Origin of the sequence: Paenibacillus sp. J2TS4 (assembly GCF_018403245.1) — a bacterium.
Lineage (GTDB): Bacteria > Bacillota > Bacilli > Paenibacillales > NBRC-103111 > Paenibacillus_L.
Map to the genome: position 1 here is coordinate 1 of NZ_BOSH01000002.1, position 230,686 is coordinate 230,686.

The following is a 230,686-nucleotide window of genomic DNA, read 5'->3' on the forward strand; positions in this document are numbered from 1 at the left end:
CCATCGATAATTTTCTCCACCACATAGATCTTCTTCAGTTCTGCTCTGCTCAATGTAATCTTCTCCTGTCCCATAGTGACATTATCTCAGAACAGTTATGGGATGACATTATCACAGCACAATAACAAAATAGTGGAATTAAATTGACAGAGCAAGTTGAGTGTGTTATCATCGCTTTAATTTAAAATGAAAAGGCTATGATGAGAAATAGTAGGTATTAGGGATCTCACAGAGAGAAGATGGTTGGTGCGAATCTTCATTGATCTAATAGTGAAGCAGTCTCGGAGCTGTGAACCGAACAGAGGAATCTTAGTAGGCTTCAACGGAGTTCCACCGTTATTCAGGAAACAATATCGGAGATATCCCGTATTGATAGAGTGCAGAGAAATCTGAAATTAGGTGGTAACACGGACATAATAGTTCGCCCTAAGTTGACAAGAAATATGTCAGCTCAGGGCTTTTTTTGTTTTATTTCTTTTCGTTTGAATATTCGCAGAATAGAAACTTTTGGATTTTCCAAGAATAAATAATAATTGAAATGGTGGTATTGAGCATGGTGAAAATGACACCAGATGAGTTAAGAAAATCATATATTGATTTTATGAAAGGAATAGGGGCTAGCCAAGTGCCCTCTTCTAGCTTGTTACCAGAAAATGATCCCTCAACGTTGTTTACGGGAAGTGGAATGCAACCTATGGTTCCCTATTTATTGGGGGAAAAGCATCCGATAGGTAATGAGATAACTAATATTCAGAAGTGTTTAAGGACAGTGGATATTGATGAAGTAGGAGATACGTCGCATCTAACATTTTTTGAAATGATAGGTCGATGGGAGTTTAAAGCAAATGAAAATAACTATAAGAAAAAGCAAATCGATGCCATTTGGAATTGGCATATTATCGAATTAGGAATTGATCCTGGCAGGCTGTATATCAGTGCTTTTATAGGAAGTGATGATTTGAATATACAGAAAGATACGGAAGCCATTCAAATCTGGTCAGAAAAATTCAAATCAGTTGGTATAGAACCTATTATTGAGGATGATCCATATAAATATGGGACATCTAGAGGTGGGAAAATATTCTTATACGATGAAAAAGAAAATTGGTGGAGTAGAGCCGGAAGTCCATTAGATATGCCTGTTGGTGAACCAGGTGGGCCTGATAGTGAGATGTTCTATGATCTTGAACCAGGCGGTGATTCACTGGATCATCCTGCTTCTGTAAGCGAGAGGTTTTTAGAAATTGGGAACAACGTATTTATGTGTTACAAAAAAGAAGACACAGGATTTGTAAAAATGCAAAATCCCAATATTGATTATGGAGGCGGATTAGAAAGGGTTGCAACAGCCCTTAATGGTGACAAGGATATTTATAATACGGCTTTCTTCCTTAATCCCAAGAAAAAATTGATGGAGTTAAGTGGTAAACAATATACTGACGAATTAAAGTCGTTTAGAATCATACTTGATCATGTGAGGGCTGCTACTTTTCTAATTAATGATGGTGCGGAGCCAGCTAATAGTGATGCAGGGTATATAACAAGAAGGTTATTAAGAAGGGCGATTCGTGCAGGTAAAAAAATCGGTATACGAGGAAGTTTTGTGGGTGAGTTGTCTGAAGTTTATATAGATGAAGCAACAGCTTATGAAGATTTGATCAGTAATAAAAAGAAAGTTATCGAAATAGTAAGTAAGGAAGAAAATCTTTTCTATAGAACTTTACAGCAAGGAGAAATTGAAATACAAAAACATCTTAAGAATAAAGGTAAAGTTACAGGTGCAGACGCCTTTTATTTTTACGAAACATATGGGTTTCCCTTGGAATTGACGGAAGAGTTCCTAACTGAAAGTGGATATAGCATGGAGGACAAGGCGTCTTATGTAGAGGCGGCAAAGAAACATGCTGAAAAGAGCAGAACTGCTTCTGCGGGTAAATTTAAAGGTGGATTAGCTGAACATTCAACGGAAACAACAGCGCTACACACTGTATCTCATTTATTACTTGCTGGTTTAAGGGAAGTTTTAGGTGATCATGTTCATCAACAAGGAAGTAATATTACTTCAGAACGATTAAGGTTTGACTTCAACCATGATGAAAAACTTACGCCAGAGCAAATAGCTGAGGTGGAGAAGTATGTGAATGATGCGATTTCATCAAAAGCAATTACCTATATTTCAGAGCTGCCTAAAACTGAAGCGAAAGAAAGTAATGTTGTAGGGAATTTTTGGGATAAATATCCGGATATCGTTAAGGTGTATACAATCAAAGATAACGAAGGGAAAGTTTGGAGTAGAGAAGTATGTGGAGGTCCTCATGTAGAAGATACAACAAACTTAGGAAAGTTCAGTATTAAAAAAGAACAATCTTCTTCTGCTGGAGTTAGAAGGATTAAAGGAGTAATTGACAAATATTTCCGGAACGCGGAACAATAGCTGATGTGGATAAAGCCTTAAACAAGTTGTAGTCTTGTTTGAATTACCACATAGCGGTAGTCGAACATGGCAACCGCCAGACTTCTCCCGACCGCCGCGCCGAGATTGGCAAAGAAATCGAAGCTATTCGAGCCGAACGTGACTATTAGATCTACGTGTGTACTTGGTGCTGAAATTTTTCTGTTTATTATGGAGATTTATGCTTATTCACGAAGTTTGTCCGATCCAGTTGTTCTTCTGCTTATCTAGCTCCCCTTCATTTTAGGGGTATATTTTGACAGAGCAGTTTGATTCGTTTTGTGACTTGTAAACTGGCATTCAGTTGGTATGATGGCGACTCGGATTGGCGGGTCGTCTTTTTTCTTTTGTAGGGGCTTGATGGTCTGCCGGATGTTCAGATGGCTCATCGTTTGATAGAATGATCGTAGAGATTGTCACAATATGTCGTTTCCCTTGGTGAAACTAGTGGAGAGGAGCGATCCCTATGTTACAAGTTGTGAAGCAACGCCGGAATGCGGATGTTCAGGTTAGCGAGATGCCGAATCCAGTTGAGGCATTATGGCAGATCGAGCTTTTATATGGAAAGCATCCGTCCTATACGGAGAGTACGTATGCAGTAAAGTTAACAACGAAGCTGGAGGTCGGGATTACCGCAGAGGGGCTTTTAGAAATCCTTGATCTGGATGGCAGCACGAGGGATGCTCGTTTTAGCCCTATACCAAAATATGATGATCTTGGAGGAATGTATGATGGTAGTAAATAGTAAGCCGAAAGCTGCTTTGTACTTGCGTGTATCGACTGAGGAGCAAATCAATTATAATCCGTTTGACCGTAATTCTTCCTTTTGAAGGGAGCAGAGGCAGTCATAGTTCACTTATAATCCTCTTCAAACCATAGTTAGGAAGAGGAGTGTAGGAAAATGAAGAGAGTGAAGACCAGCGTTTTCTTAAGCGTTTTTGTAGCTATGCTGGGGCTTATGCTGATTGCCCCCATTATGCCTCCCTTGATTCGGGAATTAGGGCTTAGGGAAGCTCATTCCGGTCTCATTATCTCGCTTGGCTCTGTCATGATGGCGGTTATGGCGCCGGTATGGGGGAATGTCAGTGATACGAAGGGGCGGAAACCCGTTATTCTAATTGGGTTTATTGGAATGAGTATCAGCAGTTTATTACTGACCCTCACTTTTTATAGCGGACTTAAACAGTGGATTAGCGGTGGATTGTTGCTGCTACTGTTAATCGTAACCCGTAGTTTAATCGGGATGTTCATCCCTGCAGTCTTATCCTCCTCACAAGCTTATATGGGGGATGTAACGGAGGGGAAGGAAAGAGCGAGCGGCATGGCGATCATTAGTTCCGCAAACGGGCTGGGGCTTATTTTCGGACCGGCCATTGCCGGCGTGTTTACGTTAGTTGGATTGCTATGGCCATTATATTTTGGAATTGTGATTGCAGCTGCCGCATTTATAGTCACACTACTGCTAATGCCTGCAACGAAACCGGTAGTAAAGGAACGCCCGGTTAAAGTCAGTCCATTTCAACCCGGATTGCGGATGTATTTATTAGCCGCTTTAATCACGATGCTGGGGATTGTAACGGTTCAGGTTATCGGAGGGTTTTATTTGCAGGATCAGCTAAATCTCGCATCTGAAAGTGTGGCGAGAGTGGTTTCCTTAGGACTGATGCTTACAGGTCTGGCTATGCTTCTTGTACAACTGATTCAGACGAAATGGCTGAAATGGGAGCCGCGGCCGATGATCCTGCTCGGTTCTATGATTCTCGTCCTCAGTATGATCGTATTCCTGTTTACAGCTAGCCTTCCATTCTATTTCTTGGCGTTTTTTATGTTCGGTCTAGGTGCGGGATGGATGATGCCCGGATTTATGGCAGGCGCGTCCCTTTCCGTCAGTAATGAACAACAAGGCGGGGTTGCCGGGCTGGTTGCCGCGATGCAGGGGATTGCAGCCATCATCGCGCCTATTGTAAGCACCACTCTCTACCAAGTCGATAAACAAATCCCTATGGTCATTGTGGCGATTCTAGCCGTACTTCTGGGTGGAGTCATGATGAGAACCTCCAAAAAGAGACTACCCGCGAAAAACCTTTAAGAAGGAATTGGGGACAGGGGCCATGATTGGGAGGAAGAATGAACAGATTGCCATGCGTCAACACGGCAGCTTAAAACAGTCACCGAGAAAATGCCCAGCCCCAACTATGAATGTAAATAAACTCACTCACGCTTGGGTTCGGGCGAAATAACAATGACTCTGTGCGCATGTAGCCGCTCACGAGTCGGGTGAAATACAGAAGTATATGGTGCATGAATTTATAAAGGTGAAACGGTGGCCTAAAGATACCATAGCGGCGGGGCGTCGTCATACCGTTGGTCTTAACCTAAATTTCGCAAGCTCATATTATCAAGCCGAGTTAACGGAGCAATGGTCAATTCTGATGTAAAAATGTTGGGAATGCTCATGTTGCCCAGAGACAAAAATCGATTGTGAATGGCTCGAAACGAACTTTAAGCAAATTGATTTTCACCGACTTGTTTTATTAAAGGAGACTGACGCCATGACCAATACGTGGGATCCTACTTCGTCGGGTGTGCTGCGACTGCCTCGGGCAGACTCGTCCGCGGTCGGGGACTGAGACGCCCGTTCCCGCAGGGCCCCCCACCCGAGTTCGCACTCTATCTGCTGGGCCACCAGCCACCACCCGTTGCTTGGGAATACCGCTGGATCCGTTGGCCTGACTTCTGTTTGCCGCTCAACCGCACCACGGCCGCCGACGCGCTATTCGAGGCTTGGACACGCGCTGAATTCGAACGTGTCGAAATCGCCTGTGCTGGCGGCAACGGACGCACCGGCACTGCTTTGGCCTGTCTCGCTGTACTTGATGGAATACCTAACCACCAGGCAGTCGCCTACGTCCGGCAGCACTACTCTCCACGTGCCGTTGAGACACCCTGGCAACGCTGGTTCGTCTCCCGTTTCCGAAAACATTCGACCGGAAGAGATTGACGCGATTTTGAAAAAGAGGACCCGATTCAGCATAAAAAGACGCTTCCGACAGGAGCGTCTTTATCGTCCGAGAACAAACGTTCGTTTTTTGGAGCAATTAAATTAAATCGGGGCATACTTGACTTTCATATCATTAGTATAAATCATCCGTAATTATAAGTCTATATTTATTCAGGATATTGTTCTATAGTTTGTATACCCGGCCGGGAAGCGATGTTGTGGAAAGAGGAAGGTATTGTGCAAATACGTTTATGGAATATCAATTTGAAAGTCCGGTTAATCGGAGAAGCACTGTTTAACATGCTATTTTGGATGTACTTTCCGTTTATAACCGTATATTTCGGTGCGGCATTAGGCAATCATATTGCAGGCATTTTGATGACACTTCCTCCGATATTTAGCATAATAGGAGGTCTGCTTGGAGGAGCTTTAGCCGACCGGTTAGGGCGTCGTCCCGTGATGCTGCTGGGTGCTTCATTTCAGACGGTGATGTTTGCATTGTTTGCGGTATCACCATCCCATTGGATGGATTATATCGCATTTATCGGCATAGGACTTGGGGGAGCCCTATACAGTCCTGCAAGCTCCGCGATGGTTGCCGACCTGGTTCCCGCATGTAATCGTCGCCAGATTTTCGCAACGTTTACAACGGCCAATAATATTGGCGCCGTGCTTGGGCCTGCACTTGGAGCCATCTTCTTCTTCCAATACCGGGAAGTGCTGTTGTGGACTTGCACGTTGGTCATGCTCCTGTATGTTATCGCTATCTATTTCATTGTTCATGAAACACAGCCACAAATGGCGAAACAACCTGAAGCTTCAACGTCTATTACCCAAGTATTCATGGAACAGTGGAAGGGATACGGCATTATTTTTCGCGATAAAGTGTTCCTCATTTATATTTTGGCAGGCATCTTTGCCCTAATGGCCATTATGCAATTGGATCTTTATTGGGCTGTTTACGTGATCAACGAGGTACCTGCCCAAGCTCTATTCACATGGATACGAGATTCCCTTATTCTGTCCAGTACGGAGATCTTCGGATGGTTACTGGGATTGAACGGTCTATTGTTTGTTCTGTTTATCCTTCCTGTTACGAAATGGTTCTTACATTGGAAAGATCGCAATGTATTCATTCTATCATCGCTCCTTTCAGGAGTAGGTACATTCTCCCTTGGACTGGGCACCAATATATGGTATTTGTTTTTCGTCACAGTAATCTTCACCTTTGGTGAGATTGTACGCTCTCCGGTGACACAGAGCTTTATTAGCCGTTATGCTCCGGATCATGCAAGAGGACAGTACATGGGAGCCAACAGCCTGCAGAATACCATCGCGAGATTTTTGGCCCCGGTGACGGTTTTCCTATCCAACTGGGTATCGCCTGTGGGAATATTCAGCATCATTCTGGTGTTTGCTTTCATCAGTATAGTGTTATACAATCAGTTATTTAAAATCTATGTGGAGAAGCCAGAGGCAGCGAATTGATGGAATCGTAAATACTGTCGGATTTCTGCTTCCATTTAAATAAGTTCGTCGGTTACATAACAACGCCACTCCGAACAAAGGAGTGGTTTCTTATACAAAAGAGTTCAACCAGTAAAAACTGGCTGAACTCATAATACGATGGGTACGTCTCCTCAAGCGACTAGTGAGAGCGCTCCTCATTGAAAAATTGGCAAACGGATCGCCCCCTGACGGAGCAGGCGAACCAGATTTCCCATCTATAAACTTCAAAGCGGCTATCAGATAATCCTCCTCAGATAACGAGTGGAGGACTTTTTTTCATGACCGTTATGAGCAGAAGGCGATTCTGGGCCGATCAGATCTCAACTTAGATGGCAAGTGGATGATTATTTCGAAATGGCTTGAAATTTATATTAGAAATTTATATAAGTTTGTGATATGATTTTTCCCATGGAACCTAATAAAGAACTGAATGAGTTGAACGTTACCGACTTCGCTATGGTATTCGAAGATTTAACGAGGATTATTATTCGGTTGCCCTCAATTGAAAAACTAAGCTTCACCACTCTTTCCGTCCTGCACACATTATCTCGCAAGAGTCCCATGCGGCTAACTGAGTTGACAGCTAATGAGCAAGTTACGCAGTCGGGAATCACGCAGTTGGTAACCCGACTTGAACGAGACGGGCTTGTCGAACGCCGGCCAGATCCGAATGATGGTCGAGTCGTTCAAGTGCATATTACCGAGAGGGGGGCTAATGTTATTGATTCTCGTCGTTCGGAGCGCATTGAACAGCTCTCGAAGTTTATTGAAGGGCTCACACCGGAAGAAAAACGGGCAATTGCATCTGCAATACCAGCGTTAAGGCGTGTAGTCCAATTTGGAAACGATTCGTAATCCCAGTCACGGCTGCAATTGTCTTACTCAGACGAAAGCAGCGATCGAAAGTCATTCGAAAAGAAAGGGAATCTAATTATGACAACAGCTTCTTTTGCGCTTCAATCTAGTCCCATCTTTGTATCGGATGAGGTGCTTATTGATCTTTGCAATCGTCTTCAGTCCATTAGGTGGCCTCTTGATGCCGGAAACACGGACTGGTTTTACGGTGGTAGCCGGAACTATCTTGAAGAACTCGTTATTTTGATTTAGGAGAATGGGGGGAACCGTTATGTTGCCGAGCTTTGATACAGAACGTTTATTCCTAAGGCCCCGTACTTTGGCTGACTTCGAAGCATGTTTGGTAATGGATCAAGACACTGAGGTAACTAAATTTATACCGGGGCCATGGGGCAACCCTGAGCAACATGAAAGTTTTCTTTACGAGAGGATTCAGAAGGATTTCGGTCCAGGTCTAGGCTATTGGTCTATATTCCCGAAGGAGAAACCAACACGATTTGTTGGGTGGATCCTTCTCATCCCTTATGATGGTATTGGACCGGAGATTGAAATCGGTTGGCGGTTAAATCGTTTAGCGTGGGGGAGGGGGTATGCAACTGAAGCTGCGCAAAGAGTTCTTGAACATGCCTTCGAAACAGTTGGTGTAGACCATGTTGTTGCCGACATTCATCCAGAAAACAAGCCGTCCATGAGCGTCGCAGCGAAAATAGGGCTTACGTTCGTTGTTGACGGTATGCATGATGGACATCCTTGCAAATCTTATGTGATGACAAAGAATGAGTACTGCAATTAAATCTGCAAGTTTCATAACAAATAAAGCAGGGAAAATGTTATTGATTCTCGTCGTTCGGAGCGCATTGAACAGCTCTAAGTTTATTGAAGGGCTCACTCCGGAAGAAAAACAGGCAATTGCATCTGCAATACCCGCATTAAGGCGTGTGGTCCAATTTGGAAACGATTCGTAATCTCGGTCACCGCTGTAATTGTCTTACTCAGACGCAAACAGCGACATTCCTACAAGAAAGGGAATCTATTTATGACAACAGCTTCTTTTGCGCTTCAACCTAGTCCGATCTTTGTATCGGATGAGGTACTTATTGATCTTCACAATCGTCTACAGTCCACTAGATGGCCTCTTGATGCCGGTAATGCTGACTGGTTTTACGGTGTTAGCCGGAACTATCTTGAAGAACTCGTCGACTACTGGGTGAACGAGTTTGATTGGCGCAAAGCCGAGAAAGTGATCAATGCCTATGAACACTATAAGGTACATGTTGACGGAATTCCTGTGCATTTTATGCGTAAACCAGGCGTCGGGCCCGATCCCGTGCCGTTAATCTTGTCCCATGGTTGGCCTTGGACGTTCTGGCATTGGTCCAAGGTCATGGATTCGCTAGCGGACCCTGGCTCATTTGGGGGTGATCCGGCTGAAGCATTCGACGTAATCGTGCCCTCGCTTCCTGGTTTCGGATTTTCTACGCCACTGCCAAACAACCCTGACATGAACTTTTGGAAAATCGCCGATCTATGGCATACGCTAATGACCGATATTCTAGGTTATACCAAATACGCGGCAGCGGGATGCGACGTTGGCGCTCTCGTGACCGGTCAGCTAGGACACAAATATCCTGACGAGCTTTACGCCATCCATATCGGATCCGCACAAAAACTTAACTTGTTTAACGGGGATCGCGCTTGGGATCTTGCTGGGGGTCGTTCCATTCCTGACAACATTCCTGAAAGTATCCGATTGCAAATTTTGGAGTTTGATCGGCGTTTTGCATCTCATCTCGCTGTACATGTTCTTGATCCCAGCACACTCGCGTACGGACTGAGCGACTCGCCAGTAGGAATGCTCGCTTGGATATTGGAACGATGGGTGAGGTGGAGTGACAATAAGGGCGACGTCGAGAATGTCTTTTCGAAGGACGACATCCTTACCCACGCAACCATCTATTGGGTAAACAACGCTATCGAAACCTCCATGCGCGTCTATGCCAACAACAATCGTTATCCATGGACACCCGCTCATGATCGCTGGCCTGTTATTGAGGCGCCGACCGGCATAACCTTCGTGGGCTATGAAAATCCGCCGGGGATCACGACGGAATATCGCGTGCAAAATTTTCTCGAAAGCGATCGCGCTTCCTGGTATAACCATGTGAACATCGTAGCCCATGAACAGGGCGGACACTTCATTCCTTGGGAGATTCCGGACAAATGGGTTGATGATCTGCGTCGCACCTTCCGAGGTCGGCGATAAGTATGGCGGTTCTTAGGTCGTGGCCATCTCGCATTGAATAGTCTTAAACTTGCCGTTACAGATAGCGCGGGGAACCTTATCACAACTAGTGATAAAGCGGAGAATCGAGATAAATGTTGAAGCGGCATGAACTGTAGTCGGATAATGCGCTGGTACGGAAAGTTTATATTGGGGCTTCTAGTGGGTGCCTTGATGCAGAAATATCATATGGATATTTATCAAGCTGCTGTATCTAAGTTTTTTGGAATTCGACCAGAGGGTAACCCAAACATGCATTTTTCAGAACACAGTATTGTAGTATCCCATCAGCGAGATGTACGACTTTCCACGCATGTAAGGGGAAATTAGACGAACTCCATCCATGGGGGAGAGAGTTCATGAAAGATCGGAAAAAAATGATATTACAGAGTTTTCCTGATGCATTTCTGTAAACAATAAGCTGTTTATAATTTTCGCCTTATTTGTAATACGCTCTAAGTGTGCAGCATCACGGTCAACCAATTTGTTGTCAAACGCGGTGCAATTGTTGGTGCGATTAGCTGAATTGAATCCAGAGGTTCTTGGTTGTAGGAGAGAAGCAGTAACTCAACTTTCACATGGTAAAACAGCCAGATACGCCTTGATGTGATAGTGGGAGCTGGCCTAAAAAATGGAGTGATTACAACTAGGTAAGATAGCTCAGAAAACTCTATAACTAGTTTGTAAATATTGTAATCGAAGGACGGTAATGATGAGGGTTGTAAACGCAACTATGGATGACCTCAAAGGATGGTTAGAACTTGCCTCTGAAGTCGAATACCTATTTGGACCGATGGTAAGTGACTCCCAATTTATACAAGCATTAGAGGAGAATATAAAGCAGAATAATGCTTATTGTGTGAGAGATAACGATGGATTGCCTGGATCTAGATTGCTCGGCGGGGTTTTATTTTCAGTATCAGATGCCCCAAAGTATAAGATTGGGTGGTTATCCGTTTCATCACAAGCAAGAAGCAAAGGAATAGCAACAGCTTTGGTAAGACATATTCTTGAACTTATTGATGTTCCGTCAGAAGTAATAGTTACTACATTTGGTGATGATGTTCCAGATGGGCAACCCGCCGGAAATTTTTACCAAAAGCTCGGCTTCATTCCATTAGACGAATTAATTCCAAATGGCCCGGAAGGAGGTAGTCGTCAAAAATTTAAATTGGTTGTTTCTTAGATGATTTCAACTAACATTCTTAAAACAATCAATTCACATGTTGGATATGAAAATACCATCATTTCAAAATATCGAGGCCACTTTATGAAAAATTGCGTGGCGAGTGGACGCGATGGATAGAAAAAGGAACAGGGGAAGCCAATATTCAAAAAGAAAAGAAACAGGGAGCGCTTAATAGGACAAGGGAACGCGATGTATGCTTCATGACTAAAAAAGCCGATTTGGTTCTTCATCCTGTTCGAATGCGGATTATACAACAATTGCTTCTCGGCAATTGACCCAACCGGCAGTTTCGCCAAAGTGCGTGTTAAAGACATTGCCAGCGGAAGAACATGGCTATTAGATAGTATCAGACGTTTGCAGCTGCCGATTCAAAAGTTCGAACTGGTACAAGAAAGTCTGGAAGATATTTTCAGGATGGTGAGTAAGCGGTGAACCACTTGTCTGTCTATTAAAGAAAGAATGGCTGGAAGCCAGTAGAAGCTACAAATTATTGTGGTTTCCTGTTGTGTTCATGTTTTTGGGGATCATTCAGCCTCTTTCGTCCTATTACCTGCCACAAATCCTGGAGCTGTATGACTAATTCGCTGCAACCCCAACCCCCCTTCCTGTTTTAGAAAATATCATCACATAAAGCGTATGAACTCCTCATAATACCTCAAACCCTTGTGTAGCAGAAATTCTGCCCATCTTTACTTCTCCTTTTTCACCGCACATAAGGGCTTACAATATCTTGAGGATCCAACTATGAAGGGATATTTAAACAAGTATTTACAGTTTGTACGTCAACCTGCCCAAGAAACTGATCCCATTTCAGATATTCTCAATAAGATCAGGGAATTGGAAATGGAAGAAACTATATGACTCTTGTCATAGGGTGCAGTTGTTGTACTTTTGCCACTGCCATTTTTGTGCTAACGTCTCCATAATCCTTTCATACTGAATTGATCACCAATCCGATCTCCCTCTATTCATAATCCGAGCTTTTGGTAACTACTGAGGTCGAATAACTCGTCTTCCACAATGCGGATATACTTGTCTGTTCCTACTTCCTTCGTCTCTATAACCATGTTTTCTTCAAGTAGATCAATTATCCGCTGAAGATCCTTCCAACCTTCACGATCCCTCTTGCTTATATTGAACATTTCCTTTGTTACAGGAACCCAATCCTCTTCAAAATTATGCTCGGCATACTGCCGAACCAAAATACCTAATGCATACTGCAAATACTTTGGTTTACGACCGTTAACAAATATCTTGTGAGGCATTAGTAGGCTTTCTTTAATCTTTGTGTTCATATCCGCATAGAGCTTACGGGCTTTCTCACTATTTGTCATCGAAAACTCCCTCTCTTTACTGGTTAACTGGCCCCACGTTAAAGCCAAGTTCATCATCATAATTGACTTTGAATTCTTGGCCCCATGTTTTGTTCAATTCGGCTAATAAATTTATTACCATTCATTTCCACAATTATGGTCACTATCCTGCTCGTAATTCTCTGCTTTGCCGCTAAGCTTTTTGTACTCTTTCGATCTGAGCTAGGTGTATGTGGACATAACAAACTCGGGATTCCAACAGCTGTTCGAATGTGTATCGCCCTACCTCAGGGTACCCCACCTGCTGGCATTGTCCTGCTGTCAGTTGTTCCAGTATAAGCTTCATACTGGAACACAGCGCTTTGAATGAGCAAGTGCTGCTCGCTAGCAAATTGATTCATCCTACATCCCTATTCCGGTCACGAAGGTCGTAAATCACTTGAGGAGTGTTCAAAGCTGGCAATCACTGATGTGCAGTATGAGTATAACGAGATTATTAATAACTGTCCACTTTAATCCATACGTTTGCCCCAGGTGTCACGACGCTGGTACTACCCTGCACGGGAAGGTTTCGCAAGCGATATGACGGCCATTCTTGAAACATCAATCAATGGAAAAATATTATATCGAAAAAATATATTTATTTTATATATCTTTATGATATAATAAACACAATCAAAGAATAAGGAGGAAATTTTCTATGTTCAAAAGTGGCAATGTATCTGTTATGGTAGCGGATTTAAAAAAGGCAGTACAATTTTACGTCGAAACCCTTGGTTTGAAGCTGCAACACGAAATGGGTGGGCATTTTGCGCAGGTCGAAGCACCGGGATTGACGATTGGACTCCTACATCTTGCCGGTGACCAAGGTGTTAAACGGGAAACATCGGGTAGTATGTCTATTGGATTTGAGGTAGAGGAATTGGAGTCTGCCATCGAGACCCTGAAAGCCAGGGGTGTTCAATTCCACGATTATGTAGAAGGCCAAGCAGCCCAAGTCGTACACTTCAGTGACCCCGAAGGTAATACCCTTTACTTGGTTTGTAATCGTTAAGCCAAGGAGAGAAAAAGTGACAATGAAAAGAGGCGTCTTCTCATGACACCGAAAACCAACGTCAACATGGTTGTCATCGGACTGCTGGCGGCGATGTTTATCGGCGCGATGGACGTGACCGTCGTCGCCACTGCCACGCCGCATATGATTGCGGATTTTCAAGGCAAGGGCCTGTTTAGTTGGGTGTTCGCGATTTATACGTTGACCGCTTGCGTGGCGACGCCCATTTTCGGCAAGCTGGCTGATTTGTTCGGGCGCAAAGGCGTGTTAACCGTCGGCATCGGCTTGTTCGTACTCGGTTCCATTTTATGCGGAGCCTCGCAGTCGATGGTGGAACTCATTGGGTTTCGGGCGTTGCAAGGACTGGGGGCCGGGGCGCTGACGCCCGTATGCTATACGATTATCGGGGATTTATTCTCGGGTGAAAAACGCGGTAAAATGATGGGCATCTTCACGTCTGTTTGGTCCGTGGCCGGTCTCCTCGGCCCGGTCGTCGGCGGCTATTTTGTCGATCAAGTGTCGTGGCGCTGGATTTTCTATCTCAACGTGCCGATCGGCGCCGCCGCCTTGCTGCTCGTCTTCGTATTTTTGCACCAGCCGGTAGAACGCCGGGCGAAAAAAATCGATTATCTCGGTGTGCTCACTTTTACCATTTCCATCTCCGCGCTCCTGTATTCGCTGCAGAGCGGTGGAGTCAACCATCCGTGGGATTCCCCGTTGATTGTGGGGCTGTTCGCGGTAGCGGTATTGTTTTTCCTGTTGTTCCTCTGGATCGAAAAACGGGCGGAGGAGCCAATGATGCCGTTGTCCATTTTCCGCATCAGCGTGTTGAACGTGACGAATGTCAGCGGTTTTCTGGCGTACAGCATTACGACAGGCTTGACGATTTACTCGCCAATCTGGATTCAATCCGTGCTTGGCCATTCTGCGACAAGCTCGGGTCTGATCGTCATGCCGATGTCACTGGCCTGGCCGCTCGCTGCCAACATCGCCGGCAGGCTCATGTACCGGATAGGGGTAAAGGCGTCGATCGTGTTCGGTTCCGGTCTGATCGTGGCTGGCTCCATTTGGCTTGCCGCGCTTCAGATGAACTCTCCTTACGTTTACTGGATTGGTATCCTCGTCGTAATCGGGTTCGGGATGGGCTTTGTCGCGACGCCCTCCACCGTTGTCGTACAATCCGTCGTCGGCTGGGAAAAACGCGGCGTCGTCAACGCTTCCAGCATGCTGTTGCGCTCAATGGGCCAAACGATCGGAATCGCGGTGTTCGGCACGATTTACAACCAGCATGTGACAACCCTTGGCTCCAAATCGGAGCTGGCTGCCGGAATGCATGCCGTTTTTCTGCTCATGTGCGCCATAGCGATTGCGAACCTGCTTGCCGTGCAGCTCCTGCCGAAACACCGCGAGGTGATGGCGCAGCAGCAGTCGGCATGACGGGCATGAAAGAAAGAAACCGGAAATGGCCTCAAACGGATGCAGCCTGGAAAAAGTCGTGACGACCGCGGCTTTTTCTTTATTTAGGCACCGTGCGCTAAACTGTCGTTTACTTATTATATCTATGCGATATAATAAAAAGCAGTTAAAACGAGTAAGGGGGTCATCCGCTTGAACGAACTGTTTATCCTCGGTGAATTGATGAATAACCCGATGCACGGCTATTTGCTGCATCAGATTTTGAATGCGATTATTGGACCGACGCGAAAAATCAGCTGGGGGGTGCTTTATCCGCTCATTCACAGTCTGCTTGCAGACGGTCTGATCGACCAGGTCCCCGATGAACAACCGGAGAGTGATCGGCAGGGAAGAGGAAAGAAGAAAAAGATGTATACCATCACAGAAGCAGGCAGGATGCGATTTTTGCGGTTGATGGAAGAACCGATTCCATATTCGCCGGATTATGAGCAGCATTTTTATACCAAACTGAAAAATTTCGATCGGATCAATATGGAATTGCAATATTTAGTTTTGCACCAGTACAAGGATTACCTGCGTTATGAAATCCGCTATGAGGAAGAACGGTTGGAGCATGCGAGTATGGATGAGCGGATTCCCGAAGGGGAACAGCAGTATATTCTGATTTTTTTCCGGCATCGTTTAGAAAAGCTCCAATTTGACGAAAAGTGGGTTTTACAGTTGATTGATAGCCATCGAATGAATGGAGAAGGGCTTAACTGTGATTGAAACATACCGTTGGATCACGGAAGAGCAGGAGATCTATTCGAAAGGAGGAATGCGGAATTAGCGGACTAAATGCATTGTTTCGTCAACGAATTGGCATGCCGGAAAACGAAAAAATAACATTTGCTGCATTGGACTTGGTTCTTGAGCTGACGGCAAAAAGCATCCCTTTTGAAAATTTCAGCATAATTGAACAACGCGCAAGCGCGATCACTGAAGACAATCTGGTTTGCAAATTGCTCGTCAACAAGGAGGGCGGTCTTTGTTACGAATTGAATGCACTGCTCTATTTTTTCTTAATCGACAACTCTTTTCACGCCGTTCTGACGCGAGGCGTCGTTTACAATAACGACGCGCAAGCGTATTTGACCATCGGACGAACGCATGCGACGATTTTGCTCGCGCACGAGGATCAGACGTATCTGGTCGACACGGGCTTCGGCGGGAATTTGCCGCTAACGCCGGTTCCTTTGACCGGGGAGACCGTCACTTCGCGCAACGGGGCATTTCGGGCGCGGAAAGCGCACAGTGAACACGGGGACTATGTGTTGGAAATGAAACTGAAGCATAAGGATAACGATTGGAGAATCGGCTATGCCTTCGATTCCGGGAAGCCGGTCGGTGATGTGGCGGAATTGAACGAGATTCAGACAATCATCGCCGAACATCCGGATTCGCCATTCAACAAGCATTCGTTAATTACCCGGCACACCGCTCAAGGAAGCGTAACATTAACCGATACCTCGCTGACGCAATGGACCGACGGGGCTGTCGCGAAAGAGAAAATTGACGGCGGCAGGTTCAAAGAACTGTTGAAGAAGCATTTTAGCAGATGAAACGAGCGGAACTATACCGTTGACGAATCCGTAACTTTCTTGCCTAATGGGGAGTGTTCTGTATTTATCAGAACACTCCCCATTCTTGCTGCAAAATAAAGCACCCGGAAGTTAACGGTTGATGCCGTCCTCTCTTGGGTGTTTCCAGAGTGAGAATGTTTATTGTTGGATGGTCAGGTAATTGACCAGTCTGCACATAGTGGACAGTCATGTCCAGTTTTTATATGTATTCATCCCCGCCGACCACCAAGAGGAAGAGGTCATATTTCAAATTCTAATCGTGATGTTTCACAGCGGCTTACGGACAATGGAAGTGTGTGACCTGGCTCCCGGAGATTGTCATTGCAAGGATCGAGTCGACGGCAACAAAAATGATTATATCCCTTTGTGGTCAAAGGGATACCTTTTGACAATCAAAAGAATAGCCGTGGCAAGAACACTAAAAGCAGGGGATAGATTGATTATAAAAAGAGATCCTAGAAATGAGTATGACCCCTATGCTATTCAAGTTTGGGCGGAGAACAATCAACTTGGTTTTGTACCTAGAGATCTGGGTTATCAGGGCTTGACAAGCGAAAGCACACGCTTTCTGTTAGTTGTCGATTCTTTGAGTAAAGGAATCAACGTCGATCGTACCTTGATTTGCGAATCATTTGATCAGTTTAATCCCTTCCTAGATGAAGTTACTTGCTTTTGCGCATGAATGCCTGAAAACCAAGATTGCCCAGGGAAAGCGGGCGTTTCATTTACCTAGCAGCTTTCAAACTCAGGTGAGAGTGCCTTCTTCAACCCGCCCCATGCTACTAAATTGCAAGAGGTCCATTCGGTTTAAATATGCGCGAGAGTATAAGAGTGGCTGCCCCGATGGATGTACTGTTCTCTGCAAATCGAACGGGCTTGATGTCTGGCACATAATCGGCATAATTCGGCTGCAAGGCGTTGAAATGTACACGGACTGCCTCAACAAACTCGGGGCTTGACGCCAGAGCATGCCCTCCGATTACAATCGTCTTTGGATCGTAGACGCGAACCAGGTCGCATAAAATTTTGCCGAGGTAAGAAACGGCTTCCTGTACGAACCGTTCGACGTCTTTATCGCCCAGGCGGAAAGACTCGATAATTTCAGTGATATTCATCTCTTTCGAGTCAGCTGAAGGTCCATCAACCCTCTTTCTCCGATTTTCATTAACGCGTTTGCATATCGCTTTTTCACTCGCGACCGCTTCCAGGCACCCTCTTCTCCCGCAACTGCATATTGGCCCATCAGGCTCTACGATGACATGGCCGACATCGCCTTCAAGCTGATTGGCTCCGCGGTAAAGCTGCCCGTTCAGCACCAGTCCGAGACCGATGCCGCTTTGGAAGAGTCCCAGACATAACATGTGATCGTGTTCCTTGCCGAACCAATTTTCCCCGTAAGCCATGGAGCGCATTTCGCGTTCTACATAAACAGGCAGCGAAAATGCCTGTTCCAGCTCCTCTCGAATCTTCACATTGCGCCAGTTCTTAAAATTGACGGCATAGATGGATGTTCCGGCTTCAACGTCAACTTTCCCCGGCACACCCACGCTGATTCCTATGATTTTGTCGATCCGATCTTCATGTATGGATAGAAGCTCCCGAATGACATCTTTTAAGGCTTCCATGACCATAGCCGGTCCTTGGTCCGAAGGGCTGGCCATGCGGTGATGGCACACGACATTGCCGGTCAGATCAAGCATGACGGCATTGATCTCATCGGAATTCAGATCGACTCCGACCGCAAACGCGCCTTCCGGTCGAAGCTCCAGCAGTGTTGCCCTTCTACCTCCTTTGGCTGTCGCCTGGCCTTGCCCCGACCTTATAATAAGTCCTTCCTCGAGCAAATCGGTAATGATGCGCAGGATGGTAGACGGCTGCAGCGAGAGAGCTTTTGCCAGCTCCGCTTGGGAAATCCGCTCTTTTCTACGAATAGTATCGAGCACGTTAGCGCGATTGATATCGCGGATAGTTGAAGGGTTTGCAGATTGGGTTATCATGAATTTCCTCCTTGACATGCATTCATTGTCGGACAAGCCGCGCTTGCAGATATGTATCTTCATTGCCTCATTGCACCAATTCTATCACTTTTTCCTTTTTTGTTTTGGAATGAAATTCGGAAACTTCAGAAAAGTGTTGTAATTATGATTCTGAATGATTATAATTCAATTGTAGAATAGTTTCTTGCCAAAAGCAACAAACTATTCTGTTATGAAAAGCGCCGCACGGTAGCTCAATACATTCATCGTCGGTGAAAGCGAGGATGTAAGAACATGCACTGTGTAATTGGAATTGACGGTGGAGCAACGAAAACAGAAGTGTTGGCTTTAAGACCGGATGGAACTGAGCTTTGCCGGCTCAGTGGAGATTCGAGCAATCCCAGTTCTCAAAATCCCCGGCAAGCGGCAGCAAATTTAGGGGCGCTTCTCGAGTGTATGCTGGAGCAACCCGCACTTCAAGGAAGGGAGGTTTTGTCTGTTTGCATGGGCCTGGCGGGGCTCATAACCGATCGTGATCGTCATTACTTCGACTCTTACATTAGAGATTTTCGCAGCAAGCGTCGTATGAATTTCCGGTTCGCGATAATGAGCGATATCGAAATCGTACTTGCAGGAACGCTGGAACAAGAACATGGGATCGCCGTTGTTGCGGGAACCGGGTCGTGCGTTTTTGGCCGGACGCCAGACGGAGCTGTCTACCGAACAGGCGGATGGGGGCATCTGATCGGCGATGAAGGAAGCGGTTACAGGATTGGTCTTGCTACTCTGCAATCCCTTGCGCAAAGCCATGACGGTTTGCTTCCGCATACAAGGTTGACCTGGCTGTTGACAGAGAAATGCGGAATAAGCGGGATTATGGAATTAAAGGATTATATTTACGACCAAGCCATCACGAAAAAGGATATCGCCGCCTTCACCGAAATATGCGTCCAGGCAAGCAACGAAGGAGATTCGGTCGCATCGGACATCATTCGCGAGGCCGCAGGAGAACTGGTGCAGACGACGCTTGCCCTGATCCGCAAAGATCGATGGTTCGCGGCATCTCCCGTCGTAATGTCCGGATCTATCTTCAAACACTCCAGTCTGTTTCGACAAACCTTTACAAGCCAATTGCAAAGCGAGTACAATCTCCTATCGTTCCATCTTCCCCGGCGTAAGCCGGTATACGGAGCGGGGAGGATCGCGCTCAGCCTTCTGCAGGGGCACCGAGCGTAAATAAAAAAGATTTGAAGGGGAGAAAATGATGCGGGATCAACTAAAAGAGCTTGCAACCGAGCAGCCGAACAAACGGACAGAACAGATCGACACGCTTCCGACTGAACGTATTTTGGAGCTTATCAATGAGGAAGATCAGCAGGTCGCAATCGTCGTCAAGGGTTGCCTTTCTGCCATTGCATCTGCGGTCGAGATGGTTACTGCGGCTATTGCCGGAGGAGGGAGGCTGATCTACGTCGGAGCCGGTTCGAGCGGGCGAATTGCCCAGCAGGATGCGCTTGAATGTCCCCCCACCTATGGGACGGCTCCCGGTATTGTACAATGCATTCTGGCCGGCGGCAATTCTATCAATCACAGTCCCGACGAGAAAGCGGAGGACGATTTCGCTGCCGGCGCGGAAGAGATCAGCCAAAGAAAAGTGACCGCACAGGACGTCGTCGTCGGCATTGCGGCCAGCGGCCGTACCCCCTTCGTCCTTGGAGCAATGAAACAGGCGGCTGCCCTTGGGGCGAAGGTGATCGGGATTTGCAACAACCGCGGAACGCCAATGGCCGAAGCTGCAGACCTGGTCATCGAAGCTGTCACCGGACCGGAGGCCATTATGGGATCTACCCGCATGAAGGCCGGCACCGCCCAAAAAATGATACTGAACATGCTGACCACAGCGACGATGATTCGTCTGGGCAAAGTATATAAAAACTTGATGGTAGATCTCCAGGCGGATAATTCCAAGCTAGTTGACCGGGCCAAACGTATCGTAGAGATAGCGACTAACGTATCGGTGAAGGAAGTGGAACGTGCCTATGCGGCAGCAAAAGGTGACGTGAAAACCGCCATCGTCATCCTTGCGGCGGGAGTGGACAGTTCGGAAGCCCGGCGGAAGCTTGCTGAGCATGATGGTCATATTCGCAAGGCCATGAATGGAGGGATTGAAGTCGGATGAAGCTTAATTCTCAAGCCGTCTCTACGTTGGCGGAGCGGTTGATTGGTGAAGCTTACGCAAGTCAGCTTCGTTTTGAACTGCTGAACTGTACAGATGGAGTTCATCGTTTCCAAATCGAAGAAGCGGACGGTCTGATCGTCATACGCGGTACAACTCCCGTCGCACAGGCGGCCGGTTTCCACTGGTATCTGAAGTATTGCTGCCGTTGCAGCATCTCCTGGTGTGGTGATCAACTGAAACTTCCCGCGACCTTGCCGAGGCCTGAGACGAAAATCGAACAATCCAGCCCTTACCGATATGTATACGCTTACAACTTTGTGACTTATTCCTATACCACGGCGTTCTGGGATTGGGCCCGTTGGGAGCGTGAGCTCGATTGGATGGCCCTAAACGGAATTAATCTCGTTTTGGAAATGACCGGACACGAAGAAGTTTGGAGAAGAACGTTCGCAAAATTTGGGTATACCGACGAGGAAATTCGGACGTTCTTAAGCGGCCCCGCTTACTTGCCGTTTCAATGGCTCGGTTGCTTGTACGGCTGGGGCGGACCTCTTCCGCCAAGCTGGTTCGACGACCGCGTGGCACTTGCTCACCGGATTCATGCCCGGATGGCCGAACTGGGTATGACGCGAATCCTTCCGGGATACACAGGCATTGTGCCGCCGGATTTTGCGAACAAGATGCCGGGTGCTGTGGTGCTGGATCAGGGCAAATGGGTCGAGATGGAACGTCCTCCCATCCTCCGGTCTGATTCCTCTGCTTTTGATTTGGTTGCCCAAACCTTCTATAAAGAACAGGAAAAATTGTTCGGTACCGATCATTTTTATGCCGCTGATCCGTTCCATGAAGGGGGGAATACTGGGGTTCTTGATTTGTCGGAAGCGATGCGGCGGGTACAGGACGCGATGCTGAAAGCAGACCCGCAGGCAGTTTGGGTGCTGCAGGGCTGGTGGCAAAATCCTACGCCGGAAATGTTCGCGGGACTCAACAAGGATCAGGCATTGATCCTGGATTTATGGGGAGAACAAGCGCCGCGCTGGAAACGGGCAGGAGAAAATGTGTTTTACGGAACTCCGTGGATTTGGTCGTTTCTCCACAATTTCGGCGGACGGCTGGGACTTTACGGGCACATGAAGGGAGCCGTAGATCGGCTGCTTGAAGCACTCCATCATCCTGATCATGGGCGGATGTGCGGGATCGGTCTTACCGGTGAAGGGATTGGGCAAAATCCGGTCATATACGATTTAATTCTTGAAATGGCCTGGCGGACCGAGGTTGATGTCGATGATTGGCTGGAACGATATGTGGAGCGCCGATATGGAGGGCGAAACGCAAACGCCATGAAGGCATGGAAATACCTGGAGGGAAGCGTCTATTCCTGCTCTCGGCAGATCGGGCCGACGGAAAGCATCATCAACGCACGGCCGAGCGAAGTATTCGAGAAGCGGTCGGCGAATCAAGGTGTCGTGCCCGACGGGGAGACGGCTCCGGGAAAAGCGATCCCGGCAGAGAAATATTGGGAGCCGGACTCGCTCTATTACGATCCGTCCCATGTCGCGGAAGCTTGCCGGCTGCTGTATGCCGCATTCGACGAACTGCACGGAGCGGACCCGTACTTGTATGATCTGGTCGACGTAACGCGTCAGATGATCGCCGATCGCGCGAGAACATTTGCCTCCAATTTCCTCCGGGCTTACCATAGCGGAGACGTCGAAGGCTTCAACCGGAACAGCAAGGAGTTCCTCACTCTGCTCGCCGACCAGGAAGAATTGCTTAATACGCGCGGTGAATTTCTGCTCGGCCGCTGGCTGGAACAGGCCAAGAGAATCGGCCGCAGCGAGAACGAGAAGCGGCTCTACGAGTTCAATGCCCGCACATTGATTACGCTGTGGTCTAATGAAGCCGGCCAAAGCTTCCTTCACGAATATGCCCATAGGGACTGGGCGGGTTTGACAGCGGATTTCTACTTGCCGCGATGGCGCTTGTTCATCGCAGCATTGGACCGATCCCTAACAACCGGCGAACCTCCGGAACCTATTGACTGGTACGCGTGGGAATATAATTGGACCATTGAAACGAAGCCGTATCCGACCGAACCGTCGGGCGATATTCGCTCGATCGTCGGCCAAATGATTGAGAAACTGAGTTCGTTTTCTTCATCCCAGTCGCAATATTTGGAGGGTTCGATATGAAAAGAGTTTCTCCGCGCCTCAACGTATCTATGCTACTGATAATCGCTCTGCTTGTCAGCGCATGCTCGATCAACAGCGGCCAACAAAATGATTCCGCTGGTTCTCCCGGCTCCTCGGATAATCAAGCGTCCACTTCCGAAACCGCCGATCCGTTTGGAAAGTATGATCCGCCAATCGTAGTGTCGGCTGTTCGCGCCATTGACGAAGCAGTGAAATATCCGTCGGGAGACAGTCTGGACAACAATGTGTGGACCCGGGAATTCGCCGACAAGCTTGGCATCAAGATCAAGTATGATTGGACAGTTGCGTCAACGCAATACGAACAAAAGCTGAACGTCTCGCTTACTTCCGGGGAAATGGCGGATATTATGCCGGTCTATTCCAAGCAACTTCAAGAGCTCGCGGAGTTCGACAAGCTGGAAGATTTGACCGAGTTATTCGACAAATACGCGTCGCCGCTCACAAAGGAAATATTGTATCAGGACGGCGGAACGGCAATGAAATCGGCGACTTTCAACGACAAATTGCTAGCGCTTCCATATACGGGAGCCAGCTTCGGCCAAGTGCTGTGGGTACGATCCGATTGGCTGGAGGAGATGAATCTGCCGGAGCCGAAGACAATGGACGACGTGCTGATGATTTCAAAAGCGTTTAAATCCAGGAGCAACAATTCTTACGGTCTTGCGGCGAATTGGGGCACTGCGCTGACCGGATTTTTCAACGGCTATCACGCTTACCCCAATATTTGGATCAAAGACAGTGACGGTAAGCTCGCATTCGGCAGCATTCAACCGGAAATGAAGGCCGCACTCGCAAAGCTGCGCGAGCTGTACGCCAACGGCGAGATTGACCAGGAGTTCGCGTTGAAGGATGACAATAAAATGCTCGATACGGTAACATCGGGCAGCGTGGGCATGATTTATGGACCCGACTGGTATCCATTCTGGCCGTTCGCCGATGCCAAGCTGAAGGACCCGAAGATCGACTGGAAAGCGTTTCCCATTCCGTACATCGACGAAAATCCCGCCAAGGTACCGGTCACCTTCCCGGTCGGAATATACTTCGTCGTGAAAAAGGGCGCCAAGCATCCGGAAGCGGCAATTAAAATGCTGAATCTATTTATTGAAAATACTTGGAGCAAAACGGCGGACACCGAAAAATTCCTCATTGCGCCGGACGGTATCGAATTGTTCAAATATCCGCTGATTCAAGCCTGGCCCGCAAACAAGGATTTGCCGGATTTGTACAATGCGATCAAAGATGCGCTCCAGACGAAGGACGCCTCCGCGCTCAACGGCGAGCAGAGGACAAAGCATGACCGGATTGTTCAATTCCAGAGCACGGGCGAACTCGGTACCAACGCCATCAATTGGGCAACTGCCCGACAGATGGCGCCAGAGAAAGGCTCTTCTTTTTCGGTGCTCGCCTATTACCGGGATAAGGGACTGGTGCTGACTGACGAAATGTACGGTCCTCCGACACCAACGATGACGAAGAGTATGACCACCCTGCTGGATCTTCAGAAGCAAGCATTTACGAGAATTGTCATGGGCACCGCCCCGCTGGATTCTTTCGATTCATTCGTGGAGGAATGGAAGAAGCTGGGCGGAGACAAAATTACGAAAGAGGTGAACGAGTGGGCGGCATCGCAATAATTGGCTTGCGGGGGAAGCGGTAATGAGCCGCTCCCTCCACCCGTTTACCAATATATCTAAAGAATGTGGTGGAACAGATGAAAAAAAGGACGAGTCTTCTACAGGTCATCAACCGGAAAACACTCCCTCTGCATTTAATGCTGTTGCCTGGCGTCCTGCTTGTCTTCGTATATTGTTATATTCCGATGGCGGGCATTGTGATTGCGTTCCAGGATTTTCGGCCACTGGGCGGTCTGTTTAATGCCAGGTGGGTCGGACTCGAAAACTTCGAGTTTATTTTTAACTACCCGGGCTTTCGCCAGGCGCTTTGGAATACCGTTTATATTTCATTTATGAAAATCGTACTCGGTTTGTTCGTTCCGATCGTGATCTCCCTGCTGTTGAATGAAGTCAGGCTTCAGTTTTTCAAACGCGGCATCCAAACGCTGATATATTTGCCGCATTTTCTTTCCTGGATCATTTTGAGCGGTATTCTGATCGATATTCTTTCGCCTAAAACGGGCATCGTCAACCAGTCGCTAGGTGTCTTCGGTATTGAACCGATCTTCTTTCTGGGCGACAATCGCTGGTTCCCAATTACTCTGGTTATATCGGACGTTTGGAAGGAGTTCGGCTTCAGCACGATCATCTACCTGGCGGCGCTGACCAGCATATCGCCGACGCTTTACGAAGCTGCAGTCATGGACGGGGCGGGCCGCTGGAGACAAACATGGTACATTACCCTTCCCGGGATGAGGCCGATCATCGTATTAATGGTCACGTTAAGTCTTGGCAATGTTCTGAACGCAGGCTTCGATCAAGTATTCAACCTATACAACCCCATCGTGTACGAGAGCGGCGACATCATCGACACCATGGTCTACCGCTTCGGGATCGTCGACGCTCAATATAGCGTGGCCACGGCTATGGGATTGTTCAAATCGGTCGTGTCCTTTGTATTCATTTCGAGTGCGTACTGGCTGGCTTATCGGTTCGCGAACTACAGGATTTTCTAGAAGGGAGGTCACGCTGTATGTATGCCGATTCAACGGGGCGCAAAATTTTTGAGTACGTCAATTATTTGTTTCTCATTCTCGTTTCGCTTCTGTGTCTGTTGCCGTTCGTTCATGTGCTGGCCGTTTCGTTAAGCTCGACCAGCGCGGCGACATCCGGGTTGGTGAAACTGTGGCCGGTCGATTTCACGCTGCAATCGTATATGTATATATTGAAAAAGAAAGAGTTTCTGCAAGCGTTATGGGTCTCTGTCGAACGCGTGCTGCTCGGCACATCGCTCGGCATGCTGCTGACGATTCTGCTCGCCTATCCATTGTCCAAGGAAACACGGGTATTCAAACAGCGCACTTGGTATGTATGGTACTTCGTATTCACGATCTTATTTGGCGGAGGACTCGTTCCTTGGTTTCTGACCATTAAATATACAGGTCTGATCGATTCCATATGGGCGCTTGTCGTTCCTGGAGCGGTTAATGTCTTCAATGTCGTACTGCTGCTCAACTTTTTTCGGGGCCTGCCCAAAGAATTGGAAGAATCGGTATTCATAGACGGCGCTGGGCATTGGACCTCGCTTTGGAAAATTTACGTTCCCCTTTCCTTGCCCGCATTGGCAACCATTATGCTGTTTACGGTCGTCGGGCATTGGAACGCGTGGTTCGACGGCATTATTCTGATGAATTCCACGGAGAAATATCCGCTGTCCAGCTATTTGCAAACGATGATCATCAATAAAAATCTGGCTAACGTCCGTGACGAGGACATCGCGTCGCTGATCGAGGTTTCCAACCGCACGGCCAAAGCTGCGCAAATTTTTATTGGAGCGCTGCCCATGCTGATTCTCTATCCTTTCTTGCAAAAATATTTCATGAAAGGGATCGTGCTAGGCAGCGTCAAGGAGTGAGTTTAATATGAATGGCGGCTCATCCGCATTTGTAAAGTCTCCGAACGGAGGCAAATTATCGAGAAACCGCTGAAGCATATTAATGAAAATTGTTCTGGGGCTGTTTGTAAATTTTGAGATGTATTGGGATGAGCGAAGAGGGGATGATCCCCTCTATTTTGTTGGCTCAAAGCCACCATTGCCGGATCGTAGCTTCCTGTATTCTGGTGCTGGTCAGAAATTTGACGAGAAACGCAAGGCCTTATGGATGGATAGAAAATGTGGTTACGCATAAGAAGTATAGAAGAAGAGGGTTTGGACGGATGGCACTGGAAAAAGCAATGGAAATTGCCCAGGCCAGAAATTGTTATAAGCTTATGCTGATGACCGGATCTCAACGGGAGGAAGTACACAGCTTTTATGAGGGAGCCGGGTTCGTGAAAGGAAAGAAAACCGGATTTATGATCAGCTATTAAGGTTCGCAGCAGCGAACCAATGGATGGAAAATCATTAGTGAAATTATAGGAGGGTGATTCCGATGAACAAAAAACCGCAGCTTGTCCTTGATGCCGCCGGAGTGGTGGTCACCAATTTTTCTTCTTCGTTTTGGAGGGAAATGACAGAGGGCTCCGGAATTTCATTTGAATCTTTCATAGCTTTATTTCAGAGAGAGATGAAAGAAGTTTTGTGGACCGGAAAGATAAGCGAGAAGGAATTCTGGGAGTGGCTTAATGAGAAGTGTCCGGCTATTGAAGACAAGGCTGCCCGTCGTTTGATGGAACGCCATATAGTGGCATTACCCGCGTATGAATGTTTAGCGGACTGGAGTTCGTGGGCAGATATTCACCTTCTAAGCAATCATCGCAGAGAATGGCTGGAAGATATATTGAAGCCGGTAGCTCCCTACATCAAGACAATTACCATATCCAGTGAAGTGGGATTGTGTAAACCCGATCCTTCTATCTATAAGCTTGTTCATTCCCGGCTAGAAGGGGGACCCATCATGTATGTCGATGATCAAGAGAAAAACCTGGACCCTGCGCGTCAGCTGGGATGGAAGGCTGTGCTGGCCGATCAGGAAGGTGCCTGGGTGGAAAGGGTAGAGGCCTTTCTTAAATCATAGGCCCCATATAGAAGAACCTGAGTATTTTAAGGAAATCATAGACAGCTCTTATGGCAAGATTTAAGGAATAGAGAAGCTTGAAGTATCCAACAGAAGTTAGGTTTGGTGGGTATTCCCTTGAAATCGCCAGCTTGATAGAGGAAGGCAGGGAAGCAGATGTTAGCCATCCGAAGACTGATTGCCTATGGAATCGACTTTATTATCCTTGCGATGATCCTTGTGGGCGTGCAATTAATAATTAATGTAATCACGGGGGGAGGGCTATCCCGCTCGCTGCAAAGCGGCTGGGCCATCGAGCTGTGGGTGCTGCTGACGATGTCTGCTCCCGTATGGGTGTACTTTATTTACCTTGAATATCGCAAGCAGCAAACGATAGGCAAAAAAGTGATGAAGCTAAGGCTTGAAACGATCGAAGGTCATCCAGTGAAGCTTGGGCAGGCTTTCAGCCGAACGTTGGTCAAACTGCTGCCCTGGGAGCTGACTCATATCTTTATATTGCTGCCTGAACCCTGGTGGTTCCACCCGGAAAAGCCCAATTACTTGATCTATATCCCTAATGCATTCATACTGCTGTATGCCGCTTTTTTGTTCTGGACGAAGGGAACACGGGGACTTCATGATTTAATCCCGGGGACACGTGTCGTCTCACAGTAACAAGACCGAAAGGGGAAATTGCTTCTTCTTAGGTTTTATTTTTTTTGGATTATGAAAAAACACCTCTAATCTTTTTGAGTAAGGATAAGGCTTCATCTTCGTTCAGCCAGGCGATTTCCGGTATAATGAGAAGAAGAAAATTTGATTTCATTGGAATCAAGAGAATACGAGGGAATCTCTATGGAAGCCATCAAGGACGGCCTGAATCTTCCTGGATACGATGTGGACCAAATCATATATGAAGACCCCTATCTGTTCGTCTGCTATGCCTACGCGCAGAAGCGGGCTCGCCCGGCTCTGCTCAAGGTGGTGAAGGAAGGAAGCAGCACCTTCGTCGAGAATGCGAAGCTGCTGCATGAATATGAAGGCGCCGCCCGGGTGCCGATGGACGGGATACTGCGGCCGATGGCGATCGTGCCGCACGGCAATGCTTTCATTCTGGAGTATGAGCGAGTGAACGGCGTAACGTTGCGCCGCTACTTCGAGATGCAATCGGTATCGCTTACTGCGTTCCTGGAACTCGGCATCGAAATATGCCGGATGGTCGAGGCGCTGCATCAGCAGCAGGTGCTTCATCTCAATCTCAAGCCCGATACGATCCTCGTACAAACCGAAACGATGAGGATCTATGTGACTGGCTTCGGGTATGCCCAGTACTTACAGCAGGATTCGGATGGCCATGCAAAAGGCCTGATGAAGCCTTCCCTGCCGGAAGGCCATCCGATCTATATGTCTCCGGAGCAGACCGGACGCATGAACTGCGAGCTCGGTCCGTATTCCGACCTGTACTCCTTGGGCGTGACTTGGTATGAACTGCTCGCAGGCGAACCTCCGTTCAAGGCCGCCAGCGCGTTGGCCTGGTCCCACGCGCATATGGCGCTGCCGCCTGTGCCGTTAGCCGTGCTGCGGCCGCAGTTGCCGGCGAAGGTTGCAGCCATTGTCATGAAGCTGCTGGAGAAGGATCCGGAAGCGCGCTATCCGGATGCGCGCACATTGCGCGCCGCGCTCGAAGAGTGCCTGGCGGAGCGGCTGAACAGCCAAGCTCCCGATGGGCCGGGGCGAACAGCCGGGGACGAAGCCGGCCGACAGTGTTCTGTAGCGGCGATGCCAACGGTCGAGCCGAGAGGCGTCCTGCCGTATCCTGCGCTGGGCCTAACCAGCGACGCTCCCCCGCATGGGATGGCAGGAACGTTCGCGGGGGAGCTCAGCAGCGGCTATCCGCAAGCGCTCGATCTGGCGGCGATCGTCCAGGCGTCCCGCACCTTCACGGAAGGCTGGAGGGGCCGCGATCTGGCAGCCAAGCTGCTGGCCGTGATTCTAATGCAGGCGGGGGCAGGGCAGGGATATCTGATCATGCCGCGCCAGGACGAACCCTATGTGGAAGCTGCCATTAATCTGGAGGCCAACGGGGAGAGCGGCTGGTGCGAATTCCGGCCCTGCCCGCTGAGCGAGTGCGGCGAAGTGCAGAGGGAACTGGTCTATGCCGCGCTCCATTCGGGCAAGGCGATGCTTCTGCGGTCCGGGAACCGCAGGGACGATGCGGGGAAGCTTGTTAAGGAGAAGCCGCTTGAAGCGGCGACACAGACTGAAGCAGCGAAGCAGTCTGATGCGGCAACGCAGCCAACTGGAGATTCGGAAGGCTGTCCGGCCTCCGTGCTGGTGCTGTCAATTCAGCTTGATGGCCAGGTGCGTGGCTGTCTGTATCTGGTCAATCATAGGTCACGTCATGCCTTCGTCCCGGAACGTCAGGGAACGCTGCATATTCTCGCCTGCCAACTGCTATATGTGGCGGAAACCGAAGGACGAGCGCTGCCGCCGCAGCGGGAGAAGTTACAAAGCCTGGCGAAGGTGGAGAAACTGACGGCCCGCGAGCGGGAAGTGCTGAACCTGTTGGCCCGGAGCCTGTCGAACCGAGAGATTGCAGAAGGGCTGCAAGTGTCGTTCGAGACCGTGAAGGCCCATATCAAAAATATATTCAAAAAGCTCGGTGTCGATCGGCGAATGAAGGCAGTCTCCGTAGCAAAGACGCTCGGTTGGCTGGATGAGCAGGCGCCTTAACCGGCGGTTGATAAAATCCCCCTTTCGGGGAATTGCCCAGATTATTGAAGCACGGTAACGTGATGAGGGAATAAGCCGAAAGGGGAATGAGGAAGAAGATGAATGAGATTATGCGGGACGTGAAACATGCGCCCGCCGGGTGGGCTCCGCTTATTCTGTACTATATCGTCTTCGCGGCGGGATGGGCCGTGTGCAGAATATGGCTGCTTCCGCCAGGAATGCCTTCGCTTTCGTGGGGACTGGTAGAAGCGGCGGTGAAGACATTCGTCTGGGTTGTGCCGGTATGTGTCTATATTATCGCCGTGATTGGCGAGTCTCCCGTAACGTATTTAAGATGGAACCGGAAGATTGGCAGCTGGGGGTGGACGGTTATCCCGATCATCATCTGGGCTGTCTATACCTTCATTGTCGATCATATCGTGTTCTCGCAGCCGTTTACCGTTACTCGGAACCTGTCCGTCTGGCTGAATGTCGTGCTGCTTGCCGGCGTCCTGGAGGAGACCGTATTTCGCGGCTTCCTGCTGCGGCAACTGGCGGAACGGCTGCCGTTCGCGGGAGCGAACCTGCTGACCGGTGCGCTGTTCATTCTCATCCACGTGCCGATATGGATGAGCGGCGACATGGCGTGGCTCGATATGTTGTGGCGGGCGACAGATATGCTGCTGTTCTCTCTTGTCGCAGGTTACATGTGGCTAAGAACAGGATCGCTATGGGCGCCAGTGCTGTTTCATACCGCCAACAACCTGTTTATCCACCTCGGTCTGTGAGCGTAAGCCGTCAGGGTTCTCCTGGCGGCTTATTGCTGATTCGGAAGGTGCTGCCCGTCACCCCGTTTTGCCTTTCAAGATATGTATGGATTTCATAAAAAGGCATTTTTTGTTAGCCTTAACAAAATAATTAAGCTATTATATTACCTAGGTAAGATTATCCATATCTATCGACATTAAGGAAGTGATAACGTGGTAGTTCGCGAGACTGAACATGAAATTATAATGGTCAGACAGCACGATCATGCCCAGCTTTCCGGGGAGATTGCCAAGCATTTCAAAAGCTTCTTTACAGACGATCCCTATTTTGAGGATACGTTATTAGCTATTTATCAGCATGATTTGGGGTGGGTCCGGTTAGATGAGGTTCCTATGTGGAACGACCGCACATCCCTTCCATTTTCTTTTATGGACTTCCCGCTGCTCCCCAAGTTAACCCATTATACGTATGGCCTGGATCAGATAGAGAGGATGAATAAATACGCCGGACTATTGTGCAGCTTGCACTATGCGTCTTTTGGCGTTTTCCGGAACAGCACGGTGCCGGAATGTATTGATTTTTCCCGGCATGAATGCTTAAGACAACATCATAGAAGAATTAAGCTTGACTAATCAAGATGACTGGATCGAGCCATTCCGATTGCTGCAGCTGTGCGATGTCGTTTCTTTATATGTCTGTTTGAATGATCCGGGGGTTCGTAAAGAACAGGAATATCCTCGATATGCCGATGGATTCGAAGACTCAGAGATGTTCAACCCTATAGGAGAAGGTCGTCTGGTGGCCGAGTGGGTTAATGATAAAGAAATCAAGATAAGCCCCAACCCATTCGATCAGAGCTTTGTCGCCACTTTAAAGCAGAAGCAAGTGCCCAAGAAGCTGGTACAGGAAGCGGGGATTGCAGAAGCCTACAACCAAACAGCGTGGGTAGAGCAAGAAGTGATATTCAGGGGCGGCTCCTAAGGGTACCAAGCTGATCCGGCTCCGCTACCGTCTGGCAGAAGTTCTCTGCAGTTGGCGGTAATCCAGGACAAGACGCAGACCTAATAAACATAGGGTAAGCCAGACTCCCCCGGCAGCATAACCGGCGAGAACATCGCTAGGGTAATGGACCCCGAGATAGATCCGGCTTGTCCCCACCAACAAAATAATGATACTCGTTGATATAACAATAGTGATCTTTGGCATCCTTGAAATTAGAAACATGTAGCACAAGATGCCCAGCATCCCGTATAAAATAAAAGAACTCATGGAATGCCCGCTCGGAAAACTATAACCGGTTTCCTCAATTAGTCGATGCAGGGAAGGTCTCTCCCTTTGATAAAACGACTTCAGCCCCAGGTTAAAAAGCGCCCCTCCCCCCAGCGCAATAACTAGAAACAGAGCTTCCCACCGTTTCTTATGCCAGATCATCAGGACGCTGGAGACTATCAGAAGCGTAGTCAAAAACACTTTGGAGCCAAGAAATGTGAAGCATTTCATTAGGAGCGTAAGCTTGGGAGAGATGAGGGACTGGACCGATTCAATGATCTGTTGATCCAAGAGGATCCATTCAGATTCCGTGATTTCATCCGCAATTTTTGCGAATATGAACGTGAGTATGAAAATCACGATAATCAAGATGATTCTATATATTATCGAGGATGAAGACTTTCGGTATTGTTCCATGATCTGCGTAAAGGATACTGAGCGACTTGAGTCCTGAGCGGAATTTACGTCCATCTCTTGTTAGTCATGTTCCTTTACTCCTCCTCTTATGATCGATAAGTGATATTCTACTTATTTTTACTCTAAATCGACAGCTAAATCAAATTCGCAGGAGAAGAGGATGGAGTTGGAAGATCATTTTGTTATTTCCCGGGTCATTCGGTAAGTTAGCAAGATATACAGAAGGACAAGACTGTATAGAAAGAACAGGCTGACGATCGATCGCACCGGTTCGGCAATGGGGAGAGGATCGATTAACCAACCATTTAAGCTGGAGCCAAGCAGGCATAGAAGAACTAAGCCCGCTGTTTTCCAGATGGGAAACCAGTGGCGTGGAAAAGAAGATTTAAGCTTAAAAATGACTGTCAGGTTCCACAATGCGGATACGAGCTCCAAGGAAAGAATGCCGATGGCTGCGCCGGCATAGGCGAACCCAGGAATCCCCAGCAGTGCGAAGTGCAGCGCGGCGGAACAGATGCATCCCGCGATCAATCCGGAGAGCGGAGTTTTTTTATTCCCGGAGGCCCATAAAATGACGGTGGTCAATTGTTGGACTCCCGAAAATAAGGGCGCCAGAAACATATAGCGGACCGGAGTAGAAGCGGAGTCTTCTGAGAAAACGAGCAAAGACAGCTCAGCCGAATAGTGGAACAAGATCCAGGCGGAGCCGATTCCCCACAAGCAGCCAATATGAATAGCGGCTTGGGACCGATGCAGGAAGCGGCTGACCTCTTTGTTCTGCCAATCGGAGGTGATTTTGGCCGCAAGGGTGAAAGCCAAGGCCGACGTGAGCAGAGTGGGCATATAAACGATCGTGGCGGCAACTCCTGCGATCTGCCCGAACGTGGAAGCAGCTTCCGAAGCAGACATGCCGGCCTGCTGCAGCCGATAGGGGATAATGAGGGCTTCGAGAAAATCGGATACGGGCACGATCAGGCGAGCAGCCGATATCGACAAGGCGCTGTACAAAAAAAGACGGATTCGGTTATCGGCCGGTCCTGCAGCGGCGTCCGGATGTCTTGATAACCCTAAAGATTTTCTGCGAAAGAACAGAATCGCCAGCAGCAAAAGAAAGGCGATCAAGGCTCCGGCAGAAGCCCCCATCACAGCGCCGCCTACCGCACGGCCCAAACCGGAGGGGATCCACAGGCTAACCAGCAGCAGCATGACGGATAGCCTTACGATCTGTTCCGTCAGCTCCGACCAGGCGATGGGGCCGTAATGTTCCAGCCCCTGAAGAAAGCTGCGAAGCAGAAACAGCAGAGGAACGAGGAATAGCGCAGGCGCTATATAACGAACCGCCATCTCCAGATCGGAATGGCCGAGCCAGCGAGCGAGGAGAGGGGCTATCTGGTAGCACAACCACGCGAGTGCTCCTCCGATAGATGCCAACAGAAGAGTCGCTGTTTTATAAAGCTGCCAGCCTTTGCGGCGGTCTTGGGCGGTGGTGAGGGCAAGGGCGGTAGGGAAACCTCCGGAAATGACCGTCAAAGCGAGTCCGTAGAACGAATAGGCGATTTGATAGAGCCCGATTCCTTCCGAGTCCAATAGCCGGAACAGCGGAATACGGGCGGCAAACCCAAGCAGCTTGACAACAAAAATGGCACCCGCTCGAAGTGCCATCTGTTTAACAAATATGGGCAATCCCAACGCAATTCCTCCTCACTGCATCCGGTCTGAGTCCTGCTCTACAGTATATGAGCCTGTCCCGTCAGATATTATGAGGTTGGCGTTAAGATTTATAAGATTAGTCTTTAATATGGATGAGCCAATATTTGGTATATTTATCCCAGCCCAAGTCGAAGGGGACCCGGTAACGGTCTGCGGAATGCGAATTAACCAGCGGATAGCCGTAGTCGTCAAATCCGACCACGATCGAGAAATGATCCACATCTCCATTCATTTCGTAAGCAATAAGATCTCCAGGTTGAATGGAAGCGAAGGCTCCATCCGGATGCTTATCCGTTCTAGTTGTCACGGCCTCGAATGTCCCCCGGGCGACAAGCTGACCGTATCCGCTGTAAAGTAAAAAATTTTTAAACGAATCCGTTCGTACCCAGCCTTCGTTACCTCCGACATTATAGCGGTATCGCCACCGCGAAGTCATTTTCAGGCCGCCGCCTTCCTCTGGATCGCCGATAACCTGTGAAGCGAAATTAGTGCAATCCCCGCCCAAATGGGCATAGTCTCTATATTTTTGGTTATATCGGTTGTTGTTTCCTGCTCCCCATGCAATCCCCGCATATTTATTAGCGTACTCGACCGCGCGTTCACGTTGATATCCAATGGAATTTGAATTCGGGGAGGAAGTGCTTACCCCGTCTGTTCGGAAGAAAGGAACTCCATTCTGTGTCGGCTCCAGTTCGGGAATCAGCTTCGGATTTTCGGTGAGCGGGTCAAGATACCATTCCCTGGTCACCTTCCAATGACCGTCCTTTTGCCTGAGGGTAAGGACATGACGAGTGCCGATTCCAAAATGCTGAGGCTGATCGGGCTTGGCGTTATAGGCGTAGGAAAGCTTCAAAGATTGGACGAGAGACACCCGTGCCTGGTTGCCGGACACATTTAGCCGGACGATGCGCACTCTGCTTTCGGCTTCGTTGAACGTTAAGAGCCTTTTGTCTGCCCAGGCTTGAACGTATTCGGTTCTCTGCTTTTCCAGTTTCAGGGCTTGCTTGCCGGTAGCTTCTGCAGTCAAGTAGTACTCATCCAATGCTTCGCTTGTGGAATGAATGAGCATCTGTGCCCGTTCATCGAACAATCGTCCGATAAAGGATTCCACCTGTTGCCTTTCTTCTTCCTTATTATCATGCTCCAGCGTCAATTGTGTCGGGAAATCGACCTCAGAAGCTGCAGCCGTTACCGTGGCCGGCCATGGCAGGAGCAGAAAGAGGACAAACCAAACCAATGAAGTCAGCCGCTTCCCATTCACTTTATTTCTCCTTTAGTTAAATGATGTCAGTTATCCTTAGATTATCCGTAACTGTTCATAAATATCCATTGGTTCGAGAGTAAGCCGCAGTCGAGGAAAAAGCTTCCCTAACTCCGGCAATTGACCAAATCACGCTTCCGAGTGAGAAAATCGCTAAATCATCAGATTTGGGGTGTATTTTGCACTTAATATTATTTTAGTCTTCGGTTTTGAATCGTGAAGTAGAAGGATTTTAGTCGGGGAATCAAGAATGAAGCAGGATGAGCTACTTTTATCTACTTTGGAGGTGCGAAATGAATACGATTCAAATTATTCAAACCACTGAACTTGATCTTAAAAGCATGTCTTCTTTAGTGGAACGCAGTCGGGAAGAAGGCTTTCGACATATCGTTAGATTGGTCAAAGATTACGAGCAAGGAAAGAACACATTCGCCCAGCATGGGGAAGCGTTGTTTGTGGCTGTTCAGGGAGAACAAATCGTCGGAGTGTGCGGGTTGAATGCGGATCCTTATTCACAGGCCGAAGCAGGAAGAGTCCGGCGACTTTATGTGCTCCCCGAATTCAGAAGAGCAGGGATAGGAAGAAAGCTGACGGAAGCAGTCATAACAGAAGCCGCCAAACATTACAAGCGGCTCGTTCTAAGAACAGACAATGAAGGGGCCGGCAAATTCTATGAAGCTCTGGGATTTAGCCAATCCAATGGAATAGAGCAGAGCACCCATATTCTGCGGCTAACTCCAAGCCGTCCCGTGGAGAAGCAAGAGACTAATAGGATATACGAGAAAAACGGATGGGCCCTATATGAGGATAAATTTGGCAAGCTATACTATAATCAGATGAATAATGAATCGGTCGTTATGCTGGCCAACGATGCGAATTGCTACATTCTTATTAGGCAGTTCAGAAGAGCGGTGCAATCTTCCGTCATTCAGCTTCCGGGCGGCGGAGTGGAGCCGGGGGAAGGACTGGAGAACGCTGTGAGAAGAGAATTTCTGGAGGAGACGGGTTATTCCTGTGGAGACGTTATCTATCTGGGTAAAATGTGGTCCTCTTCCTGGCGAAGCAATGAAGTGACCCATGTATTTTTTACAGAAGAAGTATTGAAGCCTGACGAGCAGCGGTTGGAAAAGCATGAAAGCATCGAGGTTTTACGAGTGGAAGTAAAGGACTGCTTAAACCAAATTAAAGCGAATGAAATTTCAGACCCGGAACTAACCTTCGCCCTATTGCAGGCCATCTTAAAGGGACTGGTGACTGTGGAATGAAAACAACTAACGCTGCTCCTTAAACCAAACGCAACAATAAATAGCCAAAGGTAATAGAGGAAGATTATTATAAAAGAAAGGGGCTTAATAGTGGACAATTTAATTCAGGAGCTGATCTCGCAATATTTTGATGAGAACATGGAAAATGCAGAGTCGGTGCCCTTCGGAATAACAAACTATACTCAAAAAGTCACGGTAAATAACCAAAAATACATCGCCCGAATCTATGACAGTCACTCTAAAAATGTGGAAAGATTAAAATTTGAAATCGAGTTGATGTCTTTTTTGGAGCAGCAAAATTTATCCTTTCAGGTACCCGGTTTTGTGACTTCCAAGAGGAAGGAGAATTTTGTCCAGCTTTCCAATGGGCAATTAGGTTCGATCGTTAATTTTATTGAGGGAGAGGCTCCCGATTTGTCACGGGATTCGGATGTTAAAGAATATGGCAGATCGGTTGGCGAGCTTTCCAAAGCGTTGAGCCATTTCGCCACAGAATTAATTCAACCGGAAATTAAATTTTATGATCTGAACAGTCTGCATCCATTGTGTAATGAAAGATCGGTCAGCCAGTTTTTTGAACGCCCTCCTTTTGACATCGACAATAATCACTTCCGGCTACTAATGAATACTTATCACTCCATTCCTAAGTATAGGTCCGGGTTGGATCGATTACCGAAGCAGATCATTCATCACGATTTATTGATTTTTAATTTGCTAATCGACAGGGAACTGCGGAAGATGAACGGAATTCTTGATTTTGACTTTGCTTCCAACGATGTTCGTGCCTTGGAGCTAGCCATTTGCCTTAATCATCTTCTGCAAACCAAGGATAGCGATTTTTCCAATGTGGAAATTTTTTTAGAGGAATATTCCCGTTCTATGGAACTGACGAATGAAGAGATACAATGGATTCCGTATCTAATGCAGATGTATTATGTCTCTTTGCTTTGTATTTATATCGGACAACACTATTCGGGGCGAGACATTGTTGAATATTTTCAATTTATCTTAAATCAATGGGTCATTAGAAGACAATGGATGGGTCAGCACGAGATTGAACTTGTGAAGATTTTAAAATCAAAATTGCTTTGACTGAAAATATGGAGGTAAACATGATCCTGGAAGTGGCTATATTGCAGGTTATCCCAGAGTTAGCCGATGAATTCGAACATAATTTTAAAAGAGCCTCTAGCCTTATTTCGAAAATGAAAGGCTATATTCATCACGAGCTGCACAAATGTATAGAGGAAGAAAATAAGTATATTTTGCTGGTTCGATGGGAAACGCTGGAGGACCATACCGAAGGGTTTAGAGGGTCGCAGGAATACTTGGAGTGGAAAGCTCTATTGCATCATTTTTACAGTCCTTTTCCAGTGGTAGAACACTATAGAAACGTCGATCTGGATTAATCAAAGCTTTCTATATAAAATGAACTAATGATTGAATAGCTCATAAAGTGGAGAAAGAAAGATGCTTCCAGGGCGAGTTTTGGCTTTGTATTCCTACCATCCGAAGGCCCATCCCAATAGAAGGAATACAAAACAAGATGTTTGAAGCTTCGGAGGCACTTTCCTTTCGGAACGGAATGAGAGCTATTCTTTAGTTCAACATATATAGACGGATTTGGAAGGCAGATTGGAGTTCCTTTTCCTTCGGAATGGGAGAAAGACATTTCTTTATTGTCGTAAGGAAAGTCAGAACATTAGCGGTCAGAATCAAGCTTTGGGAGGGATAGGATGTCCAATCGGTTCTTCATGATTACAGGGACTTCCAGTGGGATAGGTCAGGCCGTGGCAAGGTCGTTATTAGAAAGCGGCGATTTGGTCTGTGGAATCTCCAGAAGGGATTCGGAAGAGTTAAACCGATATCCCCAATATTCGCAGATTCTTTTGGATTTACAGCGAGTGGAAGAAGTGGAAGACGTGATCAATCGAGCGTTAACAGAAGTAAATCCGCAGAGCCTGGAAATGATCTGTCTAATCAATAATGCCGCCATGCTAGAGCCGCTGCTGCCTATAGATGAATGTACCGCTGAAGATATCTTATCAAACATTCACATCTGTCTTATAGCGCCCATGATCTTAACTTCGATATTTATTAAGGCCACACAACATTGGACAGCGAGAAGAAAAATAATCAATATTTCTTCAGGCTCAGGCTCTTATGCCCATCCTTCCATGAGCGTCTATTCTGCAGCCAAGGCTGGTTTGAACAGATTTACGCAAAGTGTGGGGGCGGAGCAAACGGGCAACGATACGAATCCGGTGGAGATTATTTCTGTTGATCCAGGGATGGTAGAGACTGAAATGCAGCAGACGGCCAGAAGTAAGCGGGAAGAGGAGTTCAGAATGGCAGGTTATTTCAAGGAAGCTTATCTTAAAGGACGGCTTCAATCAACCGATGAGATGGCCGGGCATTTGATGAGAATCATAGAGAATCATTACGAACCAGGAAGACTGGTCCATTATTGTGATCTATAGTGCAAAAGGTTGGTGAAGGGATGAAATATCACCGTCATTTAGGCGTATACGGCATCTGTTGTCAAGATAATCAATTACTTGTCGTTCATAAAACAGATGGACCTTACAGAAATCGTTTTGATTTGCCTGGAGGAACCATTGAACGTGATGAGTCTATCATTCAGGCGATTTATCGTGAATTTCAAGAAGAAACAGGATTCGTTATTAATGTAAATCATAATATTGGGGTTTCCGAGTTCATTGTACCGTATAGTTTAAGAGATTGTTCTCATATCCAGCACATTGCCATCCTTCTTGAGGTTAGTTTGGAAGGCTCTTGTGAAAGTATATTAATATCCGATGATACCGCTGGCTGGAGCTGGATCAACGTGGATGAAATTGGTGAAGATAACTCCTCTCCTTTAGTTCAAGCGGCTAAAGCTTATCTGGAAACTGATCATTTGGAATGGATAAGCGTGACCTATGATAACTGGAAAGTAGCGGAGTAATCCGGGTGCTTCAAAGAGGATTGCCAGAAAGGTGGAAGGGGAACAAGGTCGGGAAAGGGGCGGAGACCAAGGATGCGGGAAAAGAGATTAAAACAATACCTTTATGAGCATGAACGGCTATGGAAGGATTTAAGAAAGGTTCGGGAGTTGGATTTACCTCAATGTTATATTGCGGCGGGCTACATACGGAATTATATTTGGGACAAATTGCATGGATTTGAAGATCGCCAGCGACATAACGATATTGATGTTGTTTATTATGATAAGGATTATGCTTCTGAGGAAAGAGATATTGGATTGGAGAAGGAATTAATAGAACAGACAGGAGATCCGAAATGGTCTGTCAAAAATCAAGCTAGAATGCATATTAGAAATGGAGAAAAGCCCTATCTATCCACAATAGATGCTTTAAGCAGGTGGCCGGAAACAGTGACGGCCCTAGGGGGCAGGTTGGATGCAAACGATGAGCTTGATATATGCAGCCCCTACGGATTAGAGGATTTATTCAACCTGGTTGTAAGACGCAGTCCGCTATTTAAGGATAAAGAGTTATATTTGAACCGTGTCCATAAGAAGGAATGGAAGAAGCATTGGCCCTTAATCACTATTCTGGATGAATGATATGATATGGGAGGGATACATAGAAGAGCGTATCATGGAAAGGAGGGTGCCTGTGAAGGCGGAGCTTAGAAAGCTTTCAGTTATGGATGGCAAAGAAGTTTATGAAATGATAGTGGAAATAGGGCTGGGAGAGGGCCATGACGAATGGAATTGGAAAGCTACAGATGCAGATCGCACCGCTTCATCGGAAAAGTGACAGACTAATTAATCCGCCCAAACCAATTCGAGCCAGAACTATATTTCTCGAGTGCTCTCATAATTCACATTTCCGAAATTCATAGAAAGCCTGCTATTCTGCAGGAATTTGGGCTGTTATTTGTCCGTAATCGCAGAAAGCCTGGAAAAATACATTTTTTCTCATTCCCAATGGAGATTGGACTGCTTATTTACGAAAATTACTGCACAACGCAGGCTTTTCTCCCAACCATCCGCATCGCTAAATAATAACTCCAGATTAATCCCCACGCTATGCGTGGGAGAACGGAATAGGAAGAGCCGAGGCCGATGATGGAAAAGCCCTCCTCTGGTATACTGACAATGGTTTCGCAGCCAATGTCAGGAAAAGAGGAGGGCATCCATGGACAATTCGAGTCTATCACATACGAAATGGGATTGCACGTATCCCATCGTATTCATTCCCAAATACAGACGAAAGGTCATGTATGGGGAAGTGAGAAGTGATATTCGGGAAATCATCAAAAAGTTATGCGAGTATAAAGAAGTAAAGATCGTCGAGGGGAGCGTATGCGTGGATCATATTCATCTGTGCGTGAAAATTCCGCCGAAGTTGAGCGTATCTCAATTTATGGGGTATCCTAAGGGTAAGAGAGCGTTGATGATCTTTGATCGACATCCCGAGTATAAAAAGAGAGGCGACCGGCATTTTTGGGCAAAAGGATACTACGTCAACACGGTCGGTAGAAATGAGGCGGAAATCCGAAAATATATTCAGAATCAAGTAGAAGCGGACCAACTCGAAGATAAAAAGCAAGAATAAAATCCCTTCCAGGGGTAGCAAGCGACATTGGCTTGCGAAACCACGCCTTTAGGCGTTGCCAGTATATTGCCCCTTATAGGGGCAATATAAAAACCACCCGTTGAACGGGTGGTAAGCTTAGTCAAACGAGAATCAGAGGCGAAGAACATGGAAGCTGTACCAGAACTAAGCACAGTATCCTTTCTCTTTTACTGCGAAGAATATTGTGGCATGCTTTTTTTGTTACAATAATTACAGAAATAAACTTATTGTGTAAATTATTTTATGGTCTGATGAAAAGTGGGTGGATGGATTGCTGGAAATTTCTATAAATGATCCTAACAAGCTGGTAAAAGTAGCTCATGCATTGAGTACTCATACGAGAATCGGCATCATCAAACTGCTCCTCGAATTTTCTAATCTAAACATTCTGGAAATCGCTGAGAGGCTGGATATTCCCGTATCTACGGCTGCTAACAACGTAAAGGTGTTGGAGGAGGCTGACTTGATCGTTACGGAGCTACAGCCGGCGACAAGAGGTGCCATGAAGGTATGCAGCCGAAATTTTGATGACATTAGGATGATATTAAACCCTAGCGTCTATGAACAGAATCCGAGCAAGGTACAAGAAGTGGAAATGCCGATAGGTCATTTCAGTAATTTTGATATCGTTCCAACCTGTGGCATGGCGAATACGGTCGGCATGGTATTCCCGGAAGATGATCCGCACAGTTTCTATCACCCTGATAGCAGAACGGCCGAATTGATCTGGTTCCGAAAGGGTTGGATCGAGTACCGGTTCCCGAGGAAGCTCCCTGCCGATGCTAAGGTTCGATCCCTGGAGTTTTCACTAGAGCTGTGTTCCGAGGCGCCGAACTATAACAATGATTGGCCATCGGAAATTACGGTGTGGGTGAACGACGTGGAGATCGGTTCATGGATTTGTCCTGGGGATTTCGGCGACCATCGGGGAAAGCTGAATCCGTCGTGGTGGTTTGAGGGTAGCACCCAGCACGGTCTGCTCAAGACTTGGGCCACGGACTTGAACCGCAGTACGATCGATCAGGAGAAGTGTTCGGATACAACGATCAAGGATCTTGGCTTGGAAGAGAAGCCGTTCATTGCCTTCAAGATCGGTGTGAAGCCGGACGCCAAGCATCAAGGAGGACTTAATCTGTTCGGCAAAGCGTTTGGCGACTATCCCCAGGCCATTATTATGCGACTTAAATATGATTGATCTATAGAAAAGTGGATACACAAAAAAGCTCCAAAGTGCTAACCATGCACTTCGGAGTTTTTTTTGTGTATTAAAACAAATATTTTGAAAGAAAGCGTTGACATTACGAAATATAATCTTTAATATTTTGGATGTAAATAAAAAATATGAAATAAAACAAAGGAGTAGGAACGTATGACAACAGAGATGTATATCAAGGACTATCCACGGCCTCAATTCGTAAGGACAGCCTGGGTTAATTTGAATGGAGTGTGGAGCTTTGGGTTCGATGATGATAACAGAGGCGAAGGAGAGCGTTGGTACGATAACTTTGGAGGGGATATGACGATCCAGGTTCCTTTTACTTACGAGACCAAAGCCAGTGGAATTGGAAGAGAAGAGCATCATCCTGCGGTTTGGTATCATCGCGAACTGGATCTTTCGAAGGAATATGAAGGGAAGCGGCTTATCCTGCATTTTCAGGCGGCGGATTACTTAACGAAAGTATGGGTGAACAGCCAGTATGTTGGCTGTCATGAGGGGGGATATTCGGCTTTCTCCTTTGATATTACCCCTTATATAAGCCTAGACGGTTGCAATGTCCTCACAGTCAAGGTTGAAGACAGTATGGATGCCACGCAGCCCCGTGGAAAACAACGGTGGGTTGAACGCAATTTCGAGTGCTTCTATGTGCAGACAACAGGCATTTGGCAGTCCGTGTGGCTCGAGGCCGTAAGTCCGGTCTATATCGATTCGGTGAAGATGACCCCCGATCTTGATACGCGTTCGATCAGGTTTGAGTTTCAAGTGAACGGCGACCTTGCCGCCCAAAATATTCGGGTTGAGACGATCATCAAATTGAAAGGACAGCAGGTAAAGAAGACGAGTCTGCTCATTGACCGGCCTTGGCTTCAGCTCGATGTCGATCTCGTTCACGAAGCCAATGGACCTTGGAAATCCTGTTACTGGAGTCCGGCGCACCCGAACTTATATGATGTAGAGTTTATTTTGTATCAGGACGAAGAAGTAGCCGATCGAGTATATTCCTATTTTGGAATGAGAAAAATTTCGATTGAAAAAGGTCAGATTCTCCTTAATAATATCCCTCTGTATCAACGTCTTGTGCTGGATCAGGGATATTGGCCAGAAAGCCATCTGACACCGCCGTCCGAGGAAGCCATTATTGAAGACATAGATCTTATTCTCAGTATGGGGTATAACGGTGTTCGCAAGCATATGAAGGTGGAGGATGCAAGATTCCTATATTGGTGCGATGTCAAAGGCCTGCTTGTCTGGTCGGAAATGGCCGCAGTCTTCGAGTTCAACGACAAGGCCGTGCAGAGGTTTACGAATCAGTGGATGGAGGTTGTCCGTCAGCAGTATAACCACCCGAGCATTATTACCTGGGTTCCTTTCAATGAATCGTGGGGAGTTATGAACATTTTCAAGGATAAGAAACAACAGAAATTCACGGAATCTATTTATCATTTGACGAAGGCCTTCGATTCGAACAGACCGATCATTTCCAATGACGGTTGGGAACATACGATATCCGATATTTTGACTTTGCATGATTACGTGGAGACCGGCGAGGAATTGATGAAACGGCTTCAGAATAAGGAAGCGATTGTGGACAATGAGAAATCCTTTAATGGTTTGAAATACGCGTTTGCCGACGGCTACTCCTACAGCGGACAACCGGTCATCATCAGTGAATTCGGAGGGATCGCCTTCCAATCGGAAGCCGGTTGGGGATACGGCAAGCAAGAAACGTCGGAAGAGGCTTTCCTGTCGCGCTTCCGCGGCATCCATGAGGCCATCAAAAAGACGGATTACATTGTAGGCTATTGCTATACCCAGATTACGGATGTACAGCAAGAGATCAACGGGCTGCTGACAGAGAATCGCAAGCCGAAATTACCGCTGGATATTATTCGAGAGATCAATATGGCTTAAGTATAGAAAGGAGAAATCTTATGAGTGAAAGCAAATTCAAAAATCCGATCTTTCCCGATGGCGCCGATCCTTGGATGTTGAAACATAAGGATAGCAACTATTATTTGACCGTAACTCGAGGAGACCGGATTCAATTATGGCGAAGTCGCAGCATGACCGGCCTGGCTAAAGCGGCGCCGGTAACCGTATGGACGCCGGAGCCTAATGGCCCTTATTCCTATAATTTATGGGCGCCTGAGCTGCACTACATTGAGGATCGCTGGTATATGTATTACACCGCCAACGATGGAGGCGGTGATGATACCCGAAGAGTTTGCGTTCTTCAGCTTGAAGGAGAGGACCCTCTGAAAGATAAATGGATTTTTAAAGGCGTCGTGAATACCGCCTACGCTGGCTTGGACGGCACTGTGCTTTCTCATAAGGGAGAACTATATTTCTTCTATTCCGGATATGGGTATTTCCCAGAATACGGATCTGCGATCTACGCAGCCAAGATGGAAAATCCGTGGACGCTCACCGGCCAGAATGTATTAATCTCCGCGCCGACGGAGGCTTGGGAGAAGCAAGGCGGGATGGCGATCAATGAGGGACCTGTCTTTTTACGGCGCAACGGAAAGATATTTCTTGTATTTTCTGCGAGCGCAACCTGGTCTGACGATTATTGTCTCGGAATGACGAGCATTTCAGAAAATGCCGATTTGCTCGACTCTGCGGCTTGGGAAAAGCATCCGGGTCCGGTGTTCGGCAAAAATGTGGAGCAGGGCGTCTATGCGCCGGGACATAACAGCTTCACCGTCTCGCCTGATGGCAGCGAAGATTGGATCATCTATCATGCTTATTCCTATTCGGAAATGGATATGAATCGGTCCGAAGGTTCCAAACGCAGCACGCGGATGCAGCGATTCGGCTGGCAAGTCGATGGAACTCCGGACTTCGGGGATGCGATATCGACAAACCAATGGATTCCATCACCTTCGGGTAAATAATTTTAAAAAAATTGGAATAATATAGTTTCCATCATATGAAAAAATAAATATTTATTAAATAATCATAATGAAAGCGTTGACATAAAAGGTTGGTATCACTTATACTTTTAGCAAAGATACAAAATAATTGTATTAAAACATATAATTAATTTGTATCTAAGAATTAAAAAAGAAAAGGGGGCATTGCAGGGAAGGAGACAAGAGTAAGAAATTATTCGAACATTCGGGCCAAAACATGACAGGCGTTCTATCTGGTCGATTGTAAGATCTTGTGTGAAAAAAGGGAGGATAAAGATGAAGAAATTCACGAAACGCATGATTAACCTCGCGATTGTATCCGTTTTGCTGATTACAACCGTAACCGCATGTGGCGAAAGCTCTAACAAAGCAACCAAGAACGAATCTACGAATGTTCCCGAAACGAATAAAAGCAATGAAACCACTTTTACAGATATTAGCGCAGACATCCGTGGCAATACGGCACCGACCGCCGAACAGATTGAGGAAGTGAACTCAACTTTGAACGACTCTTATTTGGGCGATATTTTCGATCAAGTTATTCCCAATGATTATTCGGCTTACCCTTTCAAGGAAAGTGTGACGCTGGATGTTTGGATACCGGCTAACAGAAACATTCCGAATATGAACGATCATGCAGTTCATAAGCAAGTTGAGAAATTGACGGGTATTAAAGTCAACTTCATCACTCCGCCGGTCGGTCAAGAAGCGGATGCCTTTACCCTGATGATTTCCTCCGGGGAGTTGCCTGACATCATCATCGAACCGAACCGCTATCCAGGTGGCATGGAAGCCGGTGTGAAGGATGGTGCTTACCTGGAACTGACAGATCTGATGGAGAAGAACGCGCCAAACTACACCGCGTGGAGAAACTCCGATGAGTTGCGAAGAAAAACGACCGTTACCGACAGCGGCAAACTGCTTGGCTTTTATGGAATCGCTCCTTATTCGGAGTGGACCTGGTTCGGTATGCTGATCAAGAAGGAGGCTCTCGAGAAGACAGGCATGGACATTCCGAACACGATTGACGAATGGTATGCGTTCCTGAAGAAATGTCAGGAAGTAGGCTACAAAGAGCCGTTGAACTACGGATCCAACTACGGTCAAATCTTCACCGGTATTATTAACGGCGCCTACGGCGTATGGGACTGGACCTTCCTCGACGAGAACGGTAAGGTAGCATGGGGGCCTGCGCAACCGAAAGCGAAGGAATATCTTGCTACGATGCAAAAATGGAACAAGGAAGGCCTGTTGAATCGCGACTGGGCGACAGCCGACTTTAACCAAAGAATGGCGAGCGGAATCTCCGACAATACCGCGGTCATGATGGACTCCCCAGATACACTATGGAGTTACTGGAAGCAACAAAACAATATTGACTTCGTTGGAGCGCTAAATCCGGTTCTGAATGAGAGCGACAAATCTGCAACAACGTATAAGAATTTCATGAGAGCAGGAACTTCGGCAGCGATCACCACACAAGCCGACAATGTGGAAGCTGCCATGGCTTGGCTCGACTTTGCTTACTCGAAAAAGGGCTGGGAAATTTATAACTACGGTGAATACGGCAAAGTGCATTTGATCGATGAGAACGGCAAGCCATACTTCCATAAAGACAGCTATATGTATAATGATCCTGACGGTCAGCCGGTTGCTGTTACGATTTCCAAGTACCGCGTACACCAATGGCCGAACATTCGCGATGAGCACAACTCCAATCCGAATATCGTGGCGGAAGGAAGCTACTCCGGTGATATCAGAAAATACTGGACTGAAAATATGGATGCAAGCGTAACAAGGCCGCCGATTACCTTCACCCAGGAAGAAGCTTCTCGCGAAGCGGAGCTGGGCAACCAGTTGTCGACACTCCGGAGCGAATACTTCGCCAAAATTATCAAAGGCGAACTGCCGGTGGATGCTTATGACAAGTTCCTGAACGAAGCGAAAAAAATGGGGCTGGATGAATTTATAAGCATCCATCAAGCGGCACTCGACAGGTATAACAAAAGATAATAACCAAGTAACCTGACAAATAATGCAAAGGTAAAGTAACGAGGGGAGAATCCGGCGATGGCAGACAAGCCCCTCGTTATCCTTGCATAAGGTTTCAGGATAAGAAAAGTAGGTGATAGGTACATGGAGATTACACCCAACAACAAAAACATTGATAAAATCGTTGTCTCTCCAAAGTCCAAGGGCCTTCAATACACGCTAAAAAAAGACTTCAGAAAAAACTGGTTTGTCTATCTGCTGGCTGTGCCGGTAATAGTCTGGTACATTATTTTCTGTTACGGACCAATGTGGGGCGTCATGATTGCGTTTAAGGACTACAAGCCTTTGCTCGGTTTTGCTGAGAGTGACTGGGTAGGCTTTAAACACTTTATTGATTTCTTTACAGGACCTTACTTTTGGCGAGTCGTAAAAAATACGCTTCTCCTCAATGTATGGGGAATTGTCTTTGGTTTTACAGCACCGATTATTCTTGCACTGATGCTTAATGAAATTCGGGACGGAAAATTTAAAAAAACCGTTCAAACGATCACTTATATGCCGCACTTCATCTCTTTGGTCGTCGTTGCCGGGATGATTCATATCTTTGTGGCGGATGAAGGTGTCATTACCCAAATTCTCCAATGGATTACAGGTAAAGATTATACATCGCTTCTTGGGTATTCCTCTTTCTTCAGACCCATCTATACCTTCTCGGGAATATGGCAGAATATAGGCTGGAATAGTATTATTTATCTCGCCGCTATGAGCACCATCGATCCTGCGCTCTATGAGGCGGCGGATATAGACGGCGTAGGCAGAATCAAGAAAATGTGGTATATTACGCTGCCTCAAATTACTCCCACTATCGTCATTTTGTTTATTTTCGCTGTCGGCGGACTCATGGCTTCCGGACACGAGAAGATTATTCTCCTTTACAATCCGTTGACTTATGATACAGCAGACGTCATCGCATCATATGTATATCGAAGAGGTTTGCGTGAGGCAAGTCTGAGCTACTCCACCGCAGTAGGATTATTCAGCGCCGTGATCAATTTCGGTTTGCTTTGGATTACGAATAAAGTTGCCAAACGCACTTCTGAAGTCAGCCTTTGGTAGATAGGAGGGATGGCTATGTCGCAATTACAAGAAGTTCGATTTAGGAAAAGCAAATTAAAGCCCGCCACCTTCGGAGACCGAATCTTCGATGTAGCGAATTATAATCTATTGATCGCATTGACGATTGTTTGCTTGTATCCGTTGCTACATATTTTGTTCGCATCCGTTAGTAATCCTACGGCTTTGATGGCGCATAAAGGGGCATTGCTTAAACCGCTGGGCTTCACGCTGGACGGATATAAGCTAGTGTTTAAGGACAACAGCCTGCTGGTCGGCTACAAGAACACCATTATCTATGTAGGACTGGGAACGCTCATAAATATGGTCATGACGATTATAGGCGCCTATGTCTTGTCCCGACGGAATTTGTATTTCAAAAACTTAATCATGATCGTAATTACTATTACAATGTTCTTTGGCGGAGGGCTGATACCTTGGTTCCTCTTGATGAAGGATATCGGCCTCTATAACAATCTGTGGTCGATGATTTTGCCAACCGCTTTAAATACCTGGAATATCATTATCATGAGAACAAGCTTCCAGGCGCTGCCGATCGAGCTTGAGGAAGCGGCGACGATTGACGGAGCCAGCCAGGCCAATATCTTATTCCGGGTGATTTTGCCGTTATCTAAAGCAACGCTTGCCGTAATTTTTCTCTATTATTTGGTGGGTAACTGGAACTCCTGGTTTAACGCCATGGTTCTGCTGAAGGACCGGGAATTGTTCCCGCTGCAATTGTTAATGAAAGAAATACTGGTTGCCAACGACTCGACGGCTACAACAATTGGCAGTGCTGGCGGCGTGGTGATCAACAGTGCCGAGAGCTCAACGGCTTATCGGGAATTGGTCAAATATTGCGCAATTGTAGTGTCGACCGTACCGATTCTTATGGTGTATCCGTTCTTGCAGAAGTATTTTGTTAAGGGCGTATATGTCGGTTCCATTAAAGGTTAATCGATTATAACAATTATATACTCACGTATTAGGAAGGAATAAAGATAGGATGAATGAATTAGGTTCAAGTCTCAGTATTGAGCGATCTTGGACTACTCGTCGTGATAAAAAAGCGCTACAAATAGCTAAGGTTGAAAAGCTGGTTAATGGAAATATGATTCCAACGGACAGAATTGTTGAAGTTCTTGAAGAACTTATTGTTTCGAGAGACTGTGTAGCACTTGAAGGAAATAATCAAAAACAGGCATCTTTTCTTTCTAATGCACTTAATCTTTTAGATTCCAATAAGGTCAATAATTTGCATATGGTTATGTCGAGTGTTTCAAGACCGGAGCATCTTGATATTTTTGAAAAGGGTATTGCCAAAAAGCTGGACTTTTCGTATTCGGGTGCGCAGAGCCTGCGCATGGCGCAGATGATCGAAGATGGTATCGTAAACGTCGGCTCGATTCATACTTATCTGGAGCTATACGGAAGATTGTTTGTCGACCTGACTCCAAACATCGCTCTGGTTGCAGCCGATAAAGCGGATGTTTCGGGCAATTTGTATACCGGCCCCAATACTGAGGAGACGCCGACAATCGTGGAGGCAACAGCCTTTCGGGACGGCATTGTTATTGTTCAGGTCAATGAACTCGTTGAGAAACTTCCACGGGTGGATATCCCCGGCTCGTGGGTAGACTTCATTGTCGTTGCCGATAAGCCCTACCAACTGGAGGCTTTGTTTACAAGAGATCCAAGGCAGATCAGCGAAATGCATATCTTAATGGCCATGATGACGATCCGGGGCATATATGAACGCCATCAGGTGACTTCCCTCAACCACGGGATCGGCTTTAATACGGCGGCAATTGAGCTGCTGCTCCCCACATATGGCGAAGCCCTTGGGCTCAAAGGGAAGATATGCAGGAACTGGGCGCTTAACCCCCACCCGACGCTTATTCCGGCCATCGAAAGCGGCTGGGTAGAAAGTGTCCATTGCTTTGGCGGTGAAGTGGGCATGGAAAAGTATATTGCGTCTCGACCGGATGTATTTTTCACCGGCCGAGACGGGAGTCTTCGGTCAAATCGGACAATGTCCCAGGTAGCCGGACAGTATGCGGTTGACTTGTTTATCGGCTCAACGCTTCAGATGGATGCGGACGGCAATTCATCCACCGTGACTAGCGGGAGACTGGCAGGCTTCGGCGGAGCGCCTAACATGGGATCTGATCCGAGGGGCAGAAGGCATTCAACGGATGCCTGGCTTAACATGATTGTCGGCAGCAGCCCTTTGGCGCATGGGCGAAAGCTTGTTGTTCAAATGGTTGAAACCTATCGGCAAGGCAATGCGCCTGTATTTGTCGAATCCCTGGATGCCATTAAAGTGGGGCGTGACGCTAAATTACCTGTAGCGCCTGTTATGGTCTATGGTGACGATGTGACACACGTTGTTACTGAAGAAGGTATTGCTTATTTATATAAAGCCCGTGACATGGATGAACGCCGGATGGCGCTGGCCGCAGTAGCCGGTGTCACGTCTATTGGTTTGAGATGCGATGCGGATACGGCATATAAACTGCGCCGAGACGGTATTGTCGCCTATCCCGAAGATCTTCAAATAAGGCGCACCGATGCCAAGCGCTCCCTGCTGGCGGCAAAAAGCGTTGACGATCTCGTCAGATGGTCTGACGGATTATACGAACCGCCCTCTAAATTTCGAAATTGGTAAACACCAGGAGGTAAAAATTAAATGGAGACATTGAATTTTTCATATCCAGCGACACAACCGGTGTCTCAGAGAGCTTATGTTGGCGTCGTCGGTTCAGGCGATTTGGAGATTCTTCTGGAACCGTCGTGTGAGCAGCGCGCAGTTGTCAATGTAAGAACCAGATTTGATGGTTACGGTGATGTGTGGAAGAACATTCTCGACAGGTTTTTCACTGCGCATGACATTGCCGCAACAATAGAGATTAATGATTTTGGCGCCACGCCTGGTATGGTATCCATGAGACTATTTCAGGCACTGGAGACAAGCAACCATGAAAAAAATTAGAGATAGTTTTATAGAACTCAGTGCCCGTGACAGGGCTAAAGCGTTGCTTGATGCGGGAACCTTCAGGGAACTGCTGGACCCGTTTGACAGGATGGAATCTCCTCATTTAGCGCTTCAGGGCATAGTGCCTCAAAACGACGACGGCGTCGTCGTGGCGCGTGGTCTTATGAATGGAATATCCACCGTTGTCATATCGATGGAAGGGGCGTTTCAAGGCGGCGGAATCGGTGAGGTTTCCGGCGCAAAAATTGCCGGCACTCTGGAATTGGCTGTTCTCGATAATGAGCGAGGCGTCAGGACAAGAGCTGTAGTGGTTCTTGACAGCGGCGGCGTCAGGCTTCAGGAGGCCAACTATGGTTTGCTTGCTATTGCGGAAATTCAGTCGGCGATTATCGCTTTGCGAAAGTATGTGCCAGTCGTTGGCGTTATCCCCGGCAAGGTAGGATGCTTCGGCGGCATGTCCATGACAGCAGCGCTTTTCAGTACGCTTATTATGACCCCGGAGGGCCGTTTGACTCTGAACGGTCCGGAGGTTATTGAGCAGGAGGCCGGTATCGGGGAATTTGACTCAAAGGACAGACAGCTTATCTGGCGCACAATCGGCGGGATTCAGCGTCAGGCTGTCGGCTTTGCGGATGTTCTCGTCCAAGATGATATCTCAGAAATCGCGGAAGCTGTTCACAAGGCTTTCACTCATCGCACAGCAGAATTCAGAAGCGAAAGGGTAGAGCTCTACATCTCGCGATTGCGGTCGATCGATCCGGCCGCACCTTTGACTCCGATGCAGTTGCGTACAATTTGGGGAAATGAGGACGTGCGTGGAAATTTCGAAATATATGAGGACGAAGCGCGCTTGCATGGGATTGACGGTGCAGACAGCAGAGGCTCGGTATGGTTCAAAGCCCTGGCCGGAGCGTCGGATTATAAGGTTGGAAATGTCCCGTCGGTTCTGTGCGCAGACGCCGTATTAAATGGCGAGCCCGTCCGCTATATCGCCGTTGTTCCCAACCCGAACAGCCGGTTTCCGCGGGCACGTCATGGCGAGGTCGGGTTGGAAGAAGGATGGACGATTGCCAAATACGTGCGGGAGGCAATTGCGGAAGATAAGACTAAAGAGAAACGCCGGGCGATCATCGCCCTTGTGGATGTCCCAAGCCAGGCTTACGGGTATAAGGAAGAGTTGCTTGGGGTTTTTCAATCCTGCGCGGGGGCCGTCGATGCATACGCGACGGCGAGATTTGCCGGACATCCGATCGTCTCTTTACTGGTTGGGCCAGCGATCTCAGGCGCTTTTTTGGCCCACGGCTATCAGGCAAACAGGATCATAGCGTTGAACGATCCGCATGTCCTTGTGCATGCCATGTCAAAGCAGTCCGCGGCAAGGATAACAAGGCGCAGTATTGAAGAATTGGACGAGGCCGCCAAAACGATTCAGGCAATGGCTTATGACATCGAATCCTATGCGAAGCTCGGCGCTTTACATGAGATTATAAGCGGGATAAATGCGGATGAACCCAAGGAAGACGATATCAAGAGAGTGGGCGATAGCCTGAGTTCCGCTATAGAGATAGCCCGTAAAGCGCCATATGATCTTAGCAGTCGGCTTACATCCAGAACTGCCTTAACCGGGAGGGCTGCGTCGATTAAAGTACGGGAGAAACTCAAAGTGAAATGGAACTGATGCCGCATGATTTAATAAAAATCAAGAATACAGATGGGATTATACACGATGCACCGCCGCCCAACTGGGTCAAGGGCGCTTTGGAGTGCTTTCCTTACGCAGTGGTACGCCGTGCACCATTGCTGGAGAATAGAATACCAGTCGGTATCCGCGGCGATAAGAGGTGTTATCGGCAGCCGGCAGCGATCAATTTTGATAATATTCTCCAACGCGTTACCCCGGAAGAACTGGCAGACAAAAAAATGTGGAGAAGCTCCCAACGTCTGAGGGATTTCGGTGTAGCAGACACGCTTGATCAGGTGGACAAAATTTTAACTGAACAGCGCTTAAAATGGGGACCTACCGGGAGCGTAGGCTTTGAGCTTGCTAGTGGAGCGCATGCTGTGAATGAAAACAGTGATCTGGATATTGTTATACGGGCAGTTCAGTTTTTACCGGTAAGTACGGCCATGCGCATCATGCTTGAGTTGGAGCATTTATCATTGAAAGCCGATATTCAGATGGAAACCACGAAAGGGGCTGTAGCACTGGCTGAGTATGCCAGGGGCGGCGATGTCCGGATTATACTCCGGACAGTGTATGGACCTGTTCTGGTGAACAGTCCTTGGTATGAATAAGTAGTTGGGGGGTAGAGATGAGCACAGCTTTTCTATTTGCAGGGCAAGGCTCTCAGAACTGCGGTATGCTTCATGATTTGCCTTCGGACCCGATAATCACCGAAACATTAGATGAGGCCGGAAGAATATTGGGTGAGGATGTATTGAAACTGGATACGGCAGAAGCCTTTGTTTCAACAAGGGCTGTACAATTAGCGCTACTTATTTATGAAGTGGCAGTTGTCAGGCTGTTGAAATCGGAAATGGTTTTCCCTGACATCGTCGCTGGCCATTCCGTGGGCGCGTTTGCAGCGGCTGTCGCTTGTGGAGCCTTGGAATTTGCAGACGCCATATCAACCGTAGAAATGCGGGGCAGACTGATGCGGGATGCATACCCATCCGGTTTTGGCATGGGCGTCATTATCGGTCTTGATGAAAACCGGGTCAATGTATTGACGGAAAGAGTGAATACGGAAAGCAATCCGGTTTATATTGCCAATATAAACGCAGTGGATCAGGTAACGATATCGGGCAGTCTGACCGCTATACAGGCAGTATTTTCTCTTGCGCGCAGCACAGGCGCCTTTACGACAAAACTCATCAGAATCAGTGTGCCGTCTCATTGCAGACTGCTAGGCTCGGTTTCTGATGAAATAGCAAAAAAACTGTCTGCAATAAGAATGCATAAGCCGTCCATTCCTTATGTCGGAAACTATAGGGCACGAGTACTAAGGAGTTCCGGTGAAATTGCAACTGACCTCTCAAAGAGTGTTTCAAATACCGTGCGTTGGTATGAGGCGACAAGTCTGATGTATGAACGCGGTGTACGCTTGTTTATGGAGATAGGCTCTGGAGAGGTTTTGACAAATTTGGCAAGGAAAGCGTTTCCGGAAGCTCGCTGCTTATCTGCGACGAGCGGTGGCATGAATTCTGCACTCCTTCTATTTAGCAAGGAGAAAAACAGAATGGGCATATAAGACGATACGACGTGGGAGGTGTTTATGATTAATGAAAACTGCTTGAACATCGATGAAATTTCGTTGACTGTCGGCAGCTTTGCTATACAGGCTATACTATATGAAGCCTCCTGTTTTCCGTCTCCGGGGTTAGTGTCGCCTGTATCAACAGGGTCGCATAAAGACATGGATTACTTTATGTTCCTTGACAGCACTGCTGTTTTGAGTAAATACCTGGCGGAGTTCGTCCGCCAGGGTTTAAGTGACCGGTCTTATAGAAAGATATTTGAAGCCATCCGGGAAATCGGAAAAAAGGCCGAAGCGGAGATGTTTCTTAAAACAAACGGCATTAACACTCATAAAGGCGCATTGTTTCTGATGGGACTGGCTTGCGCGGCTGTCGGCAAAGCGATTTATGATGGTTGTGCATTTGAGGAAATACAAAATATTATTAGAAGCATGACAAAAGGAATCGTCCAGCGGGAGCTTATGGTATTAGAAAACCGGCCTGATTTAACGCATGGCGAAGAAATATACTTAAAATATAAGTATCCTGGAGTCAGAGGAGAAGCGGCAGCTGGAATACCTGCTGTTTTTAATTATTCGTTGGATTTTTTCAGGCAGAATTCCGATATGACAATCAATGACCGGCTTGTTCAGACACTGATCGCAATCATGTCGCATTGTGAGGATTCTACAATCGTTTACAGGCATAACCCTGAAACATTGGACAAAGTAAAAGCCAGGTCTCGGAGTATCATTGACGCCGGGGGGATGAAAAGCCATGAGGGCAGAGCTTTAATTGACCGCCTGTGTGAGGATTTCATTAAAGAGAACATTAGCCCGGGAGGAAGCGCAGACTTACTTGGCGTGACAGTATTTTTAGACTTGGCAGAACAATATATGAGCAGAAATATCAGAATAATATAAAGGAATGGTGAATATGAACTCGGAAAAAATGATGGAACTCATGCAAGATCAGGATTTCAAAGAAGTCATGCAGGCAATTATGATGAAGAATTCTGAAGAACAAAAGAAAAGCACACAGCGGAAATACAGGGCACTTAATCAATATGCGGCAAAAGGACAAACTCTGTTTGTTGGCTCTTCTCTGATGGAATGGTTCCCAATTAATGAAATGCAGCTAACGCTCAACTTAAAACATATCATTTACAATCGAGGTATTGCCGGAAGCACTACAGCCGATCTTCTTGAGGTTATGGACGATTGCATTTTTGATCTTGCTCCGTCAAAGATATTTATTAATATCGGGTCAAATGATATCGGATCAGTCGGACCGAATGGCTATGAAAAAGAAACTCTGCTAGCAAACTATAATAAAATCATGGAGCAGATCAAAGAAAGATTGCCTCAATGCGAAGTGTATGTTATGGCCTACTACCCTATTAATGCCAAGGCTGATTATGGGCTTGACAAATCTAGGAAAGCTATGATGTTTGCCACACGTACCAATTCGAATATATTGGAAGCCAATACCGTGATTGAAGAACTGGCTAATAAACACGGTTTTCACTTCATCAATGTCAATGAGGGGTTAACAGATGAAGACGGAAACTTAAAAGCAGAGTTTTCTACCGACGGAGTTCACATGTGGCCTGGTGCTTATGCTGTTATTTTGGAGAATCTCAAAAAATATCTTTGACAAGCGGAGAATGTGTTAGCTAACGGAAACCAGTAGTGTCCGGTAGGCTCGATGCCAAACACGATGTCTGTCTTCCCATGTGCTTGCCCTAGCTCCTTCATCCACGTTGCCAACTTCGACAGCCCTTCCTGATCGTTATGGAATACGCAATCCTTCCCAAGTTCGATACCACGGAAGTCTACAGCACGTGCGACATGTATCTTCTTAGCAATATCCGCACCGACCACCAGTGTCGATTCGGTAATTCGTGTAATTCGTTGATTCTGCTTCTGTTTCAGTTTATACTTCATATTGAGCGTCCTCCTCTTAATAAGGGCAGTGAATGTTTGTCGATCATCCATTCCAAGACCCAGCATACAGGAGGCGCTTTTTTTTATTTTCAAAGAGCAAATTTATTCATTACAGGAATGGCTCCTTTATAAGGAGTAGATGCAACAAAATAGACGATTCAATTTTTGCTCTGCAACGGAAGCAGCCGTTTGAAGAGCGCAAAGACATGTAGAAATACATGTCAATTTACGAGAATCCGCCAGTATAGTGAAAGACGTGCGATTCTGCAGGTCATTCACCCCCAAAAGTGGAAAATCGGCCAAATGGTTAGAATGACTTGCACATTTGCACGTCATTGGCTGTTTTTGTATAGTCCCTCTAAAATGACCTGCATTTTTGCAGGTTCTTGTACCATTTTTCATCAGAGTTTTAAAGCTTGACTCGGATTTATCCTTCCTATTCTTCTCAAGACTTTCAATATAGCGGCTCCTCGTCTTTTTTAAGTGCCGATTTCCATTTTCTATCATTTCTGATAAAATACTAATCAAATTAAATTCTTTATACAATGGGAGGACTCTATGATATGGCGCAATTAAGCTGGGAAGAATCCTATTTGGGGAAAATCCGGAAATCCATGGGAGATCACAAATTAATCAATATAGGGTGCAGAGGGATTGTCATGGATGAGGAAGGAGGAATTTTGCTAGTTCAAAGAAAGGATAATAACAAATGGGTCATGCCTGCGGGCAGCATGGAGCTCAATGAGTCGGTGTTCGACGGATTAAAGCGGGAAGTATGGGAGGAAACGGGCCTGAAGGTTCAGGAAGCGGAATTAATAGCCATTTACTCCGATCCGAATAAATATTCCTATGAATCATGGGGATTCGAGTATCAGATGCTGTCCTTTGTATTTTACGTTACCCAGTGGGCAGGAACTCTGGAAAGCGCAACGGAGGAGACAATCGATGCCCGATTTTTCAAGCATGATGAATTAGCTTCAATAGATATTCCACCCCTATATATAGAAACATTACAAGACCTGCAGAAATATAAAAAGACGCGAAAAGTGATCGTTAACTAAATATTCTCTTTTATCAAATATCCCACAGTGAGGGGGGATCGTTTGATAGGAAGAACGGTTGAATTGTAGACGAGTGAATGAAAAAAGGGGGGGATTTCCATGAAGGCAGAGCTTATAGAACTTTCAGCTATGGACGGCAAAGAGGTTTATGAGATGATACTGGAAATAGGGCTAGGGGAAAATGGGTTCACTAACCCTTTCCCAATGAATAGTTTTGAAGAATTCGTCCAAAGCCTTCCACGGTTTGTGGAAAAGGCTGGAGGAATAAACTTGCCCGACCAGTATGTGCCTCAAACGATCTATTGGCTGTATGTGGATGGCCGGCCAGTAGCCTTTGGAAAGCTCAGGCACTATCTAAATGAAAAGCTTCTGGAATACGGTGGGCATATTGGATACATTGTCAGACCATGTGAGCGAGGGAAAGGCTTCGGGACCTTGTTTTTACAAAAGTTATTAGAAGCGGCAAAAGCTAAACAGATAAGCGAAGTGCTTCTAACTTGCGATGAAGATAATGTGCGCTCCAGAAGGGTCATTGAGTCGAACAATGGCCAATTGAACGAGATTACCAATGGAATTTGTAAATACTGGATTAAGAATTAAATTTCCGGGGAGATTCAAGAGGTGACGTTGCTAATTTGTACCCAGAGAAAGGGGAGAATCTATTGGATAGATTACGAGAAATGGTTCAGCGACAATTTTCCGACTATTTAATCAGCCCCTTAAGGGGAGGGGGGACAAATGCTGTGTTCCTAATGGAGCATAGCGGAAGACGCAGCGTTCTAAAAGTAGCGATGATATCCAACAGCAAAGCTTTCGTTGAGGAGAATTGTTTGAAATGGTTAGCCGAAAGACGAGTGGCGCCATTATTATATCAGAGTATAATGATAGATGGGCATACAGGGATCCATATGGAGTTTATTAACGGAAAATCAATTCTATCCATGGTACAGGAATATCTTATATCTTCAAGTTATGATAGCATTTATCCACTTTTTTCAACTTTAGGGGAACTGCTTGCAGATGTTCATTATGTTCCGATTGATAATAAGCTGGAACTTCCCGGGTTATTATTCGAGGCTCCGCTTGAAAAAGCTTTTATTGATGCAAATTTACATAAAAGATCTATCGAATTATTTAAAGATTTCGGTGAAACTTTAGGTCAGCCTCCAGTGCTCCTGCACGGAGATTTTGGTTACCATAATGTGATTAGAGATTCGTCAGGGAGTAATAGGTTGATAGATTGGGAGCTTGCAAGTATAGGAGATCCCAGAGTGGATGTAGCCAATGTTTTGTTTTGGACACACTTGCATTTTCCTGACATTGCACTTGATTGCGGGAGAGTTTTTGTAGATGGATACAAGGCACGGAGAAGGGCGGGCTGCTCTTTAGAGGAACTGCATACTTTTGTAATTTATCAAATCTGGAGAATAATAGATATGGTTAAAGATGAGTTTCCAAACCAGGTCAAGCTGGAATGGAATAGAAGACTATTATGGGCTTTTGATCATGTTTTTATTTGATCTGCTGTTGATTCTACATAGCATCATTATGTCCGTAGAACCTTGAAGAGCTAGGAATTATTGAAATAGGGAGTAATCAGATGTTAAACAGTTCAAATAATAGCAAGTAGGAGGTCAGATCCATGAAGCTGAGAGTCGGAGCCGTATTTATTCCTGTCATCGATCTGGAAGAAAGTATTGCATGGTATACCGAGCGTCTGGGTCTTCAATTGGTCGATCATTGGGGGGCGGGTGCAAGCTTCACCTTTAAGGAGGGAGAGGCTCTAGTTGCTTTAATTGAAGTTCAGGAGCCGCAACCATTGGATTTTCCGGTTAACCCTAATCAAAGCAATGTTTATTTTCATATGGAGACGGATGATATAGAACACGCTAGAAAAGTGTTAGAAAGTAAAGATGTAGTAATTTGTAAATATTACGATCATGGACTGATGGAAGAAATATTTATTAAAGATCCTACAGGAAATCAAATAGCGATTTATAGCGAGAAGAAGGAGTCGCCCTTCTATAAGCATGCCTCCGGAAAAATATCCTGGTAAGCAAGAGTTTGTACGCAGATTACGAATTGGCCTGGATATTGGCACTTCTTCTAAAGCTAAACGCGGATACTGAACAAGGAAGGAGAAATGGGTCTGGGCCGAGAAATCATACAGTCATAAAAAAGTGTATGTGAGGGGGTCCTATTTGCAAAATTATAAAACCTATGGAAAACCGCCCTATCAAACCTTATTAATTCATGGTGGGCCCGGTGCTGCTGGGGAGATGGCTTCGCTGGCGAGAGAAATCAGTGATCAGGTTGGGGTTGTTGAGCCTTTTCAAACTAAAAAGACGATAGAGGAATTAGTATTAGAACTGCATGAAGTGATTCAGGAAACCTGTCCTTCTTCCGTATATTTGGTCGGTTATTCCTGGGGAGCATGGTTGTCCTATCTCTATTCTGCAATTTATCCAGAGCAGGTCAAGAAGCTTGTTCTGATCGGAAGCGGTCCGTTCGAAGAGAGGTACGCCTCGGAAATTAGTGCTGTGAGAATGAACCGAATGAATGATGGGGAAAAGATAAAATTTGCGGAACTCACGAAGAAGCTTAGCCGTCCTGATGCCAATACCGATAAGGTGTTAAAACAGTTTGGCCAGTTGATGTCGGCGCTTGACAGCTATGCCCCTATATCCGTTGAAGCGGAAGAGGGGAGTGTAGATTTTGAACTATATCACAGTGTGTGGGGAGAGGCCAGTAAATTAAGAGCGAGTGGTCTATTGCTCGAATACGGCAATCAAATTACATGTCCAGTGGTAGCTATACACGGTAAATATGATCCTCATCCTTATCAGGGGGTTATCGAACCTTTGTCTACGATCATTAAAGATTTCCGGTACATCCTATTAGAAAAATGCGGACACACCCCATGGATGGAGAGATTTGCCAAACAGCGTTTTCGAGAAGAGCTATTAAATCAATTGGAAATAAGTTAAATGAAGAGAAGAAAGGAAAAAAGCATATGACATCCTTCCCTGTTTTGGAAACCGAAAGACTTCTATTAAGACAATTGACAGTAAAAGATTCCAGCGATTTATTTCATTACTTTTCTAAAGATGAAGTAACCCGATATTATGATTTAGAAAGCTTTGTAGAAGTGGAGCAAGCAGAGAAATTGATTGATAAGTGGAACGATAATTTTCAACAAGAACTAGGCATCCGATGGGCTATAACTTTGAAGAAGGAGAACCGGGTTATTGGCACATGCGGATTCCATAACTGGTTTAAAGAGCATTACAAAGCAGAGATTGGGTACGAGTTGACACCGGAATATTGGCGGCAAGGAATCATGACCGAAGTATTGAAGGCCGTATTAGACTATGGATTTAAAGAACTGGAACTAAATCGAATTGAGGCATTTATTGACCCGGATAATATTAGTTCAAGAAAGCTGCTGGAGAAATCCGGGCTGCGGGAGGAAGGTTTTTTGAAGGAATGCTTTTATGAAAAAAATCAGTTTGTGGATGCTGTCCTCTTTGCAGTATTAAAGAGAGAGTATCTTAGGTGAACAAAGAGAAAAAACGCGATGTCTTAAATTTTTAAACCAATGAGCAGGAATATATCGTGATGAGAATCGATTGGATATCGGCTTGGGAATGGATCCTTTCCTGACAGGTAAAGGGCTGGGGGGGCCTTCTTTGTAGCAGAGGGCCTTAAATTTATGAAAGAGCATAGGAACCAGGTGCAAATTAGACTGGTCGTGGCCAGCTTTAATCAAAGAGCGATAAATGTCTATAAAAAGAATGGATTCCTGGAAAAGGAGTTGCCTTCTTCAGTAAAGCTCACGGGAAAGATGTAAAGTTTATATGCATGGAAACTCTTTAGAAGGAAGGTTACATACATGACAGAATTGAATTCACTGGCTGCCCCTGATGTACTGAAAAAGCGGCTGCTTGCCTTGGCGGCCCTGGATTTAATCCTGTGCCCTGAACAATGGCTGCGTTATCACAGCTTTGATCCGCAATGGGCCCATAATGTTTCTCTGGCCATAATCGACAATGGGTCCGGCGATCATTTGTTTATTCTGTTTACGCCGGAAGGGACGATCATGAAGGGATTCGATCATGAGTCGACCTTGAGTCCACACGCCAATGACGAATACAAGGTATGGCCTGGCATTTACGACGATGTGCCTGCCCCGCTTCTGTCTTGGCTGGATGATGAAGCCATAGAACAAGAAGAAGTCACCTTCTGTATATGGCGCGAAACCGGAGACTCCGTCTGGCGCAAGGGAGAAGTCGAGGTTCCGGACGGAGAGGATGACGGTACCGAATTTCTGCTGGGGACCATCTTTGTAACGCCGGAGAACTATGTGGAGTGGGCGGAAGACTATTTTGACATGCCGGTGCCGGTGGAAACGGTAGAGCAGATTTATAGCGGTACTCCGATTACGGAAGCGATGATTCGTTCTCTTAACCCAGAACGAGATGTGGAGGAAGCTCTGCGCGAGCTGGAAACCCTGTTCACAACCGCCTGACGGAATGGCACCGCAATCTTGCTGTCCTAGCGGTATATTTCTTGAAATCCATTAGGCTTCACTAAAAACTCATTAACTTCACTTGCAACCGTCATTTGATCTTGTAACGGTTGTATGCACCATATTATTTACATTGGAGATATGACGCTATTTCGCGTCATGAAAAATAATCCCCAGACTATACCTTGTTCCCGTAGTCACTGTGCCGACTCCGTGTCGCAGCGTTGTCCTATAGTAGCCGCGTGTTCCCGGTACAGGGCGATGATTAGTCGGGAAAATAAGGCCTTCGCCTTGCTCCAGCGTAATGACGTGGCCTCTGCTTTGCGCCCGAGGCCGCTGTTCCACCAACAAAAACTCACCGCCCGTGTAATCCGTACCCCGCTGATTGAGTGCAAACACAACTTGGAAGGGAAAGAACACTTCTCCATACAAATCCTGATGAAGACAGTTGTATCCTCCCGCTTCATATTTCAAAATCAACGGAGTGGAGCGGATCTGCCCTGCCTGATGACATTGCGAGAGAAATGCCGTAAGTGATTCGGGATATATAGGTGTCAGATTCAACAGATTCAACCAACGGTTGGCGGTTTTGGCCAGCTCCGGGTACAAGTCGTTACGCAACTGCTGTAGTAATTCCGGGAGGGGAGCATCATAATATTTGTACTCCCCTATCCCGAAACGATATCTGGCCATGTTGATCGTGCTTCGGAAATGGGATTGTACCTCGTACGTATCCATGAGGGTCGTGCACGCAGCGGGACTTAGTAAACGCGGTAACTTGGCATATCCGTGCTCATCGAGCGATTGCTGCAGCGTTTCCCAGTCCAGTTCGGTGACAGGTGTCGTGAGTTGATCAGGCATGCTGCCTATCTCCTTTTCCACGCAGGCCGTTCCGTTCCAATTGCAGCAGTTTTGTTTTCATATCCATTCCGCCGCGATAGCCGGTAAGTGCCCCGTTTTTGCCGATCACACGATGGTTTTGTGACCCGACAAAACAAAGCCCTTCGTCCATAGCGACGATATGCATGGTCCAATCCTGAAAAGTAAGCAACGACCAATAAATGGTCCCTTTAATTTGGTTTGTCATTTTGTATCGTATCCTCCATTTGTTGCTTATACCACCCGCGATAGCCTTCTGGCGTGTATCCATCTTCTTTTTGAACAAGGTGATGAAATATGGCATGATCCGGATTCGGTTTCCATTGATCTGCCATGTTCGTTAACCTACACGAGTAGTATAACCCCAAAATGAGGCGTTTGTGTGCTTTCTCGAATGTAACAGCAAGATCGCGAAATGGTTAGTCGACACTTTTATGATACAACTGCGAAAGGGCGAATTTGAAATATGGAATAAGACAAAAGGAATTGGCGGCGTATGTTGTTCATGTAGTTAACCAACCGATTGTAATAGATAAGAACATAATAACTTCCTATAACCCGTCTACCGCATTCGATGTAGCAGTTAAACTTTTGGAACAGTTAACATCAGAAGAAAATTGTAATCATGTCAAAAAATTAATGGGATTCTTAAAAGGTTAGCGGCTGCACATCGTTGCTGCCAGGTGTGGAAATAAATTAAATTGGCAATTTTGTAATGCCCAATAATCAGCCAAGCTGCCGTTAGGCACCCTGGCTGATTATTGAACTATTTTTTCCACCCTTTAAGGAGCGAGCAAAGTTCATTCAACCGCCAGTCAATTTATTGGCTTCGGTTGGTAAGTGAGAACAACAACGCCTGAACGGAACGTCCATTGCGGTTCTTCCATAACACCATCAAGCGATAAAAATTCCGATACAACGATTTTCCTCATTTTACCCACTCCCGGATCATTGATAGTTGCCTACTTCGAAACTACTAAATATCGGATGAAGCACCCCCTGTCTTTGCCTCTATAAAGACGACGATAGGGACATATCAAAATCGACATGTTCTAAAAAAATAGCTAGTGATGAAAAACTAATTAGCAAAACCTATTTTTACAACTTCATAATAACTTGATGACGATTCTATAATCCGGCTATTCTATACTGCTTACTGTGATCACAAACAAAACTATAAGGGAGAGATTCAAAATGATAGCAAGCAGATCGGAAAGAAGTGGATTTAAAAAAAGCCTATTGGCGGCCGCAGCGCTCATTGGGGCCAGCGCTTTACTGTTTCAAGGATTCGCCCAGGCAGCGACGGCTTCGGAATTCAAAAACACAAATACTACTCCTGCAAGCTATGCGAACTATACAACCGGCTCATCGCAAACGGCGCCAAACAGCTTGCCGGAAGGTTACATAAAAGCAAATTATACGGTGGGAGCTCTGGATCTTGAATATTACCGCAACCAAACGCCAACCAGCAACGATATGACCAAAGAAGAGGCGGCGGAAATCGGCGCACAGGCTCTTTGGGAGTTATTTGGCCTGAACCTGGAGGGTCAGGTGATTGAAATGGGCTACAGCCAGGCAACCGAAAATCTTCCTCTTTCGCATTGGGACGCTAGTGTGCTGATTAACGGAGAGCGCGATCATTATTTCTCTGTAGACTCTGTAACGGGAGAATTACTTAACATAAGCCGTGCTAGCAGAGCGCTGGATAAAAGTGTATCCATAGCCTTTGATTCGGCTCTTGATCAAAACCCGGGGGAATATATTGCGCTGGCCGAGAAGCTGGCCGAGAAATATAACGTGGTTCACGGCGCAGTCCAGTCGGTGGAATATAACGGCCAAGGTTACGGCAACCATGAGCCGGATATTTCATTTGATATCATAGGCGAAAATGGGGAAATGGCTTTGATGTCTCTCTCCCGATATGATCAGACGCTGCTCGGTATCGTTTATAGCGCGGAATACAAGCCCACAATGGAATCCCATGAAAAGTTCATTAAGCAGGTGCAGGAAAAGGTTAAAGAGCTTGAAAAGTCATCGCCTCCGGCTGATGATAACGAAGCACCCGCTCTGATGGTTTTGCAGTAAAACACTATTTATAAAGCTCTCTCTTTATGGGAGGAAAACCAACTTTCGATTCCCAAACAAGCCACTCCTGCGTTCGGTGAAGTATCACGCTTTACAATGAAGCGATACATGCTTCGTCTCTCCACCATGCAACACGTTTTTGTCCCACTTAAATTAATGGGGCGTATCGGGAATGGAAAGCTGGCCAGATTACCGCGACGGAGGCTATGCGTCAGATCGGTATGAAAAAGCCTACGTTGTACCAGCGAGTGAAGGAATACGAGGAAATGGATTAAAATAACGAATCGCTTCCCGTCCGGGAAGCGTTTTTGTTTATATGGATCTGTCTGTGCTTCTTTATATCGGTATCCGTAAACCAAAAAGCTACGTCCTTTCGGATTGACAGCCGCAGCACCCGGTAGCTTGCATAGAAGAACCGGAACAAATCGATTATAGTTAAAAAAAACATTCACAGTCCAACAACCTGATTGTAAGGGCTTTTTTCATGGATGTCACAACTACAAAGAAATCAACGCTTGAGTAAGGAGTCATTGGGAATGAAAGTTGATCGCTTACTTGCCACCCGATCACTAGAGAGGACGATCCAAGCCGCAGAATGTTGGACAGACAGCACGTCAATTATGTTTGTTTAGCATGTGAAGAACAGGAGTTAATTCCACTCGGGGTGGTACAAGATTTCGACCGAATGGACGGCGGAGATCGAGTGTGCCGCCTAAATTTGCATGTCAACGTTGTGGGAGTGAGATGTACCCCGAATACTACAAGGGAGTACATGGGTACGAATATAAATTTTCAGAAATCCTCCAAACTCAAAAGGACCGTCAGGGCGATCTTCCCTGACGGTTTTTCTTATTCTAGATCACAATATTTTTTATGATTTTGCACAAATAGAGTCCGGAAATTTATTTACACTTTATACAACATCATATCAAACCGTGATTTATAAGTCTATATTTTTTTAGCCGAGTATGCAAAAATAATTTTTTCTGAAGTCAGAATTAAATATATTTGGGGGGGAAACACGATATGACAACTTCACTTGAAGAATTGAATAGAAAAGAGCGATCATCATGGTGTTCGGTCGTAGCAATTGCGCTTGGGGGTTTTTCATTAGTCATTGCCGAACTTTTGCCTGTGGGCTTGCTGACCGAAATTAGTAAAGATTTGCAGGTAACCGAGGGAACAGCCGGGTTGATGGTCACCGGTACCGGTTTATTGGCGGCTATCGGGGCTCCAGTCATTACGATTGCCATCGCCGTTTGGACAGACGAATTGTTTTATTGGGACTTACTCTTATGCTTCTTGTTTCAAGCGGTATCTCAGCGATAACGTTTTCCTTTCCCGTCATGATGATGGCAAGAATCATCTTGGGATTTGGTGTTGGCGGTTATTGGGCGGTTGCTATAGCTTCTTCCGCGAGGCTGGTTCCAAAGCAAAAAGTAGCCCGTGCGGTTGCGGTTATTTCGGCCGGTATATCCACAGCAATGGTTATCAGCGTGCCTTTTGCTACATTTATTGGTTCCCATTTTAACTGGAGAATTACATTCATTGCCTCAACAATACTTGCTTTTTTCGTTTTTCTCCTACAGTTTGTATTTCTGCCAAAACTTCCTACGGAAAAAGGGCTTGGTGTATCCGACTTTTTCGGTATACTCCGAAACAGAAACATGCAGATTGTTTTAATCTCAGCCGTTTTTTCGATAAGCGGGCACTTTGCGGCTTATACTTTTATAACACCTTTCTTTCAACAAGTGACGGTAATCGGTCCAACTCTACTTAGCATATTAATGCTTGGAAACGGGATTATGGGAATCGTTGGCAATGTGTTAGGCGGCATTGCGATTGGACGTAATCTTCATAGAACGATGGTCACTACGATGGCTTTGTTCACCATTGCTCTGATGATGGTGGGCTTGTTTGGACAAAGTTTAATTGCTGCAACGACAGGGCTGCTCATATGGGCACTCGCTTTTGGCATTATTCCACTGGGTATGCAGGTATGGGCGCAGGCATCCTCGCCTCAAGCACCCGAAGCTGCTCAAGCCATGATTACAACCGTAAGCCAATTATCGATTTCTTTTGGATCTCTGTTAGGTGGAATTATTGTAGATGCTATTAATTTGACAGCTATCATGTGGATGGGGGGAGGGATGTCTGCCTTATCACTTGTGGTAGTATCCTTTTTTGGAAAAAGAGCCGCGACAGCTGAAACATAACAAGCTGTAAGCATCCACTATTATCATTTGGAAAGGAGGTCATTCGGATCGATGAGCAAGAGTTTGAAGAGGGCATCCGCATCATTGCCGAAGAACTGGAACGTGCCCAATATACAAGCAGCTCCCCTAAGCCATTCTTTTGGTCACTATATGTACGAAGTTGAACCGAGTAAGATTATCTCAGAATTAGAAATTAAAAACGAGGAGCATGCAGATGATTGAAGAGTTAATTGATGGCGGAGAAGTGCTCTTGGCGCTTGTAGCAGAAGGATTGTCGAATAAAGAGATTGCGAGACGCCTCTTTATAAGCGAAGGATCCGTACGCAATTATGTGACACCGCTCTTGGAGAAGCTTCAGCTCCGCGACAGGACTCAATTGGCTATTTTTTATCTGAATCATTATTGACAAACAGGCGTCTTCGTTGTTAGTTATTGTCGATTCGCGCTTAAAGACGCGCAATTCTGCATGTCTTTTTGACGGTTTCGCCCGGAAATCCGCTAAGACATGCAACTATGCAGGTCAATTTAATTTTTTGGCCGATTTTGAGGTTTTGTTAAGGAATGACGTGTATTTTTGCTCGTCTTTCTCGTTATTTACTGGATTCGCGCCAAGGACGTGTACTTCTGCATGTCTTTTGGATGCTTTCGCCCGGAAATCGCAAAGCCATGCAGCTACTCCCCGGCCGACTATGCGGATCCATTTGACTTTTTGGCCGATTCGTAGGTTTTGTTGGCGAACAATCCGCATCGGTAGATAATAACTGCACTCCCGTCACGGAAGCGATGATTCGTTCCCTTAACCTAATAGGGCATGTTAGCGGTACCTGTCGTCACATGCGACTATAAGCTTACCAGCTATGATTCCCAAGGTCAATGTACGTTCTTTCACGGTAGACCCATTAAGAATAAACGCTCGAAGTACAAGCATTTGCGAAAGCAATTGCAGCAACTAGGGACAGCCTCCGCTCGCCGGAAGTTAAAGCGAATCGGGGGACGAGAAAATCGCTGGATGACAGATATCAATCACCGGATATCCAAGGCACTCGTCCGCCGATATGGGGCCCATACGTTGTTTGTACTGGAAGACTTAACGGGTGTTCGAAACCGTACAGAGCGGGTTCGGGTCCAGGATCGTTATGAAACCGTCTGTTGGTCCTTCTATCAACTGCGCCAGATGATCACGTATAAGGCCATCCTCCATGAAGGCAAAGTGATCGCGGTCGATCCCCGTTACACGTCACAAGCCCGCCCCAAATGTGAGCATACAGAGAGAGCCAATCGGGATAAGAAGAGGCACTGCTTCTGTTGTCAGAAGTGCGGGTATCGCTCGAATGATGATCGCATTGGCGCTATGAATCTTCAGCGCATTGGAATCCAGTACATCGCTGAAGTGGCTGTGTAGGTATACCTATGCAGTCGGGCAGCAGTCAACCTGCCTATGGTAACGCCACCCCAAGGAAGGAGGCTAACCGCCGTACTCACTTCCGGGCAGTTACAAGTTCGTGACTTGAGTCATGAGTTGTTGACGCAATGAATGGGGAGGCTGTCTCACCAAGGTCAGAAATGATCCGTGAGATAGCTTGTTTTTTGTTTGGACATCAGAATCCCCGAAACCGCTTAAACCGCTCGCTCGTTCTGATGAGCGGTGTTTTGTATTTGCTAATTTGGCTTACTTGTTATTGATTCCTGCGCAATCATTTGATATAGTAGTAATCGATAATGATAATCGTTATCAATTGAAGACCGAGTTTACAGGAAGGACTATTCCATTTATCAAAAATAAAGGATGGCGAGGAGTAGAGAGATGGGCACAGAGCAAATTTTTGACGTTACGATTATTGGTGGCGGCCCTGCGGGATTGTTCGCTGCATTCTATAGCGGTTTGCGCGAGATGAAGACAAAGATTATCGAGTTTCAGCCTTTTCTCGGCGGCAAGGTTCATGTATATCCGGAGAAGATGATTTGGGATGTTGGAGGGCTGACACCCGTCACCGGTGCCCAATTGATCGAGCGAATGGTGGCGCAAGGCCTAACCTTCGATCCGGAAGTGGTACTGGGGCAAAAAGTGACTTCCCTGTCTAAAGATGAAAACGGCCTGTTCACTTTACATACTCCATCCCAGAAGCATTACTCCAGAACGGTCATTCTGGCTGTAGGCGGCGGTATCCTGAACCCAACCAAGCTAAATATTGATGGCGCTGAGCGATTTGAAGTAACCAACTTGCATTATACCGTCAAATCCCTGGCCCGTTTTCGAGGGAGAACCGTCCTGATTTCAGGCGGCGGCAATGCGGCTATCGACTGGGCCAATGAACTGGAGCCGATTGCGAATAAAGTTTATTTGACCTATCGGAAAGAAATGCTGAACGGACATGAAGCCCAAGTCACGCGGCTGTTAAGCAGCTCTGTCGAATGCTTGTTCAATACGACGATCGAGAAGCTGGTGGCGGCGCCAGACCATGAAACGATTGATAAAGTGTTATTGAACCGTAACGAAGATGGGGAAAAAATAGAACTCGCCGTAGACGATGTCATTATTAATCATGGCTACGAGCGGGATAAAGATTTGCTGGAGAATAGCGAATTGAAAATAGCGATGGAAAATGAATACTATGTAGCCGGCAGTGCGATGAGCGAGACATCGGTCAAGGGGCTGTACGCGGCCGGGGACATTTTGCATCACGAAGGGAAGCTCCATTTGATTGCCGGGGCATTCCAGGACGCCGCCAACGCAGTCAATAAAGCGAAGCAATACATCTCGCCCGATGCGAAGGCCTGCGGGATGGTTTCTTCTCACAATGAACTCTTTGAGCACAAAAACCGGGAAATGATGAAGCATTTATACAGGGAGGATGTGACCTCGCAGTTAGCAGGAACGATTAGGGGGCAGGAATAGAAAATTCCCCTATTCTGAATATGTTTGATAATCATCACCTCATGAGATATTGTGTATCTTAATGGGTGATTTTTTTCTTGACAATCCCATTCGATGTAACTATTATAGTTATATCGGAAAGAGGAGGCGAACAGAATGGCTGTAGCAAGCAGGTACACGGTCGCGATTCATGCATTAACGTGGATTGCAGAGATGACGATGAATAAAGACGACTACGTTCCTTCTAACCAGGTAGCTGTCAGTGTAGGAACCAGTCCGGTTTTCATCCGGCGCATCTTGGGGCAGCTTAGAAAAGCGGGAATAGTGATTGTAAAACATGGGGGTACAGATACGGGCTGGAGATTGGCGAGAAACCCGGAAGCCATTTCATTGTTAGAGGTGTATGAAGCACTGGAACAAAAGCCTTTATTTGAACTTCATCACAGTACGCCAAGCAATAGCTGTCTTATCGCCCAAGGAATTCAACCTGCATTGAGCCATCTGTATGGCCAAACGGAGGATGCCATGAAGCAGCAATTGTCCATGTACTCCATTTCAGATGTATTAAAAGAAACTCTTGCTCATGCCTCTGAAAAGAAGAGTTAACCAGGGGCGAATTTTTTTTACGCATCAATGTAACTAATATAGTTATATTGAAAATCGACTTTGACCAAAAATAGAGTGATGATTACCGGGAGGGAAAAGATAATGAAGAGTTGGAGCGTATACCTTTTGACAGTTGGTGTATTTTTAGCAGGCACAGCGGAATATATGATTGCGGGTGTATTGAACATGGTCTCCACCAATTTACAAATCAGTATAGCATTGGCTGGGCAATTGGTGACCGCCTATGCGCTAGCAAATGCCATTGGAGCTCCTGTCATAGTTATGCTCACTGCGCGGGCGGATAGAAAAAAAGTAATGATTGGAGCCATGTGTTTATTTACTGCAGGAAATTTAATCGCTTGGTGGAGTCCGAATTTTGCAGTATTGCTAGGCTCGCGTATTTTGCTTGGATTAAGCGGCGGGATTTTTACAGTTGTCGCAATGAGCACGGTCTCTAAACTCGTGCCGCCAGGGAAGCTGGGGAATGCCATTGGCATACTGACAATGGGACTTAGCGGCTCTCTAGTATTTGGAGTGCCATTGGGAGTGGCTCTTAGCGGTTGGGTGGGCTGGCGTGCGGCTTTCAGTGTACTTGCTGCAGCAAATCTTCTCATCATGATCGGTATTGCGCGGTTGATTCCGGCCTTGCCGGGGAGGAAAGCGATCCCGTTCAAGCAGCAATCCGCTATATTTAGAAACCGTAAAGTAGTCAGCGGCTTTTTCATGACGTTATTCTGGATTGGGGGCTATGCGGTCGCTTATACTTTTTTGACCCCTTTCTTGCGTGAGACGGTGAATATGGATACAGCCGCTATCAGCATGACTTTATTTGTATTGGGGGTATTTGCCATGTTAGGTTCCCGTTTGGGCGGATACGGAGCGGATCGCTGGGGGGTGGTCAAGACAGTTGTGGTCAGCTTGATCATACACGCTGTTGCGCTATCGTTCTTACCGCTTCTAAATGGAACTATGGTGTCCACAATAATGATCATTGCGATCTGGATTGGTTCAGCCTGGATGACTTCGCCTACTTTGCAAACCTATTTCATCCAACAAAACCCACAATCTCCCGATTTGGCCTTAAGTTTGAATACTTCGGTGCTGCAATTAGGGATTGCTATGGGAGCTGGATTCGGAGGGATTGTAGTAAATGCAACCGGTACAGTAACGACAATGCCGTGGATAGGTGCAGGTGTAGTTATTTTAGCCTTGGCTGCAGCAGCGATTTCATTCTCTCTTCGACCAAGTCGTGGAAGCGAGCAGGGTAAAAGATAACTGCATTTGATTACAAGAAGAAGCGGTTTCACCGTCTTTAGAAGACGGATGCGTTTCTTAAGGGGATATCGAATGGTTGTCGGCTAGTAAAAAAAAGCAGAAGATTTACTTCTGCTTCCCGCTATATTGCAAATGCAATATCGGATAAGGACGGCCTGCGCTGTCTGTCGCATCTTCGCTGACAATCGAAAAGCCGCCTTTCAAGTAGAACATGACCGCGTTCTCGTTTTGCTTATTTACATCAACGGCCGTCACGCCAAAATCACTGATTAACGATCGGATGATTTGTTTTCCGTATCCTTTGCCAGTTTGACGAGGATCCAAAAACAACATTTCCAAGTGATTTCCATTTGTGGCTGAAAAGCCTATTAAAGAGCTTTCGGCATACCAAAGCCGTACATCGAGATTAGGAAAATACGAAGGGATTTCTCTCTTCATTTCCTGTATATCGTTGAAACTCACAAAATGATGAGTGGCCGTTACAGATTGTTCCCACAGATTTAAAATCAAGGCATAGTCATTTGTTGTTGCTTTTCTATTTCGCATAAAAGTCTCTCCTTTTCTTTTCTTGGTTTATCACGCTCCTTTCCATGGCTAATTGAAGATGGTAATCGTGTATCTCCAGTCCGTATATAATTTCATATTTACCGCTCTTTTCATATAAGATTTAGTCTTTTACAATCAGACTTTACATTTCTTCACCTATTATATCAAAACAAAACGGTGGAAGAGGTCATGGAAGAAAATTCGACTCATTTTTGCGACTCGTTTGAAATGCTGTGCGATGCATTGCAGTTGAGACAGGATGAATTAAAAGGAACAAACGGAATAGGCAACAGGCTCTGACTTGGTTGAAGTCAGAGCCGTTTTTGTTTTCTCCTCGGCTCCTGTTCAAGCCGATCCTGAGGGTACGTTCCCGCCGTATACGCTGCGTGCGATAACTTCCGCCACTTCCGATTTATGGGCCAGATACGCGTCGAGGGAAAGGCTGCCGCCTGCGAGACGCATGTCCAGTTGTTCCGTCAGTTCGGCAACTTGCAGATCGATGACGTTCTGTACCTCGGCCTCGTTAGCGGCGGCGATGTCCGCCAGCGATTTGCCTTCATACAAGGCGTCGTATAATTCCTCATCCGACGTAGCGCCAAGCGCATGAAGCAAAGGATCTTGGCCGGCGGCGTCTTGAAGCGTTCTGCCGCTTCCGGCAATTTTGCTGAGAATCTTATATTTATCGACGCAAGCAGCGGCACTCTTCTCGTCATTCCATACGATGCCAATGGCGATGGCGGCCGCCATCGTACAGACGATCACGATTCGTTTGGAACTCATAAGCATAAATCCTCGTTTCCGGGGTCGTATTATGTAAGCATTCTTTCGCCTAACCTTCTTCTACGGAATTGGACCTCTTTTGGTTGCAAAAAAAAGCTGCCGGATTTGCACCAAGCTATCCCTTGCACGAGGGGGTTCCTTGCGAGGAACCTTTTTCTCTTGTAACAGTCAAAATATTGCACGCTTCAGCAAAAATTTGAACCCGTAACGATCGCTTATTTCGCTTATATTGGTAGCAAGCAATGAAAGAAAGCGAAGGGAGCTTGCTATGGTGTGGAAAAATGCGACCGAAGACGCCGTCGCCAAAACGTTAGACAACATCGGCCGATTCGGGGAGAAGAGCATATGTATAAAAAGGAAATGCGGCCGATTCGTTGTCCTGCTACAATGAAAGTAAAGCAGCATGGAAGAGGCGCGAGTAAACATGTTCAAGTTGACCTATTACCGAAGAATACAGTTGTCGTTTCTCATCTTCATTTTTTTGCCTATCATTGCAGTGTCGGTTATCTCTTTCGTTCTCATTAAGCAGACCATGGTAGAGAAGCTGCAATTAACCAACGATAATTTCCTGAATGTGATGATCGATGAAATAGGCAAGACGATCGACGATGTAACGTTTGCCTCGCACTTTATTGTCAATGACTCGAGCTTTAGGGAATACCTGAAAAAATTCGCAGATACGGATCGAATTCGCACTTTCGAAGATTATACGAACTTTACGCAGATCAAAGACGTATTTTCCCTGATCACATCGAAACCGTTGAATAACCATACCCGCATGTATCTGGTTAACAGAGAGCGGTTTATTATTTCTTCCAATACGGAAGAGTTGACGCCCGTCAGCCAGAACCTGGATTTTTTGCTGGGAAAAGTGGATTTGAACCGACCGGAAACACTCCAATGGCTCGGCATGGCGACCGACCAAACCACGAAGAAGAGCAGTTACTATATCGCCCGGGTCATCCATGACAGCAGCGACAAGAAATTCCTGTCGGTCCTCCTGATCGGCGTTTCCGAGTCCTATTTCGAAGATCTGTTGAAGCCGGTGGAGTTCGGGAGGGTAGCTCTGTTCGACGCGGAAGGGAATCGCATCGCCGGCAATAAGGACCTTTCGCCGCATGGATCGGCGCCCGCCAATTCAAAGTTGCGGTCGGAAGTCTCGCTGGACAAAACAAATTGGACTCTCGTTTACGAGGCGTCCCAAGAAGCGTTCACGGGCGAAATTTCAAGAACGTTTTATGCCGGAATTGCCGCTGTTTTCTTATTCTTTATCATTTTTTCCATATCGTCCATATTTATTGCGAAAAGATTGCACATGCCCATTCAAAAGCTGCAGCGCGTGGTCCGCCAATTCGGTACGGGCAACCTTGACGCAAGGCTTGAGGTCAGGGGCAAGGACGATATCGCCGAACTGGGGCTTACGTTAAATACGATGCTGGCTCAGCTTCAAGGTTTGATTTACGACATCGAGCAGGAGCAGGAACAGAAGAGGGTGATGGAACTGGAGGCATTGTTTATGCAAATCCGGCCTCACTTTCTGATCAACACGCTGAATTCGATCAAATGCAGCTTGATCTTGCACAAGGATCGGCTTCACAGCGGAATCATCGATTCACTTATGAGCCTGTTGCGGGCGTACCTCAAGCTCAATGAACCGGCAACCTTGCAGGAAGAATGCAAGCTGCTTGGTCATTACGTCGATATTATGAAAATTCGGAACGAAATTCCGCTGGAACTGAAGGTTGATCTGGAACCGGGACTGGAGCAGACGGTGATCCCTAAATTGATTCTGCAGCCGTTAATCGAGAACGCCATCGTGCACGGACTGATGGATAAGCATGATGCGGTCATTACCGTTCGCGCCAGAAGCGGGGATGGCATTGCCGTCGAAATCGAGGATAACGGATGCGGCATGGGGGAGGAGCTTATGAAGGAACTGAATGGCCGGCTGTCGTCCGACGATACGGAAGCCTATTCCTCCTACGAAAGGGTGGGGCTGATCAATGTGATCCAAAGGTTAAGGCTGACATTCGGTCCGTCCGCCACTTTGACGCTCCGCTCCAATCCGCTCGGAGGGATAAGCGCCGTCCTTCATATTCCTGTAGGAGAACGAAACCTTTTCTTGACGGGGGGGACGACACTATGATGCATAAAGTCATGTTAATTGATGACGATGTGCCAATGCTGAAAGTGCTGCGGCAAATGATCGACTGGGAATCGCTCAATCTGCATATCGTCGGGACAACCTATTCGAGCGCCAAGGCACTGCATATGTTTAAAGAAACGGCGCCGGACATCGTTATTACTGACATCGGCTTGCCGCAGACGAACGGAATTGAGCTTGCGGCCGCGTTTGCCCGGATGCAGCCGGACATTCGAGTTATCTTTTTGACCTGCCACGAGGATTTTCATTACGCCCAGAGCGCGGTAAGGTTGAATGCGGACGATTACTTGCTCAAAGATCAGTTAACGGAGGAGCAGTTGGAGCAAAGTTTAAGAAAATCGATACGTTTGCTGAAGGCGAAAGCGACCAGAATCGATCATGAGACGTCCAATTACAACAGTGAGCTTTTCAAACAAGGCTTGTTTCAGAGAGTCATCGACGGCGTTCATCCCGAAACGACGCTAGGGTATGCGGCTCAGCTGGGCATTTCGTGGGGATACCCCTGGTTTATGCTGGGGATCGTCCATCTCAATTATTCTCCTTATGAACAATTGTACGACCAAAGCGACCTTTCGTTGATTTTGTATGCCATTTACAACATTGCGGCGGAGTTGTCCGCATCGTACGAGGGCATCACGCCGTTTATGGAACAGGACCACCTTGCCGTTTTATATAACTATCGGCTTAATTTGGCGAATAACGCGAATCAGCATTTCCACAAGTATTTGCAGGATCTGCGGTGGCGCTGCTCTCAATTTATAAAGGTACGGTTAAGTACGGTCGCCGTTACGGATAAAATGCTGGTGCAGTCGATCGGACCCGTCTACCATTCAATGGTTCACCGTAAGAACGAATTTTATGAGAGCGACGAATTGACGGTTTCGGAAATCAATCGTTTTGCGCAAAATTTATTCCTGCCGTCCCCCCAAGGATTTCTCGACCCGTATAAACCGGAGCTTGAACGGGCCTTGCTGAAGAACGACATCGATGCTGTTCGTCGCGCCGTTGCAAATGTAGGCAAGGCAGCGCAAGAACAAAGAATAGAGCCGGGCGAATTCGCGAGAGACGTATCGTATCTGCTGCGCAGTATTGAAATGATGTTTGGAAGCCCGAATTCGGACGAGGCGTTTTATTTCTATTTATCCTCCGCAAGGACATTGCGGGACGCGATGGATTTGGCGGGGAACAAACTCGTGCGAATCGCGCAGAACCGGCAGGGACCGAGCCCTGCCGTACGGGAACCGAAGCTGCAGGTCATTCAGCAATATATCGACCGGCATTTATCGGAGAATATTACGTCTATAGACATGGCCCGTTATTTATTTCTTAATCCGAGTTATTTCTCGCGTTACTTCAAGCGGTTGACCGGCATTAATTTTACGGATTACGTTCATCAATACAAGATGAAGATTGCCGCGAAAATGTTGACGACGTCCAGCCAAACCCTCGAATCGCTGGCAATGGGTCTGGGGTACTCGGACCGAACCTATTTCTCGAAGGTGTTCAAGAAATATATAGGCATGACTCCCAGCGACTATAAAACGCGGCACTCCGTAGGAAGATAATAAATCGGGATCTCCGGCTGACAACCTGTCCAATAGCGATATGGGCAGGTTGTTTTTATTTCAGGAATGATTGTTCTTTAAAAAAGTCAAAATATTTCACATAGCTGGTCAGAATCCATCCTTTGAGCGGCAGGACGTTTGATTATGATTAGTAGCAACGAACAAAATGTTGAGGTGATACAACGTGGATGTTGCTAAACAAACCGCGCCCGAAAGTTTTCCCAAACCCCGGAAGTTTTGGACTCTGCAGCGAAAGGAAGCACTGATCGGTTGGCTCTTTCTTGGGCCGGAGATCGTGGGCATGTTGCTGCTCAACGTATTTGCCCTCGGTTTTTCGCTTTACCTGAGCTTTTCATCCTGGGATTTGCTATCGGGGATCAAGGGAATTAAATTCGTCGGGCTCGAAAATTATATTTATATGTTTCAGGATCCGACTATCCTGCAAGCGTTGAAAAATAATTTGATCTATACGATTTTCACGGTTCCGGTTCCGATCGCCATCGCCCTGGTGCTGGCGGTTCTGATCCAAAGCAGAGTATATTTGAAGGATTATTTCAAAGTGGCGTTTTTCATCCCCTATATCTCGTCCATTATTGCGGTAGCCGCCGTATGGAGCGCTTTGTTCCATCCTTCCCTCGGCCCGATCAATCAGTTTCTGATGGACATTGGAATATCCAACCCGCCGAAATGGCTGGCCGATCCGAAGACGTCCCTGTTATCCGTCGCGATTATCAGCGCCTGGGCGGGGCTCGGTTATACGATCATCATTTATTTGGCCGGTCTGACGAACATTTCGGAAGAGCTGTACGAAGCCGCGGAAATCGACGGGGCAACCGCATTGCAGAAATTTTTCAAAATAACCATTCCTTTGCTGCGTCCGACGACGTTCTTCCTGTTCATCACGATGCTGATCGGATCGTTCAAAGTTTTCGACGTTGTTTCTTTCCTGACCGATGGCGGCCCGAACAATTCCTCGACTGTGCTTGTCTACCGCATATACGAGGAAGGCTTCAAATTTTATAACATGGGCTACGCGTCCGCGATTTCCTGGCTGCTGTTTGCCATTATCGGGCTTGTAACGGCGCTCACCTGGAAGATGAGACAAGAAGATACGCTATAATTTTGAGGAGGGATCGTCTTGCTGCTTGTTCGCAAAAATTTTGCAAAAATTATTACGACTGTAGTTATGGCAGGGATATCCGTCATCTTCCTGATTCCATTAATATGGATGGTGTCGGCGGCCTTCAAGTTTGAAAAAGATGTGATGCGCTTTCCGATTCAATGGATTCCCGAGAAGATCAACGTGCTGTACAACTTTAAAACCGTCTGGATGGGGAAAGTGCCTTTTTATCACTTTTATGCTAACTCGTTGCTAGTTGCGGTCATTACGACATGCATTGCCCTTGTTATATCGTCGATGTCGGCTTACGCCTTGACCAAATTGCGGTTCCGGGGAAGAAATCTGGTGTTTCTGGCCCTTATATCGTTTATGATTATACCGGACCAGGCGACGCTGATTCCGCGGTTCCTGCTGATCCGCTGGTTCGGCCTTTACGATACGCATGCCGCGCTGATTCTGATGAGCATGTTTTCGATCTATTTCACTTTTCTGCTGCGCCAGTTCATGGCCGGTGTCAGCGACGAATTTATCGAAGCGGCGAAGATTGACGGCGCGGGCCATATCCGAACGTTCGTGTCCATTATGCTCCCGCTATGCAAGCCGGTGCTGGCCACCGTGGCGATCATTAAATTTATTTGGACCTGGAACGATTACCAGAATCCGCTCATTTTCCTGCTTAGTAAGGAACTGTATACGATTCCGCTTGGAATGACGCTATTTAGGGATGATTATACGAACAATTATGCGATTATGATGATGGCCGCCTTGTCAGCCATTGTTCCGCTGGTGATCGTCTTTATTACGATGCAGAGACAAGTCATTAACGGGATTTCGCTCGGCGGTGTGAAGGGCTGAGTTCGGCGCAAAAGGTCAAAATCGTCTGCCCAGGACCTCAAAATTTTGCACTTGGCCGCGGACGTCCGTGTTTATACTGATGTTGAAAGTTATTCGAACCATATATAGTAACGGGGGTTGAAGCAAAATGAACCAAAAAAGCAAACGCGGTATTTCATTATTGCTTAGTCTGTCGCTGATGCTGATCCTGTTGTTGAGCGCATGCGGCAAATCCGGCTCCGAGCCGGGGACCGGCGACTCAGGCAATGCCGGCGGGAATCAGGAACAAGTGACCATCAAGTATTACAACTGGGACAACGAGGCGCAGTCAGTCAGCACCGATGCCATGCTGGAAGAGTTCATGAAAGAAAATCCGGATATCAAGGTCGAGCATGTCGTGCTCGTTCCCGGCGATTCCGTGGAAATGATGAAGAAGCTCGATTTTCTCATTTCTTCCGGGGAAGCGGTCGACGTAGTGCAGTTGCCGAGCCTCAGCGACGTTCTCTTGCGGGCGAGCCGGGGCGCGCTGACTCCGTTGAATGAGTTCTACGAGAAAAACAACCTGGTGCCCGAAGACGAATATTATGTCAATCCGAAAATTGACGGCAAATATTACGGCATGCAGTACACGAAGAGCGTCAATTACGTGATGTTGAACAAAGACATGCTGGATGAGGCAGGGCTTCCGGTGCCGACCTACGGCTGGACTTGGGACGATTTCCGCGATTATGCCAAGAAGCTGACCCAAGGAGAAGGCGTGGACAAGCGTTACGGCACGTACTTTCACACTTGGGAGCTGTACATGAACGCTCCGGCGCAGACAGTAATGAAGGATCCGTTCCTTTACAGCGACGGGACGACGATTATGGCGGATCCGACGTACAAGTACTTCTTCCAATTGCGCAAAGATATGGAGGAAGTAGACAAATCCGCGAAGCCTTATGCGGACGTGCTGGCCGCCAAGCTGAACTACCGGACGGAATTTTTCAACGAAGAAGCCGCAATGATTCTCACCGGCAATTGGACGATTCCCGATGCGGGCAATCAGGAGCAATATCCGCACCAGTTCACAACGGCGTTCGCTCCGGTGCCGCTGCCGCCGCAAGGGGCCGAGCCTAAAGAATACGAGGGCGGCAAGTATTTTACCAGCGGCTCCCAAGTGGCGATGGGCGCGACTTCCAAGCATAAAGACGCGGCGTTCCAATTGATGAGATTCATGACTACAGCCGATTCGCCGGCGAGAGCCGAATTCTCCGGTTGGAAAAAAGCGAATAACAACGCGATTCTGGACCGACTGATTGCCGGCAAGGAAGAATGGTATGATGTAGACTCCTTGAGAAATTCGGTTGCTGGAGAGGAGATCCAATTTTTGGACGGTTCGCAAGTGATGACGACGGCTTCGGCGGAATTGACGAAAATTATCAACGATGGATTCAGCAAATTTATGCTGAGCAATGCGTCGATCGACGAAGTGCAGAAATGGATGGTCGATGAAGCGACGAAAATTATCAATGAAAAAGGAACTATTAAATAATTGAATTTTGCCGAGCTTTTGAGAACTCAGACTAAGCCCCCGTTCGGGGGCTTTTTTCAGTTAGTGGCAATTTTCACTCATCAAGAGTAGGCGTACGAGAGTTTATCTAAAACAGCCCCGATCATTTTCATCCCAACGGAGTGTCCACTTTCTTGACAGAGGTCCAGTATATCCAATAAGAAATTTAGTATGAACTTGAAGCGATCACTGAAAAAGTGAAATATAATAGTGGTACTAAGAAAAGATTGGAAGTGAAAACGTGCAAAAGAATATTCTACTTGTAGAAGATGATATAGATATTTGTAAGTTGGTTACAAGTCACTTGGAACAGGAGAATTTTACAATATTCACTGCATTTGACGGAGAAGAGGCTTTAACTCTTCTTGGAAAAAACAAGGTTGATTTGATCTTGCTTGATTTAATGCTTCCTAAGTTAAGCGGAATGGACTTTTTGAAACAGATAAGATCAACAAATTTAATTCCTGTACTAATAATTTCAGCAAAAGGAAGTGACATAGATAAAGCGTTAGGCCTCGGTTTTGGAGCTGACGATTATATTAGCAAGCCCTTTTCCATGATAGAACTAACCGCCAGGGTACATGCTGCTATTCGGAGGGCAACGCAATATCTTCCGAAAGAGAATCAATCTAAACCTACTACCCTTCATTTTAAGGAGCTTTCCCTTGATCTAAACACCTTTTCTGCACGAGTTAAGGATAAATCTGTCCAACTTACATCAAAGGAGTTTCATATGTTAAAGCTGTTTATGACAAATCAAAGCAGAGTTTTTACAAAGGAGCAAATTTACCATTCTATTTGGGAAGATGACTATTATGGAAATGAAAATGTGATAAATGTACATATCAGAAGGCTTCGGGAAAAAATTGAAGACGATCCGTCTAACCCAAAGTATATTCAGACAATTTGGGGGATCGGATATAAATTGGGTGAATAGCTTATGGTCTTAGTATTTGGCTTAATCGTTATTGTGTTAGTTGTTATCAATGTGTTGCAATACCTTTCCCGAAGAAAATTGAACCAAGACCTGCAAGGAATAATTGAAAAAGTAGCCGACATTTTGGAACAAGCGTCTGCAGAAAAAGTGTTCATTCAAACAGACCAAAAAAATATTCAACTTCTCCTTATTCAAATCAACCGTCTCTTGGACAATAACCAAAAGGTAATTGCGGATTATTCAAAGACAAAAGAAAGTTTAAGAAAAATGCTCTCCAATATGTCACATGATTTGAAAACTCCACTGACTGTTATTTTGGGCTATGTAGAAAAATTAAAACTGGATCAAGAGATGACCGAGAAAGAGCGGAATGAGATCACTTTTCGCCTTCACCAAAAAACGTTAAGTGTAATTGCTCTAATGAATAAATTTTTTGACCTTGTAAAAATAGAATCGGATGATTATGCAATTCCTCTAAGCAGGATATCAATCAATGAAATTTGTCGGAAAAATGTGTTGGAATTTTTTGAGTTGTTACAAGAAACAGGTCTTCAGGTTGAGATTGACATTCCAGAACAACCATATTATATCCTTGGAAACGAAGAGGCGTTAAATCGCATACTCAGCAATTTAATCTCTAACTCCATTCGGTATGGAAGTGATGGTGGAGTGTTTGGTTTAACGCTTCGAGAAGATGGAAAATACATGGCAATAGACATTTGGGATAAAGGAAAAGGAATATCCGAGGTACATCAAGATCGGGTGTTTGAACGGTTATATACGTTAGATGATGCAAGAAATCCGCAATTTCTGGGAAGTGGCCTTGGGTTAAGTATTACAAAACGATTAACGGAATCCATGAAGGGTTCTATTCATCTAAGCAGTAAGCCGTATAAAAAAACGGTCTTTACTTGTGTATTTAAACGTATTACGTATTAATTTTTTAAGAAGAGGTGTTCTGTTAGACCTGCCTTAACGGTTGAAAAGTATTTAAGAAATTTGTAAGGAATGAGAAAGAAAAATGTTATAACTGTTCCTTATGATGAAAGTAGTAAGGGAGGTAAAAAAATGAATGATGTCATTCGAACAAGGGGGCTAACGAAAAAAGCTAATGGTAGAGAGCTTGTTTCTAATATCAACCTTCATATTAAAAAGGGAGAAATTTATGGTTTCCTCGGTCAAAATGGAGCCGGGAAAACAACCATTATGAAAATGCTCACTGGATTAATGATTCCCACAAGTGGAGAAATAGAATTATTTGGTCACTTGTTGACAGAAAAGTCGAAATCGGATTTAAAACGGGTCGGAAGTATCATTGAATATCCCATCTTTTTTGATCATTTAACCGCCATTGAAAATGTAAAACTTCATTGTGAATATTTAGGGTTTTATGATGATAAAGCTGTAAGAGAAGCCTTGGATTTGGTTCACTTAAAGGGTATTGAAAAAAAGCAAGTGAAGAACTTTTCACTCGGGATGAAGCAGCGATTGGGGATTGCCAGAGCGATCATCACGAAGCCTGAACTAATTGTTTTAGATGAACCAACCAATGGGCTGGATCCAATAGGAATCAAGGATGTTCGTGATTTAATCCTTATGCTTAATAAGGATTACGGGATTACCTTTCTTCTTTCAAGTCATATTTTAGGTGAAATGGAACAGATTGTGGACAGGATCGGTGTGATTAATAACGGAAAGTTATTAAATGAAGTCACTTTAGCGGATATTCGAAAGCAACGAACGGATTATATTGAGCTTGTAACGACGGATGTAGAAAAAACAGTTTATTTACTTGAAAGTGAACTCCAGATTTCCAATATGAAAATCATCCAAGATAAAAAAATTCGAATTTACGATTGGACACAATCACCAAATGCCATCTCCAAGATGTTGGTCTTACATGATATAGGGATAGAAGAAATTCAAAAACATACGAGTTCATTGGAAGACTATTTTTATAAGCTAATTAATGAGGGTGGCCATATTGAATAAACTAGTAAAGCTGGAATGGAGAAAATTAAAACAAAAATCTATTTTGGGTGAGGTAGCCATTTACTGGTTTATTCTTATGTTGTTGCCGGTGTTTTTTATAAAAATGGTAAGCGCTGATTTTGGACAGAACTTTGATTCTCTGTTCGAACTTATCCAATCCATCCAGAGGGGGTTAGTCCTGTTTGGAGCATCGATGATCAGTCAGGTTTTCATAGAGGAATATAAAAATAAAACCATCACGCTCTCCTTCGGGTATCCGATTAGCAGAAGAAAACTGTTTGCGGCAAAAGTGTTGTTTATCGCCCTTTTTATCTTTATGACTACCATTGCCTCTTTTCTATTGACAGGTGTGGCAACATATTTGCTTAACCAAATGTTTCCTATTATATATTTTTCAATAACGGGATCGAATATTGTAAGTTACTTTAGTGGTATGATTGTCGGATCGTTTATTGTCACGCTAATTAGTTTCATCCCGCTTTTTTTCTTTGCAATTTGGAAAAGAGCAACGGTTTCAACCGTAATCTGCGCAATAATAGCAATGAATTTACCAAACCTTTCCTCGATTTTTCATTTTAATAATGAGCTTATCATAGTAATACTGTGTTCAATAGGGGCGCTAAGTTTATTCCTTTCTATAAAGACAGCTGACAGGATAGGAGAGATTTAGTTGTGTGTATTACATAATATACGAGAGGGGTTTTTAAATGGAAATTCGTTTAGTGAAAGGTTCAGATCCTGAATATCGAAAAAATAACATTGGCAAGAAACTTTATAATGAATTTTATAATGTTGTTAAAGAGAATGGCAGAAACATTGTCCGCTGTGTAACGTCCCCTGTGAACAAAGTTTCGATTGCCTATCACATCAAGATGGGATTTGAAATTGAAAAAGGAAACAAAGAAGTTGATGGAGTTTCTGTTTTTGCTGATTATGACGGACCAAATCAAGATAGGGTTTTATTTGCTAAGAAATTAGACTAAATGAAACAAGACCAAATGGGGGAGAAATTATTGGAAGAAAGGGGGAAGGAGAAACAAAATGAGCAACAAAATCAAAGCAACAAAAATGGTTATCATCGTATTAGTCTATTATCTTGTCACTTTGTTTGCTGCGGGATTTTTTGGGCTTATACAACCCGATACCGGAATCCCGACCGAGGTTATTCAGCTGACACAGTTTGGTCCAACGTTCGGCGTTGTCATTATCATGTTGCTATTTAGGCGACACTCCCTTCATATTGCATCCGGGTTTCGTTTTAATTCAAATATCCTCCGCCGTTTGCTGATTGTCCTTGCATCGATAGTATTTGTATTTGCAATAGCGATAGGCTGGTATCGGGTATGGGGTGTTTCCGTAGATTTTGTTCACCCCTCAGATCTGTCGAGCCCGTTTTGGCTGATCATCATTGCACAATTTATCGGAGCTGCAGGTGAAGAATTTGGCTGGCGGTGTTTTCTTCAACCCTTCCTACAGACCCGTTTAAGAGTGCTTAATGCCTCTTTGCTTGTCGGTTTGTTATGGGGTATTTGGCATGTTGGTATTTTTTCTGAAGGTTTCATGTTTGCCGGTTTATTTATTTTATCGACTGTTTCCATGTCAGTATTTCTCGGAGAGTTGTTGAGTAGGGCAAAAGGGAACCATCTCATGTTAGCAGTATCGTTTCATGCATTGATGAATCTGGGAATGTTATTACTATTTGATGAAGAAAACGGAAGTCTTTTTGCCATGGCAGCTCTTGCGGGGGCCGTGATGATTTTAGCTTTGAGTTTGCTGCTTTTCAGGTGGAGAACCAAGTATAATAAATTTCCGCGAAAAGATAGACATGATTATTCGGTGATTCCACGGAAATAAAGAAATTTCTGAAATATTACCAGTTGAGCTTTATGTGAATATATCATTTTAGACGAGAGGAGTTTGTAGTTGATGGGCGATTTGAATAACGAAAAAATACCGAAGGAAGCGATTCAAGCATTAAAAATTGTAGAGGAGTTACTTGGCAGTGAGGTAGTCGCGGTATATCTATTTGGTTCTGCCGTAATTGGTGGCTTGCGCATTAACAGTGATGTAGATGTCCTAGTGGTCGTAAATCATAGTTTACCTGAATTAACTCGAAGAAAACTAACAGACAGACTAATGCTTATATCTGGAAAGATTGGAAATACAGATTCTGTGAGACCACTTGAAGTCACGGTTATAAATCATGGAGATGTTGTACCTTGGCGATACCCGCCAAAAAACGAGTTTATCTATGGTGAGTGGCTCAGGGATGAGTTGGAGAAAGGACAAATCCAGGAACCAACTTATGACCCTGATTTGGCTATTGTTTTAGCACAAGTAAGAAAGAATAGCGTTTCACTTTTTGGTCCTGATGCTTCAGATATACTTGAACCCGTGCCAATGACAGATATTCGAAGAGCGATTAGGGAGTCTTTGCCAGGGTTAATTGAGGGTATCAAGGGTGACGAACGCAACGTCATTTTAACCTTAGCCCGAATGTGGCTGACAGTGGCTGTTGGTGAAATTTCTCCAAAAGATGTGGCTGCAGAATGGGCTATACCTCGGTTGCCTAAAGAACATGCGACTTTACTTGACTTAGCTAGAAAAGCCTATCGGGGAGAGTATGTTGATAAGTGGGAAGGACTGGACTCCGGGGTGACAGCACTCGTTAATCATATGAAAAACTCTATAGAGTCTTATCTTAATAGCTGAGCATGATCTCAAAAAAGCGATAACAATGCAATGCAAATATAGACGTATTTTCCTGTAAATTTGTTCAAATGGATGTGGTGCAGCTTTGAAATAAAGTCTGATAAATAATTCCGCATAACCCCAAAGTTGATGGTAAATAAAAAGAATCCATTTTTTAAAAAAATGGATTCTTTTGCGGAACCGATGTTCAAACTCCTTAATCGCTAGTCGATAGTGACATCCAGTTAAGTTAGATTAGAGGATCACGACTTTCTGATCTAATCGCGGTAAAATCTCTTAGAGAACTTAGGGAGAAATAACAAAAGAAAATTTCATTCAAGTGGTCTATTTGAGTGAGCGTCTTCGGTCATTGGGATCTTTTACCCGGCGGGCGAATCCAGCTTGTTCCAATCTGTCAATCACTCCTGTAATCGCACCAATAGTCAGGTTACTTTCCTCAGCAAGATCTCCTGCAGTCAATGTTGTTTGTAGAGTTCTCCATTTCAAATTTAAGTAATCCAACTTGCAAGCATCGCCTCTTTAACAGGTCGGCTTCTATCGTAACATCAATGCTTTCCTAACCGCGTTTCCTATTGTTTCTTCATCCTTGAAATAGTTAACGATAAAACCTCGAAATGCGATCGCTGCCTGTGATAAATAACGATCCTCCCGCCAGATTATCCGAAAAATCCTTTCACCTGCAAGATCCTCGATCGGCAGTTTGACTAAGTCCAACTCTTCCCCACTTTTACAACCACCGACAATGGCGACACCAAATCCAGAACGAACAAGACCGGCGATATTCGCAGGATCTTCAGTTTCACACACCATCTTCGGACGAAATCCAGCTTGAGCGCAAAGGTCATCATTCATTATCCGCAAAGGAGAATTTTCTTTATATCCAACAAAAGGTTCAGCTGACACTTCACTAAGGTTAATCGCTTTGCGATTTGCATATTTATGTCCGTGCGGTACAGCGAGGTAGAGCTTTTCTCGAATCAATGGAATTTCACTGAATCCTTCCTGATGAATCGGCAACGAAGTTAAATAGAAGTCTACTTCTCGTTTTGTTTCTAAGTTCTCGAAATCCTCCATAGATAATTGAAACATCTGTAAATTAACCTCTCGATGTTCAGCCAAAAAGGTCTGCAGAGGTTCTCTAACCTGTTCCATATTCATAATTGCCAGGTGAATACGACCTTGCTTTAAGCCCGATAGATCTTCTATTTCCCGTCGCCCCTCCTCAAGCAAATGGATTGCAGCCTTCGCTTTTGCTTCAAAAGCTTTTCCAAAGGGATTCAAACGAATTTGTCGTCCTTTACGATCAAACAATGGTACACCCAAGTCCTCTTCCAGCCGATGAATCGTTCTACTCAAGGCTGGCTGGGCGATATGAAGTTCTTGCGCGGCTTTCGTAATATGTTCTAACTTAGCAACGGTTAAAAAATATTTAAGTTGTAGCAGTTCCATTCACTTCCCCCTCATTCATTACATTCAGTATATGAATATATATCAAAAGATGTATTTTTTATTATCTAATTACGATTATATAATACATATTGCGAGCTGACAATGCACTTTGATTGATCAATCAGAGCAGCTATAAGGGAGGGAGGAAACAGATATGGGAAGTGATTCACAGGGAACAGCTTCTAAAAGCATGATGGTTTCAACAGTCGAACCCCGCATTGGCGACAAGTTCATTCGTCCATTGGTTTTCACGATGGTTATTTCGATGATGAGCGCAACGATGTTTAACATCGTACTGCCTGAAATCAGCCAAGAATACGGACTGACTTACAGGCAGGTAAGTTGGGTATCCTCCGCTTATCTACTCGTTTATGCCATCGGTTCCATGATCTATAGTAAACTATCAGACCGTTATCGACTCAAATCATTATTGACGATGGGACTCCTTCTGCTATCGGTTGGTTCTTTGATTGGACTTGTTGCTCAGAACTACTGGATGGTTCTGCTATCCGCTTGGAACCCGTTCTATATTATTGGAGAAGGTGTAATTTATAACAATCTCTATTTGATTCTCTCACTTTCATATGCCGGTTTGATCTTGATTCACCTGTTTAGATTTAAATCTAGAACACCAACAAAAGTTTTATAAAAAATTAAAGGAGCTGATGAAAATGAAGGCAGTAGCCTTTCATTCACCAGGAACACCAGAAGTATTGCAAGTGATGGACTTCGATAATCCTGTTCCAGGGACCGGGCAAGTTCGAGTAAAAGTAAAAACGGCCGGCGTACAGCCCGTTGACTGTGGGATTCGCGGGCAAGGTTTTAGCCCACCAGGAGTGAAAATTCAATACCCTCAAATACTAGGAAATGAATTTGCTGGCATCATTGACGTGGTTGGAGAGGGAGTTGAGGGATTTTCAGTTGGCAACGAAGTTATTGGTTGGTCACTTCTATCTAGCTATGCTGAATATGTGGTTGTTCCAACATCTCAACTTGTTAGAAAGCCTAAAAGCATGCCATGGGAAGAAGCTGGTGTACTCACCGCTTCAGGGCAGACTGCTCATACGGCACTGCAGGAATTAGGAATTAGTAAAGGGGACACAGTGCTCATACACGCAGCTGCTGGAGGAGTTGGAACATTCGCAGTTCAATTGGCAAGAGCTTGGGGTGCGACTGTGATCGGTACCGCTAGTCCACGTAACCATGACTACCTGCGATCCTTAGGAGCTATTCCAGTCGCATATGGAGAAGGACTAGTTGATCGAGTACGCGAACTTGCGCCTAAAGGGGTCGATGTAGCCCTTGACGCAGCAGGCGAGGATGCGCTAAGAGCCTCTGTGAAACTCGTCCACGACAAAAAAAGGATCGGTACGATCGTTGCTTTCGATCTTTCAGAAAAGCTAGGAACCGTTCCCATCCGCAGTAAGCGCAGCGTATCAAGGCTATCCGAACTCACCCAGTTGTACGAACAAGGGCAGCTTCGTGTTGTCATATCACAATCATTTCCACTGCACCAAGCTGCCGAAGCCCACAGAGCTGTAGAGACTGGGCACGTTCGTGGAAAAATCGTCCTCACAGTGGATTAGAACGTAAATACGATACGAGGAGGAGTAACGTGGAAAAATTAAACATTGGGATTGTTTTAGGAAGCACACGTCAAGGACGTTTAAGTCCACAAGTAGGGAATTGGGTAAAAGAAATTGCTGATAAACGAGGAGATGCGAATTATGAAATCGTGGATATAGCAGATTATAAATTGCCATTTTTAGGAGAAGGTACTGGTAAAGAACCAGGATTAATAGCTTGGTCAGAAAAACTTTCTAGCTTAGATGGTTTCGTATTTATTGTCCAAGAATACAATCACAGCATTACAGGAGCATTAAAAAATGCGCTTGATTCAGCACGCGATGAATGGAACAATAAGGCAGCGGGGATCGTAAGCTATGGTTCTACAGGCGGAGCTCGTGCTGCTGAGCATTTACGCGGAATCCTAGGCGAATTATTAGTCGCGACAGTTCGTGCGCATCCAACCTTATCCATTTTTACCGATTTCACAAATTCTAAAGTGTTCAACCCTGCCGACTTTCATACTGATTATACCACTACGATGTTAGATGAAACTCTATCATGGAGCCGTGCTCTAAAAACAGTAAGGAAATCGTAGCTGTATTGAACATAGAAAGAGCATGTAAAAAACATGTTCTTTCTATGTTTCTACGTTTGTCCCGATTCAAGCCAGTTGCTGGCTTTACCCCTATTATTTTTCGAAATACCGAACAAGAAAATCACGAAAGTTAGATGCTGCCTTTGATTGGTAACGATTTTCGGCCCAAGCCAGCTGAAAGATACGCTGACAAAGGGGATTGATATGCAGTAAAATCGGTGAACCGTCATCCGTTTTACAGGGGGCAATGGGCATTGATTGGTGAGACATTGTAGAAGAAATCGGTGAGTCATCACGCGATTTGCATGTCCCCACAAACGCCACTCCAAGACCAGCGCGTACAAGGCTAATGATGGCTAAGGGTTCGTCAACCTCGCACACGACATTCGGCTCAAATCCCGCCTCTTGGCAAAGCCCATCATTTATCTTTCGGAAATGGGTGCCCTTTTTGAAAGAAATAAATGGCTCACTCCTTAGTTCACTTAAAGAAATGCTTGTCTTGTTCCTAAATCGATGTTCAGGTGGTATGGCCAGAAAAATTTCTTCCTCGAGTAAAGGAAATTCGCGAATTCCTGGACGTTCGATTGGCATGGAAGTAAAGCAGAAATCGACCTCGCCAGTTTCCAGCAATAGTTCCATTTCTTCCATTGGGGTCTGAGTAATGCGAAAGTTGACCTTGGGATAAAGGGAACGAAACCTACCCACGGGTTCGGAAAGGCGATCTAGGGTAGTGGTTGCCAAATAAATACTTCCCCGTTCCGCCCCCGAAAGATCAGAGAGTTCCCTACGACCTTCTTCGAGAGCGCCTAACGCCGCTTCGGTTTTCTTCAAATAGGCCTTACCAAACTTATTTAGTCGAATTTTCCTTCCTTGTCGATCAAATAACGGGACCCCCAGGTCCTTTTCTAACCTAGAGATGGTTTTGCTAAGGGCAGGCTGCGCAACTCGAAGCTCTTCAGCTGCCTTTGACATATGTTCCAGTCTAGCGACGGTACGAAAATAATGTAGCTGCAATAACTCCATAGGATTTAACTCCTTAGTTCATATACTTGAAGGAATATGTATATTCCAAAATATATATTTTTATTTATATACAATTGATTGTAATATAAAGATGATATCAATGCAATGTAGTACATGATGAAGAAAGGATGGAAAAAATGAAACTTAATCACCTCAATCTTACTGTTACGGATGTGCCTGCTGCTCAAAAGTTTTTAGAAATTTATTTTGGTATGACGTTTGGAGGAAGTCTAGGAAACGGATTCGTAGCAATGCTTGATGACGATGGTTTCGTGCTGACTTTGATGCAGGGAAGGGAAGTCCATTATCCGAAAAGTTTCCATATTGGGTTCTCTCAGGAAAGTAGAGACCAGGTAGACCAAATCAACCAACGCTTGAAAGAGGATGGATATGATGTAGATCCTCCGCGGCACGCCCATGGTTATACCTTTTATGTCAATGCACCCGGAGGATTTATGGTCGAAGTTAATAGTGAATGAAAGTGATGGCTTGTTTGAATTGCTTTACCCTGATTTAATACCATTCGACGTAGCAAGAAAAGTCTTGGAGTGTTATGGGATTATTATGGCTGTAAATTACAAACACACAATGTCTATAAAAATTATCAACTCTCATGTTCAACTGTCTTATGTTCAGTTGGGCATTTTTGTGTCTGCACAACTTTTTTAAAAATATGGCAGAAAAGAAAATTACCCCGAAACTACTTGCCAAGCCATGCATACTTTGCCAGATGAGAAACGTACCGCAGTCCTACAGTACTACTTTTCTAACATGTCTGATGTGGAAATTGGTCAATTACTCGATATTCCACGGAGCATTCGTACAGTATAGACGGACAAGCTCTTTTGAGCTTTAAAGAGGTTTTTTGAGGAACATGCAGATGAATGGGATGATTAATTCCATCAAGGAAAATAACGAAGAGTTTTGAAATATGACAGGCTTCCAACGTCACCTGCAATCTTTGAGTGGGAGTTTAAGGAGACGCTTTTTTTGAAGACGGTTGCAAAAAAAACGTTGACATTTAGCGGTAGGGAAATTAAGATATCACTATAGTTTATTCTTCGGATAAACTAACTGATTTTTGAATTAAATTTTGTCTTGAGGAGATTGATGGATGGCGTTGATTATGGGAGTGGACGGCGGTGGGAGTAAGACCTATGCGGTAATAACCGACGCCGAGGGGGAATTGCTCGGGGAAGGGCTGGCCGGTGGGGCCAATTACCAGAAGATAGGTCTCGACAGAGCGATGGACCATATTTCAACTGCAATGAAGCATGCACTGGAACAGGCCGGCTTGCAGTATAAAGATCTCGATTTTGTCCAATATACGCTCGCAGGAGCCGACCGCGAAGCAGATGTTGCCCGGTTGGAATCCAGACTGAAGCAGATTCCGGTAGCCAACTGGAACCTGGCTTGCGATACGATGGCCGGGTTGCGAGCGGGAAGCTCAGACAACGTAGGAATTGTACTGGTCTGTGGAAGCGGTACTAATGCGTTCGGCAGGAACAAGGATGGCAAAGTCATACAAACAGGAGGATTCGGTTATCTTTACGGCGATTATGCCGGGGGAAATCATATGGCGATCGAAACCTTCAGAGCGGCAGTCAGATCATGGGAGCAGAGGGATATTTCTTCTATCCTTACATACAGAGTTCCTTCTTATCTTGGCTATTCCTCCATGGAAGCGCTGCTCAATGATTATTTGGACCGGCAGGTAGGGACGGTTCCATCGGAACTGACCATTGTTCTTCATGAAGCGGTCCAGGACGGGGATGCTCTCTCGATTCGCCTGTTAACCAAGGTCGGGCATGAACTGGGCAATGCAGCACGCTCCGTCATGAAAAGAATGGGAAGCTTTGGAGTGGATAACATCCCGGTAGTGTTGATCGGAAGCATTTTTCAAAGGGGGAAGAGCTCCTGCCTGCTGCAAAGTCTGGACAAGACTCTGCGTCAGCAGAACACTCCTTTTACGATTGAAATTCCGGATATGGAGCCGGTCTTCGGCGCGGTATTGATGGGGATGGATCAGCTTCAGCTTCCTGCAGGGCCGCAGGTGACCGAACGATTAAATTCATACAGGAGGGAGAATCTCGTTGAATTCTAAACCGCTTAAAGTGGCCGTTATCGGCGGGGGTTCCTCTTATACCCCCGAATTGATCGAAGGATTTATTAAGAATTATGACCAATTTCCGCTGCAGGAGCTGTATCTTGTAGATATTGATGCAGGCCGGGACAAGCTGCAAATTGTCGGTGCGCTTGCCCGGAGAATGATTGAGAACGCAGGGATTCCCATTCGGCTGCATCTGACGATGGATCGCCGGGAAGCGATTTCCGGATCCAGCTTTGTCCTGACCCAAATTCGCGTCGGAGGACTGGATGCCCGGGCGGCGGACGAACGGATTCCGCTGCAATATGGCTGCATTGGCCAGGAAACAACCGGGGCCGGAGGGTTCGCCAAAGCGATCCGGACAATTCCCGTCATTCTCGAAATTTGCAAGGAAATGGAAGAGCTTGCACCCGAAGCCTTCCTGATTAACTTCACTAATCCGGCAGGCATTATTACGGAAGCGGTATTGAAGCATTCCTCGATCCGTACGATCGGCTTATGCAACTTGCCCATCCATACGAAGATGCAAATCGCCCAACTGGCGGAGACCGACCCGGCAAATGTCGATATGGAAATGGTCGGGATCAACCATTTGAACTGGACGCGAAATATAAGGATCAACGGGTACGACCGGACGGAAGACGTCGTGCGGATGTTTGACAACTCAAGCGGGCTGTCCGTGAAGAATATCCCCGATTATAAATGGGGGGAAGGCTTTCTTTCTTCCCTTGGAATGATCCCTTGCTCTTATCTTCGCTACTATTATTTACGGGATAAAATGCTCAAGGAACAGCAGGAAGCGTTACCTGTCAAAGGAACCAGGGCCGATGCGGTCAAAAAGGTGGAAAGAGAGCTGTTCGAGCTGTATAAGGATCCGGAATTAAAGGTAAAGCCAGCCCAACTGGAACAGCGGGGAGGAGCCTACTACTCGGAAGCGGCCGTCGAGCTTATCACTTCAATATACAACAATGCTCGCAATATCCAGATAGTCAATGTACGCAATAATGGGGTTATTCCGTGTCTTGGGCAAGATGTTTCGGTAGAGGTCAGATGTATCATCTCTTCGGAGGGGGCTACTCCGATGATGCTGAGCGGAGGGCCGCTGCCGGCTGAAATCCGGGGCTTGATCCAAGTAGTTAAAGCTTACGAGGAGCTCACGGTAGAAGCCGGTGTGAACGGGGACTACGGCAGTGCTTTACAGGCGCTTACCATCCATCCGTTGGTAGGAGCCTCATCATTGGCCAAGGCTATTCTGGATCAGATTCTGGCGGAGAACAAATCGTATTTGCCTCAGTTTTTCAATAATAAGGCGTAAGTATTCCAGACAGATGCGAACAGAAGTTAAGCCAAGAGAATCCAGGTACAGGCGAATGGAAACTATACCCAGGATGAGGACTAGCTATCAGCCTATCATATGGTGACAACGATCTTGGACCGCATTTGACTGTATTACTATAGTTAGTTAGATTAATCGTTGTATAAACTAACTAATCATTTAAAAAAAGGGAGGACTTATTCATGAGCTTGGCAGATGAAAGAATTAGAGAGTTGGGTTTGAAGCTTCCAAAGATTGATTTGCATGGAAAAGGAATTGTTGCGATCCGTCAGCACGGCAATTTGCTGTATACTTCCGGCCACGGACCGGAACGGGAAGATGACGGAAGCCCGATCTGGACAGGCAAACTCGGCAAAGATTTGACGGTGGAGGAAGGCTATCAAGCGGCCAGGGAATGCGGGATTATCCTGCTTGCCCAGCTCAAGAGCTACTTGGGGAACCTGGATCGCGTCGATGCGCTGGTCAAGGTGCTCGGCTTGGTCGCCAGCAGCGAGGACTTCTACCAGCAGCCTCAGGTGATGAACGGCTTCTCGGATTTGATGGTGGATGTTTTCGGGGAAAGAGGCAAGCATGCCCGTTCTGCCATGGGAACCTATGTGCTGCCTAAAAATATCCCTGTCGAAATCGAAATGATTGTAAGAATCAGAGATTAGCAGACCATTAAAGTTGAGAGATGAAGGGGAGAGCATAGCAATGAAAACACCTTTTCGTGCAATGAAAATGTCGTTGGCAGCTGTTTTGTCTGTATCCATGTTAGGTGCCTGCTCCCAGAGCGGCGGCAGTGAAGAGCCGACCTCCGAAGAGAAGGTAGAGCTTGTGTTTCAGCATATCGGCGGTACGGTTCCTGCACAGGTAGGCCTGTTGGATGAAATGGCGAAAGAATTTAACAAACAGAATCCTGATGTCACTGTAAAAATCGTGAATGTCGGCTGGGGGGAAGCATACTCCATGTTCCAGCGTCAGGTTGCGGTCGGACAAGCTCCTGACCTGGTCATGCTAAATGGGCAGTGGGCAAGCGAGTATCAGCGGCTGGGCGCGTTTGCCCCCGTTAATGATTATGTCTCTCAAGAAATGCTCGACCTGTTCCTGGAATCCGGATTCGATTCGGTGAAGGGGGAGGACGGCAAGTATTACGGCGTCCCTTGGGATGGAAGCGTGTGGGGCTTCTTCTACCGCACCGACTTGTTTGAAGAGGCCGGTCTGGATCCCGACAGCCCGCCTCAAACCTGGGAGGAATTGTTGGACTATGCTCAGAAGCTCACCAAAGACAAGCAATACGGTTTAGCTTTCCCGGCTGCCGGCTGGGAGCCTGATGATTATGTGCTTCCTTTCTTCTGGCAGGCTGGCAATGACGTAGTTGTGAAGGAAGGGAACTTCTGGAGACCGACGATTGATAACGAATCCGGTCTTGCGGTTGCCAAATACATCTATGATTTGGCCAATACTTATCAAGTGATGCCGAAAACGGTTACAGGCATGGATTGGGAAGCGACCATGAACAGCTTTATTTCCGGGAATACGGCGATGATGTATAACGGAATGTGGGCTACAGGCAGCCTGAAGGCCAATCCCGAGCTGGATGGAAAATGGGCGACTGCCCCAAGTCCGGTAGGACCGGCTGGAGAAGCTGTGCTGGGCTATCCGAATACGTTAAGCATCACGGAGCAAAGCAAGCATAAGGAAATTGCCGGAAAGTTTCTGGAATTCATCTTTACCGGAGAGAAGCCGACCTATTACGATAAATTTGCTGAAGTGACCAGCGTAGTCGGCTGGACGAAGGATTTTGCAACGACGGACTTTGCCCAGGATCCGATTATGAAACCGTTTGTCGATCAGGTGTCCATTAGCCGCAACCGCCCGTTAGCGCCCAAGTATGAGGAGTTTAGGCAGCTGCATTTCAACGCGGCCATCCAAAAACTTATACAGGGGCAGCTGACGCCGGAGCAATTTGTCAAAGATATGCACACGAAACTGGAAGAGCTAATGGGTCAATGATCATTCTTTAGGAGACATTCCGATAGCCCGGCGGCACAAGCATGCTGTATATGCTGCCGGGCTTAATCTTTAAGGAAGCCTGGAGGTTAACTTAGCTATGAAACTCACTGCGAGTTTGTTTTGGAAGAGGGCGCTGCCGTATTTTCTCATTGCACCGGGCGTCATATTTGTCGGACTCATCTTGATCTATCCCATGATCTCAGGGATTATCTCCAGCTTTTTCACCCAGCATTCCCTGACCGCTTCCGACCGGACCTTTGCAGGGCTCGAGCATTACAGGGCGCTGTTCTCGGACAGTATTTTTACGGGAGCCTTCTGGAATACGCTGATTTGGACTGTAGGAGTAGTTGTCGGCCAGTATTTGGTCGGCCTTGCTGTTGCTCTGTTATTAAATGAAGATATTCCCGGGAGGGGCATCTTCCGGAGCTTGATCCTTATTCCCTGGATCGTGCCCATGATCGCGGCCGGTCTCACCTGGAAATGGATCTATTCCAGCCAATTCGGGATTTTGAACTATGTGTTAATGAAACTGGGAATCATCTCGGGGCCCATCGACTGGCTCGGAGACTCCACATATGCCCTTTATTCGGTACTGGCTGTAAGCGTTTGGAAAGGAATCCCTTTCGTCGCTGTTGTTCTGCTTGCCGGACTGCAATCGATCGACCGTGAAATGTATGAGGCGGCTAACATTAGCGGGGCTAATTTGTGGCAGCGTTTCTGGTATATTACGCTCCCCAGTCTCAAGGGGGTTTCTCTTGTAATTGTAACTTTGACAATCATCTGGTCTTTTAACCAGTTTGACTTGGTCTACCTGATGACCAAAGGCGGACCTTCCAATTCGACGCAGCTCATTCCGGTATACTCGTACCTTAATGCCTTCAATTTCTTTAAAATGAATTACGCTGCGGCCATTTCTACTATTGGCGTACTCATGCTGAGTGTATTTGCCATTTTCTATCTGAAGAAAAACAAGGAGGACTAAAACATGGGGGGGAATGCGAGAAAAAACTTGCTCATCAAACGGAGCATCACTTACGTTTTATTGACATTGGCTACGGTGCTGCTCGTTTTTCCGTTTATATGGATGATTTCCACTTCGTTTAAATCGTCCGCTGAAATTTTTGCCGAAGTGCCCAAGTGGTTTCCGAACGAGCCCACCCTGGAGAATTACCGGACGCTGTTTCAAGAGACCGGCTTTATGCAGTATTTCAAAAACAGTGTCATTGTCGCTATATCGACAACGATTGTCACTTTGTTTATAGCGATCTTCTTTTCTTATGGCCTCTCCCGTTTTAAATTCAGGGGCAGAATGCTGTTTTTGAATTCCTTGTTGGTTTCCCAAATGTTTCCCTTGGTGCTGCTTATTATTCCGATCTTCGCCATCTTTATCAAGCTGGACCTGATCGACAGCTACCTGTCCCTTATTATCGCTTACTGTACGTTTGCGATACCGTTCGCCACTTTGATGATGAAAAGCTACTTTGACGGAATCCCGAAGGATATGGAGGAAGCCGCCTTCATCGACGGCTGCACCCCGGTAAGCGCGATCTTCCGCGTTGTGATTCCGCTGGCAGCTCCGGGAATAGCCGCCGTAGGCCTGTTCTCTTTCATCCTGTCGTGGCAGGAGTTCATCTTTGCATTGACGCTGACCAGCTCCGACACCATGCGGACTCTGCCCGTCGGCATCTCTCTGATGGTAGGAAATCGCGAAGTGCTGTGGGGGCAGTTGATGGCCGCTTCGGCCATGGTGACGACTCCTGTTGTAATCGTCTTTATCTATTTCCAAAAATATTTAATCAGCGGTATGACGATGGGCGGCGTGAAGGGCTAGCTGCCACCGGTATACCCGGTATGGAGGAATCTTGATGAGCTTTGATGTATGCATTAGAAATGGAATGATTATTGACGGAACCGGGAACGAACGCTACAAGGCGGATATTGTGATCAAGGATGGCAAAATCGCCGGAATCGGCAGCTTCCCCGACGCGGAGGCGCGTTACACGATCGATGCGGGCGGCCGCATCGTCAGTCCCGGCTTTATTGATACACATGTCCATTCGGACGTGATGCTGCTGTGGGACAGGCAGCATGCTTGCGGATTATACCAGGGGGTCACTACCGAAATCCTGGGTCAGGACGGGTTGTCCTACGCCCCGTTATCCAAGGACAATCTGGAAATGTACTTCAAGTATTTGGGCGGGTTGAACGGAACTCCGGATATTCCGCTGGACTGGTCGACGGTAGAGGAATACCGCAGCAAATTCGACGGAACCGTGGCCATTAATACGGCCTACCAGATTCCTCATGGCGTTCTGCGCCTGGAAACGGTCGGCTTCCGCGATGTGCCGCTAACCGGTGCTCATCTGGAGAAGGCCAAGCGACTGCTGGCCGACGGAATCGATCAGGGCGCCGTTGCTTTCTCGACAGGCCTTAGTTACTTCCCGGGCTCCTATGGGGATACGCAGGAACTGATTGAGCTGTCCCGCGTCCTGGCGGAGAAGGACAGCATCTATGTCACTCATTTGCGCACCGTGTTCAAGGGTGAGAAATTCGATGCGGTTCAGGAAGCGCTGGATATCGGCTGGCAGTCCGGCTGCAAAATCCACTATTCCCATTTCCGCACGGGGCCCAACAACGCCGGCAAGGTGGATGAGCTGATGAGGCCGATCGACGACGCCTACCAGAAAGGGCTTGATGTCAGCCTCGAATTATATCCTTATGCCTTCGGCAGCAGTACAGGCGTCATTCACCTGCCGCCCTGGACAGTGGAGGGGGGCTACGAATCCACCCTGGAGAGGCTGGCGGACAAGAAGCTGCGCCCGGCTATTGTGCGGGACATTCAGAAGGATTTCCCGAATATTGACGGCACTTTCTCCTACCTGCCTTCGGGCCGCAATGATGAATTGCTTGGATTAACGTTCCAGCAAGCGGCAGACTTGCGCGGTCAGACGGTGTACGAGGTGCTGTGCGACCTGCTTCTGGAAGAGAAGCTGGCTGTGGGGATATTAGGGGAGCGTCCCGAGGACGAGTCCGTAGTGAAGCAAATTGAAGACGACCTGTTCGAGCTGCTGTCGCGTCCCTACTATATGGTAGGAAGCGATGCGATTTATCTCGGGCAGAACCCGCATCCAAGGGCATTCGGAAGCTTTCCCAAGCTGCTCAGGCTGGCCAGGGAGAAGAATTTCTCGCTGGAAGTGCTGATCAACCGGATGACCCAGGTGCCTGCAGAGCGTTTCGGGCTCAAGGACAGGGGAGTTATCCTGGAAGGGAAAGCGGCCGATCTTGTCGTTTTTGACGCGGAGACCGTCACGGATACTTCCGTGATTCATCAGGCCAGAACAGGCCCGTCGGGCATTTCGCACGTATTGGTTAACGGAGAAATTGCGGTTTGGGACGAGAAGGTTACCGGAGTATTCGCGGGCAGGGCATTGCCGGTTATGCGATAAGGAAAGGGGAGCAGGATTATGCAATCATTCTATGACCGATTCGGTTTAAGAAAAGTAATTAATGCCAGGGGGCCCGCAACCGTATTGGGCGCATCGCGGGTCAAAGACGCCATACGGCAGGATATTTATGACATGCTCGGCCTGTCCGTGGAAATGTGGGAGCTGCAGAGAAGAGCGAACGAGGCTATCGTTAAGCTGACCGGCGCCGAGGCCGGTGTAGCTGCAGGATGTACGGCCGCCGGGATGGCCATCAGCATCGCCTCCACGCTGACCGGAGACGATATGGGCAAGATCAAGGAGCTGCCGGTTATTCGGGGGCCGAAGCATAAAGTCGTCATTCAAAAAGGCCACGTCATCGGAATCGGCGATACGCCGGCCAACCAATTGATCCGGCTGACCGGTGCGGAGCCCGTGGAAATCGGCGAGGCGCTCGATTGTGCCTCCTATCATCTGGAGGCTGCACTTACCCTCGATGTAGCCGCGGCCGTCTATGTGATGATGGATGTATTTCCTCCCAATCTGCTGCCGTTCGATAAATTCGTGGAGATTTGTAAGTCCAAGGGCGTTCCCGTCATTGTCGATGCCGCTTACGATACCGATTTCCGCCATTCCATCGCCAAAGGAGCGGACTTGGTCGTTCACAGCGGGCAGAAATGGCTCGGGGGAGCGACTTCGGCTCTCATCGCCGGGAGCAAGGATCTGGTTCACGCCTGCTTCCTGCAGGAACTGGGCATCGGGCGGCCGATGAAGGTGGGCAAGGAAGGCGTCCTCGGCTTGATCTCGGCCATCGAGCACTGGCTGGCCAGGGACGCAGAGGCGATTATCCGGCAGCAGGAGGCGTTGGCCGAGCGTTTCATTGCGGCCATGGCCGAAGTTCCGGGATTGACAGGGTCGATCAAGCGTACCCGCTTCTCGCCGTCCGTCAGAGTCGTCATGGAGATCGATGAAGAACAGACCGGGGTACCGGCCTGGGAGATCAACATGAAGCTGGGAACCGGCGATCCAGTAATAAAAATGGACGATTACGCCGTATACCACGGGAAAATGGAATTCGATCTGTCCTTTCTTGACGATGGGGACGAGAGAACGATTATTAACGCTATTGCTTCCATTGCAGAGGATAAGAAGAAGAACGGCGGCACGGTTCGACAGCCGGAACCGATGAATCGTCTGGATTTACAGTATCACACATTGAGGCGGTGGTTGGATGACAACCCGAGGGCATAAGCTGCGGTTCGGCCTGATTGGTTTTTCCCAAGGGTTCTACGCGACCACCTATACCCGGCACTTGGCGAAGCTCAAGGACGTTGAAGTGGTTGCCTGCTGCGATCTGGGCCAATCACCGGATTATGTGGGAGAGTGTGCCGGAACGACGGCAAGCCGGTTTTGCGAAGAGATCGGCTGCCGTCTGGTCCATCGGCCCGAGGAGCTGTTTGAGCTTGGCGTGGATGCGGTCATGATCGCTTGTGAGGTATGGGAGCATGCGAAATATGCGGATATGGCGCTCCGGCATGGCTGCCATGTCTTCGTCGGCAAGCCGTTATCGCTGGAACCGGATGAAATCCGTTCCCTGATGCGGACGGCGGAAGCCGGAGGGCGCATCGTCCTGCCGGGCAACCCTCTGCGTTATGAGGGATCGATCGTATCGATAGCCGATCGGATTCGCCAAGGGGAAATCGGCCGGCCTACGAATTTGCGGCTGTTCATCCATCATGAAGCGATGATTCATCAGGAATGGGAGCGGGACCCCGCACGAAGCGGAGGTCCTCTCGGCACCTTCGGTGTCTATCTTATCGATACGGTCCGCTGGATGACCGGGGATGATTTGACGGAGCTTTATGCGGCGGGAGGACAATATGTATTCCAGCAAATCGGAACCTGGGATACCGTTCAGGCCATGGGCAAAACGTCAGGAGGCGCACTCGTGCAATTAAATCTTGTCTCCTCGATGGATTGGGATTTCCCGTTCTATATGCTGGATGTTGTCGGAACCAAAGGAGTGATCCGGACCGATCACGACCGTTACTCCTATGTTATGCAAAACCCGAGTACCGTGCTGGGCCCCATCCGTTATGATCTTATGGGAAGCCTGGAAATCGAGCATTTTCTAAACTGCTGCCTGGGAAGAGAAGAGCAGCGCATGTCATTGGAGGATATGCTGCATGCGGCCAACGGAATCAAGGCCATGGAGCAGAGCATTCGGACCGGCCAGCCTGTTCTGTTGTAAGTGTAGAGCGGCAGTGTACAAAAAGAGCGAGCAAGATTGCAGAAGGGGGAACTTCAGGGTGAAGAAGAGGATCATTATCATTGGTGCGGGCTGGGCCGGCCAGCATCACGCCCGCGCGGTATACGAGCATCCGGACACCGAGCTTGCGGCCATTATCGACCGGAGGGAAGAAGCGGCGGGGGCATTGGCACAGAAGCTCGGAGGCGTCCCTTATTATAAGACGCTGGAGGAGCTGGAGTGGCAGGGAATCGGCTACGATGCGGCGGTTATCTGCACATTGCCGGATACCCATGCTACCTTCTGCAAGGCGCTTCTGCAACGCGGCAAGCATCTGTTCTGTGAGAAGCCGGCTGGCAAAAACTCCGGCGAAATCGCCTGGCTGCTCGCGCTCTCCAGGACAAGGGCGGCGATTGCGGGCGTCAACTACAACCAGAGATACTCTGCTTGCTACCGGAAGCTGAAGGATAAAATCAGCGACGAGAAGCCGCATCTAATCTCCATTTCCATGCAGCAGCAGGGCCCGGTGAAGCAGTCCGACTTGGCCCATCCTTACTTTATTGTGACGGATTCCTGCTGCCATATGATTGATACCTTAAGATATATCAATGGAGAGATCAGCAGTGTCTACGCTGTCGGAAAGCGGATTGACAGTGAAATCCTGTCTGATGTGGCCGTCAGCCTCGAGTTCCGCAACGGCAGCATCGGAGTCATGACCCATACGTTCGTCGGCGGTGTCCATGAAAGCCAGCATCCGTTCCAGCATTTCGAGCTGTCTACGGACAAGGCCCGGCACGAGGTGACGAACATGCTGGAAGGCCTTCACACCTATCCTCACCATTCCATGGAAAGAACGACCTGGTCGCCCTCCGTCTTCGAAAGCTGCAATTACGCGGAGACGCTGAAGAGTTCGATCTACGCCTGGATAGAGAGCTTGACCGGTTCTTCACCGGCACCCGTAGACCTCCTGGATGCATACCGCAATTCATTGGTTGTTGAAGCCTGCATTAAATCCCTGGAAACCGGGCAGAGAGTTCAATTGCAAGATGATATTGAGACAGGGGGCGGGTTAATATGAAGAAAATCGGTTTTATCGGCTGCGGTGAAATTGCCCATATCCATGCTGCGTGCATTCTGCGGCATGGTGGAACGGTGGCTGGGGGCTTCGATCTTGCGGAGTCGTCGGCCGGCAAGCTGACCGCAGCTTACGGAGGGAAAATTTATCTCTCGGCGGAAGAGCTCTGCGCGGACCCTGATATCGATGCCGTCTATATTTGCACCCGGCACGATTCGCATGTTGCCTATATTGCAATGGCAGCGAGCCATGGCAAAGCCGTTTTCTGCGAAAAGCCGATAGGGCTTCGGCTGGCGGATGCGGAACAGGCAGCGGACATTGTCGCGAGCAGCGGAATCCGCTTCGCGATGGGATTTAATCACCGCTACTCTCCCGGCATGCAAAGATTGAAACGATTTATTGACCAAGGCGGTTCGAAGGTCGATGCTTTGAATGCTCAATTCGTTACGGCGCCGTTCATGAAGGGATGGGCGGGGAGCGCCGAGCAGGGCGGCGGCGTTTTTGTCTGTCTGGGCAGTCATTTATTTGATCTGGCCCATTATTTAATCCCGGTCGCGATACAAGAAGTCAAGGCGGTTTCCTCCCGGATCCGGCTGGGCCCGGATTATGAAGATGACGCCTTCGCGGCGGTTCTGATGACAGAGGCGGGGCAGATGCTGACGCTCAATGCCCATGAATTCGGAAATGCCTCCTATTCCACCGATCCCGGGCACCGCATTAATACAATAACGATATTTAAAGGCCATGAAGCGGCTTCCGCGGGCACCGGCCATTTCGAAAGCTTCTCTGCCAGCGGAAGCACGACGGAGCGGTTTCCGGCAGATCATTTGACTTTATGGGGATATTCCGAGCTTAACCGCAGGTTTTTGCTGAATCTGAATGGGGAAGAGGCGGAAATTCCGGGAGTGGATGCAGGCTTGTTTGCCGCACAGCTTATCGAGCGCTGCAAGGAAAGCCTTTAAGAGAGCCCTTATGAGAGATACCACATGGCGGAGGTAATCGATTTGAACAAGAGAACCATTTTTATATACGCATGGGACTTGCTGGATGAAGGCATTGAAGCCGCACTGTCTAAATTGAAGAAAATGGGAGTGAACGGGATTGCGGTGACGGCTGCCTACCATTCCGGGAAGTTTTTGCTGCCCCATAATCCAAATAGAAAAATTTACTATCATACTCACAGCTCCGTATACTATAATGTAAATACTGCCAAATATGGGCAGCTCCTGCCTAGGACGGGAGATGCATTCGAGCAGTACCGCATCGCGTCACAGCGAACGGGAACCCCCGGAGATTTATTGACATCGATATGTCATCACGCCAAAGCACTCCAAATGCAAGTTTACGCATGGGTCGTCGGCTTTCACAACTCTTATCTGGGAGAGGCCTTCCCCGAATTTACGGTTCGCAACGCATTCGGGGAGTCTTACCGGCACGCCCTATGTCCAGCGCACAAAGAGACTCAACAATATGTGACGGCTATCCTCTCGGATTTGGCCGAAGGCTATGATTTAGACGGATTTGTGTTGGAATCATTCGATTTTCCCGGTATGCTTCATGGCGACCATCATGAGTTGGTCGGCTCCTCCCGCAAGGATGAGCTTGAACGGCTGCTGGGGCTATGTTTTTGCGATCAATGCATGGCCAATGCGCAGTCTGCGGGGATAGATGCGGCCCAGTTCAGGCGAGAGATTGCGCAAGCGGCAGAAACGGTTGCAAACAGCCGGAAGCCCGTGACCGCCATGTCTCTACCTTCATATAAGCAATTTATTCAAATGAGGGAGGAGACGGTGGCTGGCGTATTCGCGCAATGCCGGAGTGTCATGGAAGGCTCCGGGAAGCCTCTCCAGCTGCTTAGCACCCTATGGATGGCCTATGGCTCCGATCCGGGGCTTTATGGCATGAATCCCCACAGGCTGGATCGGTATGTAGACCAATGGATAGCCTGCTATCCGTCTTCCGCCCACGATACGATACCGTTCGTGGACAGAGCGCTGCAGTCCGTTCCTCGGCATAAGCTGGCGGCAGGCGTCAGACTTATCGAGCCCGAAATAGTGACCCCGGAACAACTGGACGGCTACTTGAATGCTTACTCCAAAGCGGGGATAGATGATTTGTTTTTCTATAATTACGGCTTGGCGTCCGGAGAAATAGTCGAGCGGCTTGGTATAAGCCTCGAATAATGAGGAGGATACATGGTCAAATTTGCCAAAGCAGGAGACCAGAAGTTTCTGCAAACTTTAAACAGAACGCTGGTCCTGAATACTATACATCATTTTAAGACGATATCGCGAATCGATATAGCCAAAAAAACGAAATTAAGTCAAAGTACGGTCTCCAATGTGGTGGATGCTTTGGAGAAAGAAGGCTATATTGCCGAGGTAGGTACGGGCAATTCGACCCGGGCGGGAGGCAGGCGGCCAACTCTGCTTACCATCAACGCAGCCGGCGGATATATCGCTACGCTTGCCGTCGTCACCGAAGCGTTTCATATTACGCTGCAGGTCTGCCTGTTCGACTTGCATCTAACGATGGTGGACGAGCAGGAAATTGAGGTCAAGGAAAAAGGCGCGGAGTTAATCGAAACGATCAAAGCTTGCGTCCACAGCTTCCTTCAGAAGCATGCCGACAAAAATGTTATCGGCCTCGGTTTTTCCATGCCTACGGTATTGGATCGGACAGGCGTCGTTTATAGAGGACATTTGTTGGAATTGGAAGATTACCCGTTTGAGGAAGAGATGCGCAAAGCTTTTCCGTCCTTGTTTCTCGTTGTGGAGCAGGAACAGCATGCAGCCATTCTCGGGGAGCGTGCGATCGGTCCGGCCAAAGATGTTAACAACCTTATCTATGTGACGGTGGGCAGGGGGATCGGATCCTCGGTCATCGTCAATAACGAGTTGATTCGTGGAGAATATGGCGGGGCCGGAGAAATCGGGCACATGTCCATTAATAAATACGGCCCCAAATGCATATGCGGCAAGAAAGGCTGTCTGCGCTTGTACGCAACGGAGCTGGCCTTCATTAATAAAATCAATGAGGCTGCCCAGAACGGGTTTCCGCTGCCCCCCAAAATCTACAATCCCGTGCTGGATCAATGCAATATCCGCGAAGTGTATAATCAAGCGGTGGCGGGGGATGAATTTTGCAGAGAAATGCTGGTCAGCTTGCTGGACGACCTTTCTATCGGTTTAAGCAATCTAATTTACCTCATTAATCCGAAGATGATTATTATTGGCGGAAACCTGTTGTTTGCCGAGCCTTTTGTTCTTCCGTATATTACGGACAAGCTTAAGGAAATTATGGATTCACCAACAGCGGATATACAAATTGTTGGAGCCGCCCTGGGCAATAAATCATCGGTTTACGGAATGGCCTCATTAATTCTCGATAAACATTTTTTGAAGAAAGAATTAATGTTTCACAGCGCCTAAACGTTAAACCATCTAAAGGCCCCATCATTTTTTTGAAAATACAGCGCATTTTATTAACAAGATTGTTTCAGCGGGTTTGCGTGGTCACGTAAACCCGCCTGTTTGTGCAGCCTATGACCCAGAGAACGACCAGTTGTATGTACAGACAAGATGTTTACAAGATAGATGTCAAGTCGGGGCTAGCTTCTTACGGATAACGCGTTCCGGAACGGTATGGAAAACTTCGCTAGCGGATTGAACGGTAGCCCATATTATGGAAATGCGATGGAACAATATACCCGCTCGAAAACGGAGTTTATCCAATCGGTGGTCGATGCGGCAAGAACGGAAAAGGGATTGCCGCTGCAAAATGTTTGGGAAGACTGATGAATGTGCATCGGGCAGAATATGGCGTATGGGTAGAGGCGTTTCGCGTACTTAAACCAGCGGGACGTTGATTAGGGGGAATAACTCAAACTATCCGTGGGAGATCTCTCATGGTAAAATTCCGGATTACTTACGAACAAACAAATTACGAACCATTGGGGTAGGTTCAACATTCGTAAAGTGAGGAGGGCTTGGGATGCCGGTCGTTAGAGTATTTGTGCTGGATTCGGAGGAACGTGTATTACTTGTAAAAACCGATCATAAAAAAACAGGCAGTTATTATTGGATTATTCCAGGTGGGATGATTGAAGAAGGGGAGTATAGTCGAGATGCAGCCATCCGCGAAGTTAAAGAAGAGACCGGTTTAGACATTTCAATTAGCAGGCTGGTTTGGGTCGAGGAAAGTAAAAACGATAAAAGAGAAGTAAATTATATACATTACTTTCTGGGTGAAGTTATTGGTGGAGACAAAATGATTGGAATAGATCCAGAACTAGAGCCAAATGAACAAATCATAGTAGAAGTAGAGTATAAGAGTAAAGAAGAAATAAAAAAACTGCCGAGAGTTTATCCAGAAATTTTGTTATATGATTATTTCTGGGAAGTTATTCGATCCTCTTTACATGATCCATACGTAAATAGACCCAGTAAAGGATTTGGAGTTAGATAACAAAGCATAAACCATAGATCAACTCTCTTTATATTCGGCTCGATACCAAGATAGAGCTCGGGCTACTCTTCCCAATGTAGACAACATGTATCTAAAACAAGGTAGAGGGGAGCCGGGCGAAAACTTCTTTCATTTTTTGAATCTTGGGCCGCTTGTTGAATTCCGATAACATGATCTCTTTGCTTACTCTCAAATCCGTGTGGAAATCTTGAACCAGACGCTCTACAACCTTGTCATCAAAAAAGACCGCATTGAGCTCAAATTGGCCGCAGAAGCTTCGCATATCCATATTTGCACTTCCGGAACAAGCCAAGTCATCAGAAATAAGTACTTTGGCGTGGAGAAATCCTTTTTCATAGCAAAAAAAACGGACCCCTGCTTGCAGCATTTCCTGAACATAGGATAAAGAGGCATTGTAAACAAGTTTTTTATCAGGTGTGCCAGGGATGATGATACGCACATCGACTCCGCGTTTGACGGCCGTTTTTATCGCCAATAGGACACCGGGATCGGGAACGAAATAAGGCGTCTCCATATAAACCCGTTTTTTCGCCGAAACGATCAAGGAGAAAATAAGCTCCAGCATCGTCTCATCCGGATCGCTTTTCACCATCTGAACGAATTCTTCACCTGGGATGTCCTCCAAAGGGTAGAAAACGGAATCGGTTAATAATTGTTTCTTAACCATATACCAATCCGTCAGAAAGGCGTACTGGATCCACAATACAGCATCTCCTTTCATGCGAAAATGAGTGTCGCGCCAGTAACCGAACCTTGCACTTCTCCCCACATATTCATCTCCTATATTCATACCGCCGAAAAACCCGATTTTGCCGTCGACAACCACAATTTTGCGGTGATTGCGGTAATTGATCCGCTTATCGAGAAAGGTGGTTATCGGTGGGAAAAAACACCCCGTTTGTATGCCGGCCTGCCGCAGCCGGTTCAAATAAGCCTTTCCTAATCGGCGACTGCCGATCCCATCATAGATAATCCGTACTTGAATTCCTTCCTGCGCTTTGTGAATCAATAACCGCTCAAATTTCGAGCCGAGCTCATCGTCACGAATAATATAAAACTCGATATGGACATGATGCCTTGCCGCGGCAATGGACTCCAGCATTGCTTCAAATGCCTGTCCTCCATCTGCATAAACGATCGTTTCATTGCAAGCGGTGAAGGGGGCGGACGGTATGTTTTGGAGCAAAGCTTTTTCGTGTCGAAGCATTTTCTCAAGCCTATCTTTCGGTATTCTCTGGTTGATTCGATCCATGAGCTCAGTTTTGAACGATTCCGAATGGCTGCTTTCTTCCCTCTTATGAAGCCTGTAGGAATATTTTCTCGCTACAAAATAATACGGAAGAAAACCAATCAGCGGCATGATGAACAAGATGACCAGCCAAGTTACTGCTTTATCCGGATGGCGATATTCTACGATGATAATGATTGCGATTTGAAGAATAAATATTAAGAGAGCCATAAGGGTCCATAGCAAGATTTAAGTCTCCCTCCATGCGTTCCGCATTTCATTCATATGGTCTTTGTATATTACGCGTGATTTATTCAAAAACTATCCGGGATTATTATGGAAACTATGGGTCAGGTGGAGGGAAGTCATTATGAAAGCTATAGACAGCGTAATGATCGGCATTGACGTCGGTTCGACAACCGTCAAAGCAACCGTTGTCGATTCACTAACACATGAAATCTTATGGTCGGATTATCAACGCCACCATACGAAACAGGCGGAGAAGGTTTTGGAACTTCTGGTTGCCATCGGCAACGAGTTTCCGGATATCGAGCAGGACAAAATTCGTGTATTTATAACAGGATCCGGCAGTGGACCGATTGCCGAACATATCGGAGCGAAATTTGTTCAGGAAGTAAACGCTGTTACGATGGCGGTTGAACAGCTTCATCCCGATGTGGGCAGTGTTATTGAACTTGGGGGGCAGGACGCCAAAATCATCATATTTAAAATGAACGAGGAAACCGGAAATAAACAAGCGATGACGTCCATGAACGACAAGTGCGCATCCGGTACAGGGGCTACGATTGACAAGTGCATGATTAAAGTGGGAATGCCAATGGAAGAAGTGGGCAAATTGCACTTCGACGATTCGAAGTTGCACCATGTGGCGGCCAAATGTGGTGTTTTTGCCGAAACGGATATCGTCAATCTGGTGAAAAGCGGTATCCCCTCCGCTGAAATTATGTGTTCTTTAGCCGATGCGATCGTAATGCAGAATCTTTCCGTGCTGACTCGTGGAAATACGCTGCGGCATCGTGTTTTACTGCTCGGGGGTCCTAATACGTACTTGCCATTCTTGCAGGAATGCTGGCGAATGCGTATTCCACAAACATGGAAGGAACGGGGATATGATTATCCCCAAAATATTCCGATCGACGAATTGATTTTTGTCCCGGACAATTCCCAATACTATGCTGCCTACGGGGCCGTCATGTATGGTTTGCATGAACCGGCCGATGTGGGCGTTTATACAGGATTGGAAAATTTGAAACAATTTATCGCGCATGGCCGAAAAGCAAAGCTGGGAGAAAAAGCGGGTCCGCCGCTGGCAACCGGCGAAACGGAGCTGGAACAATTCCGCAGGACATATACGATTCCGCGGTTTACACCAGCTTCTTTCCAACCGGGGCAGAAGGTGAGGGCGGTGATTGGCCTGGACGGCGGATCCACCTCGTCCAAAGCCGTTCTCGTCGATGAAAGCGGAGAAATTTTACTTAAGGAATATCAGCTTTCCAAAGGAAATCCACTCGAAGATACGAAAGAAATGCTGATGCGTATTAGCGATAAGGTAAAGGAACAAGGAGCCGAACTGGAAATTATCGGCTTCGGAGCTACCGGTTATGCCGCAGATGTACTGGAGAAAACGTTAAAGGCCGACGTCAACATTGTCGAGACCGTTGCACATATGATGAGTGCCGTTAATCAATTCGGTGAGATCGACGTCATCTGCGATATCGGCGGTCAGGATATTAAAGTGCTGTTTCTGAAAAATGGGGATATCCGCAACTTCAGGCTGTCCAATCAATGCTCCGCCGGAAACGGAATGCTGCTGCAGGCGATGGCCGACCAATTCGGCATTCCGGTTCAGGAGTATGCAGATACGGCGTTTGCAGCAGACCTTTCGCCAAAATTTTCATACGGTTGCGCCGTATTTCTTGATGCCGATCGGGTTAATTTTCAGAAGGAGGGGTACTCCAAAGAAGAATTGCTTGCCGGCCTTGCCCTCGTCTTGCCGAAGAATGTATGGCAATATGTCGTACAGATTCCGCGCATGGCGGAGCTTGGCCGCAAATTCGTCCTGCAGGGAGGAACCCAATATAATCTGGCTGCCGTGAAGGCTCAGGTGGATTATATTAAACAACGAGTTCCTGATGCAGAAGTATACGTTCATCCTCACCCCGGGGAAGCGGGAGCGATAGGGGCGGCAACGGAAACGCTGCGTGTAGTGAAACGGCGCGGCTATTCGACGTTCCTTGGCTTAGAGACGGCGATTCATCTAAGCTACGTGTCGCGCAATGACGAATCTACCCGCTGCAATTTCTGCCCGAACCATTGCAGCCGCACCTTCATCGATTCCACAACTCCCGACGGTCAAACCGCCCGTTATATCTCCGGTTTCAGCTGTGAGAAGGGAACGGTTGAAGACCAGGCAGCCGTCGTCAAACTGACCAAAGAGCGGCAGGAACTGAAAAAACATTATCCAAATCTGGTGGAATACGAAGCACGCCGTATGTTCCAGCATTTTTACGATCCGGAGCCTCTGCCCGAATTCGGCGCGGAGGTAACTGACGTCCGGTTGCAGCGAAGTTGGTTCGGAACACGCAAAACACCATACAAGCGCGGGTTCGAACGTTCCTCCGCCGAAGCCGCTGAGCGGCGCAGCCATATTCGCATCGGAATTCCGAAGGTGCTGAACATTTGGTCGACGGCGCCTTTTTGGCGGACCTATTTCGAGACGCTTGGCATCGATAAGAAGAACATTGTGTTCAGCGATAACACAAGTGAGGAGATGTGGCAGGAAGGCGGCAAATACGGATCGATTGATCCTTGTTATCCTTCTAAAGTCGCTCAGGCGCATATTCACAATTTATTGTTCAAGCATCATGAGAAAAAACCGCTCGATTATATATTCTTTCCGTGCATTACCCATATACCGACCCATCTGCATAACGTAATGGATTCGGCCAGTTGTCCCATTGTGGCCGGCGCGCCGAATGTGATCAAGGCGGCGTTTACGAAGGAAGTCAACTTTTTTGAGACAAAAGGAATTGTCTATCTCGATCCGGCTGTTACATTTACAGAACCGAATTTGCTTAAGAAGCAGTTGTATGAGGCGTTCAGTAATTGTCTGGACATCACGGAGGATGAGAGCGATTTTGCCGCCGAGCAAGGCTGGAGGGCGATGGATCTGTTCGATAGCGAAATGCAGGAGAAGGGACGCTTGATTCTGGAGCAGCTGGAAGCGGACAACCGACTGGCTATTCTGTTGATCGGCCGTCCTTATCATTCTGATCCGGGTCTGAATCACGGCGTCTTGGAGGAGTTTCAGGTGCTGGGCTACCCCATTTTGTCCATGCGGTCCATCCCCAAGGACGAAGCGTGGCTCAGCCGGTTTTTCCAAGATGATCTGCAGAGCGGCCGAGTCGATTATGCGCTTGAAGTGACCGACGTGTGGCCCGAAAACTTCAGCTCCAATAGTGTACAAAAGGTGTGGGCAGCCAAATTCGCCGCGCGTCATCCTCATGTCGCCGTGCTGGACCTGTCCAGCTTCAAGTGCGGACATGACGCTCCTACCTACGGGCTGATCGATTCGATCATCTCCACCGCGGGAACTCCGTATTCGGCATTGCATGATATTGATGCGAACAAGCCAGGTGGTTCGATTAAAATTCGGGTGAAGACGTATGCCCATAGTCTAAGCCTGCATGAAGAACGATTGCAGGACTTGGCCGCGAAAAAAGCGGAATTGCAGTATCTTCTGGAGCAAAAACGTTCCGAACTGTTGAAAAAAACCATCTAAAATATCGACAAGGTGACGTGGAGCCCTAGATCAAGCTATCTAATTTATAAGGAGTGAAACAAATGGCCAATAAGAAAAACACCGAGCCGTCGCAACATCATCTCTCGATGGAGGAAGAACTTCGTCTGTTTCAGGAAGAACAGGAAAAAGCGCTTGGATTGAATTCCGCGTCCAGGCATCAGTGGTTTGATCCGGTACCTCGCCGGTTTGCGGCCAAAGATAAGGCAACCACAACCATTCTGTTCGGGGGCCTGACGATGGCTCAGGATTATTTGGTGGAGGGCGCTTTATCAGGGCTTGGCTACCGAGTAAAAAATATGGATTGCCCCGACAATGAGGCACTGCGGTATGGCAAGGAATTCGGCAACCGCGGCCAATGCAATCCAACGTACTTCACGGTGGGCAATTTGATTAAATATTTGCACCATCTTCGTGATGTGGAGGGGAAATCCAAAGAAGAAATCGTTAGAAACTATCTTTTCGTCACGAGCGGCTCCTGCGGTCCCTGTCGATTTGGCACATACGTGACGGAGTACAGGAAAGCGCTGCGCGATGCAGGGTTTGACGGCTTTCGCGTACTCCTGTTTCAGCAGACTGATGGTTTAAAGCAAGCGACCGGCGGCGAATCGGCGCTAAAATTGGATACTTCATTTTTCGTCAGCTTTCTGAAGGCAGTCGTGCTAGGGGATATTCTGAATGCACTCGGTTACCGCATCCGTCCTTATGAAGTGGAGGAAGGATCGACCGACGCTGCCTTGACACGCTGCAAACAGATATTATATGACGCTTTAAGCCGGCGTAAACAGCTGCTTCCTGCACTCCTCCGCTGCCGTAAAGAAATGCGGGCCGTTCGGGTGGACCGGACACAAGTAAGACCAAAAGTAAGCATTATTGGCGAGTTCTGGGCCATGACAACGGAGGGGGACGGAAACTATCAATTGCAGCGGTTTCTCGAAAGTGAGGGAGCCGAGGTTGAAGTTCAATCGGTTACCGCCTGGATTCTGTTTCTTATTTGGTCGGGACGTTACGATACGAAGAAGCGCATGAATCTGCGGGAAGCGGATTCCGGTCGTCAGGGTTTGAAAGGAAAGAACCCTGCTCGGACGCTGCGAATGTTGGGTCTTGCCGATAGGGGCGTTCGAATGATTTTCCAGACTTACGCCCGAATCATTGGTTTGCACGGGTATCATTTACCCGATATGGTGGAAATTGCCCAGGCTGCGCATGAACATTACAATAACCAGCTGCGTGGTGGAGAAGGCCATATGGAGGTGGGCAAGCTGATTCTGAACGTGGTTAAGCGGAAAGTCAACATGACCATCTCCGTCAAGCCATTCGGCTGTATGCCGTCTTCCGGCGTATCCGACGGCGTTCAATCGTTGATTACCGAGAAATACCCGGACGCCATCTTTCTTCCGATCGAAACAACGGGAGACGGAGCGATCAATGTGTATAGCAGGGTACAAATGATGTTATTCAAGGCAAAACAGGCGGCGCAAAAGGAGTTCGAAGAAGCAATATCGAAAAAGGGGTACACGCCGGAGTCGTTACCGAGAGGATTAACCGTTACTCATCCGTTGCGGGCGGCCCGTCACGTCGTGGCCTGTACGGCCGCAAATGCGGTTTACGACATGCCAGGGAGACTTGTCAACTGGTGCTCCTTCTTACTCAAAAAGAGGGAACTAAAAAACGCAAAGCACAGTTGAACGAATAAAATATAAATTGCATATGGGGAAATTGGGACGGGTCTAATCGGGTGCTGCTGAAGATGGCGACACATCAGCTAACACCTATACGTTAATATAAACTAGAGCCAGAAGGGCTGAGGTCTGCCTTTTTCGGGCTGAAATTAAGATTGGGCTATTATCATGATTCACGGTTTCTGGGTCAGTATCATATCTTGTAGCAGTACAGGGAAAGGAGGGATTAAAGCTTGGTAAAGCTTACTTTGGAGACCGCGAAGAAATTATTGGCCGCAGCCGAACAAAAATCCCGGCAAATGGGACTCTCCAGCAATATAGCAATTGTGGATGATGGAGGAAATTTGATTGCTTTTCAGCGAATGGATAATGCTCGAATTGCAGGAATCGAAATTTCCAAGAATAAGGCTTGGACGAGCGTAAGTATGCAAATGCCGACTGCAAATTTGGCGCAAAGCGCGCAGCCGGGCGGCCCTACGTTTGGCATAAACACCACTAACTTTGGCAGAATTGTCATCCTGGGAGGGGGCATCCCTTTCGTAAGGGATAAACATATTGTTGGCGGTATTGGTGTTAGCGGAGGAAGCAGCGCACAGGATATTGAGATTGCTACTGCGGCAGTTCAAGCTTTTGAGAGCATGCATGCAAAGCCAAGGGATGGGGGAATTCACGCTCGAATTGGTTCAACGTATTCTAATTGTTAATCCGAGATTCCGCATTCGGGGCTGTTAAACTCTTCGTATGATGGGCATATTTCAACTGAAAATACTTAATCCAAGGGACGTTCCTATTCTCATCATAGACTTTATGTCAGCGGGCAACCAAGCATGCCGGATCGGCAGCAGGGCTCCTTATCTTTTAATAAGAGGGGCTCATAATTCAACATCATTTCCGATTGATGCCGCTTTATCAGCAGCCTGGTTGCCTGACGCTGTCATATTACCGTTCCGGAAGAGACCGTGCAGATAGACGCAAAACCATATCGGTCAAGCCCGTATCGGAGATTTCTGCAGAAATGCCCGATGGGCAGGAATCGCAGATGGAGAAGGCAACCTATTATAGTTAAGGATTCCGGTAATGAGAGGTGTCACCATACAAATCAACTTGAGGTGTATCCTTATTGATCGTAATCTTGCATAATGCAGTTGGATAGATATCGGGCATTTCGCCAATTTCATGCAGCGCTTTATTCATATAGTAACTCATAATTACTTTTAATGTAATACGGTGGGTGACTACAAGGATCTGTTCGCCTCTATGCTTAGTAAGGATTCCTTCGATGGCAGGAATCGTTCTTTCGAGCAAGTCTGCATAGGTTTCTCCATAACCTGCAGGGCGGTATAAGTGCGGCTCGTTAAAAAATTGTTCATACGGAAGGGGAAATTGTTGTTGAATGTGCTCTATCCGTTGACCTTCCCATAGTCCCATATTAATTTCCTTCAGTGAATCGAGGCTCACAATGGGTACGGGACGATTATTTCCCAGCAGAATTTGAGCTGTGCTTAGTGCCCTTGGGCTGGAACTGCAATAGACCGCATCCCAATGAACATTGCCCAATCGCTCCTGCAGCCACTCAGCTTGTTGAATACCATATTGTGTAAGCGGGGAATCTTTATGCCCTTGCATTTTTTTCTCCAAGTTCCATTCCGTCTGACCGTGACGGGTTAAATATAATGTTGTTGTCATGACTAGATTTCTCCTCTACGTATTCATAATCAAGAAGCAGGAAATCAACCCGACTTGAATTTGAACTCCTCATTTCGTCCGTAGTCTTTGTCCAATTTGACAAGGCCGCCTTATTTTTCCAACCTTCTTCGCAGCAGGTCCTTCCCTCTCATCGTCGCTTCTCTGCATAGCTTTTCCACTCCATTCCCCCATTAGGTTATGGAATGAATGTAAAACATTTCCCACGAAAAGTAACCCCCCAATTGGATACACTATAGACCAATCCGATTCGAACTTCGAAGCGATTAGTGCTGTCAAAATCAGAATGGATGGTCTAATCTCCGTTGAAGTGGATGGCGACAGTCGAATCTTTCTGTTCTAGATTTAAACTAAAGGGATTACCATGAGGTTTGGAGGGGATTTCAATGGAAGTACCAGCGGGTGTGTGGATTGTATCGGCCGTAGTTACTATTCTCGTCTGCTATATCACTTTCTGGATAACAAGGAAGGCTTACTCCAAAAAGTGGGAAGATGATGAATAGCGAGGGATGGTCGAATGAGAAATCGTTATATTAAGGTAGCCGCTGTTCAGTCCGCGCCCATTCTGCTCGATAAACAATCTGCCATGGACAAGATTGCAGCCATGACGAGAGAGGCAGCTGGCCGAGGGGCCGAATTGATTGTTTTTCCAGAGGTGTTTCTGCCGGGTTATCCGCGAGGGCTAAGCTTCGGTACACGTGTCGGAAGCCGCCATGCCGACGGGAGAAAAGATTGGGAACGCTATTGGGCTAGCGCTATTGATATCCCGGGAGCGGAAACCGAGATTTTTGGCGAATTGGCGAAGGAACTGGGAGTTTATCTAGTGATCGGTGTTGTGGAGCGAGATCAGGAGTTTAGCACCGGTACGTTATATAATACGATGGTATACATCGGGCCGGATGGCCGTCTTATGGGCAAGCACCGCAAGCTTGTTCCCACAGGTTCCGAACGTCTTCTATGGGGGCAGGGGGACGGTAGTACGCTTACGGTCATCGATACCCCTGCAGGGAGAATCGGCGGTTTAATCTGCTGGGAAAATTACATGCCGCTGGCCCGAATGGCCATGTACGCGCAAGGCATAGACATTTATCTGGCTCCCACGGCAGATGCCCGGGATACATGGCAAGCGACGATGCGGCATATCGCCTGTGAAGGCCGCTGTTTTGTCATCTCTTGCAATCAGTTTGCGACCAAAGCTTCTTACCCTGCGGATTTAGCTTACTATGAGGATATCAAGGAAGACGCTGATATTTTATGCAGAGGGGGAAGTGCTATTATAGGCCCGCTTGGCGAATATGTCGTCGAGCCTCTCTATAACCAGGAAGGGATTCTGGTTGCCACTCTGGATCTATCTCAGGTTACCCAAAGCCGCTATGATTTTGATGTGGCCGGTCATTACAGCCGCCCGGATGTTTTCCAATTGATCGTTAACGATAAAAAGCAAGAAATTGTACGACTGCAGGCATGAGTTCATTTGTATAAATTAGAACACGATCTTCGGATCGTGTTTTTTTATTGTCTTTGTTGTTATCAATGGAAAATCGCTTGTTTGCATTTGGATGGTTAAAAAAATCTGAAATTGGTAGGTTTCTTTGGAGCCTAATCTGTTAATGTAAATCAATGTATTCGGTACGGTTAGTCTTTAACGGGATGATAACGAGTAAAGGGAGAATACGAACGTCAACAACTCATGACTCAAGTCACGAGCTTGTAACTGCCCGGAAGTGAGTACGGCGGTTAGCCTCCTTCCTTGGGGTGGCGTTACCATAGGCAGGTTGACTGCTGCCCGATTGCATAGGTATACCTATACAGCCACTTCAGCGATGTACTGGATTCCAATGCGCTGAAGATTCATAGCGCCAATGCGGATCATCATTCGAGCGATACCCGCACTTCTGACAACAGAAGCGGTGCCTCTTCTTATCCCGATTGGCTCTCTCTGTATGCCTACATTTGGGGCAGGCTTGTGACGTGTAACGGGGATCAACCGCGATCACTTTGGCTCCATGGAGGATGGCCTTGTACGTGATCATCTGGCGCAGTTGATTGAAGGACCAAGAAACGGTTTCATAACGATCCTGGACCCGAACCCGCTCAGTACGGTTTCGAATGCCCGTTAAGTCTTCTAGTACAAACAACGTATGGGCCCCATATCGGCGGACGAGTGCCTTGGATATCCGGTGATTGATATCTGTCATCCAGCGGTTTTCTCGTCCCCCGATCCGCTTTAACTTCCGGCGAGCGGAGGCTGTCCCCAGTTGCTGCAGCTGCTTTCGCAAATGCTTGTACTTCGAGCGCTTATTCTTAATGGGTCTACCGTGAAAGAACGTACATTGACCTTGAGAATCATAACTGGTCGCGATAAAATTGACGCCCATGTCTAATCCAACCACTTGATTCAAAGATGGATCCGAAACTTCTTCCACTTCTCTGGTCATTGGAAGATGTAAGAAGAACTTCCCTCGCTTGTGGATTAACTTGGCGGTCCCGAAGGACCAGGATCCATCGAAATACGTTTCCATGCCTTTCGATTCATAAGGTACCTTGATGCGCCCATGCAGGGTGTTGATGGAAAACATCCGTTGCGTAAGTGAGTAATCTCGACGCCAAACGAGGTCGAGTTCCGGTTTCTTGAACCGGACGAAGGTCCAGAGGTGGCCGTTGCCGACTAATGACTTGTATCGAGCAATCACCGTTCGCATGACCGATTGGGCCATTTGAGATCGTAAGGAAAAGGTAGAACGCAGTTCACGATACGTCCGTTGATGTAGCTTCGTCTTGGAGAGAATTTTCTCTTCAAATACAAGCTTGGACAGGTAATCACTTGCCAGACGATAAGCTCGTAAAGTCTGTCGTAACCAATCGATTTGTTCAGGAGTGGGTAAGATCTTTAATTTAGCGGTTAAAGTAATCTGCAACTCGAGTCACCTGGCTTCACGTTAAGATTCAGCTAGGCTGTATCCTACACATTTCACTATATCAAACATATATTCCTGTTTGAAGCAGAAATTCAGAAATAAGAATCAAAAGAGGAGGAGTAAAGGGGCGTGACTAATGAGTGAAGGGCGTAAATTCCTCTCACGACTCAAGTCGCGAGTATCCTTTACGCAGATCATGAATTCTGACGATTCAAGTAAAGTAACGATTATTTCATACCTTGTTGCCATTGGCTTTATTGTCACCATGATTGCGGCTTCGGTGATATGGGAGGAAAACGAGATCATTTTGCCGGAAATTGCGGCTATGGCCATTGCTATGTGGGTATACCGGGAACCCGGATGGATCAGGCAGCCATCGAACATTTTTCTCGCTCCTACTATAACTGCTGCGATCGGCTTCATGATCAATCAGTTACCTATTGCTTATATAGGAAAAGTCATTCTCTGCCTGGCGATCGTGATGCTCTTTTTGCGAATCATTCAATCGAACCTCTCGCCATCTATAGCCACAGGGTTGCTGCCATTGGTCATAAATGCAAACGAATGGACATTTATTATTTGGATCTTCATCTTTACTTTCTTTTTAATGCTTGGGGTTTTTGCATTTGGATTGAATAAAGGACTTGAGAAGAAAGTGAAGATCAATTACAAGTATATGCTCGTATTTCTAGTGCTGACTTTTGTTTGGATGGGGTTATGCTGGGGAAGCGGCTACCAACAACTCGCCGTTATCCCGCCAGTTCTCGTTGTGGCTTACGAGTCACTTCAAAAGCCAATGTACAGTGGATGGATGGCTATTAAGCAAGGCTTTGTCCTGACCCTATCTGCGACTGTCGGTGCGCTAATGTATTTTAATATGGATTCTTCGATTTTGGCGACGCTGTTGGATATGATCTTGATGCTTGTGCTATCCCTGATTGTCGGTATCCGTATCCCGGCTATTTACGCCTTTCCATTGCTCCCGTTTATTTTCCCTGATGATATTGTAATGAAGCTGCCATTAGGTTCGTTGGTCACATGTTTGTTTATGTTTGGTTCCGTGCTGCTGTATAAAAAATATGAGAGCAAACGAGCAAACAACGGCTATGACGCCAAGAAATTTACACCCACTGCCTAATCTATTGGATTGGATTCATGGTCTACCTTTGGAAACCTGTTGAAACAGGGTCGCATCTTTTCGATACAAAATGGTCGATGGAGAAAGATCAAAAGTGGATGGTTACTAAATCTGTTTTATTCGCTAGCATGGATTGTGAAATGGCTTTCTTCAAGTACTAATCCAGGCTTGAGGAAATTTGGCTTAGAGGAGAGGGAAATAGATGATATCACGCAAAGATTTAAGCGAAACACTAAAGATGGCACTGCATGACGGAATGGTTATACCAGCGCATCCATTGGCGCTCACCTCGGAACGCAAGCTGAGCGAAAAACACCAGCGTGCATTGACCCGTTACTATATCGCTGCAGGCTCGGGTGGAATCGCTGTTGGTGTCCACTCTACGCAATTTGCTATTCGGGATCAGGGTGTTAATTTATTCGAACCTGTTCTTCGTCTAGCGGCAGAGGAGGTGGCTCATGCACAGCTAGACCGTCCATTTCTCAAAATAGCAGGGATTTGCGGCCCGACGGAGCAAGCGCTTGCTGAAACGGAAATCGCTGTTGGTCTTGGCTATGATATCGGCATTGTATCGATGGCCGGTCTGGAAGACTGGACGGAAGAGGATCATCTGCTAAGGATCCAAGCGATCGCTGAGCGGATTCCGGTTTTCGGATTCTATATGCAGCCGTTGGTGGGAGGTCGCGTGTTTAGTTACGATTTCTGGGAGAGGTTTGCAGCTATTGATGGGGTTATTGCCATTAAAATCGCACCCTTTAACCGATATCATTCGATGGATGTCGTCCGCGCCGTCTGCCATTCTCCGCGAAGGGACGAAATTGCATTGTATACGGGGAATGATGATAACATTGTCAGCGATCTATTGACGAAGTACCGGTTTAACGTCAACGGACAAATGGTCGAGAAAAGGATTGTTGGCGGTCTGCTCGGTCACTGGTCCGTATGGACCAAGAAAGCCGTTGAACTTCTTGAACAAATAAAAAGAGATCGAGAGGGCACAAACATATCTACAGATTGGTTAACAAGAACCGTTGAAGTGACCGAAACCAATGCAGCGTTTTTCGACCCGTCCAACAATTTTGCAGGCTGTATCCCGGGCACTCATGAGGTGCTGCGCAGGCAGGGGCTTCTGCCAGGCATTTGGTGTCTCGATCCGCAAGAAACGCTTTCGAAAGGACAGTCGGAAGAGATCGATCGGATGTACCGTGACTACCCGCATCTCAACGACGATGAATTTGTGGAGCAGCATTTACAGGAGTGGCTTGCAGACTAGAACCATTTTGAACGGTGATAATCCAGGGTAGGGGGATGAGAATCAAATGTCAGCCAACTATTGTATATCGTGTGGGCATTTTTTAGAAACCCGCAACATAGGAGGTACGGAGCGGTTCGCATGTCCCTGCTGTGATTATGTATATTGGGGCAACTATAGCGTTGGCGTCGGTGCAATGGTCGTTAAAGATAACAAAGTGCTGCTGGTACGCCGCGCACAAGAGCCTGGTAAAGGGAATTGGACCAATCCAGGCGGTTATATCGAGCAAATGGAGTTGATCGAACAAACCGTTGCTCGGGAAGTATTGGAGGAAACGGGCGTTAAGGCAAGAGCGACAAGTGTTATCGCAATTCGCGATCTACCTTCCAGCATCCATGATATATACATTGTTTTCGCGATGGAATATATGGGAGGACAGCCGAAACCGGATGGGATGGAAGTCGATGCTGCAGGTTTTTTCAGTTTGGAAGAGATGAAGACGATGAAAGTGGCCGGGTTAACCCAGTGGATTGTGGATTCCGCAATGAATGCCGCTTCATCAGGCTTGTTAATAGATAAAGAACCCGTCGTTCCATTGAACGGCAGCGGTTTATTTCGTGTCGCTGTGACCGAAGAATGATACTCCCAACGGTATTCACCATTTCCGAAGGAGGTTTTCTGTCAGTCCAGGGAAATCATGTCGTTTTGTTAATGGACGAGTTGTTTTTTAGTGCTTATTCCTGGGCGGTTGTTCTGCTTGCGATGTCGAGTGTGTTGTTTATAAGTTCGACATTTTTGACGTACTATGCGGCCCAGGCGAAGGATGCAACAGCGCTGGAACTGATGCGTCGATTTGCTCTATGGGGCGGTATTCCGACGATCATTTCCAGCCTGTTTGTCTTTATTGCCCTTCGAAATCATAACCTGGAACATTTTGAGCGTACGTTGGATCTATGGTGGCTGTTCGGGCTCTCGCTGGTTAGTTTTGTATTTGCGATCTGGCTCATTTGGAAGCAAAAATGTTATGGCGTTGCATTTGTGATGGTGATGTTACAGTTTGCCTTTGCGTTTTACGGATACGGTATATCGCATCTGCCTCACTTGCTATATCCTTATTTGACACTATATGGCGGTGCGGCGAATCCGGCCATGGGCCGCGCATTAATCGTAGCATTCGTTGCGGGTTTTGTCTTGCTGGTCCCGTCACTCATTCTGCTGCTCAGACTGTTTTTGTTCAATGCCCGATATGTGAAGGGAGAACTTTCATGAATATGTTTGATTGTCAGGATAAATGGCTGATGCGCCTTTGTTTTGGCATTGCCTTTTTGCTCCTGATATCCTTCGTAAAATTTTTCGTCTAACCGTTTATAATTTCCGTTAATGCCTGAATAAGGGCCGCGTTTTCTGATTCAGTTCCCACCGAGATACGAACATGGCAAGGAAGATCCCAAGTAGCACCGTAACGAACAATAATTCCTCTGTTCAGCAGTTGTCCGTAAATTGCTTTTGCATTCGGCCCAAGCTCCACAAGCACGAAGTTGCTCATGCTTTCAATGAACGGAAGACGAAGCTCTTGGAATGCGCGGTAAAGCTGTTCACGGCCTTGAGTATTCGCTTGAAGAGACGAGCGGATATGCTCCTCATCATGAAGAGCCGCTACGGCCGCAGCCTGTGCTAATGCATTGACATTAAAGGGCTCCTTCACCTTGAGAATATGCCGGATAATGTCTTCCGAAGCTGCCCCGAAACCGACCCGTAATCCCGCCAGTCCATATATTTTTGAAAAAGTCTGAAGCACGACCATCGGATATCCGGCTCTGACAAATTCCAGCCCGTTTGTGTAATCCGCAGCCGTAGCAAATTGACTGTATGCCGCATCAAACAGCACAAGAATATGTTTAGGCAGAACATCCAGCAGGTGATGCAGGACGGGTTTTGGCAAATAAGTGCCGGTAGGGTTGTTGGGTGAACAGATGCAAAGAATCTTGGTACGTTCCGTAACCGCTTCTATTATCGCATCCATATCGAAGGTGTATTGTTCTCCGAACGGGACGGAGATGATGTTCGCACCCATAAGATGCGCCCCGAATTCATACTCGCTGAATGACGGAGAGAGTACGATGATTTCATCGCCAGGCTCCAGAAATGCCTCAGAGACCAGTGTAATCAGCTCATCCCCACCATTGGTAACAATGAATTGTTCCGGTTTCATGTCTAGTTTGGAGGCAAGAACCTCCCTCAACTTCGCCGTACTTGCATCCGGATAACGATGAATGTCCGATAATGACCCTTGTATGGCTTCCAATGCTTTAGGAGAAGGGCCTAGCGGGTTTTCGTTAGAGGCCAATTTGATGATTCTGGATAAGCCAAGCTCGCTCTGAAGCTCCCAAATCGGCTTTCCCGGAGTATAAGGGTGGATGTTTAGAATCGTCTTCCGTGCTTTGACTTCCCTATTTTCAGACATAACTAATCTCCTCACCATGTAAATTCCTCAAGCTTTTACTTGTTCATTTAAAATGTAAGTCTACTTCCCGGCTAAGTAACCATCCAATCCCATTCCTTTAGACCCATCCAGTTTCATGTTTATTGTCATCTTCACTGGTAGGTATAGAAAGAAAAGAAATGGAGGGTTACAGCCCTGCACCGATCCGTTACGATCGGTTTGATCCCTGATCCATCCATTGATCAAAACAAAAAGCAGCAAGGAGCTGAACAAAATGAACCTAATGGAAATTTTGAAAAAGGAAAAAATTATGGCGATGATCCGGGGGCTCCATCCATCCACTACAGACCGGACCGCCGAAGCTTTGGCCGAGGGCGGAATCCGATTTATTGAAGTGACGACGAATACAGACGGGGCTTATTCGCTCGTCTCCCGTTGGAGGAAGGAATATGGCGATGATTTGTTCATTGGCATGGGTACCGTACTCGATGTGAGCATGGCCAAACAAGCGGTAGATGCGGGAGCCCAATTTCTGGTCTCCCCAAATCTGGATATAGAAGTCATTGAATATGGCACTCATCATCAGATCGATGTTTATCCGGGCGTCATGACTCCGACGGAGATTGTGAAAGCTCGCAGCGCGGGGGCCAAAGCGGTCAAGGTGTTCCCGATGGGATCGTTGGGCGGCCCTTCTTATTTAAAAGAAATTCGCGCACCGTTGGATAATATTCCGATGATCGCTTCAGGAAGTATCGGCTTACACAACCTCCGTGAGGTGATTGCCGCAGGGGCTTTTGCAGTAGGCATGGGCGGAAACCTGGTGAATAAGCAGCTTATTGAAGCCGGTGACTATAACGCAATCAAGAAATTGTCACTTGAATGTATAAATGTGATAGCCAATCTTCAGGCTTAGTTTCGATCCGGGAGACGATATTGACCGTTCATTGAAAGGAAGAAACAGCATGAACCACGAAAGAACGCCATTGTTTACGGCATTGGTGCAGCATGCCTCCAGCAATCCGTTACAATTTCATATTCCCGGCCATAAGCAGGGGAAAGGAATGGATCCGGAATTTCGGGCCTTTATTGGCGATGATGCCTTGTCCATTGATCTTATCAATATTGTTCCGCTCGACGATCTTCATCAGCCGGCAGGAATCATTCAAGAAGCCGAGATGCTTGCGGCGGACGCCTTTGGCGCGAATTTCACCTTATTTTCCGTTCAAGGAACAACCGGGGCGATTATGGCGATGATCATGTCGGTTTGTTCGCCGGGAGACAAAATCATTCTTCCACGGAATGCTCACAAATCCATCTTGTCTGCCGTTATTTTATCCGGTGCCATTCCCGAATTTGTTACGCCGGCTAAGGATAGTAAGCTTGGGATCGACCATGGGGTGACGGAGGAAACGATCAGAAAGGCTTTGAACCGACATCCGGACGCCAAGGCTGTCTTGTTCATTAATCCGACGTATTATGGGACATGCGTCGATTTGCGCGAAATGGTCGAACTCGTTCACAGCTATGACATACCTGTCCTCGTTGATGAGGCGCACGGCACGCTGATTCATTTTCATGACAGGCTGCCGATGTCGGCTATGCAAGCAGGGGCGGATATGGCGGCAACCAGCGTCCATAAGCTCGGCGGATCGTTAACGCAGAGCTCGGTCTTAAACGTGCAGGGAACCCGGGTGAATATAGAGAGAATCCGTACGGTGATGAGTATGCTGACGACGACATCCACCTCTTATTTGCTCCTTGCTTCTTTGGATGCTTCTCGCAGACAGTTGGCTTTGAGGGGTCGGCAGATAGCGGAAGAAATTATTCGGCTGGCCGAATATGCACGCGGTGAAATCAATAGAATACCGGGTCTCTATTGCTATGGAGAGGAAATATGCGGCTCTGAAGGAGTATTTGATTATGACCCTACCAAGCTGTGCATCCACCTGCGAAATCTGGGCATCACAGGCTATGAGGCGGAGTTATGGCTGCGTAAGGAATTTAATCTGGAGGTCGAGCTTAGCGATCTTTGCAATATTTTGTGTTTGATTACATTGGGAGATACCGAGCGTGAAATAGACCAGCTTCTTCTCGCTTTGCAGAGAATGTCATCTGCATTCAAGGATCGAGGGGGAGAGATTCAGATTGCCTCCCCTCCCGTTCCGGATTCCCCTAAGTTTATAGTATCTCCCAGGAAAGCCTTTTATGCAGATACGGAAAGGGTTCCCTTTAACGAATCGAATGGTCGTGTGATCACCGAATTCATTTATGTGTATCCGCCGGGTATTCCGATATTAATGCCGGGACAGTTAATCTCTCAGGAAATCATAGTTTATATTCTCCAGCATATAGAGGCAGGACTGCCGGTTAAAGGACCTGAGGATTTGGATATCCAATACGTAAAGGTCATTTCGGATCGGCCGTCTGATATCCTTCCGGATTAATTAGACAACGGAAGAGGTGATTCATTTGTTGTCATTCCGTTATCGTTGGTTGGCATGGTCCTCATCCATCGGTATGTTTCTTGTATTGCTCGCAGGGGCCATAGTAACGAAGACCGATTCCGGACGCGGCTGCGGAGATGACTGGCCTTTATGCAACGGGAAGTTTATTCCGGCCTATACATTGGAATCCATGATCGAGTATTCCCACCGAATGGTTACCGGCATTGTGGGTGTGCTTGTCCTCCTGACATTTTTATATACATGGCGCTACCTTAGACAGCATCAAGAAGCCCTGTGGTATGCCGGCGGAACGCTCTTATTTACGATTATCCAGGCGGGGATGGGGGCCGCAGCGGTGAAATGGCCGCAGCAGCCGGCTGTGATGGCTCTTCACTTTGGAATTTCCCTGCTTGCGGTAGCCAGCAGTATGCTGCTGGTCGTATGGTGTTATCGGATGAATAAAGAGAGGCACAAGCTCTCTTCCGCTTCCATCCCGAAATCTATTTATCCCGTGGCCTGGGGGATATGGATCTATTGCTACGTCGTTGTCTATTTGGGGGCATTCATCCGTCATATGGAGGCGGAAGGCGGTTGTATGGGCTGGCCGTTATGCAATGGGCAGCTAATCCCCTATCTATCGGGAGCTTCGGGGATTGTCTTTGCACATCGGGTTGCCGCTGCTGTCCTGCTTATTTTAATTGTCGCATTATATATACTTGTTCATCACGGCAAATCGAAGGATCAGACTTCCGAATTGAGGAGGGGTTCCGTCTATGCTCTTGTATTCGTTATCGGACAAATTGGCAGTGGATGGCTGCTCACTGTAACGATAAACGATGAAAATAGATATCTGTTTGCAAGTCTGCTCCATAATGTTCTGGCCACCGCCTTGTTCTGTGTCCTGACGGATATGGCCATCCGCGCATGGAAGCTTCGGGCGCGATAAGGTTGAGCTCTTCATGATCTATGAAGGGCTCTTTTAATGAAGGAAGTTCGTCAAAAGTAACAGGAATCAACTGCGAAGGCCGACTTCATTTTCACAGGATTCTCTGGGGAAAATTTGCCTATTTTGTTTCAGTTTATTGAACATGGTCGGTTTATTGACTTCTCCAGTGGTTGGTGACATCTATCACAATCCCCCTTAAAGTAAGGCGTGATGATATTCACGCAATTCGCAATTTGATAGGAGATGAGAAACATGAAGACCCCCAAAGCACTCCGCTGGTTGGCTTCCTTGTCTATGCTGGTGCTGCTGCTCTTGACGGCCACCGGGTGCGATAACATCATCGTGCTGGATCCCAAAGGACCGATAGCCGGCGGGCAGCGAGATTTAATGCTCATATCAACGGTATTGACATCCATTGTTATTGTGCCTGTCCTGATTCTTACCGCAATCATTGTTTGGCGCTATCGCGACAGGAAAGGCAGAAAAGCAAAATACACACCGAATTGGGAGCATAGTACGAAGCTGGAAGCCATCTGGTGGGGGATTCCGATCGTGATTATTACCATTCTGGGCGTGATTACCATAAAGAGCACGTATGCCCTGGAGCCGTCCAAGCCCCTCGAGTCGGATCGCAAACCGTTGACCATTCAGGTGACTTCGCTGGACTGGAAATGGTTGTTTCAATATCCGGAGCAAGGAATCGCCACCGTGAATGTTGTCCATATTCCGGAGGATGTACCGATCCGATTTGAGATTACGGCCGATTCTCCCATGAATTCTTTCTGGATACCGCAGCTCGGCGGTCAAATTTACGCCATGTCCGGAATGGCGATGACTCTTTATTTGCAAGCCGATGAAGCTGGAGACTATTGGGGTTCCGGTGCGAATTTCACCGGGAAAGATTTCGCCAAAATGAATTTTGATGTGAAATCGACAACGCAGGAAGAGTTCGATCAATGGGTGAGCGAGATTAAGGCATCGTCTCCGGAGCTGACTTTGGACGGCTACAAACAGCTGGCAGAGCCGGCCGCTTCGGAGGTTCAAACCTTTTCCGCTTTCCCGGAAGGCTTGTTTGAGATGACAGTGACCAAATATGGTGCTTCGCACAATCACGGCTTGTCCTGGAAGGACATGCAGAATATCAAGCTCCAGGAGTAGCGGGCTTCGAATTGGAAGGTAAGGAGTGAGTGCCCATGTGGGACGAAATAAAGAGTTTTGCTTCGGAATTTTTTGTGACGGGAGATCCGTTAATTTACGGTGCGGATGTCAGCATTGTTATAGCCATTATCGGCATTGTATTTGTCCTTACTTATTTCAAAAAATGGGGATGGCTTTGGCGTGAATGGCTAACGACCGTCGATCATAAAAAAATCGGCATTATGTACATTCTGGCCGCTTTCCTAATGCTGTTCCGCGGCGGCGTGGACGCGCTTCTGATGCGGGCGCAGCTAGCGTTGCCGGAACTTAGTTTTTTGCCGCCCGATCATTACAATCAGATTTTTACGACGCATGGCGTAATTATGATTTTGTTTATGGCGATGCCGTTTATGTTCGGCTTATTTAACGTGATGGTTCCGCTTCAGATCGGTGCGCGCGATGTCGCTTATCCTTTCCTTAATGCGTTAAGCTTCTGGCTGTTCTTCTTCGGCGCCATGCTGTTTAATTTGTCCTTCGTCATCGGAGGATCGCCGGATGCGGGGTGGCTCGCTTATCCGCCTTATTCGGAACGAATGTTCAATCCGGGTGTCGGCCAGGATTTCTATATCTGGGGGATACAGATCTCAGGGATCGGCAGCTTGATGACGGGGATCAATTTTATCGTGACGATTCTGAAAATGCGCGCTCCCGGCATGAAGCTGATGAAAATGCCTATGTTCCCGTGGTCGGTTTTATCGAGCTGTATTGCGATTATTTTTTCTTTTCCCATCTTGACGGCAACTCTGGCGCTGCTGTTTCTGGACCGCTATTTGGGCGCGCATTTTTTCACCCTGGACGGCGGCGGCAATCCAATGATGTATATCAATTTGATCTGGATGTGGGGTCACCCTGAAGTTTATATTATCGTGCTGCCGGCCTTCGGCATTTTCTCAGAAATTGTGTCTACCTTCGCGAAGAAAAAGCTGTTCGGCTATAAATCGATGGTGTATGCCATGATGATTATCAGTATTTTATCGTTTTTTGTATGGGCGCATCACTTCTTTACGATGGGCTCCGGCGCAGGGGTCAATTCTGTCTTTGCGCTGACGACGATGTTGATTGCCATCCCGACAGGCGTTAAAGTGTTCAATTGGCTGTTTACGATGTTCCGGGGAAAAATCACCTTCGAGACTCCTATGTTATGGACGATCGGCTTTATTGTTTGCTTTCTCGTCGGCGGGATGACCGGGGTGCTTCTGTCGGTGGCGCCAGCGGATTTTCAATTCCACAACAGCTATTTTCTGATCGCGCATTTTCATAATACGATCATTGGCGGTGTGGTGTTCGGCTATTTCGCAGGTCTGTATTATTGGTGGCCCAAGCTGTTCGGCTTCAAGCTGAATGAGCGTATCGGGAAATGGGCGTTCTGGTTCTGGAATATCGGTTTCTACGTATGCTTCATGCCGCAATATGTGCTTGGGTTAATGGGAATGACACGGCGGCTTGTCACCTACGGTTGGGACAAGGGATGGTGGGAAATGAACCTGGTCTCCACGATCGGGGCCGGGTTGATGGGATTGGCCTTCCTGTTTCAGGTATGGCAAATCGTGTACAGCGTCAAGCATCTGCAGAAAGATGAAACGGGCGATCCCTGGAACGGGCGCACGTTGGAATGGTCGATTCCTTCTCCTGCGCCGCACTACAATTTTGCAACGCTGCCGCAGGTATCTTCTCAGGACGAATGGTGGGAGGAGAAGCAGCGCAGAAAGAGCGGTCCATTCTCTCCGGCTCCGGCGAAGCTGGAACCGATCCATATGCCCAAAAATTCGGGAGTTCCTTTTGTGATGTCGATGTTCTGGTTCGCAGCCGGATTTGGTTTTGTATTTGATTGGCTCTGGTTAACGATATCCGGTTTAGTGGGAGTAGCGGTATGCATGCTGGTTCATTCATTCAATTATGATACCGATTATTATATCCCAGTGGAGGAAATTAAACGCACAGAGGCTGCGATGAGGGGGTAACCAACGAATGGCTTCATACAACGATTCTGCGCAAGTCTATCATCCCGCATCTCATTCGGATCATCATCACGACCATCCGGATATGGAAGAAATGCGGACCTTCGGATTCTGGATCTATCTGATGACGGATGTGATTATATTCGGTACATTATTTGCTACCTATATTGTCCTGCAAGGCAATAGAGACGGGGGGCCCGGACCTAAGGAACTGTTTGAGCTAGGCGGTATTATTGCAAGTACTTTTATTCTGCTGACCAGCAGTTATACAAGCGGTCTCGCCGTGCTGTCCATGAATAAAGGCAATCGCCAAGCTCTAATGGGTTGGCTCGGCGTCACGGCATTGCTCGGTGCGGCATTCATCGTGCTGGAAGTCAATGAATTTGTTCATCTGGTGCACGAGGGAGCCACCATCAGCACAAGCGCTTTTCTATCGGCTTTCTTTACGTTGGTCGGAACTCATGGGCTTCATGTATCTATAGGATTGGTCTGGATGGTTGCCTTGATTCTTCAGTTGGCCAAGCACGGCATTACGCCGGTAACGAAGCGTAAAGTGAATGTGATCAGCCTGTTCTGGCATTTCCTTGATGTCGTCTGGATTTTCGTATTTACGATTGTCTATTTGATGGGGGTGAGCTAGATGACGAAGCATGATATGACAGCTCCGCATGACGCGGGAAGCCATGGCTCCTTGAAATCCTATACGATCGGTTTCCTGTTCTCCATTATTTTGACGATCATTCCCGTTGCAGTCGTCGTATATGGCTGGCTTGAGGGGATGGCGAACACTATCGTTCTGATGACGGCAGCCGTGCTGCAGTTCGTCGTTCAACTGATTTATTTCATGCATCTGCGGGAGGAAAAAAAGCCTCGTTACAACCTGGTGACCCTGATTCTTGGTCTGTTCATTTTACTTCTTATCGTTATCGGCTCCATGTGGATCATGATGTTTAATATGGTGGCAACATGAGTCGGTCTTCCGCAAGTTTATTGGCTTCTGACAGGAGGAAGGAGGTAAGGGTCAAAGACTGGATTCAATTGACCAAGCCGCGAATCCTTCAATTGAATCTCGTTGCCGCCTTTGGCGGGTATTGGTTGGCTTCCCGTTGGATGATCGATTGGAGCCTATTGCTTTGGACGCTGCTGGGCACCGCATTGACGATGGCCTCCTCGTGCGTTGTGAACAACATTTGGGACTGGAAGCTGGATCAGAAGATGAGCCGAACGAAGGACAGGCCGCTGGCGACCGGACGTTTGAAATTAAGAGGCGCGCTGCTGTACGCCCTGGCGCTTGGAATAGCAGGAGAAGCCGTCCTGTTCGGGCAAGTAAACGCACTGTGCGGCTGGCTCGGATTGCTCGGCATGTTGGTCTACATCGTCGTATACACGATGTGGTTAAAACGATCCTCGACCTGGAGCACGTCCATTGGAGGCGTGTCGGGCGCCATGCCGCCTGTCATTGGTTACTGTGCGTCTACGAATGAGATAGATGCAGGGGCTCTGCTGTTGTTCGCGTTGTTATTCCTTTGGCAGCCCGCCCATTTCTGGTCACTTGCCATCCGGCGCGTAGAGGAATATCGGGCAGCGGGCTTTCCTCTTTTGCCGGTTCGCAAAGGAGTGCGCCGGACGAAGCTGCAAATGATTCCCTATGTCGTGCTGCTTCTGCCGACAGTAGTATTGATCTTCACCTATGGTTATGCAGGCATTATCTTTCTTATCGTCTCTTTGCTGACCGGATTCATTTGGTGCTGGCATACGATAAGAGGCGGCGCTGCGTTGGACAACGACAAGTGGGCCAGAATGAATTTTCTGCTTTCGGTCAATTACTTGATGGTCGTCTTTCTCATTCTGATCTTGGACACCTCCGGTCGCCCATTTTAGTAATAAAAATTTGGAGGGATTGGTTTATGAAAAAAAATAGTTTGCTGTTAATGGGTCTTATGTTTCTCTTATTCACTGCAGCCTGCTCAAATACCGACATTGCCGAAGATTCAGGGTTGGTTCAGGTCGAAATAAAGACGGTTCAGGATACCCTGCAGCCGGGACGGGCCATTCTTATTGATGCATCTGTTACTCAGGGCACGGAAAAGGTGACCGATGCCCGGGAGGTCAAGTTTGAAATTTGGAAGAAGGGTCAAGAAAAACATGAGATGATAACTGCACAGCATTGGCAAGATGGCACTTATCGAATCAAAACCATGTTCCCGGAAGATGGCATTTATAATGTAACGGCTCACGTTACGGGCAGAGATACGGATGTTATACCGACAAAAGAACTGATAGTGGGAAATGGATCAGCGAGTTAATTTGGCTTACCTTGGATGACGAATGTAAATAGTTTATCCGTTATTTTAGGAGTGGGGTGGAACGCCTTGAAGGCAAAGCTTACGAGCTCTCTTATAGTTGTCATTGTGCTTTTAGTTACTGCGTGCAGCAAAGAAACGGACAACCAGGTGAAAAGTGAAACGATGAATGGACCGGCAGATGCGAACGCAGCAGCATTGTATAAGAAACAATGTATATCCTGCCATGCTGCTGATTTAAGTGGAAAAGTAGGACCGGACTTGCGGGGGATTGGCGCCACTAGGACGGAGGAGGAACTGGTTGAGATCATTCAAGACGGTTCCAAAGGCATGCCGGCCTTCCAAAAAATATTAAGCGTAGAGGAAATAGAAGCACTAGCGCAATGGCTCTCGACAAATAAATAAGGCAAGGGGATGGATTTTCGTTGAAAAGAGCAGTCTTATACGCTTTATTCGGTTTGATGATTGTCATGGCAGTAACCGCATGCGGCAACGGAAAACCAAATCAGCTTAATTATGAGGTTAAACCTTTTGAAGCGGTCGACCAGAACGGTGAGCCGATGTCCTTGTCTGACTTGGAAGGCAAGGTCTGGTTCGCGGACTTTGTTTTTACGCAATGTATAACGGTATGTCCAACGATGACAGCACACATGTCCGAATTGCAAAAGAGATTAGAAGCAGCGGGTGTGGAGGCGGAATTGGTCTCTTTCTCCGTGGATCCGGAGCGGGATGATCCGGAGGCATTAAAAAATTACCTGACCAAATTTGACGCCGATTTCTCTAATTGGCATGCGTTAACCGGATATGAGTTTGACGAAATCAAAACTTTTGTTCTGGATTCGTTCAAGACGGTGGTGGCCAAGGATACGTCCTCTGATCAAGTCATTCACGGTACTTCGTTTTTTCTAGTAGACCCGTCGGGCACTGTGGTGGCCAAGTACGATGGGATGGTGGATACTCCATATGATAAAATCATTAAAGATGTTAAAGCGCTGCAGCAATAGTTTGTAGCGAGATCCGCTTAATAGGAGGGACGAAAGGATGATCCAGAGACTTGATCATATGGTTCTGACCGTAACCGATATTGAAAAAACGATCCGCTTTTATACGAGTGTTCTCGGGATGGAGGAGGAAACGTTTGGCTCAGGAAGAAAAGCATTGCGCTTCGGGCATCAAAAAATCAACTTGCATGAGGCCGGCAAAGAATTTGAACCGAAAGCCAAACATCCTGTACCCGGATCGGCAGATCTATGTTTCATTTTCGAAAGGATGACCATAGAGGAACTAATAAGCCATCTTGGAAACCATGATGTGGAGATTGAGGAGGGACCAGTCAGAAGGACAGGTGCGCTGGGCCCGATTATATCCGTATATATTCGGGACCCGGATCAAAATCTAATTGAACTCTCCCAGTACCTGGAGGAGTAGTCGGGGCTATCGGCCTTTGAATTCGTTATTAACCAACGAATGGTTAGAATAGGTTCGAAAGTTATAAAGGGATAAAGGATCTGCGAATGGATTCTTTATCCTTTTATCTTTATATCGAAGTGATGTTCTAGTAATGAAGTCGGACGACAAGTACATATAGACACTGAAAGCCGCATAATACGCGGCTTTTTTTGTGTTAAGCATATCAAGTTCTTGTCGTAACCTTAATGACATTCATAAGCGGATATGACAATTGTCATGTCAACTCATTCCTCTGATCACTGTGAGCACGCTCTTTACGATTGTAAGATGATCACAGAGACAAATAAGAAAGTGAGGAGTATGAGAGATGATTGTAGAGGTAAAAAATTTGATCAAGCGTTAAGAGGCCGCCGTCTTCTCTGGGATTGAATCCCCGTGAACTGGAAGTGCTGGCGCTTGTCGCCGAAGGATTCTCAAACAAGGAGATTGCCGAGCATTTATATCTGAGCGAAGGGACCGTGCGCAATTATGTAACAGCACTGCTCGAGAAGCTTCAGCTTCGCGACCGGACCCAACTGGCTATATTTTATCTAAAGTATCATTAGACGATAGGTATATAGATTCCCATGATTGTGGCCCACATGTAAAATGGCAATATGGGGCAATTAGGTATTCCTTTAGCGGACACGAATTCCTGCGATTATATGTTCTTATGAAGCGATTTCAATCACAACATGTAGTCAGCTAGGCTCTGAGAAAATTAGTTATCCATTCCATATGTGACAAAAAAGGTGAATGAAAAGACTTGTATACATAAATACAAAGCTTTCATTCACCTTTTTTAAATTAGATTATAAGATTCTCACTTATAATCATGCTTATCATTCACCGCGAATCGTCAATCCATCTTTAAAGGAGGCGGGAACCGTTAACGCTTGGTTGGATTAATCAAGAACGGCCCGGAGCGCTGCAGCAAATTTGGAAATGCCCGAAACAATTTCATCTGCTTTCGGCCTTGCAAATGTGAACCGAACATAACCGGAATCCGAACCGTAGACGCTGCCAGGGACAAAGATCATTCCATGGCGGATAGCTTCTTCCAGCAGCTTGTTATCGTTTACCTCGGGGATAATCTTGCACCACAGGTGCAAGCCTCCCTGTGGAATTGAGAAGCTGACCAGATCCGGCAGTTCTTTGTGAAGTGCTTCTATTAACAAATCCCGTTTATAAAGCAGATGCATTCGCAAACGCTCCAAATGAGGCTGGATATATGGAGACTTCAAGAACTGGGCGGCCACCTGTTGAGGAACAATGCTAAGCCCGAAATCCATCTGCTGTCTGGCATCGGCCAGCCGTTCAACAACGGAATGAGGAGCGACCATCCACCCGACGCGCAGCCCGGATGCTGCGATTTTGGAGAAAGAGCCAATATAGAGGACCGAGCCGATGGCATCCTTTGATTTCAGCGGAAGCGGCGGTGTTCCATCATAGGCGGTCAGACTGAAGGGATCGTCCTCTACAATCGGGAGTCCCAGTTCACTTGCCACATCGAGCAGTTCAATCCGGCGCTTGGCATCAAGGATAGTACCGGTCGGATTCTGATAATTTGGATTGATGAACACCATCTTGATTCGGTGTTTTTTATATAAGGAACGAACATCCTCGGGACGAATTCCTTGAGTGTCAACGGGGAGACGGAACAACCGGAGGCCGGCCGATTGAAACATGGGCAGCGAGTAGCAATAAGAAGGATCTTCAATGGCCACTGCATCTCCCGGGGCCAGCAGACACTGAGTAATTAAATATAAGGATTGCTGGGACCCGGACGTGATAAGAATCGACGATTCCGTCGTTTGAATCCCTCGGTATTGATTTAGATAGGTGACGAGTGTTTCTCTAAGAGGAACGAATCCTTGAGGATGATCGTATCCAAGATATCCTGTATAGTGGTTTTCGTCGATGAGAGTATTGATCTCTTTCACTGGAGAGATGTCGGCACCCAGTTCGCCGCTGGCAAAATCAATCAATGTTTTGTCTTTCTGCAGAGCTTCCCGGATTCGGCGTAAAAAAGGCAGATTAGGCAAGAAACTGCCTCCTTCAACGTACCGGTGCCAATTAGGGGTATGTTTCGGCATAGCTCCCCATTTATACTTACTTACCCGAGTTCCGCTTCCCGTACGGCTTTCGATGATCCCAAGCGCACGAAGCTCCGCATACGCAAGAATAACGGTGCTTCGGTTCACTCCCAATTGTTCGGCTAATTTTCGTTCGGAAGGCAGAAGGCTGCCCGGGGGGAACTCGCCGTAGGAAATTCTTCGCTCGATGTCGTCTGCAATTTGTTGATACAGTGGTTGGCTGCTAAAACGATCGGGCTTCCACATGATTGTCACCTCCCTTACTTGGTGTTATTAGCTCGATTAGGGTCACAGGATTATTTTCATCATAACATTTGGCTGGTGAATTAAGAGCCGTTTTTTCCATCAAAAAAATGACGAATGTATTTCAATCTGTTGAACATGGATGGTGATGTTACTTATAAATTGGATGGTTTATAATCAGAAAATTCTTTCTTCTTAGTATCGACTATTATTGGTCGGATAACCCTGTCCCCAAAGAGGCTTCCATACCGGGGAATTCTGGTGATCATCCGAATATTGTTGATTTAATGGGGGATTTTGGAATAAGATAGAGGGGGAATGTATGTTCTTTCGGTAGCAAAGGATGTGAGAAACTATCATGCGACAAGTACAATATGATAATGAAGAGCGTATGATTATATTAAGCCTTCAACCCAAACCGTACCGCAGCATTTTGAATGGGAATGAAGAAGTATGAATATCGGCGTAAATTTCTGAAGACTCCAGTTCGTGCCTTCATTTCTGTAAGTTCGCCAATTAAAGAAATAAGAGGATACATAGAATTCGGAGAACCAATCATTGATACAATTGAGAGAATTGGTCAGATCGCTGAACAAGAAAGAACCGGAGGGGCTTTTGGAATATTAAAATATATGCAAGGGTTGGAAACAGGATTGGCAATACCTATTAAATCAATTCGTGAAATAGAACCGATACCACTTGTAGAACTTAGAGAAAGGTATAATTTTGCAGTACCGCAATCTTATATGAATGTAGATTCTAATCCGAAGCTCAAACAAGTGTTGGTTCAAAGACTCCTTTGTACAAATCCTATTGCTTTCCCTATCGTTGTAGATGGAAAAACGAAAAAAACGGCATTTCCTGCTACAACAACGAGTCGAGACATGGATTTGTTAAGGAAAGCCAAGCTGGGATTGATGCGAAAGGTTGAAAAGTCCAGGAAGTGGTACGCTCAAATTTCGGTAGAAGTGCCTACAAGCGAAACAAGTCACGAAGGAATCATGGGAATCGACTTCGGGTTGAAGGTTCCTGCTGTGGCTGTGACGACTACAGGCAAAACCCGAGTCTTTGGAAACGGCAGACTAAACAAGTACATACGAAGAAAATACCAACAACGTAGACGTAAATTAGGAAAACTTAAAAAGTTGACTGCTATTCGTAAATTAGGTAATAAAGAGCAGCGTTGGATGAAAGATCAAAATCATAAGATGAGTCGTCAAATGGTGAATACAGCCATTCAAGAAGGTGGTCCATCACAAGAATCCCAATGATACCGAAGGTGTCAGCTTGCGGCTTTAGCCGTGGGTTTCAACCGAAAGGAAGAAGAGGAAGAACCGCCTGCATGGGCGTTAAATTTGCTTCAAAATATGGGGAGATACGTTTTTAACAGCGGGAATGTTTTTAGAACGGGTGATTATTTGGACGCAAACGGTCCGATATGCCTGGATTCCGATACCCAACTGACCGCGCTAGCTTTTGTCCATGATCCGGAGCTGTCTACAATCGATACACCGAATGGGCGGGTACAGTTTCTGCAGATGATTGGTATTACAGGGGATGAACTAGAATCTATGCAGACATGGAATGCTTGGGGTACTCTCGTCGGGGTTAAAGTATATGCCGTCGTATATAACAGATTTAGAGCGAGATTCTCTGCTCAAGATTCCTGCCGTTTCCGAGCTGATCATCACATTATCAAAAATCATATGCAATAGGATAGATTGGGAATACCAACTAAGAAAGAGCAGTTGATTGGAGTAAATAATTTCAATTTCTCGGAGGTAAAGTATGACGAACAAAAAAGCATTAATTATTATTGATGTTCAATTGGAAATGTTTAACGAATCAAATCCAGTTTTTCAAGGAGACCTATTACTCGAGAAAATTAATAATTTAATCTCCAGGGCACGTGGCTTAGAAATGCCAATCATATATATTCAACACTCGGAAAGACCTGGCACACCGCTAGAGAAAGGTAAACCAGGATGGGTCATTCACCCATCCGTAAAACCTGAAGCTAATGATACGGTAATTGAGAAGACAACTCCGGACTCTTTTTATAATACGAGGCTTAAAGAAGAATTAGATTTAAGAGGAATTACCGAATTAATAATGACGGGAATTCAATCTGAAGTATGCGTGGATACGACCTGCCGCCGTGCGTTTAGTCAAGGATACAAAGTAACTTTGGTGAGTGATGCTCATAGTACGTGGAATACAAATCATCTTTCGGCCGAACAGATAATCAATCATCACAATAATGTTTTGAAGTGGTTTGCGGAAGTTGTAGAAAGTGAAAAGATATTTAAATAAATTCGGCCCGACGGTTGACGGGCACTCAGTATTCGGGGAGTGAACATTATTAAAGATCTGATTAACAAGCTATTACCATTAGATGAGCTGCTATTAATGTCTGGCGAGGATATCGTCGGACATGTTGCTCTAAATATTTATGATGGTTATTTAACAAAGATCAGAGAGAATTTTGAACAAATTCCAATAGTTTTGAAACATATAGTACTTCTTATTGATCTGGATACGGAGGTAACTATGAATGGAATTTCGGGTTACTTAGAAAATTCAAGCGGCTGTTATTTAGAAGATACGATTGAGGCCTTGGAAAGAATTCAACTTAAACAAGATCTATCTATTCTAAAGAACATCCAGAACATTCTAGCGTCTAATGGAATTTAAATTTGAACTCGCTAGCAAGAACCGGCAAGAATACAGGTCTTTGGAAGGGTTTAGCTGAAATGAGCAAATGACATGCCAATCTGCAGGTGAATTTAGCTAATTGGCCAATTTTCCGCTTTTGGTGGGGAGTGACATGTATTTTTGCCTGTCTTCTTCGTTATTTACCGGATTTTCGCAAATAACCTGTATTTTGGCTTGTCTTCTAATGCGATGCCATATCGATTGCCGGGAACTACGCTGTTTTTCAAATGACTGCCTCTATCGTGGAGCAAAAAGAACATTTAATAGTTTGCCGACGACTCAATAATCAAAGAGGTATATCCAAACTTGCAGGGCAAGCGGATTTGTGTAGCCACAGCCTGAGTCCGACGAAGTGCTGGCAAAATACAGTAAGCTGATGATCGAAGAAATACTTTTATAATCACGAATCAGATTTCTATCTCAGGGTCATTGACACTACATTGTCGATGGCCCTTTGTGCTTGGGTGGATTCGATAAAAAAAGAAGCTTGTCTGTACAAAAAAATGTTCCACTCTTAGTTATCGAATTTATGGAATTTGCCCAAATGGGCCACTGACACGTAAATCTGCGTTGACTGGGCCAATATGCAAGGCTAGAATTCTGTTAGCGTCCTTGCACGGATGTAGAAAGGGTGATTGCATTGCGTATGCTGCAAGGTAAAGTGATTTTAATTACCGGCTGCCTCGGGGCGGCGGGGCGTTCGGCGCTGCCTATGTTTTTGGAGCGAGGAGCCATTCTGTTCGGATGCGACATCCATCCTATTGGCCATTATCCGGAAATTGTACAATTGAAGGAGGAGTACGGTGAGCAGCGGTTCGTTTATAAGCAAGCCGATATATGCGACGAAGATCAGGTGATAGCGGTGATGTCGGACATCGACCGCAGCTTCGGGCGGTTGGACGGCACGTATCATAATGTGTATCGAAATGTTGAAAAGCCGGCCGTAGAGCTTTCCTTGGCGGAATGGGAAGATTCGATAAGGGGGACGCTGACGAGCACCTTTATGGTATGCAAATATGCACTGCCCTTGCTGATCCGCTCGGGTGGCGGTTCCATCGTCAACATGTCTTCCATACTAGGGCAAATTCCGATAACGGGCTGTTACGCATATGGGGCGGCCAAAGCGGGTGTCATTCATTTTACCCGTGTGCTGGCCCTCGATTACGCTCAGTACGGCGTACGCGCCAATACGGTCATTCCCGGCGATTTCCGATCGGCGGAAGTGTATGCGCTGCAAACCGAGCAGCATAAGGAAGCGATGAGGAGGAACGCCTTTCTCGGCAGAAGCGGAATGGCGGACGAGATTAACGAGGTGGCCGCCTTTTTACTATCGGACGCATCCTCCTATGTAACCGGTTCGTCATATCATGTGGACGGGGGGTTCCATCTATGACCCTGTCATCCGCCCCATCTGTCTCGATTGACTGCCGGCATGCAGGAGGCAACATTCGGGTTCTGTCCGTTGAAGACGACCATGTGCTGCTGGAGCAGGATTTGCGGGATACGTCAAACTGGTGGTTTTATTGGAATTTTTCAGCCTTTGCTTCGAGCGGTAAGACGATACGATTCCAATTTGTCAACGGAGAAGTGGTTGGGCCTTGGGGTCCTGCCGTTAGCGTTGACGGGGTTAACTGGCGCTGGCTGGGAGAAGCGTCTCTCCTATCGAGGGAAGCCTTTACTTACACCTTTCGGAATGGAGGCGAGAAAGCCTACTTTTGCTTTTGCATCCCCTACCAGCTGTACCATTTCGAACGCTACTATGCCCGCATTGCCGGCCACAAGGAAGTGAGCCGGGGAGTGCTGACGCATTCCGAGCTGCTGCGGCCGGTTCCGCTAATAACGCTGGGCAACCGTAAGGCGGACCGGCATATTTTTTTCACAGCAAGGCATCATGCATGCGAGTCGGCTCCTTCCTATATGCTGGAAGGTTTGTTCGATGCCCTTCTCGCGCCTGATTCATCTCCGATTCTGGAACGATTTTTGCTTCACTATATTCCATTCATGGATATGGATGGGGTCGAGAACGGTGACCAAGGCAAATCGCGGATCCCTCATGATCACAACCGTGACTATATCGAGAAGCCCCTTTATCGTTCGACCGCAGCGTTAATGAAATATGCGGAAGGATTAAGGACAGCTGTAGCAATCGATTGTCATAGTCCGTATAAATGGGGAGAGCGAAACGACGTCCCCTTTTTTGTCAAGCGGGATTCGCCGATCAAAGAACGGATCGAGGCACTGAGCGGATTATTGGAACAGGTAAGCAAGGAACGCAGCGACAAGGACGCCATCAGGCATTCGTCTGTCCATGACATTAATATGGGAGAAGACTGGAATCTGCCCGGCAGCACAACATGCGCGAGCTTTTTTGCGGATGCGGGGGCACATCTGGCATGCAGCTTCGAACTTCCTTACTTCGGCAGCGGCAATCCCGTCTACACCCCGGATAACAGCCGAAGATTAGGACAAGATTTTGCGCGTGCGCTTGAGCTATTCGTCCTGTCGATGTGAGGAAAAGTTCATAATTTTGTTCTATAACGATCAAAACAATGTGAATGATATACTTTTGGGCGGAGTGATACAATAAATTTGATAAATAAGAAATAGGAAGGGGGGAGTTGATTCCAAACGGGCACGGGAAACGGAATAAAAGCGATAAATGTGGATTACCGCTGGCGATGACCGGGTTCGCTATCCAACCAATTGGAGAGGGAGGCGGGAGAGTAATGAGCTTCTATCTCATTGACGTGGCCGCATGGGGTATCCGTAACGACGGTACGAATCCGCTTGCAACGACACAAGGAATTAACAACGCGCTACTATGGGCATATCAGAATGGGTATACGTATGTAAAGCTTCCTGAAGGTGTGTATACAGTAGCGAAAGGATCAGCTTCCAAGGATTTTAGTGAAAACGCTTGCATTCATCCGCAAAACGATACTACGCTGGATTTGTACGGATGCGTGATTCAGAAAGAAACTAATGGTTGGGATTATTACGCCACCATAAGTATTATTGAAAAAAATAACGTGACAATCCTCGGCGGAAAAATAGTGGGCGATCATCTTGCTCATGATTATGCCACAATAGCAAATTCCATTCACGAAGGCTGTATCGGAATCATCGTAGAGCGCGGATCACGCAATATTACGTTAAATGGCGTGGAGGTAACTAATTTCCCCGGTTATTGCGTATCTTTATCGGGCACATATAGCCAGTTGGCTGTAACCACTTCCCTTGATTGGGAAGCCGGTACATTGGATTCCGTCACCGGCACTAACGTTGCAGATGCAAACTGCATGAGAATGAATAAAACAATATCGTTAGCTTCTTTGGCAACTTCATCGACCGGCCGACCCAATACTTCGACTAACGGCGGATACTTCTGTATTTGGGGAAACGGATACGGATCCTACGGTACGCGATACGATGGCAGCCCGGTAAATCTAAGCAAGACTATCTTTGAACTATACTGTTACGATGACGATATGGTTTATAAAGGAAAAGTTCGAAAGCGCGGCTTCGACGATATTCATCTCAATGTGCTGCCGGCCGGAACGACCCGGTTTAAAATTTCGTTGCCTTACGACCTTTCCCAGATCATTCCGAGCACGATTTACATTACGATCAACGCATTCCAATTTTCGCGCGGTATACGTCTTCTCAACTGCGATATTCATGATTCTTTTTCTCTTGGAGCAGCCATAACAGGTGCACAGCAAGTAGTCATCGAAAACTGTGAGTTTTACCGGATAGGCAATTCAACTCCTGTGGCCGGCAGAAAACTTTATCCGTTTCCGATGGGAATTGACATCGAGGACGGATCGAACATCAACCAGCATATCATCATCCGGAACAATCTATTCCGGGACAATGAAAGTCTGCACATCAGCGTAGTTCATGGAAGAAATATAATTATTGAAAACAACAAGTTTGACTCCGTTACGAACGGCTATAGCAGCGGTGTCGTTTTCCAAGGCTCCAGAGGCGCAAATATCGTATCCCAATATAATCAATACAACTGCGTAGTCGGTACGGGGCAAGGAACAAACGGCTATGTGCTCTTTAAACGAGACACTTTCTTAAGCGCAACGTTGTCCATTAACTATGAGTCCATATACGAAGGATGCATGTTTGAGGACGTTTCTTTCCTCTTGATGATGAAAACATATCCCGACTTTACTGCAGGGACGAATTATGCCGGAAGTGTCGGCACTGCCGTACTTCCTACTGTCAAGAATGCCGCTTGGTTAGACCATCCGTTGTATTACGTCCTTATAACACCAGGCGCACTCTCATGGTCTTCCGGTATGAAATATACGGTCGGAAATCAAGTTACCAATGCCGGCAAGGTTTATCAGTGCACGGAGGCAGGGGGCGGCAATGCCACGAATGCGCCTGTCCATTCATCCGGTGATCATGCCTACGCAGACGGTTATACATGGTTCTTCGCGGGTGCCATGGTTGAGCCGGCATGGGCAACAGCTCCCGGAAGCTACACCGTAGAAATTACAGGTAGTATATGGCAAGCTTTCGCATATGATGTTCCCTATGACACCGTTACCTTTAGCCATTGCAAATTCAACTTTAACAAAAAAGAAGCTGCAGGAGGTTGGTTGAATCGCAGGGGGATAGCAGAGTTTAAAAATTGTAAATTTTCGTTAAATGCCTCTTCCAGGTTGTTCGGTGATAATTCCAAAGGCTGGGATTTCATCGGGAAGAACGCCTTGATTTTTCGGGATTGCGACTTTCGGGTCACAAACTCTGCTGCCAAACTTGGAGAACTGTCTTTGAACCAACTATCTTTTATCGGGTGCAGTTTGTACGGCGACAAGGCCGGATGGGCATCAGCGGGTTTCTGGAAGGTTAATGACGCGCTTATCCAGAATTGTTTCCTTCACAATTTTGACATGAAGCTTTCCGGACTTGCGAACTCATTTACCAAAACGGTCCAGATCAAAAATAACCGGATCGTTCTGAATAAAGAAAAACGAGTATTTGGTGCGAATAACGAAGGAATTTACTTAACCAATTTCGAGAACGTACTCATTGAAGGAAATAAGGTGTCTATGCAGCATCCGGCGCAGCTCAACCGACCGTTCACGATATATGCCGAAAAGCATCTAAAAATAACCGATAATTATTTTGAATCAAGTTATAGCGGCAACAAAATCGAGCTGTTCGGTGCATTTAGAAATGCCTCATACACAGCAACTGTGCCGAAAGTAACAGCATATATCGGTGAGAACCTCGTTCATCAGATGACTATTCAACAGGATAGTACATTCATTCCTCAGCTATTGAAATTACTTGGCGATATTTCCACAGATATCAACGCGGCTTCGGTCGGAACGGGCGATCGGATGGCTGGAATCCCGACTTCCGGAGCATATGCCGTAGGACAAATCCTATATCATTCCGCTCCTGTCCCGGGCGGATATATCGGATGGGTTTGTACGACGACGGGAATTACAAATGATACGGAATGGACTTCCGGCAGTCAGTATACAGTCAACACCTTGGTCAATGCTGCGGGCAACGTCTACCAATGCACGGTTGCAGGCCAATCGGGCAGTTCGAATCAACCTGCAGGAACTGCGGCGACCGAGCAATCGTATCCGGATGGGTACTCATGGCTATATATCGGAGCGTTGGCTGTCTTCAGGCCTTTCGGATCCATCCTATAACTATTCGGAAGGAGCGATTTATCCATGCTTAAGCATCTGTTGCTTGGAACCATCATGCTCAGTATCTTGCTTGCGATGGCTTTACCGATTAAGGCAAACGCATCGCCTCCTGTGCCAAGGGAAGCGCTGATCGAGCAGGCCGACCAGCTCCATTCGTTGCTAGGTTCTACGAACCGGCCCCAACTGAAACAGTTTCTTGAAAGCGTGCATGATAGAGCCACTTCGCTGCTAGGCTCTTCTGAGATTTCGCCAGAAGATGGCCGGCTCACTCAGAAGGCGTTGGAATATGCGTTGAAATTGGCGGAGGATGTCCATATGGCAGATGATGCCGATCTGTTGGCGAACTCTCCGTTTATCGTGTATGATGTTCCAGCGCTAAGTCCGCTGCCACGGCTGCCGGATGACGTTCCGGAAGACGGTATCATCAGCGATCGGATTTCACTCATTTCGGCGCAAGGCGAATTTGAAGCCGCATCTTTCGTGCTCGCCCCTTTGAGAGACGTGAACTCGGTCACTTTCACTACCTATGATTTGCAAGGCAAGGAAGGCACGATCCCCGCCAGCGCTGTTGATCTGCGGGTCGTAAAAACCTGGTATCAGGGCGGAACGGCATGGTACAGCTATTTCAGCGACTCTTCCAAGAGCGTGCTGGTCCCCGAACTTCTTCTGCATGATGAAAACTTGGTTCAAGTAGATACGGCTAGAAAAGGCAATTCGTTACGGGTTGACTACACGACCGGATCGCAGTATGTGGACATTTCCAATATCCCGACTATGGAATTTGACTTTTACTCGGAACCCGTCGAGGATAGCCCGACGCTGCTCCCTATTACGCTTAAGCAGGGAGAGTCCAAGCAGATGTGGTTGACTACGAAAGTGCCGCTAGGGACGCCTGCCGGTATTTATAAAGGTTCGATTGATATTACTGCAGATGGGGCCCCGGCTGGCAGGATCTCGCTCCACATTCGTGTTCTGCCGTTCGAGCTTCCCGACCCGAAGACGTACTACGATTTGAATAAGGATTTTTACGTCATGCTTTACAATCACAGCCGCTTGAAGGAAACGTTGAAAGCGACCGATGGGAACACCGAACTGGCTGAAACGAGGCTTCTGAACGAATATCGCAATATGGCCGACCACAACGTTATCCATCTCCCCGGGCCCTATTATTCGGCCGCAGATAAGAGCACCTTCCTCAGACAGCTGGAGCTGATGGCGCAGGCCGGACTCGATTTGGATCCGCTTTTCGGCGTCAAACAAGCTTATCCTCCGTACAGTATCTATATGCAATACAACAACTATTTGAATGCCAAAAAAGCTTATGAATCGAACCCGACGGATGAAAACAAACAGAAGATGGATACTTTCTACAATGCATGGCGTAAGGGCATCGAGGACCACAAGGTTGCGATTGCCGAAGCTTTTGACATTGCTGCCGGTGCAGTTGGTCATACGAATCTTTACTTTGATGGTTGGGATGAAGCCAGTTGGGGCCTGCTTCAGTTCCAGCAAGAGCTGTGGGAGCATATTCAGGACAAGGGAGGTAAAGTTTATGCCACAGGCCATGCGTCTCATCTTGAACTGGAAACTCCGGAAAATTTCTTGAACTGGGTCGGGGAACCGACGCGCGAGAAAGCAGATCAATGGCATGCCCTGGGCGGCGATCGGCTTATTACAAACTATGCTTACCCGCACACCGGTCCCGAGAATCCGGACTTGATGCGTCAGCGGCACGGGATGTGGCCATACAAAGCGAATTATGATGCTACCTACAACTACATCTATTATGAGAATCCTACGAATATCTGGAACGACAACGCATCATCCGAATTTCGCGCCTTCAACCTCGTTTATCCGACCCGAACGAATGTTATCGACACTATTGCATGGGAAGGTTACCGTGAGGGAATCGACGATATCCGTTATGCGACGAAGCTTAAGCAGGTAGCTGCCGACGCGATGGACTCCGGCGTTCAAGAACGTATCACGGCTGCCACCCATGCCTTGAACTGGCTCGAGTCCGTCGATGAACGCTCAACGAATCAGGATTTACTGAGGCTTGAGATGATTCGCCACATTCTTAACATGCTTGACCTGCAAAATGGGCAATAGGAGGGGGAACGATGACCCGAACGACAAATCGAATGATTGCGTTGCTGCTGGTGCTGGCCTTCTGTGGATCGATTATGGTAAACGCGAGAATGGCGGATGCCGACGGTACAAAAGTCTACGAAGTCACCTACGCGACTGAAAATTTATCAACTCCGATAAGCTGGGTGCAAAGTCCATACTTTAACCATCCGCAATACAAAGAAACACGGTTTGAAAACTATAATAACAATGCTCCGATTCCGCCAGGCGGCGAGCATGAGACGGCTTTTTACATGGTATACCGCGAGGATGGCTTGTATATGTTTTTCCAGTCCGCCGAGCCGGGAGTCGATGATAACGGCGATCCGCTCGAAAATTGGCTGGAAATCTATATAGCTGCTGGTGAAGGAGACATTCCATACCATCAAATAATTATACCGACATCCGGATCCCCGATCGAATATTATGAGTGGCAGACCGAATTTCGGCATAACCGTCCGCTGGAAGGCAGCGTAAAAATAGATTCGGAGCCCATCCCGGGTGGATGGGGTACGGTGGTTATCCTACCTTGGGAGGCCGTATATGACTCTGTGCCGATCAATGGAGGCAATTGGCAGTTCAATCTGATCCGCTGGTCACCCGTGGATGGCCAAACCTGGGGAGGGAAAGTGCACCAAACGGGACGGTTCAATCAGCTTCAGTTCCAACCGCCGACACCGGAACAACGTATGGCTATCCAGAAGCACGTGCTGACCAAAGCCTGGAATAAATTTCAGTCAACTTCCGAAGCGCTCACTGAATATTGGTTAATTAACCCTGCGACGTCGGAGACCGCTTTCTATCACAGAGTTGTCTTGCCTCTGCTGGTCAAAGGACTCGCGCATGGTGTCCAAATGCGTGACTTGGATAGACTGAATGCACAACAAGTGGATCATCTGTTCCGGCAAGTTCCGAATTGGATGGAGCTTCGCTACAATGTAGATGATCAACGTCAACGATACATCCGAAATCAACTGCTGCATGGCAATCCGCCTTCGTCGGTAACCGATGCGACATACGATGCAAGAAGCAATACACTAAGCGCAAACGGGTATATACGCTCCCCTTCATCGAAGTACGCATAGGCTTGATGCCCGGCCAAAGTCGCCTCCCGTTCGGAGAGCGGCTTTTGTCAACTTTCCAGCATCGCGGATGATGGAAACGGCCAGGATAATGTAATAAAATAGCGATAATTACAAAAGGAAGGAAAATTGGTGATTTGATGCAAGCTGTGAAGCGTTTTATAAACCGGATAACTCCTGCCAAGTTGAAGTATCGTTTCTTTTATGCATTTATCCTGTCCGTACTGATTCCTATTATCGGCATTCAAATCTATCAGTACAATAAGTTGGAAAATTTGATTGAATATCGAATCAGCCAATTAAACCATAACCAGTTGGAGCAAATCGCGCAATCGTTCGAAATGATGAAAACCAACATCATCATGTCCATGCTGACTTTGGAGAAAGACAACAACGTTATCGCCGTCTTGAGAACACCGGAACGTTACCAGCGAGCGGAGAGAATCGGCAAGCTCGAGGAAAGATTCGATACACTGCAAACCTATGAATACAGCTCATATGTGCAATATTGGCTGACTGATAATTACGGCAACCACTACAGTTCCTCCAAATCGGCGGAGACCGGCAGCCCTGTCATACCGGAGAAGGGGCTTGCCAGCCTGCTGCAAGATAAGACTTCTTACCACTTGTTACTAAGAGAAACAGATAGAAATGAATTATGGGATCATTCGCCTCTGTTCACCTTATTCTCGGTAGTCAAAGATGCGACCAATGAACCGATCGGCATGCTGCGAATCCGCGTCGATTATAAAGAATGGTTCAAATCCATAGCCAAGGAAATTTCCACGGGTCAAAGTTACTTCATTACGGATGCTGAAGGGGCGGTGATCGCCCAGACGAAGAATGGATTGCCTTTGCAAGCCAGCATCGTTCAACAGCTTATTTCCAAACAGCCTAAAGACCACTTCCCCACTTATTATATTGACAAAACAACGAATGCTCTTATTAACATCCGATATCTTTCATCGCTCGATTGGTATATCATCAATCTGTTTCCGCTGGATTTATTTCTGGGCGATCTAAAGACTATGCGGGATCAGGTGCTTGTTACGCTATATATTATGTTCGGTATTTTCTCGGTCGTCACCTTGCTTATTTCAGCCTCCATTACTCGTCCTCTGCAGCAGCTGCAAAAGAAAATGAAGGAAATGGTCCAAAAAAATCTGAAATTGCATCTTCCTGAGGATCATTACAAAGGGGAGATTCTGGGACTCCATCAAGCCTTCAATCGAATGGTTTATGATATTAATCATTTAGTGACCCAATTGAAGATCGAAGAACGTCAGAAGGAAGCGATTCATTCCCAGATGCTCTTGAATCAAATCAATCCCCATTTTTTATTAAACACACTGAACTCGATTAAATGGATCGCATTAGATCATAAGAATGAGGAAATCGCGGAAATCTGCGTATCTTTGGGTAAATTGTTGGAATCCGGTTTGAATTCGGAGGTCGAGATGATCTATCTGAAAGATGAACTCGATTTGGTAGGCTCTTATGTATACATTCAAAAATATCGCTACGATCAACTGTTTGACGTTGTTTACGAGGTGGATTCCGCTCTCGATTATGCGCTGATTCCCAAGCTTAGTCTTCAAACCCTTGTGGAAAATGCGATCCATCACGGGTTCTCCCAGATGGAGTCGGGGGGAAGGATCGTTGTTCGCGCTTATACGGAAAATAAGAAGCTGCACATTGAAGTGGAGGATAACGGGATCGGTCTGGAGTGTGCAAAACAGTTGGATCCGAATCGCAATCGAAGGGGCATTGGACTTGCCAACTTGCGGGAAAGATACCGCCTCTTGTTTAAACAGGATGCGGTAATGCAGATCATTCCGCTTTCCCGGGGGACGAAAGTAAAGCTATCCTTGCCGTTATTGGTTTCCATTCCTTACACGTTGGGAGGGTTGAGTCATGTGGAGCATTCTAATCGTTGAAGACGAAGTCCATGTAAGAAAATCGCTAAGGTCGAATATCAATTGGCATGAAAGCGGATTCGAGGTGATCGGCGAGGCAAGCAACGGAATGAGGGCACTGGAGTTTATTAAAGAACATCAGCCGGATCTTGTCATTTGCGATATCGTCATGCCGATCATGAATGGAATCGACCTTCTAAAGAAGACGAGAGAAGCAGGTATGCCCTGCCTTTTTGTCATGTTGACCTGCATGAATGAATTTGAATATGCGCGGCTGGCATTGCATAACGGAGCTTTCGATTATGTTCTGAAGCTGTCCATGAATACCGAAGTATTGCGGGATATATTAACGAAAGTGGATGAACAGTTGAAGCGAATGGCGGGACAAACATCGCTTCGATTGTTTTTCGAATACCGGCCGCTCTATCAGGAAATGTGGGAAACCGTAACGGATGTTAAGCTCGAGAAGGATGGCCCCATGGAGAAGCCGGAACAAGAAATGCTGCCGTTTGTATTGGTATGTTCGGTGCTGAATGGCAACGGTGTTTTTTCTATTGAAGATTTTAAGGCATTGGGGTTGGTAGAATGGGACGAACATGCCGTGATCCACGAATTTTCCGCTTTGGGTCACACCACCCTGTTCTGTTGGAGTCGGAAAGAAATCAAAGTGAATCCGCTTCGCGGTCAGGAAACGCCCTTCCCCTTGGCCATTTGCGCTTCCGTATCTAGCTCGCAATTGCTTGAAGCATGGAAAAGTACATTGAGGAAACTGGACGAATTTTGGTATAGCGGGCAACAAGGATTTCGTTATTTCGAAAGAGAGGATAAAGCCGAAGAAAGCGGTCATTCGGTTTCTTGGAAAATCGAGCGCAAGCTGATTAGATCTTTCGAGCAAGCCAAGATAGAGGAATGCGAAGCTCTGCTCAAAGAAATATGGGATCGAATGGAACAGGGAGTATTTCCGATGCATGTGGTGAAACATACGGCGAATCAGTTCAACAAACTGATGTTCCGCATCGCACAATGTTCGGATGTTGAGACAGACGATCTTGCCGTTTGTACCAGTCACAAGGAACTGTTGGCCAAATTGATGGGCAGATTGAGGGATGGAATGGGAAGCAGCAGGAGGGCCGAACAATCCATGACCGATCATATTGAAATCAACAAAGTGTTGGATTATATACATGAACATTACCAGACCCAAATCACCCTGAAATCGCTGGCTCAGTTCGTTGCTCTGGAGGAGCACTATCTGAGCAGTTTGTTTAAGAAAAAGACAGGGGCCAATTTTATCGAATATTTGCATTGTCTTCGCATCGAGAAGGCCAAGCATTTCATGGACCATACGGATATGACCGTCAGTGAGGTGGGAAGACGGGTAGGATTCTTGCATGATAATTACTTTATCAAAATATTTAAACGATATACGAACATGACTCCGAATATGTACAGAAATGCGGAGGAATACGGAAATGCATAATATTGTTCTACTAAGTACAAAACGATGTGAATTATGTGCGATGAGACGGGTTGATACAATGAACTTGTAAAGATGCATCAGGAGGAGGTGAATGGATGCAAGGGGGTGCCATTGTAAGAAGAGCATGGCAGCATCGAGTGTTTTACGTTATGCTGCTTCCAGGGCTGGTATGGTTCGCCGTTTATAAGTATGTTCCGATGTATGGCGCAATCATCGCTTTCAAAGACTATGATCTTTTGGGGGGAATATTGTCCAGTCCATGGGCGGATCCGTGGTACAAATATTTTCAACAATTTTACGATTCGCCCTATTTTTCCCAATTGCTGTTAAACACCTTTACTATCAGCTTCTATAGACTGATATTTGGCACCGTGCCGCCTATTTTAATGGCGCTTATGTTCAATGAATGTCGGTCGCCGTGGTTCAGAAATCTAATCCAAACGTTAAGTTACATGCCTCATTTCCTGTCATGGGTCATTATCTACGGGATTTTGCTGGCCTTTCTTTCCCAATCCACCGGACTTTTGAATCGATGGTTAGTCGAGTGGGGTTGGAATGCGATTCCGTTTCTTCAATCGACGGATTGGTTTCGCAGCATACTTGTCGGCTCGGATATTTGGCAGAATGCGGGATGGGGGGCGATTATTTATTTGGCGGCGATGGCAGGAATTGATCCGACTCTCTATGAGGCCGCCAGGGTAGACGGAGCGAGCAGACTGCGAATGATCTGGCACATTACGCTCCCCGGAATACGAAACGTTATCGTCTTGCTGTTAATTATGAGACTTGGCTATATGCTCGACGCCGGTTTCGATCAAATTTATATTTTTTATAATATTCAAGTTTATCCGGTAGCAGATATTATCGATACCTGGGTGTTCCGTACCGGTCTCCAGCAAATGAATTACAGCTTGGCATCGGCGGTCGGTTTATTCAAATCCGTAATCGGGCTCATTCTTGTTCTGGGAGCAAATAAGATTGCGAAGCATTGGGGGGAAGGCATTTGGTAAAGGGGACAGAAGACAAGATTTTTAACGCCGTTGTCTACACGATCCTGGTTCTCGTAGGGCTTGCTGTCCTTTTTCCGCTTTTCTTCGTCCTGTCCGTTTCGGTTACACCGATGGCTGAAGTGTTGAAAAACGGAGGGTATATCCTCTTTCCCAAGAACATTACCTTCGTGGCTTATCGGGAGCTGCTGGGAGATCGGGCGATTCCGCGGGCATTTCTGGTCACGGTGTTTATTACGGTTGTAGGAACCGTGGTCAACATGGCTCTAACCCTGCTAATGGCCTATCCGCTTAGTCGGAAGACGCTGCCGGGGCGAAGTTTCTTCCTGCTGGTCATTCTTATTACTATGCTTTTCAACGGAGGGCTTATTCCTCTCTATTTAACGGTAAAAGCGACAGGGCTGTTAAACACGGTTTGGGCAATGATCATTCCGGGGGCAATAGGAACATTCAATGTCTTGATTATGAAAAGCTTTTTTGAAAATATCCCGGAGGAATTATTGGAATCAGCCCGAATTGATGGGGCGAAAGAATTGCGCATCATGCTGCAATTGGTCATGCCTCTATCCGTTCCTGTGATGCTAACGATTGGTCTGTTTTACACCGTGGGGCATTGGAATTCATTTTTTAGCGCGATTATGTTCATTACCAATCCGGAGCTTCATCCGATTCAGGTGATCCTGCGCAACATTCTTACCGAACCTGCCAATTCGGTGGATCGATTGGACGTCCCCGTTCCTACGGAGGCGATGCAAATGGCGGCGGTCGTTGTGGCTTGCTTGCCCGTCATTGTCGTGTATCCGTTTATTCAGAAGCATTTTACCAAAGGTATGATCATCGGTTCTATTAAAGGATGAAAGGAAGATTGTCCATGGAGAATAAAAAAATGACAGCGCTTTTATTCACCTTCACGTTTACGCTCGGGACTATATTGGCCGGATGCGGCGGAAGCGGCAAGCCTGCAAGTGAAGTCGGCGAAACCGGGCCGACGCCCAAGACATCGGATACCGTGCAGACCGCCGAGAGGATTAAGATTGAAATTATGACGGACGGTGCAGGATCGAAGCTGCCGGAAGGCGAGAACGACAGGATAAAAATGAAGCTCGATGAGAAATTGAATACGGACCTTCGATTGACGCTATTCGGCGGCGATCCCGCCAATCAGTTGAATCTGCGCATGGCAGGTGGCGATTATCCGGACTTGATCAATATCACCCGCTTGCAGATGCAGGAATACGCCAAGAAGGGGCTGCTTCTCGATCTGACCCCGTATATGGACAAATTGACGCAAGTCAGGGAATTTATCGGAGAAGACAGTTTGATAAAAGGCACCGTTGACGGTAAAATATACGCCTTGCCCAAAAGAGCCTCCATTCCATTCTTCAACATTTGGATAAGGAAAGACTGGTTGGACAATCTGAAGTTGGAGGTCCCTACTACGCTGGAGGAGTTTTACAATGTGGCCAAAGCATTTACAGAGCAGGACCCGGACGGAAACGGCAAGAAGGACACCTACGGATTAACGGGGGTAAGACTGGGTACTTTTGATCCGATTTTCAGCGCATTCGGCATGGGAACGCTCGATACGTTCTATATGAAGAACGGCACATTGACCAATTTCTTCATGGATCCGGATATGAAAGAAGCTTTGAAATTTATTAACGAGATGATTAATGCAGGGGTCGTTGATCCGGATATTTTGGCGAATACCGGAACTCAGCATGAGAAGAACGCTTTCCAGGGGAAAGCGGGGATGATCTGGAACGGGTTTCCGAGAATGACCCTCGCTGCCAATGTGGAAGAGTCTAAAGCGGTTAATCCCGACGCCGAATGGGTGCAGGTGCCCGCATTGAAGGGCCCGGGGGGCCAGTATGCCGGACATTGGGACACCGGCGTAGCTCCAGGATTGCATGTGATTCCCAAGGCGATCGAGAAGGACCCGGCCAAGCTTGAGAGATTGTTCGACTTGCTGAATTATGTGGCCAGCCCGGAAGGGAATTCGCTTGTTGCACATGGGGAAGAAGGCAGGCATTGGAACAGAGAGAACGGAAAAATCGTTCGTACAGAATTAAGGGCAAAAGAAGTCGTGTTCATGTATCAATTGCTGGGAAGGAACGAAATGGAATATCTGGAGTCCGGATATCCGAAAGAGGCCATCGAATTTTCTGCAAATACTCCGCGTGTAGAAATCTTTAACGGGTACCTGGACATTCCGGATGGGTACAATCCTGCGGATGCCTACCGTTTCATGGAAGAGGAAAAAGCAAAATTTATCTATGGCAAGCGTCCTATAAGCGAATATGACGATTTTCTGGAGAAACTGCTGACAACGTTTAAATACCAATTGATGCTGGATTCGGCGGAAAAGCAGTTAAAAGAACTGGAGATTATCAAAAATTAAGCCCATGGATGGACCTTTATAGGGGGAGAAGGGATGAAACACAATTTATTGGCCGGGATCCCGGAAGCGAACACCCGGTACACGCAGCTGCCAAACGAGAAGGGGCATAATGCGGTATGGGATTTCGTACGATCGCCCGATGACCGATTTTATATAAGCGTATGCGGCGAGAACGAAAAACCGTTGACGGCTTTGCTGTATGAGTATTATCCAAAAACGGGGGAGCTGCGGCTGATCTTCGATGTGGCGGACGTCTGGATCATCGATCCGGCGCATATGCCGCCGAGTAAAATTCACACGAGCATCGATTTTCTGCCGGACGGCCGGCTCATTATGGCAACCCACAACACGGCGCCGGCTCCTGGTCATAAGCAATGGATGTTCGAGCAGCATTATGAAGACCCGTGGGAGGGGTATCCCGGGTCCATTGTGATGATCGTCAATCCCGACACGAACGAGGTGCAGGTCAGAGGAATTCCCGTCCCGAGGGAAAGTATATATGGCGGCATGTTGGGAAACCATCCGGGATACTATTATTTTCTCGGGTATATGAGGGGACATTTTTACCGGTTGGATCTGGAAACGAATGAGGTTAAAGATTATGGCAAGGTGTCAGAATATTCCTCATGCAGACTGGCGAAGGACGATAAGGGACGCCTGTACGGCAGCTCTTTTACCGGAGGTATATGGAGATACGACCCCGAACGGGACGCCATCGAAGACCTGAAGATAAGATTCATGTCCCCAAACGGAACGAAACAACGAAGGCAGTTTATTTTTGCACTTCGCTCCCCCCGAGGCACTTTGTTTATGGTCGATAATATGGATGGGGAAATGATCGAGCTTCATCCGGAAACGCTGGAAGTGACCAGGCACGGTCCGGTTCATCTGCGCCATCAAATACCGAAGAACCCTTACGGGATCGGAGGGCTGGCTGCGGACGGCAACTTCGTTCTGTATTACGGGCTGAAAACATACGACGAGTATTGCCCGATTCGGTTGGTCAGATGGGATATTTTAAGTGGAGGGGAACCGGAAAATCTGGGACTCATCACGCCGGGCGGCAAAGATTCACAATACATTTGCGAGATGCTTTTCGACCGCGACGGTTGGCTTCACATGGTCGACGTATGCGGGGAATTTTCCCCGTACGTATTGGCAGTTGACGTGAACAAGCTGCAGCCTCCGGGGGAAGATGCGCCAGACGCGCAGATTCGGCCTTATACCGAACCGGATTATAACGGGGTCGGAAGTCCGGCCTTTATGCATATCGCGGCGGAGACGGTTCGCACTTTGCCGCTTCACCAGTATATGGATTGGAAGGACACAGTGGTTAAGCATGTCCATGCGATGGACGGCAAAGTTTATGCCATCAGCGGTAAGGAGAGCGTGTATCTAATCGAATCCGACTATAGCGGTGAGGAGCCTAAGGAAATCGCGGTCGTCTACGACGAAGGCGCTCCGGTATCCTGTGTGGATGCCGGCAAGAACAAGGCTGCGTTGCTAACAACAGACGGAAGCATCGTACTTATCGAGCTCGAACGGAAAAGAGTTGGGCATAGACTGAAGGTTCCTCGAGGTATCGAACTTGTGAGACTCCACTTCATGCTGGATGGGAACAAGCTGCTCACCAGCGATTATGATGGAGCCGTATACGTTTGTGACCTTGGCAGCAGCGGCTTCCGTATGCTGCAAAATATACGAATGGAGACAAACGACGCGGAACCGGTGAAGCTGAGTGACCATCGTGTATTGCTGTCTGCCAAAAACGACGAAATGCGGATCTATGATATAAGCGAAATGCGCTCGGAGACGCTCGCCATTCGAACCCCTTCTATTAGAGGGAGGGCCTTCAGAGCGACAATAACAGGGGGGGCTGTTCTAGGGGACGGAACGATTGTGCTTGGAACGTACGACGGCATGCTGTTTACGCTCTCGTCAGACCTCCGCCGAACGACTGTGTACGGCAGGCTGCATTCCAGCGGTCAACTGCGGAATTTTATCAAGCGGAATCACGATGAAGTCATAGGGGTGCACGGCGGGACTAAGGATGCGGGGCATGTCTTTCATTTTTCGCGCGAATGCGGCTTCGTCGATTTGGGCAGGCCGCGTGTCGTTAAAGACAATAATGAGCTGCGCGACATGGATACGGAGTGGGCTAATATCCATTACATCTCCTCCCTCGCGTACGTTCAAGAAGACGAATGCCTGTGCGTCGCCTCAGGAGAAGAGTACGGCTGTGTAGTCCGGTATAGGGAGGTTGCTTTTCCGACCGGTAAAGCGGTTGGTGCTGAAAAAGTGGAAAGAGATGGTTACTGACGGATGCATAACTGTTAGCGGCTGAAGAAATATGGCTCAAAACTATAATTAGCGCTTGACGAAAAGCTAGCCCTAAAAATAGCAGGCGCGGTGAAATAGAAAGTGAAAAGGCATTTAAATAATATATCCCGATGGTTGACGAGCACTCCTTCTTCCATGAAGGTGTGCTTATTGTCATGGATAGAAGGAGTAGAAATCTTTCATGTCTCAATTCTGTCTAATTAGTCGTTCTGGTCACCGAAGTGGGACCGTGGAATCGATCACCTGATGGACGGACCCCAAGCTGAAAAACCGGATGATTGCGGCGATTCATCATAAAAACGATTAAAGCCGTTATCGCTTGTGCCGTTGGGAGCGCTAGCCATATCCCGTTCAGGCCAAACCAATGGGGCAGTATCCACAATAATGGGATGACGAACAGCATTCCGGCGCCGACAAAACCGATGAGAACGGCCAGAAGGCCGGAGGTTAAAGCCGTTTGTACCGTGAGCCGCAAGCTTTGGTTCAGCCGTTGACATTAGCAGCATGCCGAGCACGGAAGGAATTAAATAGGAGACAAACAGTTTTTTACTGGCGTTTCCCTTAGTTTAATAGTTGCTTCTGTCATTGTGTTAACCTCCTCAGAGAAGCATTATAAACCTTCAAGTAGCTTGAAGGTCAAGGAGGTTGATAAAAAAACAAAAATACAATTAACGCTTTACGACAGGGATTTGTATCTCCGTTACGTACTCGCTGTCGTCCTGTGCCACAGAAAGATCGATAATACCTAATTCGATAGCATCTCCATTTATTTCATAGTCTTTTTGGTCCAATTCCATCAGTAAGCGCTCATAAGTGATCACGCCTATGACGATTGTGTGTGCCATAGCATAAAATTATCCTCACCCTATATGATTTGTCCAACGGTTGCAACCATGGCCTGAATCTTGGTCTCTGTACATTTTCCATGGCCTTATGGCATAATGTGTAAACGGGTTTTGAGTATGAATTGGAGGAAGGGGCGGATATTCGATGGTAAGTCAAGGCCTGCTGCAAAGAGCGGCGGCATCCTTTCAATTTGATGTGAAAACATTGATGTTTATTAGTAATTCGAGTAATGAAGTGTATCGGTTCACCCGTAATGATCGCCCCTATATCCTGAGGCTTTCTGAAAAGCCTCTAGAGCATGCAGACAGAATCAAAGCGGAAGTGGATTGGGTACACTTTTTAGCGGAAAACGGCGTCCGCGCCTCCTTACCCATCCAAACAACGGATCATCAGTGGACCGCCGTTTATAAAGAAAAGGATACCTCGTATATTGCTACTGCTTTCCATATGGCATCAGGGCGGTTTTTCGATAAAAACAATCCGCAATTATGGGGCCCGGACATATTCGGGAAGTGGGGAGAAGTCATGGGTAGAATGCATCAACTTACCCAATCCTATGGTTCTTCTGATCAACTTGTAAATAGAGATGCTTGGATTACATTGAGTATTGAGAATCCTTATTTGCAGCAAGGTCATTATCAAATCCTGCTTGAGAAATTGAGAGCCCTTGAACAGACTATTATCGCGCTTCCTAAAGACGTCCACTCCTATGGATTGATTCACAATGATTTTCATCCCTATAATTTCCATATTGATGGGGGAGACATTACAGTATTTGACTTTGACGATTCTATCTACGGCTGGTTTGCTTTGGACATTGGAATCGCGGCGGCTCATGCCGTATGGTGGGGATCGCCAAAGGAAGATCGAAAATCTAAAAATGAGTTTGCTCAACGATTTTTGAATGAGTTTTTAAAAGGCTATTTCAAAAATAATCATCTCGACGAGTATTGGATCCGAAAAATCCCCATGTTTATGGATTACAGGAATATATGCTCCTTTTTCTGGTGGCTCAGCCGTTGGGACGGAGATGAAAGTCACCTGTCGGAACATCAGAAGAATGCGATGGTCCATGCTGTCGAGCTTATTCACAATGATCTGCCATTTGATGGCTGCAATATAGTAATTTAGGAGATTTAAGGGGGAAAACAATGAAAACAAAAGAAGTCATCCTCAAGTCGGCCGAGCAGTTTGTTAAACAAGAATTGGACTCGGACCGGAGCGGACATGATTGGTGGCATATTCAGCGGGTTAGAAGGCTCGCTGTGGAGTTGGCCAGAGTAGAAAATGCGAATCTCTTTGTATGCGAACTATCCGCGCTTCTGCACGACGTGGCGGATGAAAAACTTAATGAATCCAAAGAGGCCGGATTATTGAAGGTTCAGCATTGGCTCGCAGAACAAAAGATAGACAAGCGAACCATTGGAGAAATTATGACTATTATTTCAACGATGTCTTTTAACGGCGGAAGCAATCCGTCAATGGAGACAATAGAAGGCAAGGTTGTTCAGGACGCCGATCGACTGGATGCTTTGGGAGCGATAGGAATTGCAAGAACCTTTATTTACACGGGCTGGAAAGGGCAATTATTGCATGACCCGGAGCGGGATTTTAGACATCTGGATTATAGGTCGGAAGAAAAGACAGCCATCTATCATTTCTATGAGAAGCTGTTAAAAATCAAGGCTTTACTAAATACGGAATATGCCAAGCAAATAGCTGAGAACAGACATCAATTCATGGAAATATTTTTAGAGCAATTCTATAACGAGTGGGAATTAAGAGATAATATGGAAGAGTAAAGTTTGGAAGAACATACCCCTTGTTCTAATCGCAGGTTATTATTTTCACAGAATCCGCAAAAAAACATGTCAATTGAGGCATGTTTTTTTGCGTTTAGGCATACCTGGAGGTACGCATTTTCTGCTGTCAGCCCGAGAAGCGCGGCGTGTTTTTATTCCGCTAACTTCAGAATTTCTTCAGAATTTTCTTTGTTCGTTCCGAAGAAATTTTTCTTAGTATAAGGATACTGAAAAGGAGGGGGGAGACTTATGATGGGACATATCCAAGAGAAGCTGTTATTTCTGTACAAATTTTCGCGTGCGCCGAAGCAAATCGGAAGCATTACACCAAGCTCGATGTTTTTAGCCAAAAAAATGCTCGAACAGGTGAACTGGAAACGGGTTGAACATATTGCCGAGCTTGGAGCAGGTACGGGCGCCATAACCAAATACATCGATGCGGTAAACCTGCAACATGCGAATGTGATGCTGTTTGAGATGGATGCGTTGCTGCGCGATCAATTAACGAGACGGTTCCCCGCTTATACCTGTTACGCCGATGCGTGCAATCTTCAAGAAGCGCTGGAGAACGAAAGGATCGAGCATCTGGACTGTATTTTGAGCGGACTGCCGTTTTTCAACTTCCCGCAGCAGCTGCGCGATCAACTCATGGAACAAATCGTAACCTCGCTGAAGCCGGGCGGATTGTTCATCGCCTTCCAATATTCACAGCAGATGAAGAAACAGCTGAGCGGTCTATTTGAAATGGAGCACGTTCATTATGTTCCTTGGAATATACCGCCGGCATTCGTATACGTTTGTCGCAGAAGGCTTTGATGCCGCATGGAAAAAAATCTTATCGCGTACTCGCGTGGAAAGGAGTATGTCGCCAATGAATTATGATATGCTGCTATCGTTGATTCAGCATTTTGGTTATGCTGCGCTGTTTTTCGCATTATGGCTGGGCATCATCGGCCTGCCGATTCCAGATGAGGTTATCGTGATGACAGGAGGAGTTTTAACGGCGAACGGGCTTCTTCACTCGTTCCCCGCCTTTGTCCTGACCTATTTGGGGGTTATCTCCGGTTTGTCGCTAGGTTATGTGTTGGGCCGCATATTTGGAACATCGGTGCTTGACCGGCTGCAACGAAGGAAAAGAATGAACCATTGGCTCGATTTTTCCAAGACATTGGTGCATAAATATGGTAGCTTTGCATTATGTATAAGTTACTTCTTCCCCATATTACGTCATGTCATGCCTTACGTAATAGGCCTTAACAAAATGACATTCAGGCGTTACGCGCTGTTCTCCTTCACAGCGGGGTTTGTCTGGACGGCCGTTTTCTTCATCGTCGGCCGATTTGTCGGCGATCATGTACAACAAGTCGGCGAACTCGTCTATCGTCATGGATTAAGGCTGCTATGGATTCTGTTTGTCTTGACTGCAGTATTTTTCATTATCCGGTATACCTCCAATCAGCATAAAATCCAAGGGAGAGATAAAGCTTGACTTCAAAAGTGCTCGTAGTCGATGACGACCCGGAAATTCGCGATGTGGTTCACATTTTTTTGCGAAATGAAGGATTTCATGTATTAGAGGCTGTGGATGGCCTCCAAGCCTTGGAAGTATTGAATCGCGAAAAGATCGATTTAATCATATTGGATGTGATGATGCCCAATTTCGACGGAATTAAAGCGTGTTTCAAAATCCGCGAAACGTCGAGTATCCCGATCATTATGCTTTCCGCCAAAGGTGAAGATATCGATAAAATAACCGGGCTTACGACGGGAGCCGACGATTATGTCGCCAAGCCGTTTAATCCGCTGGAATTGATCGCTCGGGTGAAAGCACAGCTTCGCAGGCAGAAGCTGGCTGCAGGAAGCGACGACAAAGCGCTTCTTGAAGCCTCGGTCATCGAAATTAACGATTTGGTCATCGATATAAATCGCCATATTGTGACGGTGCGCGGCAAAGAAGTATCGCTCACACCGCTTGAATTTTCCATTCTGGAGCTGATGGCCAGCCATCGCGGGCATGTGTTTAGTGTGGAAAAAATATACCAGAGCGTGTGGAAAGAAGATAAATTCCTATCCGATAATACGATTATGGTTCATATCCGCAATATTCGCGAGAAGATCGAAGATCATCCACGGGAACCTAAATATATTAAAACCGTTTGGGGTGTTGGATATAAAGTGGAATAGAGAGCTCCTTTCCGTTCTAAGCGGGAAAAAGAATATCCGGATACGAATGTTTTGGGCAGCCCTGCTAAGCTTTATGCTCGTGGTGGCTTTATCATATATTGTTGTTTATTTATCATTTGACCTTAGAAAACTGGGGACGATAGGGAATTTTATTTTCCTGGTCGCTACGTTTATGTTCTTCTTCTTCCTCTTCACCCGTCCGATCGTGCGTAATTTACGGACTTTGGCCGATGGGCTGTTGACCATGGCTAAAGGAAATTTAAATTATCGTGTTCTTCTATCCAATGAAGACGAGCTGGGCCAGGTGGCAAAGAACATCAACTTTATGGCTGAGCAGCTGCAGGAAAAAATCAATCGAGAGCGAGAAATCGAATATTCGAAAATGGAATTGATAACGAGTGTTTCTCATGATTTGCGAACGCCTTTGACCAGTATTATCGGTTATTTGAATTTGTTGAAAAATGACGATTATACGAATCTCGAAGAACATAAGCGCTATATCGACAACGCCTATAACAAAACGCAGCAGCTGAAAAAGCTGATTGACGATTTATTTGAATACACGCGATTAACCGGCGGCACGGCAAACCTTTCTTTTCAGAAGATGGATTTGAACGGTTTGTTGGAACAAATCATTAACGAATTCGAGCCCATTGCGCAGGAAAATTCACTTACCGTACAGATCATTCGGGATCAAACGCCGATTTACGGATATGTCGATTCTGAAAAGATGGTCCGTGCAATCGACAACCTATTGATGAATGCGCTCAAGTTCTCAATTAAACCGGGTGAAATCAAGGTTCGGCTTTCCGCGGAACAGCACAATATTTATTTCGCCGTCGAAAATGTAGGTAAACCGATATCGAAAGAGCATGAAAAACGGTTATTCGAACGGTTGTATAAGGTCGATCCATCGAGAAACGACAATCATGCGTCTTCCGGTGCTGGCATGGGGCTATCGATTGCCAAAAACATTGTCGAACTGCATGGAGGACGAATCGGGTTGAATCATTTAAGCGGGCACTTCACATTTTTTATCGAGCTGCCTCGTATTCCTGACTGAAGTGTCTGCAGCAGGCAGCAATGGGTTTTAAGGGAAAGTGAATGCAGGTCGGATAAAAGCGGGTGGACCTGTTCCTTCAGAGGAATTCAAGTTCATTCCTTTTATGAACTGTTATGAATTTATATAACATAGAGGACTTGTTGCGAAGACGATAGCAACGGAATACGAGAGGGCACTCATTTAGAGCTGTCCTCTTTTATATTGGGGAAAAGTTGAACTCGGATTGATTTTGTGAGAAATCCAGTGGATGAGACCGCCAGATCATAACTACTTTTAATTCTATGGGGTTGAAAGTGACGTTACGTCATCTTTTATAATGACTATGTAGAGTTCCAAGATATCAATAGCTCATGATAATAAAGTTACCGCGATAATTAGCGAAAGCAGGTGTATGAGGCTGATTTCCATAAAAGAAGTAAAGAATCAGACAGGGATTACTGTCCGGACGATGCGTTACTATGATCAAATTGGATTGCTGGCGCCTTCAGCCAAGTCAGAGGGAGGCCACCGGTTGTATTCGGAACAGGATCTACAAAAACTGCAGCAAATTCAATTTCTAAAAACGATGGGATTCAGCTTGGATGAAATTAAGGAGATGATTTCCGATCCCGACTGGAACTGGCTGGCCAGCTTGAAAAACCAATTGGCCTATGTGCTTAAGGAACAGGATAAATTGAAACAAATGGAATCATCCTTGCACGGACTCATCCATACCATCATCGCAGAAGGAGATGAATTCAGCGGTGCCATTCAGCAATTGATCCGGTTATCCAGCCTGGACAAGAAGATCAAGCATGATTTTCGAAGTCGGATGTTTGAGGAACAGGAAAGGGAGTGGCTGAAGCTTCTTCCCAACATAAACAGCAATGATCCCGATTCCCTCGAATGGATGGGATTGCTTGGACAAGTCAAACGGCATATCCATGAGGGACCCGATTCACCGCGAATCCAGCGTATCATTCGGCGGATGAACGAGAAGATGGAGGATACATTTGCTGAAGCCGATAGTTTTTTGGAGAAGATGTGGGAGATAAGAAAATCACCTGAACAGTCCGAGCAAATGGGATTGTACCCTATCGACCAGAAATTGCTTGATTTTGTCGAGAAGGCTTGGGAGATCCATATAGCTCGAGGAGAGTCGCATGATTCTCAGGACGAACCGTCATGAGTTTGGAATTGCTGCTTTCAGTCGGAGCGCTTTCCGTATTGGATACGCTGAGTCCTGCTACCTTGGCAGTGACTGTGTACCTTCTGCTTACAGCAAGAGAGCGGCATATTCCGCGTCTTCTAGTATATCTGACGACTGTAGCAGGATTTTACTTTGCAGTCGGCGTTTCCCTCATGCTCGGCCTGGACACCGTTATCCAGTCCTTTACCGGACTCTTTCAACACCCGGCCATAAGCCAAGCCATGACATGGATTGGAATAGCTTTGGTTGTCATCAGTTTTTTTGTCCCTGCCAAGAAAAAGACGAATTCATGGGAACCCGCCCGAAGAACGGACCGGAGTATCGGCGCTATGGTCATCCTTGGTTTTACGACGTCGTTAATTGAGGTAGCTACAGCTCTGCCTTACTTTGCCGCGATTGGTATGATGACGGCAGCTAAATTGACGCCTATGCAGTGGCTTCCCCTATTAGCTGGTTATAATTTCGTCATGATATTTCCGCCACTGGTGCTGTTAGGTTTGCATGTGCTTTTTGGCCGCTGGATGCACAAGCCATTGGAGAAGCTACGGGTTAAATTGGCGAGAAGCTCCGGTTCCGCTCTTTCATGGGTCATGTTTATTGCCGGGCTTATCCTCCTGCTCAATGCCTGACTCAAGCCGATACTCCATGATAACTTTATTAAAGAAGAGGGGATTAGACATTGCGAAAAATATTATTGTCTCTTTTGATAGTTTCAATCATGCTTGTGGTATCGGGATGTGATCAAGGTGGTTCCAAGGAGCATGCTGCTCAAAGCATTCCACTTAATGATGCAATGGTTGTCAATATTCATAGCGGAAGTATAGCAATAGAACTGGAGAGTGCGGAAATCGATGACATTGAAATACGGTACGATAAGCAATGGGGTCTTGCTGCCAAATCTGGAGTTTCCATTGATCAGGATGGGGATGAAATCAATATACGAATCGAAAGTCCCTTAGCCGGTATTGGTCGAAAGCCCAGGCTTCTGGTGCGAATTCCTGCTGAATATGAGGGAGAAATCTATGTTAACAGCTCTTCCGGTCGTGTGACGGCCAATCAATTCGAGAATAAACATATCGCAGTGAATACCAAGAGCGGTCATGTTTCTCTTGATTTTGCGCCATTTCACAGTCATGTTCATGTATCAACTACCAGCGGCAATATTCAATTAAAGCTAAACACAAGCGAACCAGATATTAACTTTCATGCCAAGACAGGGAGCGGGAAATACTTTCTTTCTATTCCTATACAGAACGACTCCACACAAAATCATAGCCCCATTGAAGGGAAATTGGGTGAAGGAACGTATGAGATCGATGTCAACACAACTTCCGGTAACATAACAGTGAAATAAACAACTACATGGCCCTACTAGCCTCATTATGATAGACTGGCAAAGTACTTGATTTCAAAACACAATCATAATGTTTTTCCTATGATAACCATAAGGAATATGTAATTGATCACTATTTACAGTCTCTCTTATAATATAACTATGTAGCAATGCTACATATAAAATCAGGGGAGTGGATGGTGGATGTCAAAAGCTGTTTTTTATCATGCCGGTTGTCCGATTTGCGTAGATGCTGAACAGGTTGTGCTTGAGTATCTTGACAAATCAAAAATCAATACAGAAATCGTACATCTCGGTACCGAGCGAAACCGCATTGAAGAAGCGGAAAGAGCAGGGGTTAAATCAGTTCCTGCCTTGGTGATCGACGGAAACATCTATCATATCAATTATGGTGCAAGCATGGAAGATGTCAAAAAAGGATAGTTCGAAAAGAAGGGGGTGCCGGATGCGGCACCTTCTTCTGTTTCCTCTAACGAAAGAAGTTTCGAGCCTGCTTTTAACTGACCAGGTTTACATGTAAAATAAATAAAAGAATGAATAGGGAAGGTACGAAGAAACTATGATATTTGATCCCCAGCATCGAAAGGATAATCGTTCAGCCCGTATCAGCATGGCTCTGTTCCGGATGTCGCAGGCAATAAAAAAATTGACGCAGGCCGAAAGCGATGCCTTGGGATTGTCACCTGTACAAATTCAAGCGCTGCTGTTCTCTTCCTATACGCGAAGCGATGTGGCTACTGTAGGCAACTTTGCAAATTCCATTGGAGCCACTCATGTAACGGCGGTGAAAATTTTGAATGGATTGGTTAGCAAAGGGCTGATAATGAAAACTCAAAAATATGAGGATCGTCGGGTAACCTTGCTCAGCCTGACTTCAAAAGGGAAGGAAATCGTATCAAAGCTTGAAAATTGGGGGCACTCTCTTGAAGAAGCGCTTCATCCGATATCGGATGAAGTTTTGGCGAATTTCGAGCTCGGGCTGGGCACTATCCTTACAGCCCTGCAAAAAAGCGGTCATCTTGTTGTAGCGGAACCTTGTTTGGGCTGCATTCATTTTCACCCGAATGTTGGTGAGGCTGCCGCTCCCCATTATTGCGACCTTATTCAACAATATCTATCCCACGAAGCCTCTCTCCAAGAATGTCCCGAACACGCTTCCTCTTGCGAAGTCTAAAAGAAAAAGGTTGCCCTAAACCTGAACGGGGCTTCATTTCCTCTGTTCCAAACGTTCACTTTTGACCGTAGTAATCAATTGCTCCATAAATACACGGCTAGCCGCACATAGATACTTGTTTTTTCGATAAACGACACCGATTTGTGTCGTAAGTACCGGGTTTTGAATAGGGATCGTTCGAATTTGCTTATTGTCGATATAATCAAGGTAAGCTCTCGGTAGAATGGTAACGCCAACCCCCATGCTAACCATATTGATAATCGATTCCATAGTCGTCATTTCCATGACCGGCTGGGGGGCGAATTCAAACGATCGGCATTTTTCGTTAATCAGTTGCCGCATGAAATACGTACTCGGCAAGAGGATGGAGGGAACTTCTTTCAGAATGTCAAGCGTTACAGAAGGTTTCTGGGCAACGGGATGATCTGCAGGCGCCGCTAAGGCCAAGTTTTCTTTGTAGAGCGGGATCGCTTCCAGATCTTCATGTTCCATCGGCAGCAATACGATACCTAAATCAAGCTCGTTTTGAAGCAGCCCGTTGTAAATATCTCCGGTTCGCAGTCCGAGAACCGATAGCTCGACATGGGGATAATTGCGGTGGAACCCGATAACCGTTGGCGGCAGCAAGTAATTGACAACGGTAAGAAGCGCGCCGATTTTTAACGATCCTCTTTCTAACCCTTGCAGTTCACTGATAGCGGCACGTGCCTGTGAGAGCTCATGAAACACATTGTAGCTATGATGCAGCAGCGTTTTGCCCGCTTCGGTGATCATGTTTTTTTTGCCGATGCGATCAAAGAGGGGGGTGCCGATTTCGTGCTCGAGCAAACGAATTTGCTGGCTTAGCGAGGGCTGGGCGATGCCGAGTTTCTCGGCGGCACGGGTAAAATGCAGTTCCCGGCATACGGCCATAAAGTACTCCAGTTGCTTTAATTCCATCGGACTTCCTCCCTTAAAGTTTATCCTATAATGATAGGATATACCTATCATTATAGGATAAACAATATAAATTATCTAATAAATTATTTGGAGGAATGGAGATGAAACAAGTCCGTCTATAACTTATGATAGGTAAAACCAATCATTATGAGTAAAAAGTTGAAATTGAACATATCAAGGAAAGCGGGTAAGATCAGGATACGATACAAAAATTACTATCTCGGGAGTATAGCCAAATGGTAAGGCGAAGGTCTGCAAAACCTTAGGTTCTGGTTCGAATCCAGATACTCCCTCCAAATAAAATTCCCCTCTGAAGAAATGAGGATGACATTATCCCGACAGCTACTATTGGAATGAGCAAGCCTCTATATCCGATTAAAAATTTCATAAGAAAAGGAGGCGGGTCAGATTGTCGGACCTCCATGGTGCATCAGTTCAGCCGTTTCCAGACACCCCTCCTTGGAAAGATTGGATTTCTGTTATCAAGCCAGGGATCATGACCTCCAACTTGTTTTGTGCATTTGCCGGGTACTGTCTTGCTTCAAGGTGGAATCTGGAATATTCAACCTTGCTATTTATGCTGGTTGGCACAGCGCTAGTCATCGCGTCTGCTTCCATGATGAATAATTTCTTGGATCGAACCCGGGATTTAAACATGCATCGGACGAGAAACCGGCCCTTGCCCAGCGGCCGGCTGAAGCCCCGAAATGTATTGGCGGCCGGAATCGGAGCGGGTTTAGTTGGATTAGTCATTTTATACGTATTGGTCAATCCATTAAGCATGGTTCTGGGATTCATCGGTATCTTTGTATACGTAGGGATCTACACGGCATGGCTTAAGCCAACCTCTACTTGGAGTACATCAATCGGAGGAATTTCCGGCTCCATGCCGCCAATGATCGGATACTGCAGTTTTTCAAATAAGCTGGAACTGGGTGCATGGCTTTTATTTTTCTTTCTTTTCTTATGGCAGCCGCCTCATTTTTGGGCGCTGGGGATCTTAAAGAAGGAAGAGTATCGGGAGGCCGGCTATCCTTTGCTCCCTGTCGTAAAAGGTGTGCGTCGAACGAAAATTCAAATGCTGCCCTATATCGCCGCCTTATTTCCCGTTAATTACTTGTTATTCGATAATGATTACGTTGGTGTAGGTTATTTGATCGTTACTGAAATACTGCTAATCATTTGGTTTTTAATGTCGCTCCAGGGTCTGGTTACAAAACATGAAGCGAAGTGGGCAGCGAAACATTTTCGATTTTCACTTTATTTATTAATGGTTTCTTTTTCAATGATACTGATCGAGACAGCTATACGGTAATTATAATTTGCTTCATCAACCGATTATCAACCTAATGGCCTGCTTCTACAAAAATACGCCCGCCGCTTTAGAATAACCATAAGCGGCGGGCGTATTACGTCCATGGAGTACAGCTATCTCTTATCTCAAGGCTTTTTTTGAAGCCGGCTATATACGAACAAGAAGAAGCTTCCTCCAATGAGGATAGCTGCAATGAAGACCAGCGTCAAATTGCTGTAAAGCGATGCTGTAACGTCTATTATCGTCGGAAGCAGGGGGTAGGTGAGCCAGGATCTCGTCAGCAAACCTCCGACAATGGCTACGCCGATCCCTTCGGCCAGGAAGCAGGCAAAGTTAAGCAAGCCCATGCCCGAGCCGGATTCCTCGGAACTAAGCGCTCCCGCCACACTCGTGGAAACAACGGTTTTCACAAAGGAGAGTCCGCCGAAAGTGAGAACCGTAGCACAGGAAGTAAGCCATGGAGTTTGATCGGCAAACAACGAAATGCTCAGAAAGCTTGCGCTGATCATACATAAGCCTATAATCATAGTGAACCTATATCCTCGTCTATCGACAAATAGGCCGCCGGCGATTCCGAACAGGATTACACTGACCGTACCGGGAAACAGGATGCCGACCCCGATAAGGCTTGTCGACATTTGGTGCACCTCTTTCATCATATAAGGAACCATGGATACATAACCAGCCACCGTACCTAACAGTATGCCCCCTGTTAGGACGCCGACGATAAACGTTTTTCTCCTAAACAGGGAAGGTTCAATAAAAGGCTGCTCCGCTTGTCGAATTCTCAGCATAAATCCGATAAAGCATACCGCGCCGACAATGATGTATACCCAATAATACATCGTTGTGAAAAGCGTAAATGCAATGATCCCGATGGATAATAACACGGCTCCGACAACATCCATCTTTCCTTTTTTCACAGGTTCGCCAGGCAGGGTTTGGATGAAAAAAGGAAGAGTCAGAAGTGTCATCATCGGCAGGATGAATAAGAAGTGCCAGTGGAGATAGCCAGTTATAATTCCCCCGATTACAGGACCGACGCCTTCCCCAGAGGCTACCACCGATCCAATTAGCCCGAAGGCTCTGCCTTGAAGATTCGGCTCGATGTAGCGGGCTGCGATGACCATAATCAGCGCCGGAACTGCCGATACTCCTGCTCCTTGCACAAAGCGTGCGGCCAGCACCCCGGCATACCAAGAATGACATAGGGCCCCGATTAAGGATCCCGCGCCGTAAATCAACAGACCTAGAAGAAGCAGTTTCCTCACGCCGTACAAATCCGACAGCTTTCCATACACTGCTGTTCCAATCGCGAAAGAAAGAATAAAACTCGTATTTATCCAATTCACCGCGGAAGGCGTGATGCCGAAATGATTGGCGATATCTGGAAGTGATACCGTGAAAACGGTCTCGTTAAGAACACTGAAAAATGCAAGAAAACTAAGCCAGGCAACCGCCTTCGGATTGCTGCCTGTCATTAATTTGGTCAATTAAGTTAGCCCCTTTAAGGGGAGTCGCAGTTTATAGGGCCGATGATACGCAATCCCCTATTTTTTGTGCCCTCTTCTGCATTTTTTGCCGCATGGTAATGCCTCCTGACTTATAATCGTATTAATAACCAAATAAAAATTATATACTGGTGGATTATAAATCATAAAATGAGTTGTTTTATAGGATTTTTTTATTTTACTTAATTTTACCGCATGAAGCAGACGGCATATGATACCCTTGAAGGCGAAGGCAAGCTTGGGATCCGCCAGAAGGGAAAGATAACGCATGAATGTACACAAAATCATTGAAGATATATCTAAACAATTAGAAGGTATTCCTGGCATCGTAGGAGTCGTCTTGGGCGGCTCAAGAGCTAGAGACACACATAGGCCCACTTCCGATATCGATATTGGCATTTATTACGATGAATCCGCAGGATTTGACGTGAGGGAATTAGGCAAAATCGCTGCCAGATTGGATGATGAGCGGCGAGAAAACTTGGTTTCCGCTTTAGGTGGATGGGGGCCTTGGATTAATGCCGGGGGCTGGCTTGTCGTAAAGGGTTACCCTGTTGATCTTATTCTACGCGATGTGAAAAGAGTGTCCCAAGTGATCGAGGAGTGCTTATCAGGTTCTGTTTCAGCCCATTATCATGCCGGCCATCCTCATGCATACTTGAATGTGATGTATATGGGTGAAGTAGCGATTTGCAAGATTATATCTGATCCAAGCCATCAAATAGCGGAATTAAAAAAGAAAACGGAACCCTATCCGAAAGCAATGCAGGATGCGATTATTGGATATTTCATGTTTGAAGCCACTTTCTCTGTGAGGTTCGCCGAAGACAATGTAGATAAAGATGATGTTTCTTATGTTTGCGGTTGTTGCTTCCGAGCCCTGTCTTGCTTGAATCAAGTCTTATTTGCCAAGAACAAGCAATACTGCATTAATGAGAAAAAAGCTGTAGCGATGGTAGACCGATTTGAAATAAAACCTCACGATTACAAGAACAGAATAGATCAACTGGTCACCCTTTTATCTTTAGACAAGGGAAGCACTAGGGAAGGGGTGGACATGCTGAAGGATCTCATTGCGGAAACGGAAAAGCTGCTTCAAGGATAAATAAACGACGACAACGAGTGTAGAGAAGGCAAGATCCATTCGCGTGGAAGCATTCTTGTGACACTCGTTGTTTATTCCATTGACAATCACTACAATGGTGTAGTAGTATTTAATCACTACACCGATGTAGTGTATTAAGTGATTATGGACGCATAATCATGAATGGAGAGGTGTACACCGTGAAAGAATTTCAAAAGCTGTCGGATACTGAAATGGAGTTAATGCAGGTCATTTGGGGATGCGGCTCCCCTGTCACCTCCAGCGAATTGCTGCGTATTTTTGCTGAAGACAGAGGAAAAGAATGGAAGGGACAGACGATTTCAACCTTTTTGGCAAGATTGGTCGATAAAGGTGTATTAGAGGCAACGAAGCAAGGCCGGGCGAATACGTATGTTCCCCGTCTATCACCGGAGGAGTATAAGCTATGGGAAGCGCAGAGCGTACTTGACGGGCTGTATCAGGGGTCTGTCAAAAATTTCCTGTCAGCCTTATATGACGGAAAGAAGATGTCAAAGGAAGAGATTGCTGAGCTAAAGCAATGGTTCTCGGAAAAGTAGGTGAATTCAAGTGAACCTATGGCTAGAATTACTCGTCGCTCTAACCGTCGCAGGAAGTGCCGTTGTCGTTTGTATGCTGCTGCTGCGGCTCGTATCAGCCGGCGCCATCCCCGCAACATGGCATTACGTGATGGGAAAGGTGGCACTGATCTCTTATCTTCTGCCTGCAGCCTTTGTGATCCAATGGCTTCCTTTCTATTGGCGGGAGCCGTTGGCTTCCGCCAACCTGACCCATCTGGGGACTTGGGCAGAGATAACCTCTGGGCTAAGGGCTGCAGAGCCGATAACTACAGAATGGATGAATCCGGAGCAGACGATATCCGCCGCCTTTGCCTCGGCGATGTTGAGCCTATGGGGACTGGGAGCCGTAATTTATGCCGCTTGGCATGTATATGCCTACATCAGGTTTATCCGGAGGCTGCATACAACGAGCTTTCCTTTGCCACAGGATAGCGAAGCCGCCAGGCTGCTGTCCTCAAGTAAAATAGCGCTCGGCATACGGAGCAAGGTTAGACTCGCCTGCAACAGCGAGATAGAAAGCCCTGTTCTTGTGGGGCTGTTGAAGCCTACGATCCTCATTCCCATAGGTCATAGGCCGGGTATAGACCTGGGGATGGTCATCCATCATGAGCTGATCCACTTGAAACGAAAGGATCTATGGGTCAAGATGTTCAGCTTGGGAGCCAGCAGCATTCATTGGTTTAATCCCTTCGTTCACGTACTTCGCAAGGACATTCATGTATGGAGCGAGTTGTCCTGTGACGAAGAAGTGGTTAGGGGAATGTCCCATGCCGAACGAAAGCGATACGGTGAAACGATTTTGAATGTGGTGGAAGGCTCTTCCGGAGTTCCCGTCAGATTTTGCGCCTCCTTATCTGGCAGCGGAAAACAGTTGAAAAGGAGATTGACGATGTTACTTAAAGTGAAGAAATTAAAAAAACATACGGTGCTTCTTACAGCAGCAGCGGTCATGGCTATTGGAGCTATCGGCACATCGACAGCCGCTTGGGCATCCAAAAACATACCGCAGGTTGAAGCTGGGGCCGGACAACCCCCCATGGCAGAGTCCGTTAGTATGAACAACAATAAGGAAGAGTTTGTTGAAAATGTTAAAGTGGCTGCTCCCGATCTACTCGCGAAAGGAAATTCATTTGAAACTAGGCTCATCGCAGTCAGCCCTTCAGATGAGAGTAAATTTACACCTGAGGAATGGAAAAACATTTTAGCTCAAATTGAGCGTGGAGAGGTGTACTGGGAAGATAGCGAAGAGTTTAAAGAAATGAAAGACAAAGTGATGAATGGGGAGCTGACATGGGGGGAAGCTCTCGGGTATAAATCAGAATAATGAGTAAGAAACACGGTCTATAAGCAAAAAAATTTGAAAGAAGATATTGGCTGGAAGACATTCGTGGGAACCCATTGCTAAGTCAATGGGTTCTTTGTAGTGCGGTGAAGGACTATCCGTGCTTGATAACAACAATTATCTTTAGGCCCCTGTACGATCAGCCCGACCTCTTTACACAGCTCCACCAATTGATGAACTGCTGGATGTGTTGTCGCAGTGATATAACGCAACAAAGCAGAAGTAAGCGGCGGGGGTGATCGCGAAGCGGGTTTTATATTGTATGATTAATGTAACGATTTTGAATTTTAGTCGAGGAGGAGAATAATGGACAAGTATCGAATACTGGAATAGTATTTATGCATAAGGATTACAGGAGAATGCGTTACACGATATCAAAGGAGAACGGCAATTATCCAAACGCGTTTTTTGGATTAATTCATAATGAGGGGGGGCCGCAAGTTGAGACAGAACAAATATGATGAGCTTGAATTTTTCGAGAAATACAGTCAGATGCCTCGCTCGATCGATGGACTGAAGGCAGCCGGGGAATGGCATGCCTTCCGCGCAATGCTTCCCGAGCTATATGATAAGCGTGTGCTTGACCTGGGCTGCGGCTTTGGCTGGCACTGCCGATATGTGCGTGAACGACAGGCGCGGTCGGTGGTAGGGATAGATCTATCCGAGAACATGCTGGCACGTGCAAGAGAACATACGGACGATTCCGCGATCAAGTATCTTCGGCTCGCCATGGAAGACATCGATTTTCCTGCGGAGGAATTCGATGTGGTTCTAAGCTCGCTTGCCCTCCATTATGTGGAGCCCTTCGATATCGTCTGTCGTCAAGTTCAACACTGTCTTGTGCCAGGGGGCACCTTCGTGCTCTCGGTCGAACATCCGGTCTTTACTGCACTTGCTGCACAGGATTGGTATTACGGTCCTCAGGGCGAGCGGCTGCACTGGCCAATCGATAACTACCAGAACGAAGGTCAGCGGACGACCCATTTTTTGGATCATGACGTTATCAAATACCATCGAACCGTCACTACTTATGTGAATACGTTAATGGATTCCGGATTCAGCATTACGAAGCTGTCCGAGCCTCAGCCAACGCAGGAAATGCTGGCTCAAGTTCCCGACATGCGAGATGAAACCCGCCGGCCGATGTTCCTCCTTATTGCGGCGATCAGGAACTAGGGGAATTTCAGCCTATTTATTATTGAAGCAAACATGTGGAAGAGGGGGATTCCGGTGAAGATAGGTTTTGTCTTGTTCAATGGTATAACGTTTCTCGATTTTGTCGGCTTTTACGACGTGATTTATCGTTTGAACCTCTTTGCAAAAACAAAAGGCACGTCATGGGATATATGCGGTTTATCCGAAGAAGTAACCGATGAGCTGGGAATGAAGGTGAAAGTCAATAAGATTAAACCGGATTTGGCTGAATATGATTTACTCTTCGTGCCTGGGGGGATGGGAACACGAAAGCTCAAAGAAGATAAGGATTTTGTCGATTGGTTGCGCACGGCGGAGAAGGTGCCGTATAAAGTATCCGTTTGTACAGGCGCTCTTTTGTTGGGAGCCGCCGGGTTTCTGGAGGGAAAGCAAGCGACGACACATCCGGGAGCATACGATTTATTAGAGCCTTACTGTAAACAGGTTCTAAAATCGCGAATTGTCAAAGACGGCCATGTGATTACCGCTGGCGGGGTCGCTACTTCTATTGATCTAGGGCTATATTTAATTGAATTGTTTGTCGGAAAAGATGAAATGGAACAAGTGAAAGTCCAAATCGATTATCCATATAACACAGAAGGAATTGTGGAACTGTAACATGTCTAAATAAAAATAGGGCCATCGAAAGAATGATAGCGCGACTGCATCGCCTTCTGCTCAGCTTCTCGACTGGGTGGAGGGCGACTTTATTATGTTCTACCGACCTCTGGATTAGCGGAAGGCTGAAGGGATGGTGACTTGCAATCTACTGCAAAAATACATCCGAACCGCTAAAAATCAGCCCATTTTCGAGAATTGCCTGCAAAAGTGCAGTGGAATCCTCCGTTTCATCCCATATCGAGCCTAAATGGCCGAAATCACTGTATTTTTGCAGTACATAAGCATCAAGCAGACAAAATCACGCGAAAAGGCTGCACTTTTGCAGTGGACCAATAGTTATGAAGTAGTATCGCTCAACTAGCCTGCATTATTGCATCGGATCGCTGGGAAACAAAGGGATTCGAAGAGAGTCGTATAAAACCGAAAATCGAAAAGGGTTGAGGGACTTAGAGCATCTGCTGCATGGACATATACAGCCAACTTTTCAGAATAGTTCAATTATAATAATTCATTCACTTGTCATCTTATCCGGCTCAAGCCTATGTTATTACTATAACCTGCCTGAGGTGATAGGACATGACCGTACGGTTTCGGCCTTATGCTAACGAAGCGGATTACACTGCTCTTCGCCAAATAATCATTGAAAAATTTCCAGACCCCGGGCGGCGATTTTACCCAAGCTTGGGCGATCTGGATTACAACCGATCTTTTGGAGGAGATATATTTTTAGAGAAATTGATCATTTGCGAAAATCAAGACGGGACTATTATCGGTGCTATTTGGCCCGGACATTATCGAATCTTATATTGTGTTACGGACCCAAAATTTGTAGATCTGGAAGATGAAATTGTAGATTGGGCAGAGAAGAAATATAGCGGTCCTGTTTTACAAGATCGCCCCGGCACTGGACATGAAGTATATATATGGGGCTATCCGGAAGATCTTATACGAACCAAAATTTTGCAAAACAGGGGATACATTCAACACACCTGGTACATGTATTCCGGTGTAATGGATCTTGCCTCTGACATTCCAGAACCCCGTTTTCCCAAAGGGTTTACGGTACGGTATATTCAATTCAATGATCTGCCCCAGAAGGTGATGATTATGAGTAGATCTGCCGGTCTGACTGAACCCAACATGGCTATATACCACCGTTTGATGAATAGTCCGATCTATCAACAAGAGCTAGATTTGGTGGTAGTGGATGAAACTAAACAAGTTGCAGGCTTTGCGAATATTTGGCTGGATATCCCAAATAATATAGCTCTAATTGAACCGTTCGGAACGGCAGAGAAGCACAGGAAAAAGGGATTGGCAACCAATCTTTTATACGAAAGTATGAAGCGTCTGAAAAACAGAGGGATAAGTAAACTCTACATCAATCATGGGGGATTATGGACTCTAGACCCCGAGCCGGATGACGCTATGCGAGTATACAATAAGGTTGGATTTCAGGAATTAGGAAAAATGTTTGTCTGGTGCAAACCGGTCCATTCCATCGATTGTGATTCCGACTCCGAGGTGAAAGAATGACTATAGTAAAATGGAGACCGCTTAAGGAAGCTCAAAAAGGAATCATAGAGGAATTTAATGAATATGGAGAGGGGTATTTAATGAAGTATACGGTTCGAACTATACAAATCCCGGGAGATTATGAGCAGGTGGCCAGAATAATGAATCATGTATTATCTGAAGAGATCAATGCTGAAATTTTGGCCGACGAGGACGCGAAAATTCCGTCGAAAGGAGTGTTGAAGAGGAATGAGAACGGATTACTAACAGGATTTGATCGGTTTCGTCTTGTAGCTGTTGACGAGCAAGAGCACATACTAGGTTATGGCATCTCTTGGAGAGCACCTTGGACGGCCGATGGTGAACTCAATCATACACTTGTGGTTGGTCCGCAATATCGCAATCAGGGAATTGGTAATGAACTTTACAAAAATTTGGAGGAATGGGCAGTCGCCAATGGAGCCAATAAATTGAATTATGAAGTGCGAGATAATGAATTGAGCTCCATAGAATTTGCCAAGAAGAATGGATATACGATAGAAAGACATTCCTTTGAATCTATCCTGGATTTGTCATCGTTCGATCGAAGCCTGTTAGAGCAAATAAACAAGCAACTATTGATCCTCCCTCTTTCAGAGATTACAGATACGGATAAAGAGGAAAGGCTGTACGAACTCTATAGAGAGACAAGTATCGATATTCCTGGTTTCAACGGGGATTTTTTTGAATTCAATGAATGGCGAAAGTGGACTTTAGAATTACCTGGTTCCAGTCCGGAATATGTATTGGTAGCCATGGACCAAAGCCAATATATTGGGGTGGCACATATACTGTACCAAGCATCCACTCAAAGTATGTATCACGAATATACGGGAGTTAATAAAGCGTATCGTGGTCAAGGCATAGGCTTAACTCTAAAGCTTAAAAGTATTGAACTAGCAATGAAGCTGAATATTAAATATATGCGCACAAACAATGATTCGTTCAATACGCCCATGCTGAAGATTAATAGAGACCAGCTTAAATTCAAGGCCGTCCCTGGAAACTACAAAATGGTAAAAAATTTATGAATTATGCAGCCCACACGGACCTGAACTATGCGCGTCTGCTAATTTCGTCGGGACATGACAATATTCAGCAGGCTAAACCCCCGATAATTGGGCCGCAGTGAATTTATATGAAAGATTTGGGTTTAAGGAAGTGGGAAGGGCAGGCACATCCATTACATGGTGGCAGACATATAACACTTTGCAGTCAATAGGGAGAAAGTTGCCCAGAAGTAATGAAAGGATGGAAATTCGATATGAATCCAATAGAAATGGAGTTAGATATTGAAATAACAGATGCCTTTTCAGGCGCAGTTTTGATTAAAGATGATGAAAGAATACTTTATAAAGCTGAGCACGGGTATGCAAATCGCAGCGACAGGCTAGCCAATCAATTAACGACGAAATTTGCTATGGCTTCCGGCAGCAAGCTTTTTACGGCGGTTGCCGTATGCCAGTTAATAGAGCGCGGGCTCCTTTCTTACGAAACGACGCTTAAGGAATGTCTGGATGTATCGCAAATAACATTTAGCCATGATGTCAATATTCACCAATTGCTTAGTCATTCCTCGGGTATTCCTGACTATTTTGATGAAGAAGTGATGACGGACTATGAACATTTATGGTTAAAGACCCCAATGTACAGGATGCAGCATCCTAAAGACTTCCTGCCGTTATTTCAGAATCAATCTATGAAATTTAGTCCGGGAGAAAGATTTTCCTATAGTAATTCGGGATATATTCTATTAGGCCAAATTATTGAAAATGTGACAGGCGAAAGCTTTCGTAAATATATTGAACATAATATTTTTGAAGCGTGCGGGATGTCCAATACAGGGTATTTCCGCATGGACCAGTTACCTGCTCAAACTGCGCTGGGTTATATAGATGGAGAAGAGAACGGGCAATGGAGAACCAATATTTATTCGATTCCAGTCATTGGGCAGCCCGATGGCGGAGCTTATACTACGGTTTTTGATATGGATAGGTTTTGGGATCATTTTCTTAACGGAGCCCTATTGACGAAAGAAACGGTAAACCAAATGTTAGCACCCCAAATAAAAACAGAGAACCATACCAGCTATGGATACGGTATTTGGATTTCGATAATCAATGATGAAGTGTTCAAACATTTTGTGATGGGATTCGACCCTGGAGTCCGCATGGAGTCATCTGTATATTCGAAAAAGGGAATTCGCTCCCATGTAATAAGTAATAAAACCAATGGCGCCGGATCAGTTATTAGAGAAATTGATAAAAGTATATACAGGCAGTATTTTTAAAAGGGCTCTAGAAGTTTCGCCTAACATGGTGTACGCGGGACATGGTTCGTACATTCTTGTCGTTTTTTTTATTTGAATAGGAGGAATTTGCCAATCTATGTCGAATTAATAGATTGCATTATTCGGCATAGGGAGATGGAGTATAAGTGTTAGATTATAAAAAGATCGGCGTGGCCGTTAGCTCTTTGCTGCTTGTCGGCATTCTTAATGGAGCAGATGTCCATGCCCAGGAAGCATCTGGGGAACAAGCTATCCTTGTTCAGGTTGAAACCAATAACGTTCAGGCCAATCTCGAGTTAGAAAAAGTTGAGGAAAAATTCGCAAGAAGTACGGTAGACCGATTGAATGTTCGCACTGAGCCCAGTTTAACGTCCTCGGTTCTCCTGATGATCGGGAAATCGAATCGATACGGAATACTGGACGAGCAAGAAGAATGGGTGAAAATCCGGCTGCATGACGAAAGAGAAGGCTGGGTATTTCGGGAATACATCGATTATGAACAAAGTGAACCCGCCAAAGTTGAAGCAGAGCAACCCGAAGCGAAACGACCCGATGAAGTTGAAGCAGAGCAACCCGAAGCGAAACAACCTGATGAAGTTGAAATCGCAAGCTTGAATCAGGCCACCGTTGTCAATATTGTTGACATTACGAATATGCGCAGCGGTCCGGGAACCGACTATGACATTGTCGGCAAGGCGCAGCCTGGTGAAACCTATCCGATCGTCGATACGGAAGGCGAGTGGCATGTCATTATGCTTCCGGATGAAAGCAAGGCTTATGTGGCAAGCTGGGTCGTAAAGACGGATTTCTTAAGTCGCAATGCAAATGTGATCTCATCCGTGAATAAGGAGAACGTGGAATTTGCGCCCAAATTATATATTTATCATACCCATAATCGGGAATCATGGAATAATATCGCCCGCAATACCAAAGGGACTTCTGTGGACGATCCGGAAGTAAACATTACGTTGGTAGGGAAGCGCTTAGGACAGCTGCTGAAGGAGAAAGAAATCCCGGCATTATTGGGGAATGATGATTTTTCGGAGAAGCTGAAACAGCAGAAACTGAGTTTTTCCCATTCCTACAAGGTATCCCGACAAGCCGTCGACAAGGCGAAAGAGACCTATCCTTCTCTGTCCTATTTCTTCGATATTCACCGCGATGCCAACATTCCGCGCGAGAAAACTACGGTAACTATCGAAGGCAAAGCGTATGCGCGCATTCTGTTTGTCATCGGCACGGCTCATTCCGGATACGAGGAAAACCAAGCATTCGCCGAGGCGATGGATAAATTATTAGATGAGAAATATCCCGGATTGTCACGGGGCGTTCTTACCAAAAGCGCTCATCAGGGAGATGGGGAATACAACCAGTCTGTCTCTCCCGGCAGCTTGTTGATGGAAATCGGGGGTACGAACAATACGCTGCAAGAAAGCTTACATACAGCGGAAGCGATCGCTGACGTATTTGCAGAATATTACCGCTCGGTTAAATGACATCATCTACCGGGAATTAATTGAAGTACAGTGGGTTGGAGCCGTGGCATGATATTACCATGGAACGGCTTCAACCTCTTTCTTTTTCTTTGCGTAAAGAAAGCTGTTGTATAAATACAGGGAGAAAAGATGATGAATGATTTAGAATCCATTCTTAAAGAGCAAGGGATAGAATATGTAATTATTCAGCATGAGCATTCCATACAATCAGCGCGGGATGGAGCAGAATATTTGGGAATAGACATTGGCCAAACAGCACCGACGCTAATATTAAAATCCGAAAAGGAATATTATGCGATTATACTCTCAGGCAATCACGGACGAATAGATTTTGAAATACCGAAACAGATATTGGGCTGCCGTGAACTTAAATTAGCCAAGCCGAAGGAAGTGGAACAAGTCACAGGAAGCAAAGTAGGAACGGTAGCATTAATAGGACATCATTTGCCCACCATCCTGGACAGGCAATTAAAACAATACCCCCATATTTATGGAGGAACCGGATTCGCCAACTCAACATTAAAAATTAGTCCGGGTGATGTTGAAAAATTAAACCATATCATAGCATATATCCGTTAAACTTAGGAAAATAAATAAAGCGAGAAGGGCATAGCCGATCAAAAGGCAGAGCCCTTTTTCTTTTTACAACCGAATGTATCGGATTCCGTACTCCGCTCAAGATGCTATTCCCCGCACGGCAATGGGTTCAAAATGTTTAAATCGTTTTACATGCTTGCCATCGGACCGGCATATAAATCAGACATGCCTTGTTCGGGAGATGGTTCGATTGCTGTATTTCCATAAATTTATAGTTACTCTAACGGGAAGCTTATTCATCGCGGCAGGAACACATTGTTTTCTCGTTCCCAATAAAATTTTGGACGGTGGAGTCTTGGGAATTGCTCTTATCGTCAATTATTTATCCGGAGCCAAGATAGGGCTTGTTATGATCTTGTGCAGTGTACCGCTCTTTACCTTAGCTTGGTATTATGAACGGAGTTTTTTTTACAGCAGCCTGCATGGGCTGTTAATTTCATCTTTGATCATGGATTTGGCGACCCCTTTACAACACCGTATTGTTAATTATTTGGATATAACGCCTGTAGGCAGCTCTATTCTGGGCGGTTTTGTAGTAGGAACCGGAATCGGGCTCATGCTAAAATATGAAACGAGCACGGGAGGGACCGATCTTCTGGCCCAATTTATTGCTAAAGGACTAATGATTAACGTAGGAGTTATCATTTTTCTATTGGATGGGGTCGTTATTTCCCTTGGCGGGATTCTTGTTTCGGCGGAAACCTTCTTTCTGTCCATGCTAACCATTGCGGCCGGCGGTTTAGCTACAAGCCTCTGCACGATGAAGAACAGTGATCGTAAGTGAATGGGCTTACTCATTCAGCATAAACAGCATAGGAAATCAGTCAGCGGATGGAGAAATGAAGAACCGCCATTCAAGGGTTCTAACTAAGCAAGCAACCATACTCGTCCGGTATGTTGCTTTCATGATTTCAACAACGGTGTGACGCTCACGATTTATTGGCCAGCCGGAATATTTAACAATTCGGGTACAGTCACTAGCTTTACCCCGTCCTCCCTTAATTTCGCAATGATTCCAGGCAAGGCGTTAACCGTTCCGGTTAAGTCCTCTCCGATTCCTCCTGCAGAATGCTGCAAAATGATAGAACCCGGATGCACCTGAGCAAGGACATTCGTTTCCACCTCTTCGGCACTTAATCCTTTCCAATCCAATGAATCGACATTCCAACTGATTATTTTTTTATGCTGGCTCGCCAGCCATTGAATTTGCCCCTCGCTGATGTTTCCGTACGGCGGCCTGATCAAATTCGGCGTATAGCCTGTAAAACTATGGATGAGGTTATCCGTTTTCGTGATTTGCTCGCGGAATTTATCGTCGGTCAGCTTTGGAAGGTTCGCGTGATCGTACGAATGATTCCCGATGACATGTCCTTCATCGACCATGCGTTTGACAATATCGGGATGTGCCTCCACCCGATTGCCCACTACAAAAAAGGTTGCCTTTACCCCTTCTTTTTTCAAAACGTCCAGCACTTGCGGAGTAAAATGGTCATCGGGCGCGTCATCAAAGGTTAAAGCCACTTCCCGTTTGGATGAGGGGCCGTTAAGAAGGAAGGTGCTACGGTATTTGGCACGCAAATCGGCAAGGGTAAGAGGCCGAGGCTCACGGGTACCGCTTTCCGGTCCATCCGCTAAATCGGGTGTATGGGATAGCGGTTTTATTTGTTCAGGCTGCTGCAATGGCTCCAATTGTTGAGTTTTGGTTGTATCAGGTGAGGCACACCCGTTTGCGAGAAGTACCAGAATAAGCAGAATTAACCAGCGTATTTTCATGAATACCTCCTGTAATGATTAATTGCTTTTACCATAGGATTTGTTATTCGTGGCAAGGTATGCATGAAGAGTAAAAAAACGAAAATCTGAAGCCGGAACTGCCTCTTGTCCTGTAAAGTTAGAATATATACATTCTGTCCTGTTCCGGTACAGGGGTAATACATTAAACTAAAGGAGATGTAGGATCAATGAATTCAAATGAAAGCGGGAGTGAGGGATGGAACTGTGCATTTCTGATCAATCCGTTAAGGAAGGCAGGGCCTATGTAAGAAACAAGCTGATCGAGTTTAATGTCATGCCTATCTTTTTATATCGGAGAGCGGACATCCGAAAATCCGTATTCGGGAGGAGGACCGATTGAACAATGAATAAAGTCTATGTACGGTGGGCGTCGGCGGAGGATTCCAGCACGCTGGTCAGTTTAAATAACAAGTTCAATGGAGTGGAAATTTCCGCTTCGGAAGTTAAACTAAGTTTGCAAAATTCAAGGGAATTAGTGGCCATTGCCATGCTTGATGATACACCGGCAGGATTTGCCTGTGCGCAATATTTTAAATCGTTTTGTTACTCTGAACTGCTAGGGGAGATCACCGAATTGTATGTGGATGAAGGGGCCCGCAGGAAAGGGTTGGCCACACTATTGATCAAGTTTCTGGAAGAGAAGCTTATAAGCTTGGGTGTAACGAATATCAAGGTCTTGACTGGAATTAACAATCGGGCTGGGATAAGTACATACGAAAAATCCGGTTATAAGCTTCAGGATGAACTGGTTTTTGAGAAAGAAGGGGATAAAGGCCAAAAATAATCCTATGATTCTATTCCTCCAACATTTTTTATTTTGTAATTGCAGTTACAGATTATGATACCGTGGAGCAGTAAAATCAAAGTAACTTGAATCACAGATAAATAAAATGATATGAGTTGGAGGAATTTTTGATGAATCGAAAAAAATCGTTACACTAACAGCAACCCTATTGTGCGGGGTGATCACTGGAATCGGTCTGATGCAAATAGATCCGGTATACTCATCTGTACAGTCTGCCTTGGGAAAAGAAAATACGCATAATACTATCGGATACAACGGGAATAACGGCCTTTATCTTCCAAATATGTCCTCTATGGATTTGGAAACTGCCTTGAAGATGGTTCAGGAGCAAAGGGTGCAAATAATGGAAAACACGTTGGAACAACAGATCAAAGCTATTCAAAGCCGCAATGAGGAAATTGCCAATTTAAATGATCTGTTATATCAATTGAACAGGTTGAATGCCTACTTCGCAAGAGATGCCAAAGCGAGTACACCTGTTCCAGATGCAGCCAATCCGCTCGTGGAAGAAATTAATCAGAGTATCGTCAACCTGGGTTTGAATCATCAGCATGCTTCAGAATGGACTCCATTTATAAATAAAAAAATAGTAAAGAGCGATGTAGAAAACGCGATTGATCGAGTTAAAGGAATGGTAGATAGTTCAAGCAACTCTCAGCAAATGGATATGCTGCGATTGCAATCGATGAGCAATAAACGAAATGAGGCTTTCGACGTGATGACGAACTTCATTAAAAAGATGCAAGATTCCCGTAGCTCAATTATTGGGAATATGAGATAATTTTACTAAGTAACCTGTACTTGTATAGGTTACTTTTATTTCATTTATTGGAGAGAAGCGAAAGTGGATCAAGATATGGTGGGATTTCTGCATGCCCACCCCTTGCTGCAAGGGGTGCCTGATCACGAGCTGGCAGCAGCAGCGGCCAAGATGGATACGATTGTGTACGCTGTGGGAGAAAGCATCATCAAAGAAGGATCAGTTGGCCATGATGCCTTATTCATTGTCGATGGAACCGTGCAAGTATATACCCGTAATTTAATTGGCAGGCCCGTGTTTCTGGCCGAGCTGGGTTCGGGTGATATTGTTGGCGAGATTGCGCTTCTTTTGCATGAGCGTCGAAGCGCGAGCATTCGGGCGCGTTCCGAGGTGACGGTCCTGCGTCTGGAGCGTGAGGCGTTTGCGGCATTGGCCAAAGCAAGCCCGATGTTCCATGGAAGCTTACAAATGTCTGCTGAAATCCGCTATGTTCATGCCCTATTGCGCAAAGCATCGATCTGGTCGGCGATTCCTGATTCAGAGTTGCGTGGTTTGGCTGAAATCACGGTTAGGCGACCATTTGCACGCGGTGATGTCATCATTCGTGAAGGTGAGAAAACAGAACAGTTATTTTTGATCACGGCAGGACGATTCGAGGTGCGTTCACGAGGCAAGCGCAAAGCCATACTCGGAACGGGTGACTATTTTGGTGAGCTCGTCTTACTGGCCGACATCGATCCTATGGATACGGTCATTGCATTGGAAGACGGTGAATTACTGTTGACCGGGAAAGCAGAGTTTACCTATATATTGCAGCAATATCCGCCTGTGCTCATTCAATTCGCTGAGGTGATACGCATTCGTTGGCCCGATCTCCAATTAAGCGAACCTTATGCTGCGATGATAGCCGCTCAAGAACAAACCCTTCATTCTACAAGGGTGAAATCTTCAAACACGGCTTTTCACCGGGATATATTTGAAGGCAGATGGGTAGAAGTTTTATTTGGTCTGGGAGGTGTATTCCTTCTTACTACCTTATTAGCTATCTTTTTGAAACAGCCGATATGGAATTATGCTGCATTATTAATGGGAGCTTTTGTGGGACCTGTTTCGTTCGTCGTTTATTTACGAAATTCCCAACTGTTAGGTTTTCGTCCCGGTAAGCTGATCTTTGTTTTTCTTGCATCTGCGCTGGTAGCGATTCCTATGGCCTGGAATTTGGAACGAATATGGTTGTTTTCATCAAGTGCGGAAGCCTCTTTTTCTAGTATCCGTATTCCGCTTGCTGTTGCATTAATAGAAGAAATCGCCAAGCTTGTGATCTGTGGCTGGATGATATGGAGAAGGAGATACCGCTTTTTGATGGATGCAATCGTGTTTGGGGCGGCTGCTGGTATGGGTTTTGCTGCCGTAGAGACGGTGTTGTATGGATGGACGCAATTAACTCACCACTCAGGAAATATGCTGGGCGTGATCTGGGCTAGAGCATTGTTCTCGCCATTTGGACATGGGACATGGACAGCGATCGCTGCTGCCGGTATTTGGTTTGGATTGATTGGGACGCATAGACGTGTGCTATTGGCGGTCGGTCTGCCCATTCTATCCGTCACTCTGCATACCCTGTGGAATTATGATATGACAACGGGCCATTGGCATATCCTGATCATGCTCTTGATTGGTGTTTTGGGTTTATATGTACTCTACTTGCTTATGCGTACAGGACAGTCAGAGGAACAACAAGCGCTCGTGCGCATCAACCCCATACTGGATGAAGCCTGTTTTAACAGTGAATTCGAAGATATAGATGGTAGTGGAGAATGTACTGAAAGAAGGTCATCGTCCCTGCTCTATTGCGAAGCCTGTGACACCCAGTCGCCACCGAATGCTCGTTACTGCGCACGATGTGGTCAATCTCTGCGCTTAAGAAGAAGCGATTTCACGGCATGATAAGACAGACAGACTATACATAATACGAAATCTGACCAGATAAGACCTTTCGACGTTGAAGGGTCTTTTTGGGTCAAGTGTAAATCAAGACATTTTGTCCCATTGTCCAAGGCTCCAAATAATTTATGATAGGCGGATATCGGGATATAGTTTGGGTATGCGTTTGGCAGAATAGTTCAAATATAAATAATAATTCCCTTGTCATCCAATGTGGCTGAAGGCTATGTTAGTTCTATATCCTTACGAGGTGACGACATACAGTCAGTAAAGAAAAATTTGCCTGCCGACGCGGAAGGAGTTTTATAATGCTAACCAGAGATCATATTCTTTCTCATTTGGAGGAAGGTTTGCAAAAGCACCCGAGCATTTGGGCCATGTGGCTGGAAGGCTCGGATGGAACGGGCTCGTCGGATGAATATTCGGATATAGATATCGTCGTAGCCGTTGAGGATGGTTTCGAGTCGGAAACCATTAGTTTATGTGAACAATTATTAAGCGAGCTTTCTTCTCTCGATTTATCCTATGAAGAACCGCGCCATAACCCAAGCAATAGATATAAAGTTTTTCATTTGGAAAATACGCCGGAGTCTCTATTATTAGATGTTAGTGTTCAGGGGCCAAGTATGAACTTCCCATTCGTCAGGGAGAATGATAGTGAAAACCCTAAGATTATCTTTGACAAGAAGGGAGTGGTCCGTTATACCGATTTAAACCAATCCGAGCTGAAGCATAAATTGCAAAATCGGCTTTATCATCTAGAGAATACCATACAGCAAAAAGTGAGAGTAGAGAAATACGTGAAGAGAGGCAAATTCATCGAGGCTATGGGGTATTATCAGAAATTTATTATGACCCCGTTAATTGAGTTGTTGAGAATCAAGTACAAACCCATTAATTCGGACTATTATATTGTTTGCATTTCAAAGCACCTGCCTGAGGACGTTATTCAGCAATTAGAGACCTTCTATAAAGTTAATGCGGTGGCGGATATTAGCACCCATGTCAAGCAAGCCTATCAATGGTTTTATGAGGTGCTTGAAGAAGTTAAAATAGAATTAGAGCAGATGGGGTAACTCCAGGAAGACACTGCCAATCCTTATTTGGAGGAGGTACGGAATGAAGGTTAAACGAATAGTCACTAATATGGATACACAGGATATTGCGGCAGCGAAAAGTTTTTATCAGGACGTACTGGGACTCGATTTGTGGATGGATCACGGCTGGATTGTCACTTACGGTTCGCATGAGAAAATGAGCGTACAAATCAGTTTTGCCTCACAGGGAGGCTCCGGTACGCCTACGCCTGATCTTTCGATTGAAGTCGATAATATTGAAGAAGCATATGAACGTATGAAAAGTGCAGGATTTCCGATAGAATACGGACCTTCAGACGAGCCTTGGGGGGTTCGGAGATTCTATGTCCGTGACCCTTTCGGCAAGCTCATCAATATACTGGCGCATATCCAATCGAATTAAGCGCCATAGGAGTGAGGGCAACAGCATAAAGTTGCCCTTTTGTTACTCTTTTATTTAAATAATTTGCATAAAAACCGATTAGTAACAAATTATATCTTTATGTAACAATCCAATTTTAAGGAGGTTTTTCGTTATGCAACTCGCCGCGCATGAAGCTCAAGACTTGCATGAACTCGCGTTAAGCTGCGTCAACTCTATTACGAACATGGCTTGTTTTATAAATTTGGTTCAAGACGCAGAGCTAAAAGCTATTCTGCAGCAGCATTTCCCGCTGCATATTCAAGACTATAATATGAAGGCAGAATACTTGAGCAAGGCAGAAGGCACAGCTGCTAAATTACCGGTCCCTGATTTACGACCCATCTTGCAGTCTTTTACCCAATCCCCCCAAACTCCAGTCCCGGTAACACCCCGAACAACGATTCAACAATTTAATGACCGGGAAATGGCTACCGCTTATTTGCTCACTTTAAAGCGAGCTGGGAGAGAATATGCATGGGCCGCTATGGAGATGAGCCATCCGGACATTCGAAGCTTTTTGGAGGATGCCTTCCGTATGAGCTCCCATCATGCCTATGATGTTTGGCAATGGATGGTGAAAAAAGGCTTCTATCCGTTAGAGCCAGCTCCCCAAACAACGCTAAGCACATTAGGGGGGATGTACCAACTCGTTCAGGAGCCAGCGGTTGTGCAGTAGCTTAAATATCGATGCCCTCTTTACAAACATGAAGAGGGCATTTATTTGATTCTTTAGAAAACGGAAGGAATTAATGCGAACAGATTATCAATACGAAGCTTGGGGGGATGAAAATGGAAACGGAAATGTCTTATGGGAACGATTATCATTATTTACCCGTAACTTCGCTTGAGAGCGGAGCGGGGCAAGAAGTCCAGCCGGATCTGTTTAGTCAAACAATTCAAATCGTTAATGTTGCTCTCGTTGGTGATCCTGGGCAGGGTGAGTGGGTATTAGTGGATGCAGGAATGCCGAAATCTGCTGATGCTATTATTGCTGCTTGTGAAAGACGATTCGGTGCTAACAGCAGGCCTAACGGGATCGTGTTAACACACGGCCATTTTGACCATGTTGGAGCCATTATTGAATTGGTCCGGCATTGGGATGTTCCAGTTTTTGCACACGAATTAGAAATGCCGTATTTAACCGGAAAACAGAGCTATTCGGCTCCGGATCCTACAGTAGAGGGCGGAATGGTGGCTAAAATGTCCATGATATTTCCCATAGAGCCAATAAACCTAGGCCAACGAGTGGAGAAGCTGCCCTCAGACGGAACGATTCCCATCATGCCCCAATGGCGTTGGATTCATACTCCTGGGCATACACCCGGCCACATATCCTTATTCAGAGAAAGCGACAGTTCCCTGATCGCTGGCGATGCATTTGTAACAGTAAAGCAAGATTCCCTCTATAAAGTTGTTACACAAGAGCAGGAAATCAATGGCCCGCCAAGATATCTTACCCCCGATTGGCAAGCAGCTTGGGAATCCGTCAAAAAGCTGCAAGCATTGAGCCCGGCCGTTGCCGTTACAGGTCATGGACTGCCAATAACCGGTGAATTATTATCTGATGGCTTACAAAAACTGGACGATGAATTTGACCAAATTGCCATACCCGATTATGGAAAATAAGTTAGGCATTAGTGCTTTTTCCTTAGGATGGATATTTTCACATGGTGGTGATTACTAACTAACTTAAGAGGCCGAATACAATAAAAACGGTTCGCGAAGCGATGGATTGAAAATCATTACATAGGCAATCGGACGATGAAGTGGGTCCCCTTTCCAAGGGTGCTTTCTACGTCAATGCTCCCATCATGTGCGGTTACGAATCCTTTGGCAATGGCAAGCCCGAGTCCCATTCCGCCGTTAAAACGGGCACGTGCTTCATCCGTCCGGTAAAATCGATCGAAGAGATGAGGCAGATGCTCCGGTTCGATTCCGGGTCCGGTGTCGGTCACGGTGATGCGAAGATAACCGGATGTACTGCCTTCGCTTGTTTCCCGGTCTATCCCGATCGTGATAGAGCCACCCTGAGGCGTATAATGGATGGCGTTCACAATCAAATTGAGAAAAACTTGAGTCATCCGATTGGGATCGATGTCAATTTCAGGGACTTCGGAATCACACGTCAAGAAGATCCGGATCGATTTCCGATCGGTATCGGGAGTCACATGATCGACAATCCGGTTCAACAAGGTGGGCAGACTCGTTGCTTTACGCTCCATTGGCAATTTCCTGGATTCCGCCAACGAAAGCAAATGCAGGTCATCCACCAATCGAGTGAGGCGAATCAACTCATCCTGCAAAGACAGCAAGCTTTCCTGTTCCATCGGTTTGCCGCTCTGCTGTGCCAGGTCCAGCTTACCGCGTATGATCGTAATCGGCGTTCTCAATTCATGCGCTACATCGGCCACGAGGCTTCGGCGAACGTTTTCGGAGTTTTGAATCATCCGGGACATATCGTTGAAGGCCTGAGCTACTTTCCCGTATTCATCCTTGGTTGAAACAGGAGCCTGTATGCCGAATTCCCCCTTGCCCAGACGGTCAATGGCCGGGATCAATCGATAGAGAGGAGCAGTTAAACGCTTCGAGAGCCAATAGGCAACGCCAAGAGATATAGCGATGAACAGGCTGGCACTCAGAATGAGAAGAAAGAGAACGGAAATGGGAATGCCGATTCGCATTTTGGATAAATAGGCGACTTCCGGGTCGTAATAATACAAAACGGCAATCGTTTGTCCGTTCAGGCGAACAGGCTTGGTGATCCCCAGCCTCTTGATCAGCAGATCGGTTTCGTCGCCACCCCGCAGCAGCACATTATTTTGGGTAGACAGCAAAAGAAAGCTGGCATTACGGGCTTGGCTCCACTCGTTGAAATCAAGCTGCTGAACACCTTCCCAGGAATGGCCGTGATTTTGGTAATAACGGCCAAGCGGTTCGGCCAACGATTCTATTTCCTCGCCCCGGGTAGCCGCCACCGCAACTTCTGCGGACTTCTGAACAACCAGATGAGTCACCAGAATGAAAACCCCACTCATGGCGACGATAAACGAAGCCATAGCGAGAAATATCTTGCGGCTGACCTTCATGACCGGTCACCGAACCGATACCCGAATCCATATACCGTATGAATGTATACGGGGCGCGAGGGGTCATCCTCGATTTTTTTGCGGATTCGACTGATATGAGCGTCCACGGTTCGTTCATCGTTCAGGATATCGTCCTCCAGCGCCGCTTGCAGCAATTGAAGGCGGCTGTATACAATTCCCGGCTTGGCGGCGATGGTCAGCAGAAGCTTGAATTCGGTAGGAGTCAGGGAGATTTCTTTCCCCTGTTTCCATACGCGGCACTGGGCTTCCGAGATCGTCAGGTCCATATATTCCAGAGTCTGCATCGGAATTTCGCGCCCGCCGATTCGCCGCAGGACGGATCGAATCCGGGCGGCCAGCTCCCGCAAGGAAAATGGCTTGGTAATATAATCATCCGCTCCGACCTCCAGCCCGATGATTTTATCGGCTTCCTCCGTTCTCGCCGTAACCATAATGATTCCCATCTGTCCCATCTTCCGCAGCTCGCGGCACACCTCGAGACCGCTCATCTCCGGAAGCATCCAGTCCAGCACGACCAGGGAAGGCTGCATTTCCCGGGCTTTATGAATCGCTTCCTTCCCCGTTCTTGCCGTCATGATGGTAAACCCCTCCTCCCGCAAGAAGGACTCCACAAATTCAAGCACCTTTTCCTCGTCGTCCACCAGCAGCAGCTTGTATGACATCCTTTCAACTTCCTTTTCCGCTATTTTTATTATCATTATACTAGGTCGTTTATACGTTTTGTGGGGATTCGTCAAATTTCATCAAACCCGTAAAGGTTCGTCACAAGTTCACAACATTGTGCTGGTAAGATAAAGCCATATTCAGGAGTTAACAAAGCGGCGGTGGGCAAACAAGAGCCTAAGGCTTCAACCACCACAGTCTAGGGACCGGGGCGGAAAGGGGGAGAGGGATAGGTGCTCGTGTGGGTATTGAATGTATTTCTTGGCGGCTGGTTCGCATTGCAAATCCAATTGGACAGGAGAGTTCAAGGACATTGTGCCTTGAGGCAGTGGCAGACCAGTATTTCCACCGGCTTGTTAATCCTGGCTACCGGTTCCGCCGTTATGGCGTGCGGGCAGCTGTTAGTCAGGGAAGAATCGCTCCCTATGGTTTGGAACGGTTGCACCTATTTGGCGCTGCTCGTAATGCTCCCGGTTCTGTTCAGGGATCTGTCCGTCATAGCTACAACGCCAAGCGGATTTTGCATCGGGATAAGCATTAATCTGATGGCTCTGGGAGGGATGCTTCCTGTTTCCCGGTTAATCTTCTGGATGCCGTTGATCGGGACGGCAGCTATGGTACTGTTATATGCAGGCTACTGTGGACTGCACCGGATATGTTCTCCCATTCGCTCATTGTCGAACAATACAGGAGGAGGTTTGTTGCTAATGTCTGTTGAAACGAAATCAAATGAACGCCGCGGTAAAGTATCGGGACTTCTTTTTCTGGGTCTGGCCTGGCTATTGGCAGCCTGTGTTGTGATCCAAATCTTCATAGCCGGAATGGCCGTCTTTACCTCTCCGTCATACTGGCATAATCATATAGTGTTTATTCACTTATTTGAGTTTATTCCGATTTTGATGCTGATTTTCTCTTTTACCGGCCATCTGCCCCATTCATTGCGCTGGATGAGCGCAGCTCTATTTGTGATGATCTTTGCCCAGTTCTTTACCGCCAATCTTACCGGGGCCGGTGCATTTCATACGGTTATTGCCGCCGCGATGTTTTGGTTAGCTCTGCATGTGGCGATTCAGGCCAAGCGAATCATCATCGGTCCGGTTACGCAAAAAAGAAATTGCAAAGAATCTGGAAGCCGGACATAACGCCGACCTCTAATAAAATGAACTAAAGGAGCGGATTAGCTAATGAAAAATTCATACCGCAAGCCATGGCCGCTTATTTTGGCTCTGGGGGCTCTGGCACTCATAAGACCGATCATGAGTATGCTCGGGCTGTTGGAACGAATAGGACAGCCTTTCGCCAGCATTATCGTAACCCTCATAATTACCTTTATTTGGATCTTGGTAGTTGTCTTCGCGCGTGTCAGGCAGCCACTGGTGGTGTTGCTGTTCACCGGGATAACCTATGGAGGGTTTGCGATCCTAATTAGCGCCATTCTTTCTCCCATCCTTACAGGCCAACTGCAAGGTCCTTTAACGAACCCGTTCGCCGTGATCAGCGTTCTGGTCACCAATGCCATCTGGGGACTCCTCGCAGGGCTGTTGGCGTCGGCATGGATGCGTGCGCGTCAGCTTTAAGGGTTGTATTTAGGAATGTTACTGGATGCCGCTTTTTCAAGTCCGTTGTCAATCTTGGGACCGGGAAGAGGGAAGGGGCTGCCCCATATAAAAACGAAAAGAAGGGTGACCCGCTTCTTCTCGTTTTTTTGGCGTTTACTATTTTATAATGAACAATTCATATTAACACTTAAACCGAATGTTTCAATACATACAAAGTCGTTTGGACAGAGAAGTAGATATCGCCGGCATCAGTAATCGTTGCAGCCCGGATTTTGCCCGGCAGTTCGGACAGGACGGACGATTTCCCGGTTAGCAGATCGATTTCATATAACGTTGTTCCGCAGAAGGCGCCGACCTTCCGATCATCCAATTTTATAATCCACTCGCACTCTTCGGAAATCGGTATCTCTTGAACAAACTTGCGAGTATCCGTATCGTATATTCGGATTTGTCTGCCGACACTTAAAGCAACCCTGCCGTTAATCGCGCACAAGCCGGAATCCAGTTCATCGCCTTGAGGCAGCTTCTCTGTATGAATCAGACCTGAGCCTGGCTTCCATATCGCAAGATGACAGCAAATATCGCGGCGGGCTACCAGTCCGTTGGCATGGCCATTTGTCGTAAAATAAATATAATTGTCGTCCGCTGCCAAACCGGAGATCGCCTGCTCGGGAATCGGGTCGTACCAGCTATCGACCTTCAGTGTTTCGGGATCCACCCGCGATAGTCCACCGCCGTAAATCCCGTATTTGGCCCACCACCCCGTCCAAATACCACCGTCAGGACCTCTGACACTTCGCCCATGCGGCCGGATCAAATCCGGTCCTACAGATTGCAGCGTCTTGGGATTGACATTGTTCAATTGGTCCCAGGGCTGGTTCGGATCGTAAACGATATGATCCCCTCCGACGTATGCGGTCATGAATAGACGTTCGCCAACGAACACCATGCCGTACACCTCGCCTCCATGGTTGCATACCGAAGAGGAATTCCAGTACTCCCCCGATGTCGGATTGAAGCGAAAGATGGTCTGGCCGAAGCCGCTGGCTCCCCAAATATGGCCCCGGTTGTCGGGCGCAAGCGCAAACACTTCCGTCTCGGGAGCCTCAACAGGAATAGGATTCAACTCAATAACAAGCGGATTTTCATAATCGGGTTTGGAAGGCGGGGCATCGATGATGAAATAATCCTGTCCCCTGAAGCCGGCCAATCTGTTATTTTTCAACGGGATAAAGGGATTCTTTTGCCCATTTGGTAAAACGATGGCCTTCGGTCTGAGCTGTTCTGTATAACCATTGTCTTCGATCGGCAACAGCGACTTCGGATCATAAAATGCTACAACGTCAGTATCTTCTGTACAAATGAACTTCTCGTTAATTTCCCTAACGGTTGCACCTGGCGTGCCGAATGGCAGAAAAGTCCCGCTGTCGATATGATAAGCTTTCAAGCCATTCGTATCAAATCCGAAGTTCACGATGATATAGCCCGGCGCTTCGCCATGTACGGGACGAGTATACAAGTTTTTCGCGTTATCGGATACTCTACCAAGGTTAACCAGCGTATGGGTAGCCGGGTCGTACTGCATCAAGGAACATCCGGGATAAGTGCCTCCGTATACTTTGTCGTCAGAGCCGATCGTCAGTTGCCAGAAATACGATTCTCCGATGGACGGCAGCGGTTCTGCCCAATGCCTTGTTTTCAAATCAAAGACGTGCAAATAAGCCTGGTCCACGCAAGTGCCGATCACAAGCTTCTCATCATGCCAATTTACAATGCCCCATGCGCCGTTGCCTTTGGGTATAACAAACGATTCACCGTCACCCGTCACAACATCGATAAAAACGACAGTTCCGATAGCTCCCAAAGCAAAGTTCGACAGCACATACTTCTCTCTGCCATCCCATGGATCGGTTATCGTGGTATGCCCCAGAATGTTGAAGTTCCTGCAGGGCTGCGCAACATATTCGTATCCTGCTTTCGTTATATCATTCAATGGCGAACCCTCCTTTAGCGCTTGTATGTAGGTTGTATTTGTTTGAGTGTATTACTTGGAAGATTGGCCGTCAATTTAAAGACATATTATCGTTATTCGTAAAGCTATTAGGTTTGCCAACGATCTAACTGTATTTTATGTAGGCAATTTTAACCGGATTGCAGAAAATGACTAATCTAACTGGAAAAACCGCATTTAAAATCGGGGATTTGTGTTGATTTCGCCCAATTCTCCCGAACTAGCTGTATAAAATCCAGTCCGTTTTTCGCTTTTCACCCTAAGGGGGAAAACTAACTGTATGAAATCCAATTAGAGCCATCTATGCCCTTATGGGACAGCTCCGAATGATGAAAATGATGCTAATTTCTGGGTTCCTTCATATTCCTTACAGGATCAATCTATATATTTTGAAATCAGGAATTATATGGTATATTCACTACTATAGTATCGGTATGATGGGCAGAGCTTGGAGCAGACACTGGAATACTTGGAGCAGCACGTGCTGCGCCAAGGGAAGTGCTATCTGACGGAGGCCCAGCCTCTTTACGATGAAATGCAGCAATTTGCGGAACAGTTTGTTAGGGACTTGCGAGCCGGGCTTGAAGGAGCGTAGACCGCCGACCGAGGGAAAGATTAGAGGGAAGCTGCTGAGTGACACTTTGGAGGCGGCAAAACCCGTTGTATCGCTTTCCCATTTTGAAAATAATCTGACGTACGTCCAAAACGCCAATGAGGTGAATGAACTGAAATATACAGTAAGGATAGCCATCCTAATCGTCATCGTGATCGTGGCAGGGATCGTTGGGATTCAATATTATAGCGCGAAATATGTAGGCACCGTAGAAGAAGCGATAGCCCAAACCAATATCACTTATGATGAAATTTACCACATGACAGAGAAAAGAGGGCATAACATTCTTTTTTATGGAGAGGAAGATCATTTATCTGCAGGTTTAATAACGAAGAGCCGCTTGGGATACCAATGGATCTATGGTTTTGGCAGCAAGCTGTTTAACGAGCAGGACAGAGTTCTGACCAGAGCTTTCACCAACCTGCCTACCCAAACATCCGGAGATGTCAGTGAGCTGATCTCTTTGACCTTCGGGGTCATTAACGATGATAGAATAGACAAGCTATTGATCCAGCATAAAGATCAGCCCATAATGGAAGCGACGATAATTCCTACTTCCAAAGGACGGATATGGTTTTGTTTTTCCGAGACGCCCGTTAATTACGATCCCGAAGTCATCCGAATTGACGCAAACGGCAAAGAGGTATCTGGTTGGAACTAACCCTTCGGTATCAGGATGAGCCTTATGCGGGAAGAGGGATTAGGAGTTGGTTGAAAAGCGAGGCTAACAAACGGCCTCATTTATAAAATAACGGATTAGGAGAGATTAAGGATGCCGAGCGAAATTAAAGTCGTCGTAGGAGCGGGGGAGTACAATAAAGGGGAGGACTGGATTCATACCCAGGAAGAAGATTTAAGTTTACTCAACGAAGAGAATTGGCGAAGCCGATTTTTCCGAACAGTATTTCTGCCATTTTGTCCGAGCATGTTTGGGAGCATTTGACTTATGAAGAAGGGATACAGGCCGCCCGAATTTGTTATAACTATTTGAAGCCGGGAGGATATATTCGTTGTGCGGTGCCGGATGGATTGTTCCCTGATGAGGAATACCAGAAAACAGTCCAGATTGGCGGACCGGGACCGAACGATCATCCGGCTGCCAGCCACAAGATCGTACATACCTATCATTCCATCGTTTCCATGTTCAGTGAAGCCGGTTTTGACGTCCAATTGTTAGAATACTGTGATGAACAAGGGAAATTTCATTATAACGAGTGGGACGAGAAGCAGGGCTTTATTTATCGTTCCCGGCGGTTCGATCACCGAAATACCGACGATCATTTAGGTTTTGTGTCTTTAATTGTCGATGCGGTTAAATCATTGTAAGGACGGATAGAGTGATGAACAATTTTATGATCGGACAGTATGGAAGCTTTGATTATAACAAGTACCGCCGTGATTACAAGGACGCCTTTTTCGGAATAGAAGCCTGCCTTTTTAATAGCGAAGAGGATACTATGAATTTGATTCATGAATCCAGGACTCGCGGTTTTAACGTGGGCATTCATTTTCCGCTGCGAGCCGGACGTTCCCGTCTCAGAGATGCGCTTTTTCTATCCCCGGACCCTAGTGAAAGAGAAAGGGCTTTTGAGTTGGTTCAGCAGGAACTGGATTATCTGGTCAGAGTGAAGCCTGAGTATGTGTTGTTTCATTATCCGAAGCCGGTCCTGTTAGACGATCGGGTGGATTGGAGCAATTGGCGTTTTGCAGACAGTAAAGAATTTATTATGGAAAGCCATTTTTCTGCTGATGAATTTTTTGAGAAGAGTGTATATTTATTTCAGTGGCTGTCGGCGAAGAGCGAGGAGTACGATTTTGTCCCTGTTCTGGAGTTCGATGCTTTGAATAAGTATGTTTATGAGACAGACCGTCTGGAGCAACTATTACTTAAATACAGCAAAATTAAACTATGCTTGGATACAGGGCGACTATATTTACAGGAGAGGTTGGACCCTTATTTTAACTCTCGAGAAGTGATCAAGAAATATGTTAAATATGCGGAGGTCATTCATCTGTGGACTCTCCAATATACCGATCACATTGAAAAGTATCATTACCCGGTATTGCCCGAGCTCGGTCCCGAGGAAGGGTGGGCCCCCATTGAAGATTATCTAAAGTTGATTAGAGCGGAGAACAAAACGGTTAAGATTCAGTTTGAGCATAGATCCGACTTAATCAGCGACGACGATTTAGAAAGAGTCTATCAGTGGGTAGATGAACTGATAAACCGTTGAGGAGAAAAAGATAGGTGTGGAAAATTTGCCGTAAAGGTTGACAAAATCCAGAGGTTGAGGTAAGGTTTAGTTTGTCATAAAGACCTTGTTAGGTGAGGCTCCTATGCAAACAGAGGCCACTGCCCAGAAATATCGAAAGATGCCCATGGGTAGAACAGGAATTGCCGGATTAAGGCTTTTCATAAGGTGGCTAAGAGAAGAATCGTCTCTTTACGTTGTATAGTGCCAAAACTCAACTAGGGGGGCGGGAATGTTTTTTCGATATGCATTCATCCGATCCTCTAGGACTCCTAGAGGTTTTTAATTTTGTACTATAATTGTGAGTTCAAAAAGTCAACTTTTCAGCACCAAGAAGATTGTGCGAAGCTGAAGGAGGAGGAGCGGAGTGTAGGCAGACCTACATGAGCACCGGACTTCGAGGGTGAGTGCAAGGTTCGATGTTGAATATGCTTCTTTGTATTACTTCGTGATCAAAAGGGGACTTTTTTTGAACCACCTCTAAAAAAGGGGGGAGAACACCCGATGGACAGTAGTAGTAGCAGTTCCAGTAGTCGATTATCTAATCAAGTTCACAGTCTTGTGAAGAGGGGGAACGGTGTTCTCCTTGCCCTCAACTGTTATTCATATGGTCATTCCCATGCGCACTGTACACCAGGGCGGGTGTGTTTGAGTATGCGTATTTAAGCGTTGAGTGTAATGGAGAATAGGATCTGCTTGACCCTCCTTTTTACAGGGAGGGTTTTTTTGTGTTGGTGAACGGAAGAGAAGACAGCATGTTGAGAAGGATGAAAATGTTTTTAAGCTAGGAGGGGACTACTATGGTTCAAGAATGGATGCTTCAGGAATTACAAGATAGATTAGCCGAGCAAAACAAGGAGGGGCTGGATGATTTCCTGGCTCGGTATCAGCCTTATGATTTGGCTGAAATGTTGACCCAACTGGAGGAAGAAGAACAGATTGAATTTATTGCCGCGCTTCCCATTGCTTTAGGGGCAGAGATATTGGAGTATGTCGATCCCGAATTGCAGTATCGAATACTAGACCGTGGAGCCAGGGAGACGGCGGCCTTGCTGCTTAATGAGATGTCCAGTGATAGAGTGGTTGATTTACTGATAGCGATACATCCTCATCAGGCCAAAACTTTAATGGAGTTCCTGCCTCTCGATTATCGGGAGAAAATCAGCACCCTGATGAAGTATCCCCCAGAGTCGGCGGGAAGCTTGGCAACCGTAGATTATATTGCGGTACGAAATTATTGGACGGTGGACCATACGCTTCAGCATGTCCGCAAAGTCGGTCATGACGCGGAAATCGTCTCTTATTGTTATGTTCTCGATACGCATGGCAAGCTAGTCGGGATCGTCTCGCTTAAAGAAACTATTCTGGCCAAGACGGGCTCCAGGCTAGAGGATATCATGAGAGAGGATGTCATTTCCGTTCCTGCTCAAATGCACCAGCAGGAGGTCGCGAATATTTTATCCAATTACGATTTAGTGGCTATTCCTGTAGTAACCGATGACCATCGAATGATCGGAATCATTACCGTCGATGATTTGATTGACGTTATTCATGAAGAAGCGACAGAAGATTTTCAGAAAATCGGCGGAAGCCAGCCTTTGGAAGAGCCTTATTTTAAAAACTCCTTCTGGAAGCTTTTTCGCAAGCGGATCGGATGGCTGCTTATCTTATTTGTAGCTGAAGCGTACACGGGGAATGTGCTGCGGTATTTCGAGGATACTCTTTCCGAAGTGATTGCACTCACTTTCTTTATTCCATTGTTAATTGGTACGGGTGGAAATACAGGGACGCAAACCGTCACTATTCTGGTACGTGCCCTGGCACTCGGGGAAGTCAAATTTAACGATATCTTTAGAGTCGTCCGTAAGGAGGTCGCTACCGGTCTGTTTCTAGGAGCTTGTATGGGAATAGTAGCTTTTATTCGCGCGGAGCTTCTGGGAGTTGGCTTCGACATTGGGTCTGTCGTTGCCGTCACGGCTATCTTTATCGTGATTTGGGCCTCCTTGATCGCGGCAGTGCTGCCTCTTGTATTGCACAAGCTTAAGGTAGATCCTGCCGTCGTCTCCGGACCTTTTATTGCCACCTTGGTGGATGGAACCGGTTTGATCATCTACTTCACTTTGGCCAAGCTGATGCTGAACTTATAGTTTTGTATTTAGCCCTCATCCACAGGCTGGATGGGGGTTTTCGTCTTCTGTGCAACCCCGAGCTTGTTATTGCTTGTGAATATGATAGACTTCACCTGGAAGGGTTTTGCTTTTACATGAATCTCTCTTACAGGGAAGATAGGAGCGGGATTCGGATGATCAAAGCGGTCATTTTTGATTTGGATGGAACACTGCTGGATCGGGATACTTCGCTAAGAAGATTTGTTGAAGATCAATATGATCGATATTTTGCTGGCGACGGGCCTATTGCCAAAACAAAGTACGCCGATCGGTTTATTGAGCTGGATAATCGCGGATATGTCTGGAAGGATAAGGTTTATCAAGAGCTAATTAAAGAACTGGCCATAGATCAGCTTACATGGGAAGCCCTGCTGCAAGATTATTTGGACAGCTTCCCCAAGTTCGCGGTTGCGTTTCCGAATACAGCCGAGCTCCTGTCTTGGCTGAGGGGGCAGAAGATTAAGATAGGCATGATCAGCAATGGTTATACCCAGTTCCAAACCGATAACTTGCGGGCCCTCGGATTAGAACACTACTTCGACGAAATATTGATTTCGGAACGCGAGGGAGTTCGTAAGCCGGACCAAGAAATATTCAGGAGGGCTTTGGAACGATTGAAGGTGAGGGCGGAGGAGGCGATTTTTGTAGGAGATCATCCGCTCAATGACGTACAGGCTTCAATAGATGCCGGAATGAAGGGGATTTGGAAGAAGGATCCCTTTTATCAGCAGGAAGTGAGTGCAAGTGGAATCATTGAAGATTTGTTGGAAGTCCAAGAGCTGATTAAGGCTTGACCGTATGCGGAGCGTCCACCCCGACTTCAGGGAATTCTCGTTCTTTATGATTGTTAATAGCTGCTTAATGGATTTTTAAGAATTAATTAGTCGGGTTTTAAAGAATGGATCGTATAATAGAAACCGACAAGCTTAGGGGATATGAACACCCTCTAACCAATAAAGAGGATGGTGCAGATGATAACGATCCTTGTAGTGGATGATGATAAAGAAATTGCCAATCTCATCTCGCTGTATTTGGAGAACGATGGTTACCGGGTATTGCGGTGTGGGAACGGGCGGGAAGCGCTCAAGCTGATGGAAGAACAAGAGGTAAATCTGATGGTTCTTGACATCATGATGCCTGAAGTAGATGGCTTGGAAGTGTGCCGCAGAGTGCGTGAGCACAGTACCCTGCCTATTCTGATGCTTAGCGCCAAAGCCGAAGATATGGATAAAGTTCTCGGCCTAATGACCGGCGCCGACGATTATATGATCAAGCCCTTCAATCCTATGGAGATGTCTGCTCGGATTAAATCATTGCTCCGGCGTTCGTTCCGTTACAATACGGAAGGGAAGGCGACGACTCGACCGGATATCCTGCAGATTCATTCGCTCGAAATTAATAAAATTACTCACACCGTAACAGTAAATGATTCCCCGCTTTCGCTAACTTCCCGAGAGTTCGATATTCTACACTTGTTGGCCAATCATCCGGGCAGAGTATTTCGGGCGGATGAAATTTTTCAACGGGTTTGGAAAGAAGACTGCTATGTGGCTAACAACACGGTCATGGTTCATATTTGCAATCTGCGAGAGAAGCTGGAGAAAAAGCTCGGGTATAAGCTGATCCAAACGGTGTGGGGGGTAGGCTATAGAGTAGAGGAGTAAACATACGGCCAGCATCTTTTGGAGATTGATCCGCTAAAGGAAAAGCGCCTGCATCCTTGCAGGCTTTTTTGCATTTTTCCGGTTCGCTGCATCCTAGGACTCCAAATTTATACAAACAAACTACTTGTCATCGGAGGAGGGAAGGGTTAACATCGATAGAAATCCGGTCGAAATAATAACTTCCGAGGATAATAGCGATTCGGTTACGCTAACTTGGCTCATAGCGATGAGAAATTCATCGGACTTCTAAAAAAGAATTAATGTTGGTAGAGGAAGTGAATTTAATGGATATTTATATCGTAGATGCATTTACTAGCGAACCTTTTAAGGGGAATCCGGCAGGTGTATGCCTGGTTGATTCTAATGTCTCCGAACGTTGGATGCAGGACGTAGCGAGCGAATTGAACCTGTCGGAGACCGCTTTTTTATATAAGCAAGAGGAGGGCTACATTCTTCGCTGGTTTACACCTCTGGCGGAGGTGGAGCTGTGCGGACATGCGACCCTGGCCAGTGCGCATATTTTATGGGAGAAACAAATTTGCCCGGAGCCTGAAATCAAGTTTGTAACAAAGAGCGGAATATTAACCGCCACCAAAGACAAGGACGACATCCGCTTAAGCTTCCCGCTGGAGCCGGCGGAGGATTGCGATCCGCCACGAGAATTAATAGAAGGTCTGGGAGTTCCTTTGCAATACGTTGGGAAGAACAGAATGGATTATTTGGTAGAAGTGGAGAATGAAGAGCTTGTTCGGGGTTTAGTGCCCGACTTTAATTTATTTAAACGTGTGAATTCCAGAGGAATCATCGTTACCAGTGTATCTGGCAAGGAGGCTTTCGATTTTGTGTCCAGATGTTTTTATCCGGCCCTTGGTGTAGATGAAGATCCTGTTACAGGCTCGGCCCATTGCTGCCTGGGTCCATACTGGAGCAATAAATTAAAGCGCAACCGGTTACAGGCCATCCAATTATCTGAACGACAAGGAATATTAAAGCTGCTCGTATCGGAGGATAGAATTCAAATCTCGGGACAAGCGGTTACCACCCTGCAAGGAAGCCTGGTGTGCAGATAAGCATAAAGTGATGAACTCATAGAAAACTGTATCGCCATCTGACACACTCTAATATTTATCAGACTAAAGGAGCGTATTGACCCTCATGGATAAGACTTTCAGCCTGCAAATCCTGCTGCCGGACAATATGGAAAATCAATTTATAGACTGGACGAATAAAATTCCTTATGCAAGCAGGGCTAGTTGGGGCGGGCACATTACTCTAATCTCTTCGTTGCGGCTTGTGGGGAATTTGAATGAGGTTGCCCAAACGATAAACGAAGTTTGCAGCAGAACCCCGCCGATCCCTATTCAGCTAAATCATGTAGTTTGTGAAAAGCATCTCGTTTATCCGGATCTAAAAATCGTTTACCTGGAAGGCTCTGAACCTAATGAACCGCTGAACCATTTTCAAAATCGTTTGATGACCGAATTAATGCAACTCACTGAAATGGAAGAAATCGAAGGGAATCATCCATGGGATTATAATCCTCATTTAAGTCTGACGCTGGGATTAGAAAACGAACAAGCTAACGAAGCTGCGGAGGCCGCCCGGCGGAACAAGTTAGAAATTCAGTTCTCCGTCACCCGGATATGGCTTATGGAAAATCGGTTATCTGCAACAAGCGGGAGAATGGATACCATCCGGCTGCAGTCTTTTGATCTCGGGAGTAAATTAACACGACAGCCCAAATAAGTGCCGATGTTTATGAATGGAAAGTTGTATAATGAGTTGCCATCTATTTAGTCTTCCATTTCCTCTTCTTCCTCTTCGCCGTATGCCAATTGAATGTCGATGAACTGGATGACCATTTGGCAAATCTCTCCTGTTTCATCGTAGCCCCAATAGACAGGGTAAGAGCCATCGCCAAAACCACTTTGAAAGATAGGCAGATGGTATTCCGTATCAGGAATCTTCCAGTTCATCCAATCGCCGCCTTCACGTTGATATTGGGGATTCTGCCGGAAGCTCTGGGCAAACAGGGCGGCAAAATAATCATCGTAAAGGTTGCTTTCTTCTGTGTGCCATTCCCAACAAAGTCACAGAAAGCTTGATGAAGTCGCTTATCACAGATACATGCGAGACCGGCATCCACGTTGAAGCCAAAAAAATCATCTTCCTCTAGTTCCGAGAGGTCTTCATGGCCAATGAGAGCTTCCTCGAATCGGATGGCAATCGGCAATCGCATCGGCAAATCTCAGCCGAACAGCGGCATATCGGGCACAGTCACCTTGTGATTAAACGGTTATACCGAGACTTTCCCTTGAACCGGTCGCCTAAAATTGATTTGATGAATACATCAAACGATGAGAAAGAGGGAATGTTTTTGCAGATTCAATTGTTAGAAATCGATAAAACAAATTGGTTTGATGTCACACAGCTCCAAATCAGCGAAGAGAACGGAAGGAAATTTATTGTCCCTATCGTTTACTCTTTGGCCGAATCCAAGTATGAGACACATTTATGCCCGTTAGCCATCTATAATAAGAAAGAACTTATCGGCTTTACGATGTATGGGCATGACCCAGACGATGGGAATTACTGGATTTATGTGTTTATGATAGATAAGAGAGCCCAAGGGCAAGGTTTTGGCCGGGCTGCGTTAACCCATTTAGTCGAGCATATTTGTAATCGGCATCAGGTGCACAAGGTGGTTTTGGGACACAAGCCCGAGAATGAGAAGGCGATGAGGCTGTATGAATCCGTCGGCTTTGCCGATACAGGCCAAAGAATTAACGGGGAGATCATAAGACAGCTTGTCCGGAGCAGGTAGTCTTTTACCGCTGCATGAGCTGAAATTGAAGGGTTGAAGCAAGGGGGTAACGCACCAAACCAGGAATCCTCAGAGATTGACGCCCTTACTTGAAAAAGCTTATAATTCTATTCACTCACAGATGCGGTGGAATCGATGGTGGACGTGTTGGTCCGCGGTCTGGTCATGCCCTCGTGCGATCAGAATTAGCTAGAAGATGTAGCTATTACAGCAGCAATAACTGAATTAATGAGATGTATAGTTAATACAATCAATATTTAATAACATTAACGAAATGAACAAACCACTCGAATCCGCAGAAATATGAGAATAGACAAAGGAAGTGATCAAGCTGCCTTGGATTTATTTGACCTTAGCTATCGTGCTGGAGATTGCCGGAACCGTGTCCATGAAGCTGTCCCAAGGACTTACGAAACTATGGCCCTCCGTTTGGATGATTGTATTTTATTTTCTGGCCTTTTCCAGCTTAAGCTTATCTCTGAAGAACGTGCCGGTAAGCGTCGCTTATGCCATCTGGTCCGGTCTCGGTACGGCTGCTATTGCCGTGATCGGGTATTTCGCTTTTCAGGAGTCGATGACTTGGCTTAAGGCCGGTTCGATTATGTTAATTATTGTTGGAGTGATCGGGCTTAATTTAGGGGGAGGAGCGAAGTCATCAGACGGGTCTGTTCCGGATGGAGGCAAGATCGAAATCGTCCATGAGGGCTCGAACGATTTATAAATCGAATGACCTTTCGGAACGCGCTTGAATGATGTTGGTATCCATATGATGTAGTTGAAAATATCTCACAATATGAGTCGAGGAGTTAATTAAGATGAAGACGGTGCCGAGTAAGGTAAAGGCTATTACAGAGGCGCATTTGGATTTACTTCACTCCACTTTGCCTGATAGGGTTGAAGGCTACTATCTGAATGGTTCCACCGCGCTGGGGGCGTATAATGACGGTTTAAGTGATATTGATTTTATAGCCGTTATGCGGCGAACTCTGACGGAAGCCGATCAGAATGCGCTTCTGCAGGTTCATCGTCAGCTTCAGCGCCGATTTTCCGCTACATTTTTAGATGGAAGCTATATAGTGAAAGAGGATTTGGAACACTTGAATCATAAGGCGGCCCCGTGTCTTCGGTTTAACGAAGGGAAATTCCGCGGAATAGAGTCATTGGACAAAGACTCCATCGACGTTTATCAGTTCATCACCTATGGAATCCCTTTGCGAGGGCCGGAACCATCAGCCTATCAAATAGAGATAGATTGGGATAGATTGCTGGCAGAGATGAAAACCAATTTGAATACATACTGGGTAAATTGGAGAAACCGTTGCGCGAAATTTCCGTCGCTTTCTTACTTGGCTTTGTACGTCAGCTTGAGCGGGATTGAATGGGGCGTATTGGGAGTTACCCGACTTTACTATACTTTTAGGGAAAGAGACATTATTTCCAAGATCGGGGCGGGGGAGTACGCACTGCGGACGCTTCCCGAAAGATGGCACCGAATTGTTAAAGAAGCGATGAGACAGCGCCATAAGATTACGAAATCCTATTACCGCTCCCTTATCGAGAGACGCAAGGATGCTTTGGCCTACATCGATTATATTATTCAGAGCTGTAACAAAAGGATGTAGAAGAAGGTAGAGCGGGTGTATTGACAGACCCCAATGAAGCAAGGTATATTATTTATTGTAAATGTTACGATTAAATGACGTGCATTCGTCGGGCGCAAAACCAATGAGCTGAAGGTTTCTGTTTTATCCATATATTAATCCAAACATCGGACTTGAATGTCCGATATTTTATCGAAAATCAATCGTAATATTTACAATCAAACATCGACCGCTGTGTTTTCGATCGTATTAATTTGCTCCCAAGTACCGGACAGCATAACGTTTAAGGATACTGCGGGCAAAGAAATTACGCTGTCTCTTACTGATTTTCGCTTAAATGTCGCTGTATTTATTGGCGAGAATTTTTCAGAAGACGAAATCAAGACAGGACTAGCCAGCTTTCGGTCCGTTTACTTAGGGCGGTTCATTAGGACAAGCACCGTGGAGCAAACGAAAGAGAATAATAGAGAATTTGAAGAGAGGAAGAGTCTATCATGAGAGTAATCATTACCCTGGCTTGTACGGAAACAGGGGACCGCAACTATACGATAACTAAAAATAAAAAGACACACCCGGAGCGTCTCGAGCTCCGTAAATACTGTCCCCGCCTGAGAAGACATACACTGCATCGGGAGACCAGATAAGGGAGGAACTTCATTGACCACATGGAATTTATCGGATACCCGTTCTCAGGTGCTGCGTTGACCACCATCATTTACCGTCATGTTCCTTCACGCACCGCCACACCGTCCGCCGCAAGCTGCGTATGGTGCGGTCTTCTCTCCTTTCCAGGCTGGATCACCTTCGAAGCTTCTCTCCATACTTGATTCAAAGCTTTACATCCTCAACTTCCAAACTTCCACAATTAGCAATAACCAGTCCCGCGAGCCCTTTCAAACAAGGCAAGGCCGGCTAACAGCTGTTCCTGATCTGTCCAAGATTGAACCCTCAGCTAACCGAAATCAATTTAATTTTGTTTTCAAAAAAACATTGACAAATGGCTTTCAACCAATTAATTTGTATTTAGACATAAGTTTTGCATAGGGGAAACAAATAGACGACTGCTCAAATAACATTTGTTGCGGTCATGTGACGAACCAATTTTCAGAAATCGGGAGGAGAAACAATGGAGAGAAGCTTTTTCAAAAAAATTGGCTTTTTAGGAAGCACGGGGGTTCTGGCCTTGTCATTGCTGCTCGCAGGCTGCAGTTCAACGGAAGGGGAGGCTGCAACGGAGGAATCCGGCGGAAAAATTAACATCGTGACGACGATTGCGCAAATTGCCGAACCTATATCGGTGATTGGCGGGGACAAAGTCAATGTGGAGAGTTTGATGGGGCCGGGGGTAGATCCGCACTTGTACAATGCGTCACAGGGAGATATCAAGAAGCTGGAGGGCAGCGACATCGTCTTTTACAGCGGATTGTACCTGGAAGCCAATATGGTCAGAGCGTTTGAGGAAATCAGCAAGACCAAGCCTACGCTGGCTATTGGAGAAAGTATCTCCAAGGATAAGCTGCTCAATGATGAAGAAGGAGCGATCGACCCGCACATTTGGTTTGACATTGATTTGTGGAAGGAAGCGCTTGGAGCCGCGACCGAAGAATTGAAAAAATATTCGCAGGAGGACGCAGATTACTTCGAAGCGAATAAACAGAAATATTTTGAACAGCTGGACGAACTGAAGGCAGAATCAAAAGAGAAGCTGACGCAAATTCCTAAGGAACAACGGATTCTCGTAACGGCACATGATGCATTTGGTTATTTTGGCCGCTTGCAGGATATAGAGGTGGTCGGGCTGCAGGGCTTGAGTACGGAGGATGAAATCGGACTGTCGGATATCGATGATACGATTGCTATTATTGTGAAATACCAGGTTCCGGCGGTTTTTGTCGAAAGCAGCATCAATCCCGCCTCTATTAACGCGGTCATCGAAGGAGCGAAGAAACAGGGGCTCGATGTGAAGGTCGGTGGAGAGCTGTATTCGGATGCGATGGGCGATGCAGGAACACCGGAGGGAACTTATATCGGAATGTACCGACACAACGTAGACACGATTTATAAAGCTTTGAGTGGAAGAGGGGATTAAGATGAATTCCGTATTGAGTGTAAATAATTTATCCGCCTCCTACCGGAAGAACACCGTGCTGCATGATGTGAATTTCGAGGTTCAGCAAGGCTCGCTAACCAGTATTGTCGGTCCTAACGGAGCAGGTAAATCGACTTTGCTTAAAGTCATTTTGGAATTGCACCCCAAGCTTACCGGAAACGTGGAATTCTTTGGCTCGCCTTACAGTAAGGTGAAATCCCGTATCGGATATGTCCCGCAGCGGGGCTCCGTTGACTGGGATTTCCCCACCAACGCATTGGACGTGGTGACCATGGGCTTGTATGGTCAGATCGGCTGGCTTAAATGGCCTAAACGCGCTCATCGGGAATTGGCCATGGACGCTCTCGCCCAGATGGGGATGGCCGACTATGCCGAGCGGCAGATCAGCCAGCTGTCAGGGGGGCAGCAGCAGCGAGTGTTCCTGGCTCGCGCTCTGGTTCAGGACGCGGAGCTGTATTTCATGGATGAGCCGCTGGTCGGGGTAGACGCCGCAACCGAAAGGGCGATTATGGACACCCTGAAGGTTTTGAAGAGCAAGGGCAGAACCGTCATGGTTGTGCACCATGACCTGCAGACCGTAGAGGATTACTTCGATCATGTGCTGCTGATTAACCGCAAAGTGATGGGGCATGGACAGACGAAAGAAGTATTCACCAAAGACAATGTATATCGGACATATGGAGGTTCATTGCGCTGGACGGGGGAGAAAATATCATGATTCATGTGTTGTCTCATAATGCACAGTGGGTGCTGTTCAGCACTCTAATATTGGGAATGGCATCCGGTATTATCGGCTGTCTGGCCTATTGGAAACGACAGAGTCTGATGAGCGACGCCCTGTCTCACGCAGCCTTGCCGGGGGTAGTCATCGGCTTTGCCATTCTCGGTGTCAAAAATTTGCCCGTCATGATTATGGGGGCGGCTGTGAGCGCCCTCGTGGGCGCGGTCATTATTCAATGGATACGCAGTTCAAGCCGGGTTAAGGAAGATGCAGCCATGGGGATTGTGTTATCCGTCTTCTTCGGCCTCGGGATTATGCTGCTCACCTTTGTCAACCGGACAGCCGGAGGCAGTCAGAGCGGACTGGACAGCTTTATTTTCGGTCAGGCGGCTTCCATGGTGCGTAAAGATGTATACACGATGATTGGGCTTGGAATATTGGTTCTGCTTATTGCCTTTATCGCCTTTAAAGAATGGAAGATCTTTTTATTCGATCCCCATTTTTCCAAAGGCCTGGGGCTCTCCAGCAGATGGATGGACGGCTTGTATTTGGGAGTGCTGGTGCTTGTCATCGTGATCGGCATCCAGGCTGTAGGTGTCATTCTTATGGCGGCGCTTCTTATCATTCCAGCGGTCAGCGCCCGTTACTGGACGGATTCCTTCAAATGGATGATGGTCTGGTCCGCCTTGTTTGGCGGAGGAGCGGGAATGGCGGGCACGTTCATCAGCACGTTGGGCAAAGGCTGGCCTACAGGTCCGTTTATAGTGATTGCGGCATCTGCTTTATTTGTTGTATCTCTCACCTTGGGGGTACGCAAAGGGCTGTTGGTCATCTATTTGCAGCATCGCGCACACAAGAAAAGCCACATTCCTTCCTGGTCCGAGAAGAGGGCATTGGAAGGGGGCGAGGCAAGATGAGCTACGCAGGCTGGATATTACTAACCGCATCTCTTGTTGGCTTATCCTGCGGTCTGATCGGGGCTCTGCTGATCTTGCGCAGAATGGCGATGATGGCCGATGCTATCAGCCACTCGGTTCTGCTAGGGATCGTCGTTGCTTATCTGATTACCCGCGAACTGAGCGGCGTTCATATGCTGCTTGGAGCCATTGCGGCAGGTCTCTTGACTGCTGTGCTCGTTCAATGGTTCCATGCCCGCGGCGTCCAACAGGAAGCTTCCATCGGCGTCGTCTTCACGACCTTGTTCGCCATTGGTGTAGTCCTGATTGCAACCAAGGTCGGCAACGCGCATCTGGATGTACAGCATGCACTGATGGGGGAGATCACCTTCGTCCCCTGGGAGAAAATTGAGCTTCCCTGGGTGGGCAGCATTCCAGAGGCGGTATTTGTTCTGGGACTGGTGTTAATCATCGTGCTAGCGTCTCTTCTTCTCTTCTACAAGGAATGGAAAATCACTTCCTTTGATCCGGCGCTGGCGGCCAGTATTGGAATCCCCGTTATGCTCATGCATTACTTCTTCATGTCTCTTGTCTCGGTTACGACCGTCGCCGCTTTCGACGCCGTAGGAGCGATCATGGTTGTAGCAATGCTGATTACACCGGCTGCAGCCGCTTATTTATGGACAGACCGGTTATCGGTCATGCTGGTCCTTAGCAGTTCATTCGGAGTAATCTCCGCCATAATGGGCTATTATATCGCGGCCTGGCTGGATACGTCGATTTCCGGCTCGATGGCTTTTGCGACAGGAATTATTTTTATTATCAGCTTCTTGGGTTCCCCCAAGCATGGAGTGGTAGCGAGAACTATCCGCCCGTCTGCATCGTCAACGTGAAAGGAGGGCAGGCATGCCAACCCCTGGAATGGAGGATCATCTGGAACAGATTTATTTGTTGTCTAGGACCAAAGGCTATACCCGGGTGTCGGATGTGGCGGAAGCGCTGGCGGTGAATGCGTCCTCCGCTTCGAAAATGGCGCAAAAGCTGGGAGAGTCCGGCTATATAATTTATGAGAAATATGGCCGGGTCTCTCTGACCAGGAAAGGGTTGCGGATCGGCAAACGGCTGCTGTACAGACATCAATTGCTGGAGCGGTTCCTGAAGAAGATCGGCGTGCCGGAGCATCAGATCGAATCCGAGGTCGAGCAGGTCGAGCATCACCTTAGCTGGAGTACGATAAGCCGCATCGATGACCTGGTTCGTTTCTTAGAAGAGAGGCCTGAATGGCTGAAGGAATTTCAACAATGGAAGCAGCAAGCCCCGTAGTTTGAGCCGGTCATCCCCTATTTCACGCGGAGGCATGTCTTTTATTCCTGTTTAGATTTATAATGTGGATAAGAGATCATCTTATCGATTCTTTCATGTCTGCGTCAGGATTATTATCATGCCTACGTACTAGTAGGAGGAGGTGCATCATTCTATGAATATCACGGAAGGAATTAATAGAATTAAACAGTTGATGGCGGGCAAGGGCTACAAGCTGACTCCTCAGCGGGAAGTGACGCTCAGAGTGCTGCTTGAGCAGGATAAGGGTCACTTGAGCGCTGAGGATGTATTCATGCTGGTGAAAGCCAGATTTCCGGAGATGGGTCTGGCGACAGTCTATCGGACCCTGGAGCTGCTGGTAGAACTCGGTGTGCTCGTGAAGGTCAACTTCCAGGATGGAGTCGCCCGCTACGACCTGCGTTGCGAAGAACAGCATCATATGCGCCACCACTTGATCTGTAACGAATGTGGTCATCTTAAGAAATTACAGGAGGATTGGCTCGCAGAGCTGGAGGAACGGCTGCAGCGGGAATACGGTTTTACAGTAACAGATCATCGCCTGGATTTTATCGGCACTTATGTTACCTGCCAACAAAGCAGCAACTGTAAACGCAAAGAGGTATCCTGACGATAGCGAAGAAGTCTCTTGAAGAGCAAGGTAGCAATAAACCGAGATCACGGCTGCAGACGGAGATCTTAACTACAAGTCTTTGCTAATTTACGCAGCACGTTAATAAAGATAAAGTTCATGCTTTTGGAGCGATAAGCGGTTTGATTGAAACCTCCTACAATATATACTTCCAGATTGGGGAAGTAAAGCATGCAGGTGCCGCTCGCGCCAAAATGTCCCCATCCTATATATTTCTGGGCGAAAGGAATAAAATGCGTCCTCATCAGTCCATAGCCATAATCCATTCCTAGCCACATTTTGTTCCATTGCTTCATAATGTCCAAGGTTTCCTTTTGAATAATCTGATGATTAACCAACGCTTTCATGAAGATTAATTGATCCTCTAGCGTGCATACGGTCTGACCGCCGGAATAAAAGCTGCTAAAGCTGCGGTAGTCATCCACGTGTATTTTTAACTCATCCATATAGATATGAGCTACTGGATGTTCGCTTTTTATGGCAGGCTGGGAATATTGGGATAAATAAGAGTGCTTCATCTGCAAAGGGTTAAAAATATAATCATGAAGTACTTCATGATAGGGCTTTGCCGTAATCGTTTCAATAATTAGCCCTAACAGATTGTACCCTGTGTCTGTATAATGTACACCTTTACCGGGAGGAAAGCGGGGGGTTAAGTGCTTCTTGGACCATTGGATCGTTTCTTGCGGTGTCCAAAAACGGGAAGGATTGTCCAGAATCTGATGCAGTAATCCTTTGCCCCGCTTAGGTTTATCCTCAAAATAGTCGGGCAGTCCCGATGTATGGCTTAATAAATGCCGGATCTGAATGTCGAAGGTGTACTCTTTTCCTTTATAAATGTGAAGATCTTTAACCATATCTGCAGGTAAATAGTTGGCGATAGGATCATCAAACCTGGCGAGTCCTTTTTCTACTAATATAGCCAGCATTACAGAAGTAAAGGTTTTTCCCACGCTAGCCGTATGGTAGGGTTGCTGTGGATCGGCGGCCACCCCATCCGTTTGTCCTGCGGCCATAGGCCAGTGGAGATCCAGCTTATCCGAATGGATTAATAAATAAACATTATGAAGCTTTGGATCAGAAGCTGTTTTTGCCGCCAGTTTTTTTTCAATTCTACTTTGCAGATCATCTACTCTCAATAAAATCCCTCCTCATTAATCCAGAATGAACTGTGCCTTATCCCATCATATGTTTCAGGAGCGCTGCCTTTTGAATTATTTTCAGTTCGGTGTCACCCTAATCTCCCTCTAGAATGGCGCCATAATATTCTACCCAACACATAGAGTTATAGTGGTGAGTATAAATAGGTGAGTATAAATAGGTAATTATATAGGGGGAAAATCGATGCTTAAGCTATGGAGTGGAGGATATATTCGACCGATTAAGGACCACAATGGCAACGTTAAGCCTGACAGTCTATCGGTTCTTGAGAAGCTGATACTCGGCGGAGCAGAACAGTGGATTACGATACGGGCTCATTCCCGCGATCATCCGGTGCTGCTTTTTCTGCATGGTGGACCGGGTGCCTCGCAGGTCGGAACTCAACACAAATTTCTGTCTCCGCTGGAAGAGTCTTTCGTTGTCGTCAATTGGGACCAGCGGGGAGCCGGTAAATCTTATTCCAGCGCCATTCCACCGGAAAGTATGAACGTGGAGCAGCTTACTACAGATCTCCATGAGCTGATGGTTTATCTTCGGCAAAGGTTTGATGGTAAGAAAGTGTTTATGGCAGGGCACTCCTGGGGAGCTTATCTGGGGATGGTTTTTGCTCATAAGCACCCTGAGTTTCTACACGCTTATATCGGCATTAATCAACCCGTACACCGTCGGGAGGAAGAACAACGCTCCTATCAATTTACTCTGGATAAAGCCCGGCAAACCGGAAATCACAAAGCGCTGCAGCAACTGCAAAGCATTGAGTTTATCGAGAAAGGCGTATACAAAAGCATGAAGCATTTGGCTAAACAGCGTGCGTGGTTGACCAAGTTTGGCGGAGTCACCTATCAACAGAACGCCCTGCGTATTAATATTCACAGCTTGCTCAGCTCTCATCTGACCTGGAGGGAACGGTTCCGGTTTATGAAGAGCTTTGAATTTTCAGTGAACCATCTGTGGGCTGAATTTACCCGCTGTCATTTACCCTCCCAAATTCCGAGGTTGAGCATTCCCGTCTATTTTATCGTCGGCCGTCACGATCGAATTGTCCACGATCTATGTGAAGAGTACTATCAGAAGCTGGAGGCGCCTTATAAAGAATTGATCCTGTTCGAGCATTCCGGCCATCTGGCCTGCTTCGAAGAGCCGGCAAATTTTATAGAGTGGATGAAGAAGATCGCTTCACAGATTTTACTCCATGACGAGAAGCGAACCTAGAATGGACTTATTGCTCAATTAAAATAAATTAATTATTTTTCTCATTAATTGCACGGCTGTATAATGGCCTGTAAATTGATTAACCGTACCTGTAAAATAAAGATCCTTCTCCGGATAATGGAACGCAAAAGCACCGGTATGGCCCCAATGTCCGAGCAATCCTTTGTTCATGCCGAATAAGGACAACGGTTGTCTGGATATTCCAATTCCGTAATAAAAGGTTCCCGGACCAAAGAGGAGATTCCAGATCTGGAGCTCGGAAAGCTCCCGCCGCGAGAAGAAATGTCCGTTGAAAAAGGCTTTGAGAAAGATCATCGCTTCTTTCGCCGTGGAAACCATTCCTCCTTCCGGTGCAATTGAAGCCATGTAGAGGGGCAAGTGAAGCGCTTTGGATTTGTAATAGATCGGGACCGGACGTGTATCGCTAACCTCTTTGAATACATACGTTTTTTCCAGTTGGAGCTTGTCAAAAATATATCGCTTAAATACGGCCTTAAGGCTTTGGCCGGTAATGGCTTCGATAATGGCTCCCAGAAGCTGATAATTGGTATCGCAGTATTGGGCCTTTCCTTTTTGCCCTGGAATGAATTTGGGTTTCATCTGTTTGACTGCCGTCAGCGTTCTATTCAAAGGCCATGCCTGGTCTTTGCCGCTGAGCAGCTCGGTGATGACACGACCCGAGAAGTAATCGGGTAATCCGGAAGTATTGGACATAAGCTGTTTGATAGTAATTTCGTGTGAATAATCGTTCCCCTTGAATACATGTAGTCCGCTTATGACCTCATCGGGAAGATACTGGCTTATTTTATCCTCCAGTTGCAAACGGTTTTCGGCCCTTAAACTTAACATGACCGTAGTCATGTACAATTTAGTGACGCTTGCGAGAAAATACAAATCGTCCGCTTTTATATTTCCGGCACCGCTAACCAAAGATAACGTGCCGTCTCCTTTTTCCACACATAGCACTGCGCCATGAATGTTTTTTTTCGTTGCGGCCTTCGACGTAAGCTCATCAAGTAGCGATTGGGTCAAGGGCTGGCTCATCGTAAAAGCTCCTCACTTTAAGGACATTTTATTTGTGGCGTAAACGGGCGGTTGTCACGACATCCTCCGCGGCACTATTCAGCATATCCATCATATTCTTCTCACTAAGGCCGTCTGGCAGCAATCCGTTCGCCACCATCACCGATAGACCAATTTGGAAGATCTGCATCTTTAGCAAAATCATCTTCAATTCCCCGTCAGGAAGACTCTCCAGCAATGGATCCTTCTTCATGTGCTCAATGACGATGTTTACATGTTCTTCGTTGTACTTCATATGAGCGTTGTTCTTCATGACCAAATCCCTGAACAGCACACTGTACTCCTTCGCGAACCGAAGACTCGCGATGCCGATGTCGCGAAACGGATCTCCGGAATCCTGTTCGTCTAACAATTGTCTAGAAACCTCCAGCGTTCTAAGCACGACCTCCTCGATTAGCTCCTCGACATCGGTGAAGTTGACGTAAATGGGAGCAATGGAGCTGCCTAGCTTCTCGGCCACTTTTCTAATCGTGATCGAATCGATTCCCTCGACCTTCGCAATATCGAAAGCAGCGTCGATAATATCTTGTTTGGAAAATTTCTTCCTGGGAGCCATCGTTAAATCCTCCTTTCATCTCAATATAGAACACTTGATGTATAACATTAGATATATATGATTATATCGTTGATATATGTTCATGGCCATAGTTAAATTTACTGAGAACTAATTTGTGATGACATGGCTAGATATGTGATCTTAACGATAGATTAAACATTCCATGACACCGCGTTTACATTCGTTATTTATGCTGATAATAATTGATGAATAGGAGGGATTTAATTGATCATCCATCGTATTATAAGACAGACCGCCGCCTTAGTTATGGCCGTTGTTGTTCTCTTCGGCAGCATGACAACGGTTGCTGGGGCTGAAGCGAAGGGCAGTGCCCGCAATGTCATCCTGCTCATTCCGGACGGAATGGGAATCGGCTACATGACCGCCGCCCGAATCTTCAAGGGGGAAGAGCTTTCCTTCGAACGGTATGTCAAAGGGTTGATGAAAACTTATTCGGCCGACACGAATATTACCGACTCAGCCGCAGCTGGAACAGCTATGGCGACAGGCTACAAAACGAATAACGGGATGATCTCGGTCACTCCAGAGGGGAAAGAGCCGGATTCGATATTAGATGCGGCCAGAGGAAAAGGCAAGGCAACGGGTTTGGTCGCCACTTCGCGGATCACTCATGCGACTCCCGCTGTTTTTACTTCTCATGATCCGAGCCGCGGGAATGAAGTCGCCCTGGCGCGTGAGTATATAGGGAATGTAGATGTTATTCTTGGCGGCGGCAGAGACATGTTCTTATTGGAGAAAGATGGCGGCAAGCAGCCGGAGCGCGATCTGGTGGCCGAGGCCAAAGCCGGTGGATATGACTACATAACTAACCGGAAGGAAATTAGCCAGGTGAAGTCGAATAAAGTGCTGGGCTTGTTCGCGATGAGCGACTTGAAATACGAGATTGACCGGGATAAGGAGAATGTGCCCAGTCTTGCAGAGATGACCCGGCTGGCTGTCGATGTCCTGAGCAAGAAGGATAATGGGTTCTTCCTGATGGTGGAAGGCAGCCAAATTGACTGGGCGGGCCATGCGAATGATCCGGTGGCGCTTATCCACGATATGCTTGCCTTTGAAAAGGCCGTCGATGTAGCGCTGGAATTCGCCAAGAAGGATAAGAATACACTTGTTGTCGTAGTGGGCGATCACGAGACGGGCGGGATCAACATAGGCAATACGCCCGGAGGATATAAGGAAAACATCGCCGTCCTGAAGAAGGCGACAGGCAGTGCCAATGCGATAAGAGATGCGCTGAAGGATAAAGCTGCCGCCATCCCGCTTCATGGTGCGAAACCGTTGAACGGCAGTTACTATGTGCCGGTAAGGGAACTTATCGCCGGGCTCGAGGGAGAAGTCATGTATAACGAGCAGGCTTCCACAGTTGAGGTTGCCGTTCAAGGTGTCAAGTTCACCATGAATCTGGCTAAAGAGACGATAGTCTACGGAGGCCATACAGTGGACGGAGCCTACTTTGTGGAGGACGGAACGGCCTTTGTCGATGTTCGGACTATAGCGGATTTCATCGGACTTGAGGTTGGAATAGGAACGGTGAAAGACAAGCCGGAGGAAACCAAAGCTTATTTCGTCGACGGTCGCAAGACGGTGGAACCGATTATCGGATTTGAGCTGACCGACGCGGATCTTCAAGCCTTCACCAGCGTGAATTGGGAGAGTGACAGCGCTCTGGCCAACGAAGCGGGCACGGTTCTGTCCGCTCACGCGCTGATCAGCTGGGGCACCCGCCATCATACTGGTGAAGAAGTGCCGCTGTACGCTTATGGTAAAGGGGCCAATGAGTTCGTCGGCCTGATTGACAACACCGATCTTCCCCGAATTCTCTCCTATCTGATGGACGTGGAGCTGTTTAAGAACGGAGAGCAATTTATGCAGCGGCTGGAAGACAGAAGAAATAATTAATAGGTTTGCCCAGACATAAACATTTTGACGGACGGAATGAGAACATCAGCGATGAATGATGACATATTGCTACAATCGTTATAATCGTAACCAATCAGTGACTCATAGGCCTTGCGCTTGCAGCAAGGTCTATTGTTTTTTTCTTGCGAAAAAAGAGTCGTTTACCTGCAAAACTACAGGTCTTTTGGAGATTTTGATCTGAAAGAGCTAAAGACAAGCCATTGTGCAGGTGAATTTAGCCATTTGGCCGATTTTTGGATTTTAGCGGGAAATGACATGTACTTTTGTATGTCTTCTTCGATATTTCCCCGGTTCTTGCGAATTGACATGTACTTCTGCATGTCGTTCTGTGCTTCTCAAACGGGCACGCAGTCTTGAGGGGAACCAAGGTGTTATGTAACAGGGAAGAGAGTGGTTTGGGGCAGAAAAGCGATAGTTCCTCTAAACGCAGTGGCTCATCCTTGGAGGAATCCGACAGGAATTTCTTTCATGGTCACCTCCATAGTTTTCCCATCATCACTTTCATCGTCGCTTCCATAGTCTTTTCGTGGATGACAAAGCTGGGATAATGTGTTACTATCAGAAAAAGAAATCGATTACTAGGAGGTTTCCGGGAAGGGGAGAGAACATGAAAAAGTATGTTATTGTCGGTGCGGGTGTGAGAGCGCTGCATATGTTTGCCCGGCCGATAACCACTGAATTCCAGGATGTGGCTCAATTAGCTGCGATTTGTGATGTCAATATTCGCCGTGCGGAACAAATGAGCAGGGAGTGCGGGAATGCACCGGTCTATACGGATTTCGATCAGATGATCACGGAAATTCAGCCCGATGCTGTCATTATTACGACTCCCGATCATTTGCATCATGAATATATTATTCGGGCACTGGAAGCAGGATGTGACGCCATATCCGAGAAGCCGATGACGACCGATGCGGAGAAATGCCGGTCGATTCTGGAAGCGGAACAAAGAACCGGCAAGAAAGTCATTGTTACTTTCAATTGTCGCTTCATGCCCTACGTTGTCCGCATTAAGGAATTGCTTAGGGAAGGGGTTATCGGAGACATTCAGAGCGTACATTTGGAATGGTTCCTGGACCGCGATCACGGAGCCGATTATTTCCGCAGATGGCATCGCAGGATGGAGAAGAGCGGAGGCTTGCTTGTCCATAAATCAACGCATCATTTTGACATGGTGAACTGGTGGCTGGAGGATGAACCGGATCTGGTGTTCGCTCATGGTGCGACTCGCGTCTATGGACCGACCAGAGAAGAACGGGGCAGGCGTTGTCTTACATGCGATTACAAGTCGACGTGTGAGTTTTATTTTGATGTAACAGCAAACGATTTCAACAAATCCTTTTATTATGATGCGGAATCTATGGACGGCTACTATCGGGATCAGTGCATATTCGGCGATGATGTTGACATCTATGATACGATGTCCGTCAACGTTAAATATAGACAAGGCGCTCTGTTAACTTATTCTTTGACCGCCTATAATCCGGTTGAAGGCTGGAAGGCCAGCTTTGTCGGCACGAAGGGGAGACTGGAGACACAGGAGTATTCCAGAGGCCCGGAAGCGAACGCTTCTCATCAAAGCATACGACTATATAATTTAGGCGGAGAGCTGCTGACCTACACGATGCCCAAAGCGGAGGGAGTCCACGGAGGCGGAGATCAGCGATTGCATCAGAGACTGTTCAATGAACCGATACCGGACCCGTTGGAGCAGCAAGCGGGCTCATGGGCAGGGGCAATGTCCGTCATGATCGGCGCTTCGGCCAATCGGTCGATCGCAGAAGGGAAACCTTTCTCCATCCAGCAGCAAATGAAGGGCCTAGGGTAATCTCATCTTCGCTGCTTTGGCTGATATTGCGTGGTGTGGCGGAAGACCAGAAAATGTTGGATACAGCTTTCTACAGGCTGCTCCTAATGCTTAGTTAGCTTAAACCTGCTGTAGTAATCGATTACCAGGATAAAGGACTGCGTTTGTGATTCTTTTGACCGACTTTTGGCTGCAGGTCAGGAAAGTAAATAACATTTACGTGGGAGGAGAAAGATGATACACGCTGCTTTAATTGGAGCTGGGGCGAGAGGAAGAACCAGCTATGGACCCTATGCCTTGAAAAATCCAAGAGAAATCAAGTTTGTCGCGGTAGCGGAGCCCGATGAACAGAAGCGGGAGCTTTTTGCCAGCCAGCATCAAATCCCGCCCGAACGCCAGTATGCTTCATGGGAGCAAATGCTGGAACAGCCTCAGCTCTGCGAAGCCTTGTTAATTTGCACAGCGGATGAGCTCCATTTTGCTCCCACGATGCAAGGGCTGCAGCAAGGCTATCACATTTTGTTAGAAAAACCGATGTCTCCTCGCCCGGAGGAAGTATGGTTAATGGCGGAAGAAGCGAGAAAAAGACGCAGGCTGCTATTAATTGGACACGTACTGCGATACACGCCGTTTTTCAGAGCATTAAAACAATTAATCAACGAGCATAGAATTGGCCGGATCATAAATATCCAATGGACCGAGCATGTCGCCTACTGGCATCAGGCACACAGCTATGTTAGAGGGAATTGGAGAAATTCCGATCAGTCGAGCCCGATGATCTTGGCCAAATCATGCCATGACACGGATCTGATCCGCTGGCTGGTTGGCGAGCCGTGTGAGCAGGTTTCTTCCTTTGGAGGGCTTACTCATTTTAAGCCGGAAAATGCGCCGGAGGGATCGACCGAACGATGTATCGAGGGGTGCGCTGTCGAGAGCTCGTGCCCCTATTCGGCGCTCAAGCTGTACTACAACGAGCGCGAACATTGGCCTCAATATATGGTCAGCCTCGAGCCGACATTGGAAGCGAGGAAGAAGGGATTGGAGGAAGGGATTTACGGGCGGTGCGTCTATCACTGTGATAATAATGTAGTAGATCATCAGGTCGTCAATATGAGATTTCGCAATGAAACGACGGTCTCCTTTACTATGGTCGCTTTCTCTGTCGAAGGGAATCGAACGTTTAACATCAAGGGGACGGAAGGAGAAATAGAAGGAGATTTTAAAAACAATCGGCTTGAGATCAAATCTTTCTCGGGGAGAAAGGAGGTCATCGTCCCGGAAGTGGCCGAAAGCGGACATGGCGGAGGGGACCACCGGTTAATGAAAGAGTTTGTCCAGCTCGTGAGCCAAGGAGCGAATACAGGGGAAACCTCAGCACTGCAATCTGCTGAAAGTCATATGATCGCCTTTGCTTCAGAACAGTCCAGAATATCAGGCAAGACTGTATCGTTGCAGGAATACATGGAAGAGGTTAGAAGGAAAGCGGTGGGGCATTAATGTGCAGAACAAGAAGTGAACTTTAGCTTCCATACTAAGTACAGTGTCCTTGAAGCTAACGATGTGACAGAGGCTTTAAAGTAAGGTATAATCCATCTAACGATTCATATATATGAATTATTTTTATAGATAAAGGGTGGATTAAACGATGACCGTGCAGAAGCCTAAGGTCAAATCTGCGGACCGTGTATTGGATATACTCGAGCTATTTACCGGGGAACAGGATCATTATAACTTAACGGAAATCTCGAGAAGCTTAAACATGCCTCCCAGCAGCACTTACCAACTTATTCAGAACATGGTGGATAGAGGTTATCTGGAGGAGGAGAAGTCGGGCAAGCGATTCAGAATCGGGTATAAACTGTTTATGATCCGCTCGCGCTATATGCAGGGGACGAGTTTAACCAGTGAATTTTATCAGCTGGCGGAGAGGATTATTCATGATGTTAACGAAACCGTCTCTTTAGCGATACGAAGAGACGATCAACTGCTTTATATCGCGGAGAAGGTAAGCACGCGTCCGCTTAGATACACTCCTAATCTGGGAGGAACCTTGCCCTTGCATGCGACGGCCTCGGGGAAAGTGTTTCTCGCTTATTTGGATGAAGAGGAACTGCTTGCGCTATATCCGCAGCAGGAATTGGAGCCGGTCACAGCCAAGACCATTCGCTCTTTTTCCAGCCTGCTCCAAGAGCTGAAGCTTGTGCGCGAGCAGGGATTTGGCTATAACGAAGGAGAGACGGTGGAAGGGGTACACTGTATCGCCGGACCGGTCTGGGATCATGAGCATCAAGTGGCAGCAGCCGTCAGCATTTCGATTCCGGAGGTCAGAATGACAGAGGGAGTGCGGAGGAAGCTGCATGAAATCATTCGGCAGGCTTGTAATGAGTTAACCTATAGAGTGTTTCAACAGCAATAAACTATTAGAGGTTGTTCAAAAAGTCCCCTTTTGATCACTTACTGGAAGTGTATTTATAAAGCATAAATGCAGATGAAGCCGGGCTCTCGCCCGGCTTTTACTTATTTGGTTACGCTGGACAGAGGCTACAAGGGCCTGACCGAGTCTCTTATGATCAGTTCCGGTTCGATCAACACATCCATTGGATCTGTTTCATCCGCACGGTCATCTGTCAAGATATCCAGCGATTTCATCACCAGTTCATGGACATTGGGACCAACCGTCGATAGAGGAGTATCGAGAAGCTGCTCCATCTCGGGGATACTGTCATATACGATAAGAGAGAGATCATCCGGAATTTTGAGCTGCTGCCTGCGAATGACCCGAATGAACTGGAACAGCATCCCTTGACTGTCCACGATAAAAGCAGAGGGGCGATCCGGACTATCCTTGCTGAGCAGGGCCAATACTTGGTCCTCCGGGAACGGGTGTTCATTCTTAGTGATTATAATCGAATTGGAGTTGTATTCCAGATGATACTCCAGCAACCCCAGAGTGAAGCCGATCAATTTATCAGATTCCACACCGACAAATCCAATATGCTTATGACCCAAATCAGCCAAATGATGAACAGCCTTCATAATTCCGCCTTTGCGATCAATCGCAATTCGATGGGCTCCCTCCAGGCTGCCGCCCCCGAGAATGAGCAGCTGCCCTTGCAGCTGTTCCTTGGATTTGTAGAAATCGAGAGTAGGGACCCATTCCGGCCCGGCCCAGAACAGAATTCGATCGACAAAATGCTGGTTAAGCATCCGGATGGCATGATCCGGCTCAGTGAAAGCGGCGAGAATAGAGTAGCCTCGCTTAACGGCTTCCATTTGAAGCTCATTGCATAGATGGTAAAAAAACAGCCCTTTTTGCTGAGGCCAAATAAAGCCAATCGACTTGGACTTGCGATCGGTCAGTCTTCTCGCGGCTAAATTAGGCACATAATTCATCTCACGGGCGATCTCCATAATCCTCTTGCGGGTATTCGCATTCACGCCCGGCTCGTTGTTCAATGCCCGGGATACGGTTGCAAAGGTAACACCGGCGACTTTGGCAATATCTTTGATCGTTACCACATTTGTCTTCTCCTTGAGTAAAAATGGATTGCAAAGATTGCAAACGTTTACTATAATTAATTACATAATAAAATAACTTGTTCTTTATTGCAAGGTTTGTAAGCGTAATCACATGTTCGATGATCAATAACAAATGTTTGCGGAAGGAGGATGAGCTTATTTTTGCACGAGCCAAGCAGAAATTTTACAAATAAAAAATAAATTCATTGACAGGAAATAATTGGGTGTAATAGGATGTAAATAACGATCTCTTTACTTAAAAAAAGAAATCGATTACTGAATCGTGTGAGGAATGACAGGCTTTAAACTATTATAGGGGAGGATGGAAGATGAAAAAAATAACGGGCCTTATTTTAAGTCTTATGATGGCGTTTTCATTGGCAGCATGTAATAGCGGTAATGGGAATGGCGGCAGTGACGGGGGCGGCGCGAATCCTAGCCCGGACAGCAGTGCCAAGCCTGGAGAGGATAAGCCGAAGGAAGTGACGCTCAAAATTGGCCTGCCGGGAGGCTATGACGTGACCCAGAAAGAGATTATTGACGGATTCGCCGCGGCCAATTCACATATCAAGCTGCAAATTGATGAATCCCCTTGGGGAGATTTTGTCCAGAAAATCACCGCTCAGGTTGCCGCCGGCAACCCCCCTGACGTATGGTTTCAGGAAAATGCCGTCATCCTTGGCTATGGCCACCGCGGAGCGGCAGAAGATCTTAGACCCTACATCGAGCGAGACATTAAGAAAGAGGACTATAGTCCTCTGTTGTTCGCTTCGGAAACACCTCAAGGGATCTGGGGAATTCCACACGGATTGAATCCGGCCACGATTATGTATAATAAAAAAATGTTTGAAGAGGCCAATATTCCATTCCCTTCGGATGACTGGACGTACGAGGAAATGCTTGACATCGCTGCGAAATTATCGAAGGATACGAATGGCGATGGCAAGAATGACGTATTCGGAATCGGAGTTGCTCCCTCCATCACAACGGGTTGGTTTCCTTGGTCGAAAATTTACGGAGGTGGAATATTGGATGAAACGAAGACTAAAGCGATTGTAACCGATCCAAAGACAATTCAAGCATTGGAAGTATGGGCTGGCGTGATCAAGGATGGCCTGGCTCCATCTGTTAGCGACTATAAAGCAGGCGGTGGACACGATGCCATGTTTGCCGATAATAAATTGGCCATGAACATGCTGCAATACAGTAGTCAGGTAAAAATGAACGAAAAATACCCGGATCTGGACTATGACGTGGCGAAGATGCCCATAGGATATGATGGGAATCGGGTAATGCCGCTGGTGACCAACAGTTGGCTTATTTATTCCAAATCGAAGCCGGAAGTGAAAGAGGCCGCTTGGGAGTTTTTGAAATACTATATGGGGGAAGAAGCGCAGGATATTATAGCGAAGAGCGGATCGGCCATTCCGATCAAATTATCCTCGACAGAACAGCTTAAGCAGGATACGACGACCCGGCCGCAGAACAAAAGCGCCTATGTGGATGGTGTGAATGAGTCCGGTGTGACGTTGGACGAAAATCATTCCTGGCAAGAGTGGCGCCTGGCAGCCCAACCGATTTTTCAGGAAATCCATGAACTGATCAAGACGCCGGAAGAAGGCGCTAAAGAAATTCAGGAGAAAATTCAGAAAGTGTTAGACGAAAATAAATAATCGGCTGTCCTATTTCTTGGCGGGGAGTCTCCGGGCTCCCCCTTCTTGATTACTCTCGATCAGCTCGTTCGATTGAAACTTAAGAACGATAGGAGCAATGAGTATGCATAAATACAATCATTGGGGATATATTTTGACCCTTCCTTTCATTGTCGGCTTTCTCGTATTCTCCGCATATCCGTTTGTATACTCCATCTACCTGTCCTTTACATCTTGGGATATGTTCAATCCTCCCAAATGGGTTGGGCTGGCGAATTGGAAAAGAATATTTAGCGACGTCCCCTTCTGGTATTCGTTGCGCAACATTTTTTATTTCGCGCTTATCTTTGTGCCGCTGCAAACTTTTTTTGCCTTAATTGTAGCGTATATATTAAACCAGGCGATCCGGGCCAAAGGCTTGTTTCGCGCTATCTATTTCTTGCCTGTCGTCACTCCTTGGATCGCAGGAGGTCTGGTGTGGAAATGGCTGTTGGATTCCAACTTCGGCCTGATTAATCTCATCCTGAGCTATATCGGGCTCGGCCCCTTCAAGTTTTTGGATAATCCCCACTGGTGGATTGTAATCGGCAGCATTGCAATCGCTAACGTATGGAAGGGGATCGGCTCTTCGATGATTTTGTTGTTGGCCGGGATGCAAAATATTTCTAAAGAAATGTATGAAGCCGCGGAAATAGACGGAGCGACGAAGTGGAAAATGTTTACCCGGATCGTTATACCATTGGTGTCGCCGATGGCTTACATGGTCGTAATTTTATCGACGATAGCGGCTTTTCACGCCTTTGATGTTTTTCTCGTCATGCTGGAGTCGCCGGGGACGGTGAAGGATCAGCTGCTCACAACGAACATCCTGATCTATCGGGATGCTTTCATGACCTTCAAAATGGGGCCGGCCTCAACGATGTCCTGGTTGTTGTTCCTTGTCATTCTTGGCATTACGCTGATCCAGAGATCGTTTGAAAAAAGGTGGGTTCATTATGAATAGAGCAACCAGCGCGAAAATGATATTGTTGTATCTGGTCCTTATCTTCGGAGCGATAACGATGCTGGTCCCCTTTTATTGGATGATCGCGACCTCGTTTAAAACAGGGGCCAAAGTGTTGGAGCTGCCGCCCAAATGGATTCCGGATCCGATCTCGGTGGAAAGCTACTTGACGGCCTGGACCAAGGTCAATTTTGCCCGTTATACTTTGAACAGTACGATTGTCGTTGTCGCAGACTTGTTCGGAACGCTGCTCTCCTGCGCCATGGTCGGCTTTGGCCTGTCCATGTTTCAGTTCAAGCTTAAGACGCCTATTTATTTGGCGATGATTTCCACCTTGATTCTGCCCTCGCAGGTGACCTTGATTCCTACTTATTTCATATGGAAAAATCTGAATGCTTTCGACACCTATTTTCCGCTAATCGTGCCCAGCTTTCTAGGTGGTGCCTTCGGTATTTTTTTGATGCATCAATTTTTTAAAAGCTTGCCCAGAGAGCTGTTTGAAGCGGCGCTTATCGATGGCTACAGACCGTGGGGAGTGCTGTGGCGGATTTATATTCCGCTCTCCAAGCCGGCCTTGTCCGCTCTTGCTGTATTTACCTTTATCGGGGCATGGAGCAATACGATCGGCCCGTTGCTGTATTTACAAAGCAAGCATTTGTATACCCTGCCGCTCGGACTTTTATTCCTGCGGTCGAACTTGAACTCCTTCGAAACGCCGATTATTATGGCGGGTGCGGTTATTACTACCCTGCCTGTCATTGTCGTGTTTTTAATAGCCCAAAGACATTTTATTCAAGGAGTAGCGACAGCAGGGTTAAAGGGATAGCGGTTTGTTATAGGAGATATTCAGGGGAAGAAGCCGGCCCAGCGATACGCAGAATAAAACCGCCCAAGCATAGTTAGCGATGTGCCTGGGCGGTTTTTTTGCATTCCCCGCAAATAGGGGACAGTTCATTATCATCCGGCGCAGATGATAGTGCAGATTGATTTGGCCAGCGCTATAGCGAGCCTTGTTTAGATAATGGTTCGGCCGCTGCGGCAGCCAGTCCTTGCTAACTGGTTATACCCTGATGCTGCTCTGCCTTCTTGCGATCGGTCAAAAAAATATATATGGTTAGTATTATAGAAAGCAGGAGGGTGGCATGGAAGATGAAATGAATGGTGTTCGGGACCATTCCGTTCATAACCGGTAAGAAGGAATGAGTGCTGCCGAACATTTCCTGATATCGGGGAGCTCTTTCTTGAGCGCCGATCCCGAATAGATAAGGAATCCACCACGCTATCAGAGCTCCGCCAAATATGAAAGACGGGTGAATGACCAGCCATAGCTTGGCCCAAAGAGGATATCTTTTACCGATGAATAACAAAATAAGCCCGATGAGAAGCAGGACTTGCCCAACGCCGATAGCCGTTACAACTAGAAGCTCCTTCGCCGATCGGTCCGCCATAACCGCGGAGACATCATTCAAAGAACCGAGCGGGACCCAATCATGCAGCAGCATGAACAAAAAAATAATTCCATAGCCTGCCATTAGCAAGGACTCTGAAAGGCGAATGGTTCGCTTAATAGAGAACGCCTCCATATCTAGAATGTTTTACCAAAATTATAGTCGTTTATAGCATTCCCTGCAAATGAGAGAGCAGGACAGCCAGATCTGATCTTGAAAATGGATAATAAAAAATAAGGGTTCAGTTACCGAGCCAAACCAATAATTACAGAGAGGAATGAGAAATATGCGGAAGTTTATTTATATATTTGATGCGTTATGTCCTTGGTGCTATGCTTTTACTCCAATTGTTAAAAAGCTTCACGAAAGCTTCAGACCGGAATACGGGCTTGAGGTGCTCAGCGGGGGATTAGTGGTCGGAGACCGGGTGGGGCCGATGGACAACAAGCTGAAGGAAAATATCCGGACTGCATATAGCTCTATAGTAGAGAGATCCGGGGCGGTGTTTGGCGAGCCTTTCTATCAGTTGGTCGAAAGTGAAGATTGGGTCATGAATTCGGAAATACCGGCTGTGGCCCTTGCTGTCTTCCGAGAGAGTAATTCTCCATCGTCTCCCCTTGAATTCGTCCATCGCCTCTATCATTTCATCTATGTAGAGGGAAAGAATCCTAATACCAGCGAACTTTATGAAGATTTAGCCTGTCACTTTAAACTGGATCCAGCCTTGTTTGTCAAGCGGATGGAGGAGGACCATTATATCCAGCAAGCGCGGTATGATTTTGCTCTGGCGAAGCAGCTTCAAGCGGAAGCCTTTCCCCGATTATTTTTGCAAACATCCGAAACCTACTTCCATCTGATCGCCAAAGGCTATTCCGATTACGAACAGATTGTGCGAATCGTCGATAAAATCAATAACTCCCAACCTTAACTTGGCCCATTGTCTGTATTCATTTTAAACAGCCTGCTTCGTTTAGAAGTGAGGCTGTTTTTTTGACCAAGCCAGAGCACTGTTTGCTTTATTGTCACAGTTAGTAGAAATGTCGAGTCATTACCATGAAGCCGCAGCCCGAGAAGGAGCACGGCGTGGCCTGCCACTGGTTGTCACTCGCGAACGTTCGCAATCAGCTTTTCACCTAATTTATGCCCCAGAAGAACAACTGGAATTAATACCAGTCCGAAAGGCGCGCTAATAAAAATATCTTTCCATTCAACCATGTTCTCTGTCAGCAATCGGTAGTATAGATAAAGCGAATAGGGGAGGAGGATTCCTGCGCCCGTTAGCACTCCAGGCGTAAGCTTTCTTACATAGATGGATTGTCCGAGATGCATGAACACATGCAGAATCATGACTGCATTGATGCCCAGGAAGAGCGGGTAATAACCGTAATCCGCGGCCAACCAGGTCGATGGGATGAAGAACACAAACTCGGTACAGACTGCGATGGCGAACTGCGGTGCTTTGACTTGCGATGCGTAATCTATCAGCGAGCGGAAGCTTTCCGGCACTTTGGGAAGTATTGAATCATAATGCTTTTGAAACCAGGGTTCCAAACAAATGATTTCTTCAAAATCATGGAGCATGAAAGCGGCTAGAAACAGCCAAATGATCGAGTGAGTGCTGATGGCAGAGTCAAGCCATTCTATCATGGAGCCGCACCCCCTGTACTATAGGATGGATGAATCAGGCCGAACAACAGAACACGGGTAAATTCATGAGCCACTTGCTTTGGATCGCGCCGTTTGACGAGAATAGCTTGTAAAATGACTTGCACAAACATCCCCAGAATGCAATCCGCTATCATCTCTGCGGACAGGTCGTTGCGAATAAATCCCGATGCTTGATTTTTCATCAAATTGCTGACTATCGTTTGGTGGATCAGTTTCTCCACCGCCTCGCTATTTTTTTCCTCCGTCAAGAAGATTTTCGTCAGTTCAGGATGTTCCCCGAAGAAGCTGAATAGCCCTTCCAAATTGCCCCGAATTCGTTCAGGCGCCTCTTTCAAGGGGAGCTCAGTCTCGAGCACAGCTGCTTGCAAATACTTGTTCACTCTGGAATAAAAGAGTTGACTAATTTCCTCGAATAGAGCTTCCTTGCCGGAAAAATATAAATAAAACGCCGCTTGTGTCAATTCGGCTTTCTTTACGATATCGCTGACCTTGGTATCCCGATATCCTCGCTCCGCTATAAGTGAAATGGCCGCTTCCAGCAATCTGTTTCGGCTCTCTCTTCCTTTGGTTCCTGGTTTCATTCGACTCAATCCTTCTCATAAAAATAACTTTCGAGTTACATAACTCAAAAGTTAGTTTATTGCAGATTTCGGGCGCTGTCAAGGGTGCGTGATTTATGGGACGAATGCTATTGCATAAATTTACAGCATGATCTTGAAATTAATACGAAAGTGTAGTAAATTTAATAAAAATACGAAATCGTAGTATGTGGGGTAATCATTATGGAGCAGCTATTCGAGCTTTTTTTCAAAA

The 230,686-nt window shown here is 46.6% G+C and carries 211 protein-coding genes, 1 tRNA gene, 13 pseudogenes, 1 riboswitch and 1 other annotated feature (1 of these 227 cut by a window edge); of the genes and pseudogenes, 190 read left to right on the forward strand and 35 right to left on the reverse strand.

The annotated features are described in order from the left end of the window. Window positions 1-188: 188 nt before the first annotated feature. Window positions 189-432, forward strand: a binding site (T-box leader). Between the two features lie 121 nt (window positions 433-553). From KJS69_RS04190 to KJS69_RS04225, 8 genes are all read left to right on the forward strand, one after another. Then, complete coding sequence (locus KJS69_RS04190) at window positions 554-2,434, forward strand: alanine--tRNA ligase (RefSeq protein ID WP_213581913.1); 1,881 nt, start codon at window positions 554-556, stop codon at window positions 2,432-2,434. Between the two features lie 484 nt (window positions 2,435-2,918). Then, on the forward strand, window positions 2,919-3,197 hold the full coding sequence (locus tag KJS69_RS04195; protein WP_213581915.1) for a hypothetical protein: 279 nt from the start codon (window positions 2,919-2,921) through the stop codon (window positions 3,195-3,197). Between the two features lie 156 nt (window positions 3,198-3,353). After that, window positions 3,354-4,541, forward strand: a complete 1,188-nt coding sequence (locus KJS69_RS04200) for an MFS transporter (RefSeq protein ID WP_213581917.1) — start codon at window positions 3,354-3,356, stop codon at window positions 4,539-4,541. Between the two features lie 1,149 nt (window positions 4,542-5,690). Further along, complete coding sequence (locus tag KJS69_RS04205; protein ID WP_213581919.1) at window positions 5,691-6,941, forward strand: MDR family MFS transporter; 1,251 nt, start codon at window positions 5,691-5,693, stop codon at window positions 6,939-6,941. A gap of 429 nt (window positions 6,942-7,370) precedes the next feature. Next, window positions 7,371-7,817 (forward strand): MarR family winged helix-turn-helix transcriptional regulator, encoded by a 447-nt coding sequence (locus KJS69_RS04210; protein ID WP_249730360.1) that lies wholly within the window; start codon window positions 7,371-7,373, stop codon window positions 7,815-7,817. Between the two features lie 271 nt (window positions 7,818-8,088). Then, window positions 8,089-8,610 (forward strand): GNAT family N-acetyltransferase, encoded by a 522-nt coding sequence (locus KJS69_RS04215; RefSeq protein WP_213581921.1) that lies wholly within the window; start codon window positions 8,089-8,091, stop codon window positions 8,608-8,610. Between the two features lie 243 nt (window positions 8,611-8,853). Next, the gene (locus KJS69_RS04220) at window positions 8,854-10,080 is read left to right on the forward strand and encodes an epoxide hydrolase family protein (protein WP_213581922.1); all 1,227 of its coding nucleotides are present in this window, start codon (window positions 8,854-8,856) and stop codon (window positions 10,078-10,080) included. A gap of 727 nt (window positions 10,081-10,807) precedes the next feature. Beyond that, the gene (locus tag KJS69_RS04225) at window positions 10,808-11,284 is read left to right on the forward strand and encodes a GNAT family N-acetyltransferase (protein WP_213581924.1); all 477 of its coding nucleotides are present in this window, start codon (window positions 10,808-10,810) and stop codon (window positions 11,282-11,284) included. 971 nt (window positions 11,285-12,255) lie between these two features. On the opposite strand, the gene KJS69_RS04230 is transcribed toward KJS69_RS04225, so the two are convergent. Further along, window positions 12,256-12,621 (reverse strand): hypothetical protein, encoded by a 366-nt coding sequence (locus KJS69_RS04230; protein ID WP_213581926.1) that lies wholly within the window; start codon window positions 12,619-12,621, stop codon window positions 12,256-12,258. Window positions 12,622-13,300: 679 nt separating this feature from the next. Here KJS69_RS04230 and KJS69_RS04235 point away from each other — a divergent pair. The 5 genes from KJS69_RS04235 to KJS69_RS04255 all read left to right on the forward strand — a co-directional run bounded on the left by KJS69_RS04235 (window position 13,301) and on the right by KJS69_RS04255 (window position 17,374). Further along, a complete protein-coding gene (locus tag KJS69_RS04235) occupies window positions 13,301-13,654 on the forward strand; it encodes a VOC family protein (protein ID WP_213581928.1) in 354 nt (117 codons plus the stop codon). A gap of 66 nt (window positions 13,655-13,720) precedes the next feature. Beyond that, window positions 13,721-15,091, forward strand: coding sequence for an MDR family MFS transporter (locus KJS69_RS04240; protein ID WP_283777442.1), 1,371 nt, complete (start codon window positions 13,721-13,723; stop codon window positions 15,089-15,091). Window positions 15,092-15,262: 171 nt separating this feature from the next. After that, a complete protein-coding gene (locus KJS69_RS04245; RefSeq protein WP_213581932.1) occupies window positions 15,263-15,838 on the forward strand; it encodes a PadR family transcriptional regulator in 576 nt (191 codons plus the stop codon). Window positions 15,839-15,894: 56 nt separating this feature from the next. Next, window positions 15,895-16,671 carry an arylamine N-acetyltransferase family protein gene (locus tag KJS69_RS04250; protein ID WP_213583026.1) on the forward strand — a complete coding sequence of 259 codons (777 nt, stop codon included), beginning with the start codon at window positions 15,895-15,897 and terminating at the stop codon, window positions 16,669-16,671. 181 nt (window positions 16,672-16,852) lie between these two features. Next, window positions 16,853-17,374 (forward strand): HIRAN domain-containing protein, encoded by a 522-nt coding sequence (locus tag KJS69_RS04255; protein WP_213581934.1) that lies wholly within the window; start codon window positions 16,853-16,855, stop codon window positions 17,372-17,374. Window positions 17,375-17,474: 100 nt separating this feature from the next. Here KJS69_RS04255 and KJS69_RS04260 read toward each other — a convergent pair whose 3' ends face one another. Further along, window positions 17,475-18,689, reverse strand: coding sequence for an ROK family transcriptional regulator (locus tag KJS69_RS04260; protein WP_213581936.1), 1,215 nt, complete (start codon window positions 18,687-18,689; stop codon window positions 17,475-17,477). A gap of 273 nt (window positions 18,690-18,962) precedes the next feature. On the opposite strand from KJS69_RS04260, the gene KJS69_RS04265 reads away from it, so the two are divergent. The 12 genes and pseudogenes from KJS69_RS04265 to KJS69_RS04320 all read left to right on the forward strand — a co-directional run bounded on the left by KJS69_RS04265 (window position 18,963) and on the right by KJS69_RS04320 (window position 32,130). After that, entirely contained in the window at window positions 18,963-19,904 is a 942-nt protein-coding gene (locus KJS69_RS04265) for an N-acetylglucosamine kinase (RefSeq protein WP_213581938.1), read from the forward strand. A gap of 25 nt (window positions 19,905-19,929) precedes the next feature. Then, a complete protein-coding gene (murQ, locus tag KJS69_RS04270) occupies window positions 19,930-20,847 on the forward strand; it encodes an N-acetylmuramic acid 6-phosphate etherase (RefSeq protein ID WP_306434390.1) in 918 nt (305 codons plus the stop codon). Beyond that, on the forward strand, window positions 20,844-23,039 hold the full coding sequence (locus KJS69_RS04275) for an alpha-N-acetylglucosaminidase (protein WP_213581940.1): 2,196 nt from the start codon (window positions 20,844-20,846) through the stop codon (window positions 23,037-23,039). The genes murQ and KJS69_RS04275 overlap by 4 nt, the downstream gene beginning before the upstream one ends. Further along, window positions 23,036-24,694, forward strand: a complete 1,659-nt coding sequence (locus KJS69_RS04280; protein ID WP_213581942.1) for an extracellular solute-binding protein — start codon at window positions 23,036-23,038, stop codon at window positions 24,692-24,694. Before KJS69_RS04275 ends, KJS69_RS04280 begins: the two co-directional genes overlap by 4 nt. A gap of 77 nt (window positions 24,695-24,771) precedes the next feature. Beyond that, window positions 24,772-25,689, forward strand: coding sequence for an ABC transporter permease (locus tag KJS69_RS04285; protein WP_213581944.1), 918 nt, complete (start codon window positions 24,772-24,774; stop codon window positions 25,687-25,689). Between the two features lie 17 nt (window positions 25,690-25,706). Then, entirely contained in the window at window positions 25,707-26,588 is an 882-nt protein-coding gene (locus KJS69_RS04290) for a carbohydrate ABC transporter permease (protein WP_213581946.1), read from the forward strand. 128 nt (window positions 26,589-26,716) lie between these two features. Further along, window positions 26,717-27,043, forward strand: coding sequence for a GNAT family N-acetyltransferase (locus KJS69_RS04295; protein ID WP_213581948.1), 327 nt, complete (start codon window positions 26,717-26,719; stop codon window positions 27,041-27,043). A gap of 62 nt (window positions 27,044-27,105) precedes the next feature. Continuing rightward, window positions 27,106-27,690 (forward strand): HAD family hydrolase, encoded by a 585-nt coding sequence (locus tag KJS69_RS04300; RefSeq protein ID WP_213581950.1) that lies wholly within the window; start codon window positions 27,106-27,108, stop codon window positions 27,688-27,690. Window positions 27,691-27,846: 156 nt separating this feature from the next. Further along, window positions 27,847-28,344, forward strand: coding sequence for an RDD family protein (locus tag KJS69_RS04305; RefSeq protein WP_213581952.1), 498 nt, complete (start codon window positions 27,847-27,849; stop codon window positions 28,342-28,344). Window positions 28,345-28,524: 180 nt separating this feature from the next. Then, window positions 28,525-30,402: a protein kinase domain-containing protein gene (locus KJS69_RS04310; RefSeq protein ID WP_213581954.1), complete on the forward strand. Its 1,878-nt coding sequence runs from the start codon at window positions 28,525-28,527 to the stop codon at window positions 30,400-30,402. Between the two features lie 98 nt (window positions 30,403-30,500). Then, entirely contained in the window at window positions 30,501-31,169 is a 669-nt protein-coding gene (locus KJS69_RS04315; protein WP_213581956.1) for a CPBP family intramembrane glutamic endopeptidase, read from the forward strand. Between the two features lie 225 nt (window positions 31,170-31,394). Continuing rightward, window positions 31,395-32,130 (forward strand): annotated as a pseudogene (locus KJS69_RS04320) (DUF3891 family protein). 24 nt (window positions 32,131-32,154) lie between these two features. On the opposite strand, the gene KJS69_RS04325 reads toward KJS69_RS04320, so the two are convergent. The 3 genes from KJS69_RS04325 to KJS69_RS04335 all read right to left on the reverse strand — a co-directional run bounded on the left by KJS69_RS04325 (window position 32,155) and on the right by KJS69_RS04335 (window position 35,806). Then, window positions 32,155-32,709, reverse strand: a complete 555-nt coding sequence (locus KJS69_RS04325; RefSeq protein WP_249730361.1) for a phosphatase PAP2 family protein — start codon at window positions 32,707-32,709, stop codon at window positions 32,155-32,157. Window positions 32,710-33,009: 300 nt separating this feature from the next. Beyond that, window positions 33,010-34,524, reverse strand: a complete 1,515-nt coding sequence (locus tag KJS69_RS04330; RefSeq protein WP_213581960.1) for an oligosaccharide flippase family protein — start codon at window positions 34,522-34,524, stop codon at window positions 33,010-33,012. Between the two features lie 97 nt (window positions 34,525-34,621). After that, window positions 34,622-35,806, reverse strand: coding sequence for an amidase domain-containing protein (locus KJS69_RS04335; RefSeq protein WP_249730362.1), 1,185 nt, complete (start codon window positions 35,804-35,806; stop codon window positions 34,622-34,624). 293 nt (window positions 35,807-36,099) lie between these two features. Between KJS69_RS04335 and KJS69_RS29555 the strand changes: the two genes are divergently transcribed. From KJS69_RS29555 to KJS69_RS04445, 21 genes are all read left to right on the forward strand, one after another. After that, a complete protein-coding gene (locus KJS69_RS29555) occupies window positions 36,100-37,071 on the forward strand; it encodes a GNAT family N-acetyltransferase (protein WP_249730363.1) in 972 nt (323 codons plus the stop codon). Window positions 37,072-37,161: 90 nt separating this feature from the next. After that, complete coding sequence (locus tag KJS69_RS04350) at window positions 37,162-38,163, forward strand: phosphotransferase (RefSeq protein ID WP_213581962.1); 1,002 nt, start codon at window positions 37,162-37,164, stop codon at window positions 38,161-38,163. A 20-nt stretch (window positions 38,164-38,183) separates the two neighbouring features. Then, window positions 38,184-38,480 carry an antibiotic biosynthesis monooxygenase family protein gene (locus tag KJS69_RS04355; RefSeq protein WP_213581964.1) on the forward strand — a complete coding sequence of 99 codons (297 nt, stop codon included), beginning with the start codon at window positions 38,184-38,186 and terminating at the stop codon, window positions 38,478-38,480. Between the two features lie 327 nt (window positions 38,481-38,807). After that, window positions 38,808-39,551 (forward strand): SDR family NAD(P)-dependent oxidoreductase, encoded by a 744-nt coding sequence (locus KJS69_RS04360; RefSeq protein ID WP_213581966.1) that lies wholly within the window; start codon window positions 38,808-38,810, stop codon window positions 39,549-39,551. A gap of 20 nt (window positions 39,552-39,571) precedes the next feature. Further along, window positions 39,572-40,039 (forward strand): NUDIX hydrolase, encoded by a 468-nt coding sequence (locus KJS69_RS04365; RefSeq protein ID WP_213581968.1) that lies wholly within the window; start codon window positions 39,572-39,574, stop codon window positions 40,037-40,039. Window positions 40,040-40,111: 72 nt separating this feature from the next. Continuing rightward, entirely contained in the window at window positions 40,112-40,660 is a 549-nt protein-coding gene (locus KJS69_RS04370; protein WP_213581970.1) for a nucleotidyltransferase family protein, read from the forward strand. A 52-nt stretch (window positions 40,661-40,712) separates the two neighbouring features. Beyond that, window positions 40,713-40,856, forward strand: a complete 144-nt coding sequence (locus KJS69_RS04375; RefSeq protein ID WP_213581972.1) for a hypothetical protein — start codon at window positions 40,713-40,715, stop codon at window positions 40,854-40,856. Between the two features lie 381 nt (window positions 40,857-41,237). Continuing rightward, a complete protein-coding gene (tnpA, locus tag KJS69_RS04380; protein WP_213581974.1) occupies window positions 41,238-41,657 on the forward strand; it encodes an IS200/IS605 family transposase in 420 nt (139 codons plus the stop codon). A gap of 292 nt (window positions 41,658-41,949) precedes the next feature. Beyond that, on the forward strand, window positions 41,950-42,873 hold the full coding sequence (locus KJS69_RS04385) for an ArsR/SmtB family transcription factor (protein WP_213581976.1): 924 nt from the start codon (window positions 41,950-41,952) through the stop codon (window positions 42,871-42,873). Between the two features lie 174 nt (window positions 42,874-43,047). Continuing rightward, entirely contained in the window at window positions 43,048-44,808 is a 1,761-nt protein-coding gene (locus KJS69_RS04390; RefSeq protein ID WP_213581978.1) for a glycoside hydrolase family 2 protein, read from the forward strand. A gap of 20 nt (window positions 44,809-44,828) precedes the next feature. Then, window positions 44,829-45,794 (forward strand): glycoside hydrolase family 43 protein, encoded by a 966-nt coding sequence (locus tag KJS69_RS04395; RefSeq protein ID WP_213581980.1) that lies wholly within the window; start codon window positions 44,829-44,831, stop codon window positions 45,792-45,794. A 294-nt stretch (window positions 45,795-46,088) separates the two neighbouring features. Further along, on the forward strand, window positions 46,089-47,825 hold the full coding sequence (locus KJS69_RS04400) for an extracellular solute-binding protein (RefSeq protein WP_213581981.1): 1,737 nt from the start codon (window positions 46,089-46,091) through the stop codon (window positions 47,823-47,825). A 123-nt stretch (window positions 47,826-47,948) separates the two neighbouring features. Then, on the forward strand, window positions 47,949-48,920 hold the full coding sequence (locus KJS69_RS04405; RefSeq protein WP_213581983.1) for an ABC transporter permease: 972 nt from the start codon (window positions 47,949-47,951) through the stop codon (window positions 48,918-48,920). A gap of 15 nt (window positions 48,921-48,935) precedes the next feature. Next, a complete protein-coding gene (locus KJS69_RS04410; protein WP_213581985.1) occupies window positions 48,936-49,874 on the forward strand; it encodes a carbohydrate ABC transporter permease in 939 nt (312 codons plus the stop codon). A gap of 49 nt (window positions 49,875-49,923) precedes the next feature. Next, entirely contained in the window at window positions 49,924-51,585 is a 1,662-nt protein-coding gene (mdcA, locus tag KJS69_RS04415; RefSeq protein WP_213581987.1) for a malonate decarboxylase subunit alpha, read from the forward strand. 21 nt (window positions 51,586-51,606) lie between these two features. Next, window positions 51,607-51,909 carry a malonate decarboxylase subunit delta gene (locus tag KJS69_RS04420; protein ID WP_213581989.1) on the forward strand — a complete coding sequence of 101 codons (303 nt, stop codon included), beginning with the start codon at window positions 51,607-51,609 and terminating at the stop codon, window positions 51,907-51,909. Next, entirely contained in the window at window positions 51,896-53,590 is a 1,695-nt protein-coding gene (mdcD, locus tag KJS69_RS04425; protein WP_213581991.1) for a biotin-independent malonate decarboxylase subunit beta, read from the forward strand. Before KJS69_RS04420 ends, mdcD begins: the two co-directional genes overlap by 14 nt. After that, the gene (locus tag KJS69_RS04430; RefSeq protein ID WP_213581993.1) at window positions 53,581-54,207 is read left to right on the forward strand and encodes a malonate decarboxylase holo-ACP synthase; all 627 of its coding nucleotides are present in this window, start codon (window positions 53,581-53,583) and stop codon (window positions 54,205-54,207) included. Before mdcD ends, KJS69_RS04430 begins: the two co-directional genes overlap by 10 nt. A 17-nt stretch (window positions 54,208-54,224) precedes the next feature. Next, on the forward strand, window positions 54,225-55,163 hold the full coding sequence (locus KJS69_RS04435) for a malonate decarboxylase subunit epsilon (protein WP_213581994.1): 939 nt from the start codon (window positions 54,225-54,227) through the stop codon (window positions 55,161-55,163). Between the two features lie 24 nt (window positions 55,164-55,187). Continuing rightward, window positions 55,188-56,072 (forward strand): triphosphoribosyl-dephospho-CoA synthase CitG, encoded by an 885-nt coding sequence (gene citG / locus KJS69_RS04440; protein WP_213581996.1) that lies wholly within the window; start codon window positions 55,188-55,190, stop codon window positions 56,070-56,072. A gap of 13 nt (window positions 56,073-56,085) precedes the next feature. Beyond that, the gene (locus KJS69_RS04445; RefSeq protein ID WP_213581998.1) at window positions 56,086-56,805 is read left to right on the forward strand and encodes an SGNH/GDSL hydrolase family protein; all 720 of its coding nucleotides are present in this window, start codon (window positions 56,086-56,088) and stop codon (window positions 56,803-56,805) included. Here KJS69_RS04445 and KJS69_RS04450 read toward each other — a convergent pair. Next, window positions 56,766-57,095, reverse strand: a complete 330-nt coding sequence (locus tag KJS69_RS04450) for an IS110 family transposase (RefSeq protein WP_374706609.1) — start codon at window positions 57,093-57,095, stop codon at window positions 56,766-56,768. The two genes, KJS69_RS04445 and KJS69_RS04450, sit on opposite strands and share 40 nt — an antisense overlap. Window positions 57,096-57,658: 563 nt before the next feature. Here KJS69_RS04450 and KJS69_RS04455 point away from each other — a divergent pair. The 7 genes from KJS69_RS04455 to KJS69_RS04485 all read left to right on the forward strand — a co-directional run bounded on the left by KJS69_RS04455 (window position 57,659) and on the right by KJS69_RS04485 (window position 62,684). After that, window positions 57,659-58,156 (forward strand): NUDIX domain-containing protein, encoded by a 498-nt coding sequence (locus KJS69_RS04455; protein WP_213582000.1) that lies wholly within the window; start codon window positions 57,659-57,661, stop codon window positions 58,154-58,156. Window positions 58,157-58,255: 99 nt separating this feature from the next. Further along, window positions 58,256-58,756, forward strand: a complete 501-nt coding sequence (locus KJS69_RS04460) for a GNAT family N-acetyltransferase (protein WP_213582001.1) — start codon at window positions 58,256-58,258, stop codon at window positions 58,754-58,756. A gap of 62 nt (window positions 58,757-58,818) precedes the next feature. Then, a complete protein-coding gene (locus KJS69_RS04465; RefSeq protein ID WP_213582003.1) occupies window positions 58,819-59,676 on the forward strand; it encodes a phosphotransferase family protein in 858 nt (285 codons plus the stop codon). Between the two features lie 122 nt (window positions 59,677-59,798). After that, entirely contained in the window at window positions 59,799-60,212 is a 414-nt protein-coding gene (locus KJS69_RS04470) for a VOC family protein (RefSeq protein WP_213582005.1), read from the forward strand. Between the two features lie 145 nt (window positions 60,213-60,357). Then, window positions 60,358-61,143 carry an alpha/beta fold hydrolase gene (locus KJS69_RS04475; protein ID WP_213582007.1) on the forward strand — a complete coding sequence of 262 codons (786 nt, stop codon included), beginning with the start codon at window positions 60,358-60,360 and terminating at the stop codon, window positions 61,141-61,143. Between the two features lie 26 nt (window positions 61,144-61,169). Further along, window positions 61,170-61,715 (forward strand): GNAT family N-acetyltransferase, encoded by a 546-nt coding sequence (locus tag KJS69_RS04480; RefSeq protein ID WP_213583030.1) that lies wholly within the window; start codon window positions 61,170-61,172, stop codon window positions 61,713-61,715. A 333-nt stretch (window positions 61,716-62,048) separates the two neighbouring features. Further along, complete coding sequence (locus tag KJS69_RS04485) at window positions 62,049-62,684, forward strand: hypothetical protein (protein WP_213582009.1); 636 nt, start codon at window positions 62,049-62,051, stop codon at window positions 62,682-62,684. 147 nt (window positions 62,685-62,831) lie between these two features. Here KJS69_RS04485 and KJS69_RS04490 read toward each other — a convergent pair whose 3' ends face one another. Both KJS69_RS04490 and KJS69_RS30200 read right to left on the reverse strand, forming a co-directional pair. Beyond that, window positions 62,832-63,545 carry a 2OG-Fe(II) oxygenase gene (locus KJS69_RS04490; RefSeq protein WP_213582011.1) on the reverse strand — a complete coding sequence of 238 codons (714 nt, stop codon included), beginning with the start codon at window positions 63,543-63,545 and terminating at the stop codon, window positions 62,832-62,834. Further along, a pseudogene (locus tag KJS69_RS30200) lies at window positions 63,538-63,660 on the reverse strand (MGMT family protein); the annotation flags it as partial. The pseudogene KJS69_RS30200 and the gene KJS69_RS04490, both read right to left, overlap by 8 nt. Before the next feature lie 1,097 nt (window positions 63,661-64,757). Here KJS69_RS30200 and KJS69_RS04500 point away from each other — a divergent pair. The 9 genes and pseudogenes from KJS69_RS04500 (at window position 64,758) to KJS69_RS04540 (ending at window position 72,620) form a co-directional block, all read left to right on the forward strand. Beyond that, window positions 64,758-65,648, forward strand: coding sequence for a hypothetical protein (locus tag KJS69_RS04500; RefSeq protein ID WP_213582015.1), 891 nt, complete (start codon window positions 64,758-64,760; stop codon window positions 65,646-65,648). A gap of 1,026 nt (window positions 65,649-66,674) precedes the next feature. Then, a complete protein-coding gene (locus tag KJS69_RS04505; protein WP_213582017.1) occupies window positions 66,675-66,977 on the forward strand; it encodes a hypothetical protein in 303 nt (100 codons plus the stop codon). Further along, on the forward strand, window positions 66,944-67,864 hold the full coding sequence (locus KJS69_RS04510; RefSeq protein WP_213582019.1) for an MFS transporter: 921 nt from the start codon (window positions 66,944-66,946) through the stop codon (window positions 67,862-67,864). Before KJS69_RS04505 ends, KJS69_RS04510 begins: the two co-directional genes overlap by 34 nt. Before the next feature lie 51 nt (window positions 67,865-67,915). Next, on the forward strand, window positions 67,916-68,086 hold the full coding sequence (locus tag KJS69_RS04515) for a hypothetical protein (protein ID WP_213582021.1): 171 nt from the start codon (window positions 67,916-67,918) through the stop codon (window positions 68,084-68,086). 25 nt (window positions 68,087-68,111) lie between these two features. Then, a pseudogene (locus KJS69_RS04520) lies at window positions 68,112-68,270 on the forward strand (response regulator transcription factor); the annotation flags it as partial. A 447-nt stretch (window positions 68,271-68,717) separates the two neighbouring features. Continuing rightward, window positions 68,718-69,266, forward strand: a pseudogene (locus tag KJS69_RS04525) (RNA-guided endonuclease TnpB family protein); the annotation flags it as partial. Between the two features lie 402 nt (window positions 69,267-69,668). After that, window positions 69,669-70,760: an NAD(P)/FAD-dependent oxidoreductase gene (locus KJS69_RS04530; RefSeq protein WP_213582025.1), complete on the forward strand. Its 1,092-nt coding sequence runs from the start codon at window positions 69,669-69,671 to the stop codon at window positions 70,758-70,760. A gap of 135 nt (window positions 70,761-70,895) precedes the next feature. Beyond that, a complete protein-coding gene (locus tag KJS69_RS04535) occupies window positions 70,896-71,345 on the forward strand; it encodes an RrF2 family transcriptional regulator (RefSeq protein ID WP_213582027.1) in 450 nt (149 codons plus the stop codon). A 102-nt stretch (window positions 71,346-71,447) separates the two neighbouring features. Continuing rightward, window positions 71,448-72,620 (forward strand): MFS transporter, encoded by a 1,173-nt coding sequence (locus tag KJS69_RS04540; RefSeq protein ID WP_213582029.1) that lies wholly within the window; start codon window positions 71,448-71,450, stop codon window positions 72,618-72,620. Between the two features lie 105 nt (window positions 72,621-72,725). Here KJS69_RS04540 and KJS69_RS04545 read toward each other — a convergent pair whose 3' ends face one another. Next, window positions 72,726-73,166 carry a GNAT family N-acetyltransferase gene (locus KJS69_RS04545; RefSeq protein WP_213582031.1) on the reverse strand — a complete coding sequence of 147 codons (441 nt, stop codon included), beginning with the start codon at window positions 73,164-73,166 and terminating at the stop codon, window positions 72,726-72,728. A gap of 345 nt (window positions 73,167-73,511) precedes the next feature. Beyond that, window positions 73,512-73,946: a hypothetical protein gene (locus KJS69_RS04550; protein WP_213582033.1), complete on the reverse strand. Its 435-nt coding sequence runs from the start codon at window positions 73,944-73,946 to the stop codon at window positions 73,512-73,514. Between the two features lie 424 nt (window positions 73,947-74,370). On the opposite strand from KJS69_RS04550, the gene KJS69_RS04555 reads away from it, so the two are divergent. The 12 genes and pseudogenes from KJS69_RS04555 to ant(9) all read left to right on the forward strand — a co-directional run bounded on the left by KJS69_RS04555 (window position 74,371) and on the right by ant(9) (window position 86,822). Further along, entirely contained in the window at window positions 74,371-76,092 is a 1,722-nt protein-coding gene (locus KJS69_RS04555) for a cache domain-containing sensor histidine kinase (RefSeq protein ID WP_213582035.1), read from the forward strand. After that, window positions 76,089-77,675 carry a response regulator transcription factor gene (locus KJS69_RS04560; RefSeq protein WP_249730364.1) on the forward strand — a complete coding sequence of 529 codons (1,587 nt, stop codon included), beginning with the start codon at window positions 76,089-76,091 and terminating at the stop codon, window positions 77,673-77,675. Before KJS69_RS04555 ends, KJS69_RS04560 begins: the two co-directional genes overlap by 4 nt. A gap of 184 nt (window positions 77,676-77,859) precedes the next feature. Further along, a complete protein-coding gene (locus tag KJS69_RS04565; protein WP_213582037.1) occupies window positions 77,860-78,795 on the forward strand; it encodes a carbohydrate ABC transporter permease in 936 nt (311 codons plus the stop codon). Between the two features lie 66 nt (window positions 78,796-78,861). Beyond that, the gene (locus tag KJS69_RS04570; protein ID WP_213583032.1) at window positions 78,862-79,650 is read left to right on the forward strand and encodes a carbohydrate ABC transporter permease; all 789 of its coding nucleotides are present in this window, start codon (window positions 78,862-78,864) and stop codon (window positions 79,648-79,650) included. Between the two features lie 127 nt (window positions 79,651-79,777). Next, window positions 79,778-81,163 carry an ABC transporter substrate-binding protein gene (locus tag KJS69_RS04575; RefSeq protein ID WP_213582039.1) on the forward strand — a complete coding sequence of 462 codons (1,386 nt, stop codon included), beginning with the start codon at window positions 79,778-79,780 and terminating at the stop codon, window positions 81,161-81,163. Between the two features lie 259 nt (window positions 81,164-81,422). Continuing rightward, on the forward strand, window positions 81,423-82,118 hold the full coding sequence (locus KJS69_RS04580) for a response regulator transcription factor (RefSeq protein WP_213582041.1): 696 nt from the start codon (window positions 81,423-81,425) through the stop codon (window positions 82,116-82,118). Window positions 82,119-82,121: 3 nt separating this feature from the next. Further along, window positions 82,122-83,057: a sensor histidine kinase gene (locus tag KJS69_RS04585; protein ID WP_213582042.1), complete on the forward strand. Its 936-nt coding sequence runs from the start codon at window positions 82,122-82,124 to the stop codon at window positions 83,055-83,057. Window positions 83,058-83,186: 129 nt separating this feature from the next. Continuing rightward, window positions 83,187-84,110: an ABC transporter ATP-binding protein gene (locus KJS69_RS04590; RefSeq protein ID WP_213582044.1), complete on the forward strand. Its 924-nt coding sequence runs from the start codon at window positions 83,187-83,189 to the stop codon at window positions 84,108-84,110. Then, complete coding sequence (locus KJS69_RS04595; RefSeq protein ID WP_249730366.1) at window positions 84,094-84,780, forward strand: ABC transporter permease; 687 nt, start codon at window positions 84,094-84,096, stop codon at window positions 84,778-84,780. Before KJS69_RS04590 ends, KJS69_RS04595 begins: the two co-directional genes overlap by 17 nt. Window positions 84,781-84,838: 58 nt before the next feature. Further along, window positions 84,839-85,093 (forward strand): annotated as a pseudogene (locus KJS69_RS04600) (N-acetyltransferase family protein); the annotation flags it as partial. A gap of 58 nt (window positions 85,094-85,151) precedes the next feature. Then, window positions 85,152-85,964 carry a CPBP family intramembrane glutamic endopeptidase gene (locus KJS69_RS04605; RefSeq protein WP_213582050.1) on the forward strand — a complete coding sequence of 271 codons (813 nt, stop codon included), beginning with the start codon at window positions 85,152-85,154 and terminating at the stop codon, window positions 85,962-85,964. A 72-nt stretch (window positions 85,965-86,036) separates the two neighbouring features. Continuing rightward, entirely contained in the window at window positions 86,037-86,822 is a 786-nt protein-coding gene (gene ant(9) / locus KJS69_RS04610) for an aminoglycoside nucleotidyltransferase ANT(9) (protein WP_213582052.1), read from the forward strand. Window positions 86,823-87,158: 336 nt separating this feature from the next. On the opposite strand, the pseudogene KJS69_RS04615 reads toward ant(9), so the two are convergent. Both KJS69_RS04615 and KJS69_RS04620 read right to left on the reverse strand, forming a co-directional pair. Next, window positions 87,159-87,281 (reverse strand): annotated as a pseudogene (locus KJS69_RS04615) (MarR family transcriptional regulator); the annotation flags it as partial. A 75-nt stretch (window positions 87,282-87,356) separates the two neighbouring features. Then, the gene (locus KJS69_RS04620) at window positions 87,357-88,271 is read right to left on the reverse strand and encodes a LysR family transcriptional regulator (RefSeq protein WP_213582056.1); all 915 of its coding nucleotides are present in this window, start codon (window positions 88,269-88,271) and stop codon (window positions 87,357-87,359) included. 193 nt (window positions 88,272-88,464) lie between these two features. Here KJS69_RS04620 and KJS69_RS04625 point away from each other — a divergent pair. The 3 genes and pseudogenes from KJS69_RS04625 to KJS69_RS04635 form a co-directional block, all read left to right on the forward strand. After that, a pseudogene (locus tag KJS69_RS04625) lies at window positions 88,465-88,779 on the forward strand (MFS transporter); the annotation flags it as partial. Window positions 88,780-88,942: 163 nt separating this feature from the next. Next, window positions 88,943-89,857, forward strand: coding sequence for an NADP-dependent oxidoreductase (locus KJS69_RS04630; protein ID WP_213582058.1), 915 nt, complete (start codon window positions 88,943-88,945; stop codon window positions 89,855-89,857). Between the two features lie 29 nt (window positions 89,858-89,886). After that, a complete protein-coding gene (locus tag KJS69_RS04635) occupies window positions 89,887-90,435 on the forward strand; it encodes an NADPH-dependent FMN reductase (protein WP_213582060.1) in 549 nt (182 codons plus the stop codon). A 93-nt stretch (window positions 90,436-90,528) separates the two neighbouring features. Here the strand turns inward: KJS69_RS04635 and KJS69_RS04640 are convergent, their stop codons facing one another. Then, the gene (locus KJS69_RS04640; protein WP_213582062.1) at window positions 90,529-91,458 is read right to left on the reverse strand and encodes a LysR family transcriptional regulator; all 930 of its coding nucleotides are present in this window, start codon (window positions 91,456-91,458) and stop codon (window positions 90,529-90,531) included. Between the two features lie 137 nt (window positions 91,459-91,595). Between KJS69_RS04640 and KJS69_RS04645 the strand changes: the two genes are divergently transcribed. From KJS69_RS04645 to KJS69_RS04715, 15 genes are all read left to right on the forward strand, one after another. Then, complete coding sequence (locus KJS69_RS04645) at window positions 91,596-91,937, forward strand: VOC family protein (protein WP_213583034.1); 342 nt, start codon at window positions 91,596-91,598, stop codon at window positions 91,935-91,937. Window positions 91,938-92,572: 635 nt separating this feature from the next. After that, complete coding sequence (locus KJS69_RS04650) at window positions 92,573-93,562, forward strand: N-acetylglucosamine kinase (RefSeq protein ID WP_213582064.1); 990 nt, start codon at window positions 92,573-92,575, stop codon at window positions 93,560-93,562. Then, on the forward strand, window positions 93,552-94,880 hold the full coding sequence (locus KJS69_RS04655; protein WP_213582066.1) for a 6-phospho-beta-glucosidase: 1,329 nt from the start codon (window positions 93,552-93,554) through the stop codon (window positions 94,878-94,880). The genes KJS69_RS04650 and KJS69_RS04655 overlap by 11 nt, the downstream gene beginning before the upstream one ends. A gap of 203 nt (window positions 94,881-95,083) precedes the next feature. Continuing rightward, a complete protein-coding gene (locus KJS69_RS04660; RefSeq protein ID WP_213582068.1) occupies window positions 95,084-95,554 on the forward strand; it encodes a RidA family protein in 471 nt (156 codons plus the stop codon). A 40-nt stretch (window positions 95,555-95,594) separates the two neighbouring features. Continuing rightward, a complete protein-coding gene (locus KJS69_RS04665) occupies window positions 95,595-96,896 on the forward strand; it encodes an ABC transporter substrate-binding protein (RefSeq protein ID WP_213582070.1) in 1,302 nt (433 codons plus the stop codon). A 97-nt stretch (window positions 96,897-96,993) separates the two neighbouring features. Further along, window positions 96,994-97,878, forward strand: coding sequence for a carbohydrate ABC transporter permease (locus KJS69_RS04670; RefSeq protein ID WP_213582072.1), 885 nt, complete (start codon window positions 96,994-96,996; stop codon window positions 97,876-97,878). A 3-nt stretch (window positions 97,879-97,881) separates the two neighbouring features. Then, window positions 97,882-98,727: a carbohydrate ABC transporter permease gene (locus KJS69_RS04675; RefSeq protein WP_213582074.1), complete on the forward strand. Its 846-nt coding sequence runs from the start codon at window positions 97,882-97,884 to the stop codon at window positions 98,725-98,727. Window positions 98,728-98,761: 34 nt separating this feature from the next. Next, complete coding sequence (locus KJS69_RS04680; RefSeq protein WP_213582076.1) at window positions 98,762-100,342, forward strand: N-acyl-D-amino-acid deacylase family protein; 1,581 nt, start codon at window positions 98,762-98,764, stop codon at window positions 100,340-100,342. An 18-nt stretch (window positions 100,343-100,360) separates the two neighbouring features. Further along, window positions 100,361-101,569: an aminotransferase class V-fold PLP-dependent enzyme gene (locus KJS69_RS04685; RefSeq protein WP_213582078.1), complete on the forward strand. Its 1,209-nt coding sequence runs from the start codon at window positions 100,361-100,363 to the stop codon at window positions 101,567-101,569. Further along, a complete protein-coding gene (locus KJS69_RS04690; protein ID WP_213582086.1) occupies window positions 101,550-102,569 on the forward strand; it encodes a Gfo/Idh/MocA family protein in 1,020 nt (339 codons plus the stop codon). The genes KJS69_RS04685 and KJS69_RS04690 overlap by 20 nt, the downstream gene beginning before the upstream one ends. A gap of 58 nt (window positions 102,570-102,627) precedes the next feature. Then, window positions 102,628-103,644: a Gfo/Idh/MocA family protein gene (locus tag KJS69_RS04695; RefSeq protein ID WP_213582088.1), complete on the forward strand. Its 1,017-nt coding sequence runs from the start codon at window positions 102,628-102,630 to the stop codon at window positions 103,642-103,644. Further along, window positions 103,641-104,603, forward strand: coding sequence for a Gfo/Idh/MocA family protein (locus tag KJS69_RS04700; protein ID WP_213582090.1), 963 nt, complete (start codon window positions 103,641-103,643; stop codon window positions 104,601-104,603). The genes KJS69_RS04695 and KJS69_RS04700 overlap by 4 nt, the downstream gene beginning before the upstream one ends. Before the next feature lie 42 nt (window positions 104,604-104,645). Continuing rightward, window positions 104,646-105,824 (forward strand): glycoside hydrolase family protein, encoded by a 1,179-nt coding sequence (locus tag KJS69_RS04705; protein ID WP_213582099.1) that lies wholly within the window; start codon window positions 104,646-104,648, stop codon window positions 105,822-105,824. 12 nt (window positions 105,825-105,836) lie between these two features. Continuing rightward, window positions 105,837-107,072, forward strand: a complete 1,236-nt coding sequence (locus KJS69_RS04710) for an ROK family transcriptional regulator (RefSeq protein ID WP_213582101.1) — start codon at window positions 105,837-105,839, stop codon at window positions 107,070-107,072. Window positions 107,073-107,634: 562 nt separating this feature from the next. Beyond that, the gene (locus KJS69_RS04715) at window positions 107,635-108,108 is read left to right on the forward strand and encodes an NUDIX hydrolase (protein WP_213582103.1); all 474 of its coding nucleotides are present in this window, start codon (window positions 107,635-107,637) and stop codon (window positions 108,106-108,108) included. A gap of 91 nt (window positions 108,109-108,199) precedes the next feature. Here the strand turns inward: KJS69_RS04715 and cls are convergent, their stop codons facing one another. Next, window positions 108,200-109,603, reverse strand: coding sequence for a cardiolipin synthase (gene cls / locus KJS69_RS04720; protein ID WP_249730367.1), 1,404 nt, complete (start codon window positions 109,601-109,603; stop codon window positions 108,200-108,202). A gap of 124 nt (window positions 109,604-109,727) precedes the next feature. Between cls and KJS69_RS04725 the strand changes: the two genes are divergently transcribed. From KJS69_RS04725 to KJS69_RS04735, 3 genes are all read left to right on the forward strand, one after another. Next, the gene (locus KJS69_RS04725; RefSeq protein ID WP_213582105.1) at window positions 109,728-113,159 is read left to right on the forward strand and encodes a BadF/BadG/BcrA/BcrD ATPase family protein; all 3,432 of its coding nucleotides are present in this window, start codon (window positions 109,728-109,730) and stop codon (window positions 113,157-113,159) included. A gap of 62 nt (window positions 113,160-113,221) precedes the next feature. Continuing rightward, window positions 113,222-114,865 carry a 2-hydroxyglutaryl-CoA dehydratase gene (locus KJS69_RS04730; RefSeq protein WP_213582107.1) on the forward strand — a complete coding sequence of 548 codons (1,644 nt, stop codon included), beginning with the start codon at window positions 113,222-113,224 and terminating at the stop codon, window positions 114,863-114,865. Window positions 114,866-115,092: 227 nt separating this feature from the next. Next, complete coding sequence (locus KJS69_RS04735) at window positions 115,093-115,563, forward strand: GlcG/HbpS family heme-binding protein (RefSeq protein WP_213582109.1); 471 nt, start codon at window positions 115,093-115,095, stop codon at window positions 115,561-115,563. 358 nt (window positions 115,564-115,921) lie between these two features. Here KJS69_RS04735 and KJS69_RS04740 read toward each other — a convergent pair whose 3' ends face one another. After that, window positions 115,922-116,545: a histidine phosphatase family protein gene (locus KJS69_RS04740; RefSeq protein ID WP_213582110.1), complete on the reverse strand. Its 624-nt coding sequence runs from the start codon at window positions 116,543-116,545 to the stop codon at window positions 115,922-115,924. A 535-nt stretch (window positions 116,546-117,080) separates the two neighbouring features. Between KJS69_RS04740 and KJS69_RS04745 the strand changes: the two genes are divergently transcribed. Continuing rightward, entirely contained in the window at window positions 117,081-118,031 is a 951-nt protein-coding gene (locus KJS69_RS04745) for a carbon-nitrogen hydrolase family protein (RefSeq protein WP_213582112.1), read from the forward strand. A 336-nt stretch (window positions 118,032-118,367) separates the two neighbouring features. Here the strand turns inward: KJS69_RS04745 and KJS69_RS04750 are convergent. Then, window positions 118,368-119,481, reverse strand: a pseudogene (locus tag KJS69_RS04750) (RNA-guided endonuclease InsQ/TnpB family protein). A gap of 196 nt (window positions 119,482-119,677) precedes the next feature. On the opposite strand from KJS69_RS04750, the gene KJS69_RS04755 reads away from it, so the two are divergent. The 4 genes from KJS69_RS04755 to KJS69_RS04770 all read left to right on the forward strand — a co-directional run bounded on the left by KJS69_RS04755 (window position 119,678) and on the right by KJS69_RS04770 (window position 123,140). After that, on the forward strand, window positions 119,678-120,619 hold the full coding sequence (locus KJS69_RS04755; protein WP_213583036.1) for a hypothetical protein: 942 nt from the start codon (window positions 119,678-119,680) through the stop codon (window positions 120,617-120,619). Window positions 120,620-120,821: 202 nt separating this feature from the next. Beyond that, window positions 120,822-121,892, forward strand: coding sequence for a dihydrodipicolinate synthase family protein (locus tag KJS69_RS04760; RefSeq protein ID WP_213582114.1), 1,071 nt, complete (start codon window positions 120,822-120,824; stop codon window positions 121,890-121,892). Between the two features lie 46 nt (window positions 121,893-121,938). After that, a complete protein-coding gene (locus KJS69_RS04765) occupies window positions 121,939-122,511 on the forward strand; it encodes an NUDIX domain-containing protein (RefSeq protein ID WP_213582116.1) in 573 nt (190 codons plus the stop codon). A 71-nt stretch (window positions 122,512-122,582) separates the two neighbouring features. Beyond that, window positions 122,583-123,140, forward strand: a complete 558-nt coding sequence (locus KJS69_RS04770) for a cytochrome d ubiquinol oxidase subunit II (RefSeq protein ID WP_249730403.1) — start codon at window positions 122,583-122,585, stop codon at window positions 123,138-123,140. Window positions 123,141-123,228: 88 nt separating this feature from the next. Here the strand turns inward: KJS69_RS04770 and hisC are convergent, their stop codons facing one another. Continuing rightward, window positions 123,229-124,335 (reverse strand): histidinol-phosphate transaminase, encoded by a 1,107-nt coding sequence (gene hisC, locus KJS69_RS04775; protein WP_213582118.1) that lies wholly within the window; start codon window positions 124,333-124,335, stop codon window positions 123,229-123,231. A gap of 253 nt (window positions 124,336-124,588) precedes the next feature. On the opposite strand from hisC, the gene KJS69_RS04780 reads away from it, so the two are divergent. The 13 genes and pseudogenes from KJS69_RS04780 to KJS69_RS04840 all read left to right on the forward strand — a co-directional run. Further along, window positions 124,589-125,227, forward strand: coding sequence for a bifunctional 4-hydroxy-2-oxoglutarate aldolase/2-dehydro-3-deoxy-phosphogluconate aldolase (locus KJS69_RS04780; protein WP_213582120.1), 639 nt, complete (start codon window positions 124,589-124,591; stop codon window positions 125,225-125,227). A 49-nt stretch (window positions 125,228-125,276) separates the two neighbouring features. Then, complete coding sequence (locus tag KJS69_RS04785; RefSeq protein ID WP_213582122.1) at window positions 125,277-126,758, forward strand: aminotransferase class I/II-fold pyridoxal phosphate-dependent enzyme; 1,482 nt, start codon at window positions 125,277-125,279, stop codon at window positions 126,756-126,758. A gap of 25 nt (window positions 126,759-126,783) precedes the next feature. Next, the gene (locus KJS69_RS04790; RefSeq protein ID WP_213582124.1) at window positions 126,784-127,704 is read left to right on the forward strand and encodes a COX15/CtaA family protein; all 921 of its coding nucleotides are present in this window, start codon (window positions 126,784-126,786) and stop codon (window positions 127,702-127,704) included. 252 nt (window positions 127,705-127,956) lie between these two features. Then, the gene (cyoA, locus tag KJS69_RS04795) at window positions 127,957-128,862 is read left to right on the forward strand and encodes a ubiquinol oxidase subunit II (RefSeq protein WP_213582126.1); all 906 of its coding nucleotides are present in this window, start codon (window positions 127,957-127,959) and stop codon (window positions 128,860-128,862) included. Between the two features lie 35 nt (window positions 128,863-128,897). Next, window positions 128,898-130,862: a cbb3-type cytochrome c oxidase subunit I gene (locus tag KJS69_RS04800; protein WP_213582128.1), complete on the forward strand. Its 1,965-nt coding sequence runs from the start codon at window positions 128,898-128,900 to the stop codon at window positions 130,860-130,862. 7 nt (window positions 130,863-130,869) lie between these two features. Then, window positions 130,870-131,499 carry a cytochrome o ubiquinol oxidase subunit III gene (gene cyoC, locus KJS69_RS04805; RefSeq protein ID WP_213582130.1) on the forward strand — a complete coding sequence of 210 codons (630 nt, stop codon included), beginning with the start codon at window positions 130,870-130,872 and terminating at the stop codon, window positions 131,497-131,499. Further along, window positions 131,500-131,829, forward strand: a complete 330-nt coding sequence (cyoD, locus tag KJS69_RS04810) for a cytochrome o ubiquinol oxidase subunit IV (protein WP_213582132.1) — start codon at window positions 131,500-131,502, stop codon at window positions 131,827-131,829. Further along, window positions 131,826-132,740, forward strand: coding sequence for a heme o synthase (gene cyoE / locus KJS69_RS04815; RefSeq protein ID WP_213582134.1), 915 nt, complete (start codon window positions 131,826-131,828; stop codon window positions 132,738-132,740). The genes cyoD and cyoE (KJS69_RS04815) overlap by 4 nt, the downstream gene beginning before the upstream one ends. Before the next feature lie 26 nt (window positions 132,741-132,766). Beyond that, a complete protein-coding gene (locus KJS69_RS04820; RefSeq protein WP_213582136.1) occupies window positions 132,767-133,165 on the forward strand; it encodes a FixH family protein in 399 nt (132 codons plus the stop codon). A 66-nt stretch (window positions 133,166-133,231) separates the two neighbouring features. Beyond that, on the forward strand, window positions 133,232-133,567 hold the full coding sequence (locus KJS69_RS04825; protein ID WP_249730369.1) for a c-type cytochrome: 336 nt from the start codon (window positions 133,232-133,234) through the stop codon (window positions 133,565-133,567). A 20-nt stretch (window positions 133,568-133,587) separates the two neighbouring features. Then, the gene (locus tag KJS69_RS04830) at window positions 133,588-134,166 is read left to right on the forward strand and encodes an SCO family protein (RefSeq protein WP_249730370.1); all 579 of its coding nucleotides are present in this window, start codon (window positions 133,588-133,590) and stop codon (window positions 134,164-134,166) included. A 37-nt stretch (window positions 134,167-134,203) separates the two neighbouring features. Beyond that, window positions 134,204-134,590, forward strand: coding sequence for a VOC family protein (locus KJS69_RS04835; RefSeq protein ID WP_213582139.1), 387 nt, complete (start codon window positions 134,204-134,206; stop codon window positions 134,588-134,590). Between the two features lie 404 nt (window positions 134,591-134,994). Then, window positions 134,995-135,177 (forward strand): annotated as a pseudogene (locus KJS69_RS04840) (response regulator transcription factor); the annotation flags it as partial. 339 nt (window positions 135,178-135,516) lie between these two features. Here the strand turns inward: KJS69_RS04840 and pdxR are convergent. Continuing rightward, entirely contained in the window at window positions 135,517-136,953 is a 1,437-nt protein-coding gene (gene pdxR, locus KJS69_RS04845) for a MocR-like pyridoxine biosynthesis transcription factor PdxR (RefSeq protein ID WP_213582141.1), read from the reverse strand. A 440-nt stretch (window positions 136,954-137,393) separates the two neighbouring features. On the opposite strand from pdxR, the gene KJS69_RS29565 reads away from it, so the two are divergent. From KJS69_RS29565 to KJS69_RS04920, 15 genes and pseudogenes are all read left to right on the forward strand, one after another. After that, window positions 137,394-138,221, forward strand: coding sequence for a hypothetical protein (locus KJS69_RS29565; RefSeq protein WP_249730371.1), 828 nt, complete (start codon window positions 137,394-137,396; stop codon window positions 138,219-138,221). Window positions 138,222-138,263: 42 nt separating this feature from the next. Next, window positions 138,264-138,636, forward strand: a pseudogene (locus tag KJS69_RS04855) (suppressor of fused domain protein); the annotation flags it as partial. 102 nt (window positions 138,637-138,738) lie between these two features. Then, the gene (locus KJS69_RS04860; RefSeq protein WP_213582143.1) at window positions 138,739-139,263 is read left to right on the forward strand and encodes a cysteine hydrolase family protein; all 525 of its coding nucleotides are present in this window, start codon (window positions 138,739-138,741) and stop codon (window positions 139,261-139,263) included. A gap of 39 nt (window positions 139,264-139,302) precedes the next feature. Further along, window positions 139,303-139,644, forward strand: a complete 342-nt coding sequence (locus KJS69_RS04865; RefSeq protein ID WP_213582145.1) for a DMP19 family protein — start codon at window positions 139,303-139,305, stop codon at window positions 139,642-139,644. A 652-nt stretch (window positions 139,645-140,296) separates the two neighbouring features. Continuing rightward, on the forward strand, window positions 140,297-141,058 hold the full coding sequence (locus tag KJS69_RS04870; protein WP_213582147.1) for an SDR family NAD(P)-dependent oxidoreductase: 762 nt from the start codon (window positions 140,297-140,299) through the stop codon (window positions 141,056-141,058). Next, window positions 141,055-142,176 carry a M14 family metallopeptidase gene (locus tag KJS69_RS04875; protein WP_213582149.1) on the forward strand — a complete coding sequence of 374 codons (1,122 nt, stop codon included), beginning with the start codon at window positions 141,055-141,057 and terminating at the stop codon, window positions 142,174-142,176. Before KJS69_RS04870 ends, KJS69_RS04875 begins: the two co-directional genes overlap by 4 nt. Before the next feature lie 215 nt (window positions 142,177-142,391). Beyond that, on the forward strand, window positions 142,392-145,352 hold the full coding sequence (locus tag KJS69_RS04880; protein ID WP_213582151.1) for a right-handed parallel beta-helix repeat-containing protein: 2,961 nt from the start codon (window positions 142,392-142,394) through the stop codon (window positions 145,350-145,352). 24 nt (window positions 145,353-145,376) lie between these two features. Further along, a complete protein-coding gene (locus KJS69_RS04885) occupies window positions 145,377-147,464 on the forward strand; it encodes a hypothetical protein (RefSeq protein WP_213582153.1) in 2,088 nt (695 codons plus the stop codon). 11 nt (window positions 147,465-147,475) lie between these two features. Beyond that, on the forward strand, window positions 147,476-148,567 hold the full coding sequence (locus KJS69_RS04890) for a hypothetical protein (RefSeq protein ID WP_213582155.1): 1,092 nt from the start codon (window positions 147,476-147,478) through the stop codon (window positions 148,565-148,567). A gap of 137 nt (window positions 148,568-148,704) precedes the next feature. Then, complete coding sequence (locus KJS69_RS04895; RefSeq protein WP_249730405.1) at window positions 148,705-150,501, forward strand: sensor histidine kinase; 1,797 nt, start codon at window positions 148,705-148,707, stop codon at window positions 150,499-150,501. After that, window positions 150,479-151,960 carry a response regulator gene (locus tag KJS69_RS04900; RefSeq protein WP_213582159.1) on the forward strand — a complete coding sequence of 494 codons (1,482 nt, stop codon included), beginning with the start codon at window positions 150,479-150,481 and terminating at the stop codon, window positions 151,958-151,960. The genes KJS69_RS04895 and KJS69_RS04900 overlap by 23 nt, the downstream gene beginning before the upstream one ends. 95 nt (window positions 151,961-152,055) lie before the next feature. Next, window positions 152,056-152,970 carry an ABC transporter permease gene (locus KJS69_RS04905; RefSeq protein WP_213582161.1) on the forward strand — a complete coding sequence of 305 codons (915 nt, stop codon included), beginning with the start codon at window positions 152,056-152,058 and terminating at the stop codon, window positions 152,968-152,970. After that, on the forward strand, window positions 152,964-153,824 hold the full coding sequence (locus KJS69_RS04910; RefSeq protein WP_213582163.1) for a carbohydrate ABC transporter permease: 861 nt from the start codon (window positions 152,964-152,966) through the stop codon (window positions 153,822-153,824). The genes KJS69_RS04905 and KJS69_RS04910 overlap by 7 nt, the downstream gene beginning before the upstream one ends. Before the next feature lie 14 nt (window positions 153,825-153,838). Continuing rightward, window positions 153,839-155,368, forward strand: coding sequence for an extracellular solute-binding protein (locus KJS69_RS04915; protein WP_249730372.1), 1,530 nt, complete (start codon window positions 153,839-153,841; stop codon window positions 155,366-155,368). A gap of 33 nt (window positions 155,369-155,401) precedes the next feature. Further along, window positions 155,402-157,687: a WD40 repeat domain-containing protein gene (locus tag KJS69_RS04920; protein ID WP_213582165.1), complete on the forward strand. Its 2,286-nt coding sequence runs from the start codon at window positions 155,402-155,404 to the stop codon at window positions 157,685-157,687. Between the two features lie 217 nt (window positions 157,688-157,904). Here the strand turns inward: KJS69_RS04920 and KJS69_RS04925 are convergent. Together KJS69_RS04925 and KJS69_RS04930 are read right to left on the reverse strand one after the other, a co-directional pair. Beyond that, window positions 157,905-158,141: pseudogene (locus tag KJS69_RS04925) on the reverse strand (hypothetical protein); the annotation flags it as partial. Between the two features lie 235 nt (window positions 158,142-158,376). Further along, window positions 158,377-158,553 carry a hypothetical protein gene (locus tag KJS69_RS04930; protein ID WP_213582169.1) on the reverse strand — a complete coding sequence of 59 codons (177 nt, stop codon included), beginning with the start codon at window positions 158,551-158,553 and terminating at the stop codon, window positions 158,377-158,379. A 196-nt stretch (window positions 158,554-158,749) separates the two neighbouring features. Between KJS69_RS04930 and KJS69_RS04935 the strand changes: the two genes are divergently transcribed. From KJS69_RS04935 to KJS69_RS04985, 11 genes are all read left to right on the forward strand, one after another. Next, window positions 158,750-159,685, forward strand: a complete 936-nt coding sequence (locus KJS69_RS04935; protein WP_213582171.1) for a phosphotransferase enzyme family protein — start codon at window positions 158,750-158,752, stop codon at window positions 159,683-159,685. A 20-nt stretch (window positions 159,686-159,705) separates the two neighbouring features. After that, the gene (locus tag KJS69_RS04940) at window positions 159,706-160,356 is read left to right on the forward strand and encodes an HD domain-containing protein (RefSeq protein WP_213582173.1); all 651 of its coding nucleotides are present in this window, start codon (window positions 159,706-159,708) and stop codon (window positions 160,354-160,356) included. A gap of 252 nt (window positions 160,357-160,608) precedes the next feature. After that, window positions 160,609-161,172, forward strand: a complete 564-nt coding sequence (locus KJS69_RS04945) for a class I SAM-dependent methyltransferase (protein ID WP_374706614.1) — start codon at window positions 160,609-160,611, stop codon at window positions 161,170-161,172. A gap of 55 nt (window positions 161,173-161,227) precedes the next feature. Next, window positions 161,228-161,845, forward strand: coding sequence for a DedA family protein (locus tag KJS69_RS04950; RefSeq protein ID WP_213582177.1), 618 nt, complete (start codon window positions 161,228-161,230; stop codon window positions 161,843-161,845). Then, complete coding sequence (locus tag KJS69_RS04955; protein WP_213582179.1) at window positions 161,842-162,540, forward strand: response regulator transcription factor; 699 nt, start codon at window positions 161,842-161,844, stop codon at window positions 162,538-162,540. The genes KJS69_RS04950 and KJS69_RS04955 overlap by 4 nt, the downstream gene beginning before the upstream one ends. Before the next feature lie 46 nt (window positions 162,541-162,586). Beyond that, window positions 162,587-163,603 (forward strand): sensor histidine kinase, encoded by a 1,017-nt coding sequence (locus KJS69_RS04960; protein WP_213582181.1) that lies wholly within the window; start codon window positions 162,587-162,589, stop codon window positions 163,601-163,603. 391 nt (window positions 163,604-163,994) lie between these two features. After that, window positions 163,995-164,771, forward strand: coding sequence for a MerR family transcriptional regulator (locus KJS69_RS04965; RefSeq protein ID WP_213582183.1), 777 nt, complete (start codon window positions 163,995-163,997; stop codon window positions 164,769-164,771). Then, a complete protein-coding gene (locus KJS69_RS04970) occupies window positions 164,768-165,421 on the forward strand; it encodes a GAP family protein (protein ID WP_213582184.1) in 654 nt (217 codons plus the stop codon). The genes KJS69_RS04965 and KJS69_RS04970 overlap by 4 nt, the downstream gene beginning before the upstream one ends. Window positions 165,422-165,471: 50 nt before the next feature. Beyond that, the gene (locus KJS69_RS04975) at window positions 165,472-166,146 is read left to right on the forward strand and encodes a DUF4097 family beta strand repeat-containing protein (RefSeq protein WP_213582192.1); all 675 of its coding nucleotides are present in this window, start codon (window positions 165,472-165,474) and stop codon (window positions 166,144-166,146) included. A gap of 183 nt (window positions 166,147-166,329) precedes the next feature. Next, window positions 166,330-166,569, forward strand: coding sequence for a thioredoxin family protein (locus tag KJS69_RS04980; protein WP_213582193.1), 240 nt, complete (start codon window positions 166,330-166,332; stop codon window positions 166,567-166,569). A 136-nt stretch (window positions 166,570-166,705) separates the two neighbouring features. Continuing rightward, a complete protein-coding gene (locus tag KJS69_RS04985) occupies window positions 166,706-167,320 on the forward strand; it encodes a MarR family winged helix-turn-helix transcriptional regulator (RefSeq protein ID WP_213582195.1) in 615 nt (204 codons plus the stop codon). Between the two features lie 33 nt (window positions 167,321-167,353). Here KJS69_RS04985 and KJS69_RS04990 read toward each other — a convergent pair whose 3' ends face one another. Continuing rightward, window positions 167,354-168,259, reverse strand: coding sequence for a LysR family transcriptional regulator (locus tag KJS69_RS04990; protein WP_213582197.1), 906 nt, complete (start codon window positions 168,257-168,259; stop codon window positions 167,354-167,356). Window positions 168,260-168,481: 222 nt separating this feature from the next. Between KJS69_RS04990 and KJS69_RS04995 the strand changes: the two genes are divergently transcribed. Beyond that, window positions 168,482-168,555 (forward strand) — tRNA-Cys (locus KJS69_RS04995). A 113-nt stretch (window positions 168,556-168,668) separates the two neighbouring features. Next, window positions 168,669-169,574, forward strand: coding sequence for a heme o synthase (cyoE, locus tag KJS69_RS05000; RefSeq protein WP_249730373.1), 906 nt, complete (start codon window positions 168,669-168,671; stop codon window positions 169,572-169,574). Between the two features lie 125 nt (window positions 169,575-169,699). On the opposite strand, the gene KJS69_RS05005 is transcribed toward cyoE (KJS69_RS05000), so the two are convergent. Then, entirely contained in the window at window positions 169,700-171,055 is a 1,356-nt protein-coding gene (locus KJS69_RS05005; RefSeq protein WP_213583041.1) for an MFS transporter, read from the reverse strand. A gap of 298 nt (window positions 171,056-171,353) precedes the next feature. On the opposite strand from KJS69_RS05005, the gene KJS69_RS05010 reads away from it, so the two are divergent. From KJS69_RS05010 to KJS69_RS05060, 11 genes are all read left to right on the forward strand, one after another. Further along, window positions 171,354-172,190, forward strand: a complete 837-nt coding sequence (locus KJS69_RS05010; RefSeq protein WP_213582199.1) for a nucleotidyltransferase domain-containing protein — start codon at window positions 171,354-171,356, stop codon at window positions 172,188-172,190. A gap of 179 nt (window positions 172,191-172,369) precedes the next feature. Next, window positions 172,370-172,747, forward strand: a complete 378-nt coding sequence (locus tag KJS69_RS05015; RefSeq protein WP_213582201.1) for a BlaI/MecI/CopY family transcriptional regulator — start codon at window positions 172,370-172,372, stop codon at window positions 172,745-172,747. Window positions 172,748-172,757: 10 nt separating this feature from the next. Then, the gene (locus tag KJS69_RS05020) at window positions 172,758-174,092 is read left to right on the forward strand and encodes a M56 family metallopeptidase (RefSeq protein WP_213582203.1); all 1,335 of its coding nucleotides are present in this window, start codon (window positions 172,758-172,760) and stop codon (window positions 174,090-174,092) included. 459 nt (window positions 174,093-174,551) lie between these two features. Beyond that, entirely contained in the window at window positions 174,552-175,286 is a 735-nt protein-coding gene (locus tag KJS69_RS05025; RefSeq protein ID WP_213582205.1) for a class I SAM-dependent methyltransferase, read from the forward strand. Window positions 175,287-175,340: 54 nt separating this feature from the next. Beyond that, the gene (locus KJS69_RS05030; protein ID WP_213582207.1) at window positions 175,341-175,922 is read left to right on the forward strand and encodes a DJ-1/PfpI family protein; all 582 of its coding nucleotides are present in this window, start codon (window positions 175,341-175,343) and stop codon (window positions 175,920-175,922) included. Window positions 175,923-176,501: 579 nt separating this feature from the next. Continuing rightward, window positions 176,502-177,461, forward strand: a complete 960-nt coding sequence (locus KJS69_RS05035) for a GNAT family N-acetyltransferase (RefSeq protein ID WP_213582209.1) — start codon at window positions 176,502-176,504, stop codon at window positions 177,459-177,461. Then, the gene (locus tag KJS69_RS05040; RefSeq protein WP_249730375.1) at window positions 177,458-178,510 is read left to right on the forward strand and encodes a GNAT family N-acetyltransferase; all 1,053 of its coding nucleotides are present in this window, start codon (window positions 177,458-177,460) and stop codon (window positions 178,508-178,510) included. Before KJS69_RS05035 ends, KJS69_RS05040 begins: the two co-directional genes overlap by 4 nt. A 233-nt stretch (window positions 178,511-178,743) precedes the next feature. Next, window positions 178,744-179,769 (forward strand): serine hydrolase domain-containing protein, encoded by a 1,026-nt coding sequence (locus KJS69_RS05045; RefSeq protein WP_213582211.1) that lies wholly within the window; start codon window positions 178,744-178,746, stop codon window positions 179,767-179,769. A gap of 146 nt (window positions 179,770-179,915) precedes the next feature. Then, window positions 179,916-181,265 carry a stage II sporulation protein P gene (gene spoIIP / locus KJS69_RS05050; protein WP_213582213.1) on the forward strand — a complete coding sequence of 450 codons (1,350 nt, stop codon included), beginning with the start codon at window positions 179,916-179,918 and terminating at the stop codon, window positions 181,263-181,265. A gap of 129 nt (window positions 181,266-181,394) precedes the next feature. Next, window positions 181,395-181,844, forward strand: coding sequence for an aminoacyl-tRNA deacylase (locus tag KJS69_RS05055; protein WP_306434391.1), 450 nt, complete (start codon window positions 181,395-181,397; stop codon window positions 181,842-181,844). A gap of 208 nt (window positions 181,845-182,052) precedes the next feature. Continuing rightward, the gene (locus KJS69_RS05060; protein WP_213582215.1) at window positions 182,053-182,646 is read left to right on the forward strand and encodes a YitT family protein; all 594 of its coding nucleotides are present in this window, start codon (window positions 182,053-182,055) and stop codon (window positions 182,644-182,646) included. 152 nt (window positions 182,647-182,798) lie between these two features. On the opposite strand, the gene KJS69_RS05065 is transcribed toward KJS69_RS05060, so the two are convergent. Continuing rightward, window positions 182,799-183,635 (reverse strand): polysaccharide deacetylase family protein, encoded by an 837-nt coding sequence (locus KJS69_RS05065; RefSeq protein WP_213582217.1) that lies wholly within the window; start codon window positions 183,633-183,635, stop codon window positions 182,799-182,801. Between the two features lie 364 nt (window positions 183,636-183,999). Here KJS69_RS05065 and KJS69_RS05070 point away from each other — a divergent pair, with 364 nt between their 5' ends. The 7 genes from KJS69_RS05070 to KJS69_RS05100 all read left to right on the forward strand — a co-directional run bounded on the left by KJS69_RS05070 (window position 184,000) and on the right by KJS69_RS05100 (window position 190,291). Continuing rightward, complete coding sequence (locus KJS69_RS05070; protein WP_213582218.1) at window positions 184,000-184,440, forward strand: GNAT family N-acetyltransferase; 441 nt, start codon at window positions 184,000-184,002, stop codon at window positions 184,438-184,440. A gap of 199 nt (window positions 184,441-184,639) precedes the next feature. Further along, window positions 184,640-185,242 carry a hypothetical protein gene (locus tag KJS69_RS05075; RefSeq protein ID WP_249730376.1) on the forward strand — a complete coding sequence of 201 codons (603 nt, stop codon included), beginning with the start codon at window positions 184,640-184,642 and terminating at the stop codon, window positions 185,240-185,242. Between the two features lie 63 nt (window positions 185,243-185,305). Next, window positions 185,306-187,168: a cyclic nucleotide-binding domain-containing protein gene (locus KJS69_RS05080; RefSeq protein ID WP_213582220.1), complete on the forward strand. Its 1,863-nt coding sequence runs from the start codon at window positions 185,306-185,308 to the stop codon at window positions 187,166-187,168. 305 nt (window positions 187,169-187,473) lie between these two features. Continuing rightward, window positions 187,474-188,241: a hypothetical protein gene (locus tag KJS69_RS05085; RefSeq protein WP_213582222.1), complete on the forward strand. Its 768-nt coding sequence runs from the start codon at window positions 187,474-187,476 to the stop codon at window positions 188,239-188,241. 43 nt (window positions 188,242-188,284) lie between these two features. Beyond that, complete coding sequence (locus tag KJS69_RS05090) at window positions 188,285-188,644, forward strand: VOC family protein (protein WP_213582224.1); 360 nt, start codon at window positions 188,285-188,287, stop codon at window positions 188,642-188,644. Window positions 188,645-188,777: 133 nt separating this feature from the next. Continuing rightward, complete coding sequence (locus KJS69_RS05095; protein ID WP_213582226.1) at window positions 188,778-189,341, forward strand: spore coat protein; 564 nt, start codon at window positions 188,778-188,780, stop codon at window positions 189,339-189,341. A gap of 113 nt (window positions 189,342-189,454) precedes the next feature. Further along, the gene (locus KJS69_RS05100) at window positions 189,455-190,291 is read left to right on the forward strand and encodes an MBL fold metallo-hydrolase (RefSeq protein WP_213582228.1); all 837 of its coding nucleotides are present in this window, start codon (window positions 189,455-189,457) and stop codon (window positions 190,289-190,291) included. 116 nt (window positions 190,292-190,407) lie between these two features. Here KJS69_RS05100 and KJS69_RS05105 read toward each other — a convergent pair whose 3' ends face one another. Both KJS69_RS05105 and KJS69_RS05110 read right to left on the reverse strand, forming a co-directional pair. Continuing rightward, window positions 190,408-191,751, reverse strand: a complete 1,344-nt coding sequence (locus KJS69_RS05105; RefSeq protein ID WP_213582229.1) for a sensor histidine kinase — start codon at window positions 191,749-191,751, stop codon at window positions 190,408-190,410. Further along, a complete protein-coding gene (locus KJS69_RS05110; RefSeq protein WP_213582231.1) occupies window positions 191,748-192,434 on the reverse strand; it encodes a response regulator in 687 nt (228 codons plus the stop codon). The genes KJS69_RS05105 and KJS69_RS05110 overlap by 4 nt, the downstream gene beginning before the upstream one ends. Window positions 192,435-192,668: 234 nt before the next feature. Here KJS69_RS05110 and KJS69_RS29570 point away from each other — a divergent pair, with 234 nt between their 5' ends. Continuing rightward, window positions 192,669-193,577, forward strand: coding sequence for a DUF6220 domain-containing protein (locus KJS69_RS29570; protein WP_249730377.1), 909 nt, complete (start codon window positions 192,669-192,671; stop codon window positions 193,575-193,577). Window positions 193,578-193,619: 42 nt separating this feature from the next. After that, entirely contained in the window at window positions 193,620-194,012 is a 393-nt protein-coding gene (locus KJS69_RS05120) for a hypothetical protein (protein ID WP_213582233.1), read from the forward strand. Between the two features lie 169 nt (window positions 194,013-194,181). On the opposite strand, the gene KJS69_RS05125 is transcribed toward KJS69_RS05120, so the two are convergent. After that, window positions 194,182-195,987, reverse strand: a complete 1,806-nt coding sequence (locus tag KJS69_RS05125) for a hypothetical protein (RefSeq protein ID WP_213582235.1) — start codon at window positions 195,985-195,987, stop codon at window positions 194,182-194,184. A 466-nt stretch (window positions 195,988-196,453) separates the two neighbouring features. Between KJS69_RS05125 and KJS69_RS05130 the strand changes: the two genes are divergently transcribed. From KJS69_RS05130 to KJS69_RS05170, 9 genes and pseudogenes are all read left to right on the forward strand, one after another. Continuing rightward, entirely contained in the window at window positions 196,454-196,600 is a 147-nt protein-coding gene (locus KJS69_RS05130) for a hypothetical protein (RefSeq protein WP_213582237.1), read from the forward strand. Continuing rightward, the gene (locus KJS69_RS05135) at window positions 196,587-197,279 is read left to right on the forward strand and encodes a hypothetical protein (protein WP_213582239.1); all 693 of its coding nucleotides are present in this window, start codon (window positions 196,587-196,589) and stop codon (window positions 197,277-197,279) included. The genes KJS69_RS05130 and KJS69_RS05135 overlap by 14 nt, the downstream gene beginning before the upstream one ends. Window positions 197,280-197,390: 111 nt before the next feature. Next, a pseudogene (locus KJS69_RS05140) lies at window positions 197,391-197,944 on the forward strand (class I SAM-dependent methyltransferase). Window positions 197,945-197,958: 14 nt separating this feature from the next. Beyond that, a complete protein-coding gene (locus tag KJS69_RS05145; RefSeq protein ID WP_213582241.1) occupies window positions 197,959-198,852 on the forward strand; it encodes a sugar phosphate isomerase/epimerase in 894 nt (297 codons plus the stop codon). 77 nt (window positions 198,853-198,929) lie between these two features. Beyond that, window positions 198,930-199,102, forward strand: a riboswitch (M-box (ykoK) riboswitch). 583 nt (window positions 199,103-199,685) lie between these two features. Beyond that, a complete protein-coding gene (gene mgtE, locus KJS69_RS05150; RefSeq protein WP_213583046.1) occupies window positions 199,686-201,017 on the forward strand; it encodes a magnesium transporter in 1,332 nt (443 codons plus the stop codon). Between the two features lie 155 nt (window positions 201,018-201,172). Further along, on the forward strand, window positions 201,173-201,832 hold the full coding sequence (locus KJS69_RS05155) for an HAD family hydrolase (protein ID WP_213582243.1): 660 nt from the start codon (window positions 201,173-201,175) through the stop codon (window positions 201,830-201,832). Between the two features lie 177 nt (window positions 201,833-202,009). Then, window positions 202,010-202,702, forward strand: coding sequence for a response regulator transcription factor (locus KJS69_RS05160; RefSeq protein WP_213582245.1), 693 nt, complete (start codon window positions 202,010-202,012; stop codon window positions 202,700-202,702). Window positions 202,703-202,986: 284 nt separating this feature from the next. Beyond that, window positions 202,987-203,772 carry a PhzF family phenazine biosynthesis protein gene (locus KJS69_RS05165; protein WP_213582247.1) on the forward strand — a complete coding sequence of 262 codons (786 nt, stop codon included), beginning with the start codon at window positions 202,987-202,989 and terminating at the stop codon, window positions 203,770-203,772. A gap of 85 nt (window positions 203,773-203,857) precedes the next feature. Beyond that, window positions 203,858-204,448: a 2'-5' RNA ligase family protein gene (locus KJS69_RS05170; RefSeq protein ID WP_213582249.1), complete on the forward strand. Its 591-nt coding sequence runs from the start codon at window positions 203,858-203,860 to the stop codon at window positions 204,446-204,448. A gap of 47 nt (window positions 204,449-204,495) precedes the next feature. Here KJS69_RS05170 and KJS69_RS30470 read toward each other — a convergent pair. Continuing rightward, window positions 204,496-204,753, reverse strand: a pseudogene (locus KJS69_RS30470) (DUF4241 domain-containing protein); the annotation flags it as partial. Then, window positions 204,675-204,941: a DUF4241 domain-containing protein gene (locus KJS69_RS30475; RefSeq protein ID WP_213582251.1), complete on the reverse strand. Its 267-nt coding sequence runs from the start codon at window positions 204,939-204,941 to the stop codon at window positions 204,675-204,677. The pseudogene KJS69_RS30470 and the gene KJS69_RS30475, both read right to left, overlap by 79 nt. Between KJS69_RS30475 and KJS69_RS05185 the strand changes: the two genes are divergently transcribed. The 10 genes from KJS69_RS05185 to KJS69_RS05230 all read left to right on the forward strand — a co-directional run bounded on the left by KJS69_RS05185 (window position 204,894) and on the right by KJS69_RS05230 (window position 212,805). Beyond that, window positions 204,894-205,526, forward strand: coding sequence for a GNAT family N-acetyltransferase (locus tag KJS69_RS05185; RefSeq protein ID WP_249730378.1), 633 nt, complete (start codon window positions 204,894-204,896; stop codon window positions 205,524-205,526). The two genes, KJS69_RS30475 and KJS69_RS05185, sit on opposite strands and share 48 nt — an antisense overlap. 322 nt (window positions 205,527-205,848) lie before the next feature. Continuing rightward, window positions 205,849-206,247 carry a DMT family transporter gene (locus KJS69_RS05190; RefSeq protein WP_374706610.1) on the forward strand — a complete coding sequence of 133 codons (399 nt, stop codon included), beginning with the start codon at window positions 205,849-205,851 and terminating at the stop codon, window positions 206,245-206,247. A 94-nt stretch (window positions 206,248-206,341) separates the two neighbouring features. Continuing rightward, window positions 206,342-207,148 carry an aminoglycoside adenylyltransferase domain-containing protein gene (locus KJS69_RS05195; RefSeq protein ID WP_213582255.1) on the forward strand — a complete coding sequence of 269 codons (807 nt, stop codon included), beginning with the start codon at window positions 206,342-206,344 and terminating at the stop codon, window positions 207,146-207,148. A 473-nt stretch (window positions 207,149-207,621) separates the two neighbouring features. After that, window positions 207,622-207,771 carry a 50S ribosomal protein L33 gene (gene rpmG / locus KJS69_RS05200; protein WP_213582257.1) on the forward strand — a complete coding sequence of 50 codons (150 nt, stop codon included), beginning with the start codon at window positions 207,622-207,624 and terminating at the stop codon, window positions 207,769-207,771. 482 nt (window positions 207,772-208,253) lie between these two features. Then, window positions 208,254-209,216, forward strand: coding sequence for a metal ABC transporter solute-binding protein, Zn/Mn family (locus KJS69_RS05205; protein ID WP_213582259.1), 963 nt, complete (start codon window positions 208,254-208,256; stop codon window positions 209,214-209,216). A gap of 1 nt (window position 209,217) precedes the next feature. Continuing rightward, window positions 209,218-209,955, forward strand: a complete 738-nt coding sequence (locus tag KJS69_RS05210) for a metal ABC transporter ATP-binding protein (RefSeq protein WP_213582260.1) — start codon at window positions 209,218-209,220, stop codon at window positions 209,953-209,955. Beyond that, window positions 209,952-210,875: a metal ABC transporter permease gene (locus tag KJS69_RS05215; protein ID WP_213582268.1), complete on the forward strand. Its 924-nt coding sequence runs from the start codon at window positions 209,952-209,954 to the stop codon at window positions 210,873-210,875. Before KJS69_RS05210 ends, KJS69_RS05215 begins: the two co-directional genes overlap by 4 nt. Continuing rightward, window positions 210,872-211,747 (forward strand): metal ABC transporter permease, encoded by an 876-nt coding sequence (locus KJS69_RS05220; protein ID WP_213582270.1) that lies wholly within the window; start codon window positions 210,872-210,874, stop codon window positions 211,745-211,747. The genes KJS69_RS05215 and KJS69_RS05220 overlap by 4 nt, the downstream gene beginning before the upstream one ends. A gap of 13 nt (window positions 211,748-211,760) precedes the next feature. Continuing rightward, on the forward strand, window positions 211,761-212,177 hold the full coding sequence (mntR, locus tag KJS69_RS05225) for a transcriptional regulator MntR (protein WP_213582272.1): 417 nt from the start codon (window positions 211,761-211,763) through the stop codon (window positions 212,175-212,177). A gap of 154 nt (window positions 212,178-212,331) precedes the next feature. Further along, complete coding sequence (locus tag KJS69_RS05230; RefSeq protein ID WP_213582274.1) at window positions 212,332-212,805, forward strand: Fur family transcriptional regulator; 474 nt, start codon at window positions 212,332-212,334, stop codon at window positions 212,803-212,805. Window positions 212,806-212,873: 68 nt separating this feature from the next. Here KJS69_RS05230 and KJS69_RS05235 read toward each other — a convergent pair whose 3' ends face one another. Next, window positions 212,874-213,965: a serine hydrolase domain-containing protein gene (locus KJS69_RS05235; RefSeq protein WP_213582276.1), complete on the reverse strand. Its 1,092-nt coding sequence runs from the start codon at window positions 213,963-213,965 to the stop codon at window positions 212,874-212,876. A 205-nt stretch (window positions 213,966-214,170) separates the two neighbouring features. Between KJS69_RS05235 and KJS69_RS05240 the strand changes: the two genes are divergently transcribed. After that, on the forward strand, window positions 214,171-215,199 hold the full coding sequence (locus KJS69_RS05240; RefSeq protein ID WP_213582278.1) for an alpha/beta fold hydrolase: 1,029 nt from the start codon (window positions 214,171-214,173) through the stop codon (window positions 215,197-215,199). Window positions 215,200-215,217: 18 nt separating this feature from the next. On the opposite strand, the gene KJS69_RS05245 is transcribed toward KJS69_RS05240, so the two are convergent. Both KJS69_RS05245 and KJS69_RS05250 read right to left on the reverse strand, forming a co-directional pair. Further along, window positions 215,218-216,243 (reverse strand): serine hydrolase domain-containing protein, encoded by a 1,026-nt coding sequence (locus KJS69_RS05245; RefSeq protein ID WP_213582280.1) that lies wholly within the window; start codon window positions 216,241-216,243, stop codon window positions 215,218-215,220. 28 nt (window positions 216,244-216,271) lie between these two features. Continuing rightward, entirely contained in the window at window positions 216,272-216,838 is a 567-nt protein-coding gene (locus KJS69_RS05250; RefSeq protein WP_213582282.1) for a TetR/AcrR family transcriptional regulator, read from the reverse strand. 225 nt (window positions 216,839-217,063) lie between these two features. On the opposite strand from KJS69_RS05250, the gene KJS69_RS05255 reads away from it, so the two are divergent. The 4 genes from KJS69_RS05255 (at window position 217,064) to KJS69_RS05270 (ending at window position 222,999) form a co-directional block, all read left to right on the forward strand. After that, window positions 217,064-218,755, forward strand: a complete 1,692-nt coding sequence (locus KJS69_RS05255; RefSeq protein ID WP_249730379.1) for an alkaline phosphatase — start codon at window positions 217,064-217,066, stop codon at window positions 218,753-218,755. 628 nt (window positions 218,756-219,383) lie between these two features. Continuing rightward, window positions 219,384-220,604, forward strand: a complete 1,221-nt coding sequence (locus KJS69_RS05260; RefSeq protein ID WP_213582284.1) for a Gfo/Idh/MocA family protein — start codon at window positions 219,384-219,386, stop codon at window positions 220,602-220,604. 213 nt (window positions 220,605-220,817) lie between these two features. Beyond that, window positions 220,818-222,080, forward strand: coding sequence for a Gfo/Idh/MocA family protein (locus KJS69_RS05265; RefSeq protein ID WP_213582286.1), 1,263 nt, complete (start codon window positions 220,818-220,820; stop codon window positions 222,078-222,080). 148 nt (window positions 222,081-222,228) lie between these two features. Beyond that, on the forward strand, window positions 222,229-222,999 hold the full coding sequence (locus tag KJS69_RS05270) for an IclR family transcriptional regulator (protein ID WP_213582288.1): 771 nt from the start codon (window positions 222,229-222,231) through the stop codon (window positions 222,997-222,999). 125 nt (window positions 223,000-223,124) lie between these two features. Here KJS69_RS05270 and KJS69_RS05275 read toward each other — a convergent pair whose 3' ends face one another. Next, on the reverse strand, window positions 223,125-224,102 hold the full coding sequence (locus tag KJS69_RS05275; protein WP_213582290.1) for a LacI family DNA-binding transcriptional regulator: 978 nt from the start codon (window positions 224,100-224,102) through the stop codon (window positions 223,125-223,127). 329 nt (window positions 224,103-224,431) lie between these two features. On the opposite strand from KJS69_RS05275, the gene KJS69_RS05280 reads away from it, so the two are divergent. The 3 genes from KJS69_RS05280 to KJS69_RS05290 all read left to right on the forward strand — a co-directional run bounded on the left by KJS69_RS05280 (window position 224,432) and on the right by KJS69_RS05290 (window position 227,583). Beyond that, entirely contained in the window at window positions 224,432-225,775 is a 1,344-nt protein-coding gene (locus tag KJS69_RS05280) for an ABC transporter substrate-binding protein (RefSeq protein WP_213582292.1), read from the forward strand. Between the two features lie 103 nt (window positions 225,776-225,878). After that, the gene (locus tag KJS69_RS05285; RefSeq protein WP_213582294.1) at window positions 225,879-226,757 is read left to right on the forward strand and encodes a carbohydrate ABC transporter permease; all 879 of its coding nucleotides are present in this window, start codon (window positions 225,879-225,881) and stop codon (window positions 226,755-226,757) included. After that, complete coding sequence (locus tag KJS69_RS05290; protein WP_213582296.1) at window positions 226,750-227,583, forward strand: carbohydrate ABC transporter permease; 834 nt, start codon at window positions 226,750-226,752, stop codon at window positions 227,581-227,583. The genes KJS69_RS05285 and KJS69_RS05290 overlap by 8 nt, the downstream gene beginning before the upstream one ends. A gap of 226 nt (window positions 227,584-227,809) precedes the next feature. On the opposite strand, the gene KJS69_RS05295 is transcribed toward KJS69_RS05290, so the two are convergent. Continuing rightward, the gene (locus tag KJS69_RS05295; protein WP_249730380.1) at window positions 227,810-228,289 is read right to left on the reverse strand and encodes a hypothetical protein; all 480 of its coding nucleotides are present in this window, start codon (window positions 228,287-228,289) and stop codon (window positions 227,810-227,812) included. A 202-nt stretch (window positions 228,290-228,491) separates the two neighbouring features. Here KJS69_RS05295 and KJS69_RS05300 point away from each other — a divergent pair, with 202 nt between their 5' ends. Then, the gene (locus tag KJS69_RS05300; RefSeq protein ID WP_213582298.1) at window positions 228,492-229,133 is read left to right on the forward strand and encodes a DsbA family protein; all 642 of its coding nucleotides are present in this window, start codon (window positions 228,492-228,494) and stop codon (window positions 229,131-229,133) included. Window positions 229,134-229,306: 173 nt separating this feature from the next. Here the strand turns inward: KJS69_RS05300 and KJS69_RS05305 are convergent, their stop codons facing one another. Then, a complete protein-coding gene (locus tag KJS69_RS05305) occupies window positions 229,307-229,852 on the reverse strand; it encodes an HXXEE domain-containing protein (protein ID WP_213582300.1) in 546 nt (181 codons plus the stop codon). Further along, entirely contained in the window at window positions 229,849-230,454 is a 606-nt protein-coding gene (locus KJS69_RS05310) for a TetR/AcrR family transcriptional regulator (RefSeq protein ID WP_213582301.1), read from the reverse strand. The genes KJS69_RS05305 and KJS69_RS05310 overlap by 4 nt, the downstream gene beginning before the upstream one ends. Before the next feature lie 201 nt (window positions 230,455-230,655). Here KJS69_RS05310 and KJS69_RS05315 point away from each other — a divergent pair, with 201 nt between their 5' ends. Further along, window positions 230,656-230,686: the beginning of a MarR family winged helix-turn-helix transcriptional regulator gene (locus KJS69_RS05315; RefSeq protein WP_213582304.1), read on the forward strand. The gene runs 449 nt beyond the window's last position; only the first 31 of its 480 coding nucleotides appear in the window; its start codon is at window positions 230,656-230,658; its stop codon lies off the right edge, out of view.

Excerpts from the sequence above, each read along its gene's own strand:
- KJS69_RS04190 (WP_213581913.1), top strand. The coding sequence starts at position 554 with ATGGTGAAAATGACACCAGATGAGTTAAGAAAATCATATATTGATTTT.
- KJS69_RS04195 (WP_213581915.1), top strand. The coding sequence starts at position 2,919 with ATGTTACAAGTTGTGAAGCAACGCCGGAATGCGGATGTTCAGGTTAGC.
- KJS69_RS04200 (WP_213581917.1), top strand. The coding sequence starts at position 3,354 with ATGAAGAGAGTGAAGACCAGCGTTTTCTTAAGCGTTTTTGTAGCTATG.
- KJS69_RS04210 (WP_249730360.1), top strand. The coding sequence starts at position 7,371 with ATGGAACCTAATAAAGAACTGAATGAGTTGAACGTTACCGACTTCGCT.
- KJS69_RS04215 (WP_213581921.1), top strand. The coding sequence starts at position 8,089 with ATGTTGCCGAGCTTTGATACAGAACGTTTATTCCTAAGGCCCCGTACT.
- KJS69_RS04220 (WP_213581922.1), top strand. The coding sequence starts at position 8,854 with ATGACAACAGCTTCTTTTGCGCTTCAACCTAGTCCGATCTTTGTATCG.
- KJS69_RS04225 (WP_213581924.1), top strand. The coding sequence starts at position 10,808 with ATGATGAGGGTTGTAAACGCAACTATGGATGACCTCAAAGGATGGTTA.
- KJS69_RS04230 (WP_213581926.1), bottom strand. The coding sequence starts at position 12,621 with ATGACAAATAGTGAGAAAGCCCGTAAGCTCTATGCGGATATGAACACA.
- KJS69_RS04235 (WP_213581928.1), top strand. The coding sequence starts at position 13,301 with ATGTTCAAAAGTGGCAATGTATCTGTTATGGTAGCGGATTTAAAAAAG.
- KJS69_RS04240 (WP_283777442.1), top strand. The coding sequence starts at position 13,721 with ATGGTTGTCATCGGACTGCTGGCGGCGATGTTTATCGGCGCGATGGAC.
- KJS69_RS04260 (WP_213581936.1), bottom strand. The coding sequence starts at position 18,689 with ATGATAACCCAATCTGCAAACCCTTCAACTATCCGCGATATCAATCGC.
- KJS69_RS04265 (WP_213581938.1), top strand. The coding sequence starts at position 18,963 with ATGCACTGTGTAATTGGAATTGACGGTGGAGCAACGAAAACAGAAGTG.
- murQ (WP_306434390.1), top strand. The coding sequence starts at position 19,930 with ATGATGCGGGATCAACTAAAAGAGCTTGCAACCGAGCAGCCGAACAAA.
- KJS69_RS04275 (WP_213581940.1), top strand. The coding sequence starts at position 20,844 with ATGAAGCTTAATTCTCAAGCCGTCTCTACGTTGGCGGAGCGGTTGATT.
- KJS69_RS04280 (WP_213581942.1), top strand. The coding sequence starts at position 23,036 with ATGAAAAGAGTTTCTCCGCGCCTCAACGTATCTATGCTACTGATAATC.
- KJS69_RS04285 (WP_213581944.1), top strand. The coding sequence starts at position 24,772 with ATGAAAAAAAGGACGAGTCTTCTACAGGTCATCAACCGGAAAACACTC.
- KJS69_RS04290 (WP_213581946.1), top strand. The coding sequence starts at position 25,707 with ATGTATGCCGATTCAACGGGGCGCAAAATTTTTGAGTACGTCAATTAT.
- KJS69_RS04295 (WP_213581948.1), top strand. The coding sequence starts at position 26,717 with ATGAGCGAAGAGGGGATGATCCCCTCTATTTTGTTGGCTCAAAGCCAC.
- KJS69_RS04300 (WP_213581950.1), top strand. The coding sequence starts at position 27,106 with ATGAACAAAAAACCGCAGCTTGTCCTTGATGCCGCCGGAGTGGTGGTC.
- KJS69_RS04305 (WP_213581952.1), top strand. The coding sequence starts at position 27,847 with ATGTTAGCCATCCGAAGACTGATTGCCTATGGAATCGACTTTATTATC.
- KJS69_RS04310 (WP_213581954.1), top strand. The coding sequence starts at position 28,525 with ATGGAAGCCATCAAGGACGGCCTGAATCTTCCTGGATACGATGTGGAC.
- KJS69_RS04315 (WP_213581956.1), top strand. The coding sequence starts at position 30,501 with ATGAATGAGATTATGCGGGACGTGAAACATGCGCCCGCCGGGTGGGCT.
- KJS69_RS29555 (WP_249730363.1), top strand. The coding sequence starts at position 36,100 with ATGAATACGATTCAAATTATTCAAACCACTGAACTTGATCTTAAAAGC.
- KJS69_RS04355 (WP_213581964.1), top strand. The coding sequence starts at position 38,184 with ATGATCCTGGAAGTGGCTATATTGCAGGTTATCCCAGAGTTAGCCGAT.
- KJS69_RS04360 (WP_213581966.1), top strand. The coding sequence starts at position 38,808 with ATGTCCAATCGGTTCTTCATGATTACAGGGACTTCCAGTGGGATAGGT.
- KJS69_RS04365 (WP_213581968.1), top strand. The coding sequence starts at position 39,572 with ATGAAATATCACCGTCATTTAGGCGTATACGGCATCTGTTGTCAAGAT.
- KJS69_RS04370 (WP_213581970.1), top strand. The coding sequence starts at position 40,112 with ATGCGGGAAAAGAGATTAAAACAATACCTTTATGAGCATGAACGGCTA.
- tnpA (WP_213581974.1), top strand. The coding sequence starts at position 41,238 with ATGGACAATTCGAGTCTATCACATACGAAATGGGATTGCACGTATCCC.
- KJS69_RS04390 (WP_213581978.1), top strand. The coding sequence starts at position 43,048 with ATGACAACAGAGATGTATATCAAGGACTATCCACGGCCTCAATTCGTA.
- KJS69_RS04395 (WP_213581980.1), top strand. The coding sequence starts at position 44,829 with ATGAGTGAAAGCAAATTCAAAAATCCGATCTTTCCCGATGGCGCCGAT.
- KJS69_RS04400 (WP_213581981.1), top strand. The coding sequence starts at position 46,089 with ATGAAGAAATTCACGAAACGCATGATTAACCTCGCGATTGTATCCGTT.
- KJS69_RS04405 (WP_213581983.1), top strand. The coding sequence starts at position 47,949 with ATGGAGATTACACCCAACAACAAAAACATTGATAAAATCGTTGTCTCT.
- KJS69_RS04410 (WP_213581985.1), top strand. The coding sequence starts at position 48,936 with ATGTCGCAATTACAAGAAGTTCGATTTAGGAAAAGCAAATTAAAGCCC.
- mdcA (WP_213581987.1), top strand. The coding sequence starts at position 49,924 with ATGAATGAATTAGGTTCAAGTCTCAGTATTGAGCGATCTTGGACTACT.
- KJS69_RS04420 (WP_213581989.1), top strand. The coding sequence starts at position 51,607 with ATGGAGACATTGAATTTTTCATATCCAGCGACACAACCGGTGTCTCAG.
- mdcD (WP_213581991.1), top strand. The coding sequence starts at position 51,896 with ATGAAAAAAATTAGAGATAGTTTTATAGAACTCAGTGCCCGTGACAGG.
- KJS69_RS04430 (WP_213581993.1), top strand. The coding sequence starts at position 53,581 with ATGGAACTGATGCCGCATGATTTAATAAAAATCAAGAATACAGATGGG.
- KJS69_RS04435 (WP_213581994.1), top strand. The coding sequence starts at position 54,225 with ATGAGCACAGCTTTTCTATTTGCAGGGCAAGGCTCTCAGAACTGCGGT.
- citG (WP_213581996.1), top strand. The coding sequence starts at position 55,188 with ATGATTAATGAAAACTGCTTGAACATCGATGAAATTTCGTTGACTGTC.
- KJS69_RS04445 (WP_213581998.1), top strand. The coding sequence starts at position 56,086 with ATGAACTCGGAAAAAATGATGGAACTCATGCAAGATCAGGATTTCAAA.
- KJS69_RS04450 (WP_374706609.1), bottom strand. The coding sequence starts at position 57,095 with ATGAAGTATAAACTGAAACAGAAGCAGAATCAACGAATTACACGAATT.
- KJS69_RS04455 (WP_213582000.1), top strand. The coding sequence starts at position 57,659 with ATGGCGCAATTAAGCTGGGAAGAATCCTATTTGGGGAAAATCCGGAAA.
- KJS69_RS04460 (WP_213582001.1), top strand. The coding sequence starts at position 58,256 with ATGAAGGCAGAGCTTATAGAACTTTCAGCTATGGACGGCAAAGAGGTT.
- KJS69_RS04470 (WP_213582005.1), top strand. The coding sequence starts at position 59,799 with ATGAAGCTGAGAGTCGGAGCCGTATTTATTCCTGTCATCGATCTGGAA.
- KJS69_RS04480 (WP_213583030.1), top strand. The coding sequence starts at position 61,170 with ATGACATCCTTCCCTGTTTTGGAAACCGAAAGACTTCTATTAAGACAA.
- KJS69_RS04485 (WP_213582009.1), top strand. The coding sequence starts at position 62,049 with ATGACAGAATTGAATTCACTGGCTGCCCCTGATGTACTGAAAAAGCGG.
- KJS69_RS04490 (WP_213582011.1), bottom strand. The coding sequence starts at position 63,545 with ATGCCTGATCAACTCACGACACCTGTCACCGAACTGGACTGGGAAACG.
- KJS69_RS04500 (WP_213582015.1), top strand. The coding sequence starts at position 64,758 with ATGATAGCAAGCAGATCGGAAAGAAGTGGATTTAAAAAAAGCCTATTG.
- KJS69_RS04505 (WP_213582017.1), top strand. The coding sequence starts at position 66,675 with ATGACAACTTCACTTGAAGAATTGAATAGAAAAGAGCGATCATCATGG.
- KJS69_RS04510 (WP_213582019.1), top strand. The coding sequence starts at position 66,944 with ATGCTTCTTGTTTCAAGCGGTATCTCAGCGATAACGTTTTCCTTTCCC.
- KJS69_RS04515 (WP_213582021.1), top strand. The coding sequence starts at position 67,916 with ATGAGCAAGAGTTTGAAGAGGGCATCCGCATCATTGCCGAAGAACTGG.
- KJS69_RS04530 (WP_213582025.1), top strand. The coding sequence starts at position 69,669 with ATGGGCACAGAGCAAATTTTTGACGTTACGATTATTGGTGGCGGCCCT.
- KJS69_RS04535 (WP_213582027.1), top strand. The coding sequence starts at position 70,896 with ATGGCTGTAGCAAGCAGGTACACGGTCGCGATTCATGCATTAACGTGG.
- KJS69_RS04540 (WP_213582029.1), top strand. The coding sequence starts at position 71,448 with ATGAAGAGTTGGAGCGTATACCTTTTGACAGTTGGTGTATTTTTAGCA.
- KJS69_RS04545 (WP_213582031.1), bottom strand. The coding sequence starts at position 73,166 with ATGCGAAATAGAAAAGCAACAACAAATGACTATGCCTTGATTTTAAAT.
- KJS69_RS04550 (WP_213582033.1), bottom strand. The coding sequence starts at position 73,946 with ATGAGTTCCAAACGAATCGTGATCGTCTGTACGATGGCGGCCGCCATC.
- KJS69_RS04555 (WP_213582035.1), top strand. The coding sequence starts at position 74,371 with ATGTTCAAGTTGACCTATTACCGAAGAATACAGTTGTCGTTTCTCATC.
- KJS69_RS04560 (WP_249730364.1), top strand. The coding sequence starts at position 76,089 with ATGATGCATAAAGTCATGTTAATTGATGACGATGTGCCAATGCTGAAA.
- KJS69_RS04570 (WP_213583032.1), top strand. The coding sequence starts at position 78,862 with ATGGCAGGGATATCCGTCATCTTCCTGATTCCATTAATATGGATGGTG.
- KJS69_RS04575 (WP_213582039.1), top strand. The coding sequence starts at position 79,778 with ATGAACCAAAAAAGCAAACGCGGTATTTCATTATTGCTTAGTCTGTCG.
- KJS69_RS04585 (WP_213582042.1), top strand. The coding sequence starts at position 82,122 with ATGGTCTTAGTATTTGGCTTAATCGTTATTGTGTTAGTTGTTATCAAT.
- KJS69_RS04590 (WP_213582044.1), top strand. The coding sequence starts at position 83,187 with ATGAATGATGTCATTCGAACAAGGGGGCTAACGAAAAAAGCTAATGGT.
- KJS69_RS04605 (WP_213582050.1), top strand. The coding sequence starts at position 85,152 with ATGAGCAACAAAATCAAAGCAACAAAAATGGTTATCATCGTATTAGTC.
- KJS69_RS04620 (WP_213582056.1), bottom strand. The coding sequence starts at position 88,271 with ATGGAACTGCTACAACTTAAATATTTTTTAACCGTTGCTAAGTTAGAA.
- KJS69_RS04630 (WP_213582058.1), top strand. The coding sequence starts at position 88,943 with ATGAAGGCAGTAGCCTTTCATTCACCAGGAACACCAGAAGTATTGCAA.
- KJS69_RS04640 (WP_213582062.1), bottom strand. The coding sequence starts at position 91,458 with ATGGAGTTATTGCAGCTACATTATTTTCGTACCGTCGCTAGACTGGAA.
- KJS69_RS04645 (WP_213583034.1), top strand. The coding sequence starts at position 91,596 with ATGAAACTTAATCACCTCAATCTTACTGTTACGGATGTGCCTGCTGCT.
- KJS69_RS04650 (WP_213582064.1), top strand. The coding sequence starts at position 92,573 with ATGGCGTTGATTATGGGAGTGGACGGCGGTGGGAGTAAGACCTATGCG.
- KJS69_RS04660 (WP_213582068.1), top strand. The coding sequence starts at position 95,084 with ATGAGCTTGGCAGATGAAAGAATTAGAGAGTTGGGTTTGAAGCTTCCA.
- KJS69_RS04665 (WP_213582070.1), top strand. The coding sequence starts at position 95,595 with ATGAAAACACCTTTTCGTGCAATGAAAATGTCGTTGGCAGCTGTTTTG.
- KJS69_RS04670 (WP_213582072.1), top strand. The coding sequence starts at position 96,994 with ATGAAACTCACTGCGAGTTTGTTTTGGAAGAGGGCGCTGCCGTATTTT.
- KJS69_RS04675 (WP_213582074.1), top strand. The coding sequence starts at position 97,882 with ATGGGGGGGAATGCGAGAAAAAACTTGCTCATCAAACGGAGCATCACT.
- KJS69_RS04680 (WP_213582076.1), top strand. The coding sequence starts at position 98,762 with ATGAGCTTTGATGTATGCATTAGAAATGGAATGATTATTGACGGAACC.
- KJS69_RS04685 (WP_213582078.1), top strand. The coding sequence starts at position 100,361 with ATGCAATCATTCTATGACCGATTCGGTTTAAGAAAAGTAATTAATGCC.
- KJS69_RS04690 (WP_213582086.1), top strand. The coding sequence starts at position 101,550 with ATGACAACCCGAGGGCATAAGCTGCGGTTCGGCCTGATTGGTTTTTCC.
- KJS69_RS04700 (WP_213582090.1), top strand. The coding sequence starts at position 103,641 with ATGAAGAAAATCGGTTTTATCGGCTGCGGTGAAATTGCCCATATCCAT.
- KJS69_RS04710 (WP_213582101.1), top strand. The coding sequence starts at position 105,837 with ATGGTCAAATTTGCCAAAGCAGGAGACCAGAAGTTTCTGCAAACTTTA.
- KJS69_RS04715 (WP_213582103.1), top strand. The coding sequence starts at position 107,635 with ATGCCGGTCGTTAGAGTATTTGTGCTGGATTCGGAGGAACGTGTATTA.
- KJS69_RS04725 (WP_213582105.1), top strand. The coding sequence starts at position 109,728 with ATGAAAGCTATAGACAGCGTAATGATCGGCATTGACGTCGGTTCGACA.
- KJS69_RS04730 (WP_213582107.1), top strand. The coding sequence starts at position 113,222 with ATGGCCAATAAGAAAAACACCGAGCCGTCGCAACATCATCTCTCGATG.
- KJS69_RS04740 (WP_213582110.1), bottom strand. The coding sequence starts at position 116,545 with ATGACAACAACATTATATTTAACCCGTCACGGTCAGACGGAATGGAAC.
- KJS69_RS04745 (WP_213582112.1), top strand. The coding sequence starts at position 117,081 with ATGAGAAATCGTTATATTAAGGTAGCCGCTGTTCAGTCCGCGCCCATT.
- KJS69_RS04755 (WP_213583036.1), top strand. The coding sequence starts at position 119,678 with ATGAATTCTGACGATTCAAGTAAAGTAACGATTATTTCATACCTTGTT.
- KJS69_RS04760 (WP_213582114.1), top strand. The coding sequence starts at position 120,822 with ATGATATCACGCAAAGATTTAAGCGAAACACTAAAGATGGCACTGCAT.
- KJS69_RS04765 (WP_213582116.1), top strand. The coding sequence starts at position 121,939 with ATGTCAGCCAACTATTGTATATCGTGTGGGCATTTTTTAGAAACCCGC.
- KJS69_RS04770 (WP_249730403.1), top strand. The coding sequence starts at position 122,583 with ATGGACGAGTTGTTTTTTAGTGCTTATTCCTGGGCGGTTGTTCTGCTT.
- hisC (WP_213582118.1), bottom strand. The coding sequence starts at position 124,335 with ATGTCTGAAAATAGGGAAGTCAAAGCACGGAAGACGATTCTAAACATC.
- KJS69_RS04780 (WP_213582120.1), top strand. The coding sequence starts at position 124,589 with ATGAACCTAATGGAAATTTTGAAAAAGGAAAAAATTATGGCGATGATC.
- KJS69_RS04785 (WP_213582122.1), top strand. The coding sequence starts at position 125,277 with ATGAACCACGAAAGAACGCCATTGTTTACGGCATTGGTGCAGCATGCC.
- cyoA (WP_213582126.1), top strand. The coding sequence starts at position 127,957 with ATGAAGACCCCCAAAGCACTCCGCTGGTTGGCTTCCTTGTCTATGCTG.
- KJS69_RS04800 (WP_213582128.1), top strand. The coding sequence starts at position 128,898 with ATGTGGGACGAAATAAAGAGTTTTGCTTCGGAATTTTTTGTGACGGGA.
- cyoC (WP_213582130.1), top strand. The coding sequence starts at position 130,870 with ATGGCTTCATACAACGATTCTGCGCAAGTCTATCATCCCGCATCTCAT.
- cyoD (WP_213582132.1), top strand. The coding sequence starts at position 131,500 with ATGACGAAGCATGATATGACAGCTCCGCATGACGCGGGAAGCCATGGC.
- cyoE (WP_213582134.1), top strand. The coding sequence starts at position 131,826 with ATGAGTCGGTCTTCCGCAAGTTTATTGGCTTCTGACAGGAGGAAGGAG.
- KJS69_RS04820 (WP_213582136.1), top strand. The coding sequence starts at position 132,767 with ATGAAAAAAAATAGTTTGCTGTTAATGGGTCTTATGTTTCTCTTATTC.
- KJS69_RS04835 (WP_213582139.1), top strand. The coding sequence starts at position 134,204 with ATGATCCAGAGACTTGATCATATGGTTCTGACCGTAACCGATATTGAA.
- pdxR (WP_213582141.1), bottom strand. The coding sequence starts at position 136,953 with ATGTGGAAGCCCGATCGTTTTAGCAGCCAACCACTGTATCAACAAATT.
- KJS69_RS29565 (WP_249730371.1), top strand. The coding sequence starts at position 137,394 with ATGAAGAAGTATGAATATCGGCGTAAATTTCTGAAGACTCCAGTTCGT.
- KJS69_RS04860 (WP_213582143.1), top strand. The coding sequence starts at position 138,739 with ATGACGAACAAAAAAGCATTAATTATTATTGATGTTCAATTGGAAATG.
- KJS69_RS04875 (WP_213582149.1), top strand. The coding sequence starts at position 141,055 with ATGACCCTGTCATCCGCCCCATCTGTCTCGATTGACTGCCGGCATGCA.
- KJS69_RS04880 (WP_213582151.1), top strand. The coding sequence starts at position 142,392 with ATGAGCTTCTATCTCATTGACGTGGCCGCATGGGGTATCCGTAACGAC.
- KJS69_RS04885 (WP_213582153.1), top strand. The coding sequence starts at position 145,377 with ATGCTTAAGCATCTGTTGCTTGGAACCATCATGCTCAGTATCTTGCTT.
- KJS69_RS04890 (WP_213582155.1), top strand. The coding sequence starts at position 147,476 with ATGACCCGAACGACAAATCGAATGATTGCGTTGCTGCTGGTGCTGGCC.
- KJS69_RS04895 (WP_249730405.1), top strand. The coding sequence starts at position 148,705 with ATGCAAGCTGTGAAGCGTTTTATAAACCGGATAACTCCTGCCAAGTTG.
- KJS69_RS04900 (WP_213582159.1), top strand. The coding sequence starts at position 150,479 with ATGTGGAGCATTCTAATCGTTGAAGACGAAGTCCATGTAAGAAAATCG.
- KJS69_RS04905 (WP_213582161.1), top strand. The coding sequence starts at position 152,056 with ATGCAAGGGGGTGCCATTGTAAGAAGAGCATGGCAGCATCGAGTGTTT.
- KJS69_RS04915 (WP_249730372.1), top strand. The coding sequence starts at position 153,839 with ATGGAGAATAAAAAAATGACAGCGCTTTTATTCACCTTCACGTTTACG.
- KJS69_RS04920 (WP_213582165.1), top strand. The coding sequence starts at position 155,402 with ATGAAACACAATTTATTGGCCGGGATCCCGGAAGCGAACACCCGGTAC.
- KJS69_RS04930 (WP_213582169.1), bottom strand. The coding sequence starts at position 158,553 with ATGGCACACACAATCGTCATAGGCGTGATCACTTATGAGCGCTTACTG.
- KJS69_RS04940 (WP_213582173.1), top strand. The coding sequence starts at position 159,706 with ATGAAAACAAAAGAAGTCATCCTCAAGTCGGCCGAGCAGTTTGTTAAA.
- KJS69_RS04945 (WP_374706614.1), top strand. The coding sequence starts at position 160,609 with ATGGGACATATCCAAGAGAAGCTGTTATTTCTGTACAAATTTTCGCGT.
- KJS69_RS04950 (WP_213582177.1), top strand. The coding sequence starts at position 161,228 with ATGAATTATGATATGCTGCTATCGTTGATTCAGCATTTTGGTTATGCT.
- KJS69_RS04960 (WP_213582181.1), top strand. The coding sequence starts at position 162,587 with ATGTTTTGGGCAGCCCTGCTAAGCTTTATGCTCGTGGTGGCTTTATCA.
- KJS69_RS04965 (WP_213582183.1), top strand. The coding sequence starts at position 163,995 with ATGAGGCTGATTTCCATAAAAGAAGTAAAGAATCAGACAGGGATTACT.
- KJS69_RS04970 (WP_213582184.1), top strand. The coding sequence starts at position 164,768 with ATGAGTTTGGAATTGCTGCTTTCAGTCGGAGCGCTTTCCGTATTGGAT.
- KJS69_RS04980 (WP_213582193.1), top strand. The coding sequence starts at position 166,330 with ATGTCAAAAGCTGTTTTTTATCATGCCGGTTGTCCGATTTGCGTAGAT.
- KJS69_RS04985 (WP_213582195.1), top strand. The coding sequence starts at position 166,706 with ATGATATTTGATCCCCAGCATCGAAAGGATAATCGTTCAGCCCGTATC.
- KJS69_RS04990 (WP_213582197.1), bottom strand. The coding sequence starts at position 168,259 with ATGGAATTAAAGCAACTGGAGTACTTTATGGCCGTATGCCGGGAACTG.
- KJS69_RS05005 (WP_213583041.1), bottom strand. The coding sequence starts at position 171,055 with ATGACAGGCAGCAATCCGAAGGCGGTTGCCTGGCTTAGTTTTCTTGCA.
- KJS69_RS05010 (WP_213582199.1), top strand. The coding sequence starts at position 171,354 with ATGAATGTACACAAAATCATTGAAGATATATCTAAACAATTAGAAGGT.
- KJS69_RS05035 (WP_213582209.1), top strand. The coding sequence starts at position 176,502 with ATGACCGTACGGTTTCGGCCTTATGCTAACGAAGCGGATTACACTGCT.
- KJS69_RS05040 (WP_249730375.1), top strand. The coding sequence starts at position 177,458 with ATGACTATAGTAAAATGGAGACCGCTTAAGGAAGCTCAAAAAGGAATC.
- KJS69_RS05045 (WP_213582211.1), top strand. The coding sequence starts at position 178,744 with ATGAATCCAATAGAAATGGAGTTAGATATTGAAATAACAGATGCCTTT.
- KJS69_RS05055 (WP_306434391.1), top strand. The coding sequence starts at position 181,395 with ATGATGAATGATTTAGAATCCATTCTTAAAGAGCAAGGGATAGAATAT.
- KJS69_RS05065 (WP_213582217.1), bottom strand. The coding sequence starts at position 183,635 with ATGAAAATACGCTGGTTAATTCTGCTTATTCTGGTACTTCTCGCAAAC.
- KJS69_RS05070 (WP_213582218.1), top strand. The coding sequence starts at position 184,000 with ATGAATAAAGTCTATGTACGGTGGGCGTCGGCGGAGGATTCCAGCACG.
- KJS69_RS05075 (WP_249730376.1), top strand. The coding sequence starts at position 184,640 with ATGCAAATAGATCCGGTATACTCATCTGTACAGTCTGCCTTGGGAAAA.
- KJS69_RS05085 (WP_213582222.1), top strand. The coding sequence starts at position 187,474 with ATGCTAACCAGAGATCATATTCTTTCTCATTTGGAGGAAGGTTTGCAA.
- KJS69_RS05090 (WP_213582224.1), top strand. The coding sequence starts at position 188,285 with ATGAAGGTTAAACGAATAGTCACTAATATGGATACACAGGATATTGCG.
- KJS69_RS05095 (WP_213582226.1), top strand. The coding sequence starts at position 188,778 with ATGCAACTCGCCGCGCATGAAGCTCAAGACTTGCATGAACTCGCGTTA.
- KJS69_RS05100 (WP_213582228.1), top strand. The coding sequence starts at position 189,455 with ATGGAAACGGAAATGTCTTATGGGAACGATTATCATTATTTACCCGTA.
- KJS69_RS05105 (WP_213582229.1), bottom strand. The coding sequence starts at position 191,751 with ATGAAGGTCAGCCGCAAGATATTTCTCGCTATGGCTTCGTTTATCGTC.
- KJS69_RS05110 (WP_213582231.1), bottom strand. The coding sequence starts at position 192,434 with ATGTCATACAAGCTGCTGCTGGTGGACGACGAGGAAAAGGTGCTTGAA.
- KJS69_RS05120 (WP_213582233.1), top strand. The coding sequence starts at position 193,620 with ATGAAAAATTCATACCGCAAGCCATGGCCGCTTATTTTGGCTCTGGGG.
- KJS69_RS05145 (WP_213582241.1), top strand. The coding sequence starts at position 197,959 with ATGAACAATTTTATGATCGGACAGTATGGAAGCTTTGATTATAACAAG.
- mgtE (WP_213583046.1), top strand. The coding sequence starts at position 199,686 with ATGCTTCAGGAATTACAAGATAGATTAGCCGAGCAAAACAAGGAGGGG.
- KJS69_RS05155 (WP_213582243.1), top strand. The coding sequence starts at position 201,173 with ATGATCAAAGCGGTCATTTTTGATTTGGATGGAACACTGCTGGATCGG.
- KJS69_RS05160 (WP_213582245.1), top strand. The coding sequence starts at position 202,010 with ATGATAACGATCCTTGTAGTGGATGATGATAAAGAAATTGCCAATCTC.
- KJS69_RS05165 (WP_213582247.1), top strand. The coding sequence starts at position 202,987 with ATGGATATTTATATCGTAGATGCATTTACTAGCGAACCTTTTAAGGGG.
- KJS69_RS05170 (WP_213582249.1), top strand. The coding sequence starts at position 203,858 with ATGGATAAGACTTTCAGCCTGCAAATCCTGCTGCCGGACAATATGGAA.
- KJS69_RS05185 (WP_249730378.1), top strand. The coding sequence starts at position 204,894 with ATGGCCAATGAGAGCTTCCTCGAATCGGATGGCAATCGGCAATCGCAT.
- KJS69_RS30475 (WP_213582251.1), bottom strand. The coding sequence starts at position 204,941 with ATGCGATTGCCGATTGCCATCCGATTCGAGGAAGCTCTCATTGGCCAT.
- KJS69_RS05195 (WP_213582255.1), top strand. The coding sequence starts at position 206,342 with ATGAAGACGGTGCCGAGTAAGGTAAAGGCTATTACAGAGGCGCATTTG.
- rpmG (WP_213582257.1), top strand. The coding sequence starts at position 207,622 with ATGAGAGTAATCATTACCCTGGCTTGTACGGAAACAGGGGACCGCAAC.
- KJS69_RS05205 (WP_213582259.1), top strand. The coding sequence starts at position 208,254 with ATGGAGAGAAGCTTTTTCAAAAAAATTGGCTTTTTAGGAAGCACGGGG.
- KJS69_RS05210 (WP_213582260.1), top strand. The coding sequence starts at position 209,218 with ATGAATTCCGTATTGAGTGTAAATAATTTATCCGCCTCCTACCGGAAG.
- KJS69_RS05215 (WP_213582268.1), top strand. The coding sequence starts at position 209,952 with ATGATTCATGTGTTGTCTCATAATGCACAGTGGGTGCTGTTCAGCACT.
- KJS69_RS05220 (WP_213582270.1), top strand. The coding sequence starts at position 210,872 with ATGAGCTACGCAGGCTGGATATTACTAACCGCATCTCTTGTTGGCTTA.
- mntR (WP_213582272.1), top strand. The coding sequence starts at position 211,761 with ATGCCAACCCCTGGAATGGAGGATCATCTGGAACAGATTTATTTGTTG.
- KJS69_RS05230 (WP_213582274.1), top strand. The coding sequence starts at position 212,332 with ATGAATATCACGGAAGGAATTAATAGAATTAAACAGTTGATGGCGGGC.
- KJS69_RS05240 (WP_213582278.1), top strand. The coding sequence starts at position 214,171 with ATGCTTAAGCTATGGAGTGGAGGATATATTCGACCGATTAAGGACCAC.
- KJS69_RS05245 (WP_213582280.1), bottom strand. The coding sequence starts at position 216,243 with ATGAGCCAGCCCTTGACCCAATCGCTACTTGATGAGCTTACGTCGAAG.
- KJS69_RS05250 (WP_213582282.1), bottom strand. The coding sequence starts at position 216,838 with ATGGCTCCCAGGAAGAAATTTTCCAAACAAGATATTATCGACGCTGCT.
- KJS69_RS05260 (WP_213582284.1), top strand. The coding sequence starts at position 219,384 with ATGAAAAAGTATGTTATTGTCGGTGCGGGTGTGAGAGCGCTGCATATG.
- KJS69_RS05265 (WP_213582286.1), top strand. The coding sequence starts at position 220,818 with ATGATACACGCTGCTTTAATTGGAGCTGGGGCGAGAGGAAGAACCAGC.
- KJS69_RS05270 (WP_213582288.1), top strand. The coding sequence starts at position 222,229 with ATGACCGTGCAGAAGCCTAAGGTCAAATCTGCGGACCGTGTATTGGAT.
- KJS69_RS05280 (WP_213582292.1), top strand. The coding sequence starts at position 224,432 with ATGAAAAAAATAACGGGCCTTATTTTAAGTCTTATGATGGCGTTTTCA.
- KJS69_RS05285 (WP_213582294.1), top strand. The coding sequence starts at position 225,879 with ATGCATAAATACAATCATTGGGGATATATTTTGACCCTTCCTTTCATT.
- KJS69_RS05290 (WP_213582296.1), top strand. The coding sequence starts at position 226,750 with ATGAATAGAGCAACCAGCGCGAAAATGATATTGTTGTATCTGGTCCTT.
- KJS69_RS05295 (WP_249730380.1), bottom strand. The coding sequence starts at position 228,289 with ATGGCAGGCTATGGAATTATTTTTTTGTTCATGCTGCTGCATGATTGG.
- KJS69_RS05300 (WP_213582298.1), top strand. The coding sequence starts at position 228,492 with ATGCGGAAGTTTATTTATATATTTGATGCGTTATGTCCTTGGTGCTAT.
- KJS69_RS05305 (WP_213582300.1), bottom strand. The coding sequence starts at position 229,852 with ATGATAGAATGGCTTGACTCTGCCATCAGCACTCACTCGATCATTTGG.
- KJS69_RS05310 (WP_213582301.1), bottom strand. The coding sequence starts at position 230,454 with ATGAAACCAGGAACCAAAGGAAGAGAGAGCCGAAACAGATTGCTGGAA.